Source organism: Massilia agilis, from assembly GCF_024756255.1.
GTDB classification, from domain to species: Bacteria; Pseudomonadota; Gammaproteobacteria; order Burkholderiales; family Burkholderiaceae_D; genus Telluria; species Telluria agilis.
Genome location: NZ_JANUHB010000002.1, coordinates 847780 through 1078465, shown reverse-complemented (window position 1 = coordinate 1078465; position 230686 = coordinate 847780). Strand labels below are relative to the sequence as shown.

Here is a 230686-nt window from a genome sequence, read left to right as displayed (position 1 = left end):
ACGAGTAGTAGCGATAGGCCGTGGCACGGGACACCATGGCGCGCTCGGCCACTTCCGGGAAGCTGGGCTTGCGGCCGCCCTCGCAAAGCGCGAGCGCCGCCTCGATGAGCGCGCGCCGGGTGCGCCGGCGTTGATTGGCGCGGCCTTCGCCGGCCGATGCGGGAACGCCGTCCCCACTTGACGTATTCGAAGTCATAAGTTCATAATGAGACACACGTCTCATAAATAGAGTACAGTCTCATTATACTTCATTCACCGTCAAGGAGGAGCACCATGGAACAGACCACCAGGGAGCAGTTCGATCGGATGATCGATCGCCATTTTCGTTTCGAGGCGGAGGACGACGTCGAGGGTGTGTTGAGCACGATGGTCCCGGATGTCGAGCATGACGTGGTGGGCTCGCCCACCGGTCCGCTGCATGGCAGGGCGCAGGCACGCGGCTTCTACGACGCGCTGTTTGCCGACCTTTCGGGCGAAAAGGTGACGTCGCTGCGGCGCTATTACGGGCCGGACTTCGTCGTCGACGAGAGTTTGTGGGAAGGGACGGCCCCGGGAACGCCGTTCGGCATTCCCGGTGGCGGCCGCCGCCTGGCCTTTCGCCTGCTGCATGTGTTCGACATGGACCAAAGTGGCCTGATCCGGCGCGAGAACGTGTGGATCGATCTTGCATCGATCATGCAGCAGCTGGGCGCCACGCCGACCGCGGCTACTGCGCAGGAAGGCGCGTAGCCGTCACTGGCAGTGCCCGCAGCCGTGCGTGGCGGGGGCGCAAGGAGGCGCTGAGGCTGGCGGCAGTTCTTACGTCGCCGCCGCGCCGAACCTGAAGCTCGACACCGCCAGGCTCCCGAAGAAGTCATCCTCGTGGTACGCCAGCGCCGCCGGCTCCTGCTCGGCCGCGCCGAGCGCGACCATCAGCGGCATCAGGTGATCCTCGCGCGGGTGCGCGGCGCGCGCGCCCGGCGCCTCGCTCCAGTGTAGCAGCGCGGCGGTGCGCTCTTGCGGCGGCAAGTCGAGCATCGCGTGGCGCAGCCAGCCGTCGAACGCGTGCGACGCCGCCTGGCCGCTTGGCCCGAACTGGCGCAGGTTGTGGAACGACAGCCCGCTGCCGATGATCAGCACGCCCTCATCCCTGAGCGGCGCCAGTGCGCGCCCGGCCTGGATGTGCTCGAGCGGGTCGTAGCCGTGGCGGATCGACACCTGCACCACCGGCATGTCCGCCTCGGGATAAATCGGGTACAGCATCGAGAAGGTGCCGTGGTCGAAGCCACGCTGCGGATCGACTCCGCTGGTCAGCCCGCTGGCCGCCAGCAGCGCCGCCGCCCGTTCGGCCAGTTGCGGCTGCCCCGGCGCAGGGTAGCGGATCTGGTAGGTGTGCGGCGGGAAGCCGCCGTAGTCGTAGATCATGCCCGGCGCGTCGCCGGACGAGGCCAGGTAGCCCGCCGCCTCCCAGTGGCTGGTCACCACCAGCACGGCTTTCGGCCGCTCGCCGACCTGGCGCTTGATGTCCACGAGCGAGGCCTCGAGCTTGTCGTAGGCGTGGCCGAACTGGTCCTTCATCCACGGCCACGGGCCGCCGCCGTGGGACACGAAATAGGTGGGAAAGCGGGTTGTCATGTGCTGGGCTCCTCTGGTTGCACCCTCATCTTAGCCCAAGACCTGCCGCGCCGCTTTCCCTGCCGCGTTTTCAGCGCTTGTCGCGCACCAGCTCGAGCATGGCGAACAGGCGCGCGCAGCGCATCCACGCGATCGCCACCACCGCAAGCTGGGTCAGCACGAAGGCGCCGATGAAGCCGCCGATGCCCAGCGGCGGCACGTTCAGCCGCGCGATGGCCAGGAGCGCGGCCAGCGCCAGGCCCGCGAGGGTGATGCCGAGGTAGCTGCCGAGCGTGGCCAGCGGGCGGCGCAGCAGCAGCGTCAAGCCTTGCCACCATGCCTTGACCGCCGACCTGCGGCGCCGGTCGCCGGCGAGCACCGCGCGGCCGGCGTCCAGGCTGGCGTCGGCCAGCGCGAACAGCAGCGCGGCCAGCGCGATCGCGGCCATTTGCGCGTGGTCCGCCGACGATTCCAGGATCGCGCTATCGCCATATTTCTTTGCGGCGGTGAAGGCGATGCCGGCCAGGCCGCCCATGAGTGCGAGCGGCACCACGGCCCACACCAGCATGCGCAGCAGGCGCATGTATTCCTGCACCCCGCCCGAGAGCAGCGCGCCAAAGCCGGGCGGCTGCGGCGCGCGCGCGGCGTGCATCGCCATGCCCGACAGCAGTGGCGAGAGCAGCAGCGTGAGCAGCAGGGCCAGCAGGTTGCCGTTGCCGACGCCGGTGCCGGCGCGCACGTTGGCCGTCATCAGGTCTTCGATCGCGGTCAGGTCGAGGCTGGCGGCGAGCTCGGACGCGCGCACCGAGTGGTCGAGCGCACCCGAGAGCAGCTGCCACACCGGCAGGGTGGAGACGGCGGCCGGCACCAGCAGCAGGCCGGCCCACCACGCCAGCAAACGCCACTGCAGGGCAGAGCGCGCGGCGCGCACGGCGGTCGCTGCGCGGTAGCCGGCCAAGGGCGCGGCAGTCGGGGCGGATTGGATGGCAGTGTTCATCATACGGTCGCGATCAGGGAAAGGAGGAATTGGACGACCGCCGCAAACTCGCTGCTCCAGCGGCGCGAGGCGCTGCCGTCGGCCTTGGTGGTGCGGCTGTCATCGAGCTTGCTGGCGTCGAGGTAGTGGCGGCGCTGCGGATCGAGTTCGGCCGATACCGCCTTCGCCGGCTTGACCCACGTGAACCGGTGCCACTTCTCGTCGGCGTTCCACTGCACCGTTTCGCTGCTGCCGTCCGCGAACTTGACGAGCAGGGTCTGCGGCACGGTGGCGGCGTACCTGCGCACGGTGACGGTGGTACGGAACGGGAACGGTCCCGTCCCTTCCTTCGCGTCCGGGTGCGCCTTTTTCCATGACTTGCGGGCGTCCTCGACCTGCTTGTCCACGTCCTCGCCGGTCAATTCGAGCCATTTGCCGCCGGCGCTGTGCGTGCCAGGCTGCGGCAATTCCTCTTCGCTTGCCAGGCTGGTGACGCGGTCGTCGATCTTGGTCACGCCGTACACCTGCTGCGCGAACACCTGTTCGACCGCCTCGCGCTGGCCGCTTGCTTCGGCCAGCGTCTCGCGCAGGTCGGCGATGCTGGGGTGGCGGAACTTCCAGCGCCGGTAGTATTCCTTGAATGCGCGCTCCAGCGCGGGCTTGCCGATGCGCTCCTCCAGGTCGCGCATCATGGTCGCGGTGCGGTGATAGACCGGCCCGATGCCATGCAGCCTGTCCCACGCGTTGCGGCCCAGCGCGTCGGCCGGCTCCACGGTCGTCGCGATGCCGCGCTCGTAGTCGAACGGCTTGAACTTGGGGTCGAAGCCGAGCGCCTTGAGCAGCGGCGTGGTCATGTGCATCGCCTGGCCGCGCTCGCGCACCATGCGCATGTCCCAGTACTCGTTCAGGCCCTCGTCCAGCATCGGCTCCTCGAACTCGTTGGAGGCCAGGATGCCGTAGAAGTAGCCGTGGCCGAACTCGTGGATGGTCACGAAGTCGAGCGCGCCCTGGGCAAAGGTGTCCGGCTCGACCCTGGCGTAGCCTTCGGCCGTGAAGAAGGTCGGGTATTCCATGCCGCCCGCCTCGGTCGCGTTATACGGCGGGATCACCACCGTCAGCGTCTTGTACGGGTAGGGGCCGAGCGTGGTCGAAAAATAGGTGAGCGAGTCCTTGGCTGCCTTGAGCGCAGGCGCCGCGCTGGCCGCGTATTCGGGCGGGTAGAGCACTTTGATCGCGACCTTGGGGCTGCCCGGGCCGGTCCAGCTGTCTTCCAGCGGCGCGGCGCTGCGCTTGTCGGCGGTCCAGGCGAAGTCGTGCACGTCGTCCTGCACGTAGCGGTGGGTGCGCATGCCGTTCTTGTCGACGGGCGCGCCCTGCAGCTCGCCGGTGGCGCCCACCACGTACTCCTTCGGCGCGGTGATGCGCACATCGTAGCTGCCGAAGTCGGCGTAGAACTCCGAGGTCAGGTGGAACTCGTGCACGTTCCAGCGGGGCGCGGTGGCGCCGCGTTCGCCCGGCAGTTCCAGCACGCCGATTTTCGGGAACCACTGGCCCACCAGGTGGAAGCTGCCGAAGTAGCCGGTGCGCGCGATCACGCGCGGCAGCTGGGTGGTAAAGTCGATGTCCAGCGTGGTCGAAGCGCCGGCTCTCACCGGCTGCGGCAGGTCCAGCCGCACCACGGTGTGGTCGCTGGCCGGGCCGTTGTCGGGATGGACGAACTGCCACGCTACCCTGGCGCCGCCCTGCGCCACGGCGTCCAGCGCAATGTGGCCCCATTCGCCTTTCTTGGGCTGCACGTCGGTGCGAAAGCCCGTGTCCAGGTTGCGCATCTCGGTGAAGAAGGTGCTGTTCCTGCCCTCGAACGCGTTCATGTACAGGTGCAGGTACACGCTCCTGACCTCGGACTGGCTGCGGTTGCGCCAGGTGAGCTTTTCCTTGCCGGCCACGATGTGGCGCTCGGGATCGAGGGTGGCGTCGATGTCGTAGCGCACCACCCGGTCCGACAGGGTGGCCTCGGCCCCGCTGCGCGGGCCGCCCCAGGCGTCGGGCGCGCTGGGCGCCGCGACCGAGGAAGCGCCCGGCGCGGCAAGCGCGATGGCATCAAGGGGCCTGCTTGCCGGCTGCGCCGGCGTCCCCGGTTCGTACACCACGGCCGCAGCCGCAAGGGCGGCCGCCAGCAGCAGGGCCGCCAACGGCAGATGTGTGCTTCTCCTCATGCATCCTCCAGTCCAGGTCATTGTTCTTATTCCGGCAACTATAGCCGCATTGATAACAAACTGGCAATGACTTGACCTGGTTGGGAAAAACCGCCGTCCGCCGTCGGCATGTGCCTTGTTAGGTTTATAATCTCGCCGTTCTGGTGCCCGCACGCGTGGCCACGCGTGCAGTTAAACGGGAAACACGAAGCCCCTGCCACCCGCAGGCGGCCAACGTGTGCTGCCCCCGCAACGGTAAACAAGCGTCGCCGCACGCCGGCGACTGGCTGTCTCGTACACCACTGTGCGTTTGCATAGGAAGGTGAGACGGTCTGACTTGCGAGCCCGGATACCGGCCAGGACAGGTGGAAGCGCGCCACGCGCGTCTTTCGTTGAATCCGCCTCTGCGGGGACGCAGGGAGGATGCATCTCTTTTCATTGAAATCGCTATGAGTATTCGTGTTGCCCCGTGCGCCGCACCGGCCGTCAAGCCGCTCGCGCTTGCCTGCGCCATCTCCCTTTGCCTCAATGCCGCCAGCGCCTTCGCGCAGGAACAGGCCGTGCCTTCGGTCTTCGTGTCCGGCGCGCGCTTTGCCAGCGATCCGGCGCTCGCGCCGATCGGCGCCACCGTGATCACCGCCGCGGACATTCGCCGTGCCGGCGCCGGCAACGTCAACGAAGCAATCCGCAAGATCGGCGGCGTGTATGGCCGCCAGAGCCTGGACGGCTCGCCCGACTTCGCGCTCGACCTGCGCGGCTTTGGCGCCAACAGCAGCGAGAACCTGGTGGTGATGGTCGATGGCGTGCGCCTGTCCGAGAACGAACTGGCCAGCGCCGTGCTGTCCACGATCCCGGTCGACAGCGTCGAGCGCATCGAGATCACGCGCGGCGGCAGCAGCGTGTTGTACGGCGACGGCGCGACCGGCGGCGTGATCCAGGTCTTCACCAGGTCCGGCGCGCGCCAGGGCGTGCACGGTTCGGGCACGGTGAGCGCCGGGCAGTTCGACGCGCATGACCTGCGCGCCAACCTGTCGGCGGGCCTGGGCAAGGTGACGCTCGACGGCTCGGCCGGCAAGCAGGAGTCGGACAACTACCGCGCCAACAGCCGCTTTACGCAGTCCAATTTTGCCGGCGGCGCGCAGTACGCCTATGAGGGCGGGCGCATTGGCGTGCGCGTCGAGTCCGCGCGCCAGGAGTCGCGCCTGCCCGGCTCGCTCACCGAGGCCCAGTTCAAGGCCGATCCGCGCCAGAGCAAGACGCCCAACGATTTCGGCTCGCTCGATACCGACCGCGTGACCGCGTTCGCCGAGCACCGCATCGGCGACACTGAGCTTGCCGCCGAGCTGTCGCACCGCGAGAAGACGGTCAAGGCCGCGTATGAATACAACTACGGCGGCGTGTCGGGCTTTTCGCGCGTGAAGTACGACAGCCGCCAGACCCAGTTCTCGCCACGCGTGCGCCAGCTGTCCGACCTGGCCGGCATGCGCAACGAGCTGGTTGCCGGTGTGGACCTGATCCGCTGGAACCGCAAGACCGCGGCCGATTTTTCGCTGGCCGACGCCAGCCAGGACTCCAAGGCGATCTACGTGCGCGACGAGATCCGCTGGGATCCGCAGCACAACGGCCGCCTGGCCGTGGGCGCGCGCCACGAAGTGTTCGACAAGGATTACGTGGACCCGCTGGGCATGTCCAGCGCCAAGGAGAGCAGCTCGCAGGCGCAGAACGCATGGGACGCGCAAGCGAGCTACAGCGTGCTGCCGGGCGTGGGCGTGCATGCCAAGGCAGGGCAGAGCTACCGCATGCCCAACGTGGACGAGAACAGCTACCGCGCCAGCGCAAGCGTGCTCAAGGCGCAGACTTCGCATGACCTGGAGCTGGGCGCGACCTTCGGCAGCGCGGCGGGCGAACTGGCCGTGCGCCTGTTCCGCCACGAGCTGAAGAACGAGATCTTCTTCGACCCGACCATCGGCTGGGGCACCAACACCAACCTCGACCCGACCCGCCGCCAGGGTGTCGAGATCGATGCGCAGACCGTGATTGCGGCCGGCTGGCGCGCCAGCGCGCACCTGCAGCACGTGAACGCGACCTTCACCGACGGCCCCAACGACGGCCGTGAAATGGTGCTGGTGCCGCGCAACGTGATCTCGGCGCGCCTGGCCTGGGTGCCGGGCGACGGGCAGACCGCGGACGTGGGCGCGCAGTGGGTGTCGAGCCAGCGCTTCGGCAACGACTTCACCAACAGCTGCGCCGCGCGCATCCCGTCCTACGCGACGCTGGATGCCCGCTACGCGCGCAAGCTGGGGCCGTGGGAACTGGCGCTGGCAGGCAGCAACCTGACCGACCGCAAGTACTACAGCAATGCGTTCGGCTGCCAGTCCGGCATCTACCCGAGCGACGGCCGCCAGCTGAAGCTCTCGGCGCGTTACGACTTCTAAGGTCGTCATGCCCACACAGCGTGCATCCGAACGGGCAAGGCGCCAGCGCATGGTGCTGGCGCTGCTGGCCGCCTGCGCGGTGGCGTCGCTGGCGCTTGCCGGCATCGCCGGTTCGGTCGCGCTGCCGCTGTCCGAGCTGCCGGCGGCCCTGCTGGGCGTAATCACCGGCAGGGTCGAGGGCATGGCTGCCAGCCTGCTCGACCTGCGCCTGGGCCGCGCCAGCAGCGCGTTCGCGACCGGCGCCGCGCTGTCGCTGGCCGGGGTGATGATGCAGGCGCTGGTGCGCAATCCCCTGGCCGACCCCTACGTGCTCGGCATCTCCAGCGGCGCGGCGGTCGGCGCCCTGGGCGCACTGTTCGTCGGCGCGGCGCTGTGGGCGGTGGACCTGGGCGCGCTTCTCGGCGCGGCCGGCATCTCGCTGCTGCTGTATGCGCTCGCGCGGCGCGACCTTGGCGGCGCGGCCCAGCGCGACGTGGCCGGCGACAGCGGCATCTTGCTGCTCACCGGCGTGGTGCTGGCATCCGGCAGCATGGCGCTGGTCACGCTGCTGCTGTCGATCGCGCCGGAATCGCGCCTGCGCGGCATGGTGTTCTGGATGATCGGCGACCTGGGCGGCGCCAGCTGGCGCGTGCTGCCCTGGCTGGTGCTGGTCGGCGCGCTGGCGCTGGCGCAGCGCCGCGCCCGCGCGCTGAACGTGATGGCGCTGCATGCCGACGGCGCCGCCGCGCTTGGGGTGGACGTGGGCGGGCTGCGGCGCTTCCTGTTTGCCTGCTCGGGCATGCTCACGGCCAGCGCCGTGACCACCGGCGGCAGCATCGGCTTCGTTGGCCTGGTGGTGCCGCATGCCTGCCGGCTGGCGCTTGGCGCGGACCACCGGCTGCTGTTGCCGGCCGCCGCGCTGGCCGGCGGCAGCTTCCTCGTCATCGCCGACACGCTGGCGCGCACCGTCCTCGCGCCGCAGCAGTTGCCGGTCGGGGTCATCACCTCGCTGATCGGCGTCCCCGTCTTTTTACTGCAGCTGCACCGGCTGCACCTGCGCCGGCCATGATCGAGACCGTCAACCTGTCGCTCAAGGCCGGCGGCCGCCTGCTGCTGGAGAACCTCAACTGGCGCGCGCAACCGGGGCAGGCCTGGTCCGTGATCGGCCCCAACGGCGCGGGCAAGAGCACCTTGCTGCGCGCGCTGGCGGGCCTGCGCGCGCCCGACGGCGGGCAGGTGCGCCTGAACGGCCGGCCTCTCACGGAGTGGAAGCTGGGCGAACTGGCGCGCGAGCGCGCCTGGCTGCCACAGGCGCGCGGCGATGCGTTCGCCTACAGCGTGATCGATACCGTGCTCGTGGCGCGCCACCCATACCAGGGCGGGCGCGACTGGGAGAGCGCGGAAGACATCGACGCGGCCGGGCGCGCGCTGGCGCTGCTGGACGTGGCGCACCTGGCCGAGCGCGACGTGCGCACGCTCTCGGGCGGCGAGCGCCAGCGCGTGGCACTGGCGGCGCTGCTGGCCCAGGACACGCCGCTGCTGCTGCTCGACGAGCCCACCAGCGCGCTCGACCTGGCGCACGCGGTCGGCGTGACCGACCTGCTGGCGCTGCTGTGCCGCGAGCAGGACCGGATCGTGGTCCAGGTCGGCCACGACCTGAACCAGGCCTGGGCCGGATCGACCCACGCGCTGCTGCTGCTCAAGGACGGCCGCTGGCGCGCAGGCCCGGTGGCCGAGGTGATGCGCCCCGACCTCCTGACCGCCTGCCTGGGCCATCCGGTGGTGGCGGTCCCGCACCAGGGCCGCACCATTTTCATTCCCGAAGCGAGGAACACATGAAGAAGATCCTGCTGGCGCTGCTGCTCGCCGCCGGCGCCGCGCACGCGCAAGTGAGCGTGGTGGACGACACCGGCGCCAGGCTCACGCTGGCGCGCCCGGCGCAGCGCGTGATCTCGATGGCGCCCAACCTGACCGAGCTGCTGTTCGCGGCCGGCGGGGGAGGGCGCATCGTGGGCGCCATGAACTACAGCGATTACCCGCCCGAGGCAAAGTCGATCCCGTCGGTCGGCTCGAACAGCCAGATCGACCTGGAGCGCGTGCTCGCGCTCAAGCCCGACCTCATCATCGTCTGGGAGAGCGGCAACACCGCGCGCCAGATCGAGCAGCTGGCGCGGCTTGGCATCCCGGTCTTCCACAGCGAGCCGAAGAAGCTCGAGCAGGTCGCCACCAGCATCGAGCGCTTCGGCGTGCTGCTGGGCACCGGCGACAAGGCGCAGGCTGCGGCGCGCGACTATCGCGCCAAAATCGCGCTGCTGGCCCGCCATTACGGGCGCGCCGCGCCGGTGCGCGTGTTCTACCAGGTCTGGGACCGGCCGCTCTACACGCTCAACGACCAGCAGATCGTGAGCGACACGATCCGCACCTGCGGCGGGCAAAATGTATTCGGCAAGCTGCCCGTGATCGCGCCCGAGGTGAGCGTGGAAGCGGTGCTGGCGCAAGACCCGGAAGCGATCATCGCCGGCGACGAACACGCGCCGGGCGACCGCGGGGCGGGCATGTGGAAGCCGTACGGGGCGCTGACCGCGGTCCGGCGCGGCAACCTGTTCACGCTCGACGGCGAGCTGCTGACCCGCCCGGGCCCGCGCACCGCCGATGGCGCGGCCCGGCTGTGCGAGGTGCTCGACCAGGCGCGCCGCCGCCGGCCTTAAACCAGACTTAAGCGGCGCAACCAAATGTAAAAAAGCCGGCCTTGGCCACTGCCGCGGACCCAAAAAGTGGTAATCTCGCGTTCGTTCGCTTAACCATTTCAATAAGGATACTTATGCGCTCCTTGCGTTTCGCCCTTGTCGCCGCCAGCCTGGCCGTCACCACTGCTTTTGCCTCGCCCACCGACCCGAAGCAGGGTGCTGAATACACCGTACTGGCCGCGCCGCAACCGGCGCAGACTGCTGGCAAGAAGGTCGAGGTAATCGAGTTCTTCATGTACCACTGCCCGCACTGCCATGCGCTGGAACCTATCCTCGAGCAATGGGTCAAAAAGCAGGACGGCAACATCATCTTCAAGCGTATCCACATGCCGTACCAGGGGGCCAGCGATCCCGAGGCGCACCTGTTCCTGACGCTGCAAGCGTTGGGCAAGAGCGAGGAATACCAGGCCAAGGTCATGGACGTCATCGGCGACATGGTCAGGAAGCAGCGCTCGGAGCGGTTCACCGAGCAGATGATCCTCGACGTGGCGACCAAGCTGCCCGGTATCGACAAGGCCAAGTTCATGGAAACCTGGAATTCGTTTGGCGTGATGACCATGCTGCGCCGCTTGCCCGCTATCGTCAGCAACAACTACAAGATCGACAGCGTGCCGACGATCGTTGTGGACGGCAAGTACGTGACCTCGCCGGCGCAGGTGGGCACCACGGTGCAGGCGTCAAACGAGCAGCAGCTGTTCCAGGCGACGCTGCAGGTGGTTGACGCACTGGTGGCAAAGGTACAGAAGTCGAAATGAGTGACGCTGAACGGGAAATCCTCAAGATCTACGACGGGTCGCGGCCCCTCGACGAGGACCTGTTTGAGACCAGCAACGTGAACCAGCTGGCGTGGACGCTGGTGGTGCTGCTCGCGTTCGCGGTCGTCTGGCTGTGCATCGCCCTGGTCAACGCGGAAAACCAGCGCTATGCGCTCATGACCAACAAGTGCCCGGACCCGCTGTTCAAGGGCGAGATCGACCGCCAGTGCCTGGTGATGGTGCATTCGCGCGACCACTGGTGGGAGCACCTGTGGTACGGGGTGACCCACGTCTCGCCGCCGAAACCGGACAAGAAGTAAGCGGGCAGGAACCGATCATGTTCCCGCTGTGGCAGGCGCCGCAGCGGGATTTTTTTTGCCGGCGGGGCCAGGTACGGTAGGGTGGGCGGGTCTCCCGCCCACGCGTTCAGGCGATGCATGCGCTGCCTGAACGCGTGGGCAGGATCTGCCCACCCTACGAAACCCCTTACAGCACCCGCTCCGGCGGCAGCGTCACCACGAAGCGCGCGCCGCCCAGCAGTGCGTCCTCCACGTGCAGCGAGCCGCCGTGCAGCGCCACTGCCTTGTGCGCGATCGACAGGCCCAGCCCAAAGCCGCCGGTGGCCCGGTCGCGGCTGCGGTCGAGCCGGTAGAACGGTTCGAAAATCCGCTCGCGCTCCTCCGGCGGAATGCCCGGCCCGTCGTCCTCGACCACGATCTCGAGCCCGCCCGCGGCTGTCCGGTTGGCCGACAGTGCGATCCGGCGCGTGGCGTACTTCTGTGCGTTGCGCACCAGGTTCCCGACTGCGCGCGCGAGCAGGCGCCGGTCTGCGTCCACGCTGCCCAGGCTGTCCTGGGCGCTGCATTCGACGGTATGCGCGGACGGCGGCAGCGCGTCGACGCATTCGCGCAGCATCGGCGCCACCGCGAACGGGACCAGTTGCAGCGACTGCACGCTGTCCAGCCGCGCCATGCCCAGCAGTTCATTGACCAGTGAATTCAGTTCGGCCAAATCGGCTTCCATCGCCGCCACCCGCTTTTTCAGGGCCGGGTCGTCGGCCTGGGCGGCGAGCAGCTCCATGCCGAATTCGAGCCGCGCGATCGGTGTGCGCAGTTCGTGCGATACCGAGTGCAGCAGGTTGCGCTGCGATTCAAGCAGCGACTGGATGCGCCCGGCCATGTCGTTGATGCGCTCGGCCAGCGGGTAGATGCTGGCCGACGGCTTCATGCGCGCGCGCGCCGCCAGCTTGCCGGCCCCGATTTCGTCGGCCACCCGCGACAGCGCCTGCAGTCCCTGCCAGTGCGAGCGCGACCACAGCGCGATCGGCACCAGGAGCGCCAGCGCGACGATCACGAAGCGCACGATTTCCATCTTGACCGGCACGCCCAGGTCGATCGGCAGGTTGCTGGCGCGGATCACGTCATGGTCGCTGCCGATGTAGCGCTCGCCCTTGAGGTCCACGCGCCGGTACAGCGTCTTCTCGCCCGGCACCAGCACCACCTCGCCACGCTCCAGGTCCGCCACCTGGCCGGGCGACACCGAGTGGCGCGCTTCGTCCAGGTCGATCAGGTCGTAGCGCACCTCGGACACCTCGCGCACCTTGTTCAGGCGAGTGAGCCATTCGTCCGCGCCAGCCTGGTCCACATAGTCCTGCAGCAGCACGATCGGCGCGGCGGCCTGGCGGCGCGCGATGTCCTCGACCGGGTCGCCGAACAGGCGGCTGATCGCCAGGTAGATCACGAACGTCGCCGCCGTGATCGAGAGCATGACCAGCACGAAGAAGCGGAAGAAGATCCGGTTCACGCCAACGCCCCGCCCTGCATGTCGCCAATCTGTTGAAGTAAGTACATCCCCGAATTGTATAGGAGCAATGCTGTCATGGCGACAATATACAAATTGCGGACAATTCCCCGACATCTTCGAAATGGATTTTGAATCGTGCGCTGCCTACCATTGCGGCATTGGTTTGCGGCTGGGCTGGACGGGCCGCGTGTGTTCAATCACCCGGCCTTGGCACGGGCAACAAGGATAGAGATGAGCATGAACAAACGAATTTTCGCGGCGGTACCGGCTTTGTTGGCGCTGCTCCTGGCCGGATGCGGCGGTGGTGGCGACGACAAAGGCGTGCAGATCGCTTCGCAAAAGGAAAATGTGCCGGTCCCGCAGGCGCTGGACACGGCCGCCTTCATCAAGCTGGCGCAGGGCGAATCGTGCGCCGACCAGAAGAACCGCCTGTGGCTGATCGACGGCAAGCAAGTGTTCTGGGACCGCGCTTCGACCCGCTGCGCGGACAACAGCTATTCGCGCAAGCTGTTCGGCGCCACCCCGGATGCGCTCCTGTGCTCGATCAGCGACTCGATCGCCGGCCCGCAGACCACCTGCGCCAACGATACCGCGCGCGCGCTGTTCGACACCATCCAGAAGAACCTGGAAGCGCCCAACCTGGGCCTGGATGCCAGCCACAAGGTCGAGCCGATCCCGTTCCAGTACAACGGCCCGGTGCTCGGTACCGACATTCCGTTCACCACCCTGGCCAAGGAATCGAATTCCGCCATCACCCGCTCGCTCAACGTGGTGATCCGCGACCAGTCCAGCTTTGCGCAGCTGTGGGCCGATAACTATGCCAACAACAGCGTGGTGCCGCCGATGCCGGCGGTGGACTTTACCCAGAACATGGTCATCGGGGTCTTCCTGGGCGACAGCAGCGTGGCCTGCGGCGGCGTGGCGATCGTTGACGTCCTCGCTTCCAAGACCAAGGTGACGGTCGACTACGAGCGCCGCCATGCGCTCCCGGACACGGCCTGCATCGCCGTCGTCGAGCACCAGATGCACCTGGTGACGGTGGCCCGCAGCGACGCGCAGGTGGAGTTCGTGGCACACGACGCCAATGCCGTCCCGGTCAAGCTGATCGACTTCGTCGGCAATTCCGGCGTGCAGGCTGCGCGTGAAGTCGTGGTCAAGGACGCCGCCAGCTGGGCCACCCTGTGGGCAGAGCACGCGGGCAAGGACAAGGCGCTGCCGGCCGTGGACTTCAGCAAGCAGATGGTCGTGGGCGTGTTCCTGGGCCCGGTCATGAGCTGCGAAAGCCTGCGCCTGGACGGCGCCACCAACGACGGCAAGCAGATCCGGGTCAGCTACACCCACATGCTGCCGCCGATGGGCGTGATGTGCATCGCCACGGTGGCCTATCCGTCGCAGCTGTTCGTGATCGACCGCAGCGACCTGCCGGTGGTCTTTACGAAAGAAACGATGCGCCAGGGCCATCTGGGCCATTGACAGGGCGCGGCCCATCCCTGCGGGCCGCCGGGACGTGCTCCGGTGGCAAGGGGGGGGGCAGTGGTTCAGGTCAGCGAGGCCGGCTTTGCCGGCCTTTTTGCATTGCAGCACCCGGGCTACAAATTGACGACAATTACCCGACATGTATAGGCGGATTTCGCCCCGGTGCCGCCGTAAGATTTTTCATCATCAGGTTTTCCGTTTGCCCACCTGGTGCGCGAGTGTCGGTGGGTTTTTTTATTCGAGCGGGGTGCCGTCCACGGTGGACGACGTGCATCCCCAAGGGGCTGGAATGGGTCTGCACAGGGTGCATGTTTGGGTTGGATCGCTGGTCACCGTGCTGGCGCTGGCCAGCTGCGGCGGCGGCACGTCCGACGCGCCCGCCCGGCAGGCAGGGCAGGCCGGCAGCGGCGGCCCGGGCGAGGCCCCGGTGGTCGCGGACTTCGTCCGTGTGGCCCAGCAGGAACCGTGCGGCGACCTGCGCAACCGGCTGTACCTGATCGACGGCAAACAGGTGTTCTGGGACCGCGCCGGCACCTGCCCCGACAACGGCTACAGCCAGCGCCTGTTCGGCGCCAACCCGCAAACCGTGCTGTGCGAGGCCACCGACACGCTGGCCGGCATGAAGACCTTCTGCGCCAACGAGGCCATGCGCGCCCTGTTCGAGACGATCCAGAAGAACATCGGCACGCCCACGCTCGGGCTGGACGCGAGCCACAAGGTCGAATTCATCCCGTTCCTGCCCAGGTCGGGCAGCGCCTTGCCGTTCCGGCTGCTGGCGCGCCAGTTCACCTCGGGCGTGACCGTGGCGCAAAACGTGGTGGTGCGCGACCAGGCCGGCTTCGAGCAACTGTGGAGCCAGCACGTTTCGAAGCCGGCCCCGGTGCCGGGCATGCCGAAAGTGGATTTTTCGACCAGCATGGTGGTGGGCGTCTTCATGGGCGAGCGCCACAACTGCATGAACAGCATGGGCGTGGTGCGCATCGGCTCCCAGGACGGCCGGATGCTGGTCGATGTCGAGGACGCCTCCGTGTCCAATTGGCCTTGCCCGCCGCTGGTGACCGCGCCGATGGAACTGGTGGTCCTGGACCGCAACGATGCGCCCGCCGACTTCGTGCGCCATGCCACCGAGCGCCTGCTGGCGACGGAACTGGACAGCACCGCCTATTCGCTGGTGTCCGCGCCGCGCAGGGTCGTCATCAAGGACGCTGCCAGCTGGGCCGCGCTGTGGGCCCAACACGCCGGCAGCGCGCGGGCGCTGCCGCAGGTGGACTTCGGCACCCAGATGGTGGTCGGCGTCTTCCTTGGCCAAAGCGGCGGCGGCTGCTACACGACGGACCTCCAGAGCATCAGCAGTAACGGCAGCAAGATCACCGTGCGTTACACCGACACCGTGCCTGGCCCGGCCTCGGTTTGCACGAAAAACATCACCAGCCCGGCCTGGATCGTTGCCGCCCCGCGCAGCGACATGCCGGTCGAGTTTGTCCGGGAAGTGGCCGAATTTCCGGGCCCCGAGCAAAGTTTTTGAGAAAGAAAGCTTGCCAATAGGTAAAATTAGGTTAAGCCAACTTTCAAAATAGCTATCATGAACAAGCTCCTTGCCCTGGCGCTGGCTACCGTAAGCGGCGCCGCCTGTGCCCAGACGCCGGCCATCAATCCGATGCCCGACGGCAGCCGGGATATGTACGCAGGGCTCGGCGTGCAGGCGGCCCCGCGCTACGAAGGCTCGGAGCGGCACAAGACCTCGGCGGTGCCGGTGCTGCAGGTTCAGTGGAGCAATGGCATTTTTATCTCCGGCACCAGCGTTGGCATGCACCTGACCAGCGAACCGTCGTTCGAGGTCGGTCCGCTGCTGCAGTACCAGCCGGGGCGCAGCGAAAATGGTTCGAGCAAGGGCCCGACCGGGATCGATGACGCGCTCGGCCTTGGCAGCAGCTCGCTGTTGCCGCCGTCGCCCTCGCGCGTGGCCGAGGACGGCAACCGCCTGGCCGGGATGGACAAGATCCGTGCGCGCGTGCTGGGCGGCGCTTTCTTCAACTACTATCTGGCGCCGCAGTGGCGCCTGACCAGCAGCCTGCTGTGGGGCGCCGGCAACGAGCGCCACGGCGGCAGCGTGGACCTGGGCGTGCAGCGCCTGTCCACCGATATCGCGCCGCACCACAGCCTGTCGTTCTCGGCCGGCGTCAGGGTCGTCAACCGCGACTACAACGAGGCGTTTTTCGGCGTGACCGTACCCGAGGCCGTACGCAGTGGCAACCGCGCCTACACGCCCGCCGGCGGCCTGGAACAGGCGCGCGTGGGCGTGCGCTGGAACTGGTCGCTGACGCCGTCGTGGATGCTGACCACCAACGTACAGGCCACGCGCCTGCTTGGCGCCGCCAAGGACAGCCCGCTCGTCGAGCGGCCCACCAACGTGACGGCCTCGACCGCCATCGCCTACCGGTTCTGACCATGCGCCGCACCCGCCACCTTCTCGCGTTGCTCGTCCTGCTCCAGGCTACCCGCCTAGCGGCAGCCGGCACGCTGGAAGGCGAGTGGGTCAGCTATCGCGACGCCTACCGCGCGATGGTCACGTTCGAAAAATACGGCGGCGCCAAGAACCTGGTCCAGAACCAGGTGCAGGTGGTGCCCAGGGAAGGCGAGGCCGCCGAACTGGACCTGGACGGCAAGTCCACCCACCTGAAGATCGCGCTCGACCCGACCGGGCGCGCGGTGTTCCCGCTGCTCAAGGCCGCCTACGACGAAAACGCGGTGCTGGCGCTGCCGCGCAAGGACGCCCAGTTCGCGCTGCGCCCGCGGGTGTCGATCAATGTGCGCCCCGACGGCGCCTACGACACGGCCGACCTGCGCGCTGCCTGCGAGCAGGCGCTCGGCTACGCCCGCTACGTGGACGGCACGATGCGTTCGCGCCAGTGCGCCGGTGTGCGTTTCGTGTTCGACCGCAAGGCCGCAGGCACGCTCGCGCGCCTGCGCAAGGCCGATGGCAGCAGCGCCATCATGGCCGCCAGCGAGGCGCCGGCCTTCGCCGACGGCGGCCCGTTGTTCCCTGTGGTGACCTACCGCTTTGGCGCCGAGCGCGCGCAGGTGCTCACCGCCAGCGCACCGGTGGCGATCACGCCGCTGTTTGAATGAACCCTTGAATGTGGCGTAGGGTGGGCACTTGTGCCCACGCGTTACACACGCCGCGTGGCAAACGGCGTGGGCTCAGGAGCCCACCCTGCAAATGCGCCCTGGCGCCTTCAGTTCCAGGCCGAAGGCGAGAACAGGTAGCCTTCGCCCCACACCGTCTTGATCTTCTCGGAATCGGCGTCTTCGAACTTGCGGCGCAGCTTGGAGATGGAGTTGTCGATGCTGCGGTCCAGGCCATCGAACTCGATCCCGCGCATCTTCTTGAGCAGCGCATCGCGCGACAGCACGCGGCCGGCCGATTCGGCCAGCACCAGCAGCAGCTTGTACTCGGTATTGGACAGCACGCACGGCAGGCCGCGCCAGGTGACACTGCGGTCGGTGGTCGAGATGCGCAGGGTGCCGAATTCGAGCACGCGCGCGTCCACGCTGGTCTTGCCCTGGGCGCGCCGCAGCAGCGCGCGCAGGCGCGCCAGCAGCACGCGCGGCTGCACCGGCTTGTTGACGAAATCGTCCGCGCCCTGTTCCAGGCCGGACACCTCATCGTACGAATCCTCGCGCGCGGTCAGGATCAGGATCGGCACCTCGGACTGGTCGCGGATCTGGCGGCACACCACCATTCCGTCCAGTCCCGGCAGCATGAGGTCGAGCACCACCACGTCCGGCGCGATCGCCTTGAAGCGCTCGACCGCCTGGTCGCCACGCGTGACGACTTCAACGGCAAATTCGTAGCCGGACAGGTATTCAGTAACGAGCTCGGCAAGCCGCGCGTCGTCCTCGACCAACATCACTCGATACATGCTCTCCTCCTTGAACCTGCCATTGTATGCGAGCAATAACCAAAAAGCGCATTTGCCGACCGGCTTGGACAAAGCGTTACAGTTTTAAGACACATTTACGGGCGTCAATACCCGCTATGCATGAGTCTGCTCGCGGCCTCACAGGGCCGCACGAAGTGTGCAACGTATTCAGGCGGCCTGCCCAGCGAAGGATCAATGCCCGTCACTGTGCGTCCGGCACCGCCTGCAATGCCTGACGGGCCATGGCGAGGATGCCCTCATAAGAGCCGGCCGCGGCGATGAACCGGCCGTTGTGGCAGAAGCCGGCATCGGGCACGCCGGTCACCGCCGCGAGCTCGGCGCCGCGCAGTCCGGCCCACGGCGCGGGCAGGTCGGCGCGCGCCTCGAAGGTATCGGCAGTTGCCGGCACCGTGTGCAGCATGTAGCGCTGCTCGCTGAGGTTGTGGCTGATGACGAACAGCACCTTCGGCATTTCCTTGCGCACGACGGTGGTCCACGGCAGCGCGCTGTTGGCCACGAACAGCAGCTTGCCGTCTTCCAGCACCTGCGCCTGGCGCACCTGGTCAACCGCGAGCGCCGCGCCGACCCGGTACTTGACGGCGTTGACCATCACGTCGACCAACACCGCCATCGCGCGCCTGAACTGGCTCAGCCGGAACGCCTCGGCTTGCTCGCCGTAGCCGAGCCGCTGTTCGTCCAGCCAGTTCGGATTGAAACCGGAAATCACCGCCGACAGCCCGTAGCCGCCGGGCGCGCTCTTGGCCGCGCCCACGTCCGCCAGGTCGAGGTATTGCACGATGTCGGCATCGATGGCGTAGGCGATTTGTTGCGCCGTCTCGGCCGAGAGTTGCTGGCCAGTGTGGGCGGCAGCCAGCGCGCCCACGCAACGGGCGCCGTACTCCTTCCAGACCAGGCCGGCGCTGGCGTAGGGCACGCCGTCCTGGCGGGTTGCGGAAAACCCTTTCTGGTGATGGTCGAAGCGGCCGGTGGCGGGGTCCCAGATGCCGCCCACGTCGATCGCAAAGTCGGCGCCCGCGACGGTGGCCGGGTCGCGCGTGCGCACGATCTCCGCATCGGGAAACAGCACAGCCAGTGTCGCCACTGCCCATGCGTCGTCCGCGTGAAACTTGCCCCCGTGCGTCACAATGACCATAACTTCCTCTCCACAAAAAATCATACGGCCCGCGCATGGGCGGGCCGCTGGTGTGACAAGCGTAGCATGAACCGGCTGCGCCCGGATCAGGGCGGCGGGTTCATCGACTGGCGCACGTCGATCAGCGGCTGCTGGCTCACGGTCAGCGCACCTTCGCGCGGGCGGTCGAGGTCGGCGATCAGGCCGATCACGACGGCGAACGTGAAGGCGACCGGCACGACCGCAGGCGACCTGCGCCCGCGCGCAAGGCCCGCGTGGTAGCCCAGCGCCGCAAACGACAACACGGTGACGCCGTACAGCGCGGCCCAGATCGCCGGCGGAATGCGGTTCCTGCCGTGGGCCAGGCGCTTGGCATGGATGTCGATCATCTCGTTGAGCGATTGCACGAAGAGCCCGGCCACGATGGAATCGGGGTGCCTGGTGGCGATGGGGATCGACCGTTCCCACAGCCGGTTTTGCAGCAGCTCGGAGCGGCGGATCAGCTGCGGCAGCTGGCGCGGATCGGTCGCGGCCAGCCGCAGGTCAACGTACTGCCGCAGCAGCGCGCGCAGCTCGTCGCCGCCTTCGGGCAGCATCGCGGCGCGCAGATAGGTGGTGCCGATGGCGTTGGCTTCGTCCAGCACCAGTTCCCTGCGGGTATCGTAGCGCGACGCCGCGAGCCCGAAGGTGAAGGCGAGCAGGAAGGCCAGCAAACCCAGCGTGGCACCGACCATTTCGCCGAGCGGCGTGTCCTTCTCCTGCTCGGGCCGGCCCACGAATTTTCCGAGCCGGTAGCCGCCCTCGATGGACAGCAGCACCAGCAGCATGATCGCGACGAGGAGCGCCCACAAGGGGAACACGTCAAGCGGTTCGTCTCCAGGCACCATCGCGCACTCCGGATGCACGCGGCCCGCAACAACGGGCCGTCTGGTCAAGCGTGCTGCCAGTGTACTGGAAGCGGGCGGCGTGGCGCGCCGGGCTGCAGAAACGGCACGGCCCGCCGAGGCGGGCCGTTCCAGGTGCTGCTGCGGCGAAGCTTACGCCATGTTCTGGTTCACGAAGTCCCAGTTGACGATGTTCCACCAGCTCTCCACGAACTTCGGACGCGCGTTGCGGTAGTCGATGTAGTAGGCGTGCTCCCACACGTCCACGGTCAGCAGGGGCTTGTTGTCGGTGGTCAGCGGGGTGCCGGCGTTCGAGGTGTTGACGATGTCAACGGTGCCGTCCGGCTTTTTCACCAGCCAGGTCCAGCCCGAGCCGAAGTTGCCCACGGCCGACTTCTGGAATTCTTCCTTGAACTTGTCGAACGAGCCCCACTTGGCGTTGATCGCGTCGGCGACCTTGCCGGTCGGCGCGCCGCCGCCGTTGGGCTTCATGCAGTTCCAGAAGAAGGTGTGGTTCCAGACCTGGGCCGAGTTGTTGAACACGCCGCCCGAGGACTTCTTGATGATTTCTTCCAGCGACAGGTTCTCGAACTCGGTGCCCTTGATCAGGTTGTTCAGGTTGGTGACATACGCCTGGTGGTGCTTACCGTAGTGGTATTCCAGCGTTTCTTCCGACATCGTCGGGGCGAGTGCGTTTTTCGCATAAGGAAGCGGCGGCAGAGTATGTTCCATGTCTTGTCCTTGATTGGTTGGAAACGAGTCGGTTCTCCCGAAACGGGGCATATTCTAAACCGGATGGGAAAACGTTGCATATTTGCTTCGCGCCGGAAACGGATGGGTAGGGTGGGCAGGTTCTCCCCACGCGTCCAGTCCAAGCAAGCATGGCTTGAACGCGTGGGCAGGAAACCTGCCCACCCTACAACAGGCTCTGTACGCTGGCCACGCCGACCTCGGCGCTGCCGTCCGCCAGCCGCACCGTGAGCGTCTCGCGCGCCTTGATGCCCGCCGGGTCGCGCAGGATGCGGCCCTTGGCGTCGCGCACGATGGCGTAGCCGCGTTCGAGCGTGCGCTGCGGATTCAGTAGTTCCAGCTGCGCTGCCAGCGCGGCGAGCAGCTCGCGCCGCTGCCTGACCTGGTTGCAGATGCTGGTGTTCAGGTGGCGCTGTTCGGACACGATCTTTTCGCGCAGCGCGCGCACGTCCGGCCGGTGGCGCGCCCAGCGCTGGCGCAGCTGGGCCAGTTGCAGCCCCTGGCGGTTCATCGGCACGTGCAGCGCGTGCGTCATCGCCGCCGCCATCGAGCGCAGCTTCAGGCGCTGGTGCGCGATCTGCGCCGACGGGCTCAAGAGGCGCCGGGTGTAGCTGTCCAGGCCCTGGTTGGCCTCGGACAGGATGCGCTGCATGGCGCGCCGCAGGTCGCCGGCGTCGGCCGCAAGCGACGCCATCCAGTCCGCCCGTGGCGTGGCCGCCAGCTCGGCGGCGGCGGTGGGCGTGGCCGCGCGCAGGTCGGCCGCAAAGTCGGCGATGGTGAAATCGGTCTCGTGGCCCACGCCCGAGATCACGGGAATCGCGCAAGCCGCAATGGCGCGCGCCACGCACTCTTCATTGAAGCACCACAGGTCCTCGATCGAGCCGCCGCCGCGGCACACCAGCAGCACGTCCACCTCGGCGCGGCGCGAGGCGGTCATGATGCTTTCCGCGATCTTGTCGGCGGCGAACTGGCCCTGCACCGGCGCGGGGTAGAGCACAATGTTCACGTGCGGCGCGCGGCGGCGCAGCGCGGTCAGCACGTCGCGCAGCGCGGCGGCCTGCGGGCTGGTGACGATGCCAATGCTGCGCGTGAAGAGCGGCAGCGCGCGCTTGCGGTCCTGGTCGAACAGCCCTTGCGCCGACAGCTTTTCCTTCAGGCGCAGAAACTTCTCGTACAGCTCGCCCACGCCCGCGCGCCGGATCGCCTCGACATTGATCTGGTAGTCGCCACGCGCGCCGTAGAGCGTGACCAGCGCGCGCACCTCGACCTTGTCGCCCTCGCGCGGGATGAAGCCGGCGAACTGCGCGCGGCCGCGGAACATCACGGCGCGCACCTGGGCCGCGTCGTCCTTGAGCGTGAAGTACCAGTGCCCCGAGGCGGCGCGCGTGAAGTTGGAGATCTCGCCGCCGATCCACACCAGCGGGAAGCTGCGCTCGAGCAGGCGCGCAACCTGCTGGTTGAGCGCGGTGACGGAAAGCACCTGCGGTGCGGCGTAGGCGGGGTCGGCGGTGTCGGGCGGCTGCTGCATCGTGAGCGGAACGAAAATAGTGGGACGCGGATGCTTATGGCACATCCGCGCCAAATCGACAAGTGTTTTCGTGCCCTCAGCTGCCGGCGGCCGCCCTAGTACTGGCCCTCGGGCGTCTCGTCGTGCTCATCGCCCGGCGCCACGTCCAGGCGTCCGTACAGGCCGTTGCTCTCGTCGTTGGGGCCGGCGCTGAAGAACAGCGTGTCAACAGGCTGCTCGTTCACGCCGTTGCCGAAGGCGATGCCCCACAGGCCGTCGATGCGGATCGGCTTGCGGTCCGGCGCTTTGAGCTGGCCGAGCCATTTGCCGGTGGCCAGGTCGTAGGCGTTGATGAGCCCATCGCCAAAGTTACCGACCAGCAGGCGGCTGCCGAAGCGTCCGAAGCTTGCCGGCGCGAGCGCCATGCCCCAGGGCGCGTTGAGCGGCCCGGCCGACGCGAACCGGCGCAGGAAGCGTCCGTCCGGCGCGAACACGCTGACGAAACCGAACCCCGGTCCTTTCACGTCATCTTCGCGGTTTGGGTCCTGCCTGGCATAGCTCACGTACAGGTCGCCGTTGATGGACTGGATCCCGAACGGACCATAGCCGGCCGGCAAGTTGGGATCGCGAAATGGCTGGCCGGGCAGCGTGACGCGCGCGAAGTTGGCGTCGAACACGTCGATCTTCCCGTTGTGGAAATCGGTGGCGTACAGCACGGTCCCGCGCCCGGTGCCGCTGAGCGCGATACCCTTGTAGATCGCATGCGAGGCGCTGTTGTCGATGACCCGGATCGCGCTGGTGCGCTCGACGCTGGGCGCCCAGCCCGCAATCCCGCCATCTTCGCTGGCGAACAGGAAGCGGCTGGGGGCCGAGGCGTTGCCTTTCTTGACCACGAAGCCGGGCCCGCCGTAGAACACGGTTCCGGTCGGGTTGCCAGGCTTGCCGCCGACGCCGGGAATGGTCACCACCAGGTTCTGTGGCCTGCCCGTGCCATCGTAGAGCGTGGCGACGCCCTTCCCGTTGTCGGCCACCCACGCGACGGCGTACGGATTGAAGGCCAGGCCCCAGGCGTTGACCAAATTGGGGTCGCGGTGCTCGGCGCGGACCGCCGGGCTGTCGGACACCAGGTTGCGCTGCTGGTAAAAGTCGCTCGCAAGGACCGACGGAGCAGCTGACAGGGCCAGTGCGCTCGCGGCGCAGGCCAAGGATGTGCTGAGCTTGTTCATATTTCCTCCTATCGCAACATCACTGGACAAAGCCCGTCCGATGATGCGAAGCGCACCAGCGCGGCCGTTTGAGCTCGACCAATCGTCAGCGGGGCACTTTCCGGCAGGGGGATGGTTCACGCAGCCCGCGATCCACCAGTTCATGTTCGGCGCCGCATTTCGGTAATATGAGTACACGAATAAACCGGCGGCCTTTCGCCGCTGCATCACAACAGGGAGGAGGGGAAGATGGACAATGAAAGCGCACTCGAGGTGGTGGTGGTGCCGCCGGTGCACGACCTGGGCGACCAGTTCAAGGTGCGGCGCGCCTTGCCCAGCCGCGACAAGCGCATGGTGGGGCCGTTCGTCTTCCTCGACCAGATGGGGCCGCACGTGTTCCAGCCCGGCCGCGGCCTGGACGTGCGTCCGCACCCGCATATCTGCCTGGCGACCGTCACCTACCTGTTCGAGGGCGAGATCCTGCACCGCGACAGCCTGGGCAGCGTGCAGCCGATCCGCCCCGGCGAAGTGAACTGGATGACGGCCGGGCGCGGCATCGTCCATTCCGAACGCACCGGGCAGGAGCTGCGCGGGGCCGGCTCGTCGCTGTTCGGCCTGCAGTGCTGGGTGGCGTTGCCGCGCCAGCACGAGGAAACCGCTCCCACGTTTTCGCACACCGGCGCGCACGAGTTGCCGCTGGTCGAAGGCGAGGGCGCCAGCGCGCGCATCGTTGCCGGCAGCTTTTTTGGGCAGCGCTCGCCGGTGCCGACGCTGTCGGACATGTTCTACGTGGACCTGAACCTGCAGCCGGGCGCGCGCATCGCCATGCCGGCCGAATACAGCGAGCAGGCGCTGTACGTGGTCGAGGGCGAACTCGACCTGGGCCGCGACGGCGTGTTCGCGGCAGGGCAGCTGCTGGTGCTCAAGCCGAAAGCCGCGGTCACGCTGGCCGCGCATGGCGGAAAGCCTGCACGGGTCATGCTGCTGGGCGGCGAACCGATGGATGGCCCGCGCTACCTGTCCTGGAACTTCGTCGCCAGTTCCGAGGAGCGCATCGAACAGGCGCGCGAGGATTGGCGCAAGATGGCCTTTCCGTCGGTGCCGGGCGAGACCGAATTCATTCCGTTACCGGAGACGGTCGGCCGGCCGGTGCGTTACCCCTGATTTGCGCAAAACGTGGGCAGCTTCATGCGGGGTGCCTAAAAACGGGGCATGGAGAAATTTCTTAACGGAATCAATGGCTTGCCCTGGCGCATCGGTTGTTGCTCACAATCTTGTCCACAAAAGATGTGCAAAAGCCCTGTCTGTACAGGGGGAATGCAGCGCAGGCCCGCCGCCGCTTTCGCGCGGCAGGGTCCACAGATGCCGCGCCGCCGTGTTGGTGCGAGCTAGCCAGGGCCGTGCCTAAAATTTGGGCCTGCACTACTTTTTCATTTCAAATCAAAGTCTTGTCACGCGAACTTAATCCTTGCTCACATCCTTTTCCACAGAATGTGTGAAAACCGGGATGAGTTATCCAAGTTGCCTTGAAAAACAGCTCGGATATGGCCAGAAAAGGGGGCGGGGAAGGCAGGGAGTTGCGGAAAACTGCCGTTTGCCCAAATTTTGAGCGCGGGTGTTTTTCCTTTTGGAATCAGACACTTTGATGCTGCTCAATGTCCTTGCTCACAGTCTTTTCCACAAAAATTGTGAGAAAGCCGGGGTTTTGGTGGAAAACGCTCAGCCAGCCATGCTGCCACAAATTTCAGCTCGATGAATTTCTTGCGAAAAATCAACAGCTTGGAATCGTGCGCGGGGCCTTGCTCACAATCTTGTCCACAAAATTTGTGAGAAACCTGGGGACTGGAAATTGCCCAAGTGAAACAAAAAATCCTGCCATATTTTTGGGCGCGAAGGAATTTTCGTGATAAATCAAGGGGATGCAATTGTGCGGACATCCTTGCTCACAACATTATCCACAGAAGTTGTTTGCAACTGACAACTCCTGATCCCCGCTGGCGCACCGAAAAGCCCGGGCGAACACTCCGGCGCGGGCCAAGGCGCATGTTCCGTTTCCCGTTCCAGACCCTGCCCGCATTTCGAGCAGGCAAAATTTTCCTTTAAGAATCAATATGCTTGGCGCATGGCACCGTTCTTGGTCACAGTCTTATCCACAAAAGATGTGCAGAACTGGTCTTGCCCCCGCGCGGGCAACACGTTACATTGCCGAATTGGATTTTTTACCCCTCAGGAGTTCGTTTTGCTCGCCATTCTCCAAGCCGCAGGCTGGCCCATCTGGCTGTTGTTGATTGCCTCGATCGTTGCACTGGCGCTGATCATCGAGCGCCTGATCTACCTGCGCCGCGAAAAGATCCTGCCGCGCGCGCTCCTCGATGAAGTGATCCGCGTTTATCACAACGGCAAGGTCACGCCCGAGGTGGTGCAGCGCCTGGAGCAGAACTCTCCGCTGGGCACCGTACTGGCAGCGGCGCTGCGCAACGTCGATGCGCCGCGCGAGGTGATGAAGGAATCGATCGAGGAAGCGGGCAGGGGCGTGGCGCACATGCTCGAGCGCTTCCTCACCACGCTGGGCACGATCGCCTCGCTCGCACCGCTGATGGGCCTGTTCGGCACGGTGGTCGGCATGATCGAGATCTTCGGCGCCCAGAACGCGACCGGCACCAACCCGGCCCAGCTGGCGCACGGCATTTCGGTGGCGCTGTACAACACCGGCTTTGGCCTGGCGATCGCCATGCCGGCGCTGGTGTTCTACCGTCACTTCCGCGCGCTGGTGGACACCTTCATCATGGACATGGAGCTGCAGGCGGTGAAGTTCGTCGATGTCGTGCACGGTGCCCGCAAATGATGGACTTTCGCCGGGGCCGCAAGCGCGAGGACCCCGAGATCAACCTGATCCCGTTCATCGACGTGCTGCTGGTGGTGCTGATCTTCCTGATGGTCACCACCACCTACAGCAAGTTCACCGAGCTGCAGATCACGCTGCCCACGGCCGAGGCCGAGAAGGCGGTGGAGAAGCCGTTCGAGATCAACGTGACCGTGGACGCCAAGGGCAACTACACCGTCAACGGCGTGCCGGTGTCCTTCCACAGCGTGCAGGGACTGGCCGAGGACCTGAAGCACGCGGCGGCGACCGGCCCGGATGGCAAGCCGCTGGCGCAGCCGGCGCAAAGCCCGGTGGTCATCGTCAACGCCGACCAGTTCGCAATGCACCAGATGGTGATCAACGTGCTGGAGGCGGCCCGCGTTGCCGGCTACGACAAGCTGACGTTTGCGGCGCAGACGGGCAGCAAACAGTAGCCGTGCTGGCCACTAGCCCCAAAACCGTCGTCCCCGCGCAGGCGGGGATCCATGCTGAGTGTGCGGACCTGCCGCTTGCGCGATTGTGGTTGCTCATTATGGGTCCCCGCCTGCGCGGGGACGACGTGCTGATGGCGCGGGAGAACGTTAGTGTCGCTTGAATCCACGCTCACTCGCGCCTGGCTGCGCCGCGGCCCGCTGGCCTGCGCGCTGTGGCCCGTCTCGCAGCTGTTCGGCGCCATCGCCGCAACGCGCGCGGGCCTGTACCGCGCGGGCCTGTTCAAATCCGAGCGCCTGCCGGTGCCGGTCATCGTGGTCGGCAACATCTTCATCGGCGGTACCGGCAAGACCCCGCTCACCATCTGGCTGGTCGAAACGCTGCGCGCCGCCGGCTTTACGCCCGGCGTCATTTCGCGCGGCCATGGCAGTAGTGGCGAACACGCGCGCGAAGTCACGGCGCAGTCGGACGCCAGCCAGGCCGGCGACGAGCCGCTCCTGATCGCGCGCCGCGCAAAGTGCCCGGTCGTGGTGGGCCGTGCGCGCGGGCAGGCCGGCAGGACCCTGCTGGCCGCGCACCCGGAGGTGGACATCCTCGTTGCCGACGACGGCCTGCAGCACTATGCGCTTGCGCGCGACATCGAGATCGTGCTGTTCGACGGCCGCGGCGTGGGCAACGGCTGGCTGCTGCCCGCCGGACCCTTGCGCGAGCCGCGCACCCGCCGCCGCGATTTCACGGTCGTGAATGCGCCCGAGATCACGCCGCAGCTGGCAAACGCCATCGGCGGCGCGCCGCATCGCATGCGGCTGGTGGGGGAATACGCCGAGCAGCTGTCCAACCCCGCGCAGCGCGTGCCGCTTGCCCATCTGTCCGGCAAACGCATCGTTGCCGCCGCCGGCATCGGCAACCCTGGCCGCTTCTTTGCCATGCTGCGCGCGGCGGGCCTGGCCATCATTGAACTGCCGCTGCCCGACCATCACGACTTTCGCGATGCGCCTTTCGATCGCGTGCAGGCCGATGTCATCCTGATCACCGAGAAGGATGCAGTAAAATGTGGGCAGATTGAAAACCTGAAGAACGACCCGCGCCTGTGGGTCGTGCCGGTGGCGGCGCATATCGATGCCGCGCTGGCCGAACAAATTGTGGAGAAATGTCGTGGATGCCCGACTGCTTGATATCCTGGTCTGCCCGCTGTGCAAGGGACCGCTCGAATACGACAAAAAGGCGCAAGAGCTGATCTGCCGCGCCGACCGCCTGGCCTATCCGATCCGCGACGGCATTCCGATCATGTGGGCCGACCAGGCAAGGCGGGTCGAGCCGCAATGAGTTTCACCGTCATCATCCCGGCGCGCCTGGCCTCGACCCGGCTGCCGAACAAGCCGCTGGCGGATCTTGGCGGCAAACCGATGGTGGTGCGCGTGGCCGAACGCGCACGCGATTCCGGCGCCGCGCGCGTCATCGTGGCCACCGACCATGCCGACATCCTGGCCGCATGCGAGGCGCATGGCGTTCAAGCCTGCATGACGCGGGCTGACCACGAATCCGGCAGCGACCGCATCGCCGAGGTGGCCGCGAAAATCGGGCTTGCGCCCGACGCGGTGGTGGTCAACCTGCAGGGCGACGAGCCGCTGATCGACCCGGGCCTCCTGGCCGCCTGCGCCGCGCGCATTTCGGCCGACGTGCCGATGGCCACCTGCGCCCACCCGATCATCGACGTGGCCGACGTGTTCAACCCGAACGTGGTCAAGGTGGTCCTGGACAAGGCCGGCCGTGCGCTGTACTTCTCGCGCGCCACCATCCCCTGGCACCGCGACGGTTTTGCCGCCAGCCGCGAGGCGCTGCCGCCCGGCTACGCGCCGCTGCGCCACATCGGACTGTATGCGTACAGCAACGCTTTTTTGCAGGCCTACCCAAAACTCGAACCCGCTCCGCTGGAGCGCATCGAGGCACTCGAACAGCTGCGCGTGCTCTGGCACGGCTACCCGATTGCAGTGCACGTGACCGCGAGCGCCCCGCCGGCCGGGGTGGACACGCCGGAGGACCTGGCGCGGGTACGGCTGCAGTTTGCATCCTGAGCCACTTCCAGTCACATTCGAGCACGCCTGCGGCATCTCAAAAGTAAAAATGCCCGACCGTGGTCTAGTGCTCATTCGCTGACTTTTGTGGTAAGTTTCGTATCAAGTATTCAAATATGCATCACGCCCGTGCGGCGACAAGCTAACCGTTTTTCAAATCCGTTTTAGGAATCTTCATGCGTCTCATTCTGTTAGGGGCTCCCGGCGCCGGCAAAGGCACCCAGGCGAACTTTATCAAGGAAAAATACAACATCCCGCAGATCTCGACCGGCGACATGCTGCGCGCCGCGATCAAGGCCGGCACCGAGCTGGGCCTGGCTGCCAAAAAGGTGATGGACGCCGGCCAGCTGGTGTCGGACGACATCATCATCGGCCTGGTGAAAGCGCGCCTGCAAGAGGCCGATTGCGCCAACGGTTACCTGTTCGACGGCTTCCCGCGCACCATCGCGCAGGCCGACGCGATGAAGGACAGCGGCGTGGCGATCGACTACGTGCTTGAAATCGACGTGCCCGACGACCTGATCGTCGAGCGCATGAGCGGCCGCCGCAGCCATCCGGCGTCGGGCCGCGTGTACCACACCAAGTTCAACCCACCCAAGGTCGAAGGCGTGGACGACCTCACCGGCGAGCCGCTGGTGCAGCGCGACGACGACAAGGAAGAGACCGTCAAGAAGCGCCTGCAGGTCTACCACACCCAGACCGAGGTGCTGCTGGGCTACTACAACAAGTGGGCGCAATCGGGCCAGCCCGGCGCGCCCAAGTACCGCAAGATTTCGGGCGTCGGCCCGGTCGAGCAGGTACGCGACGCGGCTTTTGCCGCGCTTTCCGAGTAAGCGAATAAAAGCGGACAGCCTGTCCGCTTTTTTTTGTCCGGATGACGCCGCAGCCATCCGTCGCACCAGTGTTTTGACATCAAAGTGTTGCAGTACGCAGTAAGGTTGGCCGCCGGTCCTGGAACGAGAGGCAGCGGTCTGTCGAAGTGTGTGTTTGTGTTACTTGATAAAAGAACTAAGGGGACGAAATGGCAGCAAATCTTTTAGGTTTTGCGGTTGCTTGTGGCGTCATCGCGGTGCTTTATGGTCTGTGGTCGCGCAGCTGGATCCTGCGTCAGGACGGCGGCAACGCCCGCATGCAGGAAATCTCGCAGGCGATCCAGGAAGGCGCTTCGGCCTACCTGGCGCGCCAGTACCGCACCATCGGCATCGTTGGCGTGGTGCTGCTGGTGGCGATCTATGCGCTGCTGGGCGGCCAGACCGCGCTCGGCTTCTTCATCGGCGCCGTGCTCTCAGGCGCCTGCGGCTTCATCGGCATGAACGTGTCGGTGCGCGCCAACGTGCGCACCGCGCAGGCCGCCTCCAAGGGCATGAACGAGGCGCTCGACGTCGCGTTCAAGGGCGGCGCGATCACCGGCATGCTGGTGGTCGGCCTGGGCCTGCTGGGCGTGACGCTGTTTTACTGGATGCTGACCGCGCAGGCCACCGACCCCAACGTGACCCGCCATGACGTGATCAAGCCGCTGGTCGGCCTGGCCTTCGGCGCGTCCCTCATTTCCATTTTCGCCCGCCTGGGCGGCGGCATCTTCACCAAGGGCGCCGACGTTGGCGCCGACCTGGTCGGCAAGGTGGAGGCCGGCATTCCCGAGGATGACCCGCGCAACCCGGCCGTGATCGCCGACAACGTGGGCGACAACGTGGGCGACTGCGCCGGCATGGCGGCCGACCTGTTCGAGACCTACGTGGTCACGCTGATCGCCACCATGCTGCTGGGCGCGCTGATGGTCACCGGCGCCTCCAGCGAGGCGGTCCTGTACCCGATGCTGCTGGGCGCGGTGTCGATCCTCGGCTCGATCGTCGGCTGCTCGATGGTCAAGGCCAAGCCGGGCAAAAAGATCATGTCGGCGCTGTACACCGGGCTGTGGTGGGCCGCCGGCCTGTCCCTGATCGGCTTTGCGGTCGTCACCTGGATGCTGTGGCAGGACGAAGCCATGCGCATGCGCATGATGGGCTGCGCGGTGGTCGGCATCGTGCTGACCGGCCTCATGGTGTACATCACCGAGTACTACACCGGGACCGACTTCAAGCCGGTGCGCCACATTGCCGAGGCCTCGACCACCGGCCACGGCACCAACATCATCGCCGGCCTGGGCGTGTCGATGAAGTCCACCGCCTACCCGGTGCTGGTGGTGTGCGCCGCGATCCTGCTGGCCTACCAGCTGGGCGAGCTGTACGGCATTGCCGTGGCCGCCACCTCGATGCTGTCGATGGCCGGCATCATCGTCGCGCTCGACGCCTACGGGCCGATCACCGACAACGCCGGCGGCATTGCCGAGATGAGCGGCATGCCGGAGTCCGTGCGCGCCATCACCGACCCGCTCGACGCCGTGGGCAACACCACCAAGGCCGTCACCAAGGGTTATGCGATCGGCTCGGCGGGCCTGGCCGCGCTGGTGCTGTTTGCCGACTACACCCACGCGCTCGAGTCGACCGGCAAGACCATCGTGTTCGAGCTGTCCAACCCGATGGTGATCGTGGGCCTGTTCATCGGCGGCCTGATCCCCTACCTGTTCGGCGCGCTGGCGATGGAAGCGGTGGGCCGCGCGGCGGGCGCCGTGGTGATCGAGGTGCGCCGCCAGTTCAAGGAGATCATCGGCATCATGGCCGGCACCGGCAAGCCTGAATACGACAAGGCGGTGGACATGCTGACCGCTTCGGCCATCAAGGAAATGGTGCTGCCGTCGCTGCTGCCGGTCGCGGTGCCGATTCTGGTCGGCATGTTGCTCGGGCCGGCCGCGCTGGGCGGGCTCTTGATGGGCACGATCATCACCGGCCTGTTCGTTGCGATCTCGATGACCACGGGCGGCGGCGCGTGGGATAACGCGAAGAAGTACATCGAGGACGGTAACTATGGCGGCAAGGGTTCCGAGTCGCACAAGGCGGCCGTGACCGGCGACACCGTGGGCGATCCGTACAAGGATACGGCCGGTCCGGCGGTGAACCCGCTCATCAAGATCATCAACATCGTCGCGTTGCTGCTGGTGCCCTTGCTGCCGGCCGCGGGCTGGATCGCGATCAAGGCGCCGGAAATGGCGCACGCGCCGGCCGCCGTGCGTGCCGCACAGGTGGCGCCGGTGGCCAAGCCCGAGACCCCGGTGCTGGCCGCGCCGGCCAGCGAGCCGGCGCACTGAGCTGCCGCGGGAGTGCGTAGGGTGGGCAGCTTCGCTGCCCACGCGTTCAGCCGGCAGGGGCGCTGCCGCTGCCTTGGCCGTGGCCGGGCACGCACTGGCTGAACGCGTGGGCGGGAAACCCGCCCACCCTACCTGCGCATCAGGCCTGTAGGGTGGGCACAAGTGCCCACGCGGTGATACGCGGCGCCATGTGCGCCCGCGTGGGCACGAGTGCCCACCCTACGAATGCTCACCCGCGCCTGCGCGCCAGCGCCTGCTCGATCCCTTTGGCCAGCGACAGCTCGTCCGAGTCCCCACGGTAGCGTTCCCCGTTGATGAACAGGGTCGGCGTCTGGTCCACGCCTTCGCGCCGCGCGCGCGCCGCATCGCCCAGCACCCGCGGCCGGTAATGCCGCGCCAGCATCTCGTCGCGAAAGCGGTTGATGTCCAGGTCGATGCTCTCGGCCAGCACGACCAGCGTTTCCGGGTTGATCCTGTCCTGGTGCTCGAACAGCGCGTCGTGCATCTCCCAGAACTTGCCCTGCGCCGCCGCCGCTTCGGCCGCCTCCGCCGCCAGTTCGGCGAACGGATGCTTGGGCAGCGGGAAGTGCCGGTAGGCCAGGCACAGGTCGTCGCCTAAGCGCTCGCCCAGGTCATCCAGCGCCGCGTACGCGCGCGCGGTGAACGGGCACTGGAAGTCGCCGTACTCCACGATCACGACTTGCGCGTCGCGTGGGCCGCGCAGGTGATCGTGCTCGTCGATTGTCACTGCTTCGTTCATCGTTTCTCCCGGATGCTTGAAGTCGCGCCGCCCGGACCTATACTGCGCTTGCGGAACCGGCCTGACAGGAGGGCATCATGGCACGCAAATACATCGACTGCCGCGAGTTTCCGAGCGAGAAGAAGTGCAGCGTCACCATCGCCGCCGACAGCGAAAGCGAACTGCTCGACGTGGCCGCCCAGCACGCCGTGAAGGTGCACGGGCACGAGGACACGCCGCAGCTGCGCCAGCAGCTCAAGGGGGCGATGCACGAGGGCCGTCCGCCCGAGTAGGCGGGCGCTGCCTTTTTGCCGTTCGCTGTACAGTCCCTTTCGTGGAGAAAGGAGGCGGTGATGGCGAACCGGCGTGAGTTTATCCGCACGGCAGCGCAGGCTGGCGGCGCGGTGGCGGCCTTGTACGTCCCGGCGGCCGCGCGAGCGGAAGAAGGCGGCAAGCAGGTTTCCGCCACCGAAGACCTGATGCGCGAGCACGGGGTACTGCGGCGCGCGCTCCTCATCTACGAGGCCGCGTCCGAGCGGCTGCTGCAGCAAAAAGGGCCGGTGCCGGCAACCGTGCTGGCGCGCACCGCCACGCTGTTCCGTTCGTTTGGCGAGGACTACCACGAGCGCCGCCTGGAAGAGCAAATCATCTTCCCCGCCGTGCGCAAGCTGAAAGGGCAGGCGGCCCGGCTGCCGGATGTGCTCCAACAGCAGCATGAACGCGGCCGCGAGCTGACCGCCTATGTCATCGACACCACGCGGCGCGGACGCATCGATCCGCTGGCGGGCCGGCCGCTCGGGCGCGCGCTGCACGACTTTGCCATCATGTACGCGCACCACGCCGCGCGCGAGGATACCGAGGTGTTCACGGCCTGGAAGGATTCGCTGTCCGCGTCGGCGTTCAAGGAAATGGGTGAGCGGTTCGAACGCATCGAACAGCAGGTGTTCGGGCACGATGGGTTCGAGGACGCGCTCAAGCATATTGCCGAGCTGGAAGGGGAAATGGGACTGGCCGACCTGGCCTCGTTCACGATTGCGCCGCCGCCGACCAGCAAGGGGCGCCGGGACGCAAGCTGAGTAGGGTGGGCAGCTTGTCTGCCCACGCGTTCAGGCCAAGCGTGCTCTGGCTGGACGCGTGGGCAGGAAACCTGCCCACCCTACGGATAATTTCCGGTTCAGAGCATGCACATTTTTTGCGCTTCCTCGCGCAGCCAGCCGCGGAAATCCGGATGCGCAATCGCGATCAGCGCGTTGGCGCGCTCGCGTGCCGACTTGCCGCGCAGCTGGGCCACGCCGTATTCGGTCACCACGTAGTTGACGTCGTTCTTGCTGGTCGTGCAATGCGTGCCGGCCGTGAGCGAAGGCACGATGCGCGAGATCGCGCCATCCTTGGCGGTGGACGGCAGCACGATGAACGACTTGCCGCCGCGCGAACGGTTGGCCGCGCGCACGAAATCGACCTGGCCGCCGGTGCCGGAGTAGGGCAGGTGACCGATGCTCTCGCTGCCGCACTGGCCCAGCAGGTCCACCTGCAGGCTGGCGTTGATCGATACCAGCTTGTCGTTCTGGCCCGCGATGTAGGGGTCGTTGGTGAAGTCCGACGGATGCATTTCGATCATCGGGTTGTTGTGCATGAACTCGTACAGCTTGCGCGAGCCCAGCGCAAACGTCGCCACCATCTTGCCCGGCACCAGCGTTTTCTTGGTGTTGTTGATCGCGCCGCATTCGACCAGCTTGAGGATGCCGTCGCCGATCATCTCGGTGTGCACGCCCAGGTCGCGCTTGTTGGTCAGCTGCATCACCACCGCGTCGGGAATGCCGCCGTAGCCGATCTGCAGCGTCGAACCGTCCTCGATCATGTCCGCCACGTATTTGCCGATCGCTTCCTGCACCGGGCCGATGGTGGGCAGGCCCACCTCCATGATCGGGTCCTCGGTCTCGACCAGCGCAGTCACCTGCGACACGTGCACATGGCACTGGCCGTGCGCGAACGGCACGTTGGGGTTCACCTCCAGCACCACCACGCGTGCCTTGGCCACCGCGGCCATCGTGTAGTCGCAGCCCAGGCTCAGCGAGAAGAAGCCGTGCGGGCTCATCGGCGAAGCCATCGCGAACACCACGTCGGACGGCATCAGGCCGCGCTGGATCAGGGTCGGGATCTCGGAAAAATAGTTGGGGATGTATTCGCACCAGCCGGCCTGGCCGCCCGCGCGCGAGGCGCCGCCCAGGAACAGGGCCGAGTGGCGCACATGGTGCGCGGTCTCCGGGTCAAAGTAGCCGTACTTGCGCATGGCCAGGATCTGCGACACCTTGATGTCGTTGAAGCGCCGGCGTTCTTCCGACAGGGCCGTCAGCAGCGCAGGCGGCTCGCCGACGCCGGTCGGCACGATGATCATGTCGCCGTCGCGCAGGTGGTTGAGCGCGTCGCGCGCGGTGCCGCGTTTGGACTGGTAGAGTTCTTGAGCAGTCTGCATTGTGTCTCCTGACTTTTATAATTCGATCCCGAGAGGTTAGCGTGCGAAGCTGACGCGTAGATGACAACACGTTAGCGCGGCCATTGCAATGCTCGCGTGCGCTTGACGGCTGCCCGCCAGCGGATAATGTGCCTGTTCTAACCGATTCGCATGAGGTGGCACATGAAACAGCTTGCACGACCCCTGGCCGGGCTGCTGGCGCTGCTGGCCGCACTGGCCGCCGGCGGGGCGGCTGCCCAACAGTCGCACGAGGCGGCGCAGGCCGCGAAGACCGCGAAGGAACAGCGCGACGGCACGCCCCAGGCCCAGGAAGAGCAGGCCGGCAATGCCGCGCAGCAGCCGCAGCGCAAGAGCGGCGAGCAACCGGTGAAGGGCCAGCCGCAGGACCAGCCGCAAGACATGGCGCCGCGCAAGGATGGCAAGAAGCCGCCGCCGAAGCGCCGCGCCGTTCCCGCCATCATCGGCAGCATGCCCGCGCCCACCGCGCCGCAAGCGTATGGCCCGGTGCTGCATCCGGCTGCGCCGCAAACGCCGATGCCGGCCAACCTGCCGCCACCGGCCCCGATCAACACCTGCATCGGCAACCAGTGCACGGACGCGTCCGGCAACAGCTACCAGACCGGCGTGGGCAACGCCGCCCTCGACAGCAAGGGCCGGCTGTGCAACCGGAATGGCACGACAATGCAATGCTTTTAACCTGGTCGTGGTTTTTTCCTTCAAAAGTTCGCTACAATCGTTGAGGTTGACGTTTACGTAAACGTTAAATGCAAACTCAAAAGGGGAAAACCATGCAAATTCAGAGCAACGTGTTCATCGTCACCGGCGGCGCGTCCGGTCTCGGCGCCGCTACCGCGCGCATGCTGGTGGCTGCCGGCGGCAAGGTCGTGCTGGCCGACGTGCAGGTCGAGGCGGGCGAAGCGCTGGCCAAGGAACTGGGCGGCAAATTCGTCAAGTGCGACGTGACCTCGGAAGCCGACGGCAAGGCCGTGGTCGACGCAGCGCTGGCGCTGGGCACGCTGCGCGGCCTGGTCAACTGCGCCGGCGTGGCGCCCGCGGTCAAAACGGTCGGCAAGGATGGCCCGCACCCGCTGGACGTGTTCCAGCGCACCGTGAACATCAACCTGGTCGGCACCTTCAACATGTGCCGCCTGGCCGCCGACGCGATGAGCAAGACCGATGCGGTGGACACCGGCGAGCGCGGCGTCATCATCAATACCGCCTCGGTGGCGGCATTCGACGGCCAGATCGGCCAGGCGGCCTACGGCGCATCCAAGGCTGCCGTGGCAGGCATGACCCTGCCGATGGCGCGCGACCTGTCGCGCAACGGCATCCGCGTGATGACCATCGCTCCGGGCATCTTCGAGACCCCGATGCTGATGGGCATGCCGCAGGAAGTGCGCGATTCGCTGGGCAAAATGGTGCCGTTCCCCCCGCGCCTTGGCATGCCGGCCGAGTACGCCCAACTGGCCAAGAGCATCATCGAAAACGTCATGCTCAACGGCGAGACGATCCGCCTGGACGGCGCGATCCGCATGCAGCCGAAATAAAGATGCCGTATTGACACTTTGATTTGTTGTAGGATGCCACATGGTATCGGGCGCCCGGCGCAGGCCGCGCGCCCTTTTTTGATTGTGGAGATCCTTGTGTCAAAGTTCAGACTGCTCGCGCTTGTTGCCGCCCTTGGCGGTGCCTTCCTCGCCCCGGCCTATTCACAAGACACCTTGCAGCGGGCGCCCGAAGCGGCGACCGGCTACCAGGAGAAGGCAGGGTGGCCGGCGAGCAAGTACATGGTGGCGGCCGCCAACCCGCTCGCGGTGGACGCAGGCTACCAGATGCTGAAAAAAGGCGGCACCGCGATCGATGCGGCCATCGCCACGCAGATGGTGCTGACCCTGGTCGAGCCGCAGTCCTCCGGCATCGGCGGCGGCGCCTTCCTCGTCTACTACGACGGCAAGAAGGTGCAGGCCTTCGACGGCCGCGAGACCGCGCCGTCCAAAGCTGACGAACACCTGTTCCAGCGCCCGGACGGTAGACCAATGTCGCGCACCGAAGGCATCGTCGGCGGCCGCTCGACCGGTGCGCCGGGCGTGCTGCGCATGCTCGAACTGGCCCACAAACAGCACGGCAAGCTGCCGTGGAAGACGCTGTTCCAGCCCGCGATCGATCTTGCCGCGAACGGCTTTGCGGTGAGCGAGCGCCTGCACCGCCTGCTGGCGCTTGACCCGTACATCCGCAAGGACCCGGATGCGCGCGCCTACTTCTACGATGCGGCCGGCCAGCCCTGGCCGGTCGGGCACATCCTCAAGAACCCCAAGCTGGCCAGCACGCTGCGCGAGATCGCCGACGGCGGTGCCGACGCCTTCTATAACGGCCACATTGCGCGCGACATCGACGCCAAGGTGCATGCGCACCCGACCAACCCGGGCCTGTTGACCGCGCAGGACATCGCCAGCTACCGCCCCAAGGTGCGTGAGCCGGTGTGCAACGACTACCGCGTGTGGACGGTGTGCGGCATGCCGCCGCCGTCCTCCGGCGGTATCGCGGTGGCGCAGATGCTGGGCATGTTCGAGACGAAGAACATGAAGGCGCTGGCGCCGGTGAACGGCGTGCCGGGCGTGGATGCCGTGCACGTGTTCTCGGAAGTGGGCCGTCTGGCCTACGCCGACCGCGACCGCTACGCCGCCGACACCGACTTCGTGCCGCTGCCGGGGCGCGGTATCCCAAGCCTGCTGGACAAGACCTACCTGGCCCAGCGCGCCGCGCTGGTGGGCGAAAAGTCGATGGGCGTCGCCCCGGCCGGCCACCCGCCCGGCATGGACGTGGCCTGGGGCACGGACAACTCGATCGAGGCACATTCGACTTCGCACATGTCGGTGGTGGACCAGTACGGCGCGGGCCTTGCGATGACCACCACCGTCGAAGACGCCTTCGGCTCGCGCCAGATGGTCGATGGCTTCATCCTCAACAACCAGCTGACCGACTTCTCGTTCGACTCGCGCGACGCCAACGGCCCGATCGCCAACCGCGTCGAAGCGGGCAAGCGGCCAAGGAGCGCCATGTCGCCCACCGTGGTGTTCGACAAGAAGACCGGCAAGCTGGTGCTCACCGTGGGCTCGCCCGGCGGCCCGGCGATCATCAACTACGTGGCCAAGGTGCTGGTCGGGACCCTCGACTGGGGCCTGAACGTGCAGCAGGCGATCTCGCTGCCCAACTTCGGCAGCCGCAACGGCCCGACCGAGCTGGAAGCGGGGCGTTTTCCGGCCGCCGAGATCGAGGCGCTGAAGGCCAAAGGCCATGCAATCCGCATCACCGAGCAGAATTCGGGCCTGCACGGCATCGAGCGCATCGACGTGCACGGCGTGCCGCTGTGGTATGGGGGCGCCGATCCGCGCCGCGAAGGCATCGCCAAGGGGGATTAAAAGGTGTAACCCTGGATCCCCGCCTGCGCGGGGATGTCCCCTGCGGGGACAATTTCCTCCCCCAAGAGCAGCAGACTTTGCTAATCTTGTTGGATGGAAATCGAACAAAAGACCGGGTTGATCCTGACCGGTGGCGGCGCGCGCGCCGCCTACCAGGCCGGGGTGCTGGATGCGGTGGGCAGCATCCTGGCCGACGCGGGCCGCAAGGCCGCGCACAACCCGTTCGACATCGTCTGCGGCACCTCGGCCGGCGCGCTCAATGCCACTGCGCTGGCCTGCCGCGCGGACGATTTCGCCGAGGGCGTTGGCAAGCTGCTCGAGGTGTGGCTGAACGTGACGGCCGACCAGGTGTACCGCGCCGACCCGCTGGGCGTGCTGCGCTCCGGCGCGCGCTGGCTGTCGCTGCTGTCGTTCGGCTGGATGCTGCGCAAGTGGCACGCCGCCCCGCCCAGTTCCCTGCTCGACAACACGCCGCTGGTGGGGCTGCTGCACCGCATGCTCGACCTGCCGCGGCTGGACGCGGCGCTGGCCTCCGGCCGCCTGCACGCGCTCGCCGTCACCGCCTCGTCGTACACGCTGGGCCACCACATCACCTTCTACCAGAGCGCGGCCGAGATCGCGCCGTGGCAGCGCAGCCAGCGCGTGGCGCTGGCCGACCAGATCGGCGTCGAGCACCTGCTGGCGTCGTCCGCGATCCCGTTCGTATTCCCGGCCGTGCCGCTGTACCTGGCGGGGCGCCTTGAATACTGCGGCGACGGCTCGATGCGCCAGCTGGCGCCGATATCGCCGGCGATCCACCTGGGCGCCTCGCGCGTGCTGGTGGTCGGCGCCGGCCGCATGAGCGAGGCGCCGCGCGCGACCGCGCCATCGACGCGCTACCCGAGCCTGGCGCAGATTGCCGGCCACGCGCTGTCCTCGATTTTCCTCGACAGCCTGGCGGTGGACGTCGAGCGCCTGAACCGCATCAACCAGACCCTGTCGATGGTGCCGCGCGAGCATCACCAGAAGACGCCGCTGCGCCAGGTGCGCCTGCTGGTGATCGCGCCATCGGAACGGCTGGACGACATCGCCGCGCGCCACACCAAAAGCTTGCCGGGACCGGTCCGCACGCTGCTGTCCGGGATCGGCGCGACCGAGGCGCGCGGCTCGGCGCTGTCGTCCTACCTGCTGTTCGAACGCAGCTACACCCGCGAACTGGTCGAACTTGGCCGGCGCGACACCTTTGCCCGGCGCGACGACGTGCTGGCCTTCTTCGCACCATGAGAACCCTTGCCCGCCTCCTTCTGCTGGCGCTGGCCGTCTTGCTCGGCGCGAGCGCGCATGCCGCGCCCGCGCCCACGCTGCGCTTCGAGCACCTGTCGGTCGACGACGGCCTGGTGCAGGAATCGGTGCTCGCGATCGTGCAGGACGCCGACGGTTTCATGTGGTTCGGCACCCAGACCGGCCTGTCGCGCTTTGACGGCTACCGGATGACCAACTACCGCAACGTGGTTGGCGACCCGCGCACGCTCGCCCACAACTACGTGCGCGCGCTGTTCGTGGACCGCAAGGGCCAGCTGTGGGTCGGCACCGACGGCGGCCTGGATCGCTTCGACCCGGCGACCCAGGGCTTCACCCATTTTGCGCCGAGCGAGCCGGGGCGGCAGGGCAACGCCAACCGCCGCATCATGAAGATCCTTGACGACGGCAAGGGCGGCATGTGGCTCGGCACGGGCGACGGCCTGCAGCACTTCGACCCGGCGACCGGCAAGTTCCACACCTGGCACCGCGTGCCGGGCGACGCGTCCAGCCTGTCCGACGACCTGGTCAACGCGCTTGCGCTCGACGCCGGCGGGCGGCTGTGGGTCGGCACCGCGGCCGGGTTGGACAGCATGGCGCCCGGCGCCGCCAGCTTCGAACACTATCGCTCTCCGTTCGGCCGCGCCTACGAGACGATCCACGCGCTGCTGCTGGACCGCGACCATGGCCTGTGGGTCGGCAGCGCCGGCGGCCTGGTGCGCTGGGCGCAGGCGCCGCGCGGCGAACGCCATCTGTTCGGGCCGGCCGAAGGACTCAAGCCGGGCGAGATCGACTCGCTGTACCGCGACGAGGACGGCATGCTGTGGATCGGTTCGCGCGAACACGGCCTGTATCGCTGGCGCTGGCGCAGCTCCAGCTTTGCCCACTACCCGCACCTGGTCACCGACCGCCACAGCCTGGCCGACGACCGCGTGCCCGCGCTGTATCGCGACCGTGTGGGCACGCTCTGGGTCGGCACCTGGTACGGCGGCGTGTCGCGCGTGGACCTGGGCAGTGGCGGTTTCGCGCGCATCCTGCGCGAGCCGGACGCCAGGGTGACCCCGGGCGACAACAAGGTGCGCGCGCTGGCGGCGGGGCCGGACGGCAAGCTCTGGATGGCCACCAACGATGGCATCAACCTGTACGACCCGTCGAGCGGCGTGACCACCCAGGTGTACCGGCACCAGCCGAACAACCGGAACAGCCTGATCGACCAGGCGGGCAACGCGCTGGCGGTCGAAAAGAACGGCGTGTTGTGGATCGGGGCGAACACCGGCGTCACGCGCTTCGACCCGGCCACCGGCCGCTTCACCCGGCACGTGCTGGTGCCGGGCAATACCAATGCCAATACCGTGCGGTTCATGCGCACCGACCGCGAGGGCATCCTCTGGATCTCGACGACCGGCGGCCTGCACCGGCTCGACCCGGCGAGCGGCAAGCTGACCACCTACCGGCGCGACCCGTCCGACCCGGCCACGCTGTCGGACAACACGGTGCGCCCGGTGCTCGAGGACAGCCGCGGCAGGTTCTGGGTCGGCTCGTTCGGCGGCCTGAGCCTGCTCGACCGCGCCACCGGCAAGTTCCGCCACTTCCGCCACGATGACGCCGACCCGTCCACGCTGTCGCACGACGAAGTCCACTACCTGCTGGAAGACCGCAAGGGCAACCTGTGGGTCGGCACCGCGGTGGGGCTGAACCGCATGGTCGAAGGCAAGGACGGCAAGATCAGCTTCGTGCGCTACACGTCCAACGAAGGCCTGGCCAACGACGACGTGGCAGCCATGCTGGAAGACCAGGACGGCCGCATCTGGGCCAGCACCAGCATCGGCCTGTCGTGCCTGGACCCGGCCACCGGCGCCTGGCGCAATTACGGTGCGGCCGACGGCACCACGGACGGCGCCTACTTCGACGGGTCGGCGCTGGCGATGCCCGACGGGACCCTGTACTTCGGCGGCTTCAACGGCATGACCGCGTTCAACCCGCGCGAGATCCACGACAACAGCATTGCGCCGCGCGCCGTCATCACGGGCTTCCAGATCTTCAACCAGCCGATCGCGCAGGTCCATCCGGGCCTCTTGTCCGGCCCGATCGAGCAGGCCAAGCGCATTACGCTGTCGGCCGGCGAATCGATCTTCTCGCTCGAATTCTCGGCGCTGCACTTCGCCGCGCCGCAGCGCAACCGCTTCGCCTACAGGCTGGAGAACTTCGACCAGGACTGGGTCAGCACCGATGCCGGCAAGCGCTTTGCGACCTACACAAACCTGGACCCCGGCTACTACGTGTTCCGGGTGCGTGCCGCGAACAAGGACGGGGTCTGGAGCGACACCCCGGCCTCGCTCGAAATCATCATCGAGCCGCCGTACTGGAAGACCTGGTGGTTCCGCGTCCTGGGCGTGATCCTGCTGGCGGGCGTCACCTACGGGATCATCCTCGCGCGCCTGTCGGGCCTGCGCCGCCAGAAGGAGCTGCTGGAGCGCCAGGTCAGCGCGCGCACCGAGGAGATCGAACTGCAGAACCGGCTGCTCGAGCGCCAGACACAGGAGCTGCGCGAGCAGGAACAGCAGGTGCGCCAGAATACCCACGAGCTGGCGCAGGCCAACCGCGCGCTGCACGAGAACGAGGAGCGGCTGCGGCTGGCCAAGCAGCGCGCCGAGGACGCGACGCGCCAGAAGTCCGAATTCCTGGCCAACATGAGCCACGAGATGCGCACCCCGCTGGCCGGCGTGATCGGCATGCTCGGCTTTGCGCTGCGCGACGCCCAGCTCAAGGACGCCACGCGCGAGCAGATCGTGCGCGGCCAGGCCAACGCGCAATCGCTGCTGTCGATCATCAACGACCTGCTCGACTTTTCCAAGATCGAGGCCGGCAAGCTCACCATCGAGAACATCGACTTCGCGCTCGACGCCACCATCGAGAACGTGGTCAGCCTGTTCGAGGAGCAGGCCGCCGTGTGCGGCGTGGACTTTGCGATCGAGCTGGCGCCTGGCCTGCCGCGCTTCGTGGTGGGCGACCCGACGCGGCTGCGCCAGGTGCTGGTCAACCTGGTCGGCAACGCCTTCAAGTTCACCAACGAGGGCATGGTCAGGCTGTGCGTCGAGCGCCGGCTTGAAGACCAGGTGGCCGACGCGCAGGGCCGCAACATGATCCGGTTCTCGGTGCAGGACACCGGCATCGGCATCGCCGCCGAAGCGCTGCCGCGCATCTTCCAGAAGTTCGAACAGGCCGACAGCACCACCACGCGCCGCTACGGCGGCACCGGACTGGGGCTGGCCATCTGCCGCCAGCTGGTGCAGCTGATGGGCGGCTGGATCAGCGTCGAGAGCACCGAAGGGGAGGGCAGCACCTTCACCTTCGTGCTGCCGCTGGCCGACGGCGTGCGCCCGCCGCAGGAGCCGCGTGCCCCGCGCGCGCCGCATACGCACAAGCTCAAGGTGCTGTGCGCCGAAGACTTCCCGACCAACCAGATCATCATCCGCACCATGCTCGAGGAGCTGGGGCACGAGGTCGATATCGCCGAAAACGGGCGCCAGGCGCTGGACGCGTGCACGCGCAAGCGCTACGACCTGATCCTGATGGACGGCCGCATGCCCGAGATGGACGGCATCACGGCCGCGCGCCTGATCCGCGCCGGCGGCGAGCCGGGCAGCCCGGTGCTCGACCCGCAGGTGATGATCGTCGCGCTGACCGCCAATGCGAGCGAGGAAGACCGCTCGCGCTATCTTGCCAGCGGCATGGACGGCTTCCTGAGCAAGCCGATCGACGAGGACTCGCTGCACGCCAAGCTGACGCGCGCGATCGGCGTGCAGCTTGCGCGCGGGATCGCGCTCGAACCGCTGTCGCCGGCGGCGGCCAAGCCGCCCAGCACGGCCGAACTGGATGCCATGTTCGGCGTGTTCACCGGACCGGCTCCGCTGGCCGAGGCGGCCGGACACGGACCGAAGGGCGGCGGCGACCTGCGCGAGCGCGTGCGCGCTGCGTTTGCCGCCGATTTGCCGCGCCGCCGGGGCGAGCTGAACGACGCGCTGGCGCGCCGCGACGGCGAAGCCTGCGCGCTGCTGCTGCACGGCCTGCGCGGCAGCGCCGCCTACTTGGGCGAGATCGCGCTCAACCAGCTGTGCGCGGAACTGGAAGCGGCCGCCGACAATGGCGACTGGACGGCACTGGACGCCGCGTTACCGCAACTGGCCGAGATGCTCGACGCGTTTGCCGGGGCATGCACGTGAGGTGCCCGGCTGCGGCGGGGCCAGCCGGTATAATGGTGTGACAGAAAGCGGGAGACGCGCATGAGCGATCGGATGAAGGTCTTGGTGGTGGACGACGACGTCGTGTCGCGGATGGTGCTCATGCACCTGGTCGACACCAGCGGACATTTCGAAGTCCACGAAGCCGAGGACGGCGAGGACGCCTGGCGCCAGCTCGAAGGCGGCCTGCGGCCCGCGATCACCTTCTGCGACCTGCGCATGCCGCACCTGTCGGGCACGGAACTGCTGGCGCGCGTGAAGGCCGATCCGCAGCTTGCGCACATGCCTTTCGTGCTCGCCTCCGCCGCCAGCGAGGGCAGCGTCGCCGACCAGGCCAGCGACATGGGCGCCAACGCCTACCTGGTCAAGCCGTTCCAGGTGGAAGAAGTGCGCGCCTTGCTGGCCGGCCTGCAGGAACCGGCGGACGGCGGCGACGAGCTGGCTGCGCAAACCGTGCGCCGGCTTGGCATTGACGCCAACCGGCTGTTGCTCTATCTGGGCGGCCTGCACAAGCAGCTGGTGGCCGCCAGCCCCTTGATCGAGCAGCTGCTCGCCTGCGGCGAAACCGCGGAAGCGCGTGCGCAGCTGGCGCGCCTGCGCGAAGGCTGCAGCACGCTCGGGCTGCTGGGCGCCGCCGCCGCGTTCGAGGCGCTCGAAGCGCAGGACGCCCCGCTGTTGCCATGCGAAGTCGAGCCCGCGCTGGACAAGGCCCGCCAGAGCGCGCTGCGCCAGAGCGAGCTGGCGCGCGCGCTGGCCGCTTCCTGATGAAAGGACAAGCCCCGCACAAATCCGCTTGCTGAGCAGATTGTTTAGATTTAAAGTATCTCCCGGGTTCTCGGCCGATACTTTTTCACGGGGCGTCCATGACACGCTTGACCGCTGCAGACTTGAGTCCCTCCGCCTACGTGGACGGCTTTGCCCGCGCCAACCTGCCGCCGTTTGACGAGTGGCCCGACTTCCTGTTCGACCTGCCCGGCCTGCAGTACCCCGAACGCCTGAACTGCGTGGCCGAACTGGTCGACGCCGCCATCGCCAAAGGGTGGGGCGAGCGCACTGCGCTGGTCGGCGCCAACGAGCGCTGGACCTATCGCAACCTGCTTGACCGCATCGACCGCATCGCCCACGTCCTGCGGCGCGACCTGAAGCTCGTCACCGGCAACCGCGTCCTGCTGCGCGGCGCCAACTGCCCGATGATGGCCGCCTGCATCCTGGCCGTGCAGAAGGCCGGCCTGATCGCCGTGCCCACCATGCCGCTGCTGCGCGCCGCCGAGCTGGGCAAGATCATCGACAAGGCCAGGGTCGACGCGGTCCTGTGCGCCACCGCCTTGCGCGCCGAACTGGACGCCCTGGACCAATGCCCGCCGGTGCTGCTGTTCGGCGACGCGGCCGATGCACAAGCGCTGGATGCGCTGATGCGGCGCCACGGCGAGCCGTTCGACGCGGTCGACACCTCGGCCGACGACGTTTGCCTGATCAGCTTCACCTCGGGCACCACCGGCGTGCCCAAGGGGACGATGCACTTTCACCGCGACGTGCTGGCCATTTGCGACTGCTTTCCGCCGCATGTGCTGCGCTCGCGCCTTGATGACGTCTTCATTGGCACGCCGCCGCTCGCATTCACCTTTGGCCTGGGCGGACTGCTGCTGTTCCCGCTGCGCGTGGGCGCGAGCGCAATCCTGCTCGAAAAGCTCACGCCCGAATCCCTGCTGGCGGCAATCGAACAGCACCGCGCCACCGTGTGCTTTACCGCGCCCACCTTCTACCGCCAGATGGCGCCGCTGGCCGCGCGCCATGACCTGACCAGCCTGACGCGCACCGTGTCGGCCGGCGAGGCGCTGCCATTGGCTACCCGCGACGCCTGGCGCGAGGCGAGCGGCCTTGACATGATCGACGGGATCGGCGCCACCGAGATCCTCCACATCTTCATCTCGGCGGCGGGCGCCGACATTCGCCCCGGCGCGACTGGCAAGCCGCTGCCCGGCTACCAGGCCTGCATCCTCGACAAGGACGGCCAGCGCGTAGGTCCCGGCGTGATCGGGCGGCTGGCGATCAAGGGGCCAACCGGCTGCCGCTACCTGGCCGACCCGCGCCAGCGCCAGTACGTGCGCGACGGCTGGAACCTGACCGGCGACGCCTACGAAATGGACGCCGACGGCTATTTCTACTACCGCTCGCGCACCGACGACATGATCATCTCGGCCGGCTACAACATCGCCGGCCCCGAGGTCGAAGAGGCGCTGCTGCGCCATCCTGCGGTGGCCGAATGCGGCGTGATCGGCCGGCCCGACGAGGAACGCGGGCAGCTGGTCGAGGCGCATGTGGTGCTCAAGGCCGGATTCGAACCGTCCGACGCGCTGGTGTGCGCCCTGCAGGACTTCGTCAAACAGCAGATCGCTCCCTACAAATACCCGCGTTCGGTAAAATTCAGGGACAAGCTGCCGCGCACGGAGACCGGAAAGCTGCAGCGTTTCAAACTACGGGATGAGGCACTCGAGTGAGGCGAGATGGCGGACGACGAGCGGGATGACGATGACGGCGCACTGGACCTGGCCAGCCGCCTCACCCACGAACACCACCAGTCGCTCAAGCTGTGGCTGCGCATGCTCTCCTGCACGGTGCGCATCGAGAACGAGATCCGCAGCCGGCTGCGCGCCAGCTTCGGCATCACGCTGCCGCGCTTTGACCTGATGGCGCAGCTCGAACGCCACCCCGACGGGCTGCGCATGGGCGAGCTATCCAAACGCATGATGGTCACCGGCGGCAACGTCACCGGCATCACCGACCAGCTGGAGCAGGAAAAGCTGGTCGTGCGCGTGCCCGATCCCAGGGACCGGCGCGCCTATGCGGTCAAGCTCACCGAAGAAGGCCGCCGTGCGTTCGGCGAGATGGCCGCGGTGCACGAGCGCTGGATCGAGGAACTGCTGGAGGGCGTGCCGGGGGAGGACAAGGCCCGGCTGATCGAGCTGCTATCGCAGATGAAGCGGCGCCTCGATGCCAACGACAAGGCCTGAACCTGACGGGCACGCGTGTGGCTTGAGCTTTTGAAATAGAGGATACTAGGCCATTTCCCCCAACTGCCGCGTCCATGACTCCCATCCAGCCTGAAGTCTCGCCAGAATCCCGCGCCTGCGGCAAATGCAAAACCGCGCCGCCGCTCGACTTCGAGTTCACGTTCGCCTACCAGCCCATCGTTGACGTCCAGACGCGCACGATCTTCGCGCACGAGGCGCTGGTGCGCGGCCCGAACGGCGAGGGCGCGTGGTCGGTGCTGTCGCGGGTGACGGACGACAACCGCTACCAGTTCGACCAGGCTTGCCGCGTGCAGGCCATCAAGGGCGCGGCCGAGCTGGGCATTCGCGAGCGCTTGTCGATCAACTTCCTGCCCAATGCCGTGTACCAGCCCGCGGCCTGCATCCAGAGCACCTTTGCGGCGGCGCGCGAATACGGCTTCCCGATCGAGCACATCATCTTCGAGGTGACCGAAGGCGAGAAGGTGCAGGACCGGCCGCACCTGGTGAACATCTTCCGCGAATACCACCGCTTCGGCTTTTCCACCGCGATCGACGACTTCGGCGCGGGCTATGCTGGCCTGGACCTGCTGGCGGAGTACCAGCCGGACATCATCAAGCTGGACATGGGACTGGTGCGCGGCATCGACGCCAGCAAGCCGAAGCAGGCGATCGTCAAGGGCGTGATTACGATGAGCGCGGAGCTTGGTATCCGCGTGCTCGCGGAGGGCATCGAGACGCGTGCGGAGCGCGACTTCCTGTGCGACGCGGGCGTGGGCCTGATGCAGGGCTACCTGTTCGGCAAACCCGCGCTGCGCGCGGCGGGCGTCATCGATCCTGCGGCGTGGGATTGATTGGCGGCGCCAGCCTGAACTTCTTCCATGCTCGCTGCACTGGACACGATGTTGATGGACGCCCGGCCCCGGCACATGGGCAGGCTGCGGCGCGCCGCCATCGAGTTCTTGTACTTCGGGATCTCATCGTGCAGGCCTGGCGTTTGTTCGACCTGCGCGTGCGCCATCATCCGCCTTACTGGATGGCGGCGGCCATCGCGATCCTCATTTACGCGAACCTCTTCACCCACCCATCAAGGCGAAGATCCACATTCCCGCCGACTAACCGGGCCGGCGGCTGCCAGCCCGGCGCAAGCGCATCAGAGCTTGAACGTGAGCCCTGCGTACACCGAGCGGCCCATGCCCGGCACGGCGATCCCGTACGGCGTGCCCGATTGCGACATCGTGCGGCCCTGGCCGACGTAGGCGCCGCCGAGCGGCAGGTCGTAGCGGCGATCGAACAGGTTCTCCACGCCGGCATCGAGCTGCACGTGCTTCCACGCGTAGCTGGTGCGCAGGTTGAGCAGCGCAAAACCGCCCGTCTTGAGCTCATTGCGCAGCTGCGAGACGCGGTCCTTGGCCGCCGTCGCCTGCAGCTCCATCGTGTTGCTCCACGCGCCCAGCTGGTGCACCAGCGACAGGCGCGCGTTGAGCGGCGCGATGTTGTACAGGTTGTCGCCCGTGGTCTTGTTCTTGCCGACCACGTAGTTCACGAGGCCGCTCGCGCTCAGGTTGCCGTAGGCGCCGCGGGCCAGCAGTGCGCGGCCCGAGAACTCGGCGCCGTACAGCCGCGCATCCTGGTTCGCAAAGCGCAGGAAGACAAACGCGTTGCGCGCGCACTGTGCGGTGAGGCAGCGCGCGTCCACGTAGTCCTTCACGTAGGTGTAGTAGGGCGCGACCGTGACGAACCAGCGTTCCTGCGCCTCGTCGTGCCAGTCGGCGCTGGCGGTGACGGTGTGCGCGACCTCCGGCCTCAGGTTGACGTCGCCGACATAGCCATTGCCGTCGCCGGCGATGTTCACCATGTTCATGGCCATGCCGCCCGTGGACCAGCTGTAGCGTTCGTACAGGTTGGGCGAGCGCGTCTTGCGGGCGTAGCCGAATTTGTAGGTGGCGTCGCGGTCCGGCGCGTAGCGCGCCTGTGCGGTCAGGTCGAGATTGTGGTCTTTACGATGGCGGTCCTGGTCGTTGAACGCCTTGGCGTCCGTGGCATAGGCCGCACTGTAGCCCTGCACCGCGCCGGCGTCGCTGGTCACGTTCTCGCCGCGGATGCCGAACTGGCTGAACCACTCGGGGCTCCAGCGGCGGTCCCATTCTGCGTAGGCCGCCAGGCGGTCGCGCTGGCCGTCGCGGATGTTCCAGAAAGTGTCCGGCGCCATGCCGCCGCCCGACGGCGGCCACCAGTCGTTCAGGCGGTAGCGCTGGTACTCGGCGCCGATGCGCAGCAGGTCGGGATCGGACAGCTTCACGCTGGCCTTGGCGGACAGGCCGGTGTTGCGGCCTTCCGTCTCCATCGGCATGCCGGGGATGTCCGACTTGGCGCCGTACCAGTACAGCTTGTCGTCGCCGAAGTTCATGCCGTGGCGCGTGTGCTCGTGGTAGGCGCGCGCTTCAAGCGTGCCCCAGTCGTGGCGCTCCTGCAGGCGCAGGTTGAACTGCTGGCTGTCGTTGCGCGTCAGGTCCATGCGCTGGTTCGCAAAACCCTCGTAAGGGATGTGCTGCATGCCCATGCGCAGTTCGACCAGGCGCTGTTCGCTACGCACGGCGAGGGTCACCGACTGATTGCGCGATTCGTAGGCCGAGGAGCCGACTTCATCGTGCGGCAGCGCGCGCGGGATCGCGGGCGTGGTGGCCGGCTTGAAGTCGCCACCCGCGTGGTAGTTGTCGGACTTGACCGATTCGCCGCTGTAGGTGGCGGAGAATCGTTCGGTGGCGAGGGTGGCCGACAGGCTGGCGTCGCGTACGTTGCCGTTCGACCGGTAGAACAGGGCGGCCTGGCCCTCTTTCAGCAGTTCCGCGCCCGGCGCCGCGAAGCGCGGGTCGGCCGAGCGCACACGGATGGTGCCGCCGATGCTGTCGCCGCCGGCGCTGACCGGCGTGATCCCGGCCAGCACCTGCACCGAGTCCACCTGCGAGGGCGCGATGTACGACAGGGCCGGGTTCATGTGGTTGGCGCAGGCCGACACGATGTCCATGCCATCGACCTGGATGCGCAGGCGGTCGTCCGCCAGGCCGCGCATCGAAGGCAAGCCCGAGACGCCGCCGCCGCTGACGATGCTCATGCCGGGGACTTGCTGCAGCAGGCCTGCGGTATCGGTGGGAAAGCCGGCCCGGCTCACATCCACTTGCGTCACGTCGGCCTTGGTGCCGGTGATGGTGACTTTCGGGAGATTGGCTTGATCGTTGCCAGCAAGGGCGGCATGGCAGGGGAGGGTAGCTGCAATGGCGACCGCCAGCAGCCGTTTATTCAACGTCGCGTTCATTTTGAATCCTGTTTGCGTGTGCGGATGCGTGCCGTGCCGCTTGGGACGGCACGCATCGGGTGAGTCGTAAGGTTGTGGGCAATCAGGACAGGCTTGGCGGGCCGCGTGGCGGCAAGGGGGCGCAGAGGGCGACTGCCGGCAAGGCAGGACGGGATGGTGGGATGAGGCCACGCAGCGGTGCAGTGCAGGCAGCGCCCGCGAGCCGCGTCTCGGCATAGGGGGCGCCGACGGCGGTGGCGAGCAGGCAGCCGAGCAGGCAGCTGTCGCTGCAGTTGACGTGGTGCTGTTTGACGGGCGAAGGCTGCTCGTGGCAGTGCATCTCCATCGTCGTCTGGTGCCCCGCCGCCGGCAGCACAACCGGGGCCGCCGCGGCAATCGACAACGCGGCCGCGTACAGGCAGAGCAGCCAGCAGACCAGTTGACGGGTAAGGCGACGGGAAACCATACCCTAATGGTAACGTTGCCGCAGTGCAAAAAACATAATCCAGGTTAGGGATTCGGAAGTGAGCAGACACGCGGCTTGTCCCGATCGCCGTCTTCTTCGGAGTGAGTGCGCTCAATCGGAAATAAAATTTGCTAGCAAAGGGAAATTAATATTGCTATGCTAAATCAGCTTCATTGCATTATTGATGAAGTGTTCGTTTCTGATGCATCCACCAAACATCGCAACCCGCGTGCCACAATCAGAGGGAAAAAATGAAAAAGAAATGGATTGTCATACCGTCTTTGCTGGTGCTGACCGTGATCATCGGCGCATATGCCACCGTCCCCCTGTGGCGGCCTTTGTGGGAACAACAGATGCCGCAGCCAAAGGTCGTCGTCGACAGCGCAATGCGGGTGGAGGCGATCGATACCCTGGTGGCAAGGCTGAACGAGCACTACGTCTTTCCCGACAAGGCCAAGCAAATTGAAGCGGTCCTGCGTCAGCGCCAGCACGAGGGCAAGTACGATGGGGTGACGGACGGCAAACAGCTGGCAAAACAGCTCACGGACGATATTCGCGGCGTAGCCCATGACCAGCATATGTCGGTGAGGTTCAGTCCCAAACCGGTTCCGCTCGACGATGCGGTCGGGCCTCCACCGGCGTCCAAAGCGGAGTGGGAGCAGCGCACCAACATCGTGATGCGGCTGATCATGCGCCGCATGGCACACCAGCGCGTGGAAAAGGTCGATCACCTGGGCTCCAACATCGGCTACCTGAAGGTTTCCGGTTTCCCTCCTGATTTCGTGATGGCTGAAAGGTACGGCGCAGCGATGGATGAACTGGCTGACACCGACGGCCTCATCGTGGATCTACGCGACAACGGCGGCGGCGGGCCGGCATCGGTGGCCTTACTGATCAGCTATTTCGTGGACCAGCGTACACGCCTGAACGACATCTGGGATCGGGATACCGGCATCAGCACGCAGCATTGGACCCAAGACAAGCTTGACGGCAAACGCTATGGCGGCAAGAAGCCGGTCGTCATTCTGGCCGGCCCCGGCACGATGTCCGCGGGGGAAGATTTCGCTTACACGATGCAGGCAATGAAACGCGCGACGGTGATCGGCGAGCGGACCTGGGGCGGAGCCCACCCTGCGCGCCCTTATCGACTTGGCGACCATTTTTTTGCCGTGATACCCGGCCGGCGCAGCATCAGTCCAATTACCCATACCAACTGGGAGGGAGTGGGCGTCATCCCGGATATCGCAGCGGCGCCGGACAAGGCGCTTGCGGTGGCCCAGGACCTGCTGCAGCGTCGGCTTCAGGGAACCGCCCCGCTGGCGTCCGCCGAGCCTAAGAAGTAACCGCGATCAGCTCGATCTTCAAGCCCGGTATTCCATCCGGGGCGTAGACGGCCACGGCGCCGGTCTTCAGTGCGTTTTCGTAGAGGGTGCCCTTCGTGGCCACTGAGAAATAGTAGGTGTTTGGCCGCACCGGCACCGCTGGCGGCACCTGCGGCATGTGTGTGAGCGGTACCCCGGGCAGCGCTGAACCGATAATCTTGTCCAGGTCGTCCGGAGCGCCGAGTTTGAGCCGCACTGGTACCGCGGCCACCAGTTCCAGAGGGGGCATGTCGGCGTTGACGGCCAGGACCAGTTGGGTGTCGCGCGTCACGCGGGATGGATCGAGCGCACCACGGTAGCACGCCCGGCGGTTCTTGTCGGCGACCAGCGGGATCAGGAAGTACTTCGCCGCGATGACGGTATCGACCAGGTCGCGGATGATGGTGTCCAACTTGCCGAAGACGTCACCGAGCGCTTCGTGCCGGTATGCCGGCAGGTCGGCGCTCTTGTACCTGTCCGAGAAGGTCATGAGCCCGCCGGCGAGGGACAACAGCTTCTCGTACAGCGCCTCCGGGTGATGCCCGGCCGATCGCACCGTATGCATCAGCAGGGCATTCGCGGTGCTCACGATATTGAGCATCCACCAGGACGAAATGTCACCGGTCGATACCTCATACACGTCGGCGCTGGTCTTGCGGTGCATGCGCTGCAGCGCTTCGATCTTCGCGGTCAGTGCGCTGATCAAGCCATCGATCATGCGCTTGAGCACGGGCGTGCCGCCTATCGCAATGCTCGGCGGAATGAACGACGGATCGATCTCGAATCCGCCTTCCGCGGTGCGCCGAACCTGCACCACCGGTAGGCTGGTATGCGGATCGCGCGGACCGAGTTGCGACACCAGCCTGGCCTTCGTCTTCAGGAACGGCACTTCGATCGCCAGCGCTTCACTGTACAGGTCGAGCACTTCCGATTCGCAGCGCACATAGCGGGCGTCGTCGGCTGTATTACCGCCATGCGGCTTCACTACTGCAAGCGAAATATAGAAGGTGAAGGTCTGCGTATCCTGCGGCAAGCGCGACAGGTCAACGGGATCAGGCAGCAGGTCAGTGCCGGGCGCTTCGTAGATCTCACCGTCCGGGAAGATAACCGACATCGCATCAGCACCCAGTCGGCCGTGGCCGAGGCCATCGAGGTTCCACTGAATCGAGCGAATGCCCCAGAAATGCGGATTGAGCGCTTTGGCCATCTGGCGCAGCCGCGCTTCGTGGTAGATGTCCTGGCACTGGAAGTGCTGCGGGCCCAAGGTCAGGCCTTCCGACCACAGAATCTTCGATGCGCTCATGATTCCCTCCGTCGTGTTGTTTTCCACACAGATTCTTAAAAGCATGGCTTCACGCGGCAATTCCACTATTGATCCTGATCAGATCGGTTCGCTTTTCCATTCCCCAGTGCAGTTCTTGCGAGGGCGCAAAATTGCGCATCAACAAGGCACTGATAATCGCCGGTGGAACATTGCGAGGAGGTCGTATGCGCGGCTTTTCACTTGGTCTCTTGGACAGGCTGGACGAGGATGACGAACGACATCACGCCAGCAAGGCCGGTGCGGGCGCGCGTGCGCTGGAGGACTCGAAGCGGAGCATCACGCGCGACCTCGAAGCACTCCTCAATACCCGCTCGGCGTTGCTGCCGTCCGATCTGGCCTCTTACCCAGCCGTCGCCGGCTCCGTTGTCAATTATGGCTTGATCGATTTCGCGGGTATGTGCATGACCAGCGACACCGACCAGCAGCAGATCTGCGCGGCGGTACGGCTGGCCATCGAGCGTCATGAGCCCCGCCTGCAAAAAGTGGCTGTGAGCCTGTGTCAGAAGAAGGGGGCGATCAACCGTGTCGATTTCCTGATCACGGCGCAGTTGAAAAGCGCACCGCAAGCCGGGCCGATGTCCTTCAACGCCGTCTTTCGCCCGTCGCTGCAGCAGTACTCGGTCGAGGGGAGCAGATAGAACTCGAGGTCGCCGCTGTCATGGATGAACTGTTTGCAAAGTACGAGCGCGAGCTCGTGAACCTCAGGTCGCTGTGCCGGGAGTATGCCCAGCGCTACCCGAAAGTGGCGGCCAAGCTGCAGATGGGCGGGGAGGCGTGCGACGACCCGCACGTCGAGCGCCTGATCCAGGCGGTTGCATTGCTCTGCGCCCGCGTCACCAAGCGACTGGACGATTCGTACCCCGAATTCACCGAAGCGCTGCTCAATCAGCTGTTTCCCCACTTCCTGCGGCCGTTTCCATCGTGCGCGATCGTGCGGTTCTTTGGCGAACCGGACGCGCACGGACAGGTGGCACCGATCGCCGAGGTGCCGCGCGGCACACTGCTCGAAACGGCGCCTGTGCGCGACGTGCCGTGCAGATTCAAGACAGTGTATGAAGTTGCGCCGGGCGGGGTGAGGGTGGCTGCGGCAAGCTTCGAATCGATGATTTGCGCACCGGCGGCCACCCGCTTGCCGGAAGGGGCCGCGTCGTCGCTCACGCTGGTGCTGGAGTCCTCCCGGCCAGGCGTGCCACTATCGGCGAAGGAGTCCGACACCGTGCGGTTGTACGTCGACGGGGACTCATCCTTCTGCGCCACGCTGCGCGATGTCCTGTTCATCCACACTGCCGGCGCGTACTTGCAGGTGGGCGAAGACGGTCCGTGGCAGCCGTTGCCGGCGGTCCCGATCAAGCCGGTCGGTTTTGCGGACGACGAAGGGCTAATCCCTTTCAGGGCGAAGTCGCATGCCGCATATCGCATCCTCGCCGAATATTTTGCGTTCCCTGAAAAATTCAACTTCTTCGACATCGATCTGCCGGCAGTCCTTGCGCGTGTGCCCGAAGGGTGCTCCCGTGTCACGCTGCGCCTGGCTGTGGCCGACGTGCCACCCGACTCCGACAAAGCGCGCATGCTGGCAAATCTCTCGGCGGAGAACCTGCTGCCGGGCTGCACGCCGGTCGTGAACCTGTTCAGCCAGCCGGGCGTGCCGATCACGTACGACCAGGTGTCTTCCGACTACACGCTACTGGCCCACGGCGCTTTCCCGCAGGCGTTCGAGGTCTACTCGGTCGATAAGGTGCACATGGTGCGCCAAAGCGGGAACGGCACGGCGTCCGCCGTCGAGTTTCGCCCGTTTTACTCGATGCGGCACGGCGAGGAAGTGGACGTGCCAAAAGGCCGCTACTGGCTGATGCGCCATGACGAAACGCTCGCCATTACCAGTCCTGGCCACGAGAAGTCGATCACGCTTGTGAACTCGGATTGCGATCCGCTTCAGATCGAACGAAACACGCTCTCGGTCGAGCTAACCTGCACAAACCGGGACCTGCCATGCTCGGTCAAGGTCGGCGCCTCCGAGGGCGATCTCTTCGTGCCAGGCGCCGCGCGCAGCGACGTGATCCGTTTCCTGCGCAGGCCCACGCGTCCCCTTCGGCTGATGAAAGGTGCCGATAGCGACTGGCGGCTTATCTCGCACCTCGCCCTCGATCATCACTTGCTGTTGGAGGAAGGTGCCGCCGGCCTGCGCGAGATGCTGGCCCTTTACGATCTCGCGCAGACCCCGGTATCGCGACGGCAGATCGGCGGCATCGTCGGCTTCGAGCAGAACGAGACGACCGCGTGGATACGGCACAAGCGGGGAGCATCGCTGGCGCATGGTGTCGAGTTACGCCTTACGCTGGACGAGGAGGCTTTTGTTGGCGCGGGCCTGCACCTGTTCGCCCAGGTCCTCGACCACTTCTTTGGCCTGTATGTCTACGTGAACAGCTTTGTTGAACTCGTCGTCCTGTCGCACCAAAGCGGAAAGGAACTGTTCCGATGCCTGCCACGAAGCGGATACATGCCGCTGGTTTGATCAACCTGCTGCTGGATGAGCCGCAACGCTTCCAGTTTGTGCAGCTCGTGAATGTGCTGTTAGGCGTACTTCGGCGCCACGGTGTTCCGTACGAACGCGCCTTCAAGGAAGTGCTGCGATTCCAGAACAGCCTGTCCCTGGCGTTCCCCGCGAGCGAAGTTCGAATGGTCGAGATCGAGCCCAGGCCACCGCTGGATAAGCGCGATGGCGCCCGCGCCGTGCAGAGCGGCCAGGTGCGAAAGATCCGGGTCACTCCCGCGTTCGTTGGGCTGCTCGGCGCTGCCGGAACGCTTCCGCTGCATGACACGGAGCGGGTCGCGGCGCGGCAGTCGGTGGACGGCGACGCAAGCCAGCGCGAACTGATCGACCTTTTCTCCAACCGGCTGATTGGGTTGTTTTACGAGGCCTGGGCGAAGTACCGGGTCGAACATGGCATCGATGTTCGCGGAGAGGATCGCCTGCTGCCGATGCTGACGGCGCTGGCGGGAGCCAGGACGCAACCGGCGGGAAGGGCGGCGGCTGGCGAGGTGAGAGCCGAAACGAAGGCCTATTATGCAGCGCTCTTGGGAACCCGACCAGTATCCGCTGTCACGGTAGAGCGCGTGCTCGCCGACTACTTCGGCGTGCCGATCCGGCTGGAGCAGTTCGCCGGCGCCTGGGATCTGATCCCCGAGAACCGTCGCAGCACACTCGGGACGACCAATCCGATGCTGGGTGCCGGGACGGTGCTCGGAGTGCGCCTGTGGCGCCACGACTTGCGCGCACGGCTGCATGTTGGCCCCCTCGATGAAGCGCGACTTGCCGAGTTCCTGCCCGGCGGCGCTGCGCGGCGTGCGATGGAAGAGATGGTCACGCTGTTCGCCACGCCCACCTTGCAGTACGAGATTCGCCTGCTGCTGGCGCCCAGCTGCATCAAGCGGATGTCGCTGTCCACGCACAGCATTAGCAGACGGCTTGGTTGGGACACGTTTCTGACAGGGACCGCCGGCGTCGCGCAACGTCCGGAGATCGGCGCAATGCTTCGCCCGGCCGTGCCGGCTGTCGGAAGCTTCCGATTGCCCGTGTCGCGTTGACTGCTGTCAAGGTTCCTGTCGGCACGGCGCGGTAACGTAGCTGCTGCACATTTTTCGTTTTTCGCTACGGCCACGCCGAGCGACCAGTGGAGGCAGGTAATGAGCGGGAGCCAGGTAATCGGTGCCGGAGCCGCGCTGTCGGCGTTTAGCGGCGACTCGCAGCACAACCGCTTCTTGCGGCTCGAGTTCCCGTTCCAGGACGGGCCGCAGACAGCCACCCTGCTCGTGAACACGCTGCGCGCGCATGAGGAGCTCTCGCGCGACTTCCGAATCGACGCGGAGGTGCTGTCTGACGACGCACGCATTCCGCTGAAGATGATGATGGCGCGTATGGTGACCATTTCGCTGGTGCGCGAGGATGGTTCGCTGCGGTATTTCAACGGCTACGTGACCGAATTCAGGTTCGTGCGCACTGATGGCGGGTTCGCCTTCTACCATATGGTGCTCGAACCGTGGCTCGCGTTCGCGCGGCTGCGCAAGGACAACGTCTCGTTCCACGGTAAAAGCGTCCGCGAGATCACCGAGGCGACCTTGCAGCATTACCGCCAGGCCGACTGGCAGATGAACACGTTCGACGACGACCCGAGGCTGACCGTCGCCAACCAGCACAACGAGAGCGACTACAACCACCTGCACCGGCGTTGGGAGGCGCGCGGGCTGCACTATTGGTACGAGCACCGCTTCGACGGCCATAAGCTGGTCTTGTCGGACAGGAGCGTGTTGGCCGAGCCGATCGACGCGACCCGGCACGACGACCCGGACGTGATCCCGTTCCGCGACAAGAGCGGGGCGCTCGAGGACGACGGCATCCGCGAGTGGACTGCGGTGCGGCGCCTCGGTTCGGGCAAGACGACGCTGGCCAGCTTCGACTACAAGAACCCTGTGGCGCAGCGTGCCAGCGTTGGCTCTGCCAACCAGCAGGGTGACGTCTTCCCGCATGAGGTTTATGAGAACGCCGGTGCCTACGGCTTTCGCACCCGCAGCGACGGCGAAAAGCTCGCGCAGCAGCGCATGGTGGAGCAGGACAAGGACACGCAGTACTTCGAAGCGGCCGGGAACGACCGAACGGTGCAGCCAGGCCGCACGTTCAAGCTTGGCGGCCATTTCAGTGCCGAGCCGCGGTCGGTCGAGTACGACCCGGAGCCGCGGCACAGCATTGCGGGCCGCGACTACCTGATCCTGGCCCTCGATCATGAGGCGAGCAACAACTACCTGGCCGGTAGAGGCGCGGCGTCGCACTACGAGAACCGTTTTACCTGCATTCGCAAAGACATCCACTGGCGCCCGGGCCCCAATTACAACAGCGAACCGTGCGCGAATCCGGGCGTACAAACCGCGATTGTCGTGGGGCCGGCGGGGGAGGAGATCCACACCGATGGCCTCGGGCGCGTGAAGGTGCAGTTCCATTGGGACAGGCTGGGCAATTATGACGAGAACAGCTCGCCATGGATCCGGGTGATGGTGCCGGCGGCGGGCAGTCAGTTCGGCCAGGTGCGGCTACCGCGCGTGGGCGAGGAGGTGGCGGTCGTCTACCCCGATGGGAACATCGACCATCCGCTGATCCTTGGCGCGCTCTACAACGCGCGCCACATGCCGCCTTGGGAACTCCCGGGGCAGGCTGCGTTGAGCGGTCTGCGCAGCAGGGAGCTGGGCGGTGGCGGTGCGCGTGGTAATCACCTCATTCTGGACGACACCAGTCAGAAGATTCAGGCGCAGCTAAAGAGTGACCACCAGTGCAGCCAGCTGTCGCTCGGGCATATTACGCGGATCGAGGACACGAGCGGACGTAAGGATTCGCGTGGTGAGGGGTGGGAGCTAGCCACCAACGCGTGGGGCGTTGCGAGGGCCGGTCAAGGGATGCTAATCACGACTGAGGCGCGGCCAAACGCCACATCACACCTGAAGGACATGAGTGAGACCGTGCAGCGCCTGGCGTCAGCGGCGGAGATCCAGGAGCAGCTCGGATCGATGGCCGAACGCTCCGGCGCACAGGAAGCCGGCCAACAGTCCGAGGCGGCGGAGGATGTGAAAGCTCAAACTGACGCCATCCGTGGCGGAGCCAAGGGCGCTTTCCCTGAGCTCGGCGAGCCTCACCTTGTCGTGGCCAGTCCGGCCGGTATCGAGCTAACCACGGCGCAGTCGACACACATCGCCAGCGCGAGGCATACGGCCATCACGAGCGGGAAGAGTCTTTCGATTGCGAGCATCGACGGGCTGTTCGCCAGTGTCGGCAAGACGTTCAGACTGTTCGTACACAAGGCTGGGATGAAACTGGTTGCGGCGGCCGGGAAAGTGACTGTCGAGGCCCGGAGCGACAACGTCGAGGTGATCGCCAATAAGGTGCTGGAACTGCTCAGCGAATCGGACTGGGTGAACATTCGCGGCAAGAAGGGCGTACGGCTGCACGGCGTCAACAACATGCTCGAGATCGGCGAGAAGGTGCAGTTCTTCACTGCTGCGCCGGTTCTATTTCACGGCAATTTGGAGACGCTGCCGGCGAAGAGCGTTTCGCAGGCGTTCAACGAACGATCATCGAATTACCACTTTGACCAAGAGGTTAACTTCATCCACGTTGACAATAAGCCGGCGAGGAACATCGCATACGAGTTGGTGCGCGACGACGGTGCCGTCATTGACGGCAAGACGGCGGCAAGCGGCAGTACCGGGCTGCAAAAAGCGGGGGGCCTCGAGTCCTACACTATCCGTTATAAGGGTGAGCTGCCATGAGCAATCAGTATGGCCTGAACGAACGAGGGAACCATCAGGGGCAGTTTAGCCAAGGAGTTGGCGGGTGGGCTGAGTACACCGTGCACATGACCGAGGTCAACGACACCAAACGTCATGATGTGAAGGTTCCTCCAGGTAAGGTAATCCCAGTGATATTCCTGCCGGGCGTAATGGGTAGCAACCTGCGCATGAGCAAGATGCGTCAAGACGAGTTGAAACGGGATGATAACCGCGCTTGGCGTCCGGATGATCTTATGACCGTCTCAGGAAAGATCGACGTCGTAGCTGGTAATGGCATGGGGAACTGGTTCAAAAATGCCACACCTAAGCAGCGGCAGCTGGTCTTCGATCCCAATGAGACAGAAGTGGAGTACTACCACTATACCGAGAGCAATGATCGGTTCGATCCTGACGGAAAGGAAACTTTGGCAGCGGACTTGCGGCATGGGAACGTTCCCGACAGTCTTGGCGCTATCCCGCCCTTGCTTGGCCGGCCCGCCCCCTTTGGCGGAAAGCAAACTCCGGCACAGATCGCGCGTTGGCGTGGATGGAGTGAGGTTCTCTTTGACGGCGCTTATGGCGAGATGCTCAAGACCGCGGAAGCTTACCTCAACAATATGATTTCCAGTTATTACGAGCGCGACGTCATCAACCCAATGTGGAACGCTATTTGCGTGGAGCCAAGCGCATTTGGCGGGGCAAGTGGTGCTGCGATTTCGGAAAGCGATCTCAAAAAGATCTCCGCTTGTTGGTATCCAGTTCACGCAATGGGCTACAACTTTTTGCAGAGCAACGGCAAGTCCGCCGTAGCAATTGCAGAGCGTATTCGCGGGTTAGTAAAGGGCTATCAGAAACGTGGGTTCAAGTGCGATGAAGTGATCATCGTAACGCACAGTATGGGCGGTCTGGTCGCCCGTGCGATACTTCATCCGAATTACGGCAACCTGCTCGGTGACAAAACCGTCAAGGTGCTTGGCATTTATCATAATGTCATGCCAACGATGGGGGCTGGTAGTGCGTATAAGCGAATGCGGTTTGGTTTTCAGGAGAAGCCCGGGGTCCTAGCGTCCATCGAGGCCAAAATTTTAGGCATCAACGGCAAACACGCCACAGCGATTTTGGCCAATACTCCCGCGCCTTTAGAGCTGCTCCCGGGCGCCGCCTACGGCAACGATTGGTTGCGTGTGATAGACGATAGAGGCAAGACGCTATGGAGCTGGCCCCGCAGCATCGAGACAGCGCTCGACAGTATCTACCTAAAAGCTGACAACGCATGGTGGCGTCTTGTTAATCCAAAGTGGGTTAACCCTGCTGGCATTAAGGAAGCAAACGGCGGCGGCCTAAGAAGCGTCCGTACCCGTTTGCGGGATGCTGCTGATTTCCTTCAATCTATTGAGCGAACTTTTCATCCCGAGAATTGCTACGCGAGCTTCTGCGCCTCTAGTGAGCGTCTGACGTACGGCGAAGTTGTCTTTCAGACACAGGACTTCTTATGGCAGCCGGGGGCGAGCCAAAGTCCGTTGCCAGCTCCTGAGACGTGGACGCCGCTAGACGATGACGCTAAAGGAAAACTTACAGTTCAGGCAGGAGACCGCAAACTATTTCTAATGCTGCAGCCCCCAACTGCGCCAGGTGATGAGACAGTACCGGCGGATCGCTCCGCTCGATTGATCCCAGGCACATTGTTTGCGCATGGCAAAACAAAAGGTCATGACTATGAACATCAGGCGAGCTATTCCGACCCCGACGTACTGAAGTCAATGCTGTACTCCATCGTTCAAATCGCGAAAACGGCGAAATGGGGATGAACTATGACTGCGTCATCTAGACAAGCCAAATATTGCGCCGCGTGGCTCACTATGACCTTATTGCAATCCTGCTCTCCCAGCTATGCCTACAAGGAGAAAGCCGTGCCTGAAACCGTACAACTCAGCGCCCGCCTAGGCGAGCTGTTTTCGAAAACGAAGCTAGTGTGCTTCGGCCGTTATGCATTGGAAGTGCCACAGGAAGCTCAACTTATATGGGGGGGCGCCTCATTCCCGTCCAAGGTCGAATTTTTCTCCGGGGGGCTGAATGCCGTCAAACTCCGCGTCGAGGATGATGTAGCTAAGCTAAAGCGCGAAAACAGAACCGCTGAGATTACATATAGCCAGCCAGGGCCGATAGCGAACAGTTGGCAAATTCGCTATTACGAAAGTCGCAATGCGAAGATCGAAGGATTGCATTTTTTTAATACGTATGTAAATAAGGGGGAGCTAACGTTTCTTCTAAGCGGTTCTGTCGAAGACGGCGAGACTGAGGACGTCGCGGCTTCTCGGGAAGCGCTGCGAGCCAACGGCTTACGCCTGCGGGCGCTGGATGAAATTCCCGCTGAGCCGGGATATTGCATAGAACACGGTTTCTTCACCAGTAACCAATATGCAGACCAAGAAATTGTAAACGTCGGGCTGTTTTTGCCGAGTTTTCCGGATGTAAGCTTTTCGTTGAGCTCCAATAAGAACGCCTATGGTGATTATTCTCCTGAGGAATTTGAGAAGAATGAACGATCCGAACTATCCCTTCTCGCCCGTATCCAGCAGGCGAAAGACGAGCAAGGTGCTCACTACCCTAAGCGCACGGTCTTGCGTGAAGGGAAGCGCGACGTTCAGCACTGGCACGGCGAGGAATCGATGATTAAACGTACGGACGGTACCCATGATTTCGAATGGGCGCTGGTCGGGAAGCCGAGAGACGTCGCCAACCCCGCTGAGTTCGGTGCCCAACTGTACACAAAAGTAGAACACAACATTGTTGGCGCTGCGAAGGCGGCATCGCTCAGCGACGACGAAGCAGTGGCGCTTTGGGACAAGCTTCTCTCGGGATTGAAATTTCGAGTCAAGGTGCCAGGGGCTCCGCCCGGTTCCTACTATTTTCCGAAGGCGAGTCAGCCGGACGGGGGCGGAAGATGAAGCACCAAGGCCGAGGTGTTATTCGCCTGAGCGACAAGACAGACCACGGAGGTGAGGTGATCAGTGTTTCCTCTGGAACGATCGTAATGGGAAAAGCGGCAGCTCAACGAGATGACATGACCCATTGCCCGGCGTGCAAAGGAAATTTTGCTATCAAACCAGATGGCGCCGGCGCGAAGCATGAAGGAAAACCCTACGCCTACGACGGCGATGTCACGGAGTGCGGTGCCAAGCTGATCAGCTCCGTAACCTGATCAGCACTGGCTTCTTTCTGGCGCCGTCAGAGGCTGTTGCCCCAATTACCACAAAAGCATCAAGTTCTCGACGTACATCGCGGGTGAGAACGCTTATGGTCGAACGACAAAGGGTTTCTTCTACCCGATATCAAACGAAAAGGCCGTCGCCGTACTACGACACTTCGAAAGCATTACCTCCGCAGCCAGGAAAGGCGCCCGAAGCATCCGCACCAGAAAGAGTTTAAGCTTACCAAAGACTATGACGCAATCGAGAACAACTGTGCGACGACGACTCTTGCAGGCGCCAAGTTGGCATTACCTGGCCTAGATGTAGACGCGGCGCAATAACCTCGGTCGGGGGATGTCTGACCCGGAGCGGACAGCAGCCAAGATGCGCAGCTTTGGATGGCCATCTCACATTTTTATGCCCGCAGACGTGCAGGCGATGCTTGAAAACAATACGAAGATTGCGCCTAAAACCATTAACACTTATGGGAACGCCCGGAGATGAGAAGCAGGCTCGGTTATTTAATCGTTGCTGTTCTGGCTGGTGCGGCCGGGTTCATTCTGTCTGACTTGGGAGTATTGAGCATGACAACCAAAACCGCTTATTTGACTAAGGAACCTCTCCTTATCGCTGGAGAACAGGGTTATAACTCGCTTCTTCCGGCAGGTACGGTTCTGTATTATGACCGCGCATGGCCGGAGGGGCATCAGACGTATCACGTCTACTTTCACTTTAAAGGCGACATGAAGGTGGAAGCTGCGGACGCAAATATGGTCTCGCCACTATGGCTACGGACTGTCGAGCCAGAGGAGTTGCCGAAGTTGCTTAACGACTATCCAGTCTCCAAAGACGAGCTTGTCCAAATTCTCAAGGCCAGAAAGATTACCAAAGCCGAACTTGTCCAGATTGTGCGAGACTGGCCAGATGAGTAAATCAGTTCCGCTACAACCGCGCTAGTCTCATTACGATCGATTCTATATGCCTTCGCGAATCATTACCGTTGGTGACGCGACTGACCACGGTGGAACCGTCATTAGCGGATCGCCTAACCATTCTGTGCGAGGACGTCTCGTCGCGCGTTTAGGTGACCAAGTGGATTGCCCTCAGTCTTATCCCGGGGGAAAGCCCCACGGGGTGAATAAGATTGTTACGGCTAGCGCTACGCTAACGGCCGATGGTGTCCCGGTCGCAATCGAGGGTTGCACGACCGAGTGTGGTTGTAGGCTAATTGGGAGCCTTCCCGCTACGGTGGGTTGACGGGGCTGCTCTCGGAAAGCTTTAGTTAAGGCTGAGCTTGACTGAGTCCACGCCAGCGTTTGTCTTGCAGAGGTAGGGCGTTTTGAGCTGCGTTGAGCCAACCGCGAGACGGCTTCGAGCAGAAGAACTGGTCCCCCCGACTGGAATCGAACCAGTATCCCACGCTTAGGAGGCATGTGCACTATCCATTGTGCTACGGGGAGGACGCGAGCGGCCGCGTGGCGCGGCGCGCGGGGCAGGGCGGGCCTGCGGTTCGGCGAGCGGACGCTGCGTGGCAGCCCGGGATCGTGAACTGCCGCAATTATAGCCGAGGGGCCGGCACAATGGAAAATGCGCGGGTCAGCCCCGCTGGATGCACTGGTTATTGTTCTCCGAGCACAGGATTTCGACCACCATCCGCTTGCCGCAACCGGATACGCCAACCGAATACTGGGCGCGCACATAGCCGCTAAACGCCAGCGGCTGCAGCTCCTGCCGGTGGATTACCTGCCCCGTCGCTTGCGGGCAATCCAGCTGGAACTGGCCACGGCGCTCGGCCGCGGCCACGGCTTGCGGCTCCATCCTGTCGACAAAGGGCGGCCCGGAGGCGCAGCCGCTGGCCAGGAGGACAGGCACGAGCCCCAAAAGCAATCGCTGGTTCATGATGGCCTCGCTCGGTGAACTTCAGCAGTGTGGCCCGCGCGCGGCCCGGCCGCAATCGGCCCTTGGTCCCATCGCGGTTCGTCCGGCGGCTTGACTACCGGTACAATGCTGCTTCTTTGGTTTTCCAGCCGCGCGATCGCGCCTTGTACACGTTATGGCAGTCATCTCCCTCAGTTCCGCCCAGCTCGCTTTTGGCCACGTCGCGCTGCTCGACCACGCCGATTTTTCGCTCGAAGCGGGCGAACGCGTCGGCCTCATCGGCCGCAATGGCACCGGCAAGTCCTCGCTCCTGAAGATCCTGTCGGGCCGGTCCAAACTCGACGATGGCCTGCTGGTCATGCAGCAAGGTATCAAGATCGCGTATGTGGAGCAGGAGCCGGTGTTCAACCCGGACGACACCGTGTTCGACGCGGTGGCGGCCGGCATGGGCGAACAGCAGGCGATGCTGGCCGAGTACGAGTCGCTGACCGGCCAGTTCGGCCAGGGCAACGACGAGGCGCTGATGGAGCGCATGCACGTGCTGCAAGCCCGGTTGGACGCGACCGACGCCTGGAACCTCACCAACAAGGTCGATACCACGCTCGACCGCCTGGGCCTGGCGCGCGATGCGAAGATGGGCACGCTGTCGGGCGGCATGCAAAAGCGCGTCGCGCTGGCCGTGGCGCTGGTCTCCGCGCCGGACGTGCTGCTGCTGGACGAGCCGACCAACCACCTCGACTTCACGTCGATCAAGTGGCTGGAGGCACTGCTGCGCGATTTCCGCGGCTCGGTACTGTTTATCACCCACGACCGCAGCTTCCTCGATAACGTGGCAACCCGCATCATCGAGCTCGATCGCGGCAAGCTGCTTTCGTTCCCGGGCAATTTCTCCAAGTACCAGGAGCGCAAGCGCGAGCTGCTGGCGGTCGAGGAAGTGGAAAACGCCAAGTTCGACAAGTTCCTGGCACAGGAGGAGGTGTGGATCCGCAAGGGCGTGGAGGCGCGCCGCACCCGCAACGAAGGGCGCGTGCGCCGGCTCGAGGCGCTGCGCGAACAGCGCGTGGCGCGCCGCGACCAGCAGGGCCAGGTGCGGCTGGACGTGGCTGCCGGCGAGCGCTCCGGCAAGATCGTGGCGGAGCTGGAAAACGTCTCCAAGTCGTTTGGCGACAAGATCATCATCAAGAATTTCAGCACTACGATCCTGCGCGGCGACAAGGTGGGCCTGATCGGGCCGAACGGCGCGGGCAAGACCACGCTCCTGAAGATCATCCTGGGCGAGGAGCCGGCCGACAGCGGCAAGGTACAGCTGGGCACGCGCCTGAACGTGGCCTACTTCGACCAGATGCGCGCCCAGCTCAATGAAGAGGCGTCGCTGGCGGACACGATTTCGCCGGGCAGCGACTGGGTCGAGATCAACGGCCAGAAGAAGCATGTGATGAGCTACCTGGGCGACTTCCTGTTCGCGCCCGAGCGCGCGCGCTCGCCGGTCAAGTCGCTGTCCGGCGGCGAGCGCAACCGCCTGTTGCTGGCGCGCCTGTTCGCCAAACCGGCCAACTGCCTGGTGCTGGACGAGCCGACCAACGACCTGGACATCGACACGCTCGAGCTGCTGGAAGAACTGCTGGAGGACTACACCGGCACCGTGTTCCTCGTCAGCCACGACCGTACCTTCCTCGATAACGTGGTCACGCAGGTGATCGTGGCCGAAGGGCAGGGCGTGTGGCGCGAGTACGTGGGCGGCTACAGCGATTGGGAGCGCGTGCGCAGCGAAGCGCCTGCTGCCGCATCGGCGCCAAAACAGAACCAGCCCAAGCCGACCGAGGCGCCGCAGGCGGCCCAGGGCGCGCCAGGAAAGAAGGTCAAGCTCAGCTACAAGGAGCAGCGCGAGCTGGAAGAGTTGCCGCAGCTGATCGCCAGCCTGGAGGACGAGCAATCGGCCATCACCGCGCAGCTGAACGGGCCGGACTTCTACAAGACCAATCCGGCCGACGCCAAGCGCATGACGGCCCGCTACGCCGAAATCGAGGAACAGCTGCTCGAGGCGCTCGAGCGCTGGGAGCAGATCGAGGCACGCGCGCGCGGCGCGGGCTAAAACCTGTAACCCGACCACCGTCGTCCCGGCGAAAGCCGGGACGCATGCTCAGTCCCCGTCACGTTAGCTCCGCTAAACGACCCGTTGGGAGCTGCCAGCCTTCTCACCCCGGCCCATCTGGCCAGCGCATCTCCCGCTCCGGCCATACCCCCATGCCACGCGCAACCCGCCGCAGCTCGGCCACGGCGCCGCGCGCGCGGTTGCTGATGTCGGTCGAGGCCGCATCCGCGATCTTGCGCGTCTTCACACCCGCGCTGTAGGCCTTGTCCCGGATCAGCGCGCGCCGGCGCCGGCCCTGGACCGGGTCGAGCAGGTACATCGCCAGCGCACCCAGCGCAAACGCGCCAAGCACGTAGCCCGCCCCCGATGCGGGACGCTCGGTGTAGTAGCGGTTCATCTGGTCTCCTTCCATCGCGCCGGGGCGCCTGTCCCGGTTCAGACAAGCCATGCCGCCGATGGTTTCGCGCCACTACTCTTTCCCATCGAAAACCCCCTCCCAAAGCGGACTCGACTAAAAGCAGGCTTATGTCATTTAGCGCACAGAACGTGCGCGGCAGGCGCGTAAAGTTGAGTTGAGCGAGGCACCGGCCCGGCGGCTGTGCCGTCAGGACGGTTCCATCAAGACAGTTCGACTGCCCCTGGAGAGACATGACCGAGCACGACGACACGAGGTTCGCTACCGGCCCCGGACCGGCTCCAGTCGACGCTCCCATGCTCAGCCGGGCTGCGTGGGTGCGCATCCTGCCGTTCCTGGCCTACGTTGGCTTCATCTTTGCCGGTGACATGCTGGAACGGCTGGGCTACGCGCCTGACCGGCTGCGCTGGCTGTACCCGGCCAAGGTGGCGGTCGTGGCGCTGCTGCTGGCTGTGTTCTGGCGGCATTACGCGGAACTCAGGCATGCCAGCCTTAGTCCGAAGGGGGCGCTGGTGGCAGTGGCGACGGGTGCGCTGGTGCTGGTGTTGTGGATCAACCTGGATGCCGGCTGGATGATCGTCGGCTCGCCCGAGGGCTACGACCCGCGCGTGGATGGCCGCATCGACTGGCTGCTGGCAGCGGTGCGCATCGCCGGGGCGGCGCTGGTGGTGCCGGTCATGGAGGAATTGTTCTGGCGTTCGTTCCTGATGCGGTGGATCGCAGCCCCGGACTTCCAGTCCGTTGATCCATCACAACTGGGGCTGAAGAGCTTCGTTATCACAAGCGTCCTGTTCGGCTTTGAGCACAACCTGTGGTTGGCGGGAATTGTCGCCGGCCTCGCCTACGGCTGGCTCTACCAGCGGCAGCGCACGCTGTGGTCGCCGATCGCCGCCCACGCGGTGACGAACGGCATGCTCGGCATGTGGGTAGTGGCGACCGGTAACTGGTCGTTCTGGTGATTTTTTCAGCTAATGAGATTCGATAAGACAAATAACATGTTGCCTCTCCGTCCCTTGGCGCTCTTCGTCGGCGCCCTGTTTGCCGCCCCGGTCCTGGCCGGGCCACTTGATGCATGGCATCTGTACGCCGGGGTCGGCTACGGCCATGACGACAACCTGCTGCGCGTGCCCGACAATGCGCCTGCGTTCGACAACACGCGTGGCGACTCGTGGTGGCAGGGCGATGCGGGCTTTCTGTTCGATAACACCTACAGCCGGCAGCGCATCACTGCCGTCGCCAAGTTGTCGGACGTGCGCTTTTCGCACTTCAAACAGCTGAATTACCAGGGCAAGGACCTGGCGGCAACGTGGTACTGGCAGCTTGGCAACCACCTGTCCGGGCAGGCCGGCAGCACCTACACCAAGGTGCTGGCGCCGTACACCGACTTCTACACCAACCAACGCAACCTGCGCGTGCAAAAGCGCAATTTCGTCGACGGCGCGTGGAGCTTCCATCCCAGCTGGCGCGCGCGCGCCGCATTCTCACGCGAGAAGTGGAGCTACGAGCTCACCAGCCAGCTGTTTAACAACCGCACCGAAGACACGACCGAGCTGGAGGGCGACTACGTGCCGGCCAACGGCAACACGGTCGGCCTGGTGCTGCGCAAGATCAAGGGACGCTACCCGTATGGCCGCCCGGTCGGCTTTTTCATCGTCAACAACGATTTCACCCAGGACGAGATCAAGGCACGCCTGAACTGGATCATCACTGGCTCGACCACCGTGCAGGCCCTGGCCGGCTACGCCAAGCGCGACCAGCCCTCGTTCGGCAGCGGCACCACCAAGGGCGCCAACGGCCGCATCACGCTGTTATACACGCCGCGCGGCAAGATCGGCTACAACGCCGCCATCTGGCGCGACTTTGCCCCGCTGGAGAGCACGCTGGTGGCCTACACCCTCAACAAGGGCGGCAGCGTGGGCGCGATCTGGGACGCCACCGCCAAGCTCAAGGTGGAGGGCAGCGCCGTGTACGAGCACCGCCAGTACGACCCGCGCCAGGGCGTGGTGGCGCCATCGGACATCAGCGACTCGCTGCGCACCGCCACCGTGCGCGCGACCTGGACGGTGCGGCCGGCGGTGCAGGTGGCGGCGGCCTTCGTGCACCAGTCGCGCAGCGGCTCGATCGCGCTCGGGACCGGCAGCTACACCTCGAACATGATCACGCTGAACGCGAGCGCGCAGTTCTGAGGATGACACCCGGACGACGAACATGACGGTCAACGACATCCCGATCATTTCGTTCTTCCAGCGCGTGCTCGACCCGCTGATCATCATGGGCTCGCTGTACCTGTGCTCGCTGCTGTTCGGCGAGCCGTTCTCGGGCTATTCGCTGGTGCTGATGATCCTGGCCTTCTTCATCTCGTCGGCGGTGTACCAGCACATCGACCCCTACCGCACCTGGCGCAGCGGCCGCATGCTGGCCTATGCGCGCGACACCATCTTCGGCTGGTGTGTGACGATCGCGGTGCTGTGGTTCCTGGGCTCGTCCAGCGGCCTGAAGTACTACTACGACGAGCGCGTGGTCGGCACCTGGATGGTGGCGGTGCCGCTGATCCTGCTCACCAGCCACATCGCCGTGCGCCGCGCCGGTTCGCCCGACAAGAGCAATGAGGTCAGGAGCGTGCTGGTGGTGGGCGCCAACGACCTGGGCCTGCGCTTTGCACGCGTGTGCGACGAGCACCCGAACCTGTTCATGCAGGTGCACGGCTTCTTCGACGACCGCGGCGACGAGCGCCACCCGCCCAAACTCACCCACCCCATGCTGGGCAAGATGGGCGACATCGTCGCCTACGTGCGCCAGCACAACATCAAGATGATTTTCATCAGCCAGCCGATCTCGGCCCAGCCGCGCATCCGCAAGCTGATCGACGAACTGCAAGACACCACCGCCTCGGTCTATTTTTTGCCGGACGTGTACATCTTCGACCTGATGCAGGCGCGCTTCGATACCGTCGGCGGCATGCCGGTGATCGCGATCTGCGAGACGCCGTTCATGGGCCTGAACAGCATGGTCAAGCGCGGCAGCGACATCGTGCTCGCGTCCATCATCCTGTTGCTGCTGGCGCCGCTGATGCTGGCGGTCGCGCTGGCGGTGCGGGTGACGTCGCCCGGTCCGGTGATCTTCCGCCAGCGCCGCTATGGCCTGTATGGCGAGGAAATCATCGTCTACAAGTTCCGCTCGATGACGGTGGCTGAGGATGGCGACAAGGTGGTGCAGGCCCGCCGCGGCGACCAGCGCGTGACGCCGATCGGGGCCTTCCTGCGCCGCACCTCGCTCGACGAACTGCCGCAATTCATCAACGTGCTGCAGGGACGGATGAGCATTGTCGGCCCGCGCCCGCACGCGGTCGCGCACAACGAGCAATACCGCAAGCTGATCAAGGGATACATGCTGCGCCACAAGGTCAAGCCGGGCATCACCGGCTGGGCCCAGGTCAACGGCCTGCGCGGCGAAACCGCAACGCTCGACCGTATGGAGGCGCGCATCCAGTACGACCTGGACTACCTGCGCAATTGGTCGGTGTGGCTGGACCTGTGGATCATTCTGAAGACGGTCAAGGTGGTGTTGACGCGTGAAAACGCTTTCTGAGTTTGATGGCTGAGTTGCCGGCTTAAGTCCGGCTTAAAGGGGGCGCGCACGATTGGATTATCGGTTGCAGAGCACTCCACGCTGCGTAGAATTTTGTTGAGTTTGCAATATTTAAAGGCAGGCTCCGGCGCACTTTCCCGGGCCCAACAAGGATCGAGAACATGAAGAAAGCGTTGATCACCGGGGTGACCGGGCAGGACGGTTCCTACCTCGCCGAGTTGTTGCTGGAGAAGGGCTACGAGGTCCACGGCATCAAGCGCCGCGCCTCGCTGTTCAACACGGACCGCATCGACCACATCTACCAGTCGCCGCAGGCCGCGGACAAGAACTTCTTCCTCCACTACGGCGACCTGAGCGACACCTCCAACCTCACCCGCATCATCCAGCAGGTGCAGCCGGACGAGGTGTACAACCTGGGCGCGATGAGCCACGTGGCGGTGTCGTTCGAGTCGCCCGAGTACACCGCCGACGTCGATGCGCTGGGCACGCTGCGCTTGCTGGAGGCGATCCGCTTCCTGGGCCTGGAAAAGAAGACGCGCTTCTACCAGGCCTCCACCTCCGAGCTGTATGGCCTGGTGCAGGAGACGCCGCAGCGCGAGAACACGCCGTTCTATCCGAGGAGCCCGTACGCGGTGGCCAAGCTGTACGCGTACTGGATCACGGTGAATTACCGCGAGGCCTACGGCATGTATGCCTGCAACGGCATCCTGTTCAACCACGAATCCCCGCGGCGCGGCGAGACCTTTGTCACGCGCAAGATCACGCGGGCGCTGGCCAACATCGCGCAAGGCCTGGAGCAGCAGCTATTCCTCGGCAACCTGGATGCGCTGCGCGACTGGGGCCATGCCAAGGACTACGTGCACATGCAGTGGCTGATGCTGCAGCAGGACGCGCCCGAAGACTTCGTAATCGCCACCGGGCGCCAGTATTCGGTGCGCCATTTCGTCGAGGTTGCCGCGCGCGAGCTGGGCATCGAGCTCGCCTGGCAGGGGAGCTGCGTCAACGAACGTGGCGTTATCGCGTCCGTCAAGGGGGATAAAGCGCCAGGGGTTGCGGTAGGGCAACCGATCGTCGCGGTCGATCCCCAATACTTCCGCCCAACGGAGGTCGAGACGCTGCTGGGGGACCCCGGCAAGGCGCAGCGCCGCCTGGGCTGGGAGCCGCGCATCAGTTTCGAGGCGATGGTGCAGGAGATGGTGCAGTGCGACCTGGACACGGCGCGCCGCCACAAGCTGCTCAAGTCGCATGGTTACGACGTTGCAATTTCTCTGGAGTGAAGTGTTGAATACCTCACAGCCCCGCATCTACGTCGCCGGCCACAAGGGGCTGGTCGGCGCAGCCATCGTGCGCGCGCTCGCCGCGCGCGGCCACACCAACATCGTCACCCGCACCCACGCCCAGCTCGAGCTGACCGACCAGGCCCAGGTGCGCGAGTTCTTCCGCTCCGAGCGCATCGACCAGGTGTACCTGGCCGCGGCCAAGGTGGGCGGCATCCACGCCAACAACACCTACCCGGCCGAGTTCATCTACGACAACATGATGGTGCAGGCCAACGTGGTGCACGAGGCCTGGCGCGCCGGCGTGCACAAGTTGCTGTTTCTCGGTTCCTCCTGCATCTACCCGCGGCTGGCGCCGCAGCCGATCCGCGAGGAATACCTGATGAGCGGCATGCTCGAGCCGACCAACGAGCCCTACGCGATGGCCAAGATCGCCGGCATCAAGCTGTGCGAGAGCTACAACCGCCAGTACGGCACCGACTACCGCAGCGTGATGCCGACCAACCTGTACGGGCCCGGCGACAACTACCACCCCGAGAACAGCCACGTGATCCCGGCCCTGATGCGGCGCTTCCACGAAGCCATGGAAGAGGACGCGCCCGAGGTGGTGATCTGGGGCAGCGGCAAGCCGATGCGCGAATTCCTGTTTGTGGACGACATGGCGGCCGCCTGCGTGCACGTGATGAACCTGGACCACGGCACCTATGCCGCCTGCACCGACCCGATGCACTCGCACATCAACGTGGGCACGGGCGAGGACGTCACCATCGCCGAGCTGGCCCGGCTGGTGGGCCAGACGGTCGGCTACCGCGGGCGCATCGTGTTCGATACCAGCAAGCCGGACGGCACGCCACGCAAGCTGCTGGACGTGTCCAAGCTCAGGGCGCTCGGCTGGCAGGCCAGCACGCCCTTGCCGGAAGGATTGCGCCGCACCTACGCCGCGTTCCAGGCCTTGCAGGGCGGATTCGAAGCGGACTCATCAACGTTAGTTCACGAACAGAGGCTCAATCGCGCCAATCCCAGAATGATGAATGTGTCCCGACCCAACAGCGCGGCCTGATTGGGCCCGCACCGTCCGAGGAAAAAATCTTGAACAACAACACCCTGTCCACCATGAACAACACGTCCAAATCCACCCACAAGCGCGCCGCGTGCACGGCGCTGGTGCTGCTGGCGGCGCTGCTGGCCGGCTGCGGCGACAAGGCCAAGGAATCCAAGCCCGGGCAGGCGCTCGCGCGCGTGGACGGCAACGAAATCACGGTGCTGCAGCTGAACGAGGAGCTGGCGCGCGCCGGGGTGCCGGCCAGCCAGCAGCAGGCCGCCAGCAAGCAGTTGCTGCAGGCGCTGATCGACCGCCAGCTGCTGGAAAACGAGGCGGCCAAGGAAAAGCTGGACCGCGACCCCAAGGTGATGCAAGCGATCGACCGCGCGCGCGCCCTGATCATCGCCCAGGCCTACATGGCCAAGAAGGTCGGCGGCACCCAGCGCCCGAACAGCACCGAGGTCGAGGAGTACTTCAACAAGCATCCCGAGTTCTTCACCAACCGCAAGCGCTTTGACATGAACGAGCTGGTGATTCCGGCCGCCAGCCTCACGCCGGACCTGCGCAAGGCGGCCGACGGCGCCAAGTCGCTCGAGGAGGTGGCGGTGTGGCTGGACGCGCACAAGGTCAAGTACGCGCGCAGCCAGGTGTCGCGCACCAGCAGCGACCTGCCGCCGCAGGTGTCGCAGAAGCTGCTCTCGCTGCCCAAGGGCCAGATCTTCGTGGTCAACGAGGGCGACCGCGCGATGCTGATCTCGATCGCCGACGTCAAGGACGCACCGGTGACGCTGGACGTGGCCGGCCCACAGATCGAGCAGGCGCTGGCGGGCGAGAAGAACAAGGCGCTGGCCGCCGCCGAGATCAAGCGGCTGCGCACCAACGCCAAGATCGAATACCTGAACAAGGACCTGGCGATGGACCCGAACGCCCCGGCCGCCAACCCGGCGCAGGCGGTGGCCGGCACCGCGCAGGCGGCGCCGGCGCCTGGCGCAGCGGCGCCGGCTGCGCCGGCCGCCGGCCAGGCCGGGGTGGACAAGGCTGCGCTCGACCGTGGCGTGGCCGGACTGAAGTGATGGCAGTGATTTGAAACCGAACGAGAGGGAGTGAACATGAAACGAATGGTGCGATGGATGATGGCGGCCGTGCTGGCCACGGCGGCGGGCCTGGGTGTGGCCGCCGAGGTGCTGCTGGGGCCGGGCGACGTGGTCAAGATGTCGGTGTACGGCAGCCCTGACATGTCGGTCGAGACCCGGGTGTCCGAAACCGGCGCGATGACCGTGCCCTTGCTGGGCCCAGTGAAGGTGGGCGGCCTGTCGGTGGCCGCGGCCGAGAAAAAGATCGGCGACGCGCTGGAGAAGGGCGGCTATCTCAAGAAGGCCCAGGTCAATCTCCTGATCACCACGCTCACCAGCAACCAGGTGTCGGTGCTGGGCCAGGTCAACCGCCCGGGCCGCTATCCGGTCGAGGGCAAGCGCAAGGTGCTCGACCTGCTGGCGCTGGCCGGCGGCATTGCGGTGGATGGCGGCGACACCGTGGACCTGGTGCGCACCCGCGACGGCAAGACCACCCGCGAGACCATCGACATCGTGGACATGGTGCGCAAGGGCGAGCTGGACCGCGACTATGAAGTGACCGGCGGCGACGTGATCTACGTGCAGCGCGCCCCGCGTGCCTACGTGATGGGCGAGGTGCAGCGTCCGGGCGCGTTCCGTGTCGAACGCGGCATGACCGTGCAGCAGGCGGTGTCGGCCGGCGGCGGCCTGACCGCGCGCGGCAGCAGCAACGGCTGGCGCATCACCCGGCGCGACCCCAGCGGCCAGGTGCAGACCATCGACGTCAAGGCCAGCGACCTGGTGCAGACCGATGACGTGATCACGGTGCGCGAGAGCTGGTTCTGACCGTTTTCTGAATCCCCCGATAAAGGAAGCGTGCCATGAACGTCCGTCAATTCTTGCTGATCCTGTACGCCAGGAAAAAGATCATCCTGTGGACCCTGCTTGCCACGGTCGCGCTGGCCCTTGGCTGGAGCCTGATCCAGCCGAAGACCTACAAGGCCACGGCCTCGGTCCTGCTCAACTACAAGGGGATCGACCCGCTGACCGGGATGGCCGTGCCGAGCCAGCTGATGCCCGGCTACATGGCCACCCAGATCGACATCATCGGCAGCAAGAACGTGGCGCGGCACGTGGTCGATGCGCTGCACCTGGCCCAAAGCCCGGCCGTGGTGCAGCAGTTCAACGACGCCACCAACGGCAAGGGCGACGTGCGCGACTGGCTGGCCGACCTGCTGCTGCGCAAGCTCGACATCGTGCCCGCCCGCGAGTCGTCGGTGGTGGAGGTCAGCTTCAAGGGCAGCGACCCGGCGTTCGCGGCGGCCGTGGCCAACGCTTTTGCCGAGGAATACCAGAAGCTGACGGTGCAGCTCAAGACCGAGCCGATGAAGAAGACCTCGTCCTACTTCAACGAGCAGACCAAGCAGCTGCGCGACAACCTCGAGGCGGCCCAGGCGCGCCTGTCCAAGTACCAGCAGGAAAAGGGCATCGTCAGCCTGGACATGAACCGGGTGGACGTGGAGCTGCAACGCCTGAACGACCTGTCGGCGCAGCTGGTGGCGGCGCAGGCCGCCGCGATGGAGGCCAACTCGCGCGAGCACGTGGCCGGCGCCGGCGCCAACTCGCCCGATGTCGCCAACAACGCGCTGGTGCAGAACCTGCGCGTGGGCCTGGCCAGTGCCGAGGGCAAGCTGGCCGACACCTCGGCCCGCTACGGGCGTAACCACCCGCAATACCAGGCCGCGCGCGCCGAGGTGGACAAGCTGCGCGCCGAGCTCAACACCGCGATGGGCAACGTCACCAAAAGCGTGGGCAACAACGCGGCCGTGCTGCGCCAGCGCGAAGCCGACCTGAAGAACGCGGTGGCCGCCCAGAAAACCCGCGTGCTGGAACTGAACCGCGCACGTGACGAGCTCGGCGTGCTGCTCAAGGACCTGGACTCGGCCCAGCGCGCGTTCGACGCCGCCAGCCAGCGCTTCTCGCAGACCCGCATCGAGGCCCAGTCCGAGCAGTCCGACGTGGCGATCCTGAACCCGGCGGTGGCGCCGGTGGACCCGTCCGGCCCGCGCGTGCTGCTCAACACGCTGGTGTCGATCATGCTGGGCACCATCCTCGGCGTGGGGCTGGCGATGCTGCTCGAGCTGCTCAACCGGCCGATCCGCTCCAGCTCCGACCTGAAAGACATGCTGGGCATTCCCGTGCTCGGCACCATCGAATGGAAGCCCGGGCGCGGCCAGGGAGGGCGGCTGGCCGCCCTGATGGCGCCGCGCCGCCTGCTGCGCCTGAACTAACCAAAGGGATACGACCATGAACTCACCCGTGCTGTCGGCGCTGTCGGCCGACCATTCCGCCGCTGAATCGCGCATGGGCGCGTTGCTGCTCGATTCTGGCAAGCTGACTCCCGAGAATGCCGAGCGCGTGCTGCGCACCCAGAAGGAGCTCGGCCTGCGCTTCGGCGAGGCGGCCGTGCGCCTCGGGCTGGTTTCCGAGGACGACATCCAGCAGGCGCTGGCGCGCCAGTTCGCCTATCCGTATTTGCAGAAAGGGCAGGCCAACCTGTCGCCGCGGCTGGTGGCGGCCTACGAGCCGTTCGCGCCCCAGGTCGAGTCGCTGCGCGCGGTGCGCAGCCAGCTGATGCTGCGCTGGTTCGCGCGCGGGCGGCGCGCGCTGGCCATCGTCGGCATGGACGAGGACGACGGCGCCAGCCTGTTCGCGTCCAACCTGGCGGTGGTGTTCTCGCAGCTGGGCGAGCAGACCCTGCTGGTGGACGCCAACCTGCGCGGCCCGCAGCAGCAGGAAGCCTTCGGCCTGAAGCCGCGCCAGGGCCTGTCCGACCTGCTGGCCGGGCGCGCCGACCTGGACGTGATCGCGCGCATCCCGGCCTTCGTCGACCTGTCGGTCATGCCGTCCGGCACGCTGCCGCCCAACCCGCAGGAGCTGCTCGCGCGCGAAGCCTTCCGCAACCTCAACACCCAGCTCGAAAGCCGCTACGACGTGGTGCTGTACGACCTGCCGCCGTTCGCGCGCGGCGCCGACGCGCTGGCGGTGGCCGGGCGCGCCGGCGGCGTGCTGCTGGTGGCGCGCAAGCACCGCACCCGGGTCGCCGCGATCACCCGCGCGGTCGAGCAGCTGGTGGACGCCGGCGCCGAGGTGCTCGGCTCGGTGGTGGTGGAGTTCTGAATGAACGTTCAGGTGCGCCCCCGCATGCCGCAGGCGAGCGCCGCGCGCGCCGTGCTGCCCGAGTGGTGGCCGGTGTTCGCCGGGCTGGCGATCCTGTTCGTGCCCACTTTCTACGACCTGTTCACCGGCGCCTGGATCGGCGAGGAGCAGGGCCACGGCCCGATCATCTTTGGCCTGGCGCTGTGGCTCATCTGGCGCAAGTGGCCAGAGGTGCTCGCTGCCACCACCCCGCCGCGCGCGAGCTGGGCCGGCTGGCCGGTGCTGGCCATCGGCTTGCTGGCGCACCTCCTGGGGCGCTCGCAGCACATTTTGATGCTCGAGATCGGCTCGATCATCGCCGTGATGGCCGCGGTGCTGCTGATCAAGCGCGGCGCGCGCGCGCTGGCCGTGCTGTGGTTCCCGTTCTTCTTCATGATCTTCATGGTGCCGCTGCCCAGCGAATTCGTGGCCGCCGTCACGCTGCCGATGAAGATGGCGGTGTCGTGGGCCACCGAGCACCTGCTGTTCGCGGCCGGCTACCCGATCAGCCGCACCGGGGTGATCCTGCAGATCGGCCAGTACCAGCTGCTGGTGGCCGACGCCTGCGCCGGCCTGCAAACCCTGCTCACGCTGGAGGCGCTCGGGCTGTTCTACCTGAACTTCATGCGCCACCCCTCGGCCTTCCGCAACATCGGCCTGGCGCTGTTCATCATCCCGATCTCGTTTTCGGCCAACGTGATCCGCGTCATCGCGCTCACGCTGATCACCTACTATTTCGGCGATGCCGCAGGGCAGGGCTTCCTGCACGGCTTTGCCGGCATGGTGCTGTTCCTGACCGCGCTCACGCTGATCCTGTCGGTCGACTCAAGCCTGCAGTGGTACCTGCGGCGGCGCGACGCTGCGCTCGCGCGCGACAAGGTGCCGGCATGAACCGCCGCTTCGTTGCCAGCTGCGTGCTCGGCGCCGCCATGGCGCTGACCTCGGCCCTGACCGGGGCGCTCACGCCGACCGTCCACGTGGCCAGCGCCGCCGAGCAATTCAGCCTGGAGGCGATGGTGCCCAAGCGCTTTGGCGGCTGGAGCGTGGACGACAGCATGGTGCCGCTCAAACCGAACCCCGAGCAGCAGACCGTGCTCGAGAAAATCTACGACCAGACCCTGGCGCGCACCTACGTGAACGCCGAGGGCCAGCGCGTGATGCTGTCGATAGCCTACGGCGGCGACCAGAGCAAGGCGCTGCAGCTGCACCTGCCCGAGGTGTGCTATGTGGCCCAGGGCTTCCAGATGGTCAAGGAGCAAAGCGGCACGCTGCCCACCCGCTTCGGCCCGCTGCCGGTCAAGCGCCTGGTGGCGCGCCAGGACCAGCGCAACGAGCCGATCACCTACTGGGTCACGATCGGCGACAAGGCGGTCCTGTCGGGCATCGAGCAAAAGCTGCAGCGGCTCGCCTACGGCCTGTCCGGCAAGATCCCGGACGGCATGCTGGTGCGCGTGTCCACCATCCAGCCCGGCGACACCGAGGCTTACAAGGTGCAGGACCGCTTCGTCAACGACATGCTCGACGCCATGGCCGCGCGCGACCGGGCGCGCCTGCTGGGCGCGAGCGGCAAACAGGGCTGAACATGAACCTGGACACGCTCCTGATCGCGATCTACACCTCGCTGCCGTTCATCATCGTCGTGCTGATCGCGCTCCTGATGGTGGTGGGCATCGGAGTAGGCGTGGTGCAGCCGCGCTTCCTGGCCTACCCCTACCTGCTGGTGTTCTTTACCATGAATTCCACCAGCTACGGCAGCATCATCACCAGCCCGGTCATGTCCAGCGTGTACGTGCGCGGTTCCGGTGTGCTGGTGTTCCCGCTGGTGTTCTACTACGTGCTGGGCGCCTGGTGCTGCGCGCGCGTGTCGGCAGGCTACCAGGGCTGGCGCGAGCCGCCGTGCAACCTCAAGCCCTGGTTCTGGGGCTGGTTCTTGCTGCTGGTGGCGCACGCCACCGCCGCCGTGTTCTCGGGCGTGAAGGTGGTGGACGCGCTGTCGGTGGCCGGCTTTTCCAACGTCGTGTGGATGGGACCGCTCGTGGCGCTGCTGCTGCTGTCGTTCCGCACCCCGGAGCAGACGCGCGAGCTGGGCGACTTCATCGTGCTGGTCGGGCTGGCGCGCGCGCTGTTCGGGCTGGTGCGCTGGGCCGCGTTCGGTGGCGACCCCAACAACGTGTACGCCAACATGAACGAGGTGCCGATCAAGCTCACCTTCTTCGACATCAACGACAGCCTGGTCTGCACGCTGGCGTTCGCGGTGGCGGCGGTGCGCCTGGGCCAGGCCGGGCGCCTGCGCCAGTCGCAGTTCTGGTTTGCCGTCCAGTGGGCCACCGTGTGCGCCACCGCGCTGTGCGTAATGCTGGCGATGCGCCGCTCCGGCTGGCTCGGTTTTGCGCTGGCGGCGGCGGTGGTGATGATGCGTTTTCCGCGCGAGCGGCGGCTCAAGGTGGCCGTGTTCGTCGGCCCGCTGCTCGGCGCCGGCTTGCTGTACGCCGCTTCCAAGCGGCTCGGCCAGACCAAGGGCGCGCACGGCGTGGTCTCGCGCCTGCTGTACGACATGCAATCGGGCCGCACCGGCGCCGAGAGCGAGCGCGTGCTCGAGCTCAAGCTGGCGCTGGCCGACTTCGTGTCCAAGCCGTTCACCGGCATCGGCGCCTGGGGGCGCTACACTGGGTACGAGCGCATCGGCTGGCAGAACAATGCCGACGGCGGTACGTTTGTCCACAGCGGGGTGCTGCACATCGCCCTCAAGACCGGGCTGCCCGGGCTGGTGCTGCTGGCCGGGCTGGTCACGGCCTTCATCGTGTTCGCGCGCCGCGCATTGAAGAGCCTGCCGCCCGAGCACCTGCCGCTGGCCACTGCCGGCGTCGCCGGGATCGCCTTCCTGATTCCCGAAATGCTGATCGGCACCCCGATCCCGCAGGTGCGCGGCACCCAGATGATTGCGATCTGCCTGGCGCTGCCTTACCTGGCGGCGGGCGTGTTCCAGCCGGCCGCGCCCGTGCCGGCACCGAGCGGGCGGCGCCTCAGGCTGGTGCCCGCATGAAGCTGGACCTGGCGAAGAACGCGCTGTCCAACCTGGCCGGCGCCGTGATTCCCGCGGCGGTGGCGCTGCTCACGGTGCCGCTGGTGGTCAAGGGACTGGGCGATGCCGGCTACGGCCTGTACTCGCTGGTCACCGCCATCGTCGGCTATTTCGCGGTGCTCGACATCAACGTGACGGCCGGCTCGGTCAAGTACATCGCGCAGTACAACGCCAGCGCCGAGCGCGAGCGCATCAGCGAGACCATCACCTTCGGCGTGCTGGTGTACGCGGCGCTGGGCCTGGCCGGCGCGCTGGCGCTGTATTTCGGCGCCGAAGCCTTCGTCACCCGGCTGTACGCGGTGCCGCCCGCGCTGCACGAGGAAGCCGTGACCACGCTCAAGGTGGCCGCGCTCGGTTTTTTCATCACCCAGCTCGACAACTACCTGGGCAGCGTGCCGCAGGCGCTGATGCGCTTTGACATCTCGAGCCGCTTCGAGGTGCTGTTCGGGATCCTGGTGCCGCTCTCCACCGTGGTGGTGCTGATGTTCGGCTATGGCCTGGTGGAAGTGATCCTGGTGCGCGTGGCCGCCAGCGCGCTCAATTGCCTGATGCTGTGGCAGGCGATCGGCAACCTGGTGCCGGACCTGACGTGGCGCATGCCCACCGCGCGCCTGAAGCGCGAGCTGCTCGGCTTTTCCGCCTACTCCTTCTTCTCGCGCTTTGCCACGCTCACCTATGCCCACGCCGACAAGATGATCGTCGGCGCGCTCGCCGGCGTGGCGCCGCTGGCCTGGTACACGGTGGCCGCCACGCTGGCCAACCGCATCCTGAGCCTGACTTACCGGCTGGCCGGCGTGTTCTTCCCGGCCGCCAGCAGCCTGGCCGCGCGCGGCGAGCACGAGCGCCTGAACCGCATCTACCTCAAGGCCAACCGCTACATCGTGTTCATCAACGCCTCGGTGCTGGTGCTGGTGGCGGTGTTCGCCCAGCCGATCCTGTTGTACTGGATGAACGCCGACTTTGCCCGCAATGGCGCGCTGGTGCTGCAACTGATCGCGCTGTCGCAGTTCATCGATTCGCTCACCAACCTGCCCACCCTGGTCAACGACGGCATGGGCCACCCGCGCATCTCCGGCATGTTTGCGCTGGCGCGTGCGGTGCTGGGCACGCTGCTGGTCTGGCTGGGCGTGACGCGCTTTGGCATCGACGGCGCGGCCTGGGGCCACCTGGTCACCTCCGCCGTGCTCAGTGCCGGCCTCCTGGTGGTGGTGCACGGGCGCACCGTGCCCAGCCGCCTGTCCGACCTGCTCAGGCACGCCTACCTGCCCAGCCTGTTCGGCGTGGGCCTGGTGGCGCTGGCCGCCTTGCTGCTGCGCCCGCTGGCGCGGCCGGGCGTGCTTGACCTGGTGTTGCTCGTGCTGCTCACCGGCGTGCTGCTGGCCGCCGGCGGCGCGCTGTTTGTCCTCGACCGGAACGACAAGGCGCTGGCCCTGTCCAAGCTGAGAAGCTTGCTGTCGAGAGGCCAGCGTGAACATCCTGATGGTCAGCGAGGACTTGCCGGGGGAGCGGATCGGCGGACTGGGCCAGCACGTCGTGACCCTGGCCAATGCACTGCTCGAACTGGGACACACGGTGGACATCATGGGCCGGAGTGACCGCCACGGCCCGGGCAGCGCCGCGCAAATCGGCTTTCGCGGCCGCGTGCTGCCCGGCTTTGCGTTCCGCCGTCCCGGCTGGAAAGAAGCGCAGCTCGGGTTTTTCAACCCGCTCAAGCGGCCGTGGTTCGCGCACCGCATCGCGCGCGCCATCGAGCGCGTGGCAGGGGGCTACGACGTGGTGCATTACCACGGCCACCTGCCCATGACCGGGCGCTACCTGCCCGGCACCTTGAACTTCGTGCAGACCCGCCACGACCAGGGCAGCGAATGCCTGATCGCGTTGCGCTTCAAGGACGGCCAGCCGTGCGCGGCGCTCGATGCGCGCGAGTGCGCCGGCTGCATCCATCCCGGCCCCGGCCCGCTGCGGCGTGCCTTGTCCGGCCGCGCTGTGCGGCGTTACCGCATGGAGACGGCCGAGGCCTTTGCGCGCCACAAGACCATTTTCGTGTCCCATTTCCTGCGCCGCGCCTTCCTGCGCGCGGTGCCCGGCGCCGACCTGTCGCGCGCCTGCGTGATCCACAACTTCGTCAGCTATCCCTATTTGAAGGCGCGCGCCGTGCCGGCAGGGCAGGTGCGACGCGGCGAAGTGCTGCTGGCCGGGCGCATCGACGCCGGCAAGGGCTTTGGCGAATTCCTGGCCTGGCTCGACGGCCACCTGCCGGCCGGCAGTCGCGTCGCCATCGTCGGCGACGGGCCGCTCAAGGCCGGCCTGGAACAGCGCCACGCCGGGCCGGCCATCCGCTTTCTTGGCTGGCGGCCGTACGACGAGGTGGTTCGCCGCGCCGCCCGCGCCCACCTGTGCGTGGTGCCGTCGGTGTGGGAGGAGCCCTGCGGCACCACCGTCATCGAGGCGCTCGCGCTGGGCAAGCCGTGCCTGGCGCTGGCGCGTGGCGGCACGCCCGAACTGGCGGCCTGCGCCTGCTACCCGGGCCAGTTGCAGCTGGCCGCCACCATGCCCGAACTGGTCGCGCACCTGGTCGGGCAGCTTGCGCGCGCGCCGCATACGGCGCCGCTTCCCGACCAATTCCCGATGGACGTGTACCAAACCATCCCGAAAATACTGGAGTGCTATGCCGGCTAAGCCCAAATTCACCATCGTCACCTGCACCTGGAACAGCGCCGCCACGCTGGCCGACACCCTCGCTTCGGTGCAGCGCCAGACCTGCCAGGATGTCGAACATATCTTCGTGGACGGCGGCTCGACCGACGCCACGCTCGACATGATCGCCGCCTATCCCGGCAACAAGCGCGTGCTGCGCGACGTCGGCGGCGGCATCAGCCGCGCCATGAACCAGGGCATCGAGGCCGCGCGCGGCGAGGTGGTCGCGCACCTGCACTCGGACGACTACTACGCCAGCGATGACGTGCTGGCCACCGTGGCCGAGCGCTTCGAGCGCGAGCAGGTCGATTGGGTGTTCGGCAAGGTGCAGGTGCTGCGCGACGGCGAGCTGGTGCCGCCGTACCCGATGCCGCCGTACAGCTACCGCTCGTTCGCCGCCGGCCGCGCCTGGGTGGCGCACCCGGCCGTGTTCGTGCGCCGCGAGGCCTTCCGCCGGGTCGGCATGTTCGACGAGAACCTCAAGTACGCGATGGACGTGGACCTGTGGTTGCGGCTGGGCAGGGTGGCGCGCCCGGCGGCGATCGACCGCGCGCTCACGGTGTTCCGCGACCATGCCGGCAGCGTGTCGTCCGCCAACAAGATCAAGGCGCGCCAGGAAGAGTTCCGGGTGCGCCGCCGCTACCTGCGCCACGCGCCGCTGGCTTTCGGCATCTACTGCCTGCGCTACATGAAACGCATGCGCGAGCTGCAACGCGACGCCAAGTGTTAAATATCCGTTCATTATCAGCTTGTCTTTCAGGTTTAAAAACAGGCTTTGTCGAACTGAAAATATTGCCCGAACAATGTTGTTTTCTTTGCGTGGGATTTGTGCGATATCTGTGAAAAATCTTTGATTTCTAAGGGGAATTTTCCGCCAATCAACTGGGTTTGCTGTACCATCATTTTCGTTGGTGACGGCCGCTGCACTGCCCTCGGCGCGCAGCGGTCAAATGCAAACTCGTGCCGCCCGCCGGCACGCTGTCCGCCAGCCCAGTCAAAACGATTCTCGGAGTATCCACATGAAATTTCCCCGGAAAGGCCTGACCCTTGGTGTGGCGTTGGCGTCGCTGCTGCTGTCGATGAACGCGCACGCCGACTGGGCCCAGTCCACCGATCCGCTGGTTGTCCAGCCGGCCCCGTCCAACAACCAGGTGCAGCCGCAGAACCCGCCCGGCTTCGCGTGGGCGCGTCACCCCACCGGTCCCGCGCAGTACGAAATCGAAATCACCCCGGTTGGCGGCAGCGCCACCCGCGCCGTCGTTACCCGCAACTGGTACCTGCCGACCAAGGCCCTGGCGCTGGGCAACTACACCTGGCGCGTGCGCCCGGTCAACACCACCGACTGGAGCACCCCGCGCGCGTTCTCGATCACCAGCCGCTCGGTGGTGTGGGAAGTGCCTGACAACGCCACCCTGCGTGCCCGCATCACGGCCAAGGCGCACCCGCGCATGCTGCCGTCCTCGTTCAGCCCGTACTCGGACTGGAGCGCCCAGAAGCACACCGACCTCGACCCGTTCGCCAGCCGCCTGACCAACGAAGTCAAGCTGCAGATCGGCGCGCTGCCCGACCTGTCGGACGCCCGCTGGCCGGTGGTGATCGGCACCCCGCTGACGGCTGCCATGGCCGCCCAGCTGACCGACATCCGCCAGCGCATCAACGAAGCCAGCCGCCAGCTCGAGGCCGCCAGCCTGATGTGGCGCGTCAAGCGCGACCCCATCTTCCTGAACGAAGCGCTCAAGCGCGGCGACCAGCTTGCCAACCTGGACCCGAACGGCCCGACCAGCTACACCAACCAGGACCAGGCCACGCGCCAGATCGCGCTGTCGCTGATCAAGTCGGTGGACCTGCTGGCCGGCGACCTGGACGCCACCCGCAAGGCCAAGTGGCTGAACATCGTCAAGGTGCGCACCGGCCAGATCTATGACGACCTGTCCGGCGGCAGCGGCCGTCTCGACCAGTACCCGTTCGACTCGCACGGCAACACCGCGATGGTGTTCCTGACCCTGATCTCGACCCTGTCGCTGGGCGACATCGCCGACGCGCCGAAGTGGTTCGACTTCTCGTTCCGCGCCTACGCCAACATTCCCGAGCCGTGGAGCGGCCCGGAAGGCGGCTACGCCCAGGGCACCGCCTATGCCGAATACACGGCCGGCTACTCGATCTCGCTGTGGGACCCGCTGTCGCAGGTGTCCGGCGTGAACCTGTACGCCAAGCCGTGGGCGATCGGCTTCCTCGACTACGCGATGCAGTTCGTGCCGCCTGGTTCCAAGGTGCACGCGTTTGGCGACGGCGACGACACCGAGCCGGACTACCGCGTCTGGCGCGCGTTCGCCTCGCGCCTGGTCAACCCGCGCGCCTCCTGGTACATGAGCCAGCTTCCGGGCTTCGAGGACGCGCTGTCCTACCTGCAGCTGCCGTACCCGCTGGTGACCAACCCGACCAAGATCGCGCCGGGCAACTCGGCCTATTTCCCGAGCATCGGCTGGGCCTCCATGCACAGCGACATCACCAGTCCCTCGCGGGTCTCGCTGTACTTCAAGTCCAGCCCGTACGGCTCGTTCAACCACAGCCACGGCGACCAGAACGGCCTGCTGCTGTCGGTGGCCGGCCAGCCGCTGCTGGTCAAGGCCGGCTGGTACGACTGGTACGGCTCGCCGCTGTGGACCGACTGGTACCGCACCACGCGCTCGACCAACGCCATCACCTTCGACGGCGGCCAGGGCCAGAACGTGGCCGGCTACCGCGAGGAGCTGCAGCACAACGGCAAGGTCACCGGCTTTGCGGTCAACGCGGCCTATGACTACGCCGAGGGCGACGCCACTCCGGCCTATGCCGGCGCGCTGACGATGGCCAAGCGACAGGTCTGGCACCTGCGCGGCGCCAACGACGCGATCCTGGTGCGCGACAAGCTGTCCGCGACCGCTGCCCACACCTACGAGTTCAACCTGCACGCGCCGGTGGTGATGACGGTGGAAAACCCGCTGTCGGTGAAGATCGCGGCAGGCAACCAGTCGGTGTGCGTGCGCTCGCTGAACAACAGCGCCACCTTCGGCAAGTGGACCGGTCCCGCGCCCAAGTCCGGCGTGACCGAGGACCACGGCGCGTTCTACTTGAAGGGCGCGGCCAACACCACCGCCGAGTTCCTGGTGCTGCTGGACGTCGGCTGCCGCCGTCCTGGCGTGGGCATCAGCGTCACCAATGGCGTCAAGACCGTGACCGTGGGCAGCCAGAGCGTCACCCTGTACTGACGCGCTGGCGCGCGCCAGCCCCGCCGGGCACCGTGCTAGACTCGGTGCACAGCGGCAAAGTCCTCCGCCGGCGGCTGCCGCGGAGGATTTTTTTTGCTCAAGCAAACGCCCGATGCCGCGCCACCGATGAAAGAAGTCTTCCTGATCCACGCCCACAAGGACCTCGACCAGCTCAACGCCCTGGTCGAGCAGCTGCGCGACGACGACTTCCTCATCTACGTCCACCTCGACCGCAAGTGCGCGATCGACCCGGCCCGGGTGCATCCGGCCGCGCGCCTCGTCCGGCAGCGCGTTGACGTGCGCTGGGGCGGCTTCAGCCAGGTCGAGGCGACCCTCAATTCGCTGCGCCAGGTGCTGGCCGAAGTGCCGGACTTCGACAAGGTGGTGTTCCTGAGCGCGCAGGATTTTCCCTTGCTGCCCAACGCGCGCCTGAAGCAGGAGCTGGCGCAGCTGGCCGGACGCGAGCTGCTGGACGCCATGCCGGTGCATCAGGATGGCTGGGCGGTCGCCTTCCGCTACCAGTATTTCTACCGCGAAGGAGGCAGCCTGCCCGAGCGCCTGGCCTGCGGCCTGGCCAACCGCGTGCTGCGCCTGCTGGGCAGCCAGCGCCGCCTGCCGCATGGCCTGCAGCCGTGGGGCGGCTCGTCCTGGTGGGCGCTGTCGCGCACATGTGTTGCCATGCTGGTCGAGCGGGCCGGGCAGGACCGCGCGCTGCTGCGCTTCTTCCGCACGGTCCTTTGCCCGGACGAAATGTTCTTCCAGACCCTGGTGATGAACTCGCCGCTGCGCGAGCGCGTGCTGGGCGAAAACTTTCGCCACATCCAGTGGCCGGAGCAGGGCGCGCGCAATCCCAAGATCCTCGACGAAGGCGACTTCGAGCGCATCGCCGCCGCGCGCGCCCACTTCTGCCGCAAGCTCGACAGCCGGGCCAGCGCCGGCCTGCTGCCGCGCCTGCGCGCGCTGCTCGACAGCCGCAAGCGCCCCGCCTGAGCCGATCTTGTCGCGCATCAGACGCGAACAACCCCTGCACGCGTAGCATGGACAAGCGCAGTTCCAGTTGCAGTTATTGAAACGTGCGCCCGGTCCGGTACGCTAGAATCGGGGCAGGGCAACCAGCCAGGGGTGACATGCACAGCAAGCCGCTTTCCATCGCTTTCATCGTACGCGACCCGCTGCCGCCGATCCGCGCCGACGTGCTCACGCTGTTCGGCGCCGAAATGCCGCGCTACGGCATCGCCACCGAACTCGTGGGCCAGTCCGGCTCCAACGCGCCGCAGCCGTGGCACGCCGGCGGCATGCATGTCGTGGGCAGCCTGGCCAGCCGCTTTGCCAGCGTGCTGGCGCCGCTGTGGGATTTGTTCGGCCTGGTGCGCGCCTGGCGCCGTGCCCGGCCCGACTGCATCCAGGTGCGCGACAAGATCGCCAGCGGCCTGCTCGGGCGTGCGGCCGCCGCGCTGCTCGGCGTGCCCTTCGTGTACTGGATGTCGTTCCCGATCGTCGAAGGCTTCGAGGCGCGCCGCGACGACCTGGCGCGCGGCAACCGCCTGCTGTGGCTGGCCCATGCGCTGCGCGCCGCGCTGTCGCGCCTGGTCATCTACCGGCTGGTGCTGCCGGGCGCGCGCCACATCTTCGTGCAGAGCGAGTCGATGGCAAGCTGGCTGGCCGCCAAGGGCTTCGACCGCGCCCGCATGACGGCCGTGCCGATGGGCGTGGACGCCGCGCTGTTCGACCGCGCGCGCATCCGCCCGGTGGACGACGCGCGCCTGAATGGCCGCCGGGTCGTGATCTACCTCGGGCGCGTGGCCAGGGCGCGCCGCTCCGAGTTCCTGTTCGACGTGGCCGCGCAGCTGCGCGAGCGCATGCCCGAGGTGCTGCTGGTCATTGCCGGCGACGCACCGTCCAACGACGAAATGGCATGGATGCGCGGCGAGATCGGGCGCCGCGGCTTGTCGCAGCACGTGCTGCTCACCGGCTGGCTGCCGCAGGGCGCCGCGCTCGGCTACGCGGTGCGCGCCGAGGTCGGGCTGTCGCCGATCCCGCGCGGCACGCTGTACGACGTGTCTTCGCCCACCAAGCTGGTCGAATACCTGGCGCTGGGCATCCCCAGCGTGGCCAACGACATCCCCGACCAGCAGCTCGTCATCGACGACAGCGGCGCCGGGCTGTGCGTGCCGATGCAGGCGCACGACTTCGCCGAAGCCACCTTGCGCCTGCTGCGCGACAAGGAACTGGCCGCCACCTTTGCCGCACGCGGGCCGGCCTGGGTGCGCGCGAACCGCACCTACGGCATCCTTGGCCAGCGCGTGGCCGAGGCCTACCAGCGCATCCTGTCCCGCAACGCCTGATTGCCCCAAGGCGGCGCCATGTGGTCGTATTCCCTCCGGTTGTCGCTGCGCTCGCTGGGCCGGGAACTGGCGCGCAACCTGTGGGGCCGGCTGTTCGTGTACCCGCGCCTGGCGGCCAACGAGCACGACCGCCAAGCGCTGGCGCGCTACATCGCAGCGCGCGCGCGCCGGCTCGGGGTGCGGGTCGATGCCGACGGCACCCGCTTGGCGCCGGTGGCGCCGGGCACGCCGCTGCTGGCCAAGGGGGAGCTGCGCCAGCAGCCCGATCGCTTCGTGCGCCCGCGCGGGCCGGGCTCGCTGCTGCGCGCCACCATCCGCACCAGCGGCACCTCGGGCTCGCCGCTCACCCTTGTGCAATCGCTCGGCAACATCATCCGCGAGGAAGCTTTCGTCTATCGGCAATTGCGCTGGGTCGGCTTTCGCCACGGCCAGCGGCGCGCATGGATCCGCGGCGACATCGTCTGCCCCGACTTCCCGCGCGACGGCCGCTACTGGTGCCACGACTGGATCGGCAACGCGCTGATGATGTCCTCGTACCACCTGTCCAGCGACACCATCGGCCGCTACATCGACGCGCTCGAACGCTTCGACCCGGTGCTGGTGCAGGCCTACCCGTCGTCGATCGGGGCGCTGGCAGCCTGGCTCAACGCGGCCGGGCGCCGCTACCGCGGGCGTTCGCTCAAGGGCATCATGACGTCGTCGGAAACGCTGGAACCGGCAGTGCGCGCCGCGGTCGAGCTGGCCTTCGGCACCCGCGTCTACGACTGGTACGGCCAGGCCGAGCGGGTGGCTGCGATCGGCACCTGCGAGCACGGCCGCTACCACGTGCTGACCGACTACAGCGGCGTGGAGCTGCTCGAGCGCGGCGACGGCACGGCCGAGCTGGTCGGCACCACCCTCAACAACGCGGCCATGCCGCTGCAGCATTACCGCACCGGCGACACGGTCGTGCCCGGTTCGGGCGAGCCCTGTCCCTGCGGCCGCCTGTTCCCGACCATCAAGGCGATCATCGGCCGCCAGGAAAAGGTCGTCACCCTGCCGGACGGCCGCATGATCGCGCGCCTGGACCGCGTGTTCCAGGGCCATGACCGGCGCGTGGTGGAGGGGCAGGTGCGCTACCTGGGCGCGGGCCGCTTCGTGCTGCGCGTCGTGCCCGCCGCCGGCTTCTCGCGCGCGGACGAGGCGGCGCTCATCCACAAGTTCTTGCTGCGCGTGCCCGGCGTCCAGGTCGCCGTCGAGCAGGTGGACGCGATCCCGCGCGGCCCCAATGGGAAGTTTGAATTCGTCGAGGTCGAGGAGGCCGCACCCTAGCCACTTTTTTCCGCGCGGATGTGAAGCGTGCGCGCCTTGTTTTAACAGTAATGTAACATCGAAACATTGCTGAATTTATAAGAGTCTTGACATGCAGTACATGCACAAGATGGCGGTGACGGAGGGCGTGGCGTGAAGGACCGGGCGCGCGTCCTCATGCTCGGCACCTCGCTCGAGGGGCAGGGCGGTGTCGCCGCCGTGGTGGGTGTGCTGCGCGAGGGTGGCCTGTTCGAACGCGAGCGGGTGCGCTACGTGGCCACCCACGCCGACGGTTCCGGCATGGCCAAGGCGCGCCGCGCGCTGTCCGGCTTCTGGCAGGCCGGCCGCATCTGCCTGTGCCAGCGCCCGGCCATCGTGCACGTGCATTCGGCCTCCAACGCCAGCTTCCTGCGCAAGTCGCTGCTGCTGGCCATCGCCCGCGCGGCCGGCTGCAAGACCATCTTCCACCTGCATGGCGGCGGCTTTCGCGAATTTGCCACCGAACAATCCGGCCCGCTGATGCGGCGCTGGATCCGCCACACGCTCGAACGCAGTTCGGTCGTCATCGCCCTGTCCGACGGCTGGGCCGCCTTCCTGCGCGAGTTTGCGCCGCGCGCCTGCGTGGCGGTGCTGCCCAACTCGGTGCCGCTGCCGCGTGTGTCCCAAGGCGCGGCAGAGCCCGGCCGTATCCTGTTCCTTGGCCGCGTGGAAGAAGCCAAGGGCGTGAACGAGCTGCTGCGCGCCTGTGCGCTGCTGGCGCCGCGCTTTCCGGCGTTGCGGCTGGTACTGGGCGGCAACGGCGACCTCGACGGCGCACGTCGGCGCGCCGCCGAGCTCGGCATTGCCGACCGGGTCGAGCTGCCCGGCTGGATCGGCCCCGATGCCCGTGCCGCCGAGCTGGCGCGCGCCCAGGTGTTCTGCCTGCCGTCCTACGCCGAAGGCCTGCCGATGGCCTTGCTCGAAGCGATGGCCGCCGGCCGCGCCGTAGTCGCCAGCCGCGTCGGCGCGATTCCCGAGGCGGTGGCGGACGGCGAGAGTGGCCTGCTGGTCCCGGCCGGCAACACGGATGCACTGGCTGCCGCATTGGCGCGCCTTATCGACGATCCGGCGCTGTGCGCGCAACTGGGACGGCGCGCACGCGTAACGGTCGAACAACACTACAGCCTGGACGCGGTCGGCGCGCGCCTGGGTGCGATCTATCATCAACTCGAGGGGGCAGGATGAGCGGTATGGCACGCATGACGTGGCTGGTGAACCGTTTGCGCTGCATGTCCGTGGCCGAGGTGGGCTACCGGGTGCAACAGGCGGCGGTGACCAAACTGGGCAAGCGCATCGACGCGGGCGCGCCGCCGCCGCTGCCGCGCGCGCTGACCCTGCGCCTGCAGGGCGCGCCGGCGCTGGATGCGGCCGAGCGCGCGGCACTGCTGGACGACGCCGAACGCATCCTTGCCGGCCACGTGCTGCTGTTCGCCGACCGCCGCTTTGACGTCGGCGCGCCGCCCGCCTGGAACCGCGACCCCGACAGCGGCGTCACCGCGCCGTCCATCTTCGCCGGCGACTTGCAGGTGACCGACCGCGACAAGGTGGGCGACATCAAGCACATCTGGGAACTGAACCGCCACCTGCACCTGGTGCGGCTGGCCCAGGCCTGGGCGCTCACCGGCGAGGAGCGCTGGGCCAGGGCGCTGGCCGGCCAGCTCAGGAGCTGGCTCGACCAGTGCCCGCCATCGACCGGCCCCAACTGGACCAGCTCGCTGGAACTGGGCATTCGCCTGATCAACTGGAGCCTGGCCTGGCAACTGTGCGGCGGCGAGGCCGGGCCGCTGTTCGCGGGCGACGAGGGCGAGCGCCTGCGCGCCGACTGGCTGGCCAGCATCCACGCCCACTGCCGCAGCATTGCGCGCCACCTGTCGCGCCACTCGTCGGCCAACAACCACCTGATCGGCGAACTGGCCGGCCTGTACGTGGCGTCGAGCACCTGGCCGTGCTGGCGCGCATCGCACGGCTGGCGCGAGCAGGCCCGGCGCGAACTCGAAATAGAGGCCCAGGCCCAGTTCGCGCGCGACGGCGTCAACCGCGAGCAGGCCTTTGCCTACCACGTGTTTTCGAGCGAGTTCCTGTTCGTGGCGGGCCTCCTGGGCCAGGCCAGCGGCGAGCCGTTCTCGCGCAACTACTGGGGCGTGCTGCAGCGCGCGCTGCGTTTCCTGCGTTCTGTGATGGACGTCGGCGGCCACGTGCCGATGGTGGGCGACGCCGATGACGGCGCCGTGTTCCGGCTCGACGCCACCGGCGCCAGTCGTGCCGCCCAGCTGCTGGCGCTGGGCGACGCGGTGTTCGGCGGCGGCAGCCACGCGCATCCCGGCGCGCGCTGGCTGCTGCACGCGCTGCCCGGCCCGCGCCCGGACGTCGACGCGCACGAGACCGAAACCGCCTGGGCCTTCCCCGACGGCGGCTACCTGCTGTTTGGCTCGAATTTCGGCACCGCACGCGAAATCAAGGGCATGCTCGACTGCGGCCCGCTCGGCTACCTCGGCATCGCCGCTCATGGCCACGCCGACGCGCTCGCGCTCACGCTGTCAGTGGCGGGCGAAGAGTGCCTGGTCGATCCCGGTACCTATTCGTACTGGCAGGCGCAGAAGTGGCGCGATTATTTCCGTGGCACGGCGGCGCACAACACGGTGCGCATCGACGGGCTGGACCAGTCCGTTTCCGGCGGGCGCTTCATGTGGCTGAAGAAGGCCCGCGCCGCGATCGAGCGCATGCCGCAGTCGCCGCACGATTTCGATTTCCGCGGCTCGCACGACGGCTACCAGCGCCTGGCCGACCCGGTGCGCCATGTGCGCAGCGTGCGCTTCGATGGCGCCAGCAACACGCTGGTGGTGCGCGACGAAGTGGCGGCGCGCCGGCCGCACGCGGTCGAATTGTTCTGGCATTTTGCGCCGGAACTGAACGTGCGCCTGACCAGCACCGGCTTGGCCGCGCGCGGCAAGGGCTTCACGCTGCAGATGCAGGCCGTTGGCGCCGACCTGAAGCTGGAACTGGTGCGCGGGGCCGAGCATCCGCCGCTCGGCTGGATCTCGCGTAGCTACGAGGCAAAGGAACCGTGCGACGTACTTCGTATCACAACGGTATCGTCCGCAGTGCCGGTTGAATGCCGCTTCACCATCAACTTCATCTAGAACATGCAAAACGATAACAAGCTACTTTACCTCGTCGCGGGTGCCCGTCCCAACTTCATGAAGATCGCGCCGATCGTGCGCGCCCTCCAGGCGCAGGACAGGCTGACCTTCAAGATCATCCACACCGGCCAGCACTACGACCGCGACATGAACGACGTGTTTTTCGAAGAGCTGGGCATCCCGCAGCCCGACGTCTTCATGGCTGCCGGCGGCGGCAGCCACGCGCAGCAGACCGCCAAAATCATGGTCGGCTTCGAGGAACTGTGCACGGCCGAGCGTCCCGGCGCGGTGCTGGTGGTGGGCGACGTCAACTCCACGCTGGCCTGTTCGATCGTCGCCAAAAAGCTGAACATCCCCGTCGCCCACGTCGAGGCGGGCCTGCGCAGTGGCGACATGGCCATGCCCGAGGAGATCAACCGGCTGGTCACGGACAGCATCTCGGACTGGTTCTTCGTCACCGAGCCTTCTGCGGTGGAGCACCTGCGGCGCGAGGGCAAGCCCGAGCGCGCGATCCACTACGTCGGCCACGTCATGGTGGACAACGTGCTGTTCCAGGCCGACAAACTGTCGCGCTCGGACACCTCCGGTTTCGAGACCAGTGACTTCAAGGCCCGGCAGGCGGAGCAGGGCGCGCGCTACGGCGTGGTCACGCTGCACCGTCCCAGCAACGTGGACGACGCCGCCACCTTCACCCGCATCGCCGGCGCGCTCAAGGAGATTGCCGCCGAGCTGCCGCTGGTGTTCCCGGTGCACCCGCGCACCCGCGCCAACATCGACAAGTTCGGCATCGACCTGGGGCCCAACATCACGCTTGCCGGCCCCCAGGCCTACATGGCCTTCCTCAACCTGTGGAAGGACGCGGCGGTGGTGCTCACCGACAGCGGCGGCCTGCAGGAAGAGACCACCGCACTGGGCGTGCCGTGCGTGACGATACGCGAGAACACCGAGCGCCCGGTCACGGTGGACGAGGGCTCCAACGTGCTGGCCGGCACCGACCCGGCCGCCATCGTGCGCGAGGCGCGCAAGGTGCTGCGCGGCGAAGGCAAGCAGGGCCGCCGCCCCTACCTGTGGGACGGCAAGGCCGCCGAACGCATCGTCGCCATTTTGGCCGAGGAGGTCTGATGGGAGAGCGCATCACGTTGATGGGCTGCCAGGTCGACAACCTGTCGATGGAGGAAACGCTCGGCCGCATCGAGCAGTTCATCCAGTCCGGCCAGCCGCACCAGCATGTGGTGGTGAACGTGGACAAGCTGGTCAAGGCCAGCCGCGATCCCGCGCTGCGGCAGATCATCAACGAATGCGCGCTCATCAATGCGGACGGCATGCCCGTGGTGTGGGCCTCGCGCCTGCTCGGCAAGCCGCTCAAGGAGCGCGTCGCCGGCGTCGACCTGTTCGAGGCGCTGATGCAGCGCGCCGGCGAAAAGGGCTGGCGCGTGTTCCTGCTGGGCGCGCGCGAGGAAGTCGTGAGCAAGGTGGCCGACACCTACCAGCGCAAGTATCCGCGCCTGGTGCTGGCCGGCTATCGCAACGGCTACTGGAAGGGCGAGGCGGAGGAACTTGACGTCGCGCGCCAGATCCGCGACAGTAGGGCCGATTTGCTGTTCGTTGCGATCAGCTCGCCGAAGAAGGAGCAATTTCTCGGCCGCTATCAGGCCGAAATGAAGATCCCGTTCGCGATGGGTGTCGGCGGCACCTTCGACGTGGCGATCGGGCGCGTCAAGCGCGCGCCCGTGTGGATGCAGAAGTCGGGCCTGGAATGGTTCTACCGCTTCCTGCAGGAGCCGCGCCGCATGTTCCGCCGCTACTTCATCGACGACATGGCCTTCATCTGGCTGTTCATCAAGGAGGCGGCACGAAGATCGTAGCCGCCTGGTCAACCAATTCCCGTAGGGTGGGCACTCGTGCCCACGCCGCCATACGCGCCGCGTGTCTCCGCGTGGGCACGAGTGCCCACCCTACCACCATTACGAGAGAGATAGAGATGAAAATTCTGGTCACCGGCGGTATGGGCTATATCGGTTCCCACACCTGCGTCGAACTCATCAAGGCCAACCACGAGGTCGTGGTCGTGGACAACCTGTGCAACGCCCAGGCCTCGGTCAAGGACCGCATCGAGAAAATCACCGGCAAACCCATCGTCTTCGAACAGGTCGACATCCGCGACCGCTTGGGGCTCGAAGCGGTGTTTCGCAAATACCCGATCGATGCCGTCATCCACTTCGCCGGCCTGAAGGCCGTGGGCGAATCGGTGGAACAGCCGCTGCGCTACTACGACAACAACGTCTCGGGCAGCGTGGTGCTGTTCGAAACCATGGGCAAGTACGGCGTGAAGACCATCGTGTTCAGTTCGTCCGCCACGGTGTACGGCGACCCGGCCTCGGTGCCGATCCGCGAGGACTTCCCGCTGTCGGCCACCAACCCCTACGGCCGCAGCAAGCTGATGATCGAGGACATCCTGCGCGACCTGCACAAGGCCGAGCCCGACTGGCAGATCGCGCTGCTGCGCTACTTTAATCCGGTGGGCGCGCACGAGAGCGGCCTGATCGGCGAGGAGCCGAGCGGCATCCCGAACAACCTGGTGCCGTACATCGCGCAGGTGGCGACCGGCGTGCGCGAGAAGCTGAACGTGTACGGCGGCGATTACCCGACGCCGGACGGCACCGGCATGCGCGACTACATCCACGTGGTGGACCTGGCCATCGGCCACGTGAAGACGCTCGACAAGCTGGCGACACGTCCTGGCATAGTTACCTACAATCTGGGGACCGGGCGCGGCAACAGCGTGCTGGAGATGGTGCGCGCTTTCGAACAAGCTTCAGGCCGCAAGATTCCCTATCAAATCGTTGACCGTCGTCCGGGCGATATCGCGAAATGCTACGCCGATCCGAGCCGCGCCCGCGACGAGTTGGGCTGGACCGCCGAGCGCGATATCGCGCAAATGTGTGCCGACGTTTGGCACTACCAGACAACACCGAAGTAATTGGTCATAAGGACGGTCTAATGAAAGCAATGATTCTTGCGGCAGGCAAGGGCACCCGTGTGCGCCCGCTCACATACGACCTGCCGAAACCGATGATTCCCCTGCTGGGCAAACCCGTGATGGCCTATTTGGTCGAACACCTGCACAAGTACGGTGTCACCGAAATCATGGTCAATGTCAGTCACCTGCACGAAAAGATCGAGGAGTATTTCGGCGAAGGACACCAGTTCGGCGTGCAGATCGGCTACTCGTTCGAGGGCTACACCACCGACAGCGGCGAGGTCGTGGCCGAGCCCATCGGTTCGGCCGGCGGCATGAAGAAGATCCAGGACTTCGGCGGCTTCTTCGACGACACCACCATCGTGCTGTGCGGTGACGCGCTGATCGACCTGGACCTGAAGGCCGCGCTGCTCGAGCACCGGCGGCGCGGCGCGTTGGCCTCCGTCATCACGCGCGAGGTGCCGTGGGACAAGGTGTCGTCCTACGGCGTGGTGGTCGCGGACGAGGACGGCCGCATCACCCGGTTCCAGGAAAAGCCGAAGCAGGAAGAAGCGTTGTCCAATTTCATCAGCACCGGCATCTACATTTTCGAGCCCGAGGTCATCGACATGATCCCGTCCGGCGTGCCGTTCGACATCGGTTCCGAGCTGTTCCCGCTGCTGGCCGAAAAGGGCCTGCCGTTCTACGCCCAAAAGCGCCCGTTCAACTGGCTCGACATCGGCAGCGTGGGCGACTACTGGGAAGTGCTGCAAAACGTGCTCACCGGCGAGGTCAACAATTTCGACGTGCCCGGCATCCAGATCGAGCCGGGCCTGTGGGTGGGCCTGAACACCAGCATCGACTGGCACGGCACCCGCATCGAGGGGCCGGTGTACATCGGCTCGGGCGTCAAGATCGAGCCGGGCGTGACCATCGTCGGACCCACCTGGATCGGCCATGGCAGCCACATCTGTGAAGGGGCGGAAATCGTGCGAAGCGTGTTGTTCGAATATACTCGCGTGTTGAACGATGTCACGCTGCACGAGATGATCGTGTTTAAAGATTACAGCGTGGACCGCGCGGGCCAGATGAAGCACGCGTCCGAATACCGCTCCGAGGAATGGCTCAATGCGCGCGACCGGCGCCGCATGAGCCGCAAGGAAGTCGCCAACGATTCTGCAAGTTTAGAGAAAGCAACCGCATGAAAATCTACCCAGTCATCCTCTCCGGCGGTGCCGGAACCCGCCTGTGGCCCCTGTCGCGCGCAGTATTGCCCAAGCAACTGCTGCCGCTCGTCTCGGACAAGACCATGCTGCAGGAAACCGCCCTGAGGGTGGCTGGCTGGGCCGGGCTGATGGCCCCGCTCGTGGTGTGCGGCAACGATCACCGCTTCCTGGTGGCCGAGCAAATGCGCGAAATCGGCGTCACGCCGCTGGGCATCCTGCTCGAGCCGGTCGGCCGCAACACCGCCCCGGCGGTGGCCGCCGCCGCCCACTACCTGCAGTCGATCGACCCCGACGCGGTCATGCTGGTGTTGCCGGCAGACCATGTGGTCGAGGACCGCGATGCCTTCCAGGCCGCCGTCAGCCGCGCCTGGGCGCTGGTACAGCGCGGTTCGCTGGCCACCTTCGGCATCGTGCCCAACGCCCCGGAAACCGGCTACGGCTACATCCGCCGCGGCGAACCGCTGCCGCTGGTGGACGACTGCTATACGGTGGAGCGCTTCGTCGAAAAGCCCGACCGCGACACGGCCGAGGCCTTCCTGGCCGACGGCGGCTATTACTGGAACAGCGGCATGTTCATGTTCCAGGCATCGCGCTACCTGGCCGAACTGGAGCGCTTCAAGCCGGAAATCGCGGCGGCGGCCGAAGCCGCGGTGCGCACCGGCTATCGCGACCTCGATTTCTGCCGCCTGGACGAATCCGCTTTCACTGCCAGCCCGTCTGATTCGATCGACTATGCGGTGATGGAACGCACGCGCGACGCGGTCGTGGTGCCGGCCGACATCGGCTGGAACGACGTCGGCTCGTGGTCGGCGCTGTGGGAAGTGCAGCAGCGCGACGCGGACGGCAACGCCCAGCGCGGCGACGTGTACCTGGATAACGTGACCAATTCGCTGGTGCGCGCCGAAAGCCGCATCGTGGCGGTGGTCGGCGTCAAGGACCTGGTGGTGGTCGAAACGCCGGACGCGGTGCTGGTCGCCCACAAGGACCAGGTGCAGCGCGTCAAGCAGGTGGTGGATCACCTCAAGTCGCAGGCGCGCACCGAGCACCTGCACCACACCCGCGTGTACCGCCCGTGGGGCCACTACGAGGGCATCGACGCGGGCGAGCGCTTCCAGGTCAAGCGCATCACGGTCAAGCCTGGCGAAAAACTGTCGCTGCAAATGCACCACCATCGCGCCGAGCACTGGGTGGTGGTCTCGGGCACGGCCCGCGTGACCTGTGGCGAGACGGTCAGCCTGCTGTCCGAGAACGAATCGACCTACATCCCGATCGGCATGAACCACCGTCTGGAAAACCCGGGCAAGGTGCCGCTGCACATCATCGAGGTGCAGTCGGGCAGTTACCTGGGCGAAGACGACATCGTCCGCTTCGAGGATATCTACAAGCGCGCGTAGCGGCTCGCTGGCGCGCTAGCCAACCGTGCGGTGCGCCTCCCGTCGCGGCGATACAATGAAATCGTCGAGATCCGATGGGAGGCCCATCATGAAGACGATTCTTGCCGCCGCCGCGATGGCACTGGCCTGTGCCAACGCCGCCGCCCAATCCGGCGTGACCGGTCCCAGCCTGCTCGACCCGAGCCGCGAGGCGCAGCTCGAACGCTGGCTGGGCGCAGGCGACATGGCCTTCACCGCCATCTTCACCGGCAACCCGGGCAACACCTCGCTCGACTTGCACGACGCCGTGGACGGCAAGGGGCCGACCTTCACGCTGCTCCAGGTTAGCAACACCGCCGGCGCATCGTGGCTGATTGGCGGCTACAACCCGCAAAGCTGGTCCAGCAGCGATGGCTGGCACGTGACCATGCCCGACTCCGAGCGCACCGCCTTCCTTTTCAACATGACCGATCCGGCGGTGTATCGCCAGGTGCCGGCCACCTATGTGCTGCCCAGCCAGGGCTCACGCCAGACCTTCAATGCGGCCGACCATGGCCCTACCTTTGGCGCCGGCCCGGATTTGTTCGTGAACGACCGGCTCGATGCCGCCTTGTCCTGGCAGGTCAGCTACGGCAACCCGCTGGACGAGGGCAAGAGCATCATCGACCGCTCGGTCGGCGGCCAGTTCTTCCACATCGACGCGCTGCAGCTGTTCGCCGTCTCGCCGATTCCCGAGCCGGCGTCGGCCGGCATGCTGATCGCTGGCCTGGGATTGATCGCAACGCTTGCAAGGCGCCGCAGGCCCGCCGGCGTGTAATGGTTTTGCCGCAAGCTGTGGCATGATGAAATGGAAGCGCTCGCTTCCGTTTTTTTTTCGTCCAGCGACCAGAACCTGCCCATGACACGAGCCCTGCGCACTTGCCTGATCCTGTTCCTTGCCCTGTTCTCCTGCGCCGGCGGCGCCAACGCCCAGTTCGTTGCCGCTGGGGCGCTGCAGCCGAAGCAGCTGGCCATCGTCATCAACGACGACGAGCCCAATAGCGTGGCGGTGGGCGCCTACTACCGCAAGCGCCGCAACATCCCCGCGGCCAACGTGGTGCACGTGCGCATTCCCGGCAAGCCGCGCCAGATCAGCCCGGAGCGCTTCGCGGAACTGAAGGAAAAAATCGACGGCAAGCTTGGCAAGGATGTGCAGGCCGTGCTGATGATCTGGACCGCGCCGTACGCGGTACGCTGCAACTCGATCACGGCCGCCTACACCCTCGGCTACGACGCGGCCCAGTGCGAGAACATCTGCGGCGCCAGCCGTCCCAGCCCGTATTTCAATTCCACCTCGTCGCGGCCGTACACCGACCTGGACATGCGCCTGTCGATGCTGCTGCCGACCGAATCGGTGCAGGAGGCCAAGGCGCTGATCGACCGCGGCGTGGCGAGCGGCTTTAAGCTGCGCCCGGCCACGGCCTACTACCTGACCACGTCCGAAAAGGCGCGCAATTCTCGCGCCACGTTCTTCCCGCCCGAAGGCCGCTTCGATTCCCGCAAGCTGGTCACGCGCCGCCTGCAGGCCGATGCGCTCGAAGGCGTGAACGACGTGATGATCTACCAGACCGGCGTGGCGCGGGTGGACAAGCTCGACACAATCCGGTTCCTGCCGGGCGCACTGGCCGACCACCTGACCTCGCTGGGCGGCGACTTGCTGGGGGAAGGGCAGATGAGCATCCTGCGCTGGCTGCAGGCCGGCGCGACGGCCAGCTACGGCACGGTGAGCGAGCCCTGCAACTACTGGCAGAAATTCCCCAATCCGGCGGTGCTGCTCAAGCACTATGTGCAGGGCAACACCGCGATCGAGGCGTATTGGAAGAGTGTGGCGTGGCCGACGCAGGGGGTATTCGTCGGCGAACCGCTGGCCGCGCCGTATCGGCGGCGCTGAGGGGGCTTAGGCTTCCGGCTGGGCCGACTCAAGCTGCTTGCGCTGCATGGCTTCCAGGCGGTAAGCCTCGGCATTGGCGTCGATGATGCGCAGGCCACGGCAGCCTTCCGGTGCGCAGTCCGGCTGTGGCTGGTTCGGGCCATACACGGGCGGCGTGCCCTGGACGGCGGCCTGGGCGGGCACCTCCACGGCTTGCACGGCGGCGGCGGTCTGGACGATGGTGGTTTCGGTGGCGGGGTCCGCGCCACCGCAGGCGGTCAGCAGGGTTGCGAGGGCGGCGGCAGCGAGGGAGCGGGCTAGGAATTTCATGATATCAGTGAGGCGAACTCGTCAGTAACGAGGCTCATTGTAGTCAGGAAATTTTCCGCAGCTCAACCATTATTTCGTTGGTTTAACGGAAATATTGAACAATTGAAACACAGATCGCGGCAGATCGATGATTTTGAACGATGATCGGAGGAAATTGTTTTCCGTCCGGAATCAGATAACTGAACGTCAATGTGGCATCCGGGCGACGATTCTTTAACAATCGAGCCCCTGCCTGCCTGTTTTCCTTGCGCGATCGCGTGCCCCGCAGGGCGGCGGACCGCAAATTCCTCGTTCTTTCACCGATTGTCGTCATTTGTAAATATGCTGCTCATCCAAGCCGACCGCGGCGAGAATTTGCGGTTGCTCAACTATTTGCCCCCACAACTGGGGTATTCGTAGTCAGCTGAGGCCGCAACTGGCGTTGCTGCCTTCCTCGGCGTCACAGGCCGTGATAGCCTTTCGGTTTTTTTCATTTAAGCAACATTCAGGAGTCGCCATGCCGACCATTGCCGCCCGCCGCCGCGCGCAGCCCGGCTTCACCTTGCTCGAACTGCTGGTGGTCATCGTGATCATCGGCCTGCTGGCCGCCTACGTCGGTCCCAAGTATTTCTCGCAACTGGGCAAGTCCGAAGTCACCATCGCCAAGGCGCAGATCGAGTCTTTCGAAAAGTCGCTGGATACCTACCGGCTGGACGTCGGCCGCTACCCGACCACCGAAGAGGGGCTGGCCGCCCTGATCGCTGCGCCGGCCAGCGCCGCCGGCAAATGGAACGGGCCGTACCTGAAGAAGGGCATTCCGCTCGATCCATGGGGCCGCGCGTACCAATACCGCGCGCCCGGCAGCAAGGGCGAGTACGACATCATCTCGACCGGCAAGGACGGCCAGCCGGGCGGCACCGGCGAGGACGCCGACATCAGCTCGCAGTGAGGCCGTAGCACCGATGCAGTTTGCAGTCCGTACCCTTGCCCCAGACATGTCCATCGCCAGCGTCGTCGTCGACGCGCTCGACGAGGCCGACGCACGCCGCCAGGTCGAGGCGCGCGGCCTGTTAGTCAGCGCCATCGAGCCGGCCCGCGCCGCCGGCCTGGCCCGCCAGCGCGGGCGCAAGCTGTCGCTCGTCCTGTTCAGCCAGGAGCTGCTGGCGCTGCTCAATGCCGGTCTTGGCATCGTCGAGGGCCTTGAGGCGCTGCTTGAAAAAGAATCCAACCCTGCGTCGCGCTGCGTGCTCGAACGCCTGCTTGCGGGCCTGCGCGAAGGGAAGCGCTTTTCCAGCGTGCTGGCCGCGCAGCCCGACCTGTTCCCGCCGCTGTACGTTGGCATCGTGCGCGCGGCCGAAGGCACCAGCGACCTGCCGCGCGCACTGGCGCGCTACATCGAATACCAGCAGCGCGTGGACCTGGTGCGATCCAAGGTGGTCAGCGCATCGATCTACCCGCTGATCCTCATGTGCGTTGGCGCGGGCGTGAGCGCCTTCCTGATCATGTACGTGGTGCCGCGCTTTGCCGAGGTGTACCAGGGCGCGGGCCGCAACCTGCCGTGGATGTCGCAGCTGATGCTCGACTGGGGCCAGTTCGCGGCGCGGCATGGCGCCGGCGTGGCGGTGGCAGCCGTGTGTGTTGTGGCGGCGGCCGCGCTGGGCCTGCGCCGCATGCTGCGCCAAGGTGGCGCTGGCCGTCTTCTGGCGCGTGTGCCTGGTGTGGGCGAGCGCGTGCGCATCTACGAACTCTCGCGCCTGTACCTCACGCTTGGCATGCTGACCGAGGGGGGCATCACCATCGTCAACGCCATCGAGACAGTCCAGCCGATGGTGTCGCGGCAGGTGGCGCAGTCGCTGGCTGCGGCCCGTGGCGTGATCCGCGAAGGCCGCCCGCTGTCCGAAGCCTTTGAATCGAACGGCCTGACCACGCCCATCTCGCTGCGCATGCTGCGCGTGGGCGAGCGCACCGGCGAAATGGGGCCGATGCTCACGCAGTCCGCCGCATTCTACGACGGCGAAATTAGCCGCTGGATAGACCGCTTCACCCGCACCTTCGAGCCGCTGCTGATGGCCGCGATCGGCCTGGTCGTGGGCGCCATCGTGATCCTGCTGTACATGCCGATCTTCGACCTTGCGGGGGACATGTCGTGAGCCCGCTCCTGGACCTTTCGCTGATCGAGCGCGCTCGCGCCAGTAGCCGCCAGTCGCAGCGCCCGCTGGTGGTGGAGTTGCTGGCGGCCAGCGGCATGGAGCCGCGCCAGCTGGTGCGCGCGCTCGCCGAGCCCTTCGGCCTCACGGTGATGGAAACGGCCGAGATGTTCGGCCAGCAGCCGGCATTCGACCTGCTTCCGCTGGCGCAGGCGCTGGCACGCCACTGCGTGCTGCTGCGCGACGCGGGCGGGGTGCTCACCGGCGTGATCGCCGACCCGTTCGACCTCGACCTGCAAACCTGGCTGTCGGCGATGGCCGGCGCCAGCGCGGGCGATCCGCTGCACCTGCGCCTGGCGCTGCAGGCCGATATCCAGGCCTACCTGTCCAAGCAGGAGGAGTCCGCACGCGCCGTGGACACCCTCGACGGCGGCGACCTCGATGCGCACCGCGACGGCAACGTGGCACAGGTGCTGTCGTTCGCCTCGGTGTCCGAGGCCGCGAGCCCCGCCGTCAAGCTGGTCAACTCCACCCTGTACGACGCGCTCAAGGCCGGCGCTTCGGACATCCACCTGGAGAGCACCGCCGGCGGCATCGCTGTCAAGTACCGCGTGGACGGCGTGCTCGACCACGTGACCACGGTCGGCGGCGTGGAGCTGGCCGAGCACATCATCTCGCGCCTGAAGGTGCTGGCCGAACTGGACATCGCCGAGCGCCGCGTGCCGCAGGACGGCAGCTTCCGTGTCGAATCGGGCGGGCGCGAGATCGACCTGCGCGTGTCCATCATGCCGAGTATCCATGGCGAGGACGCGGTCATCCGTATCCTCGACAAGCGCGCCATGATCGAGGCCTACGGCTCGCTCACGCTGGAGGCGCTGGGCTTTGACGAGGCATCGCTGGCCAGCCTGCGCACGCTCGCGCAGGAACCGTATGGCATGCTGCTCGTGACCGGCCCGACCGGCTCGGGCAAGACCACCACGCTGTACGCCGCGCTCACCGAGATCCACACCGGGCGCGAAAAGATCATCACCATCGAAGACCCGGTCGAATACCAGCTGCCGGGCATCCTGCAGATCCCGGTGAACGAGAAGAAGGGGCTGACCTTCGCCAAGGGCCTGCGCTCGATCCTGCGCCACGACCCGGACAAGATCATGGTTGGCGAAATCCGCGACCGCGAGACTGCTGAAATCGCGGTGCAGTCCGCGCTCACCGGCCACCTGGTGCTCACCACGGTCCACGCGAACAACGTGTTCGACGTGTTCGGCCGCTTCACCCACATGGGCATCGACCCGTACGCGTTCGTCTCTGCGCTCAATGGCATCTGGGCGCAGCGCCTGGTGCGCATGAATTGCCCGCACTGCGCCGCGAAGTACACCCCGACGGATGCCGAGCTGGCCAGCGTACGGCTCGCCCGTGCCGATGTGGGGGACTATCGCTTCATGCGCGGGACTGGCTGCGGCGACTGCCGCGGCACCAGCTACAAGGGACGCCGTTCGATTGCCGAGATACTGACGCTGAACGACGAGATCCGCGAGCTGATCGTGGACAAGCAGCCGATCCGCCGCATCAAGGCGGCCGCGCAGGCCAACGGCACGCGCAGCCTGCGCCTGGCCGCGCTCGACCTGGTGCGGCGCGGCGCCACCACGCTCGACGAAATCAAACGGGTGACGCTCAATGCTTAAAGGCCTGGGTCAGCACCTGCGCATCGGCGTCGCCCGCAGCGGCGTGGCGCTTGCGCGCACGCGCGCCTGGCGCCCTGGCCTGGCCGAGCTGCTGGCCGAGCGCAGGCTTGCCGCTGCCGGCGATGCCGAAATCGTGGCCGCCGTGCGCGAACTGCTGGCAGCGGCTGCACCACCTGCGTCAACGGTGTCGATCGTGCTGGCCGACGACCTGGTGCGGATGTGGCAGGTGGCGCCGCCAGCGGGCTGCGCGCGCATGTCCGACCTGCACGCGGCTGCGGCCATGCGCTTCCAGCACTTGTTCGGGTCCGGTACGGCCGGGTGGAGGATCGCGGCGGACTGGGATCTGTCCGGCCCGTTCCTTGCGGTGGCCGTGCCGCAATCGCTGCTTGACCCGGTCGAGGCGGCGGTTCTCGACTACGGCGGCCACGTGGTCGAAGTCGTCCCGCAATTCGTCGCCGCGCTCAACCAGTGGCGGCGGGTTCGCGCGCCGGGCGCCTGGTTCGGCCTGCTGCAGGGATCGGTGCTCACCCTGGCCCTGTACCAGAACACAGCGCTGGCAGCGGTGCGGTCCGCGGTCGCGCCGCACGGCGCTGGCCGCGACTGGTTGGACAGCCATGTGGCGCGCGAAGCCCTGCGCGTCGGCATCGAGCGGCCCGAACGGCTGCAGGTGTGCGGGCCGGCGCCGGAAAGCTGGGCCAGCCACGAGGGGCAGCTCAAGTATGCCTGCACGTTGCTGGACCGCGGGACAGGTGGCAGGTCCGACCTGGCGCGCATCGCCTGCATCGGGAGCGCGCGATGAGGAAGATGGACATCGACCTGGCAGCGCCGAGCCTGAGGCGCACCCTGTACCGTACCCCGCGCATGGCGCGCGTCGCGGCGCTGGTGGCGTTTTGCCTGCTGCCCGTGGTCGCCGTCGCCGCCGTCAAGTACGTCGATGCGCTGCGCCGCTACGAACTGCTGGCTGCGTCCCTGCATGCGCGCCAGCAGTCGCCCGCGCCATTGAAAACGGCGGCCAGCGTGCCGCAGGTGGCGCCGGAGCGCGCCGCCGCCATCAACGCAGCCGTTATGCAGCTGAACCTGCCGTGGCGCGGCCTGCACGACGCCGTGGCCGCCGCCACGCCGCCGGCGGTCGCCTTGCTGGCGCTCGAACCGGATGCCCGCAAGCGCGTGCTGCACATCACGGCGGAGGTGAAGAACAGCGACGACATGATCGCCTACGTCGAACAGATGCAGGCCCAGGACTGGTTCTTGGCCGTGTCACTCACGCGGCACGAGATCAACGACCAGGACCCGAACCATCCGATCCGCTTCCAGCTCGACGCGCAGTGGAGGCAGCCATGACCCGTATCGAGATGGCCGGCCTTGGCTTGCGCGCGCGGCTGCTACTTGGCCGCATCGGCCCCGTCGGCATTGTGTCGGTCGTGCTGCTGCTCGCGTGCGCCGGGGCGCTGGCGTGGCTCGCGCAGGCGACCAACCTGCTCGAGCGCAGGCAGCAACTGGCCGAGCGCATGGCCGTGCTGCCCAAGCCGGCATCGAAGGCGGCGCCAGCGCCGGCCAACGACAACATGGTGCTGTTCTACCGTTCGCTGGGCGAGCGCAGGCATGCGGGCGAGCAGGTCAGGACCCTGTTCGCCCTCGCGTCGAAGGCGGGCCTTGTGCTCAGCAAGGGCGAATATCGTGAAGTCTTCGACCCGAACGCCAGGGTGTGGAGCTACCAGGTCGCGCTTCCGGTCAAGGGGAGTTACAGCGCGATCTGGGACTTTGCGCTCCAGTCGCTGCAGGCGATCCCGTTCGCGTCGCTGGATGACATCGGCTTTCATCGCGACGCGGTTGGCGACCCGACTGTCGAGGCGCGCCTGCGCTTTACGCTCTACCTGGGCGAGCCGGCGGAAGGGGAGGGACGATGAACCCGCGCCATGCCATTCTCGCTGCCGCGCTGATCGGCGCCGCCGCCCTGGCGCTGTTCGGCGACACCAGCCCGCCGGCTGAAGTGGTGGAACCGGTCGCGCGCGCCACCACGGCGCCCGCCGCCAGCCGGGCTGCCCGTCCGGCCACGGCCGACGTGGCGATCATGCAGCTGCAGCCACGCGACGCCCTCATCGGGAGCGCCAGCGATTCCTTCAACGCCGGCGCCGGCGATGCCTTCGGCTCGCGCAACTGGACGCCCCGGCCACCCCCGCCGGCGCAGGCGCCCCCGCCACCCCCGCCACAGGCGCCGCCCTTGCCGTTCACCGTGATCGGCAAGTCGCTGGACGAGGGTAAATGGGAGGTGTACCTCGCGCGCGGCGACCAGACCTATCTGGTGCGCGACAAGGACGTGATCGACGGCGCCTACCGCGTGGACGCGATCCGGCCCCCGCTGATGACCCTGACCTACCTGCCGCTGAACCAGGCCCAGCAGGTCAACATTGGAGTGTTCGATTAAATGGCTCGTAATCCTGTTTTCCGCTACTTCGCACTGCTGTTGGCCGCGCTCGTGCTGGCCGGCTGCGCCGCGCAGCGCGCCTACCGCGAGGGCAATGACCTGATCGCGCACGACCAGGTGGAGGAGGCGCTGCTCAAGTATCGCGAGGCCGTAGCCGCCGATCCCACCAACGCGATGTACAAGCTCACCTACCTGCACGCGCGGGACGCGGCCACCGTGCGCCTGCTCGAACAGGGCGACCGCGATCTGGCCGCCGGCAAGCTGAAGGAGGCGCAGCAAAGCTACCAGCGCGTGCTCGCGTTCGCGCCGGCCAACGAGCGCGCCCGTGCCGGCGTGCGCCGCGTGGAGGGCGCGCGCCGCCAGGATCTGGGCCTGGCCGCCGCTGCCGAGGCCATGGCCAAGAAGGACTACGACACCGCGCGTGCCAAGCTGGACGATATCCTCGCCGAGCGGCCAGATCATCCGGGCGCGCTCGCACTGATGGACAAGGTGAAGGACGCGACGGCGGTGCCGCCCGCCGAAGCAGGCCTCGCCGCCGTGTACAGGAAGCCGATCAGCCTCGAGTTCCGCGACGCCCCGCTGCGCCAGGTGTTCGAGGTCATCGCTCGCCATTCGGGCCTGAACTTCGTGTTCGACAAGGACGTGCGTTCCGACGCGCGCACCTCGATCTTCCTGAGGGACAGCACGGTGGAAGCGGCCGTGTACTACCTCTTGATGACCAACCAGCTCGAGCGCCAGGTCATGGACCGCAACACGATCCTGATTTACCCGAACAACCAGGCCAAGGTGAAGGAATACCAGGAGCTGGCCGTGAAGACCTTCTACCTCGCCTATGCCGAGGCAAAGAGCGTGGCCGCGAGCCTCAAGCCCATCCTCAAGTCGCGCGACATCGTGGTGGACGAAAAGCTCAACCTGGTGATCGTGCGCGATTCGCCGGACGCGATCAAGCTGGCCGCGCGCATGGTCACGCTGCTGGACGTGCCGGAACCAGAGGTCATGCTCGACGTGGAGGTGATGGAGGTGCAGCGCAGCCGCATCACCGAGCTGGGCGTGGCGTGGCCGAACAGCCTGTCGCTCGCGCCGCTGTCGTCACGCGACGGCCGGGTGATTACGTTGGACGAGCTGCGTGCCCTCAACGGCAGCACCATCGGCGTGGCCGGCGTTTCCGCGACACTCAACGCGCGCAACGATGACGGCGACTCGAACGTCCTGGCCAACCCGCGCATCCGCGTGCGTAACAAGGAAAAGGCCAACGTCGTCATCGGCGAAAAGCTGCCCATCATTACCACCACCGTGTCGCCCGGCGTGGGCGGCTTCGCGTCCGAATCGGTCACCTATGCCGACGTCGGCCTGACGCTGAACGTGGAGCCGACCATCCACCTGGATAACGAAGTGGCGATCAAGATCTCGCTGGAAGTGAGCAACGTGATCGATTCGATGTCCACCAAGTCCGGCAGCACCGTGTACCGCATCGGCAAGCGCTCGGCTGCCACGCTGCTGCAGTTGAAGGACGGCGAGAACCAGGTGCTGGCGGGCCTGATCCGTAACGAAGACCGCAAGAGCGGTCGCAAGCTGCCGCTGCTGGGCGACGTGCCGCTGCTCGGCCGCCTGTTCGGCAGCACCAACGATTCCAGCGACAAGACCGAGATCGTCCTGTCGATCACGCCCCACCTGGTGCGCAACATCGTGCGCCCGCCGTCGGACGCCACCATCTTCGCCGCCGGCACTGATGCGAGCTTCCGCAATCGTCCGGAAGTCACCGCTTCGGTGCCGGCCGCGGTGCCTGCATCCCGCCCGGTTCCTGCGCCGGTCCCGCGCGGGCCTGCGGGCGCTGCGGGCGCGCCGCAACCGGCGGCGGTACCGGAGGTCCCGGTCTCGCAGATGCCGGCCCCGAACGCAGCCGACGTGAAGTGATCATCGTGCGCGCAAACGGCTTCACGCTCATCGAGCTGCTGGCCACGTTGGCCATCCTCGCCATGCTGGGCACCCTGGTGGTGCCGGTAGCGCAGGTGGCCACGCAGCGCCGGCACGAGCAGGAGCTGCGCCGCGACCTGCGCGAGATCCGCCAGGCGATCGACGCCTACAAGCGCGCCAGCGACGAAGGCCGCATCGCCAGGCTGGCCGGCGCCACCGGCTACCCGCCGCGCCTGGAACTGCTGGTGGAAGGCGTGCGCGACCAGCGCAGCCCAAAGCAGGCCAAGATCTACTTCCTGCGCCGCCTGCCGCGCGACCCGTTCAACGCCGACCCCAGCCTGCCGGACGCGCAGACCTGGGGCAAGCGCAGCTACGCCAGCGAGCCCGACGAGCCGAAAGAGGGCGAGGACGTGTACGACGTGTACTCGCTCTCTACCAAGCCCGGGCTCAATGGCGTGCCCTACAACCGCTGGTAAGCAGGCATGAACAAGCGCGGATTCACCCTGATCGAGCTGCTGGTGGTGCTGGCCATCGTTGCGCTGCTGCTCACGCTGGCGATGCCGCGCTATTTCCCCAGTATCGACAGCGCGAAGGACACCATCCTGGCCGATAACCTGCGCAACACCCGCGCCGTGATCGACCAGTACCACGCCGATACCGGCCGCTACCCGGAGTCGCTGCAGCAGTTGGTGGACAAGAAGTACCTGCCGGCGCTGCCTGCCGACCCGATCACCGGCAGCAGCGAGACCTGGATCATCGTCCCGCCGGAGGAGGCGAACCAGGGCGGGGTGGCCGACCTGCACAGCGGCGCGCCAGGCACTGGGCGCAACGGAAAGCCCTACCAGGAGTGGTGATGCGCCGCCAGCACGGGTTTACCTACCTCGGGCTGATCGTGTTGGTGACGATCATCGGCATGGTGGGCGCGCTCACGCTCAAGGCCGACGCGCTGCTGCGCCGCGCCGCCGCCGAAGAAGAGCTGCTCGAAACCGGAGCCGCCTTCAGCGCCGCCCTGCAAAGCTATGCCGCCGCCACGCCGCGCGGCCAGCCCACCCAGCCGCCGACCCTGCAGGACCTGCTGCGCGACCCGCGCTTTCCCAACACGCGCCGCCACCTGCGCAAGATCTTTGTCGATCCCATCACCGGCAAGGCCGAGTGGGGCATCGTCTACGCGAACGGTGAGAAGGGCGTGGTCGCGGTGTACAGCCTGTCGAAGGCCCGGCCGCTGAAGGTCGCCAATTTCGACGAGCGTTTCGCTGGCTTCGCCGGCAAGGAGCACATCTCGGATTGGAAGTTCACCGCAGCGGGGCTGGGCGTTTTGCAGCAGGGCCAGCCACTTGAAAAAATTGCGGTGAGCTCGCGCGACAGGCCGGAAGACTTCACCCCGCCGCAGGAGCAGCGCGCGCCGCAGCCGGTTGCCGGACCAGAGCCGCCGCGTGATGATGACGGCGCCGGACAGCCGCCCAGGCAAAACGAGGACTAGCCGCTTACTTGGCGCTGCGCTTGAAGTCGCGCAGCTTGAACCCGAGTGCGAGCAGCACCGCGAAATAAGTGGCCCCGGCCACGCAGATAATGCCCAGCACCGCGCCCACGCGCAGCCACGGGTGCGCGCGCATCGCGGTCCAGTCCAGCTGCGACTGGACGAACCAGGTGACCGCGCCCATCACCGCCACCGCAACGACCAGCCGCACGAAGAAGCTGGTCCAACCCGCATGCGGGTTGTAGATGCCGCGGCGGCGCAGCCCGGTGTACAGGAAGCCCGCGTTCAGGCAGGCGCCCATGCCAATCGACAGCGCCAGGCCCGCCACGCCCAGGAACGGCACGAACAGGAGGTTCATCAGCTGGGTGGCCACCAGCACGCCCACCGCGATCTTCACCGGGGTGCGAATGTCCTGGCGCGCGTAGAACGCCGGCGCCAGTGTCTTGACCAGGATGATGCCCAACAGGCCGGCGGCGTACGCCATCAGCGGCGCGGCCGAGCTCTCCACCGCGCCGGCATTGAATTTGCCGTAGTTGAAGAGGGCGGCGATCAGCGGCTTGGCCATCACCGCCAGCCCCACCGCCGCCGGCAGCGCCAGCAGGAAGGTCAGGCGCAGGCCCCAGTTCAAGAGCGCCGAGTACTCGGCAGTGTCGCCCTCGACGCTGGCCTTGGACAGGTTCGGCAGCAGCAGGGTGCCCAGCGCCACGCCCAACAGGCCGGTCGGGAACTCCATCAGCCGGTCCGCATACTGCAGCGCGGAGACGGCGCCTTCGCCCAGGTTGGTGGCAATGCTGGTATTAATCAAAAGGCTGATCTGCGCCGCCGAGACCGCAAACACGGCAGGTCCCATCTTCTGCAGGATGCGCCGCACGCCCGGGTCGTGCAGGCCCGCGAACGGATTGGCCGACAGGCGCGGCAGCATCCCGATTTTCATCAGCGCCGGGATCTGGATCCCGACCTGCAGCAGGCCGCCGATCATGGTCGCCACCGCCATCGCGTAGATCGGGGTATGGAAGAAGTGCACCAGCACCAGCGCGCCGAAGATCGAGGCCAGGTTCAGCAGCACCGGCGTGAAGGCCGGGATCTTGAACTGGCGCCAGGTATTGAGCACACCGCCGGCCAGCGCGACAAAGGACATGCAGGCGATGTACGGGAACATCATCCGCGTCATCAGCACCGAGGCGTCGAAGGCCTCCGGGTTGTCGCGCATGCCGCTGGCAATGAATAACAGCAGCACCGGGCTGCCGATGATGCCGACAATGCTCGTGGCCACGGTGGCCCACACCAGCGAGTTGGCCACATGGTCCACGAGACCTTTGGTGGCGGTCTCGCCATGCTGGTTCTTGTATTCCGACAGGATCGGCACGAAAGCCTGCGAAAATGCGCCTTCGGCAAACAGGCGGCGCAGCAGGTTGGGAATGCGGAAGGCGACGATGAAGGCGTCGGTGTACGCGGACTGGCCAAATGCGCGGGCGAACAGGCTCTCGCGCAGCAGACCGGTGATGCGGGACAGCATGGTCATGCTGGAGATCGCCGCGAGAGTCTTAAGCAGGTTCATGGGCCGGAATTATAGCCCGGCAACCCCGGCGGACGAGGGTGCCCAGGGATAAATAGTTGATTTTTAAATTGCCCTGTCGGGAATAATCCGCTATACTCGTGGGCTGTACTGAATTCTGTTGGCAGACGTTAAATGGTCGGCAGGGCACCGGAATGCGCCCGATCGACCTGTTTGCAAACGCAACTTGACCCCGATTTAGGAAATTCCATGGCAAATACCGCACAAGCGCGCAAACGCGCTCGTCAAGCAGTTAAAGCAAACGCGCACAACTCGGCACAGCGTTCGACCCTGCGCACCGCAATCAAAGCCGTCCGCAAGGCCATCCAGGCTGGCGACAAGGCTGCCGCTACCCAGATCTTCCAGCAGTCCGTGTCGACCATCGACAGCATCGCTGACAAGAAAATCATCCACAAGAACAAGGCCGCTCGCCACAAGAGCCGCCTGGCTGCTGCCCTGAAAGCGCTGTCGGCCTAAGCGACAAGCGTTGCGGCGGCCTTCCTGGCCGCCAGAAGCAGTACGTGGAAGACCCGCCCGACTCTTAAGTCCGGCGGGTTTTTTCGCTTGCGCCGCCGGTACCGCGATACTTCCCTTCCAGCGTTTTCCAGCCTACTATTACCCCTCAAACCTGTAGCGCCATACGAAATACTGGTGCATAATGCGGAACCGCCTGTCTTATGTCTTATAGAAGACTTGGCCGCAAGCAGAGCATCATGCCTGGACCTGTGTCCGGGCTACTATCTATTCAGTGTTACGAATCGTGAAGGAAAAGCGCATGAGCAGTGAACCGACCATCATCTACACGTTAACTGACGAGGCGCCGCTGTTGGCGACGCACGCATTCCTGCCGGTCGTCAGCGCCTTCACGAAGCCCGCTGGCATCCGCATCCAGGAGACCGACATCTCGGTGGCCGCCCGTATCCTGGCCAACTTCGCCGACTACCTGACCCCGGAGCAGCGCGTGCCGGACGCCCTGACCGAACTGGGCAAGAAGACGCTCGAGGCCGACGCAAACATCATCAAGCTGCCGAACATCAGCGCCTCGGTGAGCCAGCTCGTGACTGCGATCAAGGAACTGCAATCGAAGGGCTACAACATCCCCGATTACCCGGCCGACCCGAAGAACGACGAAGAAAAGGCGATCAAGGCCCGCTACGGCAAGTGCATCGGCTCGTCCGTGAACCCGGTCCTGCGCGAAGGTAACTCGGACCGCCGTGCGCCGAAAGCAGTCAAGGAATACGCCCGCAAGAACCCGCACTCGATGGCCCCGTGGTCGCCGGCTTCGCGCACCCACGTGTCGCACATGACCCATGGCGACTTCTACCATGGAGAAAAGTCGATGACGCTCGACCGCGCGCGCGACGTCAAGATGGAACTGGTCACCAAGAGCGGCCAGGCGATCGTCCTGAAGCCGAAGGTCTCGCTGCTGGACGGCGAAATCATCGACTCGATGTTCATGAGCCGCAAGGCGCTGCTCGCGTTCTACGAAGAGCAGATCGAAGACGCCAAGAACACCGGCGTGATGTTCTCGCTGCACGTGAAAGCGACCATGATGAAGGTCTCGCACCCGATCGTGTTCGGCCACTGCGTGCGCACCTTCTACAAGGAAGCGTTCGACAAGCACGGCGCGCTGTTCGACAGCCTGGGCGTGAACGTCAACAACGGCATGGCCGACCTGTACAACAAGATCGCTGCACTGCCGGACTCGCAGCGCGAAGAAATCATCCGCGACCTGCACGCCTGTCAGGAACACCGTCCGGAACTGGCCATGGTGGACTCGGCCAAGGGCATCACCAACTTCCACTCGCCCAACGACGTGATCGTTGACGCATCGATGCCGGCCATGATCCGCGCCGGCGGCAAGATGTACGGCGCCGATGGCCGCCTGAAGGAAGTGAAGGCAGTCATGCCGGAGAGCACCTTCGCCCGTATCTATCAGGAGATGATCAACTTCTGCAAATGGCACGGCGCATTCGACCCGCGCACCATGGGCACCGTCCCGAACGTGGGCCTGATGGCGCAGCAGGCCGAGGAATACGGCTCGCACGACAAGACCTTCGAAATCCCGGAAGACGGCGTGGCCAACATCACCGACATCGCCACCGGCGAAGTGCTGATGTCGCAGAACGTCGAGAAGGGCGACCTGTGGCGCATGTGCCAGGTGAAGGACGCCCCGATCCGCGACTGGGTCAAGCTGGCCGTCACCCGTTGCCGCCAGTCGGGCATGCCGGCCGTTTTCTGGCTGGACCCGTACCGTCCGCACGAGAACGAGCTGATCAAGAAGGTCAAGACCTACCTCAAGGACCACGACACCACCGGCCTGGATATCCAGATCATGTCGCAGGTGCGCGCGATGCGCTACACGCTCGAGCGCGTGATCCGCGGCCTGGACACCATCTCGGTCACCGGCAACATCCTGCGCGACTACCTGACCGACCTGTTCCCGATCATGGAACTGGGCACCAGCGCCAAGATGCTGTCGATCGTCCCGCTGATGGCTGGCGGCGGCATGTACGAAACCGGCGCCGGCGGCTCGGCACCGAAGCACGTGCAGCAGCTGGTGCAGGAAAACCACCTGCGCTGGGACTCGCTGGGTGAATTCCTGGCGCTGGCAGTGTCGCTGGAAGACCTTGGCATCAAGACCGGCAACGCCCGCGCCAAGCTGCTGTCGAAGACGCTCGATGCGGCCACCGGCAAGCTGCTGGACAACCGCAAGTCGCCGTCGCCCAAGACCGGCGAGCTCGACAACCGCGGCAGCCAGTTCTACCTGGCCATGTACTGGGCCCAGGAGCTGGCCGCGCAGACCGAGGACGCCGCACTGGCAGCCCACTTCGCGCCGCTGGCCAAGACCCTGGCCGAGAACGAGCAGAAGATCGTCGCCGAGCTGCTGGAAGTGCAGGGCAAGCCGGTGGACATCGGCGGCTACTACAAGGCCGATGACGCCAAGGTCAAGGCAGTGATGCGTCCGAGCAAGACCTTTAACGCCGCGCTGGCTTCGCTGGCCGCCTGATAGCACCTGCCGCAAGGCAAAAACGAAACCCGCCCGGCCAAAGGCCCGGCGGGTTTTTTTATGGCGAGGGGCATCACGCGTCTGGCATCGATACTTGTACAATGAATCGCACAAGTTAGCGAGGTGGCAGATGAGAGTCGTCAGCTTTTCGCAGGCGTGGAACAATCTGCGCGCAGTGATCGACCAGGTCGTTGAGGACGCCGACGTAACCCTGATTGCGCGCCGCGACGCGCCGGACGCCGTCGTGATGTCCCTGGATCATTACAACAGTCTCATCGAAACCGTACACTTGCTCAGTTCCCCGGCCAACGCCGCGCACTTGTGCAGGTCCATTGCGCAAGCAGAAGCAGGCCAGGCAAGGCGCCGCGAACTGGTCGGCTTCCCGTGTCGTTACCACTACCGGTAAAGGACGAAAAAAAAGGCAGGACAAGCCTGCCTTTGGTCTGGAACCAAACTGCTTACTTGGTTGCCGGAGCAGCTTCGGTCGAAGCAGCTTCTGCAGCGGCAGCTTTCTTGGCTTTCTTCGCTTTCTTGGCTTTCTTCGGAGCTTTGGCCGGAGCGGCAGCAGCGTCGGTGGCCACAGCAGCAGCCGGAGCCGAAGCGGCCGGGGCAGCAGCCGGGGTCTGTGCGAACGCGGAAACGGCGAACAGGGAAGCAACCAGGGCAGCGACGATCTTGGACATTTTGGTTTCCTTTCGGTTAAGTGAGATTCAAATGAATCTGGGCCATTAACGCGCCGAATTTTTTCCAGGTTGACAGATTTTTTGTGCCGCACCGCAAAAAACTTAATTTGGATTAAGCTTTTCGACCTGAGCCGGCCGCCACCGCGTCGGCCGGCACCTCCATCCACTCGCCCGGCATCAGGGGATGGCTCGCCAACGAGAACGGCCCGATGCTGGTGCGCACCAGCCGCAGGGTTGGCAGCCCGACGGCGGCGGTCATGCGGCGCACCTGGCGGTTCTTGCCTTCCTCCAGCGTGATGGCGATCCAGCTGGTCGGCTTGTCCTTGCGTTCGCGGATCGGCGGGTTGCGCGGCCACAGCCATTGCGGCTCCTCGATGCGCACCGCGCGGCAGGGCTTGGTCACGAAGTCGCCCAGGTCGAGCGGCGCCTGCAGGCGCGCCAGCGCGGCGGCATCGGCCAGCCCGTCCACCTGCACCAGGTAGGTCTTGGCCTCCTTGTGGTCGGGGTGCGCGATCTTGTGCTGCAGCTTGCCGTCGTCGGTCAGCAGCATCAGGCCCTCGCTGTCCGCGTCCAGCCGGCCGGCCGGGTAGATGTTGGGGATGTCCAGGTAGTCGGCGAGTGACTCGCGGCCCGCTTGCGGCGTAAACTGGCACAGGACCTGGAACGGCTTGTTAAAGAGGATCAGGGGCATGGGAGAGGTCCGCAACCGGGGTAAATGCAGCGACAGCGTAGCGCCTGCCCGGATACTGGTGCATAATAAATAAACGCTACGTCTTGTGTCTTATAGAAGACCGACATTGTAATCCAGATCGCAGACCATGCCGGACCGCCCGGGCCGCGTCATTGCCGCCTGCCACGCATTGGGGGAGAACACGATGTACCAACATATCAAAGTGCCAGCCGAGGGCCGGAAAATCACCGTCAACCCGGATTTTTCGCTGAATGTACCAGACACCCCGATCATTCCCTATATTGAAGGGGACGGCACCGGCGTGGACATCACCCCGGTGATGCTGAAGGTGGTGGACGCAGCCGTGCAGAAGGCCTACGGCGGCCAGCGCAAGATCAGCTGGATGGAGATTTTCGCCGGCGAGAAGGCGACCCGCGTGTATGGCCCGGACATGTGGCTGCCGGGCGAGTCGCTGGACGTGCTGAAGGAATACGTGGTGTCGATCAAGGGCCCGCTGACCACCCCGGTGGGCGGCGGCATCCGTTCGCTCAACGTGGCGCTGCGCCAGGACCTCGACCTGTATGTCTGCCTGCGCCCGGTGCGCTACTTCCAGGGCGTGCCATCGCCGCTCAAGCAGCCGGAAAAGACCGACATGGTGATCTTCCGCGAAAACTCGGAAGACATCTACGCCGGCATCGAATGGGCGGCGGAGTCGGAAGGCGCACGCAAGCTCATCGATTTCCTGGTCAAGGAAATGGGTGTGAAGAAGATCCGTTTCCCGCAGACCTCGGGCATCGGCGTCAAGCCGGTCTCGCGCGAAGGCACCGAGCGGCTGGTGCGCAAGGCGCTGCAGTACGCCATCGACCACGACAAGCCGTCGGTGACCCTGGTCCACAAGGGCAACATCATGAAGTACACCGAAGGCGGCTTCCGCGACTGGGGCTACGCGCTGGCGCAGCGCGAGTTCGGCGCCGAGATGATCGACGGCGGCCCGTGGTGCAAGTTCAAGAATCCCAAGACCGGCCGTGACATCATCGTCAAGGATTCGATCGCCGACGCGTTCCTGCAGCAGATCCTGCTGCGCCCGGCCGAGTATTCGGTGATCGCAACCCTGAACCTGAACGGCGACTACATCTCGGACGCGCTGGCCGCGCAGGTGGGCGGCATCGGCATTGCGCCGGGCGCCAACATGTCGGACTCGGTGGCGATGTTCGAGGCCACCCACGGCACCGCTCCCAAGTACGCCGGCAAGGATTACGTGAACCCTGGTTCGCTGATCCTGTCCGCCGAAATGATGCTGCGCCACATGGGCTGGACCGAAGCGGCCGACCTGATCATCAGCTCCATGGAAAAGGCCATCCTGTCCAAGCGCGTCACCTACGACTTCGCCCGCCTGATGGAGGGCGCGACCCAGGTCTCGTGCTCCGGCTTTGGCCAGGTCATGATCGAGAACATGTAAGGCTTCCAGGCCGGTTACCGGACGGCCCCGGAAGAGCCCCGCCCCGCAACAGGGGCGGGGCTTTTTTCTTTTGCCGAGCGAAACGCGTATGCATCGAAAATCGCGTGCGCATCTAGACTTTTTGTTCTATAAATACGCGTATTGTTACCCTTTGATAAGGAAATGATATGCGTCCTGCCCGCGTCCCCGTGATTGCCGGCGCGCTGCTGTGCTGCGGGTCAGCGCTGGCAGCGCCTGACCGCATCGACCAGTTCATGCGCGCCCAGATGGAACGCGCGCACATCCCGGCGGCCGCGGTGGCCGTGGTGCGCGACGGGACGATCGTCAAACTGGCGTCCTACGGGACGGCGGACGTGGAACTGGGCGTGCCGGCGCGCCGGCATTCGGCATTCCAGATCGCGTCCACCACCAAGCTGCTCACTTCCACCGTGCTGATGCAATTGGTGGGCGAGGGCAGGATCGACCTGGATGCGCCGGTCGCGCGCAATATCGAGGATGCGCCGGCCGAGTGGAGCACGATGACGGTGCGCCACCTGGTCTCGCACACCTCCGGCCTGCCGCGCGTGCCCGCGCCGCCCTCGCTGGCCACCCCGCGCGAGGCCGTGGAATACGCCAAAAAGCAAAAGCTGGCCGCGGCGCCCGGCGAGGTGGCCGCCTACGGCTCGGTCGATTTTTCCATCGTCGCCTATATTATTGAGAAGGTCACCGGCAAGCAGCTGGAGGCACTCTTCGCCGAGCGCCTGGCCAAGCCGCTGGGGATGGGCGACACAGGTTTCGCCCGTTTCGAGTTCTCGCCTAACAGAGACATCGTCCAGACCGAGTTGGTGCCGGGGAGGGTGACCACCTACCAGTGGCGTGGCGGGACACAGTACGCCTACCGCTACCTGTACCCGGCCTACACCTTTGCCGCGGGCGGCGCTTTTTCCAGCATCCATGATATGGCGGGCTTCCTGCAGGGGATCGGCAGCGGCAAGCTGCTCAGCGGAAGCTTGCTCGAGCAGATGTGGACACCGGCGCGGCTTGCAAACGGCAAGGATGCCCCGTTCGCGGTCGGCTGGACGCGGGCCGGTTACCGCGGCGTGCGCGAGGTCGGCCACAGCGGCGGTCCCGCGCTGGCGGATCTGCGCTACTACCCGGACCAGAAGCTGGGCGTGGTCGTGCTCACCAACCAGCGCAACCTGATGCCGGTGCTGGCCCGCGGCGTGGCCGCGATGTACCTGCCGCCGGCCCCGTTCCTGCGGGAGGCGGGCATCGCTGACACCGACCCGGCGCGCACCGCCGCGTTCCGCCAGGCACTGGCCCAGTTTGCGAAAGGCAAGGCCGACCCGGCGCTGTTCGGCGGCGAGATCAGAGGGGCGCTGCAGGAACTGGAAGGGTTGCTGGCATTGCAATTGGGAGCGCTGCCGCCGCTGTCGAAGCTTGTGCTGCTTCAATCCTCGAGCGACAACCGCCAACGCACCTATCGTTCGCTGCACGGCAAGGACGATTCGCTGCGGTGGGTGGTACGATTCGACGAGAACGGGTTGATCGCCGACCTGGACACGGTGGACGAGTAGCTTGACGCCGGGGAAGGGCGAAAAAAAACCCCGCTGCTGCGGGGTTTTTTGCTTCCTGATGGAATTACACGCCCTGGATATTGGAAGCTTGCTTGCCTTTAGGGCCTTGCGTGACTTCGAATTGGACTTTTTGACCTTCTTTAAGGGTCTTAAAACCGGCCATATTGATTGCGGAGAAGTGTGCGAACAGATCCTCGCCGCCATCATCAGGAGTGATGAAGCCAAAACCTTTGGAATCATTGAACCACTTTACAGTACCAGTTGCCATAAAAGAACTTTCAGATAAAAACAAATCACACGAGCCATAAAAGCAAGAAGCTTCTTGCCCCCTCCTCAGCCTGCTCACTCTTATCAACAAGTACATAGTACCTGTCAATGTCTGCATTGTTGTTGCAACAATCTGAGAAGTCAAGCGCTTTTGAACGCGTGTTGCAAATTTTTCCACATGGCCATGCGGGAGGGGTGCGGCAGGGGCGTGAACGGCCTCTTGATTTCGGCAATCGGGTCGCCATCTGCGCAGTGATCGGAAAACGCGTAAGATGGAAAGCAAACGAGAACGTTCCTGATGTTTACACTTTGCACCATCCTTGAAAGCATTAGAATACGTCCATGGCAACCAAGCACGATACTGAACAACTGCTAGAGCGGCAGACACTCAAGCCGCCCCCTCTGTACCAGGTGGCGCTGCTCAATGACGATTACACACCGATGGAGTTCGTGGTCGCGATCATCCAGGAGTATTTCAACAAGGATCGCGAAACCGCGACGCAAATCATGCTTTCCGTACACCGCCACGGCAAGGGCGTGTGCGGCGTGTTTTCCAAAGACGTAGCGTGTACCAAAGTGGAGTTTGTTTTAACACATGCGCGCAAGGCGGGGCATCCCCTGCAATGCGTGATGGAGGAAGTATGATTGCGCAGGAACTGGAAGTATCCTTACATATGGCCTTTGTCGAAGCGCGGCAGGCTCGGCACGAGTTCATCACCGTCGAGCATCTGCTGCTGGCGCTGCTCGACAATCCGTCGGCCGCCGAAGTCCTGCGTGCCTGCGCGGTCAACATCGAAGACCTGCGCAAGACCTTGACCAATTTTATCGGTGACAATACCCCGACCGTGCCCGGCACCGGCGAGGTGGACACCCAGCCGACGCTTGGGTTCCAGCGCGTGATCCAGCGCGCGATCATGCACGTGCAGTCGGCCTCGAACGGCAAGAAGGAAGTCACCGGCGCCAACGTGCTCGTTGCCATCTTCGGCGAAAAGGACTCGCATGCGGTGTACTACCTGCACCAGCAGGGCGTGACGCGCCTGGACGTGGTCAATTTCATCTCGCACGGCGTGCGCAAGGACCAGCAGCTCGACACGCAAAAAGCGTCCGAGGGCGTGGAAGAAGCGCAGGTCGAAGGGCAGACCAAGGAAAGCCCGCTCGACCAGTTCACCCAGAACCTGAACAAGGCCGCCGCCGACGGCAAGATCGACCCGCTGATCGGGCGCGAGGACGAAGTGGACCGCGTGATCCAGATCCTGTGCCGCCGCCGCAAGAACAACCCGCTGCTGGTCGGCGAGGCTGGCGTGGGCAAGACCGCGATCGCGGAAGGCCTCGCATGGCGCATCGTCCAGGAAGACGTGCCCGACATCCTGGGCAATGCCGTCGTGTATTCGCTGGACATGGGCGCGCTCTTGGCCGGCACCAAGTACCGCGGCGACTTCGAGCAGCGCCTGAAGGCCGTGCTCAAGCAGCTCAAGGACACGCCGAACGGCATCCTGTTCATCGACGAGATCCACACGATCATCGGCGCCGGCTCGGCCTCGGGCGGCACGCTGGACGCGTCCAACCTGCTGAAACCGGCCCTGGCCAACGGCCAGCTCAAGTGCATCGGCGCGACCACGTTCACGGAATTCCGCGGCGTGTTCGAAAAAGACCATGCACTGTCGCGCCGCTTCCAGAAAGTGGACGTGAACGAGCCGTCGGTCGAGCAGACCGTGGCGATCCTGCGTGGCCTGAAGTCGCGCTTTGAAGAGCACCACGGGGTGAAGTACTCGTCGTCGGCGCTGTCCACCGCGGCCGAGCTGGCGGCACGCTTCATCAACGACCGCCACCTGCCGGACAAGGCGATCGACGTGATCGACGAAGCGGGAGCGGCGCAGCGCATCCTGCCGAAGTCCAAGCAGAAAAAGACCATCGGCAAGACCGAGATCGAGGACATCATCGCGAAAATCGCGCGGATTCCCCCGCAAACGGTCAACCAGGACGACCGCAGCAAACTGCAGACGATCGACCGCGACCTGCGCAACGTCGTGTTCGGGCAAGACCCGGCCATCGACGCGCTGGCCTCGGCCATCAAGATGGCGCGCGCCGGCCTGGGCAAGACCGACAAGCCGATCGGCTCGTTCCTGTTCTCGGGTCCCACCGGCGTGGGCAAGACCGAGGTCGCCAAGCAGCTCGCCTTTATCCTGGGCATCGAGCTGGTGCGCTTCGACATGTCCGAGTACATGGAGCGTCACGCGGTGTCGCGCCTGATCGGTGCGCCGCCGGGCTACGTCGGTTTCGACCAGGGCGGCCTGTTGACCGAAGCCATCACCAAGAAGCCGCACGCGGTGCTGCTGCTGGACGAGATTGAAAAGGCCCACCCGGACATTTTCAACATCCTGCTGCAGGTGATGGACCACGGCACGCTGACCGACAACAACGGCCGCAAGGCGGACTTCCGCAACGTGATCATCATCATGACCACCAACGCGGGCGCCGAGAGCCTGACCAAGCGCTCGGTGGGCTTTGTGGATGCGCGTGCGCAAGGCGACGAGATGGCCGACATCAAGCGCATGTTCACGCCGGAGTTCCGCAACCGCCTGGACGCGATCATCAGCTTCAAGGCGCTGGACGAGGAGATCATCCTGCGCGTCGTCGACAAGTTCCTGATGCAGCTGGAAGAGCAGTTGCACGAGAAGAAGGTCGAGGCCGTGTTCAGCGAAAAGCTGCGCAAGTTCCTGGCCAAGAAAGGCTTCGACCCGCAGATGGGCGCGCGGCCGATGTCCCGCCTGATCCAGGACATGATCCGCAAGGCGCTGGCCGACGAGCTGCTGTTCGGCCGCCTGGTCAACGGTGGCCGGGTGACGGTGGACATGGACGACAAGGACAACGTGATCCTCGAGTTCCCGGAAGGCGACGCACTGCCGCCGCCGGCCCCGGCCGAAACGGTCGAGATCGAGTAAGCGGCTGCTTGGTAGCAAGAGCCCGCCTGACATGGCGGGCTTTTTTTCGCCCGGAGGGTGGGCGTTAAGACGATGTCCGCTTCGGCGATGAAGATGGCGTAGTTTGAACGCGTGGGCAGAATCTGCCCACCCTACAAGGCGGCGTCAAGCGGCGGTGCCGAGTGCAGGGCGCGAGGCGAACTCTGCCTCGAAGCTGAATTTCCCTGAATCGAATACCGCAAGGCACCCGTCCACCACGGCGGGGTCGTACCAGCTTCCGCGGTGCGCCCGGATTTCCGCCAGCGCCGCCTGCAGGCCCAGGCCTGGCCGATAGGGCCGGTGCGAGACCATCGCTTCCACCACGTCAGCCACCATCACGATGCGCGACTCCAACAGGGTTTCATCGCCCCGCAGGCCCCTCGGATAGCCCGTCCCATCCATCCGCTCGTGGTGTTCCAGCACGATGCGGGCGATCGGCCACGGGAACTCGACATCCTTCAGGATTTCATAGCCGGTCTTGGGGTGCAGCTTGATCAGGCTGAACTCGACGTCTTCCAGCCGCCCCGGCTTGTTCAGGATTTCCGACGGCACCCGGATCTTGCCCACGTCATGCACGCTGGCGGCAAGGCGCAGCCCTTCGATCCGGTGTTCGTCCAGTCCCAGTTCGCGAGCGATCGCCTCGCACAGCATGGCCACGCGATGCTGGTGGCCCGCAGTGTAGGCATCGCGCATTTCCAGCATGGTGGACAGCGTCTGGATGGACGCGACCAGGCTGCGCTGCAATTGGGCTTGATACTTGTCGTTCTCGATGCGAATGCGGTCACGCTCCGTCCTGGCGGCGATGCTGGCCATCCCGTATGCCAGGTCATCGGCCAGGTCATTGAGCAGCGCAACCTCGGTCGGGGAAAAGGCGTTCTGCTCCTGCGCGTAGATGGTCAGGGTGCCGAGCACGTCGTCCTGGTGGATCAGGGGAAGCCAAATGCCGGACCCAAAGCGGCCCGCGACGGCGGCCCGCCACGGTTCAAGGCTGGCCGCGTCGGGGATCTGGTTGACGACCTTGGCCTGACGCGTCTTGATCGCTTGTCCGGTGGGGCCTTGCCCGTAGATCGAATCGTCCCACCGGATATCGAGGTTGGCCATGTTGCCTGCGCACCCGTATTGCGAGACCAACCGGGCGCGCTTGACGGGGGCGTATTCCAGTTTGCCGACCCATGCGAGCGCGTAGCCGCCGGTTTCCACGGTGACCCGGCATACGCTGTCGAGCAGTGCCTGCACATCGCTTGCATGGATGAGCTCATCGTTGACGGCAGAGATGACCTGCAGTGCCCGGTTCGCGCGACGCAGGGCGATGTCGTCTTCCTTGCGTTCGTGGCTGTCCCAAATGACGCCGACCAGCTTGAGCGCCGTTCCTGCAGCATCGCGCACCACGTCGCCCTGGATGGAGAACCAGCGCCACCTGCCATCGCCCATCTGGACGCGGCATTCCGACTTGTATTGCGGGCCTTCGGCAATGGCGTGCGCGAGCGATGTCGTCACTTCCTCGTGGTCGTCCGGGTGGACGATCTCCAGGAAACGCTCGAGACTTGGAACCGTAAAGCCGGCTGGCCGTTCAAAGAACTCCGCGGCTTCCTCCGAATGGGATAGTTCCATACCGGGCACCGTCAGCACCCAGGTGATCATGCGTGCGGCCCGGAGCGCCAGGTGCAGCTCCTGTTCGCGGCGCGCCAGCAGCTCCAGCGTTTCGCCAAGCTGGGTCACGTCTTCCAGGGTCGTCACTACCGACACGACCTGGCCGTCCTTGACCTGCAGCGGCGCCGCGTTGACCAGGAGTTTCAGCCTGTGTCCCGGCCCGTCGGTTTCCATCCGGAACATCCGCACTGGCTCGCCAGTCCGCAGGACAGTCATGTGGGGCATGTCCGTCTCGGCCAGCGGATGTCCTTGCTCATTGGTGGCGTGGCGTTCGGCAACTTTCGAACGCTGCCCGACCAGCTCCTGCCAACTCATCCCGATCACGCGCTCGGCCTCATTGTTGACGAAAGTGATCAGCCCATCCTGGTCCCGCACCACCACGCCGACCGGGATTGCGTTGCAGAGCCCTTTCAGGAGCGCATGCGATTCCCTCAGCTCCCGCTCGATACGCTTGCGCTCGCGGATTGCGTATTCCTCGGTCAGGGCGCGGGTGATGACCGGCACCAGCCGGTCAAGGTTCGATTTGAGTACGTAGTCCTTCGCCCCGGTTTTCAGCAACTCCGTCGCCAGCTCGTCGCCCAGCGCGCACGAGACGACAACCACCGGCGCCTCGGGACAGGTCTTCCTGGCCAGCTCGATGGCGGCCCTCCCGTCAAGTCCGGGAGTCCCGTGCTCGACCAGGACGAGATCCGGCGCGAAGCCTTCAAGGGCTTGCAGGAAAGAGGCCCGGTCTTCAACGCGCTTGGCTTCGAAGGCAAATCCATCCCTTTCCATCACCGAGGTCATCTGAGCGGCGTCGGCGGCGCTCGCATCCAGAATGAGGACTTTGCGTAACTCGTTTCTTTTCATTAATGGTCACCTCGACAGACCGGCGGTAAGTCTATGCAGTTTTGTAACAGAAAAAACATGACTCAGGTCAAATTTCGACGATATGCCTGGACACCGGTACCGCTGGGGCATCCGCCCAACAAAACGCGCTCGCGTACTGCGCCTGACCCGCCACTCGGGGAATGCCTGTGGCAAACTCATGCCTTCCCGCAACCCATCTTGCACTGAAACATGAACGTGTGCCGCACCATCATCGCGCTGTCGCTGGCCCTGGCCGGCAGCCAGGCAAGCGCCGCCGATCCTTATCTCCGCTTCCCCGCCATCCGCGGCGACGCGCTTGTGTTCACCGCCGAGGGCGATTTATGGCGCGCCTCGGTCGAGGGCGGCAAGGCGCAGCGCCTGACTACGCACCCGGCCGCGGAAACCAACGCCGCCATTTCTCAGGACGGCAAGCTGGTCGCCTTCACCGCCTCGTACGAAGGGGCGCAGGAAGCCTATGTGATGCCGCTCGATGGCGGACTGCCCAAGCGCCTGAGCTTCGAGAACGGCAACGTGCTGGTGCTGGGCTGGACGCCGCAGGGCGAGGTCCTGGTGAGCACCGAGAACAGCACCGGCCCGGCCAAGCACCGTGTGATCGCCGCGATCGAACCGCAGTCGATGAAACGGCGCGTGCTGCCGCTGGCCGACGCCAACGATGCCGTGCTCGACGACACGGGCCGTTACGTGTACTTCACGCGCATGGGCCTGGCCATGACCAACGATAACGTCAAGGCCTACCGCGGCGGCGCCCATGCCCAGCTGTGGCGCTTCGACCTGTCCGCCAAGCGCGAGGCCGAGCTGCTGTTCAAGGACGACCTGGCCAACAACAAGCGCCCGATGTGGTGGAACGGCCGCCTGTACTTCATCAGCGACGACGGCGGCAGCGACAACCTGTGGTCCGCGCTCCCGGACGGCAGCGACCGCAAGCTGCTCACGCACCACAAGGAATGGGACGTCAGGAACGCATCGCTGGGCGACGGCCGCATCGCCTACCAGCTGGGCGCGGACCTGCACGTGTACGACATCGCGGCAGGCAGCGACAAGCTGGTCAAGGCCAGCCTGGTATCGGACTTCGACCAGCTGCGCACGCGCCTGGTGCGCTCGCCGCTGGACGCGCTCACCGGCATCGAAGTGGCCAGCAAGGCCGAGCGCATCGTGCTGACCGCGCGCGGCCGCGTGACCGTGGCCGGTACTGGCAGCCAGCGCCGCGTCGAAATCGCGGTGCCGGAAGGCGCGCGGGCGCGCGGCGCCGTGTTCAGCCACGACGACAAGTGGATCTACGCGATCGCCGACACCAGCGGCGAGAACGAGATCTGGCGCTACGCCGCCGACGGATCGGGCCACGGCGACATGCTGACCGGCGACGGCGCCGGCAACCACCGCTGGGCGCTGTACCCGTCCCCGGACGGCAAATGGCTGGCGCACACCGACAAGCATGGCCGCACCTGGCTGCTCGACCTGGCCACCAGGGCAAACTTAGTGATCGACGACGCCGGCAAGCTGGGCATCGACCGTTCCGACCAGGTGGTATGGTCGCCGGACAGCCGCAACCTTGCGTTCGTGCGCGTGGGGAGCACCGAGCAGCGCAACCAGATCGGCATGTTCAACCTGGACAGCAAGCAGCTTGCGTTCGTGACCACCGACCGCTACGCCGCGAGCTCGCCCGCGTTTTCTCCGGACGGGAAGTGGCTGTACTTCCTGTCGGCGCGCCACTTCAACCTGGGTAACGCCTCGCCTTGGGGCGACCGCAACATGGGCCCGGTGTTCGACAAGCGCGTGGGCGTGTTCGCGCTGGCGCTGCAGAGCGGTACGCGCTTCCCGTTCAAGCCGGACGACGAGCTCTCGCGGCCCGACGACAAGCCAGCGGCGGACAGCAAATCGTCCGAGACGGTTGCGGTGGCCGAGAAGGTGGTCGCTGCGGCGATCGCCGACGCCAAGGGCGCGGACAAGACCGTGGCCAGGCCCGCCGAGAAGAAGCCGTCGATTCCGGCGGTGATGTACGCGGGACTGAAGGACCGCCTGTACGAGGTGCCGGTCGCGCCGGGCAACTACCGCGCGCTGGCGGTGGACGAGAAGCGCCTGTACCTGCTCGAGTCCGACGAGCCGCGCAAGGGCACGCTCAAGACGCTGGCGATCAGCCGCACCTCGCCGCAGCTGGAAACCTTCGCGTCCAACGTGCGCGAATTCGGCCTCACTACCGACAACAAGCATGTTTTCTACCGCACCGCGGCACCGTCCGGCCCGGGCGAGATGCTGATGGTGGAGGCGGGCGCCAAGGCACCGGCCGACCTGTCGAAGGCGAGGATCAAGATCGACGACTGGACCATCGTATCGAACCCGCGCATGGAATGGACGCAGATGTTCAACGATGCCTGGCGCATGCACCGCGACTTCTTGTACGACACCAAAATGCGCGGCGTGGACTGGAACGGCGTGCGCAAGCGCTATGCGCCGCTGGTCGAGCGCGTCACCGACCGCGCCGAGCTGGACGACGTGCTGGGCATGATGGTGAGCGAGGTCGGCGCGCTGCACTCGCAGATCCGTCCCGGCGACCTGCGCCGCCCGCCGGCCGAAGGCGTGCCCGCCGGCCTTGGCGCGGTGCTCACGCGCGTGGCCGATGGCTACCGCGTGGACCGCGTGTACCGCAGCGAGCCGGAGCTGCCGGAAGAACGCGGCCCGCTCGCCGCGCCCGACGTGAACGTGCAGGAGGGCGACATCATCGTTGCCGTCAACGGCAAGTCGCTGGCCGAGGCGCGCGACATCGCCGACCTGCTGCTCAACCAGGCCGGCCGCCAGGTCCTGCTGCAGGTGAAGAGCCCGGGCGCAAAGCAGCCACGCGCCGTGATCGTGACGCCGGTGCCGATGGCGCGCCAGGCCAGCCTGCGCTACGCCGACTGGGAACAAAGCCGCGCGCGCCAGGTGGACGAGGCTTCGAAGGGCAAGATCGGCTACCTGCACCTGCGCGCGATGGTGGCGCGCGACATCGACGCCTTCGCACGCGACTTCTACGCCAACGTCAACAAGGATGGGCTGATCATCGACGTACGCCGCAACAACGGCGGTAACATCGACAGCTGGATCATCGAAAAGCTGCTGCGCAAGGCGTGGGCATTCTGGACCTCGCACGGCAGCCAGCCGTCGCCGAATATGCAGAACACCTTCCGCGGCCACCTGGTCGTGCTGGTGGACGAGCTGACCTACTCGGACGGCGAGACCTTCGCGGCCGGCATCAAGGCGCTCAAGCTCGCGCCGCTGGTGGGCAAGCGCACCGCCGGCGCGGGCGTGTGGCTCAGCGATGGCAACGGCCTGCTGGATAACGGCATGGCGCGCGTGGCCGAGTTCACCCAGTACGCGGCGGACGGCAAGTGGCTGATCGAAGGCGTGGGCGTGTCGCCGGACGTGGAGGTGGACAACCTGCCGTACGAGACCTTCAATGGGCGCGACCGGCAGCTCGAAGTCGCGATCCAGATGCTGGAGAAGAAGCTGAAGGAAGAGCCGGTGGCGCCGTACAGGCCGGCCGAGATCCCGGCGATTCGCCGCTGAGATACCCCGTAGGGTGGGCACTTGTGCCCACGCGTGTTCACCCGCCTTCGAGGGACCGCGTGGGCTCGAGAGCCCACCCTACCGGGAAGGCTGACGCTCAGGTAACACGCCTGTCATATTGGCTCGCCATAATCGGCGCAACCAGACAACGAGTTCCTGAACATGCGCCTACCCAAAGTCCAAGCTGGCACCATCATCGTCGGTGCGTTTGCCATCCTCCTGGCCGTCATCACCGTGATCTCCAGCGTGTCGATCTGGCGCATGTACACGGCGGACGCGATCGCCTCCGATCTCGTGCGCGACAAGCTGGCGAAGGAGCAGCTGACCTCCGAGATGCTCTCAGTAGCACAGCTCAACAAGCTGTTGGCCGTATCGATCGCGCGCAGCGACAGCCTGGAACTGGGCGACTATTACCAGGCCGAGCTGGCGCGCGGGGAAAAACGCGCCGCCGAGATCGAGAAGGCGGTCGCCGCGCTGCCCATGCAGGACGCCGAGCGCCAACTGATGAAGACCGTCCTGGAGCGCAAAGCGGCGCTGGCAGCCGTGCGCCGCGCGGTGTTCGACGCCAAGGACATGGGCAAGGTCATGGAAGTCGAGCAGCTGGTGGGCGGCCGCCTCGAACCGGCGTTCCAGCACTACGCCGACGCCATGTCGCGCCTGCTGGCCTACCAGACCACCCGCGCCCGTGCCATGCAGGCCGAGTCGGAGCAGGCATTCGGCGCCAGTCTGGCACTGATCATTGCGCTGGGTGCGATCGCGGTCTGCGGCGGCGGCCTGCTGGCCTGGTTGCTGGTTCGCCACATCGTGCTTCCATTGCGTCGTGGTGTCGATCTGGCCGAGCAGGTGGCCGCCGGCGACTTGCGCGCCACGATCGAACACCAGCGCGATGACGAAATCGGCCGCCTGTTCGACGCGCTCAACCGCATGACCGCCAGCATGTCGGACACGGTGGCGCGCGTGATGGACGGCGCGCTCGCGATCGACGCCGCCTCGGCGCAGATCGCGGCCGGTAACCACGACCTGTCGCGGCGCACGGAGCACCAGGCCGGTGCAATCGAGGAAACTGCCGCTTCGATGGAAGAGCTCACCTCGACCGTGCGCCAGAACAGCGACAGCGCGAGCGAGGCGAGCAAGCTGGCGCAGTCCGCTCAATCGGTTGCACTGGCGGGTGGCGAGGCGATGGCGCAGATGGTCAGCAAGATGGCGTCGATCCGCGCCTCGGCCGACCGCATCGTCGACATCATCGCCGTGATCGACGGGATCGCATTCCAGACCAATATCCTGGCGCTGAACGCTGCCGTCGAGGCGGCAAGGGCGGGCGAGGAGGGGCGCGGCTTTGCGGTGGTGGCCGGCGAGGTGCGCTCGCTGGCACAGCGTTCGGCAGCGGCGGCCAAGGACATCAAGAAGCTGATCACCGATTCGGCCAACGAAATCGAGTCAGGCACCGGAATCGCGAACGCGGCGGGCGACACCATGCGCGACATTGTCGGCAGCGTGCAGCGCCTGACCGGCCTGCTCGGCGCGATCAACAACGCCAGCTCGGAGCAGGCGGCGGGGATTGCCCAGGTGGGTGAAGCAATCGCCGGCATGGACGACGCCACGCGGCAGAATGCGGCGCTGGTCGAACAGGCCACGTCGGCAGCCGACGCGCTGCGTGAGCAGGCGGGCCAGCTGGCCGCGCTGGTCGGCACCTTTAAGGTCGAGCAAACAGCAAGCGAGGCGGCCGCCGGACAGGAGCGCTTGTTCGCGATGTCTTTCGACCGCCAGGCTGTAGCGCTGCCCCCGGCGCGGCGCGCGTCGCGGGCCGTGGCGCAGGCGACGCTCACCGCAGCGAGCCTGCGCCCAAGCCGCGAGATGGCCGAGGCCTGACTGGCAGCGGGTCAAATGGCAGCCAGGGCGCGGCGCAGGTCCGCGCGCTGGTCGTCCACATGCTCGATGCCCACCGACAGCCTGATCAGCGTGTCGCTGATGCCCAGCTCGGCCCGCTGCTGCGGCGGGATGGTTGCGTGGGTCATCAGCGCGGGATGCTCGATCAGGCTTTCGACCCCGCCCAGGCTTTCGGCCAGCGTGAAGACCTTGCACTGCTCCAGGAAACGCCGCGCGCCGGCCAGGCTTGTGTCCAGCTCGATGGAGATGATGCCGCCGTAGCCGTTCATCTGGCGCTGCGCCAGCGCGTGTTGCGGGTGCGATGCCAGGCCGGGATAAAACACCTTGCGCACCTTCGGTTCGCGCTCCAGCCACTGCGCCAGTTCCAGCGCATTGGCGCAGCTGCGTTCTACCCGCAGCGCGAGGGTCTTGATGCCACGCAGGACCAGGAAGCTGTCGAACGGCCCCTGGATCGCGCCCACGGCGTTCTGGATGAAGCCGAGCTGCTCGCGCAGGGCGGCATGGCGCGGCTCGGTTCCCGTCACCGCGATGCCGCCGATCACGTCCGAGTGTCCGTTCATGTACTTGGTGGTCGAGTGCACCACGAGGTCCATGCCCAGTTCCAGCGGACGCTGCACGATCGGGCTGGCAAAGGTGTTGTCGCATGCGGCCAGGATGCCGCGCTCGCGGCACAGCGATGCAATGGCGGCCAGGTCTGCCAGCTTGAGCATGGGGTTGGTGGGCGACTCGATCCACACGAGCTTCGTCTCTGGACGCAGCGCCCGCGTGAGCGAGGCGGTGTCGGCCAGGTTGGCGTAGCTGAACGTGTGGCCGGAACTGGCGCGCAGCACGCGTTCGAACAGCCGGTAGGTGCCGCCATACATGTCGTCGCCCGCCACCACGTGCGAGCCGGCCGGCAGCAGCGCCAGCACCGCCGAGATGGCAGCGAGCCCCGAGGCGAACGCGAACGCCGCACTGCCGCCTTCGAGGTCGGCCACGCAGCGCTCCAGCGCCCAGCGCGTGGGATTGTGCGAGCGGCCATAGTCGAGCCCCTTGTGCACGCCCGGGCTCTCCTGCGCGAAGGTCGAGGTTGCGTAGATCGGCGGCATGACTGCGCCGGTGGAAGGATCGGGCGCCTGGCCTGCGTGGATGACGCGGGTGGCGATGTGCTGCTGCGGTCGTTCGCTCACGATAGCGTCCTGCGCAAGTGGTTGAGAAGGTCGTAGCGCGTGATGAGGCCATAAAAACGGTCCCCCTCGCAGATGACAGCGGTGAGCCCGTGGTCGAGGATCTCGCGCAGCTCCTGCATGCTGGCCGACGGCCGCAGCGTGCGCAGCTGCGCGGTCATGGTGCTCGACACGGGCGCGCCGAAGTGGCCGGCCTCGCTGGTCACGTGCAGCAGCAGGTCGGACTCGTCGATCAGGCCGGCCAGCCGCCCGTTCTCGATGACCGGAAGCTGCGCCAGGTCGGCGCTGCGCATGCGGCTGAAGGCGGTGAGCAGGGTGTCCGACGGCGCCACCGTGACCACCTCGCCGGCATCGTAGCGGCGGCCGATCAGGTCGCGCAGGTCGCCCATCCTGGGCCGCTCGAGCAGGCCCTGGTCCACCATCCAGCCGTCGCTGTACACTTTGGTCAGGTAGCGGGTGCCGGTGTCGCACACGAAGGTGGCCACGCGCTTGGGCATGGTCTGCGCGCGGCAGTACTTGAGTGCCGCGGCGAGCAGGGTGCCGGTGGACGAACCGGCCAGGATGCCTTCGCTACGCAGCAGCGCGCGCGCCGTGTGGAAGCTTTCTTCGTCGCTGATGGTGTAGGCGGTGCGCACGCGCGACAGGTCGGCGTTGGCAGGAATGAAGTCTTCGCCGATGCCTTCCACCGCCCACGAGCCGGACACTTCGGACAAGCGGCCGGTGTTCACGTACTCGGCCAGGATCGAGCCGCGCGGGTCGGCCAGCACGAATTCCGTGTGCGGCTGCACCTTGCTGAAGTAGTGCGACAGGCCGGTGAGCGTGCCGCCCGAGCCCACGCCCACGACGATGGCGTCCAGGTCGTGCCCGGACTGTTCCCACAGCTCGGGGCCGGTCGTGGTTTCGTGCGCGCGCGGGTTGGCCGGGTTGTTGAACTGGTCCGCGTACCAGGCGCCCGGGATCTCGCGCGCCAGCCGCGCGGCGTAGTCCTGGTAGTACTCGGGATGGCCCTTGCCAACGTCCGAGCGGGTAAGGTGGATTTCGGCGCCCAGCGCCTTCAGGTGAAGCACCTTTTCGGCGGCCATTTTGTCCGGCACCACCAGCACCACGCGATAGCCCTTGATGCGGGCGACCAGCGCCAGGCCGATGCCGGTGTTGCCGGCGGTGGCCTCGACCACGGTGCCCCCGGGCCCGAGCTTGCCGTCGGCCTCGGCCTGTTCGATCATGGCGCGGCCGATGCGGTCCTTGATCGAGCCGCCCGGGTTTTGCGACTCGAGCTTGAGGAACAGCTGGCACGGGCCAGTGTCCATGCGGGTGACCTCGACCAGCGGCGTGTTGCCGATGAGCGAGAACAATGCTGCTTGTTGTGGCATATCTCCTCCAGGGCGGCGACGGACGCGCCGCTAATTGGGGGATTGTGCGCTGTTGGTGGGGTAGGGTATTGACGTGGATGGACTGTGCGAGCGCTTGCCACACAGCACATCGTCGTCCCCGCGCAGGCGGGGACCCATGCTGAGCATGTTGGCCTCCGGCTGGTGCCTCGGCCATCCACGCGGTCCATGGGTCCCCGCCTGCGCGGGGACGACGGGCGAGGGGTAGGGAAGGCCGGCTTTGCTAGCTCCCATCCCTCAGCCGCCGCCACAGCGTGGTGCGGCTGATACCCAGGTACCGCGCTGCCGCCTCGCGCTGCCCGCCGAAGCGCGCCAGCACCTCGGCCGCGGTCTCGTGTTCCAGCGCCGGCGCCACCGTGATCGGCCCGCTCGCCGGTGCCTCGGCCCTGGCCAGCTCGGGCGCAATCGACAGCAAAAAGCTCGGCGTGAGCGCCTGCAGCGGTTCGGCCGCCAGGAACAGCGCCAGCCGTTCCATCAGGTTGCGCAGTTCGCGCACGTTGCCGGGCCAGCGGTAGTGCTCCAGCAGCGGCGCACAGGCGTTCAGCTCGGCCCGCAGGTTCGGGTGCGGCCGCGTGCCCAGCGAGGCCAGCGCGTTCTTGAGCGACCACTCGGCCAGCCCGACGATGTCGCCGGTGCGTTCGCGCAGCGGCGGCAGCGACAGCCGCAGCACCGCCAGCCGGTAGAACAGGTCGGCGCGAAAGCGTCCTTCGCGCACGCGCGCTTCCAGGTCGCAGTGGGTGGCGCTGATGACGCGCACGTCGATCGGCACCGGGCGCGTGCCGCCGACGCGCATCACCTCGCGCTCTTCCAGCACCCGCAACAGGCGCGTCTGCAGCGCCAGCGGCATTTCGCCGATCTCGTCCAGGAACAGGGTGCCCTTGTTGGCCGCCTCGAACAGCCCGGCGTGGCCGCCGCGGCGCGCGCCGGTGAAGGCGCCTTCCTCGTGCCCGAACAGTTCCGATTCCAGCAGCGACTCGGCGATCGCGCCGCAGTTGACCGCCACGAAAGGCCGGTTGGCGCCCAGGCTGCGTGGCGCCTCGCGGTGGATCGCCTGCGCCACCAGTTCCTTGCCGCTGCCGGTTTCGCCTTGGATCAGCACGGTGGCCGGCGAGCGCGCGTACAGCACCACCGACTGGCGCAGCCGCTCCATTGCGGCCGATTCGCCGCGCAGGTCGGCCAGGCCCCGGCGCGCGCGCAGCGTCTCGGGCACCTGTGCCTTCTGGCGGCGCGACGCTTCCAGTTGCGTCAGGCGCGCCATCTCCAGCGCGTCCTCAAAGGCCTGGCGGATCGACGCGGCCGAGTACATGAACACGGCGGTCAGCCCGGCTTCCTCGGCCAGGTCGGTGATCAGGCCGGCGCCCACGATCACCTTGACGCCGGCCGCCTTCAGCTCGCTGATGCTGGCGCGCGCATCCTCGTCGGTGGTGTAGGTGCGCTGCGCGATCGACAGCCCGAAGGTGGCCGCAAATTCGGCCAGCTGCGGCATTTCCTGGTAGGTGATGACCGCGATCTTGTCGGACACGCGGCGCGCGCGCGTGAGCGCCTGCATCACGTCGAAGCCGCTGGCCTTGGCCGCGACCACCGGCACCGACACCCGGCCTTTCAGGTAGGCCGCGTTCGACCCGGCGGCGATGACCACGTCGCAGCGCTCGGTGGCCATGCGCTCGCGGATGTGGCGCGCGGCCTCGTCAAAGCCAAGCGCGATCGGCTCGATCGTGGCCAGGTGGTCGAATTCGAGCGTGATGTCGCGGAACAGGTCAGCCAGGCGGGAAACCGAGACGGTCCAGATGACTGGTTTGTCGGGGGCGTCGGCCGGGGAGCGGAGCGAGGTGGACATGTTTCAAGTGTAGTTCATTTTTCAGAGCTGGTGTTTCAATGAAACGCCGGAGAATGCTCAGTTTCCGTAAGCCTGCCGTAAGCGAGCGTAAGCGAGGGGTAAGAAGTCGTCCGTAGGATGCATTCGCCAACTGGCAGAAATAAAGATAATGAATAGGAGACATAAGTGGAAAACCTGGTGCAAACCATCAAGGGCGACCCGAACTATCAGAAGCTGGTGAGCAAGCGCTCCCGCTTCGGTTGGACCCTCACCTGGGGCATGATGGCCGTCTATTACGGCTACATCCTGCTGATCGCATTCAACAAGGAGCTGATGGGTGGCAAGATCGGTGAAGGGGCGATGACCTGGGGTATCCCCGCTGGCCTTTTTGTCATCCTGTTCACCGTTCTCATCACCGGTATTTACGTGCGCCGTGCGAACAATGAGTACGACGAGCTGACTGCTGCCATCCGCGCAAAGGTGAAAGCATGAACGCCGCCGTCCTCAAACGCGGCCTGGCCGCGCTCGCACTGCTGGGCGCCGCCGGCGTCGCCTTCGCCTCGCCCGACCTGGGCCAGGCGCAAAAACAGGCAACCAACTGGACCGCGATCACGCTGTTCGCCGGTTTCGTGATCCTGACCCTGTTCATTACCAAGTGGGCCGCCAAGCGCACCCGATCCGCAGCCGACTTCTACACCGCCGGCGGCGGCATCACCGGCTTCCAGAACGGCCTGGCCATCGCAGGCGACTACATGTCGGCCGCTTCCTTCCTCGGCATTTCCGCCGCCGTGTTCGCTGACGGCTACGACGGCCTGATCTACGCGATCGGCTTTTTGGTTGGCTGGCCGGTCATCACCTTCCTGATGGCCGAGCGCCTGCGCAACCTGGGCCGCTACACCTTTGCCGACGTGGCCGCGTACCGCTTCAAGCAGACCCCGATCCGCGTGTTCTCGGCTTGCGGCACGCTGGTCGTGGTGGCGTTCTACCTGATCGCGCAGATGGTCGGCGCCGGCCAGCTGATCAAGCTGCTGTTCGGCCTGGACTACTGGATCGCCGTCGTGCTGGTTGGCACGCTGATGATGGTGTACGTGCTGTTCGGCGGCATGACCGCCACCACCTGGGTGCAGATCATCAAGGCCGTGCTGCTGCTGGGCGGCGCCTCGTTCATGGCCCTGATGGTGCTGGCCAACTACGGCTTCAGCCCGGAAGCGCTGTTCTCCAAGGCGGTTGAAGTGCACAAGAAGGGTTCCGCGATCATGGGCCCGGGCACCTTCATCAAGGACCCGATCTCGGCGATCTCGTTCGGCATGGCGCTCATGTTCGGCACCGCCGGCCTGCCGCACATCCTGATGCGTTTCTTCACCGTGCCGAGCGCCAAAGAGGCGCGCAAGTCGGTGCTGTGGGCAACCACCTGGATCGGCTACTTCTACATCCTGACCTTCATCATCGGCTTCGGCGCGATCGTGCTGGTTGGCACCAACCCGGACTTCAAGGACGCTGCGGGCAAACTGCTGGGCGGTAACAACATGGCTGCGGTGCACCTGGCCAACGCCGTGGGCGGCAATGCATTCCTCGGCTTTATGTCGGCCGTGGCGTTCGCGACCATCCTTGCCGTGGTTGCCGGGCTGACCCTGTCGGGCGCCACCGCCGTGTCGCACGACCTGTACGCGACCGTCATCAAGAAGGGCAAGGCCACCAACGCGGACGAGCTGAAGGTGTCGAAGCTCACCACCATCGCGCTGGGCATCATCGCCGTCGGCCTGGGCATCGCCTTCGAGAAGCAGAACATCGCGTTCATGGTGTCGCTGGCCTTCGCAATCGCGGCCTCGGCCAACTTCCCGGTGCTGTTCATGTCGGTGCTGTGGAAGGATTGCACCACCCGTGGCGCCACCATCGGCGGCTTCCTTGGCCTGGCCACCGCGGTTGGCCTGACGGTCGTGTCCAAGTCGGTGTGGGTGGACGTGCTGGGTCACGCAGCCCCGATCTTCCCGTACACCTCGCCGGCTCTGTTCTCGATGATCGTTGGCTTCGTCGGTATCTGGCTGTTCTCGATCACGGACAAGAGCGAGCGTGCACGCATTGACCGCGCCGGCTACGAAGCGCAGGAACTGCGTTCGGAGACTGGCATCGGCGCCGCGGCCGCAAGCGCCCACTAAGTTTCGGCTTCCTCCAAAGCCAGGCCCCGCGCAAGCGGGGCTTTTTGTTTTTGTGGTCGGCCTCGTGGGAGGGGAGCACTACTCCCTGACGTGCTTCAGAACGCACAACAATACCAGCTTGCTACTAGTTCAACGGAGGCCGTACACTGAGCCTTAAATTTGCGGGTGATCGAACCACTCTGCATGACGGCTTGCGGCCTTCATAACGGCGCAACCGGTCCTGACAAATAAGCAGTTGATAACAAGGTAAGCCGCCATGCCTCACCCTTACGACTCCCTTGCCGAACATCTTCGAAACGCGCTTGATGAGTTACAAAGACTCCAACTGGGCGCTAGTCTTTCCAAGGGACGCGTCGGCGAGATTTTGCTCGCTCACTTTCTGGGCCACCGACTTCACGTTTCCAACCGGGGGGCCGATGGCATTGGTCCCGATGGTCGTAAATATGAATACAAAGTTAGTCATGACGACCAATTCAACTTTAACTTCGGTCACGCCAGAGGCGCGGGGAGCATTCCCGACCTTGTGAACACACATTTCGACGGCTTTGAGGGTGCTTTTTGCGCCTTGATGAATGGTTCCCGGCTGACAAAGGTTGTGTATTGCCCTTGCACCACATTGGTACCATATCTGCGGGCCCATCTGGCCACAGTAACTGGTAGTACCTTTCAGAAGGTGTTTAGCCCTATTGAGTCATTTTCCAAACTCCAGGGCGCACAATGGCTGCTGAGGGCACCGGTAAATGCCAATGTCGCCCAACCAGTGGTTCAAGCCGACCTCACTGCCTCTGACGAGACGGCGGCTTAACCTGGCTGGACAGGGCGTCGTCGAGATAGCGCACGGTGCGCACGAAGTAGGGTCGCATGTGCACCGGGTCGGTGTAGATCGGCTCGCCAATCGTGTTGACCACCGGGCAGGTGCCGTCCTTGCACAAGTAGTCCACCGGATCGATGACGATGGCCCCGGTCTGGTGCGCGATCTCCCGCAGCCTTGCGATTGGCTCGGCATTCACCTGGCGGAACTCGCTGACCAGGAAGGGCGGCATGTCGGTGCGCGGCATCATTTCGTCGAAGCGTGAGCCGGTGATCATCGAACGCGGGTCGAACTTGTCACCGGTGGGCGGCTGCAGCACGAGGTACACGCGCTTGCCTTGTTGGCGCAGTTGGCGAATTGCCTGCAGCATCGACGCATATGCCGCTTCGTGCGCGGGCTTGGACGGGAATTGTTCGAGCTTGTCGCCCACCGGCATCTCGACTTCATCCTGGTAAGGCGTGAAATAGCCGTACCAGGCGGCGGCGATGACCACCGTGTCCACCTCGGGCGAGGCAGCCAGGTCGTAGGCGTCGATCACCGTCTGCGTGCAAGTCGGAAAACGGATCTTCGGCAAGCGCACCGCTCCCCGGATCGGCGGGCAGCCGCCGGCCGTGGCAAAAATGACGGACTTGCGGTCGAAGCGCGAGGTTCGCAACCCTTCCGCCACCAGCGGCGCATATTGTTCCATCACGGAGTCGCCCACCAGCACGGTGGTGCCCTCGCCATTCCCCGCAAGCGTGTGGAACAGCGATCCGTGATACCGCAGCGATTTCATGGCCGGCTGCGGGAAACCCAGGTCGTTCAGCGCGCGCAGGTACTTGTCCGTGCCGTTGCCGGGAATGCGCTCGCGCAGCAGGCCGCTGTTTGCCAGCGCGCCGGCCACGCCGAAGCAAATCATCGCCGTGACCAGCGCCTTGATCGCACGCACGCGCTTCGGGCTTTTCTGGATTGGCCGCTCGATCAGGCGCCAGGTGAGCACGGCCAGCACGAAGGACGCGAGCACGAGCACGGCCTTGGCCTGTGCCGACGGCTTTTCGCCTTCGATGATGTAGCCGAACGAGAGCAGGGGCCAGTGCCACAGGTAGAACGGGTAGCTGACCAGGCCGATCCTGGCCATCAGCGGGTTGCCGAGCAGGTGCCGGTTGATCCAGCCTTCGTTGCCCGCCATGATCAAGGCGCTGGTGCCGGCAACCGGCAGCAACGCCCAGGCGCCGGGAAAAGCAGTCTGCCCGTTGATGAACACGCAGCCCAGTGCAAGCAGGAGGATGCCGCCCGCCGATAGCAGCGCGCGCGCCGGCATCGGCTGTTCGCGCCCAGACAGCAGGTAAGCCACCATGCCGCCGGACGCCAGCTCCCAGAAGCGCGTGACCGGCGAATAGTAGGCTTCTGCCGGCGCGTTGTAGGTGGCGTACAGCCCGTACAGGAACGAGGCGCCGAGCGTGATGGCCAGGAACGCCAGGATGCCGCCGCGCCTGCGGTAGCACAGGGCCAGCATCACTGGCCAGACCAGGTAGAACTGCTCCTCCACGCCCAGCGACCACAAATGCAGCAGCGGTTTGGTAGTGTGGTCGTTGTCGAAGTAGCCGGACTCGTTCCACAGCACGAGGTTGGACAGGAAGGTGGCAGCGGCAGTGATGTGCTTGCCCAGCTGGGCGAACTCGTGGTGGAGCAGCACGTACCAGCCGAACAGCAGCGTTGCGGCCACCACCGTGATCAAGGCCGGAAAGATGCGCCTGATGCGGCGCACATAGAACTCGCGGATGCTGAAGCTGCCGCGTTCCAGGTCGTCCAAAATGATCGACGTGATCAGGAAGCCCGAGATGACGAAAAATACGTCCACGCCGATGAACCCGGACCGCAGCCAGTTTGGCCAGGCGTGGAACAACACGACAAGGCAAACCGCCACCGCGCGCAGGCCGTCGATGTCCGGGCGGTAGCTGAGGCGGTGTGGGGTACTTGATTTGAAGAACTGTTGGATGTCGCGCTGGTAGTCCATTTTTCAGTGGATGAGCCTGGAAATTTAGTGTTGCTCATGTATTAAGTCGTGTCAAACCAGCGTCTCAATCGTGCGCAGCAATATTCCCCTTGTTCCGCGCGGCGTTGCAGCTGTGTTTCAGCATGAAACGCGTGCGACGCCTGTGGTCCGACGGGGGCACGGCGGGCGCGCGCCGCTCCCTGCCTGAACCGTTGAAAATCAAGGGATTCTCCAGGGGAGGCGACTGCTGGCATGGGGCTTGCATAACAGTGGCCATCACCACACCTTGAAACAGCTGAAGGGATTACTCATGAAACCAACACCAGGCGCGCTGTTCCGTCGCGCAGTCCAGGAAGAATCGCCGCTGCAGGTCATCGGCGCGATCAACGCCAATCATGCGCTGCTGGCCAAGCGCGCCGGCTTCAAGGCCATCTACCTGTCCGGTGGCGGGGTTGCCGCCGGTTCGCTCGGCCTGCCTGACCTTGGCATCTCTGGCCTGGACGATGTGCTGACCGACGTGCGCCGCATCACCGACGTGTGCGACCTGCCGCTGCTGGTGGATGTGGACACCGGCTTTGGCTCTTCCGCCTTCAACGTGGCGCGCACCGTGCGCTCGATGATCAAGTTCGGCGCCGCCGCCGTGCACATCGAAGACCAGGTTGGCGCCAAGCGCTGCGGCCACCGCCCGAACAAGGAAATCGTGACCAAGCAGGAGATGGTGGACCGCATCAAGGCCGCCGCCGACGCCCGCACCGACGAGAACTTCGTCATCATGGCGCGCACCGACGCGCTGGCCGTCGAAGGGCTGGAAGCGGCCGTGGAACGCGCCGTGGCCTGCGTCGAAGCCGGCGCGGACATGATCTTCCCCGAGGCGATCACGAGCCTTGAGATGTACTCGCAATTCAAGAAGGCGGTGAAGGTGCCGATCCTGGCCAACATCACCGAATTCGGCGCGACCCCGCTGTTCACTACCGACGAACTGAGGGGCGCGGACGTTGATATCGTGCTGTACCCGCTGTCGGCGTTCCGCGCGATGAACAAGGCGGCCGAGAACGTGTACAACGCGATCCGCCGCGACGGCACCCAAAAGAACGTGGTCGATACCATGCAGACCCGCGCCGAACTGTACGACCGCATCGACTATCACAGCTACGAGCAGAAGCTCGACGCGCTGTTTGCGCAGGCTAAAACCAAATGAACCGGTAGGGTGGGCAGCTCTGCTGCCCACGCGTCCAGCTGTCGCATGAACAGGCGCACCGGCTGTTCCGAGCGCGGTTGAACGCGTGGGCAGAAAATCTGCCCACCCTACGCACAACATAACTAAGGAGATCCGCAATGACCAACCAAACCACGTCCGAAACCCCAACCTTCAAGCCCAAGAAATCCGTGGCGCTGTCCGGCGTCGCCGCTGGCAACACCGCGCTGTGCTCGGTGGGCCGCTCGGGTAACGACCTGCACTACCGCGGCTACGACATCCTCGACGTCGCCGACACCTGCGAATTCGAAGAAATCGCCTACCTGCTCGTGCACGGCAAGCTGCCGACCGCCGCCGAACTGAAGGGCTACAAGCTCAAGCTCAAGGCGCTGCGCGGCCTGCCGCAAGCCGTCAAGGCTGCGCTCGAGGCGCTGCCGGCATCGAGCCACCCGATGGACGTGATGCGCACGGGCGTGTCCACCCTGGGCTGCGTGCTGCCCGAGAAGGACGACCACAACATCGCCGGCGCGCGCGACATCGCCGACCGCCTGATGGCTTCGTTCGGCTCGATGCTGCTGTACTGGTACCACTTCAGCCACAATGGCAAGCGCATCGACGTGGAAACCGACGACGACTCGATCGGCGGCCACTTCCTGCACCTGCTGCACGGCGAGAAGCCGTCCGACGAATGGGTCAAGGCGATGCACACCTCGCTGATCCTGTACGCTGAACACGAGTTCAACGCCTCGACCTTCACCTCGCGCGTGATCGCCGGCACCGGCTCGGACATCTACTCGGCCATCACCGGCGCGATCGGCGCGCTGCGCGGCCCGAAACACGGCGGCGCCAACGAAGTGGCGCTGGACATCCAGAAGCGCTACGAGAACCCGGACGAGGCGGAAGCCGACATCCGCAACCGCGTGGCGAACAAGGAAGTGGTGATCGGCTTCGGCCACCCGGTGTACACGATTTCCGACCCGCGCAACAAGGTCATCAAGGAAGTGGCGCGCACGCTTTCGCAGCAGGCCGGCTCGATGAAGATGTTCGACATCGCCGAGCGCCTGGAGTCGGTGATGTGGGAAGTGAAGAAGATGTTCCCGAACCTGGACTGGTTCTCGGCCGTGTCGTACCACATGATGGGCGTGCCGACCGCGATGTTCACGCCGCTGTTCGTGATCTCGCGCACCTCCGGCTGGGCCGCTCACATCATCGAGCAGCGCATCGATAACAAGATCATCCGTCCGAGCGCGAACTACGTCGGTCCGGAAGACCTGAAGTTCGTGCCGCTGGCCGAGCGCAAGTGACGCCCGGGGCCGAAGGAATCGTGGTGCGCCCGCTGGGCGCATCTGACGCCCGGCGCTACCGCGTGCTGCGTCTGGCCAGCCTGCGCAACTTCCAGTTGATGCATGGCCCGGCCTATGAGGACGCGTTGCGACAGGACGAAGCGTGGCACGCCGCGCGCCTGGCGAAGGCCGGCGACTACTGGTTCGGCGCCTTCGATGGCGATGAACTCGTAGGAACGATCGCGCTGCGCACACAGGAGGGCAGCCGGCTGCGCCATTCGGCCAGTTTGAACAGCCTGATCGTGGATAGCAGCCGGCAGGCGCGCGGCATCGGGCGCCTGTTGATCGCCCACCTGATCGACTTCGCGCGCTCGCTCGGCACCATCAGGCAGATCACGCTCGCGCTCACCGACGGGAACGCGCGCGCGGAACGCCTGTACGAAGCCTTCGGTTTCAAATTATTCGGACTCGAACCCGACGCCTTGCTGCACGAGGGCCGTTATTACGGCAAACAGCACAGGCAACTCATACTGGATCACTCGAACAATGAATAGCTCCTACCTAAAACCCCTGCACGGCACGAACCTGCATTACTTCGACGCGCGCGCCGCAGTCGATGCGATCGAGCCGGGCGCATACGACAAGCTGCCGTACACCTCGCGTGTGCTGGCCGAGAACCTGGTGCGCCGCTGCGAGCCGCAGGCGCTGGTGCCCTCGCTCAAGCAGCTCATCGAGCGCAAGCGCGATCTCGACTTTCCGTGGTTCCCGGCGCGCGTGGTCTGCCACGACATCCTGGGCCAGACCGCGCTGGTGGACCTGGCCGGCCTGCGCGACGCCATCGCTGCCGAGGGCGGCAACCCGGCGCTGGTCAACCCGGTGGTGCCGACCCAGCTGGTGGTGGACCACTCGCTGGCAGTCGAGTGCGGCGGCTTCGACCCGGATGCCTTCGCCAAGAACCGCGCCATCGAGGATCGCCGTAACGAAGACCGCTTCGATTTCATCAACTGGACCAAGAAGGCGTTCAAGAACGTCGACGTGATCCCGCCGGGGAACGGCATCCTGCACCAGATTAACCTGGAGCGCATGAGCCCCGTGATCCAGGTGAAGGATGGCGTGGCGTTCCCCGACACGCTGGTCGGCACCGACTCGCACACCCCGATGGTCGACGCGCTGGGCGTGATCGCGGTCGGCGTGGGCGGCCTGGAGGCAGAGAGCGTGATGCTGGGCCGTGCCTCGTACATGCGCCTGCCGGATATCGTTGGTGTCGAGCTGTCGGGCAAACGGCAGCCGGGCATCACCGCCACCGACGTGGTGCTGGCGCTGACCGAATTCCTGCGCAAGGAAAAAGTCGTCTCGGCCTACCTGGAGTTCTATGGCGAGGGCGCAGACAGCCTGACGCTGGGCGACCGCGCGACCATCTCGAACATGGCGCCGGAGTTTGGCGCGACCGCCGCGATGTTCTACATCGATGAGCAGACCATCAAGTACCTCAAGCTCACCGGCCGCGAGGACGAGCAGGTGGCGCTGGTCGAGACCTATGCCAAGGAAGCCGGCCTGTGGGCCGACACGCTGAAACACGCGGAATACGAGCGCGTGCTCAAGTTCGACCTGTCCACCGTGGTGCGCAACATCGCCGGCCCGTCGAACCCGCACAAGCGCGTGCCGACCAGCGAGCTGGCTGCGCGCGGCATCGCCAACGGCAACGTGGCGCACGAGCCGGGTCAGATGCCCGACGGCGCCGTCATCATCGCCGCGATCACGAGCTGCACCAACACCAACAACCCGCGCAACATGATCGCCGCGGGCCTGTTGGCGCGTAACGCCAACCAGCGCGGCCTGGTGCGCCAGCCCTGGGTCAAGAGCTCGCTCGCGCCGGGTTCGAAAGCGGTGTCGCTGTACCTGGAAGAAGCCGGGCTGCTGCCGGAGCTGGAAAAGCTGGGCTTTGGCGTGGTCGCCTTTGCCTGCACCACCTGCAACGGCATGAGCGGCGCGCTGGATCCCAAGATCCAGCAGGAGATCATCGAGCGTGACCTGTACGCCACCGCCGTCCTGTCGGGCAACCGCAACTTCGACGGCCGCATCCACCCGTACGCCAAGCAGGCCTTCCTGGCCTCGCCGCCGCTGGTGATCGCCTACGCGATCGCGGGCACGGTGCGCTTCGACATCGAGAAGGACGTGCTGGGGACGGACGCGCAGGGCAAGCCGGTCACGCTGGCCGACATCTGGCCGACGGACGAAGAGATCGACGCGGTGATCGAGAAGAGCGTCAAGCCGGAGCAGTTCCGCAAGGTGTACGTGCCGATGTTCGCCAAGCAGGAAGAGAGCACCGAGCAGGTCAGCCCGCTGTACGACTGGCGAGCGATGAGCACCTACATCCGCCGTCCGCCGTACTGGGAAGGCGCGCTGGCCGGCGAGCGCACGCTCAAGGCCATGCGTCCGCTGGCGGTTTTGGGCGACAACATCACCACCGATCACCTGTCGCCGTCCAACGCCATTTTGGCCAGCAGCGCGGCCGGCGAGTACCTGGCCAAGATGGGCCTGCCGGAAGAAGACTTCAACTCGTACGCAACGCACCGCGGCGACCACCTGACCGCGCAGCGCGCGACCTTTGCCAACCCGACCCTCATCAACGAGATGGCCGTGGTCGACGGGCAGGTCAAGAAGGGTTCGCTGGCACGCGTGGAGCCGGAAGGGAAGGTCACGCGCATGTGGGAAGCGATCGAGATCTACATGGAGCGCAAGCAGCCGCTGATCATCATTGCCGGCGCCGACTACGGCCAGGGGTCGTCGCGCGACTGGGCGGCCAAGGGCGTGCGCCTGGCGGGTGTGGAAGCCATCGTGGCCGAGGGCTTCGAGCGTATCCACCGCACCAACCTGGTGGGCATGGGCGTGCTGCCGCTGGAGTTCAAGCCGGGCACCAACCGCCTCACGCTGGGCATCGACGGCACCGAGACCTTTGACGTGGTGGGCGAGCGCACGCCGCGTGCAACGCTCACGCTGGTCATCCACCGCAAGAACGGCGAGACCGTCGAGGTGCCGGTGACCTGCAGGCTCGATACGGCCGAGGAAGTGTCGATCTACGAAGCGGGCGGCGTGCTGCAGCGCTTTGCGCAGGACTTCCTGGCCTCGTCGAAGGTCGCTGCTTAAATCCGCAACCTAAAAGCCGTCGTCCCCGCGCAGGCGGGGACCCATGCTGAGTGTGCGAAACAGTCGGCTTCAACTCTTCCGCACACTGTCTATGGGTTCCCGCCTCCGCGGGAACGACGAAGCAGGAGCTAACAATATGGCACACGTAGCACAAATCAAAATCTCCGCCACCTACATGCGAGGTGGCACCAGCAAGGGCGTGTTCTTCCGCCTGCAGGACCTGCCCGAGCGCGCGCAGGTGCCGGGCGAGGCGCGCGACCAGCTGCTCATGCGCGTGATCGGCAGCCCCGACCCGTACGGCAAGCAGATCGACGGCATGGGCGGCGCGACCTCGAGCACCAGCAAGACGGTGATCGTCGCCAAGAGCACGCGGCCGGACCACGACGTGGACTACCTGTTCGGCCAGGTCTCGATCGACAAGCCGTTCGTGGACTGGAGTGGCAACTGCGGCAACCTGTCCGCGGCGGTCGGCCCGTTCGCGATCACCAACGGCCTGGTCGACTTGGCCAACATCCCGCCCGATGGCGTGGCCACGGTGCGCATCTGGCAGGCCAACATCGGCAAGACCATCATCGCGCATGTGCCGATGACGGGCGGCGCGGTGCAGGAAACCGGCGACTTCGAACTGGATGGCGTGACCTTCCCGGCTGCGGAAGTGCAGCTTGAATTCATGGACCCGGCAGCCGAGGAAGAGGGCGCGGGCGGTTCGATGTTCCCGACCGGGAACCTGGTCGATGACCTCGAAGTGCCAGGCGTGGGCACGCTCAAGGCGACCATGATCAATGCCGGCATCCCGACCATTTTTGTGAACGCCGAGGCGATCGGCTACACCGGCACCGAGCTGCAGGAAGCGATCAACGGCGACCCGAAGGCGCTTGCCATGTTCGAGACGATCCGCGCGCACGGGGCAGTGCGCATGGGCCTGATCAAGCATGTGGACGAGGCCGCAAAGCGCCAGCACACGCCCAAGGTCGCGTTCGTGGCCAAGCCGGCCGACTATGTGGCGTCCAGCGGCAAGCCGGTCAAGGCTGGCGACATCGACCTGCTGGTGCGTGCCATGTCGATGGGTAAGCTGCACCACGCGATGATGGGCACGGCGGCGGTCGCGATCGGCACCGCTGCGGCGATTCCGGGCACGCTGGTGAACCTGGCGGCCGGCGGCGGCGAACGCAATGCGGTGCGCTTCGGCCATCCGTCCGGCACGCTGCGGGTTGGCGCCGAGGCGAGCCAGGTGAACGGCGAATGGAGCGTCAACAAGGCCATCATGAGCCGCAGTGCGCGCGTGCTGATGGAAGGCTGGGTGCGCGTTCCGGGCGACGCGTTCTGATGTAAATCGTAGGGTGGGCTCTTGAGCCCACGCCGCTGCACAAGGCGCGTGCGGACCGCGTGGGCACAAGTGCCCACCCTACGAGTAGAATCGGGTGGTGTCCATGCTTGTGGAGGTCCGCCATGCCCGAAGCCGCCAACATCGGCCACCCCTACGACGACGTCATCTCCGACATCGTCGACTATGTACGCGACTATGAAATCACTTCGCCGCTCGCGTACGATACCGCCCGCCACTGCCTGCTCGATACCCTCGGCTGCGGCCTGGAAGCGCTAGGCTACCCGGCCTGCACCAAGCTCCTCGGCCCAATCGTGCACGGCACCGTGGTGCCGTACGGCGCCCGCGTGCCCGGCACGCAGTTCGAACTGGACCCGGTGCAGGCGGCCTTCAACATCGGCGCCATGGTGCGCTGGCTCGATTTCAACGACACCTGGCTGGCAGCCGAATGGGGCCATCCGTCGGACAACCTGGGCGGCATCCTCGCAGTGGCGGACTGGCTGTCGCGGCGCGCCGCCGCCAACGGCAAGCCGCCGCTCCCGATGCGCGCCGTGCTCACGGCCATGATCAAGGCGCACGAGATCCAGGGCTGCATCGCGCTCGAAAATTCGTTCAACAAGGTTGGCCTGGACCACGTGGTGCTGGTCAAGGTGGCCACCTGCGCGGTGGTGGCGCAGCTGCTTGGGTTGTCGCGCAACGAGATGCTGGCGGCGGTGTCGCAGGCCTGGGTGGACGGACAGGCGCTGCGCACCTACCGCCAGGCGCCCAACACCGGCTCGCGCAAATCGTGGGCGGCGGGCGACGCGACCAGCCGCGGCGTGCGGCTTGCGCTGATGGCCGAGAAGGGCGAGATGGGCTACCCGAGCGCGCTCACCGCCCGCACCTGGGGCTTCTACGACGTGCTGTTCAAGGGCCAGCCGCTGCGGTTCCAGCGGCCGTACGGCTCGTACGTGATGGAGAACGTGCTCTTCAAGATCTCGTACCCCGCAGAGTTCCATGCCCAGACGGCGGTGGAGGCGGCGATGACCATCTACGCGGCGATGGCCAGGGCCGGCAAGCGCAGCGACGACATCGCCCGCGTCACCATTCGCACCCACGAGGCCTGCATGCGCATCATCGACAAGCATGGCCCGCTCGACAATCCCGCCGACCGTGACCACTGCATCCAGTACATGGTGGCGCTGCCGCTGATCCACGGCAGGCTTACGGCGGCCGACTACGAGGATGATGTCGTCGCCGACCCGCGCATCGACGCGCTGCGCGCGAAGATCGTGTGCGTCGAGGAGCCGGCGTTCTCCGCCGCGTACCACGACCCCGCGCGGCGCGCGATCCCGAACGGCGTCACGGTCGAATTTGGCGACGGCACGCGCTTTGACGAGGTGCTGGTCGAGTACCCGCTGGGCCACGCGCGGCGCCGTGCCGAAGGGCTGCCGCTGCTGCTTGCAAAGTTCCGCACCAACCTTGCGCGCCGCTTCCCGCCGCGGCAGCAGGAGACGATCCTCGCCGCATCGCTGGATCAGGAGGCGCTGGAGCGCATGGCGGTCAACGATTACGTCGGCATGTACGTGATTTGATGCCGTATGGGTAGCGCCGGCGCGCCGTTCAGTTTTTTTGCCCGGGACGCAAGATTGTGGTTTATGATCCAAATCAATTCGAGCGGCCCGGCTAGAGGCTGCGGCACAGAACGGGTGACATGGATCGAGGAACGCGTGAGCCGGCAAACATGATCGAGGAAGGGGAGAGCATGCTGCATCCCGGCTTGCTCGAACACGCCGCCATCTTCGAGCACGCGCCGATGGGCATCATGTTCACCCAGCCCGGCGTGGTCAGGCGCTGCAATCCACGCATGGCCCAGATGTTCGGCTACGCCCCCGAGGAACTGGTCAACACCAGCGGCGCCTGCCTGTTTGTCTCCGAAGAGCAGTACCACGCCTTCCTGGCCGAGGCGGCGCCGGCGCTGCACGACGGGCGCCTGTTCGAAAAGGCCGAGCAGCGCCTGCGCCGGCGCGACGGTTCGACGTTCTGGGGCAGGGTGCGCGCCAAGTCGGTCGAGCCGGGGCGGCGCGCCGCCGGCACCGTCTGGATGGTCGAGGATGTCAGCGCGGCGCGTGCGGCCGAGACCGAGGTCCGCGCCATCATGAACAACGCCGGCATCGGCATCCTGTTCACGCGGGATCGCCGCGTCGTCCGTTACAACCGCGGCTTTGCGCAAATGTTCGGCTTCGGTGCCGAAGAAGCGGTCGGCGTGCCGGTGCGCTCGCTCTACGGCAGCGACGAGCACTACCACGAAATCGGCGACGCCGCGGCCAACCTGCTGGCACGCGGCGAGAGCTTCCAGGCCGAGGCCTGGATGGTGCGCGCCGACGGCAGGCCAATCTGGGTGCAGCTGATCGGCCACCAGGTCCGGCGCGACGACCCGGCGCTGGGCAATATCTGGATCATCGAAGACCGCACACGCAACAAGCGTGCCGAAGAGACGCTGCGCAACGCGCTGCTGGAGAACCAGGCCATCCTGGACAACGCGGTGCTGGGCATCGCGGTGGTCGAGCGGGGCCGTACGTTGCACTGCAACGCCAAGATGGAGGAGCTGTTCGGCTATCCGCCGGGCGGCATCAACGGCATCCCGGTCGCCGAGCTGTATCCGGATAGCGCGAGCTGGATGGCCGCGCGGCGCGAAACCGCGCGCGACTTCCTGGCCGGGCGCGTGCACATGGCCGAACACGAGGTGGTGCGCGCGGACGGCTCGCGCTTCTGGGCGCGGCTGTCGGGGCGGCTGTTCGACCTGGCGCAGCGGCAGGGGCGCAGCGTGTGGCTGGTGGACGACGTGACCGCGCGGCGCGAGGCGGCGCAGGCGGTGGCGCGCGCGCGCGACGAACTCGAGCTGCGCGTGCTCGAACGCACCGCCGAACTGGCGGGCGCCAACGCGCTGCTGCAGGCCGAAATCGTCGAGCGCCGCCAGGCCGAGGCGCGTGTGCACCACATGGCCTACCACGACAGCCTGACCGGGCTGCCGAACCGCTCGCTGCTGTCGGACCGGCTGGACCGGGCGATGCTGTCGAGCCAGCGCAACGACCGCAAGCTGGCGGTGATGTTCATCGACCTGGACCGCTTCAAGACCATCAACGATTCCCTCGGCCACCTGGCCGGCGACCACCTGCTCAAGGAGGTGGCCAACCGCCTGTGCCGCGCGGTGCGCGCCAGCGACACGGTGGCGCGGCTGGGCGGCGACGAGTTCGTGGTGCTGGTCCCCGGGATCGAGGGCCCGCGCGACTGCACCCAGGTGGCGGAGAAGATCATCGAGGTGCTGTCGGCCCCGATCCCGCACGAGGGCCGCATCCTGCACATTTCGCCGTCGATCGGCATCTGCCTGTACCCCGACCATGGGCAGGACGTGGCGACCCTGATGCGCAACGCGGACGCTGCGATGTACCACGCCAAAGGGGCGGGCCGCAACACCTGGCAGTTCTTCACCGAGCGCATGAACGAGTCGGCGGCGCGCCACTTCGAGCTGGAGAGCAGCCTGCGCGTCGCGCTGGCCGCGAACCAGTTCGAGCTCTTTTACCAGCCCGTCATCGAGGCCGGCACGCGCCGCGTGCATGCGCTGGAGGCGCTGCTGCGCTGGCGCAGGCCCGGCCTGGGCCTGGTCGGGCCGGACGAGTTCATCCCCATCCTGGAAGAGAGCGGCATGATCATCGCGGTGGGCGAGTGGGTGTTGCGCAGCGCCTGCGAACAGGCGGTGGCGTGGCAGCGCCAGGGGCTGCCGGCGGTGCCGGTCGCGGTTAACCTGTCGGGGCGCCAGTTCGCCCAGCGCGGACTGGCCGGCACGGTGCGGCGCATCGTCGAGGAGACCGGGATCGCCCCTGCGCTGCTGGAGCTGGAGATCACCGAGACCACGCTCATGCAGTCGGGCGGGCACACACTCGAAGTGCTCGAACAGATCAACGCGATGGGCGTGCGCCTGTCGATCGACGACTTCGGCACCGGGTATTCGAGCCTGGCTTACCTGAAGCGCTTCCCGGTCCACAAGATCAAGGTGGACCGCGCCTTCGTGCGCGAGCTCGAAGCCAGCGCCGAGGACCGCGCGATCGTGGCGGCCGTGATGGCGCTGGCGAACAGCCTGCAGCTGTCGGTGGTGGCCGAAGGCGTGGAGACCGAGGCGCAGCTGCAGCTGCTGCGCGAACACGGCTGCGAGCTGGCGCAGGGCTTCCTGTTCGCGCGACCGCTCGAAGCGCACCAGGTGCCGGAGTTGTTGCGGTAGGGTGGGCTCTCGAGCCCACGCGCAGATACGCGCCGCGTGACCCTCCGCGTGGGCTCGAGAGCCCACCCTACGGCTGTCTCGGTTTAGTCCAGGGTCGCGATCACCGGCGCATGGTCCGACGGCTGCTCCCACTTGCGCGGGGCGCGGTCGATCGCGCAGCCCACGCAGCGCTTCGCCAGCGCCGGGGAGAGCAGGATGTGGTCGATGCGCAGCCCGCAATTGCGGCGGAACGCGAGCTGCCGGTAATCCCACCAGCTGTACGACTTGTCGGGCTGTTCGAACAGCCGGAACGAATCGCACAGTCCAAGCCCGACCAGCGCGCCGAGCGCGGCGCGTTCCGGGGTCGAGCAATGCACCTGTTCGGCCCAGGCCACCGGGTCGTGCACGTCGCGGTCCTCGGGGGCGATGTTGTAGTCCCCCAGCAAAGCGAGCTGCTCGTGGGCCTGCATTTCTTCCGCGAGCCAGTCGCGCAGCGCCGCCAGCCACGCGAGCTTGTAGGCATATTTATCCGAGCCTACGCTCTGGCCGTTCGGCACGTAGGCACACACGATGCGCATGCCCTCGATGGTGGCGGCGATGATGCGCTGCTGCTCGTCCGGAAAGCGCGGGTTGTTGCGCACCACGTCGGCGATCGGGTGGCGCGACAGGATCGCGACGCCGTTGTATGTCTTTTGTCCGGTAAATACGACCTGGTAGCCGGCTTCGTTAATTTCTTTCTCCGGGAACTTATCGTCGGTCAGCTTGGTCTCTTGAATGCAGAGCACATCAACCGGGTTTTCGCCCAGCCACTGCAGCAGGTGCGGCAGGCGCACCTTGAGCGAATTAACATTCCACGTTGCGATTTTCATAGGTCGGCGCGTTGTTTTGGAGTGGGCGCAGTATCAGCGCTGGCTACCATTCGCGCAACACAAAAATCTTCCAAATTCGCACATATTTTTATAAAATGACAATCATTGTGGTTAAATGCTAATGTTCAAATAGTAAAAAAACCACACGCGCCGCTTGAGTGAGCGTGAATTGTAGCGAAGTGTAACAGTTGGAACTGTGTCCGGTTGGCATCGCTTATCGTACTTTTTTCGCACACAGAAGTTGCAGTACGGTAACTTTTGCACTACTATTGCCGTAGAGCAAATTTCCCGTATCCAGTTAGCAAAGGAAAGACATGCGTAGCGCATTTGAAGCCTGGGCCCAGCGCGACGGCCACATTGTCCGCCGCCGCGAAGACAAGCCCGACGAATACCTGGTGTACGAGACCCAGCGCCGCTGGATGATCTGGCAAGCCGCCCTGTCGCACGGGGCACAGGCAGCGGAAGCGCCCAAGTTCATGGCCAAGGCCCCGGTTGGTCCGGAAGAGGCCGCACTGCGCGAGCGGGTACTGAACGAAGTCCTCGACGCCATCAACACCCTGGACGAAGGCGCCGGCCTGGCGGGCGCGCGCAAGGTCATCCTGAACCTGCGCACCCGGCAGCGCGCACTGGCCACCGAAAAGGCCTGATGCAATATCGGCATTACAAGGGCGGACTCTACGAGGTGCTGCACGAAGCGCTGCTGGAGTCCGACCACACGCCGATGATCGTGTACCGGGCCGCCAATGGCACGGTCTGGATTCGTCCGAAGCACGTCTTTTTTGAGCTGGTCGAGGTGGACGGGCGCCAGGTCCCCCGCTTTGCACCGGTCGGTGAACCCGGCGCCGGTTAACCGCACTCATGAACCCGTGTATCCTGCCGTTAACAGCACAGGATGCATTCTCGGGTACCTCACATGTCGCGTATTGGCAAGATAGTGGCAGCGGCGACGCTCGCCGGGCTGGGCGGTTGCGCCACGCTCACGGAAGATTCGACCGACCAGATCGTCGAAGTGCACACCGTGCAGGAGCACCGCGAAATTGCCGGTGTCGGCTGCACGCTGTCCAATGCCAAGGGCCGCTGGTTCGTGGTGGCGCCGGGCCGGGTGACGGTGGCGCGCTATCCGCTGGCGCTGACCATCGATTGCGCCCGCGAGGGCGTCGGCCGCGCGGTCGAACACGCCGAGGCGCGCTACGATGCGCATGACCTCATCACCACCGTGCTCACCACGGGCGGGTTGGGGTATGTGATGGATACGTACTCGGGGGCAGGCTTTGCCTATCCGCCGGTGCTGACGGTGGTGATCCCGAAGCAGGTGGCGGTGAAGGATCCGGCGACTGTCGAAGCGCCGGGTAACCGCATTTTCTGACACCAAACAACGTCGTCCCGGCTTTCGCCGGGACGACGTTTTATGCTAACACTGAAGGCGGGCAGTGCCCGCCATCACAAGATCAAACGCGGTTGATCAGGAACGTCGCCAGCAGCGGCACCGGGCGGCCGGTGGCGCCTTTCTGCGCGCCGCTCTTCCAGGCGGTGCCGGCGATGTCCAGGTGCGCCCAGGTGTACTTGCGGGTGAAGTTCTCCAGGAAGCAGGCCGCCGTGATCGACGCCCCGCCCGGGGTGCCGATGTTGGCCAAGTCGGCAAAGTTCGACTTGAGCTGCTCGTTGTACTCCTCGCCGATCGGCAGGCGCCATGCGGTGTCGCCAGCCTGCTTGCCGGCGCTGACCAGTTCGTCCGCCAGCGCGTCGTGGGCGTCGTCGTGGCGCGTGAACAGGCCCGACTTGTGGTGGCCCAGCGAGACGATGCAGGCGCCGGTCAGGGTCGCAATGTCCACCACCGCGGCCGGCTTGAAGCGCTCGGCGTAGGTGAGGGCGTCGGCCAGGATCAGGCGGCCTTCGGCGTCGGTGTTGAGGATTTCGATGGTCGTGCCGCTCATCGAGGTCACGATGTCGCCCGGCTTGGTCGCGTGGCCCGAGGGCATGTTCTCGCAGGCCGCGACGATGCCCACCACGTTCAGCTTCAGGCCCATCTCGCCGATCGCGCGGAAGGTGCCCAGCACCGAGCCGGCGCCGCACATGTCGTATTTCATCTCGTCCATGCTCGGGCCCGGCTTGAGCGAAATGCCGCCGGTGTCGAAGGTGATGCCTTTGCCGACCAGCACCACCGGAGCGTCGTTCTTCTTGCCGCCGTTGTGCTTGAGCACGATGAACTTGGGCGGCTCGTCGCTGCCCTTGGCCACCGACAGCAGGCTGCCCATCTTCAGCGCCTCGAGCTGCTTGCGCTCCAGGATCTCGACGTCAAAGCCGAACTCGCCGGCCATTTTGCGGGCGGTGTTGGCCAGGTAGGTCGGGGTGCAGACGTTCGGCGACAGGTTGCCCAGTTCCTTGGTCAGGTTCATGCCGTTGCCGATCGCGATCGACTGGGCCAGTACGGCCTTGAGCTGGGCCTGGGCGCCATCGGTGGCGATGGTGATCTTGCGCACGCCGGCGGGGGCCGGGTCCTTCTTGCTCTTTTGCGCGTCGGTACGGAAGTCGGCCTCGAAACCGGCCAGCACGATCGTACGCAGCGCCCAATTGATGTCGCGCCCTTTCACGGAGGTGAGCGGGAATGCGATAATGCCGTCCGCCGCACCGATACTGCCGAAGGCTTTCATGGTCGCGCCAACGGCGCTGGCGAAGTTCTTTTCGCTGACCGTCTCGTCGGCGCCCATGCCCACCAGCAGCACGCGTTGCGCCGCATTGCCGGCCACGCCGCGCAGCAGCAGGGTGGAACCGGGCTTGCCGCTGATGTCGCCCGACTTGAGCGCGGCCGCGATTTCACCTTGTTGATCGAGGGCTTTCGCAGCCTGCGACAGTTTTTTGTTTTCGAACACCGCCACCGCGACGACGCCGGTTTTGGCAGTGGCCAGGGTGTTTTTTGTGTCGAATGCTTTTATGCTAAAGTCCATTTGGTTCTCCAAGTGTTTTTCGTGACGCGACCGCCTAACCTGCAATTATAACTAGCGAATGATTTTCCAACGCGCGCTTCGACGTGAAATGGCCAGTGCGGCCGGCGCAACCTTCACGGTGCTGTTCACGATTTTCGTCACCTGGAACCTGATGTTCATCCTCAGCAAAGCTGCGGGCGGCCAGGTGGCGTCGAGCGATGTCGTGGCGCTGATCGCGTTCTCAGTCCTGAATTATCTGCCAACTGTGATCATTCTCACCAGCTTTATTTCCGTGCTGGTGGCGGTCACGCGCAGTTACCGCGATTCCGAAATGGTGGTGTGGTTCGCCTCCGGCCAGTCGCTGGTGCGCTGGGTGCGGCCGGTCGTGACCTTCGGCCTGCCGCTGGTGCTGCTGGTGGGCGGCCTGTCCTTCGTGGCCACGCCGTGGGCCAGCCAGAAGCGCACCGAATATACCGAGCGTTTCCAGAAGCGCGAAGACCTCAAGCGGGTGGCGCCGGGCCAGTTCCGCGAATCGGCATCGGCCAACCGCGTGTTTTTCGTCGAGGGCAGCGCCGCCGGTTCGGCCGTGGTGCAAAACGTCTTCGTCAACAGCATCGAAAACAACGCCAATTCGATCGTGGTGGCCAAACAGGGTGTGATCGAATCGGACGGCAAGGGCGGCCAGTTCCTGGTTTTGAAAAACGGCCGGCGCTACCAGGGCACGCCGGGCCGCCCCGATTTCCAGTCGATGGAATTCGAGCGTTACAGCATGCGGGTGGCGACCAAGGCGCCGGTGCTGGGTAGTGGATTCAAGGTCGAGGAAATGTCCACGCCGGCGCTGCTGGCGGCCCCGCACCGGCCGGACACGATGGCCGAATTGCTGTACCGGCTGTCGGCGCCGATCATGGTGGTGGTGCTGATGCTGCTCGCCATTCCGCTAGGTTTCGTCAACCCGCGCGCGGGCAGCTCGGCCAACCTGATCCTGGCTTTGCTGATCTTTTTCACCTACAGCAACCTGACCAAGGTGGTGGAAGCCAGCGTCAAGTCCGGCAAGCTGCAGTTCGGCATGGCATGGTGGCCGCTGCACCTGGCCGCGCTGCTGGCCGCGCTGGGACTGTTCGCCTGGCGCCTGAACGTGAACCACCGTTACCACCCGCTCATGCTGTGGAATGCGCTCAAGCGGCGCCGCTACCTGGGCAAGACCGGCAAGGCGGGGGCGCAATGAAGATCCTGCAACGCTACTTCGCCATCAACATCACGCAGGCCGTGGCCTTCGTGCTGGTGGCCTTCCTGGCCCTGACCGCGTTCATGGACCTGGTGCAGGAACTGCCTTCGGTCGGCAAGGGCACCTACATGATCCAGCACGCCTTCCTGTACGTGCTGCTGCAGGTGCCGGGGCACGTGTACGAGGTGATGCCGGTGGCAGCGCTGATCGGCACCATCTACACGATGGCGCAATTTGCGCAGAGCTCCGAGTTCACCATCATGCGCGCTTCGTCGATGTCCACGCGCATGGCGGCCGGCATGCTGTTCAAGACCGGCGTCGTGTTCGTGGCGATCACTTTCCTGTTCGGCGAAGTCATCACCCCGCGCACCGCGCCCCTGGCCGAGCGGCTGCGGCTGGCGGCCAAGGGCGGCACGGTGTCGGCCGAGTTCCGGTCGGGCATGTGGACCAAGGACATCGTGCATGCCGAGGGCGTCAAGGGCCCGACGATCGGCTCGCGCTTTTTCAACGTGCGCCAGATCCAGCCGGACGGCAAGCTGGTCGATATCCGCCTGTACGAATTCGACCTGAACATGCGCATGCGCTCGCTGATCACCGCGGCCACTGGCACCTTCAGCGGCAACAACACCTGGCAGCTCGCCAACGTGTCGGAAACGCGCTTCGACAACTCGCGCGAGTTGCCGGAACCGGGCGCGCCGCTGCCGCCGGGGACGACGATCCAGAGCAGCTTTGGCCTGGATACCGCCTCGGTGTCGACGCGGCACCTGGACACGCTCGACCTGCAGTCCGAGATCACGCCCAAGATCCTGTCGGTGTCGCGCTCGGACCCGGACCGGATGTCGGCCAACGAGCTGGCGGTGTACACGCGCCACCTGGCCGAGAACCGCCAGGAGACCGAACGCTTCAAGATCGCGTTCTGGAAAAAGCTGATCGACCCGCTGGCGATCTTCGTGCTGATGCTGCTGGCGCTGCCGTTTGCCTACCTGCATACCCGCAGCGGCGGCGTCAGCCTGAAGATCTTCATCGGCATCATGATCGGGGTCTCGTTCATCCTGATCAACGCGCTGGTGTCGCACATCGGCCTGCTGTCCACATGGCCGGCCTTCCTCACCGCGATTGCGCCGAGCCTGCTGTTCATGGCGCTGACGGTCGGTGCGCTGTGGTGGGTGGAGCGGCACTGATGGCCCGCGCCCTGGTCCTGTTTGCGCACGGCGCCCGCGCCCCCGGCTGGGCGGCGCCGTTCGAGCGCCTGCGCGCGCTGGCGGCAGCACGCCTGCCCGATTGCAGCGTGTCGCTGGCCTTCCTCGAACTGATGAGCCCGAGCCTGCCGGACGAGGTGGCGGCGCTGGCCGCGCGCGGCGTCGACGAGGTGACGGTGGTGCCGGTGTTCCTGGGCAAGGGCGGCCACCTGCAGCGCGACCTGCCGGCGCTCATCGAGCGGCTGCGCAGCGCGCACCCCGGCCTGCAGATCAAGGTGGCCGGGCCGGTCGGCGAAGACGAAGCGGTGCTCGCGGCCATGGCCGAGTACTGCATCTCCAGCCTGGGCTGATCAGGTTCGCAACTTTGCTTGCCAGCCTGTCATTCGAGATGCCGAACTGGCTAAACAGCCTGATAATTTTCCGTTGGTTTTTGGCGTAAAGCCCGCCGTTACGGCATTTCTTCGTTGCATGTCGAGTTGACGTTCGGCATTATTTCTCTGCGTTTATTCCACCTTTCGATCCGCTGGCGCGTGCGCGCCGCGATCGTCCCGGCAGCAGAGAAGCAACATGACCACCCCATCGACCAGCATCTACGTCCGCTCCGGATGGACCAGCTATACCTGGACCTACAACAGCGCCAGCATCGGCGCGTCGGCCATCAGCGCCGTCGCCTTTTCGTTTGACAGCAGCACCGGGCCGCAGCTTGACCGCGGTCTGTTCCAGTACAGCGTGGACGGGGGGCGGAGCTGGACCACCTACGCCATGCAGTCGGACACCGATGGCGTGTACGTGCCGGCCGCCGGCACCCTGTGGCGATTCGTGGACCAGACGCCAGGCGACGACGGCACTGCCGAAGCCTTCGTCATGCACTGGAAGATGGCCGATGGCAGCATCGTGAGCAGCAACGCCGGCGTGGTGCCGGACAGCCAGCCGGTGGGCATCACGTACGAACACAACTACGTGTTCACGAGCCAGCAGGCAGGCGACGCGGTGGCGGCCTTGCACCCGATCGACACCGGCGCGCCGGACGGCGGCCGCTGGGTGATCCAGGACCAGTCGCAGGCGGGCCTGTTCGGCGTGACGACGGACCCCAACACCGGCGCAGCCGAACTGGTGATCGCCAACCCGGGCGCCATGCCGGAGGCGGGCGGCGCACTCAGCGTGACCATGCACTACTACGACCGCTACCAGATCGACCCCAGCGGCAATCCGTACCCGAACACGGGCGTGACCGACACCTTCGTGTTCACGGTCATGCAGGGCACGACGCAGGCGCTGCCCGCGTTCGGCGCCGACCTGACGCTCGGGGCGGCCAGCGGCGCACAGGCCAGCCCGGCCATCGCGGCGCTGCCTGGCGGCGGCTTTGTCACCGCCTGGCAGGGCAGCGGCAACGCGATCTGGGCCCAGGTGCGCGACGCCAGTGGCGCGGCCAGCGCCGGGCCGTTCGCAGTCAGCGCCACCGCCGACAGCGCGGCCGAGGCCCAGCCGGCCGTAGCTGCGCTGGCCGACGGCCGCTTTGTGGTGGCGTACACGGTGCAGCAGGATGGCGCGAGCTCGGTCGCTTACCGCATCGTCGAAGCCAACGGCAGCGTGGGCCAGCAGCTCGCTGCCGGCGCGCCCGGGGATGCCTCGATGCCGGCCGTGACGGCGCTGGCGGACGGATCCTTCGTGCTCGGCTGGCGCAGCGGCGGCCAGGTGCACCTGCTGCATGAAAGCGCTCTTGGCAGCCCGATCGGCGCGCAACAGGTGGCCGGTGTGCTCGGCACCGCCTACAGCCCGAGCGTGACGGCGCTGCACAATGGCGACTACGTGGTGGCGTGGGGCGAGATCGGCGACGGCAACGTGTATGCGGCGCTTGGCAGCAGCCCCGGCACGGCGATCCAGGTGGCCGGCGACGGCGCGGCCGCCAGCATTTCGACAGCGGCACCGCTGCCGCACGTGGCGGCGCTGGCGGGTGGCGGCTTCGTCGTCGCGTGGGACAGCTACCGCAACGACCCGCTCGGCATTTCGGTGAGCGACATCTTCTTCCAGCGCTACGACAACGCGGGCCACGCGCTCGGCCAGCTGGAGCAGGCCAACGCCCAGGGCGGCAGCGGCCGCTTCGACGCGTCGGTGGCGGCGCTGCCCGACGGCGGCTTCGTGATCGGCTGGCAGGCGCAGGGTGGCGACGGCGATGCCAACGGCGTGTTCGGGCGCCGCTTCGGCGCGGATGGCGCGCCGGTCGATGCGCAGGAATTCCAGGTCAACCAGCTGTCGGTCGGCGACCAGGCCAGCCCGGCGCTGGCGGTCCTCGGCAACGGCGGCGTGGCGACGGCCTGGGTGGACACCCAGGATGGCGGCTCGACCATCGAGGCGCGCGTGCTGGCCGGCAGCGGCGGGACGAGCACCGGCTCGGGCGGGTCGGTGACGCCGGCGCCGGGCACCACGACCGGCGGCGGTTCGACCGGTTCGGGTGGCGGCGACACCGCCGGCAGCGGCTCCGGTTCAAGCGGCGGCAGCACCGGTTCGGGTTCGACGGGCAGCGGCAGCGGCGGTTCCGGCACCGGCGGTGGCGGCAGCGTGACGGTGCCGGCTCCAGCGCCCGAGCTTGTGACGGGTACCGGCGCGGCCAACGTGTTCACATCAACCGGCGGCAGCCATGCGATCGACGGCGGCGCCGGTCTTGACACCGTCGTGTACCAAACCTCGCACGCCGGGATCACGGTCACGGCGGGTGCGAACGGCTTCACCGTCAGCGGCAACGGTATCCAGGATGCGCTGGTCAACGTGGAGCGCCTGCAGTTCAGCGACGCGTCGCTGGCGCTGGACATCAACGGCACGGCTGGCCAGGCATACCGCCTGTACCAGGCCACGTTCGACCGCGCGCCGGACCTGGGGGGGCTGGGCTACTGGATCAAGATGCTCGATAACGGCGCGAGCCTGAACCAGGTGTCGCAGGAGTTCGTCAGCAGCCTGGAATTTGCGAGCCGCTACGGGGCCAACGCGAGCGACAGCCAGTTCGTGCAGGCGCTGTACCAGAACGTGCTGCACCGTCCCGCGGAGCAGGGTGGTTATGACTTCTGGATGGCCTCGCTGCAGCAGTACGGCGCCACGCGCGCCGAGGTGCTGGCGCACTTCAGCGAGAGCCTTGAGAACCAGGCGCAGGTGATCGGCAGCATCCAGGATGGCATCCTGTTCACGCCCTGGGGCTGAGCTTCGGTGAATCTGCACGTAGCTTGTGCGCGATCATGAATTTGGACCTGCAGGACGTTTGACACTCCTGCCGAACGCGCACAAACTGCAATGCACGTTTGCCGGGCGCTGCCCATCGCGCCGGGCGTTCTCGGATCCTTACCCGGGCCATCCATCATGCTGACTGCGTCGATCAAGCAGCTCGTTGCCGCCGCCATGCAATCGCTGCAACGATCCAAGACCCTGGCCGTCATGCGCCGCACGCTGTCGCCGTCGGCACTGTTCGTCGAGCTGCGCTGCGCGCGCCGCATCGACGCGCTGGCGCGCCGCCTCACACGCATGCAAGGCAAAATCGGCCGCATGTCGGCGCATGTGCTGTCGCAGCAGGCCGGGGCGGCGGTGGATGCAGACCGCAGCCTGCGCGGCATGCTGGCCGACCTCAAGGCCGACCTGAACGGCATCCGGCGCGACCTTGCGCTGTGGTACACGCGCGAGTGCCGCGGCCGTGCCGGTGCCATGCTGCGCGCGTCGATCGAAAACCTGAACCGCATCGCCGCAGACACCTACCTGGCAGCCGACCGGCTTGAGTGGGAAATCGAGGAGCACGACCGGCGCTACGGCCGCTAGCGCGCGGGCCGTTCAGCCGCGCGGCTGGTGCGCGCGCATGCGCAGCGCTTCGCCAATCATCACCAGCACCGGGCCGTGCGCCTGGTCCAGCCCATGCGCCAGTTCGGCCAGCGTGATGCGCGTGATGCGCTCGTTGTCGCGGCTGCAGTTTTCGATGATGACCACCGGCGTGTCGGCGCGGCGGCCCTGTGCCAGCAGCCGTTCCGCCGTCTGGATGGCTTCGCGCCCGCCCATGTACTGCACCATCGTGTCGGTGTGCGGCAAACCTTCGAGGTCGGCCTGTTCCGGGGCAGTGCTGGACGTGAAGAACGCGACGCTGCGGGCGACACCACGCTTGGTCAGCGGCTGTTTGGTGGCCGCGGCGGCAGCCAGGGCGGTCGTGATGCCGGGGACGATCTCGACCGCGATGTCGGCTTCTTCCAGCGCGCGCAGCTCCTCGTCGGCGCGGCCAAACAGCATGGGATCGCCACCCTTGAGGCGCACCACGAGCGCGTGCTGATGCGCGCACTCGACGAGCAGGCGGTTGATGACTTCCTGCGCGGTGGAGCGCTGGCCGGAGCGCTTGCCGACCGCGATTTTCTCGGCCTGCGGGCACAGCTCCAGCATCTCCGGCGTCACCAGCGCGTCGTACAGCACCACGTTCGCCTGCGCGAGCAGGCGCGCGCCGCGCACGGTGATGAGGTCGGGCGCGCCGGGCCCGGCGCCGATGAGGTAAACCTTGCCTGTCGCGGCCATGCAGTGATCCTTTATCCGTCGATACGAATCATACCCGCAGCCACGGTCTGGTGGGTGACTTCGTCGATCAGGATAAAGGCGCCGGTGGCGCGGACGTCGTCATACGCATCGGCGGCCAGCGGCTGCTGGACCGTCAAGCCGATGCGCGCGATGTCGTTCAGCTTCAGGCCCTCCGCCGCGCGGCGCTCCTGGGTGTTCACGTCCAGCAGCGTGTCCACCTTGGTGACCTTGGCCGCGCACTGGCGGGTGCCGTGCTTGATCCAGTACTTGCGGCGCAGGTCGAGCGGCTCGTCGGCCATCCAGCATACGTCGGCCACCACCTGCTTGAGCAGGGTGGCCGGCTGGTCGGCTGCCACCAGCACGTCGCCGCGCGAGACGTCCACGTACTCTTCCAGCAGCAGCGTGACCGACTGGCCGGCGCTGGCCGTTTGCAGGTTGCCGTCGAAGGTGACGATCTCCTTGACCGTGGCGGCCTGGCCGGACGGCTGCACCAGCAGCTTGTCGCCCACCGACACGCGGCCCGCTTCGATGCGGCCCATGTAGCCGCGGAAGTCGTTGGCCTCGTGACCGTTGTGGCGCGCCACCAGCTGCACCGGGAAGCGCAGCGGCGCCTCGTGCGCGTCGTTGTACACGGGCAGGGTCTCGAGCAGTTCGATCAGCGTGGGGCCTTTGTACCAGTCCATGGCCTGGCTGCCTTCGACCACGTTGTCGCCGGCCAGCGCCGACAGCGGGATCGTGGTCACGCTGGACAGGCCCAGCGTGTCGGCAAATTCGCGGTAGGCCTTGACGATGCGCTCGTACACGGCCTGGTCGTAGCCCACCAGGTCCATCTTGTTGACGGCGACGATCACGTGCTCGATGCGCAGCAGGTGCGCAATGGTGGAGTGGCGCTTGGTCTGCACCAGCAGCTCCACGCCACCATCCTCGCGCAGCTTGACCTTCGACACGTCCACCAGGATCACGACCGCGTCGGCCGTCGAGGCGCCGGTGACCATGTTGCGGGTGTACTGCTCGTGGCCCGGGGTGTCGGCGATGATGAACTTGCGGCGCGGGGTGGCAAAGTAGCGGTAGGCCACGTCAATGGTGATGCCTTGCTCGCGTTCGGCTTCCAGGCCGTCGGTCAAGAGCGACAGGTCGATCGTGTCGCCCACGGTGCGCTTGTGCTTGGAGCGCGACACGGCGGCCAGCTGGTCGGCGAAGATGCCTTTGCTGTCGTACAGCAGGCGGCCGATCAGGGTGCTCTTGCCGTCATCCACCGAGCCGGCGGTAATGAAGCGCAGCAGGCCCGGCGCGGCCAGTTTGTCGGTGATGGCGTTCATCAGAAGTATCCTGCTTTCTTGCGTTTTTCCATCGAGGCTTCGGAGGTCTGGTCGTCCATCCGGGTGGCCCCGCGTTCGGTGATCTGGGTGACGGCGGTCTCGGCGATGATCGCGTCCACGCTGCCGGCGGTCGATGCCACCGGGCAGGTGCACGAGATGTCGCCCACGGTACGGAAGCGCACGGTGCGATTGTCCACGGTCTCGCCCTCGCGCGGCGGCGTCAGGCGCGTGACAGGCACCAGGAGGCCGTTGCGTTCGACCACTTCGCGCTCGTGCGCAAAATAGATCGAGGGCAGGGCCAGCTGTTCGCGGCCGATGTACTGCCACACGTCCAGCTCGGTCCAGTTCGAGATCGGGAACACGCGCATGTTCTCGCCCGGGTGCACGCGGGTGTTGTACAGGCTCCAGAGCTCGGGGCGCTGGGCCTTCGGGTCCCACTGGCCGAACTCGTCGCGGAACGAGAAGATGCGCTCCTTGGCGCGCGCCTTTTCCTCGTCGCGGCGGGCGCCGCCGATGCAGGCGTCAAAGCCGTGCTCGGCGATGGTCTCGAGCAGGGTCACGGCTTGCGCGGCGTTGCGCGAGTCGGTGTCGCGGTTGCGCAGGCGCACGGTGCCACGCGCGATCGAGTCCTCGACCGAGCCGACGATCAGGCGCTCGTTCAGCTCGGCCACGCGGGCGTCGCGGAATTCGATCACTTCGTCGAAGTTGTGGCCGGTGTCGATGTGCACCAGCGGGAACGGGAACTTGCCGGGGCGGAAGGCCTTCTCGGCCAGGCGCAGCAGCACCACCGAGTCCTTGCCGCCCGAGAACAGCAGGGCAGGGTTGGTGCACTCGGCAGCCACTTCGCGCAGGATGTGGATCGCCTCCGATTCGAGCGCGTCGAGGTGCGCATCGTTTACTTCGGGGACGAGGCGCGGGGTATCGCTAAAGTTGGTCATGGCAGCTTGGCTTTGTCTTGTTGTGGCTAGGCGGCCACGGATTTGATGCGAACGAGCTTGCCGTCAACGACATGCAGCCCGCATTCCTTCGATTCGGGGTTTTCCCACCACCAGCGGCCGGCGCGGATATCCTCGCCCGGCTGGATCGCGCGGGTGCAGGGCGCGCAGCCGATCGACGGATAGCCCTGGTCGTGCAGCACGTTATACGGTACGTTGTTGGTGCGGATGTACTTCCAGACGTCTTCTTCCGACCAGTCCGCCAGCGGATTGAACTTGACCATGCCGTGCGCTGGATCGTCTTCCTGCACCGCCAGGTCGGCGCGGGTGGCCGACTGGGCGCGGCGCTGCCCGGTGATCCAGGCGCGCTTGCCCGCCAGCGCACGGCCGAGCGGCTCCACCTTGCGGATGTGGCAGCACTCGCGGCGCAGCTCGACGCTGTCGTAGAACGCGTTCAGGCCCTTGGCGGAGACGTAGGCGTCCACCGCGGCCGGATCGGGCCGGTAGACCGCGATCTCATGGCCGTAGGTGGCCTTGGCCGCGTCCAGCACGGCCAGCGTTTCCGGGTGTAGGCGGCCGGTGTCGAGCGAGAAGATGCCGATCGGCAGGCCCGCGCGCAGGATCAGGTCGGTCAGCACCATGTCTTCGAGCGCCAGGCTCGATGCGAACACGGCAGGCGAGAATTCGGCGGCCACGCGTTCGAGCGTGGCGCGGGTGGCGGCGGTCAGGTCGGCCAGCTGGGTCATGGATGCTCCTCAGATACCGTATGCGACATCGGGCTCCGCCGGCCGGCCACGCTGGACGCGGCGAAACAGCGGCAGCGCGGTGTCAATGGACGCCTGGTAGGTCTCGGAAAACACGGTCAGGCCTTTCAGCGCGTCGTGGATGTTGCGGTCCGGGCGGGTGGAGAAGGCATCAAAGCCGGTGCGCAGCATCTGGAACAGCTGGTCGCGCAGCACGTCGCCGATGGCGCGCAGCTCGCCCTTGTAACCGAGGCGCTTGCGCAGGTTGTAGGCGATCGAATAGCCGCGGCCGTCGCTGAACTTGGGGAAGTCCACGGCGATCAGGGCGAACCGGTCCAGCTCGTCGCGCAGGCTTTCCGCGCGCTCGTGCGAGGCCAGCCACACGGCGATGTGCTCGCGGCCGGCCAGCTGCTCGCGCTGGGCCTGCCACACGGTCAGCGGCACGATGACCTTGCCTTGCGCGACCAGCACCGTCTCCGGCGCGTCGCCTTCGTCAAGGCGCAGTACGCTCCAGTCGTCGTCGACAACGGCGTGGTTCTTGATCAGTTGTTTGCGTACTTCAAGCATATTCGTCTTCCCCAACCAGTTCGCCCGCTTCGATCGGCGTGGCGTACACGAAATCTTTGAACGGGCCAATGCCCAGCCGCTGCACGGTGTCCACGAAGCGCTCGCCGTCGTGGCGTTCGCGCAGGTACACCTTGAGCAGGCGGTCCACCACTTCCGGCATCTGCGCGGCGGCGAACGACGGGCCGATGATCTTGCCCAGCGCCGCCTCGTCGCCCTGGGCGCCGCCCAGCGACACCTGGTACCACTCGCTGCCGTCCTTGTCCACGCCCAGGATGCCGATGTGGCCGACGTGGTGGTGGCCGCAGGCATTGATGCAGCCCGAGATGTTGAGCTCGAACTCGCCGATGTCGTGCTGGAAGTCCAGGTCCTCGAAACGCTCGGCAATGGCGGTGGCGATCGGGATCGACTTGGCGTTGGCCAGCGAGCAGAAGTCGCCGCCGGGGCACGCGATGATGTCGGTGAGCAGGCCAATGTTCGGCGTGGCCAGGCCCTGGGCCTTAACTTGCTGCCACACCTCGAACAGCTCGGACTGCTTGACGTCGGCCAGCACCAGGTTCTGCTCGTGTGTCACGCGCAGCTCGCCAAAGCTGTAGCGGTCGGCCATGTCGGCCACGAAGTCCATCTGCTCGGCGGTCGCATCGCCCGGCGGCAGGCCCGGCTTCTTGAGCGACAGCACCACGGCGGCGTAGCCCGGCACCTTGTGCGGCTTGACGTTACGGGCGAGCCAGTTGGTGAAGGCCTTGTTGCCAGGGTGCGCCAGCGTGGGGTCGATGTCGTCCAGCTTGTCGTAGGCCGGCGGCGCGAACCAGGCGGCGACGCGGTCGAATTCTTCCTGGGTGAGCGTTTCTTCATTGCCTTTCAGGTCGGCCCATTCGGCCTCGACCTGGCGCGCGAATTCCTCGGCGCCCAGCGCCTTGACCAGGATCTTGATGCGGGCCTTGTGCTTGTTGTCGCGACGGCCGTGCTCGTTGTACACGCGCATGATCGCCTGGATGTAGGTCAGCAGGTGCTGCCACGGCAGGAAGTCCTTGATCACGCTGGCCAGGATCGGCGTGCGGCCCAGGCCGCCACCGACGGCGACGCGGAAACCGATCTCACCCTGGTCGTTCTTGCGGATGGTCAGCCCAATGTCGTGGATCGCGATGGCCGCGCGGTCCTGCATGGCGCCGTTGACGGCGATCTTGAACTTGCGCGGCAGGCCAATGAATTCCGGGTGGAAGGTGCTCCACTGGCGGATGATCTCGCAGTACGGCCGCGGATCGACGATCTCGTCGGCTGCCACCCCGGCAAACTCGTCGGTCGTGGTGTTGCGGATGCAGTTGCCCGAGGTCTGGATCGAATGCATCTCGACCGAGGCCAGGTGCTCCAGGATTTCCGGCGTGCGCTCCAGCTCCATCCAGTTGAACTGGATATTGGTGCGGGTGGTGAAGTGGCCGTAGCCGCGGTCGTACTTGCGCGCGATGTGGGCCAGCATGCGCAGCTGCTTAGATGCCAGCAGGCCGTAGGGAATCGCGATGCGCAGCATGTAGGCATGGCGCTGCATGTACAGGCCGTTTTGCAGGCGCAGCGGAAGGAATTCCTCCTCGGTCAGTTCGTCGGCGAGGCGGCGCCGTACCTGGTCGCGGTACTGCGCGATGCGTTCGCGGTAGATGAGGCGGTCGTAATGGTCGTATTGGTACATGGAGCGATCCTTGAGCCCACGCCAGAGCTGGGGCTGTTAACTTAAGCTCAATGGTACGGACGCACTCCTATATTCCCAACTACTGAGAATTTATTTGCTTATATTCGCTTTCGGCATAAGCAAGCTACAATGTGCATAAGCCTACAAACCAATCCACCCGGCAATGAACCTCCACCAACTTCGCTTCGTCCGCGAGGCCGTGCGCCAGAACTTCAACCTCACCGACGCCGCCAAGGCGCTGTTCACGTCCCAGCCGGGCGTGTCCAAGGCGATCATCGAGCTTGAGGAAGAGCTGGGGGTGGACATTTTCACGCGCCACGGCAAGCGCATCCGTGGGTTGACCGAGCCGGGGCGGCTGGTGCTGCAGTCGGTCGAGCTGATCATGCAGGAGATCGACAGCCTCAAGCGCATCGGCAAGGAATATGCGGCGCAGGACAGCGGCAGCTTCACCATTGCGACCACGCACACGCAGGCGCGCTACATCCTGCCCAAGGTCGTGCAGGCGTTCATGGCCCGCTATCCCAAGGTGCGCTTGTCTTTGTTGCAAGGAAATCCGCGCCAGATCGCGGAGATGGTCAAGAACGACCAGGCCGACATGGCCATTGCGACCGAATCGATCGCGGCCGTGGACGGGCTGATCACGCTGCCGGCCTACCAGTGGGAGCACGTGGTGGTGGTGCCGCCGGACCATCCCTTGCTCAAGTCGCCAGCGGTGTCGCTGGAAGAAATCGCCACCTACCCGGTCATCACCTACGACTCGGCGTTTGCCGGGCGCAGCCGCATCGACCATGCGTTCGGCCTGCGTCAGCTGAAGCCGGATGTGCTGCTGGAAGCCATCGACGCGGACGTCATCAAGACCTACGTGGAGCTGGGCATGGGCATCGGCATCATCGCCGGCATGGCGTTCGACGCCGAGCGCGACCGCAACCTGCGCGCGATTCCGGTCGGGCATTTGTTCGGCATGAACGTTTCGCGCGTGGCGGTGAAGCAGGGCGCTTACCTGCGCAGCTACATCTACACCTTCATCGAACTGCTGGCGCCGACGCTGAACCGCAAGATGGTCGAGGGGGCGATGCGCGGTGGCGAGAACTACGAGCTTTGAGCCTGTGGTTCCGCTGCCGATAGCCGGTCCCGGTTGGCCGCTACCCGCCCACAGCGGACGCGATTAGTTTGCAACCTCGACATCGGCTTCCAGCCAGACGTTCGGCCTGGCGTTCAAAATGGACACAGGGTTTGGACTTAGGCTGAACTTCAATGAATGAGGGGTGCCACTAACTCTGATTTCCCCGCTGGAATCGGCTAGCGGTTGCCGCCCGCATATGGGACAAAGTGGCTTGGCATCTGGCGGTACCACGCCGACGTCTGCAATAGCAAAGGTGGCGGGTCCTTGACTGATGGCCACCGCTCCGCGCACGGATACACTCAGCGTCTCGTCCTTCCACAGCATCTTGCAACCTCGGATTTCTCGACCATTAGCGCGAGTAGCGCGACCGTCATCAGCATAGACCGGGATCTTTCCGCTGACCGTGCAGAGCTTCGTCAGCTTGTTGACTTGTCCTTGACTTGCCTGGACTAACTGAACGGTAACAGTCATCCGAGCCTCGCGTAGTTGCCGAGGTGCGGGCGGCGGAGGGGGAATGGCGTGGGCAGTGAAAGCACTGAATAAAAGCGGCATTGCGATCCATCTCTGACGGGGCGACCTGTGCATCCTCTATCCTCCAGTACTGAACGACATGCCGGGTGAACGTCAGTGCAATATGGTCAGTCCCGCTTCAACCGGCCAATCACGCTCGCTACCTTGGTGGTGATCACATCGACAGCCGGGTCGTTCGCGCCGTGCGGCAAGATGACGTCGGCGTAGCGCTTGGTTGGCTCGATGAATTGCTTGTGCATCGGGCGCACCGTTTCCATGTACTGGTTGACGATGCTCTCCAACGATCGACCGCGTTCGGCAATATCCCTTTGCATGCGGCGGATGAAGCGCACGTCGGGGGCGGTGTCGACAAAAATCTTCAGCGACATCATGTTGCGCAAGTCCGCGTCGTACAAGGCAAATAGGCCCTCGATCACGATGACCGGGGCTGGTTTGACCAGAATGGTCTTGCTGGAGCGGTTGTCGATCGTGAAGTCGTACACCGGCATGTCGATCGCTTCGCCATTACGCAAGGCCCCAACTTGCTGTACGAGCAGCGGCCAGTCGAAGGCCTGCGGATGGTCGTAATTCTGCTTGCGGCGCACGTCAGGGGAGAGATCGGATTGGTCGCGGTAGTAATCGTCCTGCATGACGACCGAGACCATATCCGAACCGAACGAAGCGAGGACTTGCTGGGACACGGTCGATTTGCCACTACCGCTTCCGCCTGCCACGCCGATGACAAACGGACGGAAAGAAATATCATTCATCCCCGAATGATACCGGAGCGACGACCGTACTGACAGGGCCGGTTGCTCTAAAATCACGTATTCGGCAATCGTGTGACGCCGGGACGGTATTGCGCCGCCTGGCACTGCTATAAGCGACCAAAGGTCTTAGGCAGAAGTGCTTGGGCCATGGCGTCGGTCCGTCTGCGAACACGGCCGTCAGCTTAGTGCCAAGACTATCGTCGGTACGTACGCTATCGACCCATAGCAGACGCTCCGCCAAGTGGAGAGCAAACAAGCTAAGCGGAGTGCAGATGTACGGCCAATTCTTTTTCAGACGAGATGGCACTTCATCTAATAACAGCCCAAAGAAGAAGCGCGCCGATTCCCATCAGTGCAGTCCGCAATCGATCCGAAGCAGACGGGTCTGGAATTTGTTGAATAAGCCTGACCTATAAACTGTCGTCAAAGCCCGCTGCGCGAGCAAGTTTGTGTCTGCCAAAATGAAAATATACTAGGAAGAAGATGGCACTCGCGAAAACTACAGAAAGGAAGAACGTATGTTTAGAACTAAGGCCGAACGCATACTTTATGTTTTGCCTATTCGAGTTTGCTTCGGTACGTCCGCTCCTGGCTGGTGCCGGCCGTTTTGCGGCCATCGCGGTCTCGCCGAAGTAGTTGGGGCATAGAGCCCAACGAAATTACAAGGACATTCTCAGTCTGTCGGAGGAGAAAAAGGGTAGATAACCTGCACTGAACAGATGATGGATGAACATCCGAACCAGTATTCATCCATCAGCCCATGAACAGGATGATCGACAACTTTCTCGTCGTCGATGATCATGATGAGCTTGTCTTCACTAAACATTAGATCGAGATAGTGATAGTCAGCGGGTGCAAGATCGAATGGTAAGCGCGTAGTGATGACATCATTGAATTCCGCTTCTTTGTTCACAAATTTGGCGACAATGCGTGTGCCGTCTTTAACCGCATAGGTATTAAGGCAATACTCGCCACCATTCTTGTTGTTTTTTAAGCAGAAAATAATAGTAGGCGCCCATTCTTTTGATGGCTGCAATCGAACTGCTTTCGTGACGACTCGCATCGTTTTGAGCCGACCGGTTAGCGAAGCGTCGATTTTGCTGGAAAATTTTCGGTAATCACCAGGCGGCGCGTCTACCAGCGACGGAGACGCCGTTGCCTGTGGCACCGACGAGATCCCTGCCGTCGGCGCCACCGTACACCCCGTCAAAGTCGACGCGACCAATACAAACCATGGAATGTATCGAGTATGCACATGGCCTCCTTTTCATCCGTGCTTGGCCCTTGGACCCAGCATAGCATTCTTGCCAAGAAGGAAAAGTCACGAAGTGTCACGATCGGCAGGTCCCGACCCGATAGAGGACAGTCAGCACGGCTCAGTGTACCTGGCTGTTGTCGTAATGGCAACTAGAGGGTTTTGTTAGGCACTCTAAGTTCGGCGGTACCAAAGGTTCCGCCAGCAGCACACACCTTCGGAATGAGTAACGCGGCGAAGAAAATTCTATTTAAGCGCATTTGGGCTTGACTGGATGTTGGCGCGGGAACCTGGCTCGGCTGTTTGAGCAACCGCTCCTGGCCGATAGTGGACAGTGGGAAAGGCCCAGTGTACGTGGCTGTTGCTTGTAGAGTAACTGACTGCCTTTGTTAGGTGTTCTAAGCCATCGCACTGCAAGCAGCGACACTAATATTTCTAGCACGGAGATTTTGGCACAACTCCGGCCAACTTTTGGCGACAGGCGGGAAGGGTCTTTCTGGCGAATCCGAACGGTCATGCAACATGGTGCTTCCCGAATACATCATCATCAGCTGCATCGCGTGACTGACACCGGCCACTTGATGCTCTAGTGCTTCGGCAAACAGCCACTGCATGGCTACTTTTCCGACTGGAATGACGGCGTTTGGCAAGCCCCCATCCTCTCCAGGGACCTCTACCAATCCCAAAGACCCTTTTCGGATTAAATCCCTGTAGTTTGACGCGACCGATCCCGACCCGATTTCGAGCATTTCAAATGGCTGAGATGGTGCAATACGGTTGAATTTTGGAGAGACCATCTTCCATACCCCGTAACTAGCCAGTTCCCTCTTCGGCCTAATGAAAAGCATGAACTCCACACGCTCTCCGTTTCGTTTCACTTTATTAAAGGCATAGCGTATAAAACGGGTCAATCTCTGCGCGACGATCTCAGGCTGATCCAATAGCCTCTCATCTAAGCGAGGCATAAATTCGGCTTTTATCAAATCGATAATTGCAAAGGCCAATCGTATGCGATCGGCAAATGCGATCACGACATCATCGGAAAGTATGTGTACTTTTTGAACATATCCGCCATGTTCGGTTACGCCATTAGGATATTCAAGCGTTACCTCTACATCGGCTATGCACCGAGCGCAAGCGACGTGGCGTCCTCCAACTACCCAAGTCATCGGTGTCCTTTCCTCCAACAGGTAACAGAATTGTGAATACAGTTTCTCGCGCGTGCGTTCCCGCTGGGTGTCGATGAAAATCAGCGTGCTCATCTGAGCTTAGCAACAAAGTTGCCTTCTCGCAATCCGCCCTCCAGGGCTTCTGGTTGAATGTTCAGGATCGGGCCCGTAGCGTTCATCGTTCGCAAGTAATGTCAAACCGAATTGACTCGGCACGAGGTCGTCGCCGGGGATTGCGAATGAACCGCGAGCTGGTCTAGGGTGCTTTGCTGATGGCTGTCTGCCTGCGCAGCCACCCCAGACCGTTATGCAGTGCGCTCGTCAAGGGCTTAGGTAGCGACGACCTGTGCAACTCTCTGAAGGCGCATGGGAGATTCCCTTACAAGCTCTGATCCACAGGAGTGGCTACCGCGGTCGCGTCAAACGGCTCATCGAATTGATAGCCCCTGGCATCATGCACCTGCCACGCGCCATCGCCCAAGAACCGCAACACATGGGTATGGTGGCGCAACACGGCGGCGCGGTGGGCAATGCTGATCAGGGTGGCGCCGCTGGCGCGCAGGCGTCCGTAGAGCGAAGCTTCATTGCCGCTGTCGAGCGCGCTGGTCGCTTCGTCCAGGATGATGATGCTGGGCTGGTGCACCAACACGCGGCCGAAGGCCAGGCGCTGCTGTTCGCCGACCGACAACAGCTTTTCCCAGTCACGCACGGCATCCAGCCCACCCACCTGGTCGGCCAGTCGCGGCAGATGCACCTGGTCCAGAATCTCCAATAGCTCATCGTCGCTCAAATGCGAACGCGCGCTCGGGTAGATGAGCTGGCTGCGCAGGGTGCCAAGCTGCAGATAGGGTTGCTGGGGAAGAAAGAAGAAATCTTCCATTGGCGGGTGCCAGATCACGCCGCTGCCGGTGTTCCACAGGCCCGCAATCGCACGCAGCAGCGAGCTTTTGCCACAACCGCTGTCGCCGGTGATCAGCAGCGCGTCGCCCGGCTTCATGGCCAGGTCCAGGTCCTTGATGAGCACCCGTTCGTACTGTGGCGGATACAGGGTCAGCGATTCCAGCGACAGGTGCGTGCCCGGACGCCGCTGGATGCGCGGGTGCTTGTTGTCGGCCACGGCCGCGGGCACGGCGGGGGAGAGCAGGAGGTCGGACAAGGCTTGCAGGCGGCCGATGCCCGCGACGAAACGGCTCAGGCTCTCGAAGTTATCGACAATGACGCCCACGGCGCCGAGCACGGCGGTGAATGCACCCGCCGCCTGTACCGCCCGGCCCACTTCCAGTTCGCCCGACAGCACGTCGTTGGCGAGGATCATGCCCGGCAGCACCAACGTGAGCTGGCTGAACCCGCGCTGGAACAAGTTCAGGTCACGCTGCTTTTTGATCAACTGGGCAAAATTGTGGATCACCTTGTGGAACGTGCCGTCGATGTGCGCCCGCTCCTGGGCTTCGCCACGGTAGAAGGCGATGGATTCGGCGTTCTCGCGCAGGCGCATCAGGCTGAAGCGGAAGTCCGCCTCGCGCCGCAGCTGCCAGAAGTTCAGGTGGATCAGCGGGTTGCCGAATGCGTACAGGGCAATGGCGGTGCCCACCAGTGCATACACCGTCAGCACGCCGACCAGCAAATGCGAAATCGACCACAGCACGGCGCTGAAGGCCACCAGCTGCATGATGGATCCCAGGAAGATCAGCAGGAAGTGGATGGAGCGGCCGGTGAAGGTGTTGATGTCTTCGCTGATACGCTGGTCCGGGTTGTCGATCTCGCTGTCGTATCCGAGTTCGTAGTATTTACGTCCTTTCAGGTAGCCATCGAGGAAGCGCCCCGTCAGCCAACGTCGCCACTGGTTCGCGAACAGGTCGCGCATGTAGTAGTAGAAGGCATAGGTCGGCACCGCAAAGGCCAGGGTGAGCAGGCAGGCGCGCACCGCGTGCCAGAACCGGTCGCCTTCCTTGGCCGCCAGCGCTGAGGTCATCTCGCCGGCCTGGTTGTTCAGCATGACGGCCAGCTTGGTATCGACCAGCATCAGGACGATCAGGAGCAGGAGCATGAACCACGCCGTCCGCCATTCGTCCCCCAGCCAATACGGTTTTGCCACATTGACGAACTGCTTCCATGCGGCCAGCGACAAGCGCGCGGTCTGGCGTCTTTTCTTCGGTACCGCTGTGGTCGCGGTGTCAGGGGTGGTCATTTGCGGCGGGGAAGCGTCATTCAGAACCCCGAGCATACCACCGGGCCGCTAATCCGTTCAGTGCGGAAACGGACAAAGCAGAGCCTAATCTACCGTATGGCCCGCCAGCGGGAGCACGATTTCGATGCGGGTGCCGGGCGGCTCGTCGCTGGTGATGGTGATTTCGCCGTTCATGGCCCACACGCGCTCGCGCATGCCGATCAGGCCCAACGATTCGGCCTTTTCCATGTCCTCGGTGCGGATGCCGCGGCCGTCGTCGCGGATCTGGATCAAGAGTTCCCCGTTCAGGCGGTACAGGTTCATGGTCACGTTGTGCGCGTTGGCATGGCGCGCGATGTTGGTCAGCGCCTCTTGCACGATGCGAAAGATCGCCGTGCTGGCCGCGTCGTCCAGCCGCAGCTCCGCTTCGTCCGCGAACAGCGAGGCCGGAATGCCGTGGCGCTCGACGAAATCGTCGCGCAGGCCCTGCAAGGCAAAGTAGAGGCCGCCTTCGTCCAGCGCGCGCGGGCGCAGGTTGGTGGCAATGCGGCGCAGCGAGGTGATGGCGGTGAGGAGGTTGTTTTCCATGCCCGCCATGAGCTTGAGCGAATCGGGCGTGTTGCCGTCCGCCTGCTGCAACAGCGTCAGGTCCATGCGCAGCGAGGCCAGGATCTGGCCCAGGTCGTCGTGCAGCTCGCGCGCGATGTAGGCGCGTTCTTCCTCGCGGATGGTCTGCAGCGCCGCCGACAGCTGGCGCAGCTGGTCGCGCGAGCGCGACAGCTTTTGCTGGACCATGTGGCGTTCGGTCACGTCGCGCAGGATGATGGTGTGCAGCGGCCGGCCGTTGCGGTAGCTGGTGGAAATGGACCCTTCGATCGGGAACAGCTGGCCGCTGCCGCGCACGCCGGTGGCCGCGCAATCGCTGCCGCGCCGGCCGGCCCGGCTGCCGCTGGCGCGAAACCAGGTGGTGACCACGCCGCTGGCGCCGGCTGGCGGGTGCAGGTAGCGGGTCAAGGGCTGGCCGCGCATTTCCCAGGTGGTGGACAAAAACATGCCGGCCGCCGACGGGTTGGCGAGCACAATCTGGTTGTCCTCGTCCACCGTGATGATGGCCTCGCTGGCGTTGTTGACGATTTCCTCGCTGTGGGCCGAGAACCGCGGCCCCGAGCGACGTTCCTGGCGCGCAAACCACGCTCCACCGACACAGCCGAGCACGAACATGGCCACGCCCCACCCACGAGAACGGGCTCCGGGTTTCTTGTTCATGTGAAATGCCTGTTGTTGGCCCGCTAACGCGGACGCAACCTCTACATTAAGGCGGCGGCAGGCAACAGTGATTGATGCGCGACAAAGGGGCAGGGCGCCCCTTCGCCTACATCTGCTTGAACAGGTGCAGGAAGCTGCGGCTCACTTCCAGCCGCTCCGGGCGCCCCTTGACCATGACCAGGTGGCGGCCGCGGATGTCCCGCGTGACCCCCTCGATCGCGTTCACGTTGACCAGGGTGGCGCGGTGGATCTGCCAGAACAGCGACGGGTCCAGCTCTTCCGCCAGGTCGCGCACGGGCTTTCGGATCAGCGCTTCGAACTTTTCGGTCTGCACGCAGGTGTATTTTTCGTCGGAGCGGAAGAACAGGATCTCCTCGACCGGGATCATGCGCAGGTCCTGGCCGATGCTGGCCTGGATCCATTGCAGGTATTTCTGCTTGGGCGCGGCCACCTTCTCGGCGATCTGCGACAACAGCGCGGTAACGCTGTCGTTGACCTGTTCCCTGGGCCCGGCCAGGCGTTCCTTCAGGCGGTCCACGGTCACTTTCAGGCGCTCGGTCTCGGTCGGCTTGAGCAGGTAGTCCACGGCGCCGCGCTCGAACGCCTCGACCGCGTACTGGTCGTAGGCCGTCACGAACACGATGTGGCTCTGGTCGCCGATCTCGCGCGCGGCCTCCATGCCGGTCTTGCCGGGCATGCGAATGTCGAGGAAGGTCAGGTCGGGCTTGAGCTTGGCCACCAGCTCCACTGCCTCTTCGCCGTTCTTGGCCTCGCCTAGGATTTCCAGCTCCGGCCACACTTCGGAAAGGCGCATGCGCAGCTGGTCGCGCATCAGTCGTTCGTCGTCGGCAATAATCGCGGTAGGCATGGTCGAAGTCCGGTCAAATCAGTCGAGTGTTAATTATTCAATAAAAATGGTGTGCCGTGCAATAGATGATGCCGTATATCACTTCGCGCCGGCGAGCTGGTAGGGAATTTCGATGGTAGCGATCACGCCGGTCGGGCTGTTGGCCGCGATCAGCAGCTGGCCCGCCTCGCCGTGCAGCAGCTTGAGGCGTTCGCGGATATTGGTCAGGCCCAGGCCGGTGCCGTTGCTGGGCATGACGCCAAAGCCCACGCCGTTGTCGGCCACCGTCACGCGCAGCTTGTTGTGGGCCACCTCGGCCATCACCTTCAGCGTGCCGCCTTCCGGCTTGCATTCCAGCCCGTGCTTGATCGCGTTCTCGACCAGCGATTGCAGCATCATCGGCGGAAAGGCGGCGGTGCGCAGGCCCTCGGGAATGTCGATTGCGACCGTCAGGCGCTCTTCCATGCGCATCTTGAGCAGGGCGAGGTAGGCGGTGACCATGTCCACCTCGCGCCCCAGGTTGGTGGTCAGGTTCGAGTCGCGCATTTGCGGCAGCACGGCGCGCAAGTACTGGATCAGGCTGCGCTGCATGGCCGAGGCGCGCGGCGGGTTGGTCTCGATCAGGTGTTCCACCGAGGCGAGGGTATTGAACAGGAAATGCGGCTCGACCTGGGCCTGCATCATCTGCATCTTTGCTTCCGACAGCTGGCGCTGCATCGATTCGCGCTCGGCAGCGGCGGTGGCGGTCTGGGTTGCCAGTTCGGCGCGCTTCTTGCCGCCCACCAGCGCCTTGGTGCCGAACAGGGCCAGCATCAGCAGCCACACGAAGCTGGTGAACCAGGTCGAGGCCTGCTTGTGGTAGCGGCTGACCTTGGCCTCGGCCGCGTCGTCCACGGCCTGCTCGATCGCATCGGACAGCTCCTGGCCGATCTGCGGCGGCAGGTCGATGTGGACCTCGTCGCCGTTCTCGGTATGGACCGTGGGCTTGCCGTTGCCCTTCTTCGGCAGGTCCGGCGCCGCGCCCGGTTTGGACTGCTCGGCGCCTGGCGCCTCCGGCTCGCCGGGGCGGCTCTTGTTGGTCGGGTTGAAATGGATGCCGCTGTCGTCGATCAGGATGCTCGGCTGCTGCGCCTTTTTGCCGGGATGGCGTTCGGTGCGCACGATTTCCTCGTCCGACGAGCTCGAGAACAGCTCTTCCTGCACGATGGCGGCGGCGATCAGCGTCAGCGCGGCAAACAGGAAGAACTTCCACCACGACAGCTGGCTGACCCAGGTCGCGACGCGGTCGAAGGCGCGGTAGAGCCAGGACAGGATGCTCGAAATCGTTTGCGGTGTGGATTGCCGTGCTTGCATGTTCAAGGTCGTCGGATCATATAGTTCTTGCAACCGGCCAGTGTAACCCGCCGTTGCCGCCACGCCCCAGCCGGGTTTGCCGGTTCTGGAACAATTGTTGGGACAATGCAACTGTATGCCCGCCGCGCCCGGAACCCAAGCCTTGTGCGACAGCCTGCAGGAATCACGGTCTGGAATGCACGGACGGATTGCTGCCGAGCAAACGGCCGAGCAAAACCTGTAAAGCGGAAACTTTGCAAGGTATGATGGGGAAACGTGTCCTGGCCACGCCAGCCCCCAGCTTCGTTTTCGATGAAAGGGTTTGCCGATGACTGCCGTCTCCCCCAAATTCCGCCTTGTGACCCGCAGCGATTTTGATGGCCTGGTCTGCGCGGTCCTGCTCAAGCACCTGGACCTGATCGACGACATCCTGTTTGTCCATCCCAAGGACATGCAGGACGGGAAAATCGCGATCGGCCCGCGCGACATCACGACCAACCTGCCGTACGTGGCCGGTGCACACCTGGTGTTCGACCACCACCTGTCCGAAACGATACGCAACAGCGCCCGGCACCAGAACCATGTGATCGACCCCAGGGCGCCGTCGGCCGCGCGCGTGGTGTATGACTACTACGGTGGGGCCAGGGCGTTCCCGGCGGCGTGGAAGGAGATGATGGCGGCGGTGGACAAGGGCGACTCGGCCCAATTCACGCGCGCCGAGGTGCTGGACCCGAAGGGCTGGGATTTGCTGAACTTTTTGATGGACGCGCGCACCGGGCTGGGACGGTTCAGGAACTTCCGCATTTCCAATTACCAGCTGATGATGGACCTGATCGAGCACTGCAGGCACCTGTCGATCGATGCCATCATGCAGTTGCCGGACGTGCGCGAGCGCAGCGCCATGTACATGGAGCACAACGCGCGCTGCCAGGAACAGATTCGCCGCTGCGCCAGCGTGCACAAGAACCTCGTGGTGCTCGACCTGCGCGCGGAGGAAACGATCTACGCCGGCAACCGCTTCCTGATCTACGCGTTGTTCCCGGAGACGAACATCTCGATCCATGTGCTGTGGGGACTGAAGAACCAGAACACCGTGTTCGCGACCGGCAAGTCGATCCTGAACCGCACGTCCCGGACCAACATCGGCGCGCTGATGCTCGAATACGGCGGGGGCGGGCACGAGAATGCCGGCACCTGCCAGGTGTCCAACGAGATTGCCGAAGAAGTGCTGGGGGCGCTGATCCAGCGCATTACCAGCGAAGGCTAAAGCCGCTCGGATCCGTAGGGTGGGCTCTCGAGCCCACGCGTCAAGCACGCGGCGCGTATCACCGCGTGGGCTCGGGAGCCCACCCTACGCAAACTGGCGCGCCCTGAGCAGCTCGCACGCCTGCTCTTCCGGCAGCGGCTCGCTGAACCACGTGCCCTGGATCTGGTCGCAGCCGTTGGACGCCAGGAACTCCATCTGCGCGCGCGTCTCCACCGCCTCGCCGATCACCGCCATCTCCAGGTTGTGGCCGATGTCGATCAGCGTCTTGACTAGCTTGCCGGTCGGCTTGGCATCCGCCGCGGCATGCACGGTCGAGCGCGCCAGCTTGACTTGCGCCACGTCCAGCTGCTCCAGGAAGGCGAGGTCGCAAATGCCGTGCCCGAACGCATCCACCGTCAGCGGCGTGCCCAGCGAGCGCAGCTGCGCGGCCACGTCGCGCCCCAGGCCGGGGTTGCGGATCAGCGCCTCCTCGCGCAGCTCCACTTCCAGGTTGTGCGGCGACAGCCCGAAGCGCCGCAGCCGCTCGCCGATTCCGGCCACGAAGTCGTGCTGGCAGTACTCGCGCTGCGACACGTTCACCGACAGCGGCAACTCGCCATAGCCGAGCTGCTTGAGCCGGTCGAGGAAGGCGCAGGCCTGGTCCAGCACGCGGTTGCCGATCGGGACGATGGTCCCGCTTTCCTCGGCCTCGGCCAAAAACGCGGACGGCAGCAGCACCCCGTTTTCCGGATGCCGCCAGCGCAGCAGCGCCTCGAAGCCGCGCACCTTGCCCGAGCGCAGATCGACGCGCGGCTGGTAGACCAGGAACAGTTCATCGCGCTCGAGCGCCTCGCGCATGCCGTTTTCCAGGCGCTGCTTGGCCTCGGTGGTCGATTTCATGTCGGCCGAGAAGAACGCAACCTCGTTGCGGCCGCTGGCCTTGGCGTGGTACATCGCCACGTCGGATGCGCGCACCAGGTCGGCCGTCGTGACGCCGTCGTGCGGGTACACCGACACCCCCAGGCTGGCGCCGACGGGAATTTCCTTGCGGTTGAACGAGACCGGCATCGTCAGCGCGCTGCGCACGCGTTCGATCATGCGCAGGGTGTAGCGCAGCGAGGGCTGGTTGACCAGCACCAGCACGAACTCGTCGCCGGACAGGCGCGACACCGTGTCGCTGTCGCGCACCGAGGCCTGCAGGCGCTTGGCGACGACCTTGAGCACCACGTCGCCGGCTTCGTGCCCGAAGGTGTCGTTGACGCTCTTGAAGTTGTTCAGGTCGATCAGCACCACGGCCACCAGCGATTTGTGGCGCTGCGCCAGGTGCAGCGACTGTTCCAGCCGGTCCCACAGCAGGTTGCGGTTGGCAAGGCCCGTCAGCGGGTCGTGGTTGACCTCGTGCTCCAGGTGTGCGGTGCGCTGCTTGGTGGCCGTCACGTCGTTGATGACGCCAATGAAATGGGTCACGCGCCCGGTTTCGTCGGTCACCGGCGTGATGTTCAGGTCGTTCCAGAACAGTTCGCCGTTCTTGCGTCTGTTGCGAAACACCACGTTGACGGCGCGGCGCCCGTCGAGCGCTTCGCGCACCTGGTTGCGCTCGTTGCTGTCCATGTCGGGGGCGGCCATGAAGCGCGGGTCGCGCCCGATCACCTCGGCCGCGCTGTAGCCGGTGATGCGCTCGAACGCCGGGTTGACGTATTCGATCGGGTGGTCGCGGCGCTCGCAGCCGGTGATGACGATGCCGTTGCTGGCCGCATGCAGCGCCCGTTCGCGCAGGCGCAGCTGCTGTTCCTGTTCGCGCCGTTCGCTGATGTCCAGCCCCATGCCGAACAGGTAGTCGCCGCCGATGCAGGGCACCCGCGTGCCGCACAGCAGCATCGGGATTTCGCGGCCGCTGCGGGTGATGTGGTCGGCCTCGATCTGGGTTTCCTTGCCTTCGTCGAACACTTGCCGGATCGCTTCGGCGATGCGCGGCCGCTCCTTGACGTCGAAAAACTCGAGCGCGTTGGCCGCGGCCAGTTCATCCGGCGTCATCTCGGCCAGGCGTTCGAGGTTGCGGTTCCACAGCACAAAGCGGCGGTCGCGGTTGAGGGCGTAAAAGGTGCCGGGGAACATTTCGACAATCTTGCTCATCGGCGTGCGGGCGACGCGCGCAGCTTCGGATTCTTCCGTGCCGACCGAGGTCACGCTGGCCACGCAGCCCTCGAAGGCGGCGGCGGCGTCGTATTGCGGGGCAAGGTTCAAGCTGACCGGCCCGCCGCAGGCAGGCATGCCGACCGTGAGTTCGCCCGGATGACCGGCCGCCACCAGTTGGGTCCAGCGCTCGGACCACTCGCCGCGCGAGGCCGCGTCGAGCAGGGTGCAAACGGTTTGCCCGATGGCCTGGCTGGCCGCCAGGCCGAACAATGCCTCGCAGTTTGCGTTCCAGCTGACGATCTTCCCGGATTGGTCGACGAGAAAGGAGGTTCGCTCCCTCGGCTCCGTGCTGAACATGCGATCTCCCTCCGGCGAAGTGCCCGTGCTTTCCATTGGACACCGGGATTTCCGCGGCGTTCCTCCTGTTGTGGAAAAGCCGGTAAAAAAGACCGAGCTACTGATGCGGAACGTAGGGAGGGCAGCGTGTCTGCCCACGCGTCCAGATCACATGAGGTCTGCAGCGCGGCGGAGATTTGAACGCGTGGGCAGCAAGCTGCCCACCCTACGGTGCTTCCCCAAAAAAATTGGCCACGGGTGACGTGGCCATTCGGTGGTGCGGGCAGCAGGCTCAGGCCGCCGCGGCGTCTTCGCGCGGGGGCAGGGCGACCTCGTTGTTGATGCTGAACTGGTAGTCCTTGAACACGTGCTCTGCCGACAGGACCTGGTAGCTGCCGTCGGCCAGCTTGTGGGTCGTGTCCTTCAGGCGGTAGGTGGTCGAGCCGCAGGTCCAGCAGTTGAAGTTGCGCATGTGCGTGCACAGGCAGGTCTTGTCCATCACTGAGATGTTCTTCTCGCCCGGATGCGCCAGCACCTCGCGGTTGTACGAGTTGATGTAGGCGCAGTTGCCGGTCGCGTCCAGCAGGTAGCCGTACGACTCGCAGCCGGGGCGGATGCCCGAGCCGATCGCCGGCGTCTGGCGCAGCATGCGCATCGGGTAGCCGGTCGGCGACACGCCGTTGACGATGATGTCTTCCTCGCTGGCCTTGAAGTATTCCTGCTTGACGTTGTAGGGCAGGCCGCACTCGTGGGTGACGGTGAAGCGGGTGGCCACCTGCACGCCGCCGGCGCCTTTTTCCAGGAAGCCCACGGCATCGGTGCCGGTGAAGATGCCGCCGGCCGCGATCAGCGGAATGGACAGCTCTTCCTTGGCCAGGAAGGCATGGATCTCGTCCATGATGGTGTGCAGGTCGTACTGGGCCCAGTCCATGCCGAAGCCGAGGTGGCCGCCGGCCAGCGGGCCTTCGACGATCACGAAGTCGGGCAGGCGGTTCAGGCGCGCCACCTTCTTCAGGAACAGCTGCAGCGCGCGCACCGACGACACGATGATGCCCAGCTGGGCATCACGGAAGCGCGGGTGGTCCTTGATCAGCTCGAACGAGCCCAGGTGCAGGCCGGCCGACATGGTGATGCCGTCGATGCCCGCATCCAGCGCGGAGGCCAGGCGCGTGCGCAGCGTCTCCTTGGGCGCGTTCATGGTCAGCTTTTCCATGCAGTTCACGAAGATCAGGCCGTCGCCCTTTTTCGCTTCCATGGTCGCGCCCACGTGCAGGCGGGTGGCCTCGGCCAGGCGGTCCAGGTCGAACTGGACCACGGACTTGTCCATGTTGTTGATGTTGAACTTGTAGAGCTTGGTCTTGTCCTTGACGAAGGTGGTGTCGAACTTGCGGTCCGACACGTCCGGCACCATGGCATCGGAAATGTGGCCGATGCCGCCCAGGCGCGCCGCTTCCAGCGCCAGCTCCGAGGTCGAGATGTCCACGCCCATTCCGCCGATCATGATGGGCACATATTCCTTGTTGCCCAGACGCAGGCGAAAATCATCAACACGTTTCATTGCTATCCTTAACTGCCCCTTGGTCCTGCTGAGGTACCGCCGGTGAAATTTACGCGGCCATCATTCTACCCCAACGCAAGAGGGCAAAACGCGGCCGTGACCCTTTAACGACAGGGTTTTGAGCGAACGACCGTTCTTTTAATCGCTAATCGCGGAAGTTGTTGAACTCCAGCGGCAAATCCGTCACATCCTTGCGCAGCATGGCGATCGCGGCCTGCAGGTCGTCGCGCTTGGCGCCCGAGACGCGCACCGACTCGCCCTGGATGCTGGCCTGCACCTTCATCTTGCTTTCCTTGATCAGCTTGGTGATCTTCTTGGCGTCCTCGGTTTCGATACCGTTGCGCACCTTGATCACCTGCTTGACCTTGTCGCCGCCGATCTTTTCGACCTTGCCTTCGTCCAGGAAGCGCACGTCCACCTTGCGCTTGGTCATTTTGTTGACCAGGATGTCCTTGACCTGGCCGAGCTGGAATTCGGAGTCGCCCGTGATGGTCAGCTCGCGTTCCTTCTGTTCGATCTTGGCGCCGGTGCCCTTCAGGTCGAAGCGGGTAATGATTTCCTTTTCGGTCTGCTCGACAGCGTTTTTCACTTCGACCATGTTTGCTTCGCAAACGACATCAAAAGATGGCATGGTGGGAATCCTCTTGCAAATTTAAGAATGGCGATATTCTAACGGACAACCCGGCCCCAGGCCTTGAACGCGGCCGGCTTTTTTGCCGGACGGGCACGCTTTTGCCACTATAATCGGACGCACTTGCGGCCGCTTCATCCCCAATTCCATGCCAGACCTTGCCATTGCTTCCGATTTTTCGCTCGCTTCCCTGAACACCTTCGGCATTGCCGCGCGCGCCCGGCGTTACCTGCGCGTGACGGCGGCGCCGCAACTGGCCGCCGCGCTGGCCGATCCAGGTCTGGCCGCGCTGCCGCGGCTGGTGCTCGGCGGCGGCAGCAACCTGCTGTTCACCCGCGACTTCGACGGCTTGGTGCTGCACATGGCGCTGGCCGGCCGCGAGATCGTGGGCGAGGAAAACGGCTGCACCCTGGTGCGCGCCGCCGCCGGCGAAAACTGGCATGATTTCGTCCAGTGGACGCTGGCGCAGGGCCTGGGCGGGCTCGAGAACCTGTCGCTGATCCCGGGCACGGTGGGCGCGGCGCCAATACAGAACATTGGTGCGTATGGTGCGGAAATCAAGGACCTGTTCCATGCGCTGACGGTGTTCGACACCGCCAGCGGCCAAACGCGCACCCTGCGCGCCGCCGACTGCCGTTTCGGCTACCGCGACAGTGTGTTCAAGCATGCGGAAGGGGCGGGACTGATCGTGCTGGACGTCACCTTTGCGCTGCCCACGGCATGGCAGCCGAACCTGAAATATGCCGAGCTGGCCAACGAGCTGGCCGGCATCGCAGCGCCGAGCGCGCGCCAGGTGGCCGACGCGGTGATCGCGATCCGCCGCCGCAAGCTGCCCGACCCGGCCGTGATCGGCAATGCCGGCAGCTTCTTCAAGAACCCGGTGGTGCCGGGCGCGCAGTGCGAACATCTGCTACAGGCGTTCCCGAACCTGGTCCACCACCGGCAGCCGGACGGCAGCGAAAAACTGGCCGCCGGCTGGCTGATCGACCAGTGCGGGTGGAAGGGCAGGAACATGGGTGCGGCCGGCGTGTATCCGAAGCAGGCGCTGGTCCTGGTCAACAACGGCGGGGCGAGCGGGGAGGACGTGGTGCGGTTGGCGCGCGCGATCCAGGCCGATGTGCTGGCGCGTTACGGCGTGCAGCTGGAACCCGAGCCGGTCTTCGTCTAGGGGAGGATAAGACGTGAAAGCGATTGTCACCGGACACACCAAGGGACTGGGCGCGGCGATCGCGCGCGAGCTGCTGGGGCGCGGCGTGCCCGTGCTCGGGATCGCGCGCGGGCGCTCGGACGCACTGGCTGCCGATTTTCCCGCCCTGCTGGAGCAAATGGTGTTCGACCTGGCCGACGCCGACGCGCTGGGCGCGTGGCTGTCGTCCAATGCGCTGCAGGCCTACCTGCAGGGCTGCGGCACCGCACTCCTGGTCAACAACGCCGGCGTGGTCAGCCCCGTCGGGGCGCTGCGCGAGCAGGACCCGCAGGCGGTGATGCGCGCGGTGTCGCTGAACGTGGCCGCGCCAATGGCGCTGGCATCTGCCGTGGTGCGCGCCGCCGCAGGTGTCGAGAAGCGGATCGTGCACATCTCGAGCGGGGCGGGGCGCAACGCCTATCCCGGCTGGAGCGTCTACTGCGCCACCAAGGCCGCATTGGACATGCATGCGCAAGCCACCGCGCTCGATGGCGACAGCAGCGTGCGCATGTGCAGCCTGGCGCCGGGTGTGATCGATACCGGCATGCAGGCCGAGATCCGCGCCACGCCGGAAGCGAACTTCCCGATGCGCGAGCGGTTCGTGCAGCTGAAGGCGGCGGGACAGCTCACGCCGCCGGAGGATTGCGCGCGCGGCGTCGTCGATTACCTGCTCTCGGCTGGCTTTGGCAGCAAGCCGGTGGCCGACCTGCGCAATCTCTGATTCGCCAGCATAACCCGTCGTCCCCGCGCAGGCGGGGACCCATAGACCTCCTGCATGCGCGCTCAGCATGGGTTCCCGCCTGCGCGGGAACGACGTAGCTCGGGTAGTTGGCTTATTTGCTGACCTTGGCCCCGGCCAGCTGCGCCACGGCCGCCAACGTCGTCTGCGCCGCGTTCAGGCCGAGCAGAAAGTCCTTGTCCGAATAAGTGGTGAACACGTCGCTCGGCTGGTGCCAGTTCGGGTCCCAGCCGGCGCCGATGTGCATGCCGCGCTCGTTCTCGCGCAGCGAAATCGACGGCACCAGGTCCATGAACGGGGTGGAGTCGGTGTTGGTCATGTGCGGGCCCACCACGGCCGGGTAATTGGTCGCGTACTTGCCGTTGGCGGCATGGAAGAACCACGCCAGCTTTGCCGACCCATCGGCCAGCTTCGAGTTGGACTGGAACTCGATGTTCACGTCCGCCTCCAGCCGCTGCTCTTTCGGCGACTCGAACACCGGCTGGCCCTTCGCGTCGAGCACCGGGCGGCCTTGCGCGTCGCGCTTGGGCACCGGCATGCCGTGGTCCCACAACATCATGTCGTGCTGGATCAGGCCCAGCCATTTGGGCTCCGGATACTTGCCCGAACCCTTGGGCGACTCGATGCCCTGCAAGTCGCGGCGCTGCTCCACGTAGGCGCGCGAACCGTTCAGGCCCGTCTCTTCGTTGTTCCACAGCGCGAAGCGGATCGAGCGCTCGGTCTCCACGCCGGGCGCGCTGAAGATGCGCGCCAGTTCCATCACCAGCGCGGTGCCCGAGCCGTCGTCGTTGGCGGCCTCGCCAAAGCCCATGCCGTCCATGTGCGCGCTGACGATGTACATCTCTTCCGGGTGCGTCTTGCCGACCTTCGTGCAGTAGATGTCGTGGCGCTTCGAGGTGCCGGCCGGCGCGGGCTCGGCGTCGAGCGCGCGGATGCGTTCGTCCGGCTGCAGCATCGGATCATTGTTGACGCCTGTCGGCGCGCGGTTGCCGAACAGCGTGCTGCCGCCCTGGCCGGCCGGGCCGCCGCGGCCACCCTCGGGCTGCGGACGCGGCGCGGCGTTGGCCGGGCGTGGCGCCGGCTGCGTGAAGTCGTAGGCCAGCCGTTCGATGTTGGTGCAGCCGTAGGACTTGAGCTGCGCCTCGATCCAGTCGAGCGCATCGCGGTTGCGCTGCGTACCCTGGCGGCGGTCGCCGAATTGGGTCAGCCCCTTGATCGTGGCCTTGTACTTTTCCAGGTCGAGCTGGCTGACGAGGACGTGGACCGGGTCGGCGGCCTGGGCCTGCGCGGACGGGATGGCGAGGGCCAGCGATGCGCCCAACGCGCAGCAGGCAGCGAACATGGATGGTTTGTGCATGGGGTGTCTCCCGTTGTCGTTGTTGTTCTGGCCGGCGCCGTCAGTGGGCGGCGGCGATCACGCGGTTGCGGCCACGCGCCTTGGCCGCATACAGCGCCTTGTCGGCGATGGCGAGCAGCTCGGCGGGAGTGCTGTCGCTGGCGGGCACCACGCTGGCCACGCCGATCGACAGCGTGACCATGCCGCACTCTGCACCGGGATGGTCGAGCCCGAGCCGCTCGATGCGCGCGCGGCAGCTCTCGGCAAGGCGGGCGGCGCCGTCGATGTTCGTGTCCGGCAGCAGCACGGCGAATTCTTCGCCGCCGTAACGGGCAGCCAGGTCGGCCGGGCGCTTCAGGCAGCCCACCAGCGCGCCCGCCGTCTGTTGCAGGCACAGGTCGCCCGCCGGGTGGCCCAGCGCGTCGTTGTACAGCTTGAAGTTGTCGATGTCGCACAGCAGCAGCGACAGCGGCATCTTGCTGCGCATCGCGCGCTGCCACTCGGCCGCGATGGTCTCGTCGAAGCGGCGGCGGTTGGCGATGCCGGTCAAGCCGTCCAGCGCGGCCAGCTTGCGCAGTGCCGCGTTGGCGCGTTCCAGTTCGGCCTGGCTTTCGGCCAGGCGGCGGAAGGCGTCGTTGCGCTCCAGGCGGCTGACGTAGCCGGCCGAGTGGTAGCGCAGGCGCGCCAGCAGCTCGATCCGGTCGGGCAGCTTGACCAGGTAGTCGTTGGCGCCGACCGCGAACCCGTGGGCCTTGAGCTTGGCGTCCTCGCGCGCGGACAGCACGATCACCGGGACATGGCGCAGCGCAGGGTCCTCGCGGTAGGCACGGATCACGTCGAAGCCGTCGGTGCCGGGCACCACCAGGTCCTGCAGGATCACGGTGGGCGCCACCTCGCGCGCGGTGGCGAGCGCCCTGGCGCCGTCGGTTACGTAGTGGAACTCGATGTCGGGCTGGCCGGCGAGCATGCGGCGCAGCGCCTCGACGATGATGAGCTGGTCGTCGACCAGCAGCACCCGCACCTTGGCGGCTTGCTCGTTCGGTTGGGGTGGGGTGGCGTCGGTCATTACGGTATCGCGGGTGCGCATCGTTTCAGGCTGGGCCGGGCATTGTAGCCTGCAACAGGCTGTTCATGTGCCCGAGCGGCAGGATCTGGGCCGCCGCGCCCAGTTCCGCGGCGGCGCGCGGCATGCCGTACACCGCGCTCGAGGCCTGGTCCTGCGCGATGGTCTGCTTGCCGGCGCGGCGCAGCGCGAGCAGGCCGGCGGCGCCGTCGCGGCCGATGCCGGTCAGGAGAAAGGCCATCGCCTCGTGCGGCCAGTGCTGGGCCACGGAGTCGAAGAACACGTCCACCGACGGCCGGTACACCAGGTCGCGCGGTTCGGCGTGGTAGCGCAGGCGCAGGTCGGGCGACAGCAGCAGGTGGTCGTTGGTGCGCGCGACCAGCACCTGGCCGCCGGCCAGCAGGTCGCCTTCCTCGGCGGCGCGCACCTTCATCGCCACCTGCTTGCCGAGCCAATGGACGAACTGGCCGGCGAACGCGGCGTCGATGTGCTGCACCACGACCACTGCCACGTCCGCCGGCGCCTGCCATTGGCCGAGCAGGGTGCTGATCGCCAGCGGGCCGCCGGTGGAGGCGCCGATCGCCACCAGCCGGCGCACGCCGTTGGCGGTTTCCGGCAGCAGCGCCTGGCGCGCGGGCTTGCCCGCCAGCTTGCCGATGGTGCGGATCTTGTCGAGCAGCTCGGCGCCGCTTGCGCGTCCCAGCAGCACTGGCGTGGCGGTCACGTCGAGCGCACCGGCACCGAGCGCGCGGAACACCTGGCCCACGTGGTCCTTGGGGTCGGCGGTCACGACCAGGATGGCGCACGGGGCGCGGCGCATGATTTCGCGCGTCGCCTCGATGCCGTCCAGGCCCGGCATGAACAGGTCCATCAGCAGCAGGTCGGGCCGGTCCTCGAGGCACAGGCGCAGCGCCTCGTTGCCGTCGCGCGCGATCCACGCCACCTCGTGGCCGGTTCCGGTGGCGATCACCCGGCGCAGCGCCTCGGCCGAGGCGCGCGAATCGTTGGCGATGGCGATCCTCATCGCCAGGGCGGGCCGATCAGGTCGGACACGGCGTCGAGCAGGGCGCTGTCGTGGAAGCTGCCCTTGGCCAGGTAGTAGTCGGCCCCGGCCTGCAGGCCGCGCGCGCGGTCCTCGGGACGGTCCTTGTACGAGACGATCATCACCGGCATGCGCTGCAGGCGCGGGTCGGCGCGCACCAGCGTGACCAGCTCGATGCCGTCCATGCGCGGCATGTCGATGTCGCTCACCAGCAGGTCGTAGTCGGCGCTGCGCAGCATGTTCCAGCCGTCCATGCCGTCCAGCGCGACGTCCACGTGGTAGCCGCGCGCGGCCAGCAGCTTGCGCTCCATTTCGCGCACGGTGAGCGAATCGTCCACCACCAGGATGCGCCGCACCCCGGCCTTGTTCCCGCGCGGCTGGTCCACGCGCTGCAGCGCGCCTTCGGACAGCAGCTTGCCGATCGAGACCAGCAGCGAGGGCAGGTCGAGGATCAGCACCGGGGCGCCGTCGTCGAGCAGCGCGCCGGCGGCGATGTCGCGCAGGGTGCCGAAGACCGGTTCGAGCGGCTGGGCGGTGAGGCTCTGCTCGCCCAGGATCGCGTCCACCGCCAGCGCATGGCGTTCGCGGCCGCTGCCGATGACCACCAGCGCAAGCTCGTCCGCCGGCTCGGGCGCGCCGAGCGCCAGCACCTGGGCTGCCGCCACCACGCCCACGTGCTGGCCATCGAGTTCGAAGAACTGGTTGCCGCCGAGCGTGGACAGCGCCGCCTGCGGCAGCTTGAGCACGCGTTCGACGCGCGCGATCGGCAGCGCGTAGGGCTCGCCCTGCACCTCGACGATGAGCGCGCGCACGATCGACTGCGTGAGCGGCAGTGTGAGCACGAGGCCGAAGCCCTGGCCCGGCTGCGACTGCGCGCGCAGCGACCCGTTGAGCGCGACCGCCAGCTCGTGCACCACGTCCAGGCCCACGCCGCGGCCGGACAGTTCGTTCGCGCTTTCCTTCAGGCTGAAGCCGGGCAGGAACAGGAACTCCATCAGCTCGGCATCCGACAGCGCGGCGGCGATGGCGGGCGTGGCGCGCCGGTGGCGCACGGCGGCGGCGCGGATGCGTTCCGAGTCCACCCCGCGGCCGTCGTCCGCAATCGAGATCACGAGCATGCCGCCGCGATGGCGCGCGTCGATGCGGATCACGCCTTCGGCCGGCTTGCCGGCCGCCACGCGCTCGTCGGGCATTTCCAGCCCGTGGTCGAGGGCGTTGCGCAGCACCTGGTTGAGCGCATTCTCGATGCGCGGCAGGACGGTGCGGTCGACCAGCGTGGTGTCGCCGGTGATCTCGAGCCGCGCCTGTTTGCCAAGGCTGCGCGCAAGGTCGCGCACCAGCCGCGCAAACGCGCGGGTGCCGTCGCCGAAGTGGCACATGCGCAGGGCCAGCACCTCGTCCACCAGGCGGGTGGAGACGGTGCTGGCGTTGCGCTCGTACTGCTCGGCCTCGGCGATGTGGCGCAGCAGGACGCCCTTGAGCGGCTGCGCCTGGCTCAGCGCGGCCGAGGACAGCGCGAGCAGCCGCGGGTCGCCGTGGGCGGCGGCCGCTTCGTGCAGCTGTTCGATCAGGGCCAGCATGCCGGCCTGGCTGCGCTTGTAGCGATGCAGCGAATCGATCCAGGGCTGCAGCTGGCGCGCCTGCAGGCGGCTTTGGCTGGCCAGGGCCAGCAGCTCGTCGGCCGTGTCGGCGGGCGCCGGCGGCACCGGGGGCAGGGGGGCGGCAGGCGCCGTGCCTGGAACCGGCGTGGCACCGGGTGCCTCGCCGCGCGCGATCGCGCCGATGGCGTGCTCGATCGCGGCCTCGTTGGCGGCCAGCCAGTCCTGCGCCTGCGCTTCGTCCACCTTGGCCAGGCCAAGCAGCAGGTCCACGCCGGCCAGCAGCGCGTCGATGCGGCCGGACGGCACGGCTTGCTGGTGGCTCAACGCGAGCAGCGCGTCTTCCATCGCATGCGCCAGTTGCACCGCCGGATCGAGCCCGACGATTGCGGCGGCGCCCTTGATCGAATGGGCCGCGCGCATCAGCGGTTCGAGCGCGCCGGGACCCGCGCCGCGTTCGAGCGCGAGCAGGCCGTCGGTGAGCGCGCGGGCCTGGGCCTCGGCCTCCATCCGGAACAGGTCGAACAGCGAAAAGGCGCTCAGGTCCTGGTCCGGGCTCATTTCAGCAGCTCCCACAAGCGTGCGGCGACCTGCTCGCCATTGAGTACGCCCACCTGCAAGCCGTCGTACGCCAGCACCCCGTCCAGGTGCGCGGGCCTCGGGCGCTCGACCGTGGCCGCCGGCGCGGCCAGTTGCGCGCGGGCGTAACGCACCATGCCATGCAGTTCATCCACCGGCACGGCGCAAGCCTGGCCGTTCGCGTCGACGATGAGCAGGCGCGCGAACACGTGGCGGCCGCAAATTTCCGGGGCGGCGGCGCCGTCGATGCCCAGCAGGGGGGCAAGCGAGAGCGCCGGCAGCAGGCGTCCGCCGACATTGGTCACGCCCAGCAGCCCGGCGGCGCTGCGGTGCGGGATCCGGTGGGCGGGCGCGAGCGGCGCCACCGACAGCACCATGGCCGAAGGCAGGGCCAGCCACTCGTGGCCGATGCGCAGCACGATCGCGCTGGCGTCGCCGGTTTGCGCCTGGGCCGGTGGCTGGCGCAGCTGTTCGGCCCAGAACGCGCGGTAGCTCGGTTCCACCGGCCGCTGCATGGTGCGCTGGGCCGCCTCGGCATACGCCGGGCAGTTGCGGCAGTGGGCGTGGCGCGCCAGTTCGGCGCAGCTGCGGTCGCCCGCGACGCCCACGCGGTTCCAGCAGCCGTGTTCGGGGTAGGCGGTGCCGTTCATGCAGCCCGGCTCCCGTCAGCGCCTGCTTGTGAGCGCGCCGCGCGCTGGCGGTAGATCGCCGCCTGCGCCGGCTCGCCCGCCTCCTCGGCCAACAGCGCCAGCGCGCACAGCGCATCGTAATGGCGCGGGGCCAGGTACAGGCAGTGGCGCAAGTGGCGCTCGGCGCTGCGCGCGTCGCGCTGGCACTGGCTCACCATGCCAAGGATGAAGTGCGCGTCCGGCTCGTCCGGGGTGCGCGCGATCAGGGCCTGGCATGTGGCGGCGGCCTCGCGCAGCTGGCCACCATCGGCCTGCCGGCGCGCGAGCGCGAGCAGCTCTGGCGTGGCGGGAGTTGCTTCGGCCGGGGCCGGCGGCGTGGGGCGCGGTGCCGCCTTGAGCGCAACCGGCGCAATGGTCCGCAAGCCCTGCCTGGGACGCGCCGCCGGCGCAACCGCGGGCGGGCAGCCCTGTTTGTGCAGCGCGAACGCGCCGGCCAGCGGCAATTGCGCAAAACCGTGCCGGCATAGCACCGGCGCTTCCGCCGGGCCGGCAAGCAGCATGCCGGCATGCGATAGCAGCCGGCCCAGGATATCGGCAGCGCGGGCAATGCCGGCGTCGTCGAAGTAGATCAGCAGGTTGCGGCAGAATACGACGTCGTAGCGCCCGGCGTTGGTCGCCATGTCCAGCGCGAACAAATTGCCCTGGCTGATGTGGACATGGGCGCGGATCTCCTCGCGCAGCAGGTAGCCGCCGCCGTCCTGGCTGAAGTGGCGGTCGCGGAAGCCAAGGCCGGCGCCGCGAAAGGCGTTGCGCGTGTAGTGGCCGGCGCGGGCACGGGCAACCGAGGCGGCCGACAGGTCGATCGCGTCGATGCGCCAGGATGCGGGCGGCACGCCGGCGTCGTGCAGCGCCATCGCCATCGAATACGGCTCCTCGCCGCCGGCGCAGGGGACCGACAGGATGCGCGCCACGTGGCCCGGGTGGCGCGCCAGCTGGGCGGTCACGTGCGACACCGCGGCCTTGAACGCGGCCGGGTCGCGGAACATCCACGATTCCGGGACCACCACCAGCTCGGCCAGCTCGTGCAGCTCGGGCCCGGCCAGCAGTGCCAGGTATTCGGCGCGGGTGGCGACACCGAGGCTCTCCATGCGCTCGCGCAGCGCGCGCTCGAGCGTGGCCGCGTCCAGGTCCAGCCCGGTCTCGCGCAGCAGGATATCGTGCGCGTTCATGCGGCCTCTCCCTCGGGCTGGAACAGCAGGGCGCGCACGTGCTCAGGCAGCAGCGCGTCGATGTCCACCAATTGCAGCATGCCGCGCTCGCTACTTGCGACCACGCCGAGGAAGGGCGCGGCGGCCACGCCGCTGGGCGCAAGGCGGGCCTCGTCCAGCGTTTCGACGCCGGACACGCGTTCAGCCTTGAGCGCCAGCTTTTTCATCGCGCCACCCGGCGCCGGGTAATCGACCAGCAGGAAGCGCGTGTCGTAGCGCACCGCGTCCGGCGTGTGGCCGGCAAGGCGCGACAGGTCCACCACCGGGACCGGCTCGCCGTGCAGGTCCAGCAGGCCCGCCACATAGTCCGGCGCGAGCGGCAGGCGCGCCAGCTGCGCCACCGGCAGCACACGCGTCACCAGCGCCAGGGGCAAGGCGAAGCGCTCGCGGCCGATGTGGAACACCAGTACCTTCATCGGCTGCTCAGGCGCTCACCGAAAAATTCGCGACCGACGACTGCAATTCGCCGGCGGCGTACTGCAGCTCGTGCACCGCCTCGCTGGTGGCCTTGAGCGAATCGACCGTCTGCTGGGTGGCGTCCGAGAGCTGCATCATGGTTTCGGTAATCTGCTGCGCGCCAACCGCCTGCGACTGCATCCCCTGCAGCACCAAGTCGAAGCGCGGCGTGAGCTGGCGCACCTGTTCCATCACCGAGCCAAGCTGGAGGGCGACCTGGCGCGCCTCGCCGACGCTGCGGCGGATCTCTTCGGAGAACTTGTCCATGCCCATGACGCTGGCCGATACCGCCGACTGCATCTCCTTGAGCATCTGTTCGATGTCCCAGGTCGACACCGAGGTCTGGTCGGCCAGGCGCCGGATCTCGGTGGCCACCACGGCAAAGCCGCGCCCGGCCTCGCCCGCACGCTCGGCCTCGATCGCCGCGTTCAGCGACAGGATGTTGGTCTGGTCCGCCACCTTGGTGATGGTGGTGAGCACGCTGTTGATGTTGTTCGCCTTTTCGGACAGGGCGGCCAGCTTGGCGGTGATCGAATCGGTTGCCGCCACCATGTTCTGCATGGTTTGGTCCATGCGCTGCAGGTTGTCCTGGGCGCCCGCGGTGGCGCTGGTGGTCGATTCGGCCACGGTGGTGGCTTCTTCCATCGTGCGCAGCAGCTGCGAGGTGTTGGCCTCGATCTCGCGCGTGGTGGACAGGATCTCGACGCTGGTCTGGGCCTGTTCGACGCCGGTCGCTTCCTGCTGGCGCGCGGCGGCGGCGATCTGGGTGGCCGAGGTGGTGACCTGGATGCCGGCGGCCTGCACGTTGTTGATCAGGCTGCGCAGGTTGTTGAACATGGTGTCCAGGCCTTCGCCCAAACGCCCGATGGCGTCGCTGCCGCGGATCGCCGTGCCCCCGGTCAGGTCGCCGGACGCGGCGCGCGACACGGCGCCGAGCAGCGCGTCCACCTTCGCGCGCAGTTCGCGCGTGCTGGCCTGTTCCTTGGCCTGGCTGTCCTCGATGGCCTGCGCCATGCGGTTGAATTCAAGGGCGACCTGGCCCAGTTCGTCGTTGGAGTTCACCTCGGCGCGCGCCGCCTGGTTGCCGGCGGCGATTTCACGCGCGGCGCCGGTCAGGCGCTGCAGCGGCAGGGCGAGGGCGCGCAGCAGGCCCCATGCGATCAGCACGGCCAGCACGATCGTCACGGCGCCGCCGAGCCACAGGGACAGGGCCATCTGCGCTTCGACTTCCTCGGCGTTGCGGGTGCGGATCGCCATCAGGCGCTGCTCCTCGGTCTCGACCTGGCGGATGATCTCGCGTAACGAGGCGACCGTGCGCGCGCCGGACAGCACCGCGTTGTAGGTGCCGGTGGCGTCCGGCAAGCGGCCGGCCTTTGCCGCGGTGCGGGTGCGCTCGATCTGCGGCAGGATGGCGTCGTCCATCCATTTGTCCAGCACCGGCTGCAGCTGCTTCAGGCGCGCCTGCTGGCCGGGGTTATCGGCGGTGAGGGCAATGGCGCGGGTCAGGTGGTCGATCGCCTTGCGGTATTCCGCCGTGATCGGCTCGACCAGGCTTTCGTCGCTGGTGAGCAGGAAGCCGCGGGTGGAAGTCTGTACCTGCAGTACGGAGGTGGCGACGTGGTTCGCTTCGAGCAGCACTTCTAGCGTGTGGCGGTTCCAGTCGTCGGCTTCGGACAGGCTGCGGAAGTTGTGCAGCGCGAGCGCCAGGAGGAAGAGAATGCTGGCGACCATCGCGCCCAGGCCAAAGGTCAGCTTATTCTTGATACTCAGGTTTTTCGGCATGGATGCTCCGTCTTGAATCCTGCGACTGTACCAGTTTTCGGGCACAGCTCAAGCATTCGGTGCGGCGACGGCACAACAAATATGCGGTGCCGCGGCCGACTTTGTAAGCTCCGTGTTAAATCGTGCCGGCCAGGGGCGCCAGGCCGTGGCGGGCGCGGGCGCGCTGGCATTTGTCGTCACCCGGCTGCACCTCGCGGCACGGGCCCGGCCGCTGTTGGTACACGCCGCAGGCCATCGGGCCACCCGTGCCGGCGCCCAGCGCAACGCAGCGCGGGCTGCTGGCGTTGGTGCCGGCCATGCAGGAGATGTGCGGGGTGACGCGTTCGACCATGGACGAGGGCAGGCCGCGCTCGTCCGCTTCGGCCCAGTAGAACGAGACGCGGTAGGTCATGCAGCAGGCGCCGCACGACAGGCAGGGATTGTCGGCTTGGTTGCTCATGGTGGGGCGATCTTACACAAGCCGGGCGTTGGCACGCAATCCTGGCGTGCTGTCCTTCCGCCTCAGGATGCCTGCCTGAGCCAGTCCTCGTACAGCGCGCGGTTTTCCTCCGTGGTGAGCGGATAGAGCCCGATGACGCTGGCCCCGTTTCTCACGCGCTCGAGCACGAACTCCTCGTAGCGGTTCATCTCGACGGCGTCACGCGCGATGTCGGCCGCCAGGTGGGCCGGGATGCAAACCACGCCGTCATCGTCGCCGACCATGATATCGCCAGGGTAGATGGGTACGCCGCCGCAGCCGATCGGCGCATTGATGTCAAGCGCATGGTGGCGTATGAGGTTGGTCGGCGCGGAGGGGCCGGAGCACCATGCCGGTATCTGGAGCGCGGCGATGCTGGTGGCGTCGCGCAGGCCGCCGTCGGTGACGATGCCGGCCACGCCGCGCACCTGCATGCGGGTGGCGAGGATGCTGCCGGCCGACGCCACCGTCGTGTCGCCCCGGCAGTCCATCACCAGCACGGCGCCTTCCGGAATCTCCTCGACCGCCACGCGCTGCGGATGGCGCGGGTCGAGGAAGGCGTCCACGCCGTCCAGGTCCTCGCGCGCGGGGATGTAGCGCAGCGTGTAGGCCGGGCCGACCATGCGCTGGCCGGTCCTGAGCGGACGCGCGCCCTGCACGAAGACATTGCGCAAGCCGCGCTTGTACAGCAGGGTGGTGAGGGTGGACGTGGCGATCGTCGCCAGGGCCGCCAGCGTTTCGCGCGATACGGTCGTGTTCATGGTTGTTCCCTGCGTTCGAAGACGGTGTGGCTGAAGGTGATGTGCTCGGCCGTGATGTGCTGCTGCTGGTAGTACTGCTCCCACTTGGCCGCCTCGATGGTATGGGCTTGCGTGGCGGGGTCCAGCGCCTGCAGGTAGTCGCCGAACTTGAAGTAGATGGCGCGGCTGTCCTGCTTCACTTGCGTGGGCTCGGTCTGCCGGGTGCCGTCTGCCGCCGTGGTGACCGTGACCTGCGCTTGGCCGGCGTTCAGTGCAATGTCGAGATCGAAGCTTTCGCCCGAACGGACCGTGCCCAGCGCGGTTGCCGTCTCCGCGCCGGCGGCGCCCGTGATGCGCGCGATGATGTCGAACACGCCGTTGTTGGCCTTTCCATCCAGGCCTTTGCGCTCGGACGTGTCTTGCACATAGACTTTCAGGATGGTATCCAGGCCCACTGCGTGGTACTGGGCGACGATGGACTTGGCGCCGTCCGGCAGCGATGGCGTGACGCGGGCAGAGAAGTGTTCGCGCGTTTGGGCGGCGCTGTGGCGCAGGCGGTCGGCGATCTTCAGTTCGTTGCGGTAGCCGTGCCCATGACCGGAGTCGTATTTCGACTCGAGCGCGCTGAATACCAGTGTTCCCGGGGCGCGGTAGGGTGGCTTGCCTTCCAGGTCAAACAGGCGTTCCAGCGTGGACTGCGGGGTGTAATCCTGCGCGGCAGCGCTCACTGCGCAGGACAGGAGCGCACAGGCGACGGCCTTCATTTGAGCATACTTTCAAGCAGCGGCTGCATGGCGTCGGCCCACAGCTGGTAGCCCGCGGGGCCCGGATGCAGCTGGTCCGGCATGATCGAGTTCGGAATGCGCCCGTCCTGGCCCAGGAAGACCGGCGTGATGTCGAGGTAGCGAATGGACTTGCCGTCGTCCAGCCGGGCCAGCTGCTGGTTGACCGCCGTGATGGTCTTCATGCGCCTGGCCGCCTCGTCGACCAGCTCCGGCGTGACCGGGCCTCCCTTGGCATTGCGCGGGCCGCGCGGGAAAATGCCAAGGACGAGGATCTTCGTGTTCGGCAGCCTGGCGCGGATCATGCCGACGATCTTGCGGTCGGCGGCGGCGATTTCGTCGGCCGTGTAATCGAGGCTGTTGTTCGTCCCGAGCATCAGTACCGTGACCTTGGGCGACAGGCCATCGAGCTCGCCGTGTTCGATCTGCCAGATCACGTTTTGCGTGCGGTCGCCGCCGATGCCGAAATTGGCTGGCTGGTACTTGCCGTAATAGTGGTCCCAGATGTGCGGCGCGACGCGCCAGCGCTCAGTGATGGAGTCGCCCACGAACAGCAGGCCTATCGGGCTCTTGCCGCGTTCCAGGAAGCTGGCGTGCTTTTTCAGGAACACGCCGTTGTCCTGCTTTTCGAAGGCTTCCGAGGCGCTGAGCCTGGACGGGGCTTGCGCGTACGTGGGGCCGGCGGCCAATGCAATGGCCAGCAGCAGGGCGGTGGTGAAGGTCCTCTTCATTCTTGGCTCCTCAAGGTGCCCGGACGCGGGCGACGGTGCCGCCCAGCCAGAGCGATATGAAAACCAGGGGCAGCAGCAGCGCTCCCAGCACGAAAAACGGCGTGTAGTTGCCGCCAGCCGTCAGCTCCGGCACCAGCTGCATGCAGATGATGACGCCCAGGACCGCCGACGTGCCGCTCAAGCCGGCCAGCGTGCCGACGGTTTTCCCGGAGAAGAAATCGCTGGGCAAAGTCTGGATATTGGTGATCGCGGCCTGGAAGCCGAACAGGATCACGCCGATCGACAGCACGGCCAGCAGGGGTGTTTCGGCGGCGGCGCTCAGCAGCAGGGCCGGCAGCATGATGACCAGGCCCGCGCCGATCACCAGCTTGCGCGCACGGTTGACGGACCAGCCGCGTTCGAGCAGCCGCCCGCACAGCCAGCCCCCCAGCAGGGCACCCAGCGCGGCGCCGACATACGGCACCCAGCCGAACATGCCGATCTGCTTGACGTCGAAGTGGAAGCGCTCGTTCAGGTACAAGGGCAGCCAGCTGACGAACAGCCACCACACGGGATCGATGAAGAAGCGCGCGGCGATCACGCCCCAGCTCTGGCGGTGGCGCAGCAGCTGGCCCAGCGTCGGCACGTAGTCGTGGTGGCGGGCGTCCTGCGCCGTCGCGGCGCGCTGGCCTTCCAGGATGTAGGCGCGTTCTTCCGCGCTGATCCACGGATGGGCGCCGGGGCCGGATTTGTACAGGATCAGCCAGGGCACGATCCAGATGAAGCCCAGCGCGCCGGTCAGGAGGAAGGTGCTCTTCCAGCCTACCCAGGCATACAGGGCCGCGACCAGCGGCGGCGCGATGACCGAACCGAGCGAGGCGCCGGCTCCGAAGATGCCTTGTCCCAGCGCGCGTTCGCGCACGGGGAACCATTCGGCGATGGCCTTGGTGGCGCCGGGCCAGTTGCCCGCTTCGCCCACGCCCAGCAGCACCCGGAAGAAGCCGAACGACATGGCCGAGCGTGCCATGAAGTGCAGGGCGATGGCGCCGGACCAGAGCAGGATCGACAGCAGGAAGCCGATGCGCGTGCCCAGCGCGTCAAACAGTTTGCCGAACAGCGACTGGCCGACCGCGTAACCGACCAGGAACACCGACAGGATGTTGGCGTAGTCGCGCTTGTCCATGCCCAGGTCCGACGCGATGCCGGGCCACATGACGGCCAGGGCGGAGCGGTCGATGTAGTTGATGATCGTGGCAATGGCCACGAGCGTGATCACCAGCCATCGCAGGCCCTTGATCGTGTTTGTATTCATGCCTGGTCTCCATCTGTTCTTCATTCTTGTATGTGCTACAGGCCCAGCTGCTGCCTGGTGGGCAGGCCTTCGCAATCGCCCCGGAACTGCACCACGCGCGCGCCGATCGCGTTGCCGCGCGCGGCTGCCGCCTCGATCGGCAGGCCGTCCAGCAGGCCGCTGATGACGCCCACCGCAAAACCGTCGCCGGCGCCGACGGTGTCAACCACGTTTTGCACCGGCACGCCGGGCACGACCCCGGTGTACCGATCGCTGGCGACCCAGGCGCCTTCCGGTCCCAGCTTGACCACCACCATGCGCGCGCCGTGCGCGAGGTAGTGATCGGCGATGTCGGCAGGGCGTTCGCGGCCGGTCAGCAAGCGGCCTTCCGACAAGCCGGGCATCACCAGGTCCGCGTGGGCGGCCAGCGCGGTCAGGGTTTCGATCATCGCCGCCTGCGAGGGCCACAGGCTTGGCCGCAGGTTGGGATCGAAGCTGACCATGCGGCCGTCGGCGCGTGCCTGGCGCGCCAGCGCGAACACCAGCTCGCGGCAACCGGACGACAGTGCCGGCGAGATGCCGGTCAGGTGGACCAGCCGGGCCTGGCGATAGTCGCTGCCCTCCGGCGGCAGGTCGTCGGGCGACAGGTGGCTGGCCGCCGAGCCGCGCCGGAAGTACTCGACCTGCGGATCGCTGCCGTCGCTGACCATCTGCTTGAGCATGAAGCCGGTCGGGTAGCGTTCGTCGGTGCGCAGGCAGCGCAGGTCCAGCCCTTCCGCTTGCATGAAGTTGCGCAGGTGGCGGCCCAGGCTGTCCGCGCCCAGGCTGCTGATATAGCCAACCCGAAGGCCGAGCCGGGACAGGCCCACCGCCACATTTAGCTCGGCCCCCGCGGTGGCGCGCTCGAATTCGCGCACCGCCTCCAGCGGGCCGGGCTCGCGGGCGATCAGCAGGGCCATTGCTTCGCCAACCGTGATCACGTCGGGTATGCGCATGGCCGCCATTCAGAACCACATCCTGGTGGTCAGGCTGGCCCGCTTGCCGGGTGGGAGCGAGAGCCGCAGCACCGTGCCGCGCTCTTCACGCGGGCCCTGGTCCACGTGGCCCGGAGGACCGGCCGCGATCACCACGCCGGGAACGATGTCGGCCTGCAGCGCGGCGGCTTGCACCTGCACCTTCAGCGAGGCCGGCTCGCCTTCGACAACGAAGCGGTGCTCGCCGGTCTTGTGGATCGCACGGTCGCCGTGCACCTGCGCGGTCAGCGCCACCGGCTTGCCGGCGACCAGCGTGTCGTGCACGGTCCAGGCCTTGTTGGCGTAGCTGAAGCGGCGCTGCAGCTTTTCCACGCCCAGTTCGGGCTTGTAGGCGCCCGCCAGTTCGGCCGTGATGTCGGCGCGGTCGCGTCCCAGCCTGGCCTCGGTGATGCGAATGCTGTCCAGCCGCGCATACGGATAGTCGCGGAAGGCGTCATGCCCGCCGCCTTCGTTGGCCTGGCCCTTGTCGTCGATGAGCGGCGCATTATTCAGCCTGGTGCTCGGGATGCCCGCGTAGCCCATCGGCCCGGTCAGGTAGGTGCCGCCGCCGTACAGGATGAAGCTGCCGGCATCGGGATGCGAGTGGCCCATTTCCAGGTGCCAGTCCGGCAGCTTGGGCAGGATCGTGGCGACATGGTGGCCTTCCGGCGGTCCGGCGCGAAAGGCGAAGGCGGTGGCCTTGTCGGTCCAGTCGCTGCGCCAGTACACCGTGCCCAGGTCGTCGAAATGGTGGTAGGGCTTCATCGCCGACATCGGCGTGCTGCGCAGCGCCGGGTCGCGCCACAGCAAGGTCCAGAAGTCTTCCGCGCACACATGGCCAAGTGAAGCCATCCAGTCGGCGATGCCTTGCGCTTCCGGGTTGCTGAAGCGCGCGGCCAGCCGGTACAGCAGGTTGTAATTGGAATTGAGCTTGCCGCCGGGGTGGGTGCGCGCTGGCTCTTCGCCCGTGCGCGAGCGCGTGACCGGGCCTTCGAACACGTCGCCGAAATCGAACACGTCCTGGCCGTTTGGCGTGAGCGAATGGGCGATGTACAGGTGCGCCTTGCGCAGGGCCGGCGTGTCGTACATGTCGTCGCCCGCCGCATGGGCAAAGGCATCCAGCGCGTGGACAATCCACGGCATCGAGAAGATCCAGTACTCCACGCCTTCGTAGAAATAGCCGTCCGGTGACGCCACGTCGAGCACCCGGCTGAAGATGGCGCGCGACAGTGCGGCCCAGCCGGCGGCCTCCGGCACCTCGTCCCACAGCGCATAGGCCGCCACCGCCAGGCCCGCGACCGGGATGAAGCAGTGGTTCTGGCTGTACGAGTAGGACTTGCCTGCCTTGGGCATGAAGTGATTGGCAAGGATCGTCGCCTGGCGCACCAGCTTGTCGCGGTAGCGCTTGCGTTCTTCCTCGCCCAGCGCGTCGTACAGCAGGTCGTAGGCGGCGCCCAGGCCGTACAGCAGGTGGCCGGCGGCCAGGTCGATGTCAGGCTTGCTGTAGGTGTAGCCCCAGACCTGGTAGCTGACCGCCGCGTCCATGTAGCGCCTGGCGGCCTCCAGGTAGCGCGCATCGCCCTCGATCTGCCAGGCCAGCGCCGCGCCCATGATGCCGATTGCCGTGTTGTTCTGCGCGCGGCGCTTCTGTGCCGGAGCGGGAGCGGGATCATCGCGCAAGGCGGTCAATCCCGCCAGGGCCTTCTGCCATTGCGCGCGGTGGCTGCCCCGCGCGCGCTGGCGCAGCTGCTCCAGTCCGGCCTTGGTGGTGTAGACGCGCGGGTGCACGCCGCGCAGCTCGTCGCGCAAGGTGGCGGGATGCGCCTTCATCAGCGTTTCCAGCGGGTGCGGGCCGGACATGGCCTTGCCTTGCATGGTGCCCAGCGATTCGCGCGCATCCTGCGCAAAGGCGCCGCTGCCGGAAAACGCGGGCAAGGCGAGGGCTGCGGCGCCGAGGAAGCGGCGCCGTGTCAGATGTTCATTCATGGAGTAGGGCTCCGCTTGGATCAGTACAGGCCCAGGCCGCCGTTGACCTGGATGATTTCCCCGGCGAGGAAGGCGGCCCGCTCGGACGCCAGGAAGACGACGACGTTGGCCACGTCTTCAGGCTGGCCCTCGCGGCGCGCGGGGGTGCGCTCGGCGATGGCCTTGCGGTTTTCCGGGGTGTTGAAGGTATCGTGGAAGCGGGTGGCGATCAGGCCCGGTGCAACGCCGTTGACGCGGATGCCCAGCGGCCCGACCTCCTTGGCCAGCGCGCCGGTGAAGGTGGCCACCGCCGCCTTGGATGCGGCGTAGTGCGCCGAGCCGGGGCCGCCGCCATCGAACGCGGCCAGCGAGGACATGGTGACGATGGTGCCGCGCTTGCGCGGCTCCATGCGCTTGAGCGCAGCCTGGCAGATCAGGAAGGTGCTGGTCAGGTTCAGGTTCATGGCCTCGTTCCAGAGCGACAGCGGCATCTCGGCCACGCGGCTGCGCTGGATCAGGCCGCCGATGTTGGCGAACAGGATGTCGATCTCGCCGATCGCGCCTTCCGCTTCCGCGAACACCTGCTCGGCCACGGCCGGGTCGCCCAGGTCGGCCTTGATGGCCTGGGCGCGGCGGCCCATGGCGCGGATGTCGGCCACCACTTGCCGCGCTTCGTCGGCGCTGCTCCAATAGGTCAGCACCACGTCTGCGCCGGCCTGCGCCAGCGCCAGGGAGCTGGCTTTGCCGATGCCCGATGCGCCACCCATCACAAGTGCACGTTTTCCGATAAGTTCCATAGCTGTCTCTTTTTTCTGGTTGAGTGGTTGGTTGTTCATTGCGGTGGCGCCGCGGTGGACGCCCTGACGATCAGCTCCGGCGCGAACAACTCGCTGCCGACCGTGTCGGCCGCGCCCGGCGCAAGGATGCGCTGGACCGCCGCGTCGGCCATCGCCTGGATCGGCTGGCGCAGCGTGGTCAGCGCCGGGTCGTGCGCGGCGGAGAAGAAGATGTCGTCGATGCCGATCAGCGAAAAGTCCCTTGGCAGATGCAGGCCGAGCTGCTTCAGGCCCACGCCCAGGCCAATGGCCATCATGTCGTTGATGGCCACCGCCGCCGTCGGCCGGGAAGGCGCCGCCAGCAGCTTGGCCGCCGCCTTGTTTCCCAGGTCGAACAGCTGGGTGTCGCCGTGCGGATCGCTCGGCGCCTCGCTGGCGTCCACGATCACCAGCTCGCCGGTGATGCCGGCCGCCGCCACCGCCTGCTGGAAACCGGTCAGCCGGTCCAGCCGGTTGAGCGTGTAGGGCGGCGGCGTGACCAGCGCCACCGAGCGGTGGCCCAGCGCCGCCAGGTGCTCGACCGCCTTGGTGGTCGCCGCCACGTTGTCGATCGAGATGGTGGTGATGCGCTCGTGGCTGTCGTCGGAGCGCTTGATGTCGAACGCCACCACCGGGCAGCGCGCGGTCATCGCCACCAGGTGCTCGGTGTCGTTCAGCGCCGAACCGGTGATGATGCCTTGCGCGCCGTAGGACAGCAGGTCCGCCATCACGGCGCGCTCGCGGTCCGGATCGCGAAAGGTACTGAAGGTCATCACGTGGCAGTGGTGGCGGGCGGCCGCCTTTTCCACCGCGCTGGCGAGCGAACCGAAGAACTGGTTGGCCAGCGACGGCACCAGCAGCCCGACCATGGAAGCGACGCCCGTTTTCAGCTGGCGCGCGGCGCTGTTGGGACGGTAGCCCAGCTGCTCGATCGCCTGCTGGATCTTGCGCTGGGTGGCCGGCCGCATCTGCTCCATGCGGTTGTTCAGAAAATTCGAAATGCTGGTGGTCGATACCCCGGCCAGCCTTGCTACGTCCTGAATTTTCGGTTCGCTCATGATTTCCTTGTTAAAGATCGCGCGCTCAGAACCCCACGTCCAGGCGGACGTAGGTGTATCGGAACGCGTCACGGGCAGGTTGCCACCCGTAGGATTTGACATCGCCGCCGCTGGCCCGCTTGAAGTTCAGGAAGGAGCCGACGTTGCCGGAAGCGTAGTGGTGGTCGAACAGGTTCTTCGCACCGAACGCGAGTTTCCACTTGCCCTTGCCGCCGCTGACCGAGGCGCCCAGGTCGAAGATGCCGTAGCCGGGGCGGCGCAGGCTCGGGTCCTGGCTGATCGCGCCCATCACCGTTGACTGCGTGCGCCACTGGGCGTTGATCGCGGTAGCGTACGGCAGCGCGGCGAACTGCGGCAGCGTGTATTCGCCGCCCATGCTCAGCTTCCATTTCGGCGCGTTGGGCATGGTGCCGCCGCTGGCGTCACGCAGGAAGGCGCCCGGCACCAGCCGGTTCGGGATCGTGCAGTCGGTGGCGCCGCTGTAGCAGGGGCCCTGGTCCCACGAACGCACGGTGGCGCGGGTGTAAGCCAGGTTCGCGTTCAGCAGCAGCGCGCGCGCCACCAGGAGCTGGGTGTCGGCCTCGAAGCCGCGCGTCTGGATCGACGGGATGCTGTACAACACGCTGGCCTGGCTGCCGTCCGAGAAGCGCTCGGTGGCCGAGGTCTGGTAGTCGCGAAAGCGCGTCTGGAAGATCGCCGCGTTGATCGTTGCGCGGTTGTTCAGCAGGTTGGCCTTGAAGCCGGCCTCGTAGCTGTTGGCCTTTTCGGACGCCAGCGGCAGGTGGGCGAACACGTTGGGATTGTTCGCGCCGCTGGTCATGTCGTAGGCGACGCCCTTGCTGCCGGTGGAGGCGGTGCCGTACACCATCACGTCGGGCGTGAAGTGGTAGGTGTAGCCGACCTTGCCGGTGACCGCGTTTTCCTTGTGCTGCGGCGCCACGTAGTAGTACTCGCCGGTGTGCTTGTTGGTCGGCGCGGTGGACGACAGGCTGTCGATCGTGTGGAACGAATAGTCGTTCGACTCGCGGTTGAAACGCACGCCGGCCGTCAGGCTCTGGTTGTCGGCGAAGTCCCAGTTGCTGTTGGCGTAGACGGCGTGCGTCAGGCTGCCCGAGTTGGTGTCGTAGTTCGTGAAGTTGGTCTCCTTCACGAACGGGTTGCCGCGGTAGTAGGTGCGGTACACCGTATTGCGCGCGGCCCACAGCCCGACGATGTAGCGGAACGGCTTGCCGTCCGGCGAAGTCAGGCGCAGCTCCTGGGTCGAGGTCTTGCTGTCGGTGGTGCCGTTGATTTCCGGCGGGTCGGCGATGCCGGAAGGCTTGCCGCTGGCGTCGACCTGGTAAAAGGTCGAGATCAGGTCGATGTTGTCGTTGTCGCGGAAGTCGTTCGACAGGTTGTTGTCCAGCGAGGTGATCGAGGTCAGCGAATGGCCGGCCAGCGGCGAGTCGCCCGGGAAGGCGTAATTCACGCGCAAGCCCAGCCCGCGGTCAGTGGACTCCAGTCCCGATGGCGAATCGTTGCGGATCTCGCGGTTCCAGCGGCTGATGTGAATGTCGCGCAGCACCGCGGTGTTGGACAGCGCCGTGTAGTTCTTGTTGAACAGGTAGCCCACACCCGGGTCGATGTAGGTGACGGCCGGCGTATTGCCGGTCGAGAGCGAGTGGTCGAAGTGCGGCGAGAGCAGCACGTCGAGGTCGGGCGTGAGCTGCCACGACAGCTTGGCCAGGAAGGTCTTGCTGCCCGAACCGTTCTGCATGCTGTCGTTGGTCAGGTTGTGCAGCAGGCCCGGGAAGTTGGTCTTGGCGGCGAACAGGCGCAGGCCCACGGTGTCGGTCAGGCGCCCGCTGAGCGAGGCGTTGACGCGGTATTCGTGGTCGCTGGTGTCGTAGACGCTGACGCGGGTCTTCATCGGCCCGGCGCCGATCGGCTTGGTGGACATGACCACCGCGCCGGCGATGGAGCTCTTGCCGAACAGCGTCGATTGCGGGCCTTTCAGCACCTCGACCCGCGCCATGTCCGACATGTCCTTGAATGCCTGCTGCGCCTGGGAATACGGCAGGTCGTCCACGATGATGGCGACGTCGCCCTCGATGCCCAGGTTGTTGGAGGTGGTGCCGATGCCGCGCATGTTGATGCTGTTGGTGCCGACCTGGGTGCCCACCGATACCGACAGAGCAGGGGACAGGTTGACGATGTCCACGAACTCGCGCACGTTATTGCGCTGCATGGTTTCCTCGCCCAGCACCGTGATCGAGGCCGGTACGTCTTCCAGCTTTTCGATGCGGCGGTTGGCCGAGACCACCACCGTTTCCAGCTTGGGCTGGTCGGTCGCGGTCGCGTCTTGTTGCTGGGCTTGCGCAGGCGAGTAGCCGCCGACCAGCAGCAGGGCGGCAGCGGATGCGATGGGGCGCAGGCGGCCGATGCGCGGCATGCCCGGACTATTTTTACCAGTCATCATGTCTCCTTGATTTTATATTTTATCGGAACTGCTACGATTTACTGTATCGTTTCAGTAAATCGCGAAAAAAATTTTGCTGGCGCGCGCGTAGCCGAAAAGACGCCGGTGGGGGTCTGATCACTACGTTTCTGTATCGTTACAGTAAAACGATACAGACAAGCTAAGCTTAATCGAACATAAAGTCAACGGTTTTTGTTTGCGGTGCGAAGTTTGGACACGTCGTGCCGTTGCAAGGGCGCGACGTGCGGCTGCGGTGGGAGCGCGGAATCGCGGACGAAAAAAAACCGCCCGCAGGCGGTTTTTTTAGGGCTGCCGAGGCTTATTGGCCGCGCTTGGCGCGGGCCTTGGCGGCGATGCGCATGCGCAGCGCGTTCAGCTTGATGAAGCCGCCGGCATCGGCCTGGTTGTAGGCGCCGCCGTCCTCGTCGAAGGTGGCGATGTTCATGTCGAACAGCGAGTCGGTCTTCGAGTCGCGCGACACCACGATCACGTTGCCCTTGTAGAGCTTCACCCGCACTTGGCCGTTGACGGTCTGCTGGGTGTGGTCGATCAGGGTCTGCAGCGCGACGCGCTCCGGGCTCCACCAGTAGCCGTTGTAGATCATGCTGGCGTAGCGCGGCATCAGGTCGTCCTTCAGGTGCGCCACTTCGCGGTCCAGCGTGATCGACTCGATCGCGCGGTGGGCCTTGAGCATGATGGTGCCGCCCGGGGTTTCGTAGCAGCCGCGCGACTTCATGCCGACGTAGCGGTTCTCGACCAGGTCCAGGCGGCCGATGCCGTGCTTGCCGCCCAGGCGGTTCAGCTCGGTCAGCACCGTGGCCGGGGTCATGCGCTTGCCGTTCAGGGCCACGATGTCGCCCTTTTCGAATTCGATGTCCAGGTACTCGGCCTCGTCCGGGGCCTTTTCCGGGCTCACGGTCCAGCGCCACATCGATTCCTCTGCTTCGGCGCCCGGGTTCTCCAGGTGACGGCCTTCGAACGAAATGTGCAGCAGGTTGGCGTCCATCGAGTAGGGCGCGCCGCCGTTCTTGTGCTTCATGTCGATCTCGATGCCGGCTTCCTCGGCGTACTTGAGCAGCTTCTCGCGCGAGAGCAGGTCCCATTCACGCCACGGGGCGATGATCTTGACGTCCGGCTTGAGCGCGTAGGCGCCCAGCTCGAAGCGCACCTGGTCGTTGCCCTTGCCGGTGGCGCCGTGCGAGATGGCGTCGGCGCCGGTCTCGTTGGCGATCTCGATCAGGCGCTTGGCGATCAGCGGGCGGGCGATCGAGGTGCCCAGCAGGTATTCGCCTTCGTACACGGTGTTGGCGCGGAACATCGGGAACACGAAGTCACGCACGAATTCTTCACGCACGTCGTCGATGTAGATGTTTTCCGGCTTGATGCCGAACTTGAGCGCCTTGGCGCGCGCCGGCTCCAGTTCTTCACCCTGGCCCAGGTCGGCGGTGAAGGTAACGATTTCGCACTTGTAGTTATCCTGCAGCCATTTGAGGATGACCGAGGTATCGAGGCCGCCGGAGTAGGCGAGGACTACTTTTTTAATGTCGCTCATGGGAGTTCCAGGTGAGGAGGTAAGTATCAAATGGTCAGCCGGCCCTTTTGGTCCGCCGCCTGCGCGAATGCGGGCGGCGAGGGCCGACGATCAAGCTTCAGTGTGGGTGAACAGTATAAATTATTTGTCTTCGATCCGGCCAAGCAGCAGGTATTCGATCAGCGCCTTCTGCACGTGCAGGCGGTTCTCGGCTTCGTCCCAGACCACCGACTGCGGGCCGTCGATGACTTCGGCCGCCACTTCCTCGCCGCGGTGGGCGGGCAGGCAGTGCATGAACAGCGCGTCGGGCGCGGCGCGCGCCATCTTGGCCGCGTCCACGATGAAGCCGTCGAAGGCCTTCATGCGCTCGGCATTCTCCTTCTCGTAGCCCATGCTGGTCCACACGTCGGTGTTGACCAGGTGCGCACCTTCGCAGGCGTCGGACGGGTTGTCGAACAGGGTGTAGCGGGAGGTCGAGACCAGTTTCGGGTCCAGTTCGTAGCCTTTTGCCGTGGCCACGTTCAGGTGGAAGCCGAACACTTCGGCTGCCTGCAGCCACGAATACAGCATGTTGTTGGCGTCGCCGATCCAGGCCACGGTCTTGCCGGCGATCGAGCCGCGGTGCTCGTGGAAGGTGAAGATGTCGGCCAGCACCTGGCACGGGTGGTGCTCGTTGGTCAGGCCATTAATCACCGGCACGCGCGAGTAGGCGGCGAAGCGCTCGATGATGTCCTGGCCGAAGGTGCGCACCATGATGATGTCGCACATGCGGCTCATGACCTGGCCGGCGTCCTCGATCGGCTCGCCGCGGCCAAGCTGGCTGTCGCGCGTGTTCAGGTAGATCGCGGCGCCGCCCAGCTGGTGCATGCCGGCCTCGAACGACAGGCGCGTGCGCGTCGAGCTCTTCTCGAACACCATCACCAGCGTGCGGTCGACCAGCGGGTGGTACACCTCGTAGTTCTTGAATTTGCGCTTGATGACCGTGGCGCGCTCGATCAGGTACTCGTATTCGTCGCGGCTGAAATCGGAGAACTGCAGGAAGTGCTTGATGGGTTTATTGCCTGGCATAGCGTAACTTGTAGTACGTTCGACCTTCGATTATAGGGGGTTTTGCTTGCCCTTAGGGAAAGCGGTTCCGCGGGGGCGCCGATTCTCTTGTCTATACAGGTCGTTAATACAACGTCTGCGACGATTCGTGCACGAGCTGAGCGTACAGCGCGTGGCGCATGGGCGCGATCTGGCCATCCTCGACTGCCTGCAGCACCGCGCACTGCGGCTCGGCCAGGTGGTGGCAGTTGTAAAACTTGCATCCCCCTAGGTAGGGCGCGAATTCGACGAAGGCGCGCTCGAGCATGCCCTCGGTCAGGTGGTACAGGCCGAATTCCTGGAAGCCGGGCGAGTCGATGATCGCGCCGCCGCCGGGCAGTTTGTACAGCCGGGTGAAGGTGGTGGTGTGCTTGCCGGTGTCGAGCGCTTCCGAGATCTCGCGCACGGCGGCGTCGGCCTCCGGTACCAGCAGGTTCACCAGCGAGGACTTGCCCATGCCGGACTGGCCGATGAAGATCGACGATTCGCCCGCCAGCAGGGGCGCCAGGATCTCGACGGTGCGCTGCGGCTCGCGCTTGGCCGACACCTCGTGCACCGGATAGCCCAGCCTGGCATAGACCCCGGCGCGCTCGCGCGCCCGCGGCAGCAGTTCCTCGACGTCGGTCTTGTTCAGGATGAGGTGGGCCTGCACGCCCGCGCTTTCCGCCGCCACCAGCGCGCGCGAGACCAGGTCGTCCGCGAAACCGGGTTCGGTGGCCACGACGATGAACAGGCGCGTCACGTTGGCGGCCAGCAGCTTGGACTTGTACTGGTCCGAGCGGTAGAGCAAGGTCTTGCGCTCGTCGATCTTTTCGATCACCGCCTGGTTTTCCGAGGTTTGTTTCAGGTGGACGATGTCGCCGACCGCCACGTTGGTCTTTTTCCCGCGCGTGACGCACTGCAGGATGCGGCCGTCGACGTCGGCCACGTAATGGCGGCCGTGCGCCGCGACGATGGTGCCGAGCAGTTCCTTCATGCCGTGGCCCGCTCGTCGTAGATCCGGTTGGCCCTGGCGGCGCAGATGAAGTCGTTTTCCGAGATGTTGTTGCCGGCCGTGTGCGTGCTGTACGCAACGATGCAGTGGCGGTAGCGCACGGTCAGCTCCGGGTGGTGGTCCTGGGCGTGGATCATCCACGCCAGTGCGTTCACGAATTCGATGGTCTGGTGGTAGTCGTTGAACTCGAACGAGCGCACCAGCTGGTTACCTTGCACGGCCCAGCCGGGCACCTGCGGCAACAGGGCATCGATCGCCGCCTGCTCGAGGGCCTGGGCGCCATGTGCGCAGCGCTTGTCCGTAAGGCTCATGCCGCCCCCGCCGCCAGGTTCAGGTGGCGCACCCGCACCGAGGCCGGCGGGTGCGAATCGTAGAAGGCCGAGTGCAGCGGGTCGGGCGTCAGGGTCGAGGCGTTATCTTCGTACATCTTGACCAGCGCCGAGACCAGGTCGCGGTAGTCGGTGTGGCGCGCGGCAAAGGCGTCCGCCTCGAATTCGTGCTTGCGCGAGGTGATCGAGTTGATCGGCGAGAGCACGAAGGTGAACACCGGCAGCACCAGCATGAACAGGATCAGCGCCATGGCGTCGTTGGCGTCGCCCATCAGCGGTTCCACGCCAAGACCCGTGTAGAACCAGGCCTGGTTCTTCAGGTAGCCGAGCAGCGCGAGCATGGCCAGCGACACCGCGAACAGCACCACGATGCGCTTGACGATGTGCTTGAGCTTGAAGTGCCCGAGCTCGTGCGCCAGCACCGCCTCGATCTCCTGCGGCGCCAGGCGCTCGAGCAGGGTGTCGAAGAAGACGATGCGCTTGTTGGCGCCAAAGCCCGAGAAGTAGGCGTTGCCGTGCGCGCTGCGCTTGGAGCCGTCCATCACGAACAGGCCCTTGGCGGCAAAGCCGACGCGCGCCATCAGGCCCTCGATGCGGCCCTTCAGGCTTTCATCCGCGAGCGGCGTGAACTTGTTGAAGAGCGGGGCGATCACGGTGGGGTAAAGCACCATCAGCAGCAGCTGGAAGCCGCTCCAGACCACCCACGCCCACAGCCACCACAGGTCGCCCGTCTTTGCCATCAGCGTGAGCACCACCCACAGCAGGGGCAGGCCGATCACGGCGCCCAGCAGCGCGCCCTTGATGCCGTCGGCGATCCACAGGCCGAGCGTCATTTTGTTGAAGCCGAAGCGCTGTTCGATGACGAACTGGCGGTACCAGTTGAAGGGCAGGTCGAGCACACCGGAGACGACAGTGAAGGCGACCACCAACCCTATCTGGTGTAGCATGCCTGGACCCGCCAGGTGCAGCACCCAGGTGGATAGCGCCTGCAGGCCGCCCAGCAGGGTAAAGCCAACCAGCACCAGGCCGTTCCAGAACAGCGCCGCCAGGCCAAAACGGGTCTTGGCAATGGTGTAGTCGGCGGCCTTCTGGTGCGCGCCAAGCGGCACCTTGGCGGCAAAGTCGGGCGGGACCGCGTTGCGGTTGTTCGCGATATGCCGGATGTGGCGCGTGGCAAGCCAGAAGCGCAGGCCCAGCGTGAGCACGAAAAAAATCACGAACAAGAGCGAAAACGCGAGTGAAGACATTGTGTGCCTGTGAGAAAATGCAGGATTGATTAGGCAAGAAGAGAGAATTATGTCACAAGCCACCGATTTCGAAGCAGTCACCGCCCAGCGCCCCAACGAGTTCAACCTGGTGTGGGTGGACATGGAGATGACCGGCCTGGACCCGGACAACGACCGCATCATCGAGGTTGCGGTCGTGGTGACCGACCCGCACCTGAACGTGCTGGCCGAAGGGCCGGTGTTCGCGATCCACCAGAGCGACGAGGTGCTGGACAAGATGGACTCGTGGAACAAGGGCACGCACGGCCGCTCGGGCCTGATCGACCGGGTGCGCGCATCGACCGTGACCGAGGCGGACGCCGAAGCGGCGCTGATCGCCTTCCTGAAAAACTTTGTCCCGGCGGGCAAGTCGCCGATGTGCGGCAACACCATCTGCCAGGACCGCCGCTTCATGGCGCGCGGCATGCCCAAGCTGGAGGCGTTCTTCCACTACCGTAACCTGGACGTCTCGACCCTGAAGGAACTGTGCCGCCGCTGGAAGCCGGAACTGGCCGCCGGGTTCAAGAAGCACCAGAAGCACACCGCGCTAGCGGACATCCTGGAATCGGTGGAAGAACTGCGCTACTACCGGGAGCATTTCATCAAGCTGTAAGCCGTCGCCCGGGCCATGCCCATCGTGCATGGCGGAAACAGAAATTATGCGACAATCGCCCCATGTCACAGATTTCACAAAGCGAGCTGTGCTTCGAAGGGGACGGGGAGGTCCGGGACAGGCTGCGCGCCGTCGACTGGAACCGGTCCCCGCTTGGCCACCCCGATGCGTGGCCGGCGCCGCTGTGCACCGCGCTGGGCATGGTGCTGGACTCGGCGTTCCCGATGTTCATCGCCTGGGGCACGGGACTGGGATTCCTCTACAACGACGCCTACGCGCGCATCATGGGCGACAAGCACCCGGCCGCGCTGGGCCAGTCGTTCCAGGCGATCTGGGCTGAAATCTGGGCCGACATCGCGCCGATCGTGGACCGTGCGCTGTCGGGCAAGTCGGCCTATTTCGAGGACCTGCCGCTGACGGTGGTGCGGCGCGGCTATCCCGAGCAAAGCTATTTCACGTTCTCCTATTCGCCCCTGCACGGCGCCGACGGCACGGTGGGCGGCATGTACTGCACCGTGATCGAGACCACCGAGCGGGTGATGGGCGAACGGCGCGCGGCGTTCGAGCTGGAGCTGTCGGACGCCCTGCTGGCCCTGACCACGCCCGAGCAGGTGCTGGAAACGGCCAGCCGCCTGCTGGGCGAGCATCTTGGCGTGGACCGGGTCGTGTACGGCGAGGTGGACGCCGAGCGCGGCACCTTCCACATCCCGTTTTACTTTGCGCGGCCGGGGCTGCCCGACGCGGGACGCCAGGAGTTCCGGCTCGACGCGTTCGGCCCCGCGATCGGCGATGCGCTCAGCCGCGGCGAAGCGGTACTGGTGGACGACGTGCGGCATGACCCGCGCACCGCGGCGTCGGTCGACGCCTGGGAGCAGGACCAGATCGGCTCGGTGTTGACGATGCCCTTGGTGAGGGCCGGGCGCCTGACCGCATTCCTGAGCCTGAACCGGCGCGAACCATCGCGCTGGACCGAGCAGGAACTGGCCTATACCCGCAGCACGGCCGAGCGCACCTGGGCGGCGCTGGAGACGGCGCGCGCGCAGACCGAGTTGCGCATGGAGCGCGACCGCAGCCAGTACATCTTCGACACCATCGCCGAAGGCTACCTGCTGATCGACCGCGACTGGCGCGTGCTGCACATGAACGCCGAGGGCCTGCGCATGGCCGGCCTGGACGCGCACCAGATCATCGGGCGCAACCACTGGGAGCTGTTCCCCGAGGCGCGCGACTCCGATGCCGGCCGCATGTACATCCGGGTGATGGAGACCCGGCAGTCCGGCAGTGCCGAGTACTGCCACCGGCGCCAGGATGGCACGATGGTCTGGACCGACGTGCGCGCCTATCCCACCCAGGACGGGATCGTCTCGTTCTTCCGCGATATCACCGACCGCAAGCTGGCCGAAGAAAAGCTGCGCGAGGCCGACCGCCGCAAGGACGAATTCCTGGCGATGCTGGCGCACGAGCTGCGCAACCCGCTCGCGCCGATTTCGGCGGCGGCCGAACTGCTGAACCTGGGCCGGCTCGACGAGGAGCGCGTGCGCCGCTCCAGCACCATCATCGGGCGCCAGGTCAGGCACATGATCAGCCTGGTGGACGACCTGCTGGACGTGTCGCGCGTCACGCGCGGACTGGTCACCCTGGACCGGGGGCCGGTGTCGGCGCACACCATCGTGGACGAGGCGGTCGAACAGGTGCTGCCGCTGGTGCGCGCGCGCGGCCAGCAGCTGTCGGTCACGGTGCAGGACGAAGCCATCACCGTCATGGGCGACAAGGCGCGGCTGGTGCAGGTGCTGGCCAACGTGCTCGGCAACGCGGCCAAGTACACGCCCGACGGCCGCCGCATCGACGTGAGCGCGACGCGCCGCGACGGCCAGCTGGTGCTGGCGGTGCGCGACGAGGGCATCGGCATGGAGCCGGAGCTGACCGCGCGCGTGTTCGACCTGTTCACGCAGGCGCAACGCTCGTCCGACCGCGCGCTCGGCGGGCTGGGGTTGGGGCTGGCGCTGGTCAAGCACCTGGTCGAGCTGCACGGCGGTTCGGTGACCTGCGAGAGCGCGGGGCCGGGCCAGGGCAGCACCTTCACGATCGCGCTGCCGGCGGTCGAGCCGCCACCCAGCCAGGAACGGCGCCAGGCGCCGCGCCCGCAGCGTGCGCGCGGCACGCTCAAGCTCCTGGTGGTGGACGACAACGCGGACGCGGCCCTGACCCTGGGCATGCTGCTCGAGGCCTGCGGCCACGAGGTGCTGGTGGAGCACGATTCGCGCAAGGCGCTGGCCCGCGCGCACGCCGAGCGGCCGGACGCCTGCCTGCTCGACATCGGCCTGCCCGACATGGACGGCAACGAGCTGGCGCGGCGCCTGCGCGCGCAACCGGAAACGGCGGACAGCGTGCTGATCGCCGTGACCGGCTACGGGCAGGAGCAGGACCGCGAGCAGGCGTTTGCCTCGGGCTTTCGCTACCACCTGGTCAAGCCGGTGGACATGGACCGGCTGGCGCAGGTGCTGGACGAGATCGTGGCCAAAGCGGACGCCGCCGGCTGAGACCACGCCCGCGCGATCAGCGCGCCATCGCTGCCCGGTCGAGCACGATCGCCACCGGGTTGAGCACCTGGTTCGGATCGGCCCCGCGCGCCGATCCCGGCACCACGTAGTTGCGCTGGATGACCTTGACAGCTTCGCCGCGCGGCACCATTTGCTCGGTGATCGTCTGGCACGGCCGGATGCCGCGGCAGTCGCGCGCAAAGTACTGGACGTAGAACTTGCCGCTGTTGGCGACCATTGACGCGAACGGACGCGCGCTGCCCGCCAGGTCGCGGTCGGACAGGTTGCTCACGCCCTGCAGCACCGACAACCAGTTGACCGACAGGCCGACGTAGGTGGCATTGCCGGTCCGGGTGCCGAGCGTGCCGGCCACCGCGATGACGTGGTTCGCGTCCGGCATGAGCGTGGGGCTGACCTGGTAGTCGGCATCCTGGGTGTCGCCCAGGCAGTTCATGGGCCGCAGCAGGCAATGCTGCCCGATCAGGTCCACCGACACCTGCAGGCTCTCGAACGAGGTGCTGGGCGCCGACGGTTGTCCCCAGCGCTGCTTGATTGCCGCGACCAGTTGCGCCAGGTCGCCGGCCAGCGCCAGTTCGGGACGCGCCGTCTTCGGATCATAGGCTGGTTTGGGCCATGGTTCACTGGCATGGGCGCCCTTGTCGCGCACCCGCAGCACCAGCAGCGGCGGGTGCTCGCGCCAGCGGTTGCCGGCATGTTCGTCCAGCGGCTGGGCATAGCGGATCACGGTCATGAAGTCGTCCGCCTCGCGGTTCAGCCCGAGCCGCGCGACCTGCCCGGACACCGGTTCGGCGAACACATTGTCCTTGTCGCACAGGCCGGCGCGCACCAGCGCCGCGGTCAGTTCGCGCGACAGCGCGGCGTCGGTCGAGACGACGAACGCGCGCTGCTGGTTGAAGACCGCGCCCGACTGGCGCTTGATGACCACGTCGTTGTTGCTGTTGCCGATGCTGGCGAACATGACCAGGCGCGACGGCTCGGCCGAGGTGCCGAACAGGATCTGGTGCAGGTAGGGATCGGTCACGCTGCGGTAGATCGGATCGGCGGTGTTGACCTGGGTTTCGCGCGTGAACACGTAGGTCTGCAAGCCGAAGTACTTGGCCGGCGGCGGCAGCTGGCCGACCACCAGCAATGCCTCGCGCTGGTCGAAGCGGTGCGTGCCCCAGGTCTTGTCCGGCAAGGGGCCGAGCAGGTTGCGCATGCTGTTGTCCGCGTACTCGTCGGACCACAGCGGCACGGTGGCGATCACGTACGGCGCTGCCGGGTTGTTGCCGAGGCAGTTGCCGATCACGGCGATCGGGTATTTGCAGTCCGCGATGGTGAACAGCTTCGTGGCGCCGCGGGCGACTTCGTAGCCTTGGGCTTTGAGCACGGCTTCGAGCCGCTTCACCGGCCCTTGCATCTGCGCCGGCAGGCTGCCGGCCGCGACCTGCGGCATCGGTGGCGCGGGCTGGCCGCTGTTGCCGGCATGGGCGAATGATGCCGATGCGCAGGACACGGCGAGTGCGCACAAGCGGGCGCACCAGGTTCTTGGTTGGAAAATCATTACTGCTCCTGATCTGCAATCTCGGGCGCCACGACGGACGGGTGTGCCTGTTGTTCTGGCAGTTAGAGCGGGTGGCGCGGGCGCGCGGCGTCGCCCGGTGTGGGCAACTTGAGGCAGGTCAGGGGGAGGTAATGCTGAAGGAACCGTAGGGTGGGCACTTGTGCCCACGCGGTACATGGGCCGCGTGCGGACCGCGTGGGCTCGAGAGCCCACCCTACGTGAACGGAGGAGTCCGTTAGCGCATCTGGGTGAAGTTCACCGGCACATAGCGGTAGCCCTTGCCCTCGGTGCGCAGGTGGCCCATGCCGGGGAATTGCAGGTGCGCACCGCCGATCAGGTAGCCGCCCTTGGCTGCCGCGTCGAAGGTTTTCTTGCGCTCGGCGGCGGCGGTCTTCTCGTCGCTGTCAAAGCCGATCGTCACTTCCGGGTGCGCCATCTGCACGCCGGCCACGTGGATCAGGTCGCCGATCAGTACCAGCTTCTGGCCCTGGCTTTCCACCGTGTAGGTGGTGTGGCCCGGCGTGTGGCCGTGGCCGGTGTTGGCGCGCACGCCCGGCACCAGCTCGACGTCGCCGTCGAAGGTTTGCAGCTTGCCGGCCTTGACGTACGGGGCCAGCACACCCTGTGCGGCCTGGAAGTAGCCCTTCTTGTCGGCCGGCGCCTTGTTCATGACCTCTTCGCTGAGCCAGAAGTCGGCTTCGTGCTTGGCCGCGCGCACGATGGCGTTGGGGAACACGGCCTGGCCGTTACTGGCCAGCCCGCCCACGTGGTCGCCGTGGAAGTGGGTGATGTAGATTTCGTCCACCTGCTCGGGCTGGTAGCCGGCGGCCTTCAGGTTGGCCACCAGCTTGCCCAGGGTCGGGCCGAACAGCGCGCCGGCGCCGGTGTCGATCAGCACCAGCTTGCTGCCGGTGTTGACCAGGTAGGCGTTGTCCGAAGTTTCCAGCGGCACTTTTTGGAAGGATTTGGCCAGCTCGGCACGGGTCTGCTCGGGCTTCTGGTGCAGCAACTGGTCCACCGGCAGGTCCACCGTGCCGTCCGACAGCGGCGTGACTTCGAAGGCGCCCAGCATCACCCGGAAGTAGCCGGGGGCAGGGGTCTTGGCCATCGGCGCGGCGGCGAAGGCCGGGCCGGCGGCGCAGGCCACCGCAGCGGCGGCCACAAGGGAGGCGAGGACGTGCTTGTTGAATTTGCTGGTCATGTTCTTATCCTGTCGAGCGATGGGTTTGTCGCTGCACGCGGCAGCACTGTTGTTGCGGTGCATTTTTTGCACTGTTGAGTATCGTACATGAACAGGCGCGGCGCCGCTTGCCCCCTGCATGGGGTGGCTCCTGCAAGGCCAGCGTGGCTGTGGTCTAATTGCGCCTCTGGAAATTTTGGAAGTGGTTGCGCCGATGGCGGTAATGGGGAAAGACTGGCTGCGCGAATTCTGGCCGCAGCCGAATACGGCGAGCACCACCGAACGGGGCAGGGCGGCGTCCGGCGCGCTGCTCGGGCTGCTGCTGACCGGTGCACTCAGCCATATGGCGCTGGGCGGCAAGGGCGCCTACCTGATCGCGCCGATGGGGGCGTCGGCCGTGCTGCTGTTCTGCCTGCCGGCCAGCCCGCTGGCGCAGCCGTGGTCGATCCTGGCCGGCAACCTGGTGTCGGCGCTGGTGGGCATTTTTTGCGCGCACCTGATCGGTTCGCCGCTGCTGGCGGCACCGCTCGCGGGCGGCGTGGCGATCGGGGTGATGTTCTACCTGCGCTGCCTGCACCCGCCCGGCGCCGCGGTGGCGCTCAACGCGGTGCTGTGGGGCTTTGCCGCGCATCCCGGCACCTACCTGACGGTGGTGATGCTCAATTCGCTGCTGCTGGTGCTGGTGGCGCTGGCGTTCAACAACCTGACCGGGCGCCGCTATCCACACCCGCAGCGCTCCAGCATGACCAACACCCATGCCACGCGCGATCCCGTTCCCACCGCGCGCCTGGGCTTTGCCAAGGAAGACCTGGATGCGGCGCTGGCGCGCTACGGCCAGGTGCTGGACGTGAGCCGGGACGACCTCGAGCACATCCTGTTCGAGACCGAGATGCATGCCTACGGGCGGCGCTTCGGCGTGATCACCTGCGGCGAGATCATGTCCAGGGACGTGGTGACGATCGAGCCCTCGGCGCCGCTGGCGCTGGCCTGGCGGCTGCTGCGGCGCCACCGCGTGCACGCGCTGCCGGTGCTGCGGCGCGACCGGCGCGTGGCGGGCATCGTGGGGCAAAGCGATTTCCTGCATCACGCGGGGCTGGACGAATACCGCACGGTGGGGGAGCGCCTGGGCGAGCTGGCGGGCCTGGTGTTTGGCTACCGCCCGGACCGGCCGGAGGTGGTGGCGCAGATCATGACCACCGACGTGAAGACGGTGCGCGCGGACGAGCCGATCGCCGAACTGGTGCCGCTGATGGCCAACAGCGGCCTGCACCACATTCCGGTGGTCGATGCGGACGGGGTATTCGTCGGGATCGTGAGCCAGTCGGATCTGCTGGCGGCGATGTATGAGGTGCGGCTGAGGGCCGCCTGAGACGGTAGGGTGGGCAGGTCTTCCTGCCCACGCGTTCAACCAGCGTCTGCGGCTCCGTGTGCGATTCGGCCCGCAAGCGCCGCTTGAACGCGTGGGCGGGAGACCCGCCCACCCTACGGGTCACGCATCAGCGCCGCAGCACTTCTTGTACTTCTTGCCGCTGCCGCAGGGGCAGTCGTCGTTGCGGCCGACCTTGGCTTCGTCGCGCTTGACGGTTTCCACCGCCGGCTTCCTGCGCGGCAGCCAGAACCGGTGGATGGCCGGCAGGTTGGCCTCGATCTCGAGCGCCAGCTTGTGCGCCTTGGCCGGGTCCTCGACCTCGGGCAGCTCCTCTTCGTCGATCTCGTCGGCGCCCAGCAGGTAGATCGGGCGCATCAGGTCGGCCACTTCCGAATCCCAGATCTCGTCCCAGGAACCGGGGCGCAGCTCCATGCCTTCCCAGAAGCCCCAGCACCAGGCCTCGGCGTCGATCAGCGTCTGGCCACCGACTTCGTGCTCGCAGTACAGCGGCTCGAATTCCTTGGGCGCGACCTCGAACGTGACCAGCACTTCGTTCATGAAGCGCATGATCAGGTTGACGATGTGTTCTTCTTCCTTGTTGTTCTTCCATTTCGGCGCGACGCCTTCCTCGCCCCACACGCGCGGCAGCCATTCGGCCGGCATGATGGTCTCGGGCCCGATCGCGATCGCGGTCAGGTAGCCGTGCAGGGTGTCCATGGTCATCGCGTCTTCCGGGCTGCGGTCGGACAGCAGGAAGCGGTCGAGTTCGTCGAATTCTTTTTCGGTCAGGGGCTGGTCGAGGTGCATGATTGCTCTTGTTGCGGTGAAGCCGCCAGTTTAACGCCTGCGAGCTGGCGAGCGCACGAAATTATGCTGCCGGACTTACAATAGCGCCCATGGACCCTACTCGCGACAACCCGGAATCGCCCTTGCTGCACCCCTACGAACGACTCGACCCGGACCGGGTCCTGGATGCCGTCGAGAGCGTCGGCCTGCACGGCGACGGACGCCTGCTGGCGCTGAACAGCTACGAGAACCGGGTGTACCAGGTCGGGCGCGACGAGGGCGCGCCGGTGGTGGTCAAATTCTACCGGCCCGGGCGCTGGACCGAGGCGCAGATCCTGGAAGAGCACGCGTTCGTGGCCGAACTGGCTGAGCGCGAGGTGCCGGTGGTGCCGGCGCGGGTGCTGGATGGCAAGACGCTGCACGCGTTCGATGGTTTCCTGTTTGCCGTTTTCCCCAGCCGGGGCGGGCGCGCGCCGGAGCTGTCGGACCCGAAAACGCTGGAATGGATCGGGCGTTTCATCGGCCGCATCCATGCGCTGGGCGGCGTTGCGCCATACCGGCAGCGCCCGGCCATCGACCCGGACACCTTCGGGCGCCAGCCGCGCGACTACCTGCTGCAGCACGGCTTCATTCCGCCCGACCTGCTGGCCACCTACCGCAGCGTGGTGGACCAGGCGCTGGACGGCGTGGCGCGCTGCTACGAGCGCGCCGGCGACGTGAACCTGCTGCGGCTGCACGGCGATTGCCACTCGGGCAACGTGCTGTGGACCAACGACGGGCCGCACTTCGTGGACTTCGACGACAGCCGCATGGGGCCGGCGGTGCAGGACTTGTGGATGCTGCTGTCGGGCGAGCGCAGCGAGATGGTGCGCCAGATGGCCGACGTGCTGGCCGGCTACGAGGATTTCTGCGACTTCGACCCGCGCGAGCTGTACCTGGTCGAAGCGCTGCGCACGCTGCGCCTGATCCACTACTCGGGCTGGCTGGCGATGCGCTGGTCCGACCCGGCGTTCCCGGTGGCTTTCCCGTGGTTTAACACCCAGCGTTACTGGCAGGACCGCATCCTGGAACTGCGCGAACAGGTCGCGTTGATGGATGAGCCACCCCTGTGGCCGGTCTGACAATTCCTGCTTTTGAACACCGGAATTGAGCGGGTTTTCCGCGTCTCCTTTGGGCGCTGAAGGCCGGGGCGGGGGCGGATAATCGACGCGAGACCCCTTCCAGCGCGCCAACGAGACCCCTGATGCACCCTGAGCCGAACCAGCCGAACGACGCCGACCTGATCATCGACCTGCCGCCCGCCGCGGACGGCCCGGTCGTGGCGCACGAAACCCGCGCGCCGCTGGCGATGGACGACATCAAGCTGGCCATTGCCCGCGTCGAGGCCGAGGCCAAGGCCAATTGCGCCGCCGGCAGCCGCGCCGCCGCCGAGGCGCAGGCGCGCCAGCTGGCCGAGCAGCGCGCGGCAATGGACGCCGAGGCCGCCGCCGCGGCGCTGGCCAGCGTGCAGGCATCGGAAGAGGCGATCGAGGCCAACCGCGACCGCGTGGACGCCCTGCGCGCCGCCGCCAAGGCCGCCGCCGAGCGGCTGGAAGCGGTGCGCGCCGAAACGGCCGAACTGCGCGCGCGCATGGAAGCCGACACCCACATCCGCCTGGCCGCCGAAGCGCGCGCCCGCAGCGAGGAAGAGGCGCGCCGCCGCGCCGCCGAACAGATCGAAGCCGAAGCCGCACTGGCGGCCAGGGCCGCGCAGGCGGCCGACGAGCTGCTGCACCAGACCGAGCAGGCGCGCCTGCAGGCGGCCGAACGGGTGGCCGCCGTGCACGCGGCCAAGGAAGAAGTGCTGCACAGCGCCAGTGCCGACGCGCGCGTGGCGATCCTGGCGCGCGAACGCGAGCGCGCCGAGAAGGAAGCACGCCAGACCGCCGAGAAGCTGGCCGAGGCCGAAGCCGAGGCGCTGGAGCTGGCGCGCCAGCGCGAGCGCGCGGACCAGATCGCGCTGGCTTCAAGCTTCGCCCGCGCCGGCGCCGAGGCGCGCGCGCTCGAGGAGGCCAGGGCACTGGCACACATCGAACAGGAACGCGAGGCGACCGCGCTGGCGCAGGCCGAGTCCGAGCGCATCGCCGCGCAATCGCTGCGCATGCGCCTGCAGACCGAGAAGGAACTGCGTGACGCCGCGCTGCACCGCGAGCGCCTGGAAAAGACCGCGCTGGCCGCCGCCGAAGCGCGGCGCGAAGCGGAAGCGCGCATCATGGCCGCGACCGAGGCCCGCATCGAGGCCGACCGCAAGCTGCGTGAGGTGGCGTTCGAGCGCGCTCGCGCCGAGGAAGAGGCGGGCATGCAGGTGGAGGCCAAGTTGGCCGCCGAAACCATCGCCGCGCAGCAGGCCAAGGAACGTGCCGCGGCCGACGAGGCGGCGGCGCAGGCAGCCCAGCGCGAAGCCGAGGAACAGAAGCGCCAGCGCCAGCTGGCCGAGGAGCGCGCGGCGCTGGCCCAGCAGGAGGCCGACGCGCGCGCCGCCGAGAACGATGCCGAGCAGCGCGCGCTGGCGGCGATGGCGCAGCAGGTCGAGCAGCAGCGCCTGGCGGCCGAAGCCGCAACGCGCCGGGCCGAGGAAGCCGAGCGGCTGGTGGCTGCCGAGCGCGAGCGCGCCGAGGCGGAAGGCGCGGCGCTGGCCCAGTTGCAGGAAAAGCTCGAGGTCGAGCGCCAGACCACCGCTGCCGCCCAGGCCCGCGCGCAGGCCGAGCAGGAAGAAACCGCGCTGCTGCGCGAGAAGGCCGAGGCCGAACGCCGCATCGAGCAAGCCAAGCGTGCGGCGGTCGAAGCGACGCGCCTGGCTGCGGCCAAGGTGGTCGAAGAGGCCGAGCACGAGGAAGCGGCCGCCGCCGCCGTGCAGGCACAGGCGCAGCGCGCGGCTGAACTGGCGCGCGCGCAGGCCGAGCGCGCCGCAGCCGAGCAGCAGAAGCTGGCGCTGCTGGACGAAGCGATTGCGGCCGAACGGGAAGCCACGCAGGCCGCGCGCGAGGCGCTGCTGCTGGCCGAGCAAAAAATGACGGCCCAGCGCGAACAGGCCGAGGCCGAGGCGCGCGCCAACCAGGCGGCGAACGCTAAGCTGGCCTCGGAACTGGCGTGCGCGCGCGCCGCCGAGGCACGGGCGCAGGCGCTGGAAGAAGAGGCGCTGATGGCGCGCCAGCAGGAACTGGCCGAGCAGGCCGCGGCGCAGGCGGCCATCGACAAGCGCGAGGCGCAGCGCGCGCTGCTGGAGAAGGCACAGGCGCACGCCGAGATGCAGCGCAAGGTCGCGCAGGCCACGGCCGAGATGGCGCAGGCCAAGCAGGAGCTGGCCGAGTTCGAAAGCCGCCGCTACGACGACCAGATGGCCGAGGTGGCCGCGACCAAGCAAGTGCTGGGCGAGCGCAAGGCCGAGGCCGAGCAGCGCGCCGCATCCGAAGACCTGACGCGCGAGGTGATCGACCGTATCAAGCAGCCGTCGGCGGCGCAGGCAGCCAAGCGGCTGGCGACGGTCATCCCGCGCCGAGGTTGATCCAGCCTGACGGGGGCACTAGCCTTCTCATCAATAATTGAACGGCGCGCATTTGTCGCGCCGTTCGCGTTTGCGGTTGCAGCCGTGCGCGCGTGGGGTCCATCAACCTTGACGGGATAAGCACGTGAGCGAGAGCGCGCCAGGAACCAGACAAGCTGCGGTGCACCGCGGTCGCATCCTCTCAAGGTGGTCCGGTTAACGATTCGGAGTCGTGGGCGCAATCCGTGCCGTTACCGGTCGCGAACGGTATATAGCTCGCGAACAGTCTCCAGGCTAGGCATGATAAGGTGGAGGCGGCGCTGCGTTCCAAGGCGTTCGACGATGCCCGCCGCTTCATGCGCAACGCGGCGGCGCACGGTGGTGTCGCCGCACACACGGCCAAATCCTTCCTGGTGCGGGGCGATCGCCACGGACGGCGGGTCGACATTGAAGTACAAAGCGGTATGGCATTCGGATGAGCACTTTTCTCTACGAAAATTTTTTGGAAGACAAGCAGGAGTACGTAGCCTTGCGTTCCTTCTGGATAAGGCAGCTGGCCGCGGCTTTGCCGCCGGGGGAAGTCTGTCAGCCCTACGCCAACGACAAGTACGCGGACGGTGAGCTGTTCTTTGATGGCAACCCCATCGCCAGCGTTATCTGTTGGAGAGCGCTGCGTGCAGTAAGAATTGTCCAGGAGTCACCTGCCGGACTTGGAGAAATTTACACGAGCTGGGCCAGTGCGATCACGCTGCAGCGCCCGGACCAGCCGGTGCCAATCGCGGTCGATGAAAAGGTGATCGCACTGACCTTGACCGAACGTACGCTTGAGCGTGCCCTCAAGGAAATCCGAGGCTGGTTACTGAAAGACGAGACTGCTCACTGATCCGGTGCGTCAGTCTCGCCCTTCCTGGTCGCCTGGCTGGCGCTATCCCACTACAACAGGACTCGTCGATCCAAATCCGAGCGTGATCCGCGTGCGCTTGTCCAGCGGGTTGGACGGCGCGGTGCCGTTGTCGTTGAGCGGCTTGACCTTGTTGTAGTCCACCACGAAGCTGTCCGCCGTCACCGTCGCCACCGCATAGCCTTGCGCGTCGTGGTCGCCATACACCAGGTCGGGATTGTGGTCGAGCAGCAGGCGGTCGAGCGCGCGCGGGATCGCGGCCAGGTCCGTCAGCGCGGACGAGCCGAGCTTGCCCAGTTCCTGCAGGATCTCGTGGTAGTACGACAGGCTGCTGACGCCCGCGCCGACGAAATCGACCATCACCGGCGTGCCGACCGACGGGTCCGGGTTGTCGCGCACCACGCCGCACTGGAAGGCGTGCAGGTCGCCCGACACCGCCACCACGTTGCGGATGTTCTGCGCCTTCAGGTAGCTCATCAGCTCCGCACGGGCGGACGGGTAGCCGTCCCACACGTCGGCATTGAGCACGTACAGCTGGTCATACGGCGCCGGGACCTTGCCGCGCAGGTCGAGCCACATGCGGTTGAGCGTGACTTCGTTGCCCCACACCTTCCAGCGCGCGGTCGAGGCGCGCAGGGTGTTCTTCCACCACGTGGCTTGCGTCTGGCCGAGGATCGACGGCACATGGCCCAGCGCGATGGTGTCGGCCCGCTCCGCCCCCAGCAGCACGTCGCGGATCACCAGGCTGCGCGCGCCGATGTAGTCGTCTCCGTGCACCGGGTCGTGGCCCTGCATTTCGGCCACCAGCGACTCGGCCACCACGTGGTCGTCGCGGTACAGGCGCTCGTCCGTCATCACAAGGTGCAGCAGGGTGCCGAAGCGGAAGTCGCGGTACAGGCGGATGTTGTCGTAGGCCGGGTTGGACAGGTCGAACGAGACGTCGCCGAAGTCCACCGGCATGTACTCGGCCCAGGCCTGGTTGGCATTGCGCCGGCGCTGGGTTTCGCGCGTGTTGCTGTTGTCGTAGGTCTGGTGGTCCTGCCAGCAGTCGTCCGAGAATTCGTGGTCGTCCCACACGCCGATCATGGGGAAGCGGCGGTGCACCTCTTGCAGCCGGGTGTCGCCGCGGTAGGTTCGGTACAGGGTGCGGTAGTCTTCCACGCTGGTGGCGTGGATACCTGCCGTGCTGCCGGGGTTGGGCACGCCGTTGGGCAGCGTGATGTAGCCGTGCGCCGGTTCGGCCTGGCCGCGGTGGAACGAGGTATCCACCGCTTCGTAGATGTAGTCGCCCACGTGCACCACGAAGTCGAGCTGCTCCTGCGCCAGCAGCGTGAACGCGCCCCAGTGGTTGTAGCTCCAGTCCTGGCACGAGAGCCAGGCAAAGCGCAGCGATTGCGGGGTGCTCGACGCCGCCGGGGCGGTGCGGGCCATGCCCACCGGGCTGGTGTTGGCCCCGGCCACGAAGCGGTAGTAGTACGGCGTGCCGGGCGACAGGCCCGTGACCTTGGCGCGCACCGTGTAGTCCCAGGCGGGCAGGGCGGACAGCCCCACACTTGCGACGATGCTCGAGAAGGTGTCGGACAGCGAGAGCTCGAGCCGGATCGCGCGCGGGCCGGCGGCGCCGGTGCCCGGGTAGCGCGTCCAGAACACGATGCTCGATTCCTTGGGGTCGCCGCTGGCCACGCCCTGCGGGAAGGCGGTGTTGGCCGGCGGCGGTGGATTGCCGCCCCCGCCGTCGCCATCGCCGTCATTGCCGCCCGCGTGGCAGCCCGCCAGGCCGCCGGTGGCGCTCGCGACCGTGTAGAACATTGCGCTGCGAATAAACGCCCGTCGATCCATGTGAGGCTCCCGTGAACGCTTGTTTGCCTGAAGCGTAGGGGAAGGGCGGACGGGCGCGTTTGATCGCGCTCAGGTGTATCCTGCTGAACGGTTCATGATGTTGTGATATGGCGGCCGAATGGATGAGGCCGGTTTGATCCGTGCTACATATTACCGGCGCCCGTCGGGCGCTGGCCGCCGCCGCTCACTTTTTCGACGAAGTATTCGGTCTCGCCAAAGCAGGTGGTGGGCACGCCCTTGTGCTGGGCGTAGGTGATCTGCACGCGCTGGCCCATCAGCGGCAGCATCTGCTGCACCACGGCCGGGTCGCGCACGGTGAAGGTGAAGCGCTCGGGAATGGCGCCGGGCATGCTCGACAGCAGGATCTCGCCTTCCCAGGTCTTGCACAGCCAGCCTTTCTTCGACAGCTTCTGCAGGTAGCCGGCGCGCTCGCCCTCGGAGTACGACCATGACAGCGTGATCCAGACATACAGGGAGAACAGCAGGGCAACGGCAACGAGCAGGGACAGCAGGATCGCGCTGGCGCGCTTTGGCAGGGTCATCGGCATGGTCTGGTGGCGTAACAAGTTGGGCGGTGGGCGTGCCGCACCGCCGGGTAAGCGCGTCCATTCTGCCACGGGCGCGTCGATTGTCAAACTGTCACGCGTTCACGCCATACGCGCGCGCCAGCGGCGCCAGCCCGCCGCGGTAGCCCTGGCCCACTGCCCGGAACTGCCAGTCGCCGTTGCTGCGCACCAGCTCGCCCACCACCATCGAGGTCTGTTCGGCGCAGTCCTCGGGCAGCTCGTAGCGGGCGATCTCGCGCTCGGTGTCGGCGTTCAGGCAGCGCAGGAAGGCGTGGTTGACCATGCCCAGCGTCTGCCCGGGCGTGTCCGGGTCGTGGATGGTGACCGCCACCGCGATGCGGGCGATGTCCGGCGGCACGTGGGCCAGGTCCACTTCGAGCCGCTCGTCGTCGCCGCTGGCCACGTCGATCCGGCTGTCGGTGGTGCGCTCGACCGAGCCGTCCTCGGAGCGCAGGTTGTTGTAGAAGACGAAGTCGCCGTCGTCGCGCACCTTGCCGTCCGCGCGCAGCATGAACGCGCTGCCGTCCAGGTCCACGCCGATGCTGCCGGCCTCGCGCGGCTCCCAGTTCAGGCCGAGGATCACGCGCTTGACGCCCGGGTCTTCCTTGGTCAGGCTGACATTGCCGCCTGTTTTCAGGCTGATCGCCATGGGACTTTCCTTTCTTGGATGAGCTAGGCCAGCTCCGGCTTGCCCTCGTCTGCGCGCGCCATCCGCTTGCGGTAGCGGATCGACGACCACAGCGACACGAGGATGAACACGACGCCGGACAGGCCGGTGAACCATTCGGGGATCTCGTACTCCACGCTGAGGAACATGATCAGCGCCAGGATGCCGATTGCGTAGTGCGCGCCGTGCTCGAGGAACACGAACTGGTCGAGCGTGCCGCGCCGGACCAGGAACACGGTGAGCGAGCGCACGAACATGGCGCCGATGGCCAGCCCCAGCATGATGATGACCACGTCGTTGGAGATGGCAAATGCGCCGATCACGCCGTCAAAGCTGAACGAGGCGTCCAGCACCTCCAGGTACAGGAAGCCGCCGATGCTGCCGCGCGAGATGATCTGGCCGATGGCCGGGTCGTGCTCTTCTTCCTCGAGCAGCCCGCTGATCCAGTCCACGCCCACGTACACGGCCACCCCGACCACGCCGGCGATGAGCACCGGCAGCTGGTCGGCCGGCCCCACCAGGTTCATGGCGCCGAACGCGGCCAGCAGCGTCAGCAGCACGGCCAGCCCTTCGGTGCCATATTTGCCGACCTTTTCCTCGATCTTGCCCAGCCAGTGCAGTTGCTTGTCGCCGTCGAACAGGAAGTTGAGGAAGACCAGCAGCAGGAAGGCGCCGCCGAACACCGCCACCTCGGCATGGCGGGCGGCCAGGTGGCGCGCATAGATGTCCGGGGTGGCCACGGCCATGTGCCAGACGTCGACCAGCCCGAGCCCGGTGGCCACCGCGACTATGGCCAGCGGAAATACGAGCCGCATGCCGAACACGGCCACGACGATGCCCACCGTCAGGAACAGGCGCTGCCAGAATGCGTTCCAGCCGCGCAGCACGGTGGCGTTGACCACCGCGTTGTCGAACGACAGCGACACCTCCAGCACGCCGAGCACGGCCGCGATCCACAGCGCGCCCAGCAAGCCCGGCACGCCGCCATGCATATAGCCCCACCAGCCCGCCAGACCCAGCAGCACCACGGTGACGATGATCGACAGCCTGAAATGTTGCATCAGCTCTCCCTTCCCTGTTGAAGGAATATTACTGGCTCCCATCGGCGGGTGGCGCAAGGAAGGTCGCCGCGGGGGCCGGGTTCTGAGATAATGCCGCGCGCTCAACATTTTCTGGAACAAGCATGGATTTCGCATATCTGGTAACTCCGCTGCTGACCTGGGTGGCGGTCGGTCCGATCAAATTCCTGATCAACAGCGCGCGCCAGCGGCGCTGGGCGTTCAACCTGGTGGGCAATGGGGGCTTTCCGAGCAACCATAGCTCGGTGGTCACCAGCATGGCGACCCTGATCGCGCTGCGCGAGGGGATCGGCCATCCGGCGTTCGGGGTCGCGGTGACGCTGGCCTTCATCGTGATGATCGACGCCAACAGCCTGCGCCAGCACGTGGGGCGCCAGGCGGCGGCCATCAACCGGCTCGCCAAGGATGATGCCGCTCATACCTGGCTGCGCGAACGGATGGGGCACACGCTGGTCGAAATCGGCGGCGGCATTTGCACCGGCATCGCGATGGGCTTCCTCATCCACGCCCTGTTTAAATAGGCAACAGTTTGTAGGGTGGGCTCTTGAGCCCACGCGGTCTGGCACGCGGCGCGTGCGTGCAGGTGGGCACAAGTGCCCACCCTACGTCCCCTGTCCGCGGACGACCCGGACAGGCCGGACAGTTTTCCCTGCATTTCATCCCGGCCGGGATGCAGTTCGTCGCCTTATAACGCAGTTCATCCATCGATTCCGGCAACCGGCGGCGTCTTTAATTGACGCTTGTAGCGGCCTCTAGGATACTGCGCGCTGGCTGTATTTATTCGCATATTCATAAGAACCCAAAAGTCCATTCCTCGGAGATTGACAATGCTGCGTAAAACTATTCTCGTCCTTGCCATGGGAGCGGCGCTGGCCGCCTGCAGCAAGGGGCCCGCGCAACCGGCCCAGGCGGCCAACGGCAAGGATGCGAAGCCGGTCCAGTTGTTGGTCTCGCAGGAAGACTTGCTGACGGTGCAGAGCAACTCGCTGGTGTCCGGCCCGGTCATCACCGGCTCGATCCAGCCCGAGCGCCGCGCCGACCTGCGTGCCGAGGTGCAGGCGGTGGTGTTGCAGGTACTCAAGGAGAATGGCGAGCCGGTCAAGAAGGGCGACGTGCTGGTCAAGCTGGACGAGACCTCGATCCGCGACAGCCTGCTGTCGGCCCAGGAAGCGGTGCGCGCCTCGAGCCAGGCCTTCGACCAGGCCAACCGCCAGGTCGAGCGCCTGAAGACGCTGCGCGCATCGGGCATGGTCTCGCAGCAGGCCTTCGACGACGCCGAAGTGCGCCGCAACAATGCCCAGAGCGACCTGTCGGCTGCCCGTGCGCGCGAAGTGTCGGCGCGCCAGCAGCTCGGCCGCACCGTGGTGCGCGCGCCGTTCGACGGCATCGTGTCCGACCGCAAGGTGTCGAACGGCGACACCGCCTCGATCGGCAAGGAACTGCTGAAGGTGATCGACCCGAGCAGCATGCGCTTCGAGGGCCGCGTGTCGGCCGACAAGATCAGCCAGGTCAAGGTGGGCCAGCAGGTGGCGTTTCGCATCAACGGCTACGGCGACCAGCCGTTTGCCGGCACCGTCAAGCGCATCGACCCGGCCGCCAACGACGTGACGCGCCAGGTCGAGGTGCTGGTCAGCTTTGCCGGCCAAAGCGCGCAGCCGCGCGTGTCCGGCCTGTATGCCGAAGGGCGCATCGACGCCGAGACCACCGACGCGCTGATGCTGCCGGAAAGCGCGCTGGTGCGCGCCGGCGACAAGACCTATGCCTGGCGCCTGAATGGCAAGAGCATCGCCAAGGTGGACGTGCTGCTGGGCGCGCGCGACCAGCGCACCGGCAAGCTGGAGATCAAGGGCGGCCTGAAGAGCGGCGACGCGGTGCTGCGCAACCCTGGTTCGAGCCTGAAGGACGGCCAGCCGGTGGAGCTGTCGGTTGGCAAGGTGGCCAGCGCAGGCAACCCGGTGCAGGGGAAGTAAGCCATGTTCCTGTCCAATTTCAGTGTCAAGAAGCCAGTCGCCACGGTCGTGCTGATCCTGGCGATGATGTGCCTGGGCCTGCTCGCGCTCAACAAGCTGCGCGTGAACCAGAACCCGGACGTGGAGCGTCCGCTCATCATCGTGAC

The 230686-nt window shown here is 66.0% G+C and carries 198 protein-coding genes, 1 tRNA gene, 1 pseudogene and 1 riboswitch (2 of these 201 running past the window's edge); of the genes and pseudogenes, 122 read left to right on the top strand and 78 right to left on the bottom strand.

Translation table 11 applies throughout. The features are described 5' to 3' along the window. Positions 1-196, bottom strand: partial view of a TetR/AcrR family transcriptional regulator gene (locus tag NX774_RS11830; protein ID WP_258822374.1) — the start only. 461 nt of this gene lie to the left of the window's left edge; the window shows 196 of its 657 coding nt (coding positions 1-196); the start codon lies at positions 194-196; its stop codon lies beyond the left edge, outside the window. A 77-nt stretch (positions 197-273) separates the two neighbouring features. Here NX774_RS11830 and NX774_RS11825 point away from each other — a divergent pair, with 77 nt between their 5' ends. Continuing rightward, positions 274-729, top strand: coding sequence for an ester cyclase (locus NX774_RS11825; protein ID WP_258822373.1), 456 nt, complete (start codon positions 274-276; stop codon positions 727-729). 69 nt (positions 730-798) lie between these two features. Here NX774_RS11825 and NX774_RS11820 read toward each other — a convergent pair whose 3' ends face one another. From NX774_RS11820 to NX774_RS11810, 3 genes are all read right to left on the bottom strand, one after another. Further along, the gene (locus NX774_RS11820; protein ID WP_258822372.1) at positions 799-1614 is read right to left on the bottom strand and encodes a DODA-type extradiol aromatic ring-opening family dioxygenase; all 816 of its coding nucleotides are present in this window, start codon (positions 1612-1614) and stop codon (positions 799-801) included. A gap of 70 nt (positions 1615-1684) precedes the next feature. Continuing rightward, the gene (locus NX774_RS11815) at positions 1685-2590 is read right to left on the bottom strand and encodes a hypothetical protein (protein ID WP_258822371.1); all 906 of its coding nucleotides are present in this window, start codon (positions 2588-2590) and stop codon (positions 1685-1687) included. Beyond that, positions 2590-4785 (bottom strand): M1 family metallopeptidase, encoded by a 2196-nt coding sequence (locus NX774_RS11810; protein ID WP_258822370.1) that lies wholly within the window; start codon positions 4783-4785, stop codon positions 2590-2592. The genes NX774_RS11815 and NX774_RS11810 overlap by 1 nt, the downstream gene beginning before the upstream one ends. 124 nt (positions 4786-4909) lie before the next feature. Next, positions 4910-5139: riboswitch (cobalamin riboswitch) on the top strand. Positions 5140-5213: 74 nt separating this feature from the next. Between NX774_RS11810 and NX774_RS11805 the strand changes: the two genes are divergently transcribed. The 6 genes from NX774_RS11805 (at position 5214) to NX774_RS11780 (ending at position 11000) form a co-directional block, all read left to right on the top strand. After that, positions 5214-7199: a TonB-dependent receptor family protein gene (locus NX774_RS11805; RefSeq protein WP_258822369.1), complete on the top strand. Its 1986-nt coding sequence runs from the start codon at positions 5214-5216 to the stop codon at positions 7197-7199. 7 nt (positions 7200-7206) lie between these two features. Continuing rightward, complete coding sequence (locus NX774_RS11800) at positions 7207-8247, top strand: FecCD family ABC transporter permease (protein WP_258822368.1); 1041 nt, start codon at positions 7207-7209, stop codon at positions 8245-8247. After that, complete coding sequence (locus NX774_RS11795; RefSeq protein WP_258822367.1) at positions 8244-9017, top strand: ABC transporter ATP-binding protein; 774 nt, start codon at positions 8244-8246, stop codon at positions 9015-9017. The genes NX774_RS11800 and NX774_RS11795 overlap by 4 nt, the downstream gene beginning before the upstream one ends. Then, entirely contained in the window at positions 9014-9886 is an 873-nt protein-coding gene (locus NX774_RS11790) for a cobalamin-binding protein (protein WP_258822366.1), read from the top strand. The genes NX774_RS11795 and NX774_RS11790 overlap by 4 nt, the downstream gene beginning before the upstream one ends. Before the next feature lie 113 nt (positions 9887-9999). After that, positions 10000-10680 carry a thiol:disulfide interchange protein DsbA/DsbL gene (locus NX774_RS11785; RefSeq protein WP_258822365.1) on the top strand — a complete coding sequence of 227 codons (681 nt, stop codon included), beginning with the start codon at positions 10000-10002 and terminating at the stop codon, positions 10678-10680. Further along, the gene (locus NX774_RS11780; RefSeq protein ID WP_258822364.1) at positions 10677-11000 is read left to right on the top strand and encodes a hypothetical protein; all 324 of its coding nucleotides are present in this window, start codon (positions 10677-10679) and stop codon (positions 10998-11000) included. The genes NX774_RS11785 and NX774_RS11780 overlap by 4 nt, the downstream gene beginning before the upstream one ends. Positions 11001-11166: 166 nt before the next feature. On the opposite strand, the gene NX774_RS11775 is transcribed toward NX774_RS11780, so the two are convergent. Beyond that, the gene (locus NX774_RS11775) at positions 11167-12483 is read right to left on the bottom strand and encodes an ATP-binding protein (protein WP_258822363.1); all 1317 of its coding nucleotides are present in this window, start codon (positions 12481-12483) and stop codon (positions 11167-11169) included. Positions 12484-12720: 237 nt separating this feature from the next. Here NX774_RS11775 and NX774_RS11770 point away from each other — a divergent pair, with 237 nt between their 5' ends. The 4 genes from NX774_RS11770 (at position 12721) to NX774_RS11755 (ending at position 17088) form a co-directional block, all read left to right on the top strand. Beyond that, the gene (locus tag NX774_RS11770; RefSeq protein WP_258822362.1) at positions 12721-13956 is read left to right on the top strand and encodes a hypothetical protein; all 1236 of its coding nucleotides are present in this window, start codon (positions 12721-12723) and stop codon (positions 13954-13956) included. A 292-nt stretch (positions 13957-14248) separates the two neighbouring features. Next, the gene (locus tag NX774_RS11765) at positions 14249-15484 is read left to right on the top strand and encodes a protease complex subunit PrcB family protein (RefSeq protein ID WP_258822361.1); all 1236 of its coding nucleotides are present in this window, start codon (positions 14249-14251) and stop codon (positions 15482-15484) included. 57 nt (positions 15485-15541) lie between these two features. Continuing rightward, on the top strand, positions 15542-16405 hold the full coding sequence (locus NX774_RS11760) for a MipA/OmpV family protein (protein ID WP_258822360.1): 864 nt from the start codon (positions 15542-15544) through the stop codon (positions 16403-16405). A 2-nt stretch (positions 16406-16407) separates the two neighbouring features. Continuing rightward, positions 16408-17088: a hypothetical protein gene (locus NX774_RS11755; RefSeq protein ID WP_258822359.1), complete on the top strand. Its 681-nt coding sequence runs from the start codon at positions 16408-16410 to the stop codon at positions 17086-17088. 107 nt (positions 17089-17195) lie between these two features. On the opposite strand, the gene NX774_RS11750 is transcribed toward NX774_RS11755, so the two are convergent. The 6 genes from NX774_RS11750 to NX774_RS11725 all read right to left on the bottom strand — a co-directional run bounded on the left by NX774_RS11750 (position 17196) and on the right by NX774_RS11725 (position 23381). Then, positions 17196-17882, bottom strand: coding sequence for a response regulator (locus tag NX774_RS11750; protein ID WP_258822358.1), 687 nt, complete (start codon positions 17880-17882; stop codon positions 17196-17198). Positions 17883-18084: 202 nt separating this feature from the next. Further along, complete coding sequence (locus tag NX774_RS11745; RefSeq protein WP_258822357.1) at positions 18085-19035, bottom strand: MYG1 family protein; 951 nt, start codon at positions 19033-19035, stop codon at positions 18085-18087. Between the two features lie 86 nt (positions 19036-19121). Then, positions 19122-19901 carry a bestrophin-like domain gene (locus tag NX774_RS11740; protein ID WP_258822356.1) on the bottom strand — a complete coding sequence of 260 codons (780 nt, stop codon included), beginning with the start codon at positions 19899-19901 and terminating at the stop codon, positions 19122-19124. Positions 19902-20051: 150 nt separating this feature from the next. Continuing rightward, positions 20052-20630, bottom strand: a complete 579-nt coding sequence (locus NX774_RS11735) for a superoxide dismutase (RefSeq protein WP_258822355.1) — start codon at positions 20628-20630, stop codon at positions 20052-20054. 184 nt (positions 20631-20814) lie between these two features. Then, entirely contained in the window at positions 20815-22176 is a 1362-nt protein-coding gene (gene xseA, locus NX774_RS11730; RefSeq protein WP_258822354.1) for an exodeoxyribonuclease VII large subunit, read from the bottom strand. Positions 22177-22271: 95 nt separating this feature from the next. Beyond that, positions 22272-23381 carry a TIGR03118 family protein gene (locus NX774_RS11725; protein ID WP_258822353.1) on the bottom strand — a complete coding sequence of 370 codons (1110 nt, stop codon included), beginning with the start codon at positions 23379-23381 and terminating at the stop codon, positions 22272-22274. 228 nt (positions 23382-23609) lie between these two features. Here NX774_RS11725 and NX774_RS11720 point away from each other — a divergent pair, with 228 nt between their 5' ends. Beyond that, the gene (locus NX774_RS11720) at positions 23610-24524 is read left to right on the top strand and encodes a pirin family protein (protein WP_258822352.1); all 915 of its coding nucleotides are present in this window, start codon (positions 23610-23612) and stop codon (positions 24522-24524) included. A gap of 488 nt (positions 24525-25012) precedes the next feature. Here NX774_RS11720 and NX774_RS11715 read toward each other — a convergent pair whose 3' ends face one another. Beyond that, positions 25013-25297, bottom strand: coding sequence for a hypothetical protein (locus NX774_RS11715; RefSeq protein ID WP_258822351.1), 285 nt, complete (start codon positions 25295-25297; stop codon positions 25013-25015). A gap of 302 nt (positions 25298-25599) precedes the next feature. Here NX774_RS11715 and NX774_RS11710 point away from each other — a divergent pair, with 302 nt between their 5' ends. The 7 genes from NX774_RS11710 (at position 25600) to NX774_RS11680 (ending at position 31914) form a co-directional block, all read left to right on the top strand. After that, positions 25600-26205, top strand: coding sequence for a MotA/TolQ/ExbB proton channel family protein (locus tag NX774_RS11710; RefSeq protein ID WP_258822350.1), 606 nt, complete (start codon positions 25600-25602; stop codon positions 26203-26205). Further along, complete coding sequence (locus tag NX774_RS11705) at positions 26205-26657, top strand: ExbD/TolR family protein (protein ID WP_258822747.1); 453 nt, start codon at positions 26205-26207, stop codon at positions 26655-26657. Before NX774_RS11710 ends, NX774_RS11705 begins: the two co-directional genes overlap by 1 nt. A gap of 150 nt (positions 26658-26807) precedes the next feature. Continuing rightward, positions 26808-27830, top strand: a complete 1023-nt coding sequence (lpxK, locus tag NX774_RS11700; RefSeq protein ID WP_258822349.1) for a tetraacyldisaccharide 4'-kinase — start codon at positions 26808-26810, stop codon at positions 27828-27830. After that, positions 27811-27981, top strand: coding sequence for a Trm112 family protein (locus NX774_RS11695; protein ID WP_258822348.1), 171 nt, complete (start codon positions 27811-27813; stop codon positions 27979-27981). The genes lpxK and NX774_RS11695 overlap by 20 nt, the downstream gene beginning before the upstream one ends. Continuing rightward, positions 27978-28730 (top strand): 3-deoxy-manno-octulosonate cytidylyltransferase, encoded by a 753-nt coding sequence (gene kdsB, locus NX774_RS11690; protein ID WP_258822347.1) that lies wholly within the window; start codon positions 27978-27980, stop codon positions 28728-28730. The genes NX774_RS11695 and kdsB overlap by 4 nt, the downstream gene beginning before the upstream one ends. 176 nt (positions 28731-28906) lie before the next feature. Next, the gene (gene adk / locus NX774_RS11685) at positions 28907-29563 is read left to right on the top strand and encodes an adenylate kinase (protein WP_258822346.1); all 657 of its coding nucleotides are present in this window, start codon (positions 28907-28909) and stop codon (positions 29561-29563) included. Positions 29564-29751: 188 nt separating this feature from the next. Further along, positions 29752-31914, top strand: coding sequence for a sodium-translocating pyrophosphatase (locus tag NX774_RS11680; protein ID WP_258822345.1), 2163 nt, complete (start codon positions 29752-29754; stop codon positions 31912-31914). Between the two features lie 229 nt (positions 31915-32143). On the opposite strand, the gene NX774_RS11675 is transcribed toward NX774_RS11680, so the two are convergent. Further along, a complete protein-coding gene (locus NX774_RS11675) occupies positions 32144-32674 on the bottom strand; it encodes a DsbA family protein (RefSeq protein WP_258822344.1) in 531 nt (176 codons plus the stop codon). Positions 32675-32751: 77 nt separating this feature from the next. Here NX774_RS11675 and NX774_RS11670 point away from each other — a divergent pair, with 77 nt between their 5' ends. Together NX774_RS11670 and NX774_RS11665 are read left to right on the top strand one after the other, a co-directional pair. Next, on the top strand, positions 32752-32946 hold the full coding sequence (locus NX774_RS11670; RefSeq protein WP_258822343.1) for a DUF1059 domain-containing protein: 195 nt from the start codon (positions 32752-32754) through the stop codon (positions 32944-32946). Positions 32947-33006: 60 nt separating this feature from the next. Beyond that, entirely contained in the window at positions 33007-33729 is a 723-nt protein-coding gene (locus NX774_RS11665; RefSeq protein WP_258822342.1) for a hemerythrin domain-containing protein, read from the top strand. 98 nt (positions 33730-33827) lie between these two features. Here NX774_RS11665 and NX774_RS11660 read toward each other — a convergent pair whose 3' ends face one another. Next, the gene (locus tag NX774_RS11660) at positions 33828-35126 is read right to left on the bottom strand and encodes an acetyl-CoA hydrolase/transferase family protein (RefSeq protein ID WP_258822341.1); all 1299 of its coding nucleotides are present in this window, start codon (positions 35124-35126) and stop codon (positions 33828-33830) included. A gap of 162 nt (positions 35127-35288) precedes the next feature. On the opposite strand from NX774_RS11660, the gene NX774_RS11655 reads away from it, so the two are divergent. The 10 genes and pseudogenes from NX774_RS11655 to NX774_RS11610 form a co-directional block, all read left to right on the top strand. Continuing rightward, entirely contained in the window at positions 35289-35822 is a 534-nt protein-coding gene (locus NX774_RS11655) for a hypothetical protein (protein ID WP_258822340.1), read from the top strand. A 92-nt stretch (positions 35823-35914) separates the two neighbouring features. Continuing rightward, positions 35915-36673 carry a 3-hydroxyacyl-CoA dehydrogenase gene (locus tag NX774_RS11650; protein WP_258822339.1) on the top strand — a complete coding sequence of 253 codons (759 nt, stop codon included), beginning with the start codon at positions 35915-35917 and terminating at the stop codon, positions 36671-36673. Between the two features lie 33 nt (positions 36674-36706). Beyond that, positions 36707-38545, top strand: a complete 1839-nt coding sequence (gene ggt / locus NX774_RS11645; protein ID WP_307731188.1) for a gamma-glutamyltransferase — start codon at positions 36707-36709, stop codon at positions 38543-38545. Between the two features lie 93 nt (positions 38546-38638). Then, positions 38639-39808 (top strand): patatin-like phospholipase family protein, encoded by a 1170-nt coding sequence (locus NX774_RS11640; protein ID WP_258822337.1) that lies wholly within the window; start codon positions 38639-38641, stop codon positions 39806-39808. After that, a complete protein-coding gene (locus tag NX774_RS11635) occupies positions 39805-44046 on the top strand; it encodes a hybrid sensor histidine kinase/response regulator (protein ID WP_258822336.1) in 4242 nt (1413 codons plus the stop codon). The genes NX774_RS11640 and NX774_RS11635 overlap by 4 nt, the downstream gene beginning before the upstream one ends. Positions 44047-44106: 60 nt before the next feature. Further along, positions 44107-44829, top strand: a complete 723-nt coding sequence (locus tag NX774_RS11630; RefSeq protein WP_258822335.1) for a response regulator — start codon at positions 44107-44109, stop codon at positions 44827-44829. 98 nt (positions 44830-44927) lie between these two features. Further along, positions 44928-46562 (top strand): AMP-binding protein, encoded by a 1635-nt coding sequence (locus tag NX774_RS11625; RefSeq protein ID WP_258822334.1) that lies wholly within the window; start codon positions 44928-44930, stop codon positions 46560-46562. Positions 46563-46568: 6 nt separating this feature from the next. Continuing rightward, positions 46569-47075, top strand: a complete 507-nt coding sequence (locus tag NX774_RS11620) for a MarR family winged helix-turn-helix transcriptional regulator (protein ID WP_258822333.1) — start codon at positions 46569-46571, stop codon at positions 47073-47075. 74 nt (positions 47076-47149) lie between these two features. Beyond that, entirely contained in the window at positions 47150-47926 is a 777-nt protein-coding gene (locus NX774_RS11615; protein ID WP_258822332.1) for an EAL domain-containing protein, read from the top strand. Positions 47927-48051: 125 nt separating this feature from the next. Next, positions 48052-48156, top strand: a pseudogene (locus tag NX774_RS11610) (DUF817 family protein); the annotation flags it as partial. 69 nt (positions 48157-48225) lie between these two features. Here NX774_RS11610 and NX774_RS11605 read toward each other — a convergent pair. Continuing rightward, positions 48226-50388, bottom strand: coding sequence for a TonB-dependent receptor (locus tag NX774_RS11605; RefSeq protein WP_258822331.1), 2163 nt, complete (start codon positions 50386-50388; stop codon positions 48226-48228). A gap of 82 nt (positions 50389-50470) precedes the next feature. Continuing rightward, a complete protein-coding gene (locus NX774_RS11600) occupies positions 50471-50833 on the bottom strand; it encodes a hypothetical protein (RefSeq protein ID WP_258822330.1) in 363 nt (120 codons plus the stop codon). 251 nt (positions 50834-51084) lie between these two features. Here NX774_RS11600 and NX774_RS11595 point away from each other — a divergent pair, with 251 nt between their 5' ends. Then, on the top strand, positions 51085-52176 hold the full coding sequence (locus tag NX774_RS11595) for a S41 family peptidase (RefSeq protein WP_258822329.1): 1092 nt from the start codon (positions 51085-51087) through the stop codon (positions 52174-52176). Here the strand turns inward: NX774_RS11595 and tssK are convergent. Continuing rightward, on the bottom strand, positions 52166-53497 hold the full coding sequence (gene tssK / locus NX774_RS11590; protein ID WP_258822328.1) for a type VI secretion system baseplate subunit TssK: 1332 nt from the start codon (positions 53495-53497) through the stop codon (positions 52166-52168). The two genes, NX774_RS11595 and tssK, sit on opposite strands and share 11 nt — an antisense overlap. A gap of 185 nt (positions 53498-53682) precedes the next feature. On the opposite strand from tssK, the gene tssE reads away from it, so the two are divergent. From tssE to NX774_RS11545, 9 genes are all read left to right on the top strand, one after another. Beyond that, on the top strand, positions 53683-54156 hold the full coding sequence (tssE, locus tag NX774_RS11585; RefSeq protein ID WP_258822327.1) for a type VI secretion system baseplate subunit TssE: 474 nt from the start codon (positions 53683-53685) through the stop codon (positions 54154-54156). Positions 54157-54176: 20 nt separating this feature from the next. Beyond that, the gene (tssF, locus tag NX774_RS11580) at positions 54177-56030 is read left to right on the top strand and encodes a type VI secretion system baseplate subunit TssF (RefSeq protein ID WP_258822326.1); all 1854 of its coding nucleotides are present in this window, start codon (positions 54177-54179) and stop codon (positions 56028-56030) included. Next, a complete protein-coding gene (tssG, locus tag NX774_RS11575) occupies positions 55994-57103 on the top strand; it encodes a type VI secretion system baseplate subunit TssG (RefSeq protein ID WP_258822325.1) in 1110 nt (369 codons plus the stop codon). Before tssF ends, tssG begins: the two co-directional genes overlap by 37 nt. 99 nt (positions 57104-57202) lie before the next feature. Continuing rightward, a complete protein-coding gene (locus NX774_RS11570) occupies positions 57203-59830 on the top strand; it encodes a type VI secretion system Vgr family protein (RefSeq protein WP_258822324.1) in 2628 nt (875 codons plus the stop codon). After that, entirely contained in the window at positions 59827-61638 is a 1812-nt protein-coding gene (locus NX774_RS11565) for an esterase/lipase family protein (protein WP_258822323.1), read from the top strand. The genes NX774_RS11570 and NX774_RS11565 overlap by 4 nt, the downstream gene beginning before the upstream one ends. 102 nt (positions 61639-61740) lie before the next feature. Next, positions 61741-62778: a T6SS immunity protein Tli4 family protein gene (locus tag NX774_RS11560; RefSeq protein ID WP_258822322.1), complete on the top strand. Its 1038-nt coding sequence runs from the start codon at positions 61741-61743 to the stop codon at positions 62776-62778. Next, positions 62775-63032: a PAAR domain-containing protein gene (locus NX774_RS11555; protein WP_258822321.1), complete on the top strand. Its 258-nt coding sequence runs from the start codon at positions 62775-62777 to the stop codon at positions 63030-63032. The genes NX774_RS11560 and NX774_RS11555 overlap by 4 nt, the downstream gene beginning before the upstream one ends. Before the next feature lie 489 nt (positions 63033-63521). Beyond that, positions 63522-63953, top strand: coding sequence for a hypothetical protein (locus NX774_RS11550; protein ID WP_258822320.1), 432 nt, complete (start codon positions 63522-63524; stop codon positions 63951-63953). Between the two features lie 46 nt (positions 63954-63999). Continuing rightward, on the top strand, positions 64000-64278 hold the full coding sequence (locus NX774_RS11545) for a PAAR domain-containing protein (protein WP_258822319.1): 279 nt from the start codon (positions 64000-64002) through the stop codon (positions 64276-64278). Between the two features lie 128 nt (positions 64279-64406). Here NX774_RS11545 and NX774_RS11540 read toward each other — a convergent pair. Further along, positions 64407-64481, bottom strand: a tRNA-Arg gene (locus NX774_RS11540). A 136-nt stretch (positions 64482-64617) separates the two neighbouring features. Then, positions 64618-64920 carry a hypothetical protein gene (locus tag NX774_RS11535; protein WP_258822318.1) on the bottom strand — a complete coding sequence of 101 codons (303 nt, stop codon included), beginning with the start codon at positions 64918-64920 and terminating at the stop codon, positions 64618-64620. 154 nt (positions 64921-65074) lie between these two features. On the opposite strand from NX774_RS11535, the gene NX774_RS11530 reads away from it, so the two are divergent. Continuing rightward, entirely contained in the window at positions 65075-66991 is a 1917-nt protein-coding gene (locus NX774_RS11530; protein ID WP_258822317.1) for an ATP-binding cassette domain-containing protein, read from the top strand. A gap of 103 nt (positions 66992-67094) precedes the next feature. Here NX774_RS11530 and NX774_RS11525 read toward each other — a convergent pair whose 3' ends face one another. Continuing rightward, on the bottom strand, positions 67095-67388 hold the full coding sequence (locus NX774_RS11525; protein ID WP_258822316.1) for a hypothetical protein: 294 nt from the start codon (positions 67386-67388) through the stop codon (positions 67095-67097). Between the two features lie 251 nt (positions 67389-67639). On the opposite strand from NX774_RS11525, the gene NX774_RS11520 reads away from it, so the two are divergent. From NX774_RS11520 to NX774_RS11385, 28 genes are all read left to right on the top strand, one after another. After that, entirely contained in the window at positions 67640-68365 is a 726-nt protein-coding gene (locus NX774_RS11520; protein ID WP_258822315.1) for a CAAX prenyl protease-related protein, read from the top strand. A gap of 36 nt (positions 68366-68401) precedes the next feature. Then, complete coding sequence (epsL, locus tag NX774_RS11515; protein WP_258822314.1) at positions 68402-69592, top strand: XrtB/PEP-CTERM-associated polysaccharide biosynthesis outer membrane protein EpsL; 1191 nt, start codon at positions 68402-68404, stop codon at positions 69590-69592. Between the two features lie 22 nt (positions 69593-69614). Next, positions 69615-70994 (top strand): undecaprenyl-phosphate glucose phosphotransferase, encoded by a 1380-nt coding sequence (locus NX774_RS11510; RefSeq protein ID WP_258822313.1) that lies wholly within the window; start codon positions 69615-69617, stop codon positions 70992-70994. A 161-nt stretch (positions 70995-71155) separates the two neighbouring features. Continuing rightward, positions 71156-72271, top strand: coding sequence for a GDP-mannose 4,6-dehydratase (gene gmd / locus NX774_RS11505; protein WP_258822312.1), 1116 nt, complete (start codon positions 71156-71158; stop codon positions 72269-72271). Continuing rightward, positions 72240-73331 carry a GDP-L-fucose synthase gene (fcl, locus tag NX774_RS11500; RefSeq protein WP_258822311.1) on the top strand — a complete coding sequence of 364 codons (1092 nt, stop codon included), beginning with the start codon at positions 72240-72242 and terminating at the stop codon, positions 73329-73331. The genes gmd and fcl overlap by 32 nt, the downstream gene beginning before the upstream one ends. A gap of 29 nt (positions 73332-73360) precedes the next feature. Then, positions 73361-74386: an EpsD family peptidyl-prolyl cis-trans isomerase gene (locus tag NX774_RS11495; RefSeq protein ID WP_307731187.1), complete on the top strand. Its 1026-nt coding sequence runs from the start codon at positions 73361-73363 to the stop codon at positions 74384-74386. 36 nt (positions 74387-74422) lie between these two features. Then, complete coding sequence (gene epsE / locus NX774_RS11490) at positions 74423-75211, top strand: polysaccharide export protein EpsE (protein ID WP_258822310.1); 789 nt, start codon at positions 74423-74425, stop codon at positions 75209-75211. A gap of 35 nt (positions 75212-75246) precedes the next feature. Beyond that, the gene (gene epsF, locus NX774_RS11485) at positions 75247-76656 is read left to right on the top strand and encodes a chain length determinant protein EpsF (RefSeq protein WP_258822309.1); all 1410 of its coding nucleotides are present in this window, start codon (positions 75247-75249) and stop codon (positions 76654-76656) included. A gap of 16 nt (positions 76657-76672) precedes the next feature. Continuing rightward, positions 76673-77545 carry a chain length determinant protein tyrosine kinase EpsG gene (epsG, locus tag NX774_RS11480; RefSeq protein ID WP_258822308.1) on the top strand — a complete coding sequence of 291 codons (873 nt, stop codon included), beginning with the start codon at positions 76673-76675 and terminating at the stop codon, positions 77543-77545. After that, positions 77546-78454 carry an exosortase B gene (gene xrtB, locus NX774_RS11475; protein WP_258822307.1) on the top strand — a complete coding sequence of 303 codons (909 nt, stop codon included), beginning with the start codon at positions 77546-77548 and terminating at the stop codon, positions 78452-78454. Continuing rightward, on the top strand, positions 78451-79143 hold the full coding sequence (gene epsI / locus NX774_RS11470) for an exosortase-associated protein EpsI, B-type (RefSeq protein ID WP_258822306.1): 693 nt from the start codon (positions 78451-78453) through the stop codon (positions 79141-79143). The genes xrtB and epsI overlap by 4 nt, the downstream gene beginning before the upstream one ends. Positions 79144-79145: 2 nt before the next feature. Further along, positions 79146-80606, top strand: a complete 1461-nt coding sequence (locus NX774_RS11465; protein WP_258822305.1) for an O-antigen ligase family protein — start codon at positions 79146-79148, stop codon at positions 80604-80606. Beyond that, positions 80603-82240: a flippase gene (locus NX774_RS11460; protein WP_258822304.1), complete on the top strand. Its 1638-nt coding sequence runs from the start codon at positions 80603-80605 to the stop codon at positions 82238-82240. Before NX774_RS11465 ends, NX774_RS11460 begins: the two co-directional genes overlap by 4 nt. Then, positions 82125-83324 carry a glycosyltransferase family 4 protein gene (locus NX774_RS11455; RefSeq protein WP_258822744.1) on the top strand — a complete coding sequence of 400 codons (1200 nt, stop codon included), beginning with the start codon at positions 82125-82127 and terminating at the stop codon, positions 83322-83324. Before NX774_RS11460 ends, NX774_RS11455 begins: the two co-directional genes overlap by 116 nt. Then, on the top strand, positions 83314-84072 hold the full coding sequence (locus tag NX774_RS11450) for a glycosyltransferase family 2 protein (protein ID WP_258822303.1): 759 nt from the start codon (positions 83314-83316) through the stop codon (positions 84070-84072). Before NX774_RS11455 ends, NX774_RS11450 begins: the two co-directional genes overlap by 11 nt. Before the next feature lie 289 nt (positions 84073-84361). Next, a complete protein-coding gene (locus NX774_RS11445) occupies positions 84362-86590 on the top strand; it encodes a heparinase II/III domain-containing protein (RefSeq protein WP_258822302.1) in 2229 nt (742 codons plus the stop codon). A gap of 93 nt (positions 86591-86683) precedes the next feature. Then, positions 86684-87580 carry a beta-1,6-N-acetylglucosaminyltransferase gene (locus NX774_RS11440; RefSeq protein WP_258822301.1) on the top strand — a complete coding sequence of 299 codons (897 nt, stop codon included), beginning with the start codon at positions 86684-86686 and terminating at the stop codon, positions 87578-87580. Positions 87581-87717: 137 nt separating this feature from the next. Then, complete coding sequence (locus tag NX774_RS11435) at positions 87718-88935, top strand: glycosyltransferase family 4 protein (RefSeq protein WP_258822300.1); 1218 nt, start codon at positions 87718-87720, stop codon at positions 88933-88935. Between the two features lie 18 nt (positions 88936-88953). Then, positions 88954-90246, top strand: a complete 1293-nt coding sequence (locus NX774_RS11430) for a phenylacetate--CoA ligase family protein (protein ID WP_258822299.1) — start codon at positions 88954-88956, stop codon at positions 90244-90246. A gap of 132 nt (positions 90247-90378) precedes the next feature. Continuing rightward, positions 90379-91449, top strand: a complete 1071-nt coding sequence (locus tag NX774_RS11425) for a glycosyltransferase family 4 protein (RefSeq protein ID WP_258822298.1) — start codon at positions 90379-90381, stop codon at positions 91447-91449. Positions 91450-91454: 5 nt separating this feature from the next. Continuing rightward, positions 91455-93404, top strand: coding sequence for a heparinase II/III family protein (locus NX774_RS11420; protein ID WP_258822297.1), 1950 nt, complete (start codon positions 91455-91457; stop codon positions 93402-93404). A 3-nt stretch (positions 93405-93407) separates the two neighbouring features. Next, a complete protein-coding gene (gene wecB, locus NX774_RS11415; protein WP_258822296.1) occupies positions 93408-94526 on the top strand; it encodes a non-hydrolyzing UDP-N-acetylglucosamine 2-epimerase in 1119 nt (372 codons plus the stop codon). Next, positions 94526-95269: a WecB/TagA/CpsF family glycosyltransferase gene (locus NX774_RS11410; protein WP_258822295.1), complete on the top strand. Its 744-nt coding sequence runs from the start codon at positions 94526-94528 to the stop codon at positions 95267-95269. Before wecB ends, NX774_RS11410 begins: the two co-directional genes overlap by 1 nt. A gap of 116 nt (positions 95270-95385) precedes the next feature. Then, positions 95386-96384, top strand: a complete 999-nt coding sequence (gene galE, locus NX774_RS11405; protein WP_258822294.1) for a UDP-glucose 4-epimerase GalE — start codon at positions 95386-95388, stop codon at positions 96382-96384. Between the two features lie 20 nt (positions 96385-96404). Then, entirely contained in the window at positions 96405-97568 is a 1164-nt protein-coding gene (locus tag NX774_RS11400) for a nucleotidyltransferase family protein (RefSeq protein ID WP_258822293.1), read from the top strand. After that, positions 97565-98983, top strand: a complete 1419-nt coding sequence (locus tag NX774_RS11395) for a mannose-1-phosphate guanylyltransferase/mannose-6-phosphate isomerase (RefSeq protein WP_258822292.1) — start codon at positions 97565-97567, stop codon at positions 98981-98983. Before NX774_RS11400 ends, NX774_RS11395 begins: the two co-directional genes overlap by 4 nt. 88 nt (positions 98984-99071) lie before the next feature. Continuing rightward, a complete protein-coding gene (locus NX774_RS11390; RefSeq protein WP_258822291.1) occupies positions 99072-99779 on the top strand; it encodes a PEP_CTERM-anchored TLD domain-containing protein in 708 nt (235 codons plus the stop codon). Positions 99780-99860: 81 nt separating this feature from the next. Further along, on the top strand, positions 99861-100892 hold the full coding sequence (locus tag NX774_RS11385; RefSeq protein ID WP_258822290.1) for a TIGR03790 family protein: 1032 nt from the start codon (positions 99861-99863) through the stop codon (positions 100890-100892). A 6-nt stretch (positions 100893-100898) separates the two neighbouring features. Here the strand turns inward: NX774_RS11385 and NX774_RS11380 are convergent, their stop codons facing one another. Next, a complete protein-coding gene (locus NX774_RS11380) occupies positions 100899-101201 on the bottom strand; it encodes a hypothetical protein (protein ID WP_258822289.1) in 303 nt (100 codons plus the stop codon). A gap of 496 nt (positions 101202-101697) precedes the next feature. Between NX774_RS11380 and gspG the strand changes: the two genes are divergently transcribed. From gspG to NX774_RS11325, 11 genes are read left to right on the top strand one after another with little or no spacing between them, the layout of a single operon-like run. Beyond that, positions 101698-102129, top strand: coding sequence for a type II secretion system major pseudopilin GspG (gene gspG, locus NX774_RS11375; protein WP_258822288.1), 432 nt, complete (start codon positions 101698-101700; stop codon positions 102127-102129). 13 nt (positions 102130-102142) lie between these two features. Beyond that, the gene (locus NX774_RS11370) at positions 102143-103330 is read left to right on the top strand and encodes a type II secretion system F family protein (protein ID WP_258822287.1); all 1188 of its coding nucleotides are present in this window, start codon (positions 102143-102145) and stop codon (positions 103328-103330) included. Next, positions 103327-105009, top strand: a complete 1683-nt coding sequence (locus NX774_RS11365; RefSeq protein WP_258822286.1) for a GspE/PulE family protein — start codon at positions 103327-103329, stop codon at positions 105007-105009. The genes NX774_RS11370 and NX774_RS11365 overlap by 4 nt, the downstream gene beginning before the upstream one ends. Further along, positions 105002-105808 (top strand): hypothetical protein, encoded by an 807-nt coding sequence (locus NX774_RS11360; protein WP_258822285.1) that lies wholly within the window; start codon positions 105002-105004, stop codon positions 105806-105808. The genes NX774_RS11365 and NX774_RS11360 overlap by 8 nt, the downstream gene beginning before the upstream one ends. Then, positions 105805-106350 (top strand): hypothetical protein, encoded by a 546-nt coding sequence (locus NX774_RS11355; protein WP_258822284.1) that lies wholly within the window; start codon positions 105805-105807, stop codon positions 106348-106350. The genes NX774_RS11360 and NX774_RS11355 overlap by 4 nt, the downstream gene beginning before the upstream one ends. Beyond that, the gene (locus NX774_RS11350) at positions 106347-106916 is read left to right on the top strand and encodes a hypothetical protein (RefSeq protein ID WP_258822283.1); all 570 of its coding nucleotides are present in this window, start codon (positions 106347-106349) and stop codon (positions 106914-106916) included. Before NX774_RS11355 ends, NX774_RS11350 begins: the two co-directional genes overlap by 4 nt. Next, positions 106913-107434, top strand: a complete 522-nt coding sequence (locus tag NX774_RS11345) for a hypothetical protein (protein WP_258822282.1) — start codon at positions 106913-106915, stop codon at positions 107432-107434. The genes NX774_RS11350 and NX774_RS11345 overlap by 4 nt, the downstream gene beginning before the upstream one ends. Then, positions 107435-109348, top strand: coding sequence for a secretin GspD/PilQ domain-containing protein (locus NX774_RS11340; protein ID WP_258822281.1), 1914 nt, complete (start codon positions 107435-107437; stop codon positions 109346-109348). 5 nt (positions 109349-109353) lie between these two features. Then, on the top strand, positions 109354-109824 hold the full coding sequence (locus NX774_RS11335) for a type II secretion system protein (RefSeq protein WP_370660430.1): 471 nt from the start codon (positions 109354-109356) through the stop codon (positions 109822-109824). A 6-nt stretch (positions 109825-109830) separates the two neighbouring features. After that, entirely contained in the window at positions 109831-110202 is a 372-nt protein-coding gene (locus NX774_RS11330; RefSeq protein WP_258822280.1) for a type II secretion system protein, read from the top strand. Next, positions 110202-110828: a type II secretion system protein gene (locus NX774_RS11325; RefSeq protein ID WP_258822279.1), complete on the top strand. Its 627-nt coding sequence runs from the start codon at positions 110202-110204 to the stop codon at positions 110826-110828. The genes NX774_RS11330 and NX774_RS11325 overlap by 1 nt, the downstream gene beginning before the upstream one ends. 4 nt (positions 110829-110832) lie before the next feature. Here NX774_RS11325 and murJ read toward each other — a convergent pair whose 3' ends face one another. Then, positions 110833-112383: a murein biosynthesis integral membrane protein MurJ gene (gene murJ, locus NX774_RS11320; RefSeq protein WP_258822278.1), complete on the bottom strand. Its 1551-nt coding sequence runs from the start codon at positions 112381-112383 to the stop codon at positions 110833-110835. Positions 112384-112590: 207 nt separating this feature from the next. Here murJ and rpsT point away from each other — a divergent pair, with 207 nt between their 5' ends. The 3 genes from rpsT to NX774_RS11305 all read left to right on the top strand — a co-directional run bounded on the left by rpsT (position 112591) and on the right by NX774_RS11305 (position 115796). Further along, positions 112591-112857 (top strand): 30S ribosomal protein S20, encoded by a 267-nt coding sequence (gene rpsT / locus NX774_RS11315; protein ID WP_258822277.1) that lies wholly within the window; start codon positions 112591-112593, stop codon positions 112855-112857. Between the two features lie 298 nt (positions 112858-113155). After that, positions 113156-115390: an NADP-dependent isocitrate dehydrogenase gene (locus tag NX774_RS11310; RefSeq protein WP_258822276.1), complete on the top strand. Its 2235-nt coding sequence runs from the start codon at positions 113156-113158 to the stop codon at positions 115388-115390. 130 nt (positions 115391-115520) lie between these two features. Next, the gene (locus NX774_RS11305; RefSeq protein WP_258822275.1) at positions 115521-115796 is read left to right on the top strand and encodes a type II toxin-antitoxin system Phd/YefM family antitoxin; all 276 of its coding nucleotides are present in this window, start codon (positions 115521-115523) and stop codon (positions 115794-115796) included. A gap of 52 nt (positions 115797-115848) precedes the next feature. On the opposite strand, the gene NX774_RS11300 is transcribed toward NX774_RS11305, so the two are convergent. Both NX774_RS11300 and NX774_RS11295 read right to left on the bottom strand, forming a co-directional pair. Next, positions 115849-116073 carry a hypothetical protein gene (locus NX774_RS11300; protein ID WP_258822274.1) on the bottom strand — a complete coding sequence of 75 codons (225 nt, stop codon included), beginning with the start codon at positions 116071-116073 and terminating at the stop codon, positions 115849-115851. Between the two features lie 112 nt (positions 116074-116185). Then, positions 116186-116764, bottom strand: a complete 579-nt coding sequence (locus tag NX774_RS11295) for a pseudouridine synthase (RefSeq protein WP_258822273.1) — start codon at positions 116762-116764, stop codon at positions 116186-116188. A 184-nt stretch (positions 116765-116948) separates the two neighbouring features. Here NX774_RS11295 and icd point away from each other — a divergent pair, with 184 nt between their 5' ends. Continuing rightward, positions 116949-118202, top strand: coding sequence for an NADP-dependent isocitrate dehydrogenase (icd, locus tag NX774_RS11290; protein ID WP_258822272.1), 1254 nt, complete (start codon positions 116949-116951; stop codon positions 118200-118202). Between the two features lie 167 nt (positions 118203-118369). Next, the gene (locus NX774_RS11285; protein ID WP_258822271.1) at positions 118370-119758 is read left to right on the top strand and encodes a serine hydrolase domain-containing protein; all 1389 of its coding nucleotides are present in this window, start codon (positions 118370-118372) and stop codon (positions 119756-119758) included. A gap of 64 nt (positions 119759-119822) precedes the next feature. Here NX774_RS11285 and NX774_RS11280 read toward each other — a convergent pair whose 3' ends face one another. Then, positions 119823-120026 (bottom strand): cold-shock protein, encoded by a 204-nt coding sequence (locus tag NX774_RS11280; protein ID WP_060566744.1) that lies wholly within the window; start codon positions 120024-120026, stop codon positions 119823-119825. 341 nt (positions 120027-120367) lie between these two features. On the opposite strand from NX774_RS11280, the gene clpS reads away from it, so the two are divergent. Next, on the top strand, positions 120368-120670 hold the full coding sequence (gene clpS, locus NX774_RS11275; protein ID WP_258822270.1) for an ATP-dependent Clp protease adapter ClpS: 303 nt from the start codon (positions 120368-120370) through the stop codon (positions 120668-120670). Then, complete coding sequence (clpA, locus tag NX774_RS11270) at positions 120667-122967, top strand: ATP-dependent Clp protease ATP-binding subunit ClpA (protein WP_258822269.1); 2301 nt, start codon at positions 120667-120669, stop codon at positions 122965-122967. The genes clpS and clpA overlap by 4 nt, the downstream gene beginning before the upstream one ends. 144 nt (positions 122968-123111) lie before the next feature. Here clpA and NX774_RS11265 read toward each other — a convergent pair whose 3' ends face one another. Further along, positions 123112-125484, bottom strand: a complete 2373-nt coding sequence (locus tag NX774_RS11265; RefSeq protein ID WP_258822268.1) for an HD domain-containing phosphohydrolase — start codon at positions 125482-125484, stop codon at positions 123112-123114. Between the two features lie 210 nt (positions 125485-125694). On the opposite strand from NX774_RS11265, the gene NX774_RS11260 reads away from it, so the two are divergent. After that, positions 125695-129045, top strand: a complete 3351-nt coding sequence (locus NX774_RS11260; protein WP_258822267.1) for a S41 family peptidase — start codon at positions 125695-125697, stop codon at positions 129043-129045. Between the two features lie 162 nt (positions 129046-129207). After that, positions 129208-130914 (top strand): methyl-accepting chemotaxis protein, encoded by a 1707-nt coding sequence (locus NX774_RS11255; RefSeq protein WP_258822266.1) that lies wholly within the window; start codon positions 129208-129210, stop codon positions 130912-130914. A gap of 11 nt (positions 130915-130925) precedes the next feature. Here the strand turns inward: NX774_RS11255 and NX774_RS11250 are convergent, their stop codons facing one another. The 3 genes from NX774_RS11250 to prpR form a co-directional block, all read right to left on the bottom strand. Continuing rightward, on the bottom strand, positions 130926-132101 hold the full coding sequence (locus tag NX774_RS11250; RefSeq protein WP_258822265.1) for a trans-sulfuration enzyme family protein: 1176 nt from the start codon (positions 132099-132101) through the stop codon (positions 130926-130928). After that, positions 132098-133468, bottom strand: coding sequence for a pyridoxal-phosphate dependent enzyme (locus NX774_RS11245; protein WP_258822264.1), 1371 nt, complete (start codon positions 133466-133468; stop codon positions 132098-132100). Before NX774_RS11245 ends, NX774_RS11250 begins: the two co-directional genes overlap by 4 nt. Positions 133469-133709: 241 nt before the next feature. Next, complete coding sequence (gene prpR, locus NX774_RS11240) at positions 133710-135323, bottom strand: propionate catabolism operon regulatory protein PrpR (protein WP_258822263.1); 1614 nt, start codon at positions 135321-135323, stop codon at positions 133710-133712. Positions 135324-135488: 165 nt separating this feature from the next. Here prpR and NX774_RS11235 point away from each other — a divergent pair, with 165 nt between their 5' ends. The 3 genes from NX774_RS11235 to NX774_RS11225 all read left to right on the top strand — a co-directional run bounded on the left by NX774_RS11235 (position 135489) and on the right by NX774_RS11225 (position 138263). Continuing rightward, positions 135489-135794 (top strand): DUF485 domain-containing protein, encoded by a 306-nt coding sequence (locus NX774_RS11235; protein WP_258822262.1) that lies wholly within the window; start codon positions 135489-135491, stop codon positions 135792-135794. Beyond that, positions 135791-137458 (top strand): cation acetate symporter, encoded by a 1668-nt coding sequence (locus NX774_RS11230; RefSeq protein WP_258822261.1) that lies wholly within the window; start codon positions 135791-135793, stop codon positions 137456-137458. Before NX774_RS11235 ends, NX774_RS11230 begins: the two co-directional genes overlap by 4 nt. A 256-nt stretch (positions 137459-137714) precedes the next feature. Next, on the top strand, positions 137715-138263 hold the full coding sequence (locus NX774_RS11225; RefSeq protein WP_258822260.1) for a hypothetical protein: 549 nt from the start codon (positions 137715-137717) through the stop codon (positions 138261-138263). On the opposite strand, the gene NX774_RS11220 is transcribed toward NX774_RS11225, so the two are convergent. After that, positions 138235-140265, bottom strand: a complete 2031-nt coding sequence (locus tag NX774_RS11220; RefSeq protein ID WP_258822259.1) for an acyltransferase family protein — start codon at positions 140263-140265, stop codon at positions 138235-138237. The two genes, NX774_RS11225 and NX774_RS11220, sit on opposite strands and share 29 nt — an antisense overlap. A gap of 289 nt (positions 140266-140554) precedes the next feature. On the opposite strand from NX774_RS11220, the gene prpB reads away from it, so the two are divergent. The 7 genes from prpB (at position 140555) to NX774_RS11185 (ending at position 151451) form a co-directional block, all read left to right on the top strand. Beyond that, positions 140555-141442 (top strand): methylisocitrate lyase, encoded by an 888-nt coding sequence (prpB, locus tag NX774_RS11215; RefSeq protein ID WP_258822258.1) that lies wholly within the window; start codon positions 140555-140557, stop codon positions 141440-141442. A gap of 137 nt (positions 141443-141579) precedes the next feature. Next, complete coding sequence (gene prpC / locus NX774_RS11210) at positions 141580-142743, top strand: bifunctional 2-methylcitrate synthase/citrate synthase (RefSeq protein ID WP_258822257.1); 1164 nt, start codon at positions 141580-141582, stop codon at positions 142741-142743. A gap of 20 nt (positions 142744-142763) precedes the next feature. After that, positions 142764-143276: a GNAT family N-acetyltransferase gene (locus NX774_RS11205; protein ID WP_258822256.1), complete on the top strand. Its 513-nt coding sequence runs from the start codon at positions 142764-142766 to the stop codon at positions 143274-143276. After that, positions 143269-145869: a Fe/S-dependent 2-methylisocitrate dehydratase AcnD gene (gene acnD / locus NX774_RS11200; protein ID WP_258822255.1), complete on the top strand. Its 2601-nt coding sequence runs from the start codon at positions 143269-143271 to the stop codon at positions 145867-145869. The genes NX774_RS11205 and acnD overlap by 8 nt, the downstream gene beginning before the upstream one ends. A 136-nt stretch (positions 145870-146005) precedes the next feature. Next, a complete protein-coding gene (gene prpF, locus NX774_RS11195; protein WP_258822254.1) occupies positions 146006-147196 on the top strand; it encodes a 2-methylaconitate cis-trans isomerase PrpF in 1191 nt (396 codons plus the stop codon). Positions 147197-147318: 122 nt separating this feature from the next. Then, positions 147319-148767, top strand: a complete 1449-nt coding sequence (locus tag NX774_RS11190) for a bifunctional 2-methylcitrate dehydratase/aconitate hydratase (RefSeq protein WP_258822253.1) — start codon at positions 147319-147321, stop codon at positions 148765-148767. A gap of 119 nt (positions 148768-148886) precedes the next feature. Further along, on the top strand, positions 148887-151451 hold the full coding sequence (locus NX774_RS11185; protein WP_258822252.1) for a sensor domain-containing protein: 2565 nt from the start codon (positions 148887-148889) through the stop codon (positions 151449-151451). Positions 151452-151534: 83 nt separating this feature from the next. Here the strand turns inward: NX774_RS11185 and xth are convergent, their stop codons facing one another. After that, positions 151535-152299, bottom strand: coding sequence for an exodeoxyribonuclease III (gene xth / locus NX774_RS11180; protein WP_258822251.1), 765 nt, complete (start codon positions 152297-152299; stop codon positions 151535-151537). A 314-nt stretch (positions 152300-152613) separates the two neighbouring features. Between xth and NX774_RS11175 the strand changes: the two genes are divergently transcribed. From NX774_RS11175 to NX774_RS11165, 3 genes are all read left to right on the top strand, one after another. Next, positions 152614-152946: a phiTE_015 family protein gene (locus tag NX774_RS11175; protein WP_258822250.1), complete on the top strand. Its 333-nt coding sequence runs from the start codon at positions 152614-152616 to the stop codon at positions 152944-152946. Further along, positions 152943-153149 carry a DUF1653 domain-containing protein gene (locus tag NX774_RS11170; RefSeq protein ID WP_370660429.1) on the top strand — a complete coding sequence of 69 codons (207 nt, stop codon included), beginning with the start codon at positions 152943-152945 and terminating at the stop codon, positions 153147-153149. The genes NX774_RS11175 and NX774_RS11170 overlap by 4 nt, the downstream gene beginning before the upstream one ends. Before the next feature lie 63 nt (positions 153150-153212). Next, positions 153213-153665, top strand: a complete 453-nt coding sequence (locus NX774_RS11165; protein WP_258822248.1) for a hypothetical protein — start codon at positions 153213-153215, stop codon at positions 153663-153665. Between the two features lie 82 nt (positions 153666-153747). Here NX774_RS11165 and NX774_RS11160 read toward each other — a convergent pair whose 3' ends face one another. Then, positions 153748-155244, bottom strand: coding sequence for a leucyl aminopeptidase (locus tag NX774_RS11160; protein WP_258822247.1), 1497 nt, complete (start codon positions 155242-155244; stop codon positions 153748-153750). A gap of 58 nt (positions 155245-155302) precedes the next feature. Between NX774_RS11160 and lptF the strand changes: the two genes are divergently transcribed. From lptF to NX774_RS11135, 5 genes are all read left to right on the top strand, one after another. After that, a complete protein-coding gene (gene lptF, locus NX774_RS11155; protein WP_258822246.1) occupies positions 155303-156448 on the top strand; it encodes an LPS export ABC transporter permease LptF in 1146 nt (381 codons plus the stop codon). Then, the gene (gene lptG / locus NX774_RS11150) at positions 156445-157629 is read left to right on the top strand and encodes an LPS export ABC transporter permease LptG (protein ID WP_258822245.1); all 1185 of its coding nucleotides are present in this window, start codon (positions 156445-156447) and stop codon (positions 157627-157629) included. Before lptF ends, lptG begins: the two co-directional genes overlap by 4 nt. After that, a complete protein-coding gene (locus tag NX774_RS11145) occupies positions 157629-157997 on the top strand; it encodes a sirohydrochlorin chelatase (protein WP_258822244.1) in 369 nt (122 codons plus the stop codon). The genes lptG and NX774_RS11145 overlap by 1 nt, the downstream gene beginning before the upstream one ends. A 217-nt stretch (positions 157998-158214) precedes the next feature. After that, the gene (locus NX774_RS11140) at positions 158215-160839 is read left to right on the top strand and encodes a DUF4214 domain-containing protein (protein WP_258822243.1); all 2625 of its coding nucleotides are present in this window, start codon (positions 158215-158217) and stop codon (positions 160837-160839) included. A 156-nt stretch (positions 160840-160995) separates the two neighbouring features. After that, positions 160996-161445, top strand: coding sequence for a hypothetical protein (locus tag NX774_RS11135; protein WP_258822242.1), 450 nt, complete (start codon positions 160996-160998; stop codon positions 161443-161445). A 12-nt stretch (positions 161446-161457) separates the two neighbouring features. Here NX774_RS11135 and cobA read toward each other — a convergent pair whose 3' ends face one another. The 6 genes from cobA to NX774_RS11105 are packed head-to-tail and all read right to left on the bottom strand — an operon-like array spanning position 161458 to position 167425. After that, positions 161458-162180 (bottom strand): uroporphyrinogen-III C-methyltransferase, encoded by a 723-nt coding sequence (gene cobA, locus NX774_RS11130; RefSeq protein WP_258822241.1) that lies wholly within the window; start codon positions 162178-162180, stop codon positions 161458-161460. A gap of 11 nt (positions 162181-162191) precedes the next feature. After that, on the bottom strand, positions 162192-163499 hold the full coding sequence (locus NX774_RS11125) for a sulfate adenylyltransferase subunit 1 (RefSeq protein WP_258822240.1): 1308 nt from the start codon (positions 163497-163499) through the stop codon (positions 162192-162194). Then, positions 163499-164437 carry a sulfate adenylyltransferase subunit CysD gene (gene cysD / locus NX774_RS11120; protein WP_258822239.1) on the bottom strand — a complete coding sequence of 313 codons (939 nt, stop codon included), beginning with the start codon at positions 164435-164437 and terminating at the stop codon, positions 163499-163501. Before cysD ends, NX774_RS11125 begins: the two co-directional genes overlap by 1 nt. 26 nt (positions 164438-164463) lie before the next feature. Next, positions 164464-165180, bottom strand: a complete 717-nt coding sequence (locus tag NX774_RS11115) for a phosphoadenylyl-sulfate reductase (protein ID WP_258822238.1) — start codon at positions 165178-165180, stop codon at positions 164464-164466. Between the two features lie 9 nt (positions 165181-165189). Then, positions 165190-165744 carry a DUF934 domain-containing protein gene (locus NX774_RS11110; RefSeq protein WP_258822237.1) on the bottom strand — a complete coding sequence of 185 codons (555 nt, stop codon included), beginning with the start codon at positions 165742-165744 and terminating at the stop codon, positions 165190-165192. Continuing rightward, positions 165737-167425: a nitrite/sulfite reductase gene (locus NX774_RS11105; protein ID WP_258822236.1), complete on the bottom strand. Its 1689-nt coding sequence runs from the start codon at positions 167423-167425 to the stop codon at positions 165737-165739. Before NX774_RS11105 ends, NX774_RS11110 begins: the two co-directional genes overlap by 8 nt. Positions 167426-167588: 163 nt before the next feature. On the opposite strand from NX774_RS11105, the gene NX774_RS11100 reads away from it, so the two are divergent. Then, positions 167589-168527, top strand: coding sequence for a CysB family HTH-type transcriptional regulator (locus tag NX774_RS11100; protein WP_258822235.1), 939 nt, complete (start codon positions 167589-167591; stop codon positions 168525-168527). A gap of 659 nt (positions 168528-169186) precedes the next feature. Here the strand turns inward: NX774_RS11100 and udk are convergent. The 7 genes from udk to NX774_RS11065 all read right to left on the bottom strand — a co-directional run bounded on the left by udk (position 169187) and on the right by NX774_RS11065 (position 177885). Continuing rightward, positions 169187-169828, bottom strand: coding sequence for a uridine kinase (gene udk, locus NX774_RS11095; RefSeq protein WP_258822234.1), 642 nt, complete (start codon positions 169826-169828; stop codon positions 169187-169189). 673 nt (positions 169829-170501) lie between these two features. Further along, the gene (locus tag NX774_RS11090) at positions 170502-171083 is read right to left on the bottom strand and encodes a hypothetical protein (protein WP_258822233.1); all 582 of its coding nucleotides are present in this window, start codon (positions 171081-171083) and stop codon (positions 170502-170504) included. A 398-nt stretch (positions 171084-171481) separates the two neighbouring features. Further along, positions 171482-172345, bottom strand: a complete 864-nt coding sequence (locus tag NX774_RS11085; RefSeq protein ID WP_258822232.1) for a hypothetical protein — start codon at positions 172343-172345, stop codon at positions 171482-171484. A gap of 286 nt (positions 172346-172631) precedes the next feature. Continuing rightward, entirely contained in the window at positions 172632-174440 is a 1809-nt protein-coding gene (locus NX774_RS11080; RefSeq protein ID WP_258822231.1) for an ABC transporter ATP-binding protein/permease, read from the bottom strand. 84 nt (positions 174441-174524) lie between these two features. After that, positions 174525-175685 (bottom strand): PAS domain-containing sensor histidine kinase, encoded by a 1161-nt coding sequence (locus NX774_RS11075; protein WP_258822230.1) that lies wholly within the window; start codon positions 175683-175685, stop codon positions 174525-174527. 106 nt (positions 175686-175791) lie between these two features. Next, positions 175792-176553 (bottom strand): LytR/AlgR family response regulator transcription factor, encoded by a 762-nt coding sequence (locus NX774_RS11070; protein ID WP_258822229.1) that lies wholly within the window; start codon positions 176551-176553, stop codon positions 175792-175794. Between the two features lie 78 nt (positions 176554-176631). Next, positions 176632-177885, bottom strand: a complete 1254-nt coding sequence (locus NX774_RS11065) for a sensor histidine kinase (protein WP_258822228.1) — start codon at positions 177883-177885, stop codon at positions 176632-176634. 307 nt (positions 177886-178192) lie between these two features. Between NX774_RS11065 and NX774_RS11060 the strand changes: the two genes are divergently transcribed. After that, positions 178193-179131, top strand: coding sequence for an exopolyphosphatase (locus NX774_RS11060; protein ID WP_258822227.1), 939 nt, complete (start codon positions 178193-178195; stop codon positions 179129-179131). Positions 179132-179215: 84 nt separating this feature from the next. On the opposite strand, the gene NX774_RS11055 is transcribed toward NX774_RS11060, so the two are convergent. The 3 genes from NX774_RS11055 to NX774_RS11045 form a co-directional block, all read right to left on the bottom strand. Then, positions 179216-181603, bottom strand: coding sequence for a sensor domain-containing protein (locus tag NX774_RS11055; protein WP_258822226.1), 2388 nt, complete (start codon positions 181601-181603; stop codon positions 179216-179218). Between the two features lie 271 nt (positions 181604-181874). Then, positions 181875-183140 carry a nitronate monooxygenase gene (locus tag NX774_RS11050; protein ID WP_258822225.1) on the bottom strand — a complete coding sequence of 422 codons (1266 nt, stop codon included), beginning with the start codon at positions 183138-183140 and terminating at the stop codon, positions 181875-181877. A 145-nt stretch (positions 183141-183285) separates the two neighbouring features. Beyond that, a complete protein-coding gene (locus NX774_RS11045; RefSeq protein ID WP_258822224.1) occupies positions 183286-183771 on the bottom strand; it encodes a YajQ family cyclic di-GMP-binding protein in 486 nt (161 codons plus the stop codon). A 148-nt stretch (positions 183772-183919) separates the two neighbouring features. On the opposite strand from NX774_RS11045, the gene murB reads away from it, so the two are divergent. Together murB and NX774_RS11035 are read left to right on the top strand one after the other, a co-directional pair. Further along, positions 183920-184939 (top strand): UDP-N-acetylmuramate dehydrogenase, encoded by a 1020-nt coding sequence (murB, locus tag NX774_RS11040; protein ID WP_258822223.1) that lies wholly within the window; start codon positions 183920-183922, stop codon positions 184937-184939. Positions 184940-184952: 13 nt separating this feature from the next. Next, on the top strand, positions 184953-185678 hold the full coding sequence (locus NX774_RS11035) for an SDR family oxidoreductase (protein ID WP_258822222.1): 726 nt from the start codon (positions 184953-184955) through the stop codon (positions 185676-185678). 112 nt (positions 185679-185790) lie between these two features. Here the strand turns inward: NX774_RS11035 and NX774_RS11030 are convergent, their stop codons facing one another. From NX774_RS11030 to NX774_RS10920, 23 genes are all read right to left on the bottom strand, one after another. Continuing rightward, positions 185791-187053, bottom strand: a complete 1263-nt coding sequence (locus NX774_RS11030; RefSeq protein ID WP_258822221.1) for a M20/M25/M40 family metallo-hydrolase — start codon at positions 187051-187053, stop codon at positions 185791-185793. A 40-nt stretch (positions 187054-187093) separates the two neighbouring features. Beyond that, on the bottom strand, positions 187094-188098 hold the full coding sequence (locus NX774_RS11025) for a diguanylate cyclase domain-containing protein (RefSeq protein ID WP_258822220.1): 1005 nt from the start codon (positions 188096-188098) through the stop codon (positions 187094-187096). Between the two features lie 25 nt (positions 188099-188123). Next, positions 188124-189119: a chemotaxis-specific protein-glutamate methyltransferase CheB gene (cheB, locus tag NX774_RS11020; RefSeq protein WP_258822219.1), complete on the bottom strand. Its 996-nt coding sequence runs from the start codon at positions 189117-189119 to the stop codon at positions 188124-188126. After that, complete coding sequence (locus tag NX774_RS11015) at positions 189116-191296, bottom strand: hybrid sensor histidine kinase/response regulator (RefSeq protein WP_258822218.1); 2181 nt, start codon at positions 191294-191296, stop codon at positions 189116-189118. The genes cheB and NX774_RS11015 overlap by 4 nt, the downstream gene beginning before the upstream one ends. Next, the gene (locus tag NX774_RS11010; protein ID WP_258822217.1) at positions 191293-191964 is read right to left on the bottom strand and encodes a chemotaxis protein CheW; all 672 of its coding nucleotides are present in this window, start codon (positions 191962-191964) and stop codon (positions 191293-191295) included. Before NX774_RS11010 ends, NX774_RS11015 begins: the two co-directional genes overlap by 4 nt. After that, the gene (locus NX774_RS11005; protein WP_258822216.1) at positions 191961-193172 is read right to left on the bottom strand and encodes a CheR family methyltransferase; all 1212 of its coding nucleotides are present in this window, start codon (positions 193170-193172) and stop codon (positions 191961-191963) included. The genes NX774_RS11010 and NX774_RS11005 overlap by 4 nt, the downstream gene beginning before the upstream one ends. Next, positions 193169-193627 carry a chemotaxis protein CheW gene (locus NX774_RS11000; protein WP_258822215.1) on the bottom strand — a complete coding sequence of 153 codons (459 nt, stop codon included), beginning with the start codon at positions 193625-193627 and terminating at the stop codon, positions 193169-193171. The genes NX774_RS11005 and NX774_RS11000 overlap by 4 nt, the downstream gene beginning before the upstream one ends. Before the next feature lie 7 nt (positions 193628-193634). Then, entirely contained in the window at positions 193635-195449 is a 1815-nt protein-coding gene (locus tag NX774_RS10995; RefSeq protein ID WP_258822214.1) for a methyl-accepting chemotaxis protein, read from the bottom strand. A gap of 115 nt (positions 195450-195564) precedes the next feature. Further along, the gene (locus NX774_RS10990; RefSeq protein WP_258822213.1) at positions 195565-195888 is read right to left on the bottom strand and encodes a YkgJ family cysteine cluster protein; all 324 of its coding nucleotides are present in this window, start codon (positions 195886-195888) and stop codon (positions 195565-195567) included. A gap of 62 nt (positions 195889-195950) precedes the next feature. After that, entirely contained in the window at positions 195951-196667 is a 717-nt protein-coding gene (locus NX774_RS10985; RefSeq protein ID WP_258822212.1) for a ribonuclease activity regulator RraA, read from the bottom strand. Then, the gene (locus NX774_RS10980) at positions 196664-197410 is read right to left on the bottom strand and encodes a polysaccharide lyase family 7 protein (RefSeq protein ID WP_258822211.1); all 747 of its coding nucleotides are present in this window, start codon (positions 197408-197410) and stop codon (positions 196664-196666) included. Before NX774_RS10980 ends, NX774_RS10985 begins: the two co-directional genes overlap by 4 nt. Beyond that, on the bottom strand, positions 197407-198159 hold the full coding sequence (locus tag NX774_RS10975; protein ID WP_258822210.1) for a GDSL-type esterase/lipase family protein: 753 nt from the start codon (positions 198157-198159) through the stop codon (positions 197407-197409). Before NX774_RS10975 ends, NX774_RS10980 begins: the two co-directional genes overlap by 4 nt. A gap of 10 nt (positions 198160-198169) precedes the next feature. Next, the gene (locus NX774_RS10970; protein WP_258822209.1) at positions 198170-199450 is read right to left on the bottom strand and encodes an MFS transporter; all 1281 of its coding nucleotides are present in this window, start codon (positions 199448-199450) and stop codon (positions 198170-198172) included. 35 nt (positions 199451-199485) lie between these two features. After that, positions 199486-200424 (bottom strand): sugar kinase, encoded by a 939-nt coding sequence (locus tag NX774_RS10965; RefSeq protein ID WP_258822208.1) that lies wholly within the window; start codon positions 200422-200424, stop codon positions 199486-199488. Between the two features lie 9 nt (positions 200425-200433). Beyond that, complete coding sequence (locus NX774_RS10960) at positions 200434-202428, bottom strand: DUF4962 domain-containing protein (protein ID WP_258822207.1); 1995 nt, start codon at positions 202426-202428, stop codon at positions 200434-200436. Between the two features lie 20 nt (positions 202429-202448). Next, positions 202449-203204: an SDR family NAD(P)-dependent oxidoreductase gene (locus tag NX774_RS10955; RefSeq protein WP_258822206.1), complete on the bottom strand. Its 756-nt coding sequence runs from the start codon at positions 203202-203204 to the stop codon at positions 202449-202451. 35 nt (positions 203205-203239) lie between these two features. After that, complete coding sequence (locus NX774_RS10950) at positions 203240-204280, bottom strand: LacI family DNA-binding transcriptional regulator (RefSeq protein ID WP_258822205.1); 1041 nt, start codon at positions 204278-204280, stop codon at positions 203240-203242. A gap of 25 nt (positions 204281-204305) precedes the next feature. Next, on the bottom strand, positions 204306-206735 hold the full coding sequence (locus NX774_RS10945) for a TonB-dependent receptor (protein WP_258822204.1): 2430 nt from the start codon (positions 206733-206735) through the stop codon (positions 204306-204308). A 322-nt stretch (positions 206736-207057) separates the two neighbouring features. Next, positions 207058-208290, bottom strand: coding sequence for an argininosuccinate synthase (locus tag NX774_RS10940; RefSeq protein ID WP_258822203.1), 1233 nt, complete (start codon positions 208288-208290; stop codon positions 207058-207060). Positions 208291-208410: 120 nt separating this feature from the next. Then, a complete protein-coding gene (argF, locus tag NX774_RS10935; RefSeq protein WP_258822202.1) occupies positions 208411-209337 on the bottom strand; it encodes an ornithine carbamoyltransferase in 927 nt (308 codons plus the stop codon). Between the two features lie 103 nt (positions 209338-209440). Beyond that, complete coding sequence (gene rsgA, locus NX774_RS10930) at positions 209441-210331, bottom strand: ribosome small subunit-dependent GTPase A (RefSeq protein ID WP_258822201.1); 891 nt, start codon at positions 210329-210331, stop codon at positions 209441-209443. After that, the gene (locus NX774_RS10925; RefSeq protein WP_258822200.1) at positions 210328-210660 is read right to left on the bottom strand and encodes a 4a-hydroxytetrahydrobiopterin dehydratase; all 333 of its coding nucleotides are present in this window, start codon (positions 210658-210660) and stop codon (positions 210328-210330) included. Before NX774_RS10925 ends, rsgA begins: the two co-directional genes overlap by 4 nt. After that, positions 210657-211925: a M48 family metallopeptidase gene (locus NX774_RS10920; protein ID WP_258822199.1), complete on the bottom strand. Its 1269-nt coding sequence runs from the start codon at positions 211923-211925 to the stop codon at positions 210657-210659. Before NX774_RS10920 ends, NX774_RS10925 begins: the two co-directional genes overlap by 4 nt. Before the next feature lie 49 nt (positions 211926-211974). Here NX774_RS10920 and orn point away from each other — a divergent pair, with 49 nt between their 5' ends. Further along, on the top strand, positions 211975-212556 hold the full coding sequence (gene orn, locus NX774_RS10915) for an oligoribonuclease (protein ID WP_258822198.1): 582 nt from the start codon (positions 211975-211977) through the stop codon (positions 212554-212556). A 62-nt stretch (positions 212557-212618) separates the two neighbouring features. After that, the gene (locus tag NX774_RS10910; protein ID WP_258822197.1) at positions 212619-215096 is read left to right on the top strand and encodes a hybrid sensor histidine kinase/response regulator; all 2478 of its coding nucleotides are present in this window, start codon (positions 212619-212621) and stop codon (positions 215094-215096) included. A 16-nt stretch (positions 215097-215112) separates the two neighbouring features. On the opposite strand, the gene NX774_RS10905 is transcribed toward NX774_RS10910, so the two are convergent. Both NX774_RS10905 and NX774_RS10900 read right to left on the bottom strand, forming a co-directional pair. Then, a complete protein-coding gene (locus tag NX774_RS10905; protein ID WP_258822196.1) occupies positions 215113-216660 on the bottom strand; it encodes a hypothetical protein in 1548 nt (515 codons plus the stop codon). Positions 216661-216895: 235 nt separating this feature from the next. Continuing rightward, entirely contained in the window at positions 216896-217861 is a 966-nt protein-coding gene (locus NX774_RS10900) for an MBL fold metallo-hydrolase (RefSeq protein WP_258822195.1), read from the bottom strand. A 202-nt stretch (positions 217862-218063) separates the two neighbouring features. On the opposite strand from NX774_RS10900, the gene NX774_RS10895 reads away from it, so the two are divergent. Then, the gene (locus tag NX774_RS10895; RefSeq protein ID WP_258822194.1) at positions 218064-219209 is read left to right on the top strand and encodes an HPP family protein; all 1146 of its coding nucleotides are present in this window, start codon (positions 218064-218066) and stop codon (positions 219207-219209) included. A 120-nt stretch (positions 219210-219329) separates the two neighbouring features. Here the strand turns inward: NX774_RS10895 and NX774_RS10890 are convergent, their stop codons facing one another. Beyond that, on the bottom strand, positions 219330-220016 hold the full coding sequence (locus tag NX774_RS10890; protein WP_258822193.1) for a UPF0149 family protein: 687 nt from the start codon (positions 220014-220016) through the stop codon (positions 219330-219332). An 89-nt stretch (positions 220017-220105) separates the two neighbouring features. On the opposite strand from NX774_RS10890, the gene NX774_RS10885 reads away from it, so the two are divergent. The 4 genes from NX774_RS10885 (at position 220106) to NX774_RS10870 (ending at position 224401) form a co-directional block, all read left to right on the top strand. Beyond that, positions 220106-221116, top strand: a complete 1011-nt coding sequence (locus NX774_RS10885) for a serine/threonine protein kinase (protein ID WP_258822192.1) — start codon at positions 220106-220108, stop codon at positions 221114-221116. A 122-nt stretch (positions 221117-221238) separates the two neighbouring features. Continuing rightward, positions 221239-223539: a coiled-coil domain-containing protein gene (locus tag NX774_RS10880; protein WP_258822191.1), complete on the top strand. Its 2301-nt coding sequence runs from the start codon at positions 221239-221241 to the stop codon at positions 223537-223539. Positions 223540-223826: 287 nt separating this feature from the next. Then, a complete protein-coding gene (locus NX774_RS10875) occupies positions 223827-223997 on the top strand; it encodes a hypothetical protein (protein ID WP_258822190.1) in 171 nt (56 codons plus the stop codon). Continuing rightward, a complete protein-coding gene (locus NX774_RS10870; protein ID WP_258822189.1) occupies positions 223994-224401 on the top strand; it encodes a hypothetical protein in 408 nt (135 codons plus the stop codon). The genes NX774_RS10875 and NX774_RS10870 overlap by 4 nt, the downstream gene beginning before the upstream one ends. 42 nt (positions 224402-224443) lie before the next feature. Here the strand turns inward: NX774_RS10870 and NX774_RS10865 are convergent, their stop codons facing one another. From NX774_RS10865 to NX774_RS10850, 4 genes are all read right to left on the bottom strand, one after another. Further along, complete coding sequence (locus NX774_RS10865) at positions 224444-226258, bottom strand: alkaline phosphatase D family protein (RefSeq protein WP_258822188.1); 1815 nt, start codon at positions 226256-226258, stop codon at positions 224444-224446. Between the two features lie 143 nt (positions 226259-226401). Beyond that, positions 226402-226800: a DUF8785 domain-containing protein gene (locus tag NX774_RS10860; protein WP_258822187.1), complete on the bottom strand. Its 399-nt coding sequence runs from the start codon at positions 226798-226800 to the stop codon at positions 226402-226404. Between the two features lie 97 nt (positions 226801-226897). Next, the gene (locus NX774_RS10855; RefSeq protein ID WP_258822186.1) at positions 226898-227473 is read right to left on the bottom strand and encodes a TerD family protein; all 576 of its coding nucleotides are present in this window, start codon (positions 227471-227473) and stop codon (positions 226898-226900) included. Between the two features lie 23 nt (positions 227474-227496). Beyond that, positions 227497-228552, bottom strand: a complete 1056-nt coding sequence (locus NX774_RS10850) for a DUF475 domain-containing protein (RefSeq protein WP_258822185.1) — start codon at positions 228550-228552, stop codon at positions 227497-227499. Positions 228553-228674: 122 nt separating this feature from the next. Between NX774_RS10850 and NX774_RS10845 the strand changes: the two genes are divergently transcribed. The 3 genes from NX774_RS10845 to NX774_RS10835 all read left to right on the top strand — a co-directional run. Then, the gene (locus NX774_RS10845) at positions 228675-229091 is read left to right on the top strand and encodes a divergent PAP2 family protein (RefSeq protein ID WP_258822184.1); all 417 of its coding nucleotides are present in this window, start codon (positions 228675-228677) and stop codon (positions 229089-229091) included. A 306-nt stretch (positions 229092-229397) separates the two neighbouring features. Next, positions 229398-230540: an efflux RND transporter periplasmic adaptor subunit gene (locus tag NX774_RS10840; RefSeq protein ID WP_258822183.1), complete on the top strand. Its 1143-nt coding sequence runs from the start codon at positions 229398-229400 to the stop codon at positions 230538-230540. A gap of 3 nt (positions 230541-230543) precedes the next feature. Further along, positions 230544-230686, top strand: partial view of an efflux RND transporter permease subunit gene (locus NX774_RS10835; RefSeq protein WP_258822182.1) — the 5' portion only. Its footprint extends 3061 nt past the window's final position; 143 of the gene's 3204 nt are visible here — the first part of the coding sequence; it begins with the start codon at positions 230544-230546; its stop codon lies off the right edge, out of view.

Bases quoted from the DNA above. Each gene is read 5' to 3' on its own strand.
- tssK (WP_258822328.1), bottom strand. From the start codon at position 53,497: ATGAGCGCATCGAAGATTCTGTGGTCGGAAGGCCTGACCTTGGGCCCG.
- NX774_RS11790 (WP_258822366.1), top strand. From the start codon at position 9,014: ATGAAGAAGATCCTGCTGGCGCTGCTGCTCGCCGCCGGCGCCGCGCAC.
- NX774_RS11805 (WP_258822369.1), top strand. From the start codon at position 5,214: ATGAGTATTCGTGTTGCCCCGTGCGCCGCACCGGCCGTCAAGCCGCTC.
- NX774_RS10855 (WP_258822186.1), bottom strand. From the start codon at position 227,473: ATGGCGATCAGCCTGAAAACAGGCGGCAATGTCAGCCTGACCAAGGAA.
- rsgA (WP_258822201.1), bottom strand. From the start codon at position 210,331: ATGAAGGAACTGCTCGGCACCATCGTCGCGGCGCACGGCCGCCATTAC.
- NX774_RS11680 (WP_258822345.1), top strand. From the start codon at position 29,752: ATGGCAGCAAATCTTTTAGGTTTTGCGGTTGCTTGTGGCGTCATCGCG.
- NX774_RS10910 (WP_258822197.1), top strand. From the start codon at position 212,619: ATGTCACAGATTTCACAAAGCGAGCTGTGCTTCGAAGGGGACGGGGAG.
- NX774_RS11630 (WP_258822335.1), top strand. From the start codon at position 44,107: ATGAGCGATCGGATGAAGGTCTTGGTGGTGGACGACGACGTCGTGTCG.
- gspG (WP_258822288.1), top strand. From the start codon at position 101,698: ATGCCGACCATTGCCGCCCGCCGCCGCGCGCAGCCCGGCTTCACCTTG.
- epsE (WP_258822310.1), top strand. From the start codon at position 74,423: ATGAAACGAATGGTGCGATGGATGATGGCGGCCGTGCTGGCCACGGCG.
- NX774_RS11110 (WP_258822237.1), bottom strand. From the start codon at position 165,744: ATGCTTGAAGTACGCAAACAACTGATCAAGAACCACGCCGTTGTCGAC.
- NX774_RS11640 (WP_258822337.1), top strand. From the start codon at position 38,639: ATGGAAATCGAACAAAAGACCGGGTTGATCCTGACCGGTGGCGGCGCG.
- NX774_RS11165 (WP_258822248.1), top strand. From the start codon at position 153,213: ATGTCGCGTATTGGCAAGATAGTGGCAGCGGCGACGCTCGCCGGGCTG.
- NX774_RS11745 (WP_258822357.1), bottom strand. From the start codon at position 19,035: ATGGTCATTGTGACGCACGGGGGCAAGTTTCACGCGGACGACGCATGG.
- NX774_RS11140 (WP_258822243.1), top strand. From the start codon at position 158,215: ATGACCACCCCATCGACCAGCATCTACGTCCGCTCCGGATGGACCAGC.
- NX774_RS11810 (WP_258822370.1), bottom strand. From the start codon at position 4,785: ATGAGGAGAAGCACACATCTGCCGTTGGCGGCCCTGCTGCTGGCGGCC.
- NX774_RS11385 (WP_258822290.1), top strand. From the start codon at position 99,861: ATGACACGAGCCCTGCGCACTTGCCTGATCCTGTTCCTTGCCCTGTTC.
- NX774_RS11535 (WP_258822318.1), bottom strand. From the start codon at position 64,920: ATGAACCAGCGATTGCTTTTGGGGCTCGTGCCTGTCCTCCTGGCCAGC.
- NX774_RS11460 (WP_258822304.1), top strand. From the start codon at position 80,603: ATGAAGCTGGACCTGGCGAAGAACGCGCTGTCCAACCTGGCCGGCGCC.
- NX774_RS11330 (WP_258822280.1), top strand. From the start codon at position 109,831: ATGAACAAGCGCGGATTCACCCTGATCGAGCTGCTGGTGGTGCTGGCC.
- NX774_RS11450 (WP_258822303.1), top strand. From the start codon at position 83,314: ATGCCGGCTAAGCCCAAATTCACCATCGTCACCTGCACCTGGAACAGC.
- NX774_RS11530 (WP_258822317.1), top strand. From the start codon at position 65,075: ATGGCAGTCATCTCCCTCAGTTCCGCCCAGCTCGCTTTTGGCCACGTC.
- NX774_RS11075 (WP_258822230.1), bottom strand. From the start codon at position 175,685: ATGAACAAGAAACCCGGAGCCCGTTCTCGTGGGTGGGGCGTGGCCATG.
- NX774_RS10980 (WP_258822211.1), bottom strand. From the start codon at position 197,410: ATGAAGGCCGTCGCCTGTGCGCTCCTGTCCTGCGCAGTGAGCGCTGCC.
- NX774_RS11785 (WP_258822365.1), top strand. From the start codon at position 10,000: ATGCGCTCCTTGCGTTTCGCCCTTGTCGCCGCCAGCCTGGCCGTCACC.
- NX774_RS11380 (WP_258822289.1), bottom strand. From the start codon at position 101,201: ATGAAATTCCTAGCCCGCTCCCTCGCTGCCGCCGCCCTCGCAACCCTG.
- NX774_RS11245 (WP_258822264.1), bottom strand. From the start codon at position 133,468: ATGCCACAACAAGCAGCATTGTTCTCGCTCATCGGCAACACGCCGCTG.
- NX774_RS11665 (WP_258822342.1), top strand. From the start codon at position 33,007: ATGGCGAACCGGCGTGAGTTTATCCGCACGGCAGCGCAGGCTGGCGGC.
- NX774_RS11705 (WP_258822747.1), top strand. From the start codon at position 26,205: ATGGACTTTCGCCGGGGCCGCAAGCGCGAGGACCCCGAGATCAACCTG.
- NX774_RS11085 (WP_258822232.1), bottom strand. From the start codon at position 172,345: ATGAGCACGCTGATTTTCATCGACACCCAGCGGGAACGCACGCGCGAG.
- NX774_RS11230 (WP_258822261.1), top strand. From the start codon at position 135,791: ATGAACGCCGCCGTCCTCAAACGCGGCCTGGCCGCGCTCGCACTGCTG.
- NX774_RS11750 (WP_258822358.1), bottom strand. From the start codon at position 17,882: ATGTATCGAGTGATGTTGGTCGAGGACGACGCGCGGCTTGCCGAGCTC.
- NX774_RS11115 (WP_258822238.1), bottom strand. From the start codon at position 165,180: ATGACCCAGCTGGCCGACCTGACCGCCGCCACCCGCGCCACGCTCGAA.
- NX774_RS11770 (WP_258822362.1), top strand. From the start codon at position 12,721: ATGAACAAACGAATTTTCGCGGCGGTACCGGCTTTGTTGGCGCTGCTC.
- xrtB (WP_258822307.1), top strand. From the start codon at position 77,546: ATGAACGTTCAGGTGCGCCCCCGCATGCCGCAGGCGAGCGCCGCGCGC.
- NX774_RS11125 (WP_258822240.1), bottom strand. From the start codon at position 163,499: ATGAACGCCATCACCGACAAACTGGCCGCGCCGGGCCTGCTGCGCTTC.
- prpB (WP_258822258.1), top strand. From the start codon at position 140,555: ATGAAACCAACACCAGGCGCGCTGTTCCGTCGCGCAGTCCAGGAAGAA.
- NX774_RS11255 (WP_258822266.1), top strand. From the start codon at position 129,208: ATGCGCCTACCCAAAGTCCAAGCTGGCACCATCATCGTCGGTGCGTTT.
- NX774_RS10845 (WP_258822184.1), top strand. From the start codon at position 228,675: ATGGATTTCGCATATCTGGTAACTCCGCTGCTGACCTGGGTGGCGGTC.
- NX774_RS10975 (WP_258822210.1), bottom strand. From the start codon at position 198,159: ATGAAGAGGACCTTCACCACCGCCCTGCTGCTGGCCATTGCATTGGCC.
- NX774_RS11520 (WP_258822315.1), top strand. From the start codon at position 67,640: ATGACCGAGCACGACGACACGAGGTTCGCTACCGGCCCCGGACCGGCT.
- NX774_RS11145 (WP_258822244.1), top strand. From the start codon at position 157,629: ATGGCCCGCGCCCTGGTCCTGTTTGCGCACGGCGCCCGCGCCCCCGGC.
- murJ (WP_258822278.1), bottom strand. From the start codon at position 112,383: ATGAACCTGCTTAAGACTCTCGCGGCGATCTCCAGCATGACCATGCTG.
- NX774_RS11565 (WP_258822323.1), top strand. From the start codon at position 59,827: ATGAGCAATCAGTATGGCCTGAACGAACGAGGGAACCATCAGGGGCAG.
- NX774_RS11555 (WP_258822321.1), top strand. From the start codon at position 62,775: ATGAAGCACCAAGGCCGAGGTGTTATTCGCCTGAGCGACAAGACAGAC.
- NX774_RS11660 (WP_258822341.1), bottom strand. From the start codon at position 35,126: ATGCAGACTGCTCAAGAACTCTACCAGTCCAAACGCGGCACCGCGCGC.
- NX774_RS10995 (WP_258822214.1), bottom strand. From the start codon at position 195,449: ATGCCGAAAAACCTGAGTATCAAGAATAAGCTGACCTTTGGCCTGGGC.
- NX774_RS11725 (WP_258822353.1), bottom strand. From the start codon at position 23,381: ATGAACAAGCTCAGCACATCCTTGGCCTGCGCCGCGAGCGCACTGGCC.
- NX774_RS11445 (WP_258822302.1), top strand. From the start codon at position 84,362: ATGAAATTTCCCCGGAAAGGCCTGACCCTTGGTGTGGCGTTGGCGTCG.
- NX774_RS11395 (WP_258822292.1), top strand. From the start codon at position 97,565: ATGAAAATCTACCCAGTCATCCTCTCCGGCGGTGCCGGAACCCGCCTG.
- NX774_RS11080 (WP_258822231.1), bottom strand. From the start codon at position 174,440: ATGACCACCCCTGACACCGCGACCACAGCGGTACCGAAGAAAAGACGC.
- NX774_RS11045 (WP_258822224.1), bottom strand. From the start codon at position 183,771: ATGCCATCTTTTGATGTCGTTTGCGAAGCAAACATGGTCGAAGTGAAA.
- NX774_RS11370 (WP_258822287.1), top strand. From the start codon at position 102,143: ATGCAGTTTGCAGTCCGTACCCTTGCCCCAGACATGTCCATCGCCAGC.
- NX774_RS11065 (WP_258822228.1), bottom strand. From the start codon at position 177,885: ATGCAAGCACGGCAATCCACACCGCAAACGATTTCGAGCATCCTGTCC.
- NX774_RS11615 (WP_258822332.1), top strand. From the start codon at position 47,150: ATGACTCCCATCCAGCCTGAAGTCTCGCCAGAATCCCGCGCCTGCGGC.
- NX774_RS11220 (WP_258822259.1), bottom strand. From the start codon at position 140,265: ATGGACTACCAGCGCGACATCCAACAGTTCTTCAAATCAAGTACCCCA.
- NX774_RS11360 (WP_258822285.1), top strand. From the start codon at position 105,002: ATGCTTAAAGGCCTGGGTCAGCACCTGCGCATCGGCGTCGCCCGCAGC.
- prpF (WP_258822254.1), top strand. From the start codon at position 146,006: ATGGCACACGTAGCACAAATCAAAATCTCCGCCACCTACATGCGAGGT.
- xth (WP_258822251.1), bottom strand. From the start codon at position 152,299: ATGAAAATCGCAACGTGGAATGTTAATTCGCTCAAGGTGCGCCTGCCG.
- clpS (WP_258822270.1), top strand. From the start codon at position 120,368: ATGGCAACCAAGCACGATACTGAACAACTGCTAGAGCGGCAGACACTC.
- NX774_RS11545 (WP_258822319.1), top strand. From the start codon at position 64,000: ATGCCTTCGCGAATCATTACCGTTGGTGACGCGACTGACCACGGTGGA.
- NX774_RS11675 (WP_258822344.1), bottom strand. From the start codon at position 32,674: ATGAACGAAGCAGTGACAATCGACGAGCACGATCACCTGCGCGGCCCA.
- NX774_RS11010 (WP_258822217.1), bottom strand. From the start codon at position 191,964: ATGAACGGCACCGCCTACCCCGAACACGGCTGCTGGAACCGCGTGGGC.
- NX774_RS11185 (WP_258822252.1), top strand. From the start codon at position 148,887: ATGGATCGAGGAACGCGTGAGCCGGCAAACATGATCGAGGAAGGGGAG.
- lptF (WP_258822246.1), top strand. From the start codon at position 155,303: ATGATTTTCCAACGCGCGCTTCGACGTGAAATGGCCAGTGCGGCCGGC.
- NX774_RS11635 (WP_258822336.1), top strand. From the start codon at position 39,805: ATGAGAACCCTTGCCCGCCTCCTTCTGCTGGCGCTGGCCGTCTTGCTC.
- kdsB (WP_258822347.1), top strand. From the start codon at position 27,978: ATGAGTTTCACCGTCATCATCCCGGCGCGCCTGGCCTCGACCCGGCTG.
- NX774_RS11550 (WP_258822320.1), top strand. From the start codon at position 63,522: ATGAGAAGCAGGCTCGGTTATTTAATCGTTGCTGTTCTGGCTGGTGCG.
- NX774_RS10850 (WP_258822185.1), bottom strand. From the start codon at position 228,552: ATGCAACATTTCAGGCTGTCGATCATCGTCACCGTGGTGCTGCTGGGT.
- NX774_RS11260 (WP_258822267.1), top strand. From the start codon at position 125,695: ATGAACGTGTGCCGCACCATCATCGCGCTGTCGCTGGCCCTGGCCGGC.
- NX774_RS10890 (WP_258822193.1), bottom strand. From the start codon at position 220,016: ATGCACCTCGACCAGCCCCTGACCGAAAAAGAATTCGACGAACTCGAC.
- NX774_RS11160 (WP_258822247.1), bottom strand. From the start codon at position 155,244: ATGGACTTTAGCATAAAAGCATTCGACACAAAAAACACCCTGGCCACT.
- NX774_RS11780 (WP_258822364.1), top strand. From the start codon at position 10,677: ATGAGTGACGCTGAACGGGAAATCCTCAAGATCTACGACGGGTCGCGG.
- NX774_RS11340 (WP_258822281.1), top strand. From the start codon at position 107,435: ATGGCTCGTAATCCTGTTTTCCGCTACTTCGCACTGCTGTTGGCCGCG.
- NX774_RS10955 (WP_258822206.1), bottom strand. From the start codon at position 203,204: ATGGAACTTATCGGAAAACGTGCACTTGTGATGGGTGGCGCATCGGGC.
- NX774_RS10880 (WP_258822191.1), top strand. From the start codon at position 221,239: ATGCACCCTGAGCCGAACCAGCCGAACGACGCCGACCTGATCATCGAC.
- NX774_RS11525 (WP_258822316.1), bottom strand. From the start codon at position 67,388: ATGAACCGCTACTACACCGAGCGTCCCGCATCGGGGGCGGGCTACGTG.
- NX774_RS11605 (WP_258822331.1), bottom strand. From the start codon at position 50,388: ATGAACGCGACGTTGAATAAACGGCTGCTGGCGGTCGCCATTGCAGCT.
- NX774_RS10860 (WP_258822187.1), bottom strand. From the start codon at position 226,800: ATGACCCTGCCAAAGCGCGCCAGCGCGATCCTGCTGTCCCTGCTCGTT.
- cobA (WP_258822241.1), bottom strand. From the start codon at position 162,180: ATGGCCGCGACAGGCAAGGTTTACCTCATCGGCGCCGGGCCCGGCGCG.
- epsF (WP_258822309.1), top strand. From the start codon at position 75,247: ATGAACGTCCGTCAATTCTTGCTGATCCTGTACGCCAGGAAAAAGATC.
- NX774_RS10865 (WP_258822188.1), bottom strand. From the start codon at position 226,258: ATGGATCGACGGGCGTTTATTCGCAGCGCAATGTTCTACACGGTCGCG.
- tssE (WP_258822327.1), top strand. From the start codon at position 53,683: ATGCGCGGCTTTTCACTTGGTCTCTTGGACAGGCTGGACGAGGATGAC.
- clpA (WP_258822269.1), top strand. From the start codon at position 120,667: ATGATTGCGCAGGAACTGGAAGTATCCTTACATATGGCCTTTGTCGAA.
- epsG (WP_258822308.1), top strand. From the start codon at position 76,673: ATGAACTCACCCGTGCTGTCGGCGCTGTCGGCCGACCATTCCGCCGCT.
- murB (WP_258822223.1), top strand. From the start codon at position 183,920: ATGCCAGACCTTGCCATTGCTTCCGATTTTTCGCTCGCTTCCCTGAAC.
- cysD (WP_258822239.1), bottom strand. From the start codon at position 164,437: ATGACCAACTTTAGCGATACCCCGCGCCTCGTCCCCGAAGTAAACGAT.
- NX774_RS11280 (WP_060566744.1), bottom strand. From the start codon at position 120,026: ATGGCAACTGGTACTGTAAAGTGGTTCAATGATTCCAAAGGTTTTGGC.
- NX774_RS11655 (WP_258822340.1), top strand. From the start codon at position 35,289: ATGAAACAGCTTGCACGACCCCTGGCCGGGCTGCTGGCGCTGCTGGCC.
- gmd (WP_258822312.1), top strand. From the start codon at position 71,156: ATGAAGAAAGCGTTGATCACCGGGGTGACCGGGCAGGACGGTTCCTAC.
- NX774_RS11305 (WP_258822275.1), top strand. From the start codon at position 115,521: ATGAGAGTCGTCAGCTTTTCGCAGGCGTGGAACAATCTGCGCGCAGTG.
- NX774_RS11715 (WP_258822351.1), bottom strand. From the start codon at position 25,297: ATGTCCGCACAATTGCATCCCCTTGATTTATCACGAAAATTCCTTCGC.
- NX774_RS11420 (WP_258822297.1), top strand. From the start codon at position 91,455: ATGGCACGCATGACGTGGCTGGTGAACCGTTTGCGCTGCATGTCCGTG.
- epsL (WP_258822314.1), top strand. From the start codon at position 68,402: ATGTTGCCTCTCCGTCCCTTGGCGCTCTTCGTCGGCGCCCTGTTTGCC.
- NX774_RS11225 (WP_258822260.1), top strand. From the start codon at position 137,715: ATGCCTCACCCTTACGACTCCCTTGCCGAACATCTTCGAAACGCGCTT.
- NX774_RS11625 (WP_258822334.1), top strand. From the start codon at position 44,928: ATGACACGCTTGACCGCTGCAGACTTGAGTCCCTCCGCCTACGTGGAC.
- NX774_RS11345 (WP_258822282.1), top strand. From the start codon at position 106,913: ATGAACCCGCGCCATGCCATTCTCGCTGCCGCGCTGATCGGCGCCGCC.
- NX774_RS11620 (WP_258822333.1), top strand. From the start codon at position 46,569: ATGGCGGACGACGAGCGGGATGACGATGACGGCGCACTGGACCTGGCC.
- NX774_RS11015 (WP_258822218.1), bottom strand. From the start codon at position 191,296: ATGAGCCCGGACCAGGACCTGAGCGCCTTTTCGCTGTTCGACCTGTTC.
- argF (WP_258822202.1), bottom strand. From the start codon at position 209,337: ATGCCAGGCAATAAACCCATCAAGCACTTCCTGCAGTTCTCCGATTTC.
- NX774_RS11005 (WP_258822216.1), bottom strand. From the start codon at position 193,172: ATGAACGCGCACGATATCCTGCTGCGCGAGACCGGGCTGGACCTGGAC.
- orn (WP_258822198.1), top strand. From the start codon at position 211,975: ATGTCACAAGCCACCGATTTCGAAGCAGTCACCGCCCAGCGCCCCAAC.
- NX774_RS11135 (WP_258822242.1), top strand. From the start codon at position 160,996: ATGCTGACTGCGTCGATCAAGCAGCTCGTTGCCGCCGCCATGCAATCG.
- galE (WP_258822294.1), top strand. From the start codon at position 95,386: ATGAAAATTCTGGTCACCGGCGGTATGGGCTATATCGGTTCCCACACC.
- NX774_RS10900 (WP_258822195.1), bottom strand. From the start codon at position 217,861: ATGACCAGCAAATTCAACAAGCACGTCCTCGCCTCCCTTGTGGCCGCC.
- NX774_RS11510 (WP_258822313.1), top strand. From the start codon at position 69,615: ATGACGGTCAACGACATCCCGATCATTTCGTTCTTCCAGCGCGTGCTC.
- NX774_RS11735 (WP_258822355.1), bottom strand. From the start codon at position 20,630: ATGGAACATACTCTGCCGCCGCTTCCTTATGCGAAAAACGCACTCGCC.
- fcl (WP_258822311.1), top strand. From the start codon at position 72,240: ATGGTTACGACGTTGCAATTTCTCTGGAGTGAAGTGTTGAATACCTCA.
- NX774_RS11300 (WP_258822274.1), bottom strand. From the start codon at position 116,073: ATGTCCAAGATCGTCGCTGCCCTGGTTGCTTCCCTGTTCGCCGTTTCC.
- NX774_RS11390 (WP_258822291.1), top strand. From the start codon at position 99,072: ATGAAGACGATTCTTGCCGCCGCCGCGATGGCACTGGCCTGTGCCAAC.
- rpsT (WP_258822277.1), top strand. From the start codon at position 112,591: ATGGCAAATACCGCACAAGCGCGCAAACGCGCTCGTCAAGCAGTTAAA.
- NX774_RS10990 (WP_258822213.1), bottom strand. From the start codon at position 195,888: ATGAGCAACCAAGCCGACAATCCCTGCCTGTCGTGCGGCGCCTGCTGC.
- NX774_RS11410 (WP_258822295.1), top strand. From the start codon at position 94,526: ATGGGAGAGCGCATCACGTTGATGGGCTGCCAGGTCGACAACCTGTCG.
- NX774_RS11070 (WP_258822229.1), bottom strand. From the start codon at position 176,553: ATGCCTACCGCGATTATTGCCGACGACGAACGACTGATGCGCGACCAG.
- tssG (WP_258822325.1), top strand. From the start codon at position 55,994: ATGCCTGCCACGAAGCGGATACATGCCGCTGGTTTGATCAACCTGCTG.
- NX774_RS11265 (WP_258822268.1), bottom strand. From the start codon at position 125,484: ATGAAAAGAAACGAGTTACGCAAAGTCCTCATTCTGGATGCGAGCGCC.
- NX774_RS11190 (WP_258822253.1), top strand. From the start codon at position 147,319: ATGCCCGAAGCCGCCAACATCGGCCACCCCTACGACGACGTCATCTCC.
- NX774_RS11050 (WP_258822225.1), bottom strand. From the start codon at position 183,140: ATGAAACGTGTTGATGATTTTCGCCTGCGTCTGGGCAACAAGGAATAT.
- NX774_RS10945 (WP_258822204.1), bottom strand. From the start codon at position 206,735: ATGACTGGTAAAAATAGTCCGGGCATGCCGCGCATCGGCCGCCTGCGC.
- NX774_RS10840 (WP_258822183.1), top strand. From the start codon at position 229,398: ATGCTGCGTAAAACTATTCTCGTCCTTGCCATGGGAGCGGCGCTGGCC.
- NX774_RS10940 (WP_258822203.1), bottom strand. From the start codon at position 208,290: ATGAGCGACATTAAAAAAGTAGTCCTCGCCTACTCCGGCGGCCTCGAT.
- NX774_RS10870 (WP_258822189.1), top strand. From the start codon at position 223,994: ATGAGCACTTTTCTCTACGAAAATTTTTTGGAAGACAAGCAGGAGTAC.
- NX774_RS10920 (WP_258822199.1), bottom strand. From the start codon at position 211,925: ATGTCTTCACTCGCGTTTTCGCTCTTGTTCGTGATTTTTTTCGTGCTC.
- NX774_RS11430 (WP_258822299.1), top strand. From the start codon at position 88,954: ATGTGGTCGTATTCCCTCCGGTTGTCGCTGCGCTCGCTGGGCCGGGAA.
- NX774_RS11285 (WP_258822271.1), top strand. From the start codon at position 118,370: ATGCGTCCTGCCCGCGTCCCCGTGATTGCCGGCGCGCTGCTGTGCTGC.
- NX774_RS10970 (WP_258822209.1), bottom strand. From the start codon at position 199,450: ATGAATACAAACACGATCAAGGGCCTGCGATGGCTGGTGATCACGCTC.
- NX774_RS11815 (WP_258822371.1), bottom strand. From the start codon at position 2,590: ATGAACACTGCCATCCAATCCGCCCCGACTGCCGCGCCCTTGGCCGGC.
- NX774_RS11435 (WP_258822300.1), top strand. From the start codon at position 87,718: ATGCACAGCAAGCCGCTTTCCATCGCTTTCATCGTACGCGACCCGCTG.
- tssF (WP_258822326.1), top strand. From the start codon at position 54,177: ATGGATGAACTGTTTGCAAAGTACGAGCGCGAGCTCGTGAACCTCAGG.
- NX774_RS11355 (WP_258822284.1), top strand. From the start codon at position 105,805: ATGAGGAAGATGGACATCGACCTGGCAGCGCCGAGCCTGAGGCGCACC.
- NX774_RS11670 (WP_258822343.1), top strand. From the start codon at position 32,752: ATGGCACGCAAATACATCGACTGCCGCGAGTTTCCGAGCGAGAAGAAG.
- prpC (WP_258822257.1), top strand. From the start codon at position 141,580: ATGACCAACCAAACCACGTCCGAAACCCCAACCTTCAAGCCCAAGAAA.
- NX774_RS10885 (WP_258822192.1), top strand. From the start codon at position 220,106: ATGGACCCTACTCGCGACAACCCGGAATCGCCCTTGCTGCACCCCTAC.
- NX774_RS10960 (WP_258822207.1), bottom strand. From the start codon at position 202,428: ATGAATGAACATCTGACACGGCGCCGCTTCCTCGGCGCCGCAGCCCTC.
- NX774_RS11400 (WP_258822293.1), top strand. From the start codon at position 96,405: ATGAAAGCAATGATTCTTGCGGCAGGCAAGGGCACCCGTGTGCGCCCG.
- udk (WP_258822234.1), bottom strand. From the start codon at position 169,828: ATGAATGATATTTCTTTCCGTCCGTTTGTCATCGGCGTGGCAGGCGGA.
- NX774_RS11055 (WP_258822226.1), bottom strand. From the start codon at position 181,603: ATGTTCAGCACGGAGCCGAGGGAGCGAACCTCCTTTCTCGTCGACCAA.
- NX774_RS11760 (WP_258822360.1), top strand. From the start codon at position 15,542: ATGAACAAGCTCCTTGCCCTGGCGCTGGCTACCGTAAGCGGCGCCGCC.
- NX774_RS11720 (WP_258822352.1), top strand. From the start codon at position 23,610: ATGGACAATGAAAGCGCACTCGAGGTGGTGGTGGTGCCGCCGGTGCAC.
- NX774_RS11455 (WP_258822744.1), top strand. From the start codon at position 82,125: ATGGTCAGCGAGGACTTGCCGGGGGAGCGGATCGGCGGACTGGGCCAG.
- NX774_RS10895 (WP_258822194.1), top strand. From the start codon at position 218,064: ATGGGGAAAGACTGGCTGCGCGAATTCTGGCCGCAGCCGAATACGGCG.
- NX774_RS11595 (WP_258822329.1), top strand. From the start codon at position 51,085: ATGAAAAAGAAATGGATTGTCATACCGTCTTTGCTGGTGCTGACCGTG.
- NX774_RS11465 (WP_258822305.1), top strand. From the start codon at position 79,146: ATGAACCTGGACACGCTCCTGATCGCGATCTACACCTCGCTGCCGTTC.
- NX774_RS11295 (WP_258822273.1), bottom strand. From the start codon at position 116,764: ATGCCCCTGATCCTCTTTAACAAGCCGTTCCAGGTCCTGTGCCAGTTT.
- NX774_RS11800 (WP_258822368.1), top strand. From the start codon at position 7,207: ATGCCCACACAGCGTGCATCCGAACGGGCAAGGCGCCAGCGCATGGTG.
- NX774_RS11060 (WP_258822227.1), top strand. From the start codon at position 178,193: ATGACTGCCGTCTCCCCCAAATTCCGCCTTGTGACCCGCAGCGATTTT.
- NX774_RS11765 (WP_258822361.1), top strand. From the start codon at position 14,249: ATGGGTCTGCACAGGGTGCATGTTTGGGTTGGATCGCTGGTCACCGTG.
- NX774_RS11825 (WP_258822373.1), top strand. From the start codon at position 274: ATGGAACAGACCACCAGGGAGCAGTTCGATCGGATGATCGATCGCCAT.
- NX774_RS11105 (WP_258822236.1), bottom strand. From the start codon at position 167,425: ATGTACCAATACGACCATTACGACCGCCTCATCTACCGCGAACGCATC.
- NX774_RS11350 (WP_258822283.1), top strand. From the start codon at position 106,347: ATGACCCGTATCGAGATGGCCGGCCTTGGCTTGCGCGCGCGGCTGCTA.
- NX774_RS11310 (WP_258822276.1), top strand. From the start codon at position 113,156: ATGAGCAGTGAACCGACCATCATCTACACGTTAACTGACGAGGCGCCG.
- NX774_RS11175 (WP_258822250.1), top strand. From the start codon at position 152,614: ATGCGTAGCGCATTTGAAGCCTGGGCCCAGCGCGACGGCCACATTGTC.
- NX774_RS11030 (WP_258822221.1), bottom strand. From the start codon at position 187,053: ATGCACAAACCATCCATGTTCGCTGCCTGCTGCGCGTTGGGCGCATCG.
- NX774_RS11000 (WP_258822215.1), bottom strand. From the start codon at position 193,627: ATGAAGGTACTGGTGTTCCACATCGGCCGCGAGCGCTTCGCCTTGCCC.
- icd (WP_258822272.1), top strand. From the start codon at position 116,949: ATGTACCAACATATCAAAGTGCCAGCCGAGGGCCGGAAAATCACCGTC.
- NX774_RS10985 (WP_258822212.1), bottom strand. From the start codon at position 196,667: ATGAACACGACCGTATCGCGCGAAACGCTGGCGGCCCTGGCGACGATC.
- NX774_RS11820 (WP_258822372.1), bottom strand. From the start codon at position 1,614: ATGACAACCCGCTTTCCCACCTATTTCGTGTCCCACGGCGGCGGCCCG.
- ggt (WP_307731188.1), top strand. From the start codon at position 36,707: ATGCCACATGGTATCGGGCGCCCGGCGCAGGCCGCGCGCCCTTTTTTG.
- epsI (WP_258822306.1), top strand. From the start codon at position 78,451: ATGAACCGCCGCTTCGTTGCCAGCTGCGTGCTCGGCGCCGCCATGGCG.
- NX774_RS11600 (WP_258822330.1), bottom strand. From the start codon at position 50,833: ATGGTTTCCCGTCGCCTTACCCGTCAACTGGTCTGCTGGCTGCTCTGC.
- NX774_RS11755 (WP_258822359.1), top strand. From the start codon at position 16,408: ATGCGCCGCACCCGCCACCTTCTCGCGTTGCTCGTCCTGCTCCAGGCT.
- NX774_RS11100 (WP_258822235.1), top strand. From the start codon at position 167,589: ATGAACCTCCACCAACTTCGCTTCGTCCGCGAGGCCGTGCGCCAGAAC.
- NX774_RS11650 (WP_258822339.1), top strand. From the start codon at position 35,915: ATGCAAATTCAGAGCAACGTGTTCATCGTCACCGGCGGCGCGTCCGGT.
- NX774_RS11025 (WP_258822220.1), bottom strand. From the start codon at position 188,098: ATGACCGACGCCACCCCACCCCAACCGAACGAGCAAGCCGCCAAGGTG.
- cheB (WP_258822219.1), bottom strand. From the start codon at position 189,119: ATGAGGATCGCCATCGCCAACGATTCGCGCGCCTCGGCCGAGGCGCTG.
- NX774_RS11325 (WP_258822279.1), top strand. From the start codon at position 110,202: ATGCGCCGCCAGCACGGGTTTACCTACCTCGGGCTGATCGTGTTGGTG.
- NX774_RS11570 (WP_258822324.1), top strand. From the start codon at position 57,203: ATGAGCGGGAGCCAGGTAATCGGTGCCGGAGCCGCGCTGTCGGCGTTT.
- NX774_RS10950 (WP_258822205.1), bottom strand. From the start codon at position 204,280: ATGAGCGAACCGAAAATTCAGGACGTAGCAAGGCTGGCCGGGGTATCG.
- lptG (WP_258822245.1), top strand. From the start codon at position 156,445: ATGAAGATCCTGCAACGCTACTTCGCCATCAACATCACGCAGGCCGTG.
- NX774_RS11740 (WP_258822356.1), bottom strand. From the start codon at position 19,901: ATGGTGCCTGGAGACGAACCGCTTGACGTGTTCCCCTTGTGGGCGCTC.
- xseA (WP_258822354.1), bottom strand. From the start codon at position 22,176: ATGCAGCAGCCGCCCGACACCGCCGACCCCGCCTACGCCGCACCGCAG.
- acnD (WP_258822255.1), top strand. From the start codon at position 143,269: ATGAATAGCTCCTACCTAAAACCCCTGCACGGCACGAACCTGCATTAC.
- NX774_RS10905 (WP_258822196.1), bottom strand. From the start codon at position 216,660: ATGATTTTCCAACCAAGAACCTGGTGCGCCCGCTTGTGCGCACTCGCC.
- NX774_RS11795 (WP_258822367.1), top strand. From the start codon at position 8,244: ATGATCGAGACCGTCAACCTGTCGCTCAAGGCCGGCGGCCGCCTGCTG.
- NX774_RS10925 (WP_258822200.1), bottom strand. From the start codon at position 210,660: ATGAGCCTTACGGACAAGCGCTGCGCACATGGCGCCCAGGCCCTCGAG.
- prpR (WP_258822263.1), bottom strand. From the start codon at position 135,323: ATGTCCACCTCGCTCCGCTCCCCGGCCGACGCCCCCGACAAACCAGTC.
- wecB (WP_258822296.1), top strand. From the start codon at position 93,408: ATGCAAAACGATAACAAGCTACTTTACCTCGTCGCGGGTGCCCGTCCC.
- adk (WP_258822346.1), top strand. From the start codon at position 28,907: ATGCGTCTCATTCTGTTAGGGGCTCCCGGCGCCGGCAAAGGCACCCAG.
- NX774_RS10965 (WP_258822208.1), bottom strand. From the start codon at position 200,424: ATGCGCATACCCGACGTGATCACGGTTGGCGAAGCAATGGCCCTGCTG.